The sequence below is a fragment of the Legionella cincinnatiensis genome, assembly GCF_900452415.1.
Lineage (GTDB): Bacteria > Pseudomonadota > Gammaproteobacteria > Legionellales > Legionellaceae > Legionella > Legionella cincinnatiensis.
Genome location: NZ_UGNX01000001.1, coordinates 461371 through 692056 on the forward strand (window position 1 = coordinate 461371; position 230686 = coordinate 692056).

Consider the following 230686-nt stretch of genomic DNA (forward strand, 5'->3'; position numbering starts at 1 on the left):
CCTATATTCTGTAGTTTGTACGCAAAATTTAGGAATCTTACTCTATGTCCTGTCTCTTTAAGGAGACAAGTTACAGGATCTTGAGTAGTTACTTCTTTATCGAGCTACCTTCATTAAGAGAGGAGGGAATTACTAAAATAGGGGCAATGATTGATTATTTTTCGTTATTTAGCTAAAGAAGTGTTGATCACTTTGATTTCGCTAACATCCATACTCGTGTTAATTTTTTTGAGTAACCAGCTGATTCAATATCTTAATCGAGCAGCCTCTGGTAGTATCCCTGGTGTGATCATCATGAAGTTGATGATGCTGGAATTGCCTACTTTGCTTTGTTTGCTTATCCCTTTAGGTTTTTACATCGCAATGCTACTTGCTTATGGTCGTTTGTATGCTGAAAGTGAGATGACTGTCCTACGTGCTTGTGGTTATGGCCCAAATAAATTGTTAAAACATAGTATTATTATGGCAACGGTAGTTGCTTTTATCGTAGCTATAGTGATGATTTGGGGGAGCCCTTTGATTTATATTGAGCGTGCTAAATTATTACGCTCTACTGGAATCCAGACGCTAGTACAAACCATTATGCCAGGACGTTTTCATGCCATTAATGAAGGTAAAGAGGTGTTCTATGTGCAATCGATGAGTCGAGACCATACCAAAGCAGAACAAGTGTTTCTTGCAAAACGAACTAAAGTCGACGATAAAACACGGTGGGATGTCTTATGGGCGGATCAAGCCTTTGCAGAAACTGATCCAAAAACAGGTGAAGATTACATCATTCTACAAAATGGTAAGGAATACCAGGGAGTTCCTGGCCATGCTGATTATCAAATTGCTGAATTTGGCCAGTATAAAGCACGATTACCACATCCTGTAGTAAAGATATCTGAAGATTTTCGCACCATAAGTACTGCCAATTTATTTCCATTTAATAATACAGATCGTGCTAAAGCAGCTGAATTACAATGGCGTTTTTCGGTACCTATTATGGTGTTTGCTTTGACGTTAATCGCGGTTCCTTTAAGCCGCATTAATCCTCGATCGGGTAAGTTTGCCAAGTTATTACCCGCAATTATTATTTATATTGTATATGCTAACTTATTATTCATTGCACGAGATGCTATGGTGTCTGGAAAAATGCCACAATGGTTAGGGTTATGGTGGGTACATTTGTGCATCATTGCATTTGGGTTATTACTGCTCTGGCGTAATCAGGCAAAACTGGCATGACTATGAAAATATTAGATCGGTACATCGCGAAAACAGTTCTTGGATCTATTGGCTTAGTTACTTTAATGCTCATCGGTCTCCAAATGTTCATTTTATTTGTTGATCAAATAAGTGATTTGGGGCGAGCTGATTATGGGATTGTCCAAGCTACTCTTTTTGTAATGTTGCAAATGCCTTATCAAGTTTATTTATTTTTTCCAATGGCAAGCCTTCTTGGTACTTTAATTGGTTTAGGGATCTTAGCGAATCATAGTGAATTAGTCATCATGCGTGCTTCAGGTATGTCCATAGGTCAGATTACTTGGGCAGTATTAAAGGCATCTGTATTGCTTATTGTATTTGTTACTGTTTTAGGTGAGACCTTAGTTCCGTACTTCTCTCATTATGCAAATGATTATAAAACAGCTGCGATTAGTGGTGGTCAAACTTTGCGGACCTCAAAAGGGTTTTGGCTGCGTTATAACAATGATTTTATTTCTGTGGGAATAGTGCTTTCCAATAATGTACTGAATAACATTTATCAATTTCGCTTTGATAACCAGCATCATTTAAAAATGTCGCGTTTTATTCGCGAGGTGCGACATACTCCAACCGGATGGATAGCGTATGATGTACAACAAACAGAGTTTAATGGGGAGCAAACGAAAGCACAGACTTTTGCTTCATTTCCTTGGGATGTATCGGTAAAACCTAAAATTCTGACCATTAGTAGTATCGACCCTGACGAAATGAACTTACGTGAATTGAATCGATACATAAGAGAACAAAAGCTCAATCATCAAAATGTACATAATTATCAGTTTGCCTTTTTACAACGACTTATTCAACCATTTACAACTATGGTTATGATGATTCTTTCCATTCCATTTATTTTTGGGCCTTTACGCTCAACTACTATGGGGTCGAAATTATTGGTTGGTGCTGCAGTAGGGTTTAGTTTTCATATTTTAAATCGCTTTTTTGGGCCGCTCAGTACAGTATTTCAATTACCACCGGAATTATCGGCATTAGGACCCACTGTTATTTTTGCATTATTGGGCCTTTATCTCATGAGAAGAGTAAGGTAGCAGTAATTAAGTAAGCGTCTCTCTATATTCTTCTGCTTTTTTGAAACTTGAATTCTCGAAAACCACTTTTTGAGAAAAATAAATCAACAAGTGGATTTCTCATTTGCTTTAGAGATGTGTGTATGACTGCCTTCGCAGAGCATGACGTCTTTCGAATGTTAAAATAGCGTCACCTTCCGCAAAAGCGGAAGGCCTAGGTGCAGCCATTCAGTAAATGGCCCCATTAAGTGAGCCAAGAGTTTGCCGAAAACAAATTAAAGATTGGGAACATTTTGTTGTGGTCTTTCATTAAATTGGGTCAGTTCATCCGGTTGTATGGATGCCTTACTGAGTTCAACTAAAACAATATCAATTAATTTTGCACGTTCTTCTATTTCAGTGACAAACGTTGTACTATGACTTAGACTCTTTAAGAGTGCATGGAGTTTTACAGCACCTTCCGTAGAGATGCCAATTGCTTCTTCTAATTCATCAGCACTTCTTGTGGCTAAGATATTAATAAGTTCTTGTATGTCATACTTATCATTATTCAAATCCTCCTTAAACTTATCTAATAATTCTCCTTTCTTAGTCAGGGTAGGCCGTTCATCTGTGGTTAGTCCAACAAGATCAGTAAGTCCTTGCAGTATCCAACGATTTTCGGTGAGTTCTTTGGTTTTTGTTTTTCTTGATTGTGCCAAATTATTCTGATGGACTTCACATAATTCACGCAGCTGTATTATTAAGGCCTCACTCTTGAATTGCAATTGCACCATTGCAGGATAAGCTTTTTGTTTCTCCACAAAAAACTCATTTAATTTCACGATCTCTGCTTTGTGTTTTTTCGCGGTATCCGAATCATCTAATGTTTTTGCGAGCTTATAGAGAAGCTGTAAATTGTGTTGGGCCTCTTTTGTCTGCGTGTCAAACGTTTTTACTTCCAATTGGTTGAGGGAGACTCTTATATTGCTTATCAATGCCTTAGTTAAGAATTGATTTATTCTTTGTAATCGGTCCTTTAATGCATCAACATCGGACAGTTCAAGCGGGTCTTTCGATGCCCCATGTTTTCTTGTTTTTTCTTGACGCAATTGTTCCACTTCAGTCATTCGCTCATTAAAACCAGAGATCATTTCTTTTACCGAAGTAAGATTCTTAGGTTTTTTTTCTTCAAGGCTGTTAATCTCTTCTGCTACTTCACCTACATAGGCATCATATAATTTGTTATGAATGGTTCGTAGTTGGTCTTCTAATTTTTCGACCTCAGTAAAATCAATTTTTCCAGCTTCAGTATGCATCTGAGCTCTTTTATGACGCAGCACTTTTACTTCTTCTTGTAGGCTATTAAAATAAAATAGTTCCTTCTTAATGCGAGTCACATTATCGAGTTTGGCGGCGTCTAGAGCGGCAATTCGTTGCTCCATGCTCGATATACGCGTTTCGTAATGTACCTTTGCTCGTTCACTATTAGTGATCATGGGAGTAATAAGCGTACGTTGTAAAGGCTCCAAATTTTCGATCACTTCTTGCTTCGTTTGTTGGATTTTCTCCCTTAAGTTTTTAGTTATTGATGGTATATCACGCATGTTCTTCTCTGAGGGAATGCTTTCGAGTGTTTTTAAAGCCTCAGCGACTTGTTGTTTTTCCAGCGCCTCTTGGCAGTTCATTAATGGGGAAAGTTGGCGTTGAAGCGCTATTTTCTTTTCAATAAGAGGTCTTAGATGATCTATTTCCATTTTCGCTGCTTTTGCTGCATCTGATTTAAAGTCAGACCATTCTTTATCGGAGGGAAAATTTGTTAACGCACGTTGCAGCATTTCCATATTATTTAATCTAAGAGCATTATGGCATTCCCGTAATTTAGGAATCACTTTTTCATTAAAGAATATTTTTCGTTCCAGTGATATTTTTTGATCGTCTTTTCCTGAAAAATAGTGAAGAATTCTATCTAAAAACCCACCTCTAATGGGTAATTTAGATTGAAATACCATTTTAAGCTGTAACGAAAGTATTTTTTCCTCTAAGTCTACAGGAACTTCTGTTTCTACTGCGTTTATTGCTTCCATCATTTTCGCGTGTTGCATTTTAAAAATAGGTGCGGCAGCAAAGCCAATTTCATGACTCGGTACAAAATCAGGATTTTTTACTGCAACAAAACTGACAATATATCTCTCTGTTCCGGTAGCGGTTTTACCATCAAAAGTTACTTTAGTCGGAACTAGGGCCACATTCTCAGGTAAATCAAAAAGCTCATCTCTCGAATCAGATTTATGAGTTCCAAGCTGTTTTGCTGAAAGTAACTTATCTGGATCGCTGATTTCAAAGAGTGTATTTGAATCAAAGATTGGTTCTGAATCTTTGGTTTTGCAAGCAATTTTATGGAAGTCATCTAACTTGATTTGCGTAAAAGCATGGCTAGAAAGAGCTGTAAAGAGATAGTTTTCGTTATTTGCAATTATGCTATTGGCTTGCTGAATCAGCTTATGTTGAAACTCTTCGGGAATATTTAACCCGCGAAATAGTATTTGCGGTGAAGGCTCCTGATTCTTTGTATCTACTAATGCTTTATTGGTTAATGGAATTAGTAATGAAGCAATCAACACTTCTTTAAAGGTTGAGTTTTCATCTTTATTTTGGGCAATTGTATTGACCCGGGTGGAGTACCAGTCATTATTTTGCATGAGATTAACTAAATCATGCTTGATCTGATTTTTATCTCGGCTGTTCTTTTTTCTAATGATTTTTTCCCAGGTATCACCAAGTTTTTTTGCTGGTTCATTGAGATCAGTTGGATGAAATTCAGTATCTTTTTCATGTTGCATTAGCTGATCGATGTTATTGATATCAGTATCATTTAACAAGGAGCCTACAATACTCATATCGCATTTGGTCAATAATTCACGAAAAAATGATTCTGCGAGGTATTGGCCATTTAAAAGAACATGATCATCTTGAATTGCATCAGGATTAGCCATGATTTGTTGGATAATACGTGCAGCAGCGATTTCGTCTCTATTGGATAGTCTATTTACTCTCTCTGGATCAGACTGTAAGGAGTCTTTAATGACACCCATGACTACTTTGGAGCGGGCATGTTGGATGGCGTCTAAGCAAGATTTAGGGTTCTGTTCACAGGTTTTTGCAAAATCGGTTGGGAATATATAAGGAGATGGTTCTAAATAGGTTTTGCAACCCGGGAAAGATTTCTGTATTTCAGGAATGGCATAATATTCCTTGATAGTTACGAACCGTTCATTTTCTTTCAGCTGATAATTAGAATCTACACGTTGGATGTTATTAGAATTTGGAACTTGGCTTTCTTTTATAACGTATTTGTCACCACTATAGGGATTTTCATACGGTCCTCCTCTACTGGGATCTTCTTTTGCTTCGGGATTAAATTGAGGGACAACTGCTCCGGTGGCCAAGAAAAATTCTCGATGTGTTTTAAGAACGACTTCCGCTCCTCGCGAACCTACAGAATTTTTAAGCGTATAATAGGCACGTTCCACTACTACTTCTTGAGGTGCTTTGACTCTCATTAAATCAACCATGTGTCCTTGATGAATTAAGACATGTGCTGGAGTACCATCCCAATTATGGGGCTTGTCGCGAATAATCGCGGCATAGTGATCTACCTCCTTTTGATCTTTAAAGATTTTACCGATAAGCTTTTTCTCTTCAACGCATTTTCTAAATGCTTGTTCACTTTTCTGATGATATTCCTCATAGAAATTTCTCTTATACTTAGGATCATATCCTGAGCGTTCATCATCTCTTCCTACCACAAAGAAGGCTTGGGCGATGAGAATTTTTTTGAGTTCTTCTGGAGTGACATCGGCTAAAGTTTGACCATTTTTTGCCGCCCCTAGTTTTTCGCCTCTGAATTTTGCTTTACGTGCTTCTTCGACCATTACTTCAGCACAAGCCATGGTGCGTACCGTATGTGCAAGGCCGTGAGTTCCTCGATCCCGCCCCTCATTTGGCTTGATTCGGCCCCCGTTGGGATTTTGGGGATCTACTAATGGACCAGGATAATCGTGCCTTAAATATTCTTTATGGACATAATCTACAATACTGCGAACATCATCATCATTTTCTAATAAATCACTGACTAAAGTAGACTCAGAAACTACTGATGGTACAGAAGATTGTATGGAAGTTTCTTTAAGAGTAGTTGTTTTTCTGGTTGTTGCTTGTCTTAAAGCAGTGGCATTGCTTTGTCCCTGACCTGCGGGAAATTCATTGGCAACAGCTCGTAACCAACCAGTAATTTCACCATAGCCATTCCCAGCGAGTTCATTTTGCATTTCCTGAGTGATGGTTTGGCCTAGATTTTCTAGAGTAGGAGGGGTATTACCTGTTAATGCCGTATGTGCTCTTACTCCTGCAGAGGCAATCCAATAACCGCATAAGCCCATGTTTAGCCCCGTACCATTGGGAATCACAGAAAGTGTAGCGTCTTGAGGAAGTTTTTTGGCCAGAATGTTTTTATACCCTTTTCCTGAAGCGTCGCCCAGTGGATCAAACAGATAGTATTGATTGTCTTGGCCTTTAATTAACATGATCCAATGGCCGGATTCTTGGGTTGGGCTGACAGCAGTTAATATAGGCATAAAACCTTGTTGATCCAATACATCTATTCGGATGTCAGGATTTCCATTGTAAATAATACCACTGGTAATATTTCGTCCCATGCGTTCAAAAATGGCACGCATACCATCTTGAGTTAATTCTACCCCTTTTACATATTCAGGCATTTAGATTTTCCTCAAAAAATATTTGTATCGTCAATTGAAACCTTCTAGCTATCCCTGTTCCTCAAAGAATCGCTCATTAACCAATCCACAGTGACTCTTTTTATTATAAACCTAATATTATTAAGCTAATGTTAAATTAATTAAAAAGTACTATAGTTGGCTTGTTTAAAAACAACCCTCTTCACGAGTGCTCTGTGGATTGCTCACAAAGCACCCTAAAACAGCCTTGCGCAAGGAGTTATAGAATTAAATAGTCAAAATCCATAGAGGGGTCGTCGGGTATTTCTTGATTCGCTGGAGTAGGTTCAAGTTGCATGGACGTCTTATTGAGCTCAACTAAAACAGTGTCGATTAATTGTGCGTGTTCTTTAATTTTAGCGACAAATGTTGTATTGCGGTTTAGGTGCTTTAAAAGTTCTTGAAGTTTCCCAGCCCCTTCCGTAGAGATGCCAACCGCTTCTTCTAATTCATCAATACTTTTCTTGGCTAATTGATTGATCAATTCCTTTATATCATACTTATCATTATTTAAGTCTTTCTTAAATCGATCTAATTTTTTTCCTTTCTTAGCTAGAGTTATCCGTTCATCTGTGGTTAGCCTCATGAAGTCAGTAAATCCTTGCAGCATCCAACGATTTTTAGAGAGTTCTTCAGTTCTTTGTCTTAATTTTGCCTGGTGAATTTCACATAATTCACGCAGTTGTATCATTAAGGCCTCACTCTTGAATTGCAATTGCACCATCGCAGGGTATGCTTTTTGTTTTTCCCTAAAAAATTCATTTAATTTCACGATATCCGCTTTTTGTTTTTGCGCGGTATCCGAATCATCTAATGTTTTTGCGAGATTAGCGAGGATCTGTAAATTTTGCTGAGCTTCCTTTTCTTGCTCGTCAAACGTTATTATCTCCATTTGGTTGAGGGAAACTTTAATAGTACTTATTAATATTTTAATTAAGTATTGATTTACCTGTTGCAATCGACCATTTAATCCATCGATATCTGAGCAATTAAGAGGATCTGTGAATGTTTCGTGTTTTTTTATCTTTTCTTGATGTAAGTGTTCCACTTCAACGAGTTGTTCATTAAATTTTGAGATAGTTCTTTTCACAGCAGCCAGATTTTTAGGTTTTTCTTGTTCAAGTAGGGCAATCTCTTTTGTTACTTGCACTACATAGGCATCATATAATTTGTCATAAGAGGTGCGTAGTTGTTTTTCTACTTTTTCGACATCAGCAAAATCAACTATTTCGGCTGCGGAGTGGAGTAAGGCTTTTTCATGACGCAGCAATGCTACTTCTTCTTGTAGGGTGTTAAAATAAGACATTTCTTTCTTAATGCTAGCTAAGTCAGATAGTTTCACCATATCTCGATCTGCAATTTTCTTAGTTATGCTGAATGTAAGTGCTTCATAACGTTTTCGCACTTGCTCAGCATGAGTGAGTGGGGGAGTGATGACAGCATCTTGGAGCGGCTCCAAGTTTTCAGTCACCTCTTGTTTGATACGTTGAATCTGCTCTTTTATATTGCTGCTTATCAATGGCATATTGTTCATGTCATTCTCTGAGGGAATACTTTCAAGTGCTTTTAAAGCCTCAGTGATTTGTTGTTTTTCCAGCGCCTCTTGGCATTTCATTAACGATGAAAGTTGGTGTTGAAGCACTATTTTCTTTTCAATAAGAGGTCTTAGGTTATCCATTTCCATTTTCGCTGCTTTTGCTGTATCCGATTTAAAGTTAGACCATGCTTTATCGGAGGGAAAATTTGCTAACGCATGTTGCATCATTTCCATATTATTTAATCGAAGCGCAATATGACATTGTTGTAATGCAGGAACCACTTTTTTATTCAGAAAATTTCTTCGTTCCAATGATATTTTTTGATCGTCTTTTCCTGAAAAATAGTGAAGAATTCTATCTAAAAATCCACTTCTAATGGGTGAACGAGATTGCTCTACCATTTTAAGCCGTAGTGATTTTAGTGTTTCATTTAAGTTTCCTTGGGCTTCGGTGTTTACATCATCTATTACTTTCGCTGTTTTCGTGCTTTGTATTTTTAGAAAAGGAACAAGAGCAAAGCTGCTCTTATGTCGTGGAGAAAAATCGGGGCTTTGTACCGCGACACAGGTGAAAATATGGCGATCATTTCCGGTAGTAGTTTGACCATCAAGAGTGAGTTTGATTGGAATTAAGGCTATATCTTCAGGTAAATATATGGAATATTCACTTTCAGATCCCTCTACGTGAGTTCCTACTTGTTTAGGTTGCAGCAATCCATCGGGATCAAGCAGTTCAAAGATGGTGTTTGAATCAAACATATCTCTAGGAACTGCAATATTTGTGGATGTGCTTGCATTTGTTCGGGCTGAGATATGGCTGTAATCATTTAACTTAATATGTTTAAAGGTTTCTGCAGAAGGATCGGTAAAGAGATGTTCCGTAGTATTAGCCATGATCTTATGAGTTTGATGGATTAATTTATTTTTAAACTCTTCTGACAGATTTAATCCACGAAACAGTGTTTGTGGTGGTGGAGACATATTTGTATCCACCAATGATTTTCTCGTTAGTGGAGTCATTAACGCAGTGATCAGCACCTCTTTGAATGTTGATCCTTTGTCTCTGTTTTGGGCAATTGCATTAACACGGCTGTAGTACCAAGCATCATTTTGCATTAAAAAAACCAAATCAGTTTCGATCTGGAGTACTCCTCCACCTTGTCTGATTGTATTTTCCCACGTTTCTCCAAGTTTTTTTGCAGGTTCGTTAGGATCGGTTGGATGAAATTCAGTATCTTTCTCATGGTTCATTAACTGATCGATATTTTTTATATCGGTGCTATTTAATAGTGAACCTACAATGGCCATATCGCATTTGGCTAATAAATCACGGAAAAATTGTTCTTCGAGTCGTTGACCATTTAAAAGAACGTGATCATTATAAATCACCTCAGGATTAGCCAGGATTTGTTGGATAATACGTGTTGCTGCAATTTCATCAACATTGGCGTTTCTTCTTGCCGCTTTACTAAATTGAAGCGCTCCCTTTATAGGTGAAATTTTCGATTGATGATTAGCTGTTTGTAATTGTCCTAAACAAAAATCAACATCATTTTCACATTGTGCTCTTTCATCGGAATTTGTATGTTGCAAGTACGCATATTCACTAAGTTCTGGCAGCCCTCTTTGAAGTTTCTTATCTGAACCAGGGAATTTACGCTGTACTTCATCAAGTTTGAGGTATTCATCGACGCGCATCCAGCGTTCATTATCTTGTAACTGATACGAAGTAGGGAAAAATGCTAATGTGCCTTGAGTCTCACCTTTTCTAGGTTCATTTCGGATTGGCTGACCGTCTTCACCAATGACATATCGTCCCAAGCCTCCACTTCCGAATTTAAATTTTTCTTTTTCCTGTAATTTGTATGAGGGAGGAAAAAATTTTATTTTACCTTTTATTTCTCCTTCTTTGGGTTCCTCTCTAATTGGATTCCCATTTTTATCAATGACATAACGAAATTCATTAGTGCTCGTTACCAAATGTGCTTCAGGGTTGTTACAGTCAAAAGAGCTAACCATTTCATAAGTCGCATCAAAAAATTTTCTTTGTTTTGTAAAAACAGCCTCGGTTCCTATGGTTCCAATCCAAGGTTGAAGTGATTTAAAATAACTTTCTAAATAAGATTCTGCAGGTTGTTTTACCCTCATGAGATCAACCATATGACCTTTATTCACCAATACGTGGGCTGGAGAGTTCTCCCACTTATGATCTTTATCTTCAATAACATTCGCATAAAAATCGACATCGTTTTGATCATTGAAGACATGTGGAATTAAAAGGGACTCATTTTCTTTTACATATTTTAAAAATGCATCTCTACTTTGTTCATGGTATCGCGCATAATTATTTGCCGACTCTTCATCATCTCGTCCAGTAACAAAAAATGCTTGGGCAATCATGATTTTTTTTAATTCATCAGGAGTAACATCCGCTATAGTACGGTTATCCTTGAATTTTCTTAAAGATTCTCCTCTGAATTGGGCTTTACGTGCTTCTTCGACCATTACTTCTGCATAGGCCATTGTGCGTAGCGTATGAGCAAGACCATGAACAGGCCTGTTTACAATTTTGTCCCCATTTTTTCCCATTTTTGCGGGTATTGCTTCTACTGTGCCTGGGTATTTTTTTCCTAAATAATTATGAAACGCATATTTCACAGCATTTCTTACTGTACTGTCGGTGTACAATGAAAAACCATTCCAAGGAGGAAGATTCGGCCCTTTGCTTGCAGTGAGTTTGGGGGTTAATTCTGTAGGCGGACTTTCTTGCCCATTGAAAATTGCTTGAGGAATGACTTTGAGACGTAACTCTTTTTCAGTAGCATGTCTTAAAGCAGTTGCATCAGTTTGCGCAGCACCCACGGGAAATTCATCGGCAACAGCCCGTAACCAACCGGTAATTTCACCATAGCCATTCCCAGTGAGTTCATTTTGCATTTCTTGAGTGATGGTTTGGCCTAAATTTTCTAGAGTGGGAGGATTATCGCCTGTGAGTGCCGTATGTGCTCTTACTCCTGCAGAAGCCACCCAATAGCCGCATAAGCCCATGTTTAATCCCGTGCCATTGGGAATCACAGAAAGTGTAGCACCTTGGGGGAGTTTTTTGGCGAGGATGTTTTTATACCCTTTTCCCGAACCTTCACCCAGTGGGTCAAAAAGATAGTAGTGATTGTCTTGACCTTTAATTAACATGATCCAGTGGCCCGATTCTTGTGTTGGACTCACTCCTGTTAATATGGGCATAAACCCTTGTTGATTTAGTACATCTACTCGGATGTCAGGATTTCCATTGTAAATAATACCGCTGGTAATATCTTGTCCTATACGTTCAAAAATGGCATGCATACCATCTTGAGTTAATTCTACCCCTTTTAGATACTTAGGCATATTGCTCTCTCTGTGATGCTGCTTTAAGAATAGCGTTTGCAAGAGTGCGGCATATTAACACAGTATGTAAAAATATTATAATAATTTTGGTTTGATTGAGTTTGAAGTGGACAAAGTTTAAGTGGATTTGAGTTTTAATCTATATCTATGAAGCAATTATGAATAGACTTTTAATGTTTCGCTGGCAAGTTTCTCCGGGTGAGTCGCAGAAATTTGCCAGCAGTTATAACGGTTAATTAAAACCCGACGATATTTTGTTGAGGTGGTTCAACTTGAGTAAATTCGGGTTGTATGGAGATTTTACCAAGCTCAACTAAAACAGCGTCGATCAATTTTGCACGTTTTTCAATTTTAGCGACAAATGTTGTGCTTTGGCTTAGACTCTTTAAAAGTTCATGTACTCTTTCAGCACTTTCCGTAGAGAGTCCAATAGCCTCTTCTAATTCATCAGGACTTTTCTTAGCTAATTTATTGATAAGTTTCTGTATGTCATACTTCTCATTATTTAAATCTTCCTTAAACTGTTCCAATACCTTTCCTTTCTTAGCTAGAGTAACGCGCTCGTCCGTAGTTAGGCGTAGAAAATCAGTAAATCCTTGCAGCATCCCACGATTTTTAGTGAGTTCTTCAGTTTTTGCTTTTCTTGATTTTGCCAAATTATTCTGGTGGGTTTCACATAATTCACGCAGCTGTATTATTAAGGCCTCACTCTTGAATTGCAATTGCACCATTGCAGGATAAGCTTTTTGTTTCTCCACAAAAAATTCATTTATTTTCACAATGGCCACTTTTTGTTTTTGCGCTGCATCAGAATCATCTAATGTTTTTGCAAGCTTATCGAGAAGCTGAAAATGGTATAGTGCTTCTTTTGTCTGCTCATCAAATGTTTTTACCTCTATTTGATTTAATGAAGTCCTCATTGTATTGATCATCGCTTTCACTAAAAATTGATTAAGCGCTTGTAATTGATCTTTTAATTTATCAATATCGGACAGATCAAGCGAGTCTTTTGATGCTCCATGTTTTCTTATTTTTTCTTGACGCAATTGCTCTACTTCGGCAAGCCGCTCATTAAAACTAGCAATCATTTCTTTCACATCAGTCAGATTTTTAGGTTTTTCTTCTTCAAGTATGTTGATCTCTTCTGCTATCGCGACGATATAGGCATCATATAGCTTGTTATGAATTATTCGTAGTTGTCCTTCTAATTTTTCGATATCAGCAAAATCAACGATACCGGTCTCAGAATATAGCCGAACTTTTTCATTGCGTAACAATTTTATTTCTTCTTGTAGGGCATTAAAATTAGATAGTTCCTTTTTAATGCTAGTCACATCATCCAGTTCTGCTGTATCTAGAGCTGTAATTCGCTCAGTCGTGCTGGTGATAAGCGCTTCATAACGCTCCCTTACTTGCTCAGGATTAGTGAGCACCGGAGTAATGACTGCACCTTGTAAAGGCTCTAAATTTTCGATTAACGTTTGTTTTGCACTTTGGATTTGTTCTTTTAAGTGGTTACTAATGGACGTTACTTGGCTCATCTCCTTAGCGGATGGAATGCTATTAAGCGCTTGTAATGCAGTAATAAGGTCTTTTTTAGCCAAAGCATTCTCGCATTGGGTCAACGCGGTGAGCGTTTGTCCTTCAAGTACTAATTTTCTTTCAACCATTTGCTTAATGGCATTCATCTGTATTTTTATTTGTCTGGCTTCAGGAATATTAAACTCAGCCCATTGGTCCTCTTTGGGAATGGTTGCAAATGCCTTCCTGAGGTTGCTTGTGCTACCATCCAAGAGTGCATTAAGACAATTTTCCAATGCAGGACTTACTTGCTGATTAAGGAATGCTTTATATCTGCTGTTAGTGGATGATTGCACTTGTCTGCTGATGCGCATCTGTAAATGAAATATTTTTTCTAAATCAGGAACCTCTTGTGCTTTTTCTACTATATTTCTGAGCTCAGCCAACTGCATTGTTTGCATTCTAAGAAGAGGTTCAACCGCATAACCACTCTCATGCCGTTGGATAAAATCAGGACTTTTTATTGTTGTAAAAGTGATAATATATCGATCCATTCCTTTAGAATTTTTACCATCAAGAGTTACTTTAGTAGGAATTAAGGCGACATCATCAGGTAAATAAAATGAAAATTCATCTTCTGTTCCGGGTATATGAGTACCAACTTGTTTTGCTTGCAGTAAGCGATCAGGATCATTGATTTCAAAGATGGTATTCGAGTCAAATGTTGTTCTTGGGACCTCAATATTCGTAGAGTTACTTGCATTCGTTCTGGCAGATATATTACTGAAGTCATTTAACTTAATTTGCATAAAATCTTGCGCAGACAAATCAGTAAAGAGGTGTTTTGTCGAATTCGCAATGATAGTATTGGCTTGATTAATCAGTTTATTTTGATAGTCTTCGGAAAAACTTAAGCCGCGGAACAATGTTTGTGGTGAAGAAGCTCTACCGTAGGTATCCACTAGTGATTTACTCGTTAATGGAGTCAGTAATGCAGTAATCACTACCTCTTTAAATGTTGATCGTTGATCTCTATTTTGGGCAATTGCATTGACTCGAGTGTAGTACCAACCGTCATTTTGCATGAGATAAACTAAATCATACTTGATCTGATTTCTATATCTGCTGTCTTTTTGTCTAATTACTGTATCCCAAGTTTCTCCAAGTTTCTTTGCCGGGTCTTTCGGATCGGTTGGATGAAACTCAGTATCCTTCTCATGTTGCATTAAACGATCGATATTATTAATATCGGTGTCGTTTAATAGGGATCCTACAATGGCCATATCGCATTTAGCTAACAAGCCACGGAAAAATTGTTCTTCCAATTTTTGGCCATTTAAAAGAACATGATCGTCTTGAATCACATCAGGATTAGCCATGATCTGGTGGATAATCCGTGCAGCGGCAATTTCATCTACATTAGGCAGCCTTCTGGTCTTACTTGCAGAAGATTGTAACGCCTCTTGAGCCGCATCCATTTTTATTTGTTGGCGGGCTTCTTTGATGGCTCCTAGACATACTGAAGGGTTCTGCTCACATGTTCTTGCAAAATCAGTTGCGGGACTTTCTGCTAGCTGTACATTATAACCAGGAAATTTTTCTTGGATTTCGGGAAGGTTATAATATTCTTTTATAGTTACGGGGCGCTCGTCTTCTGTCATGGGGCTTTGCGATTTTGTAATTCGAATGTCGCTCATGGAATTTACATCTTTGCCCTTTTGTATGACATATTTTCCACCACTATAAGGATTTTCATAGGCGCCTCCTTCCTTAAATAACTTCTTAGCTTCCTCAGAATGAATATTATTTTCCTCAATGGTCGTATGTTCTTTTATCGTTACAAAACGCTCATTCTCCTTGAGTTGATAATACGGAGATACGCGTCGTGCCTCTCCCAACGTTGTGGGGGTCTTTCCTTTTTCTATAACGTATTTTTGAGAAACCATATTTTCATAAGGTTCTTCCGCTTTGAGGTTGTCTTTTGCTTGAGGATTAAATGAAGGAACTGCGGATCCGGTGGCCAAGAAAAATTGTCGATGAGTTCTGAGAACGACTTCGGCTCCTAGAGAACCTACAGAATTTTTAAGTGTATTGTAGGCGTATTCTACTACTACTTCAGGAGGCGACTTGACTCTCATTAAATCCACCATATGCCCTTGATGGATTAAAATATGTGCCGGAGTCCCATCCCAATTATGGGGATTGTCGCGAAGGATCTCAGCATAATGTTCTATTTCTTCTTGATCTTTGAAGATGTTGCCAATAAGCTTATGTTCTTCAACATATTTCCTGAAAGCCGCCTCACTTTGCTCATGATATTCATCATAGAAATCTCGGCCATGTGTTTTATCATATCCTGAGCGCTCATCATCTCTTCCTACCACAAAGAATGCTTGTGCGATCAGAATTTTTTTCAGTTCTTCTGGCGTGACATCAGCTAAAGTCTGGCCATTTTCTGCTGTTCCTAGTTTTTCTCCTCTGAATTGTGCTTTACGTGCTTCTTCGACCATCACTTCAGCACAAGCCATAGTTCGTACTGTATGTGCAAGGCCATGAGTTGTTCGATCAGGGCCTTCGTTTGGTTCTAGTCGTCCTTCTTTGGGATCTTTGGGATTTTTTAATGGCCCAGGATAATCATGCCTTAAATATTCTTTATGGACATAATCTACAACATTGCGAACATCGAGGTCATTTTCCAATAAAGTGCTGTTGAGAATCGACGTAGAAGCCGTTTGTGGTGCAGTAGGTTGTGTAGGGATTTCTTTAGGTGTTGTGGTTTTCCCAGTTAAAATAAGAGTTGGGATTTCTATGTGTAACTCTTTTTCTGTAGCCCGTCTTAACGCGGTTGCCTCGGTTTGTACACCGCCATCTACGGGGAAGTTGTCGGCAACAGCCCGTAACCAACCGGTAATTTCACCATAGCCATTCCCAGCGAGTTCATTTTGCATTTCTTGAGTGATGGTTTGGCCTAAATTTTCTAGAGTAGGAGGATTATCGCCTGTGAGTGCCGTATGTGCTCTTACTCCTGCAGAAGCCACCCAATAGCCGCATAAGCCCATGTTTAATCCCGTGCCATTGGGAATCACAGAAAGTGTAGCACCTTGGGGGAGTTTTTTGGCGAGGATGTTTTTATACCCTTTTCCCGAACCTTCACCCAGTGGGTCAAAAAGATAGTAGTGATTGCCTTGACCTTTAATTAACATGATCCAGTGGCCCGATTCTTGTGTTGGACTCACTCCTGTTAATATGGGCATAAACCCTTGTTGATTCAGCACATCTACTCGGATGTCAGGATTTCCATTGTAAATAATACCGCTGGTAATATCTTGTCCCATGCGTTCAAAAATAGCACGCATACCCTCTTGGGTTAATTCTACCTCTTTTACGTATTTAGGCATTTTGCTCTCTCTAAAAGAATAAATACTACTTTAATTGTAAGATTTGGATTAAATGTTGCCACTATGGTTAAACATTATAGTTAAGAAACTTTAAGAAAATATTAAGAGTTTAAAGAAAGCAATAAAGTTGCATTGTTTAAAAAATTTGTTGTTGAGGTTTCATTGAGTTGGAGGTGTGTACAATTTGTTCGTGCAGCGTCTATGCGTGGTCTTGTTCGCGACACTCATGTCTAAGGTCCTAAATTGGTGTGAAAGTTCATTCAATAACCAAAATAAAAAGGATATAGAATGCAACAAAAAACATTTTTAAACCCAGTTGCATTCTATTTTGAGCTATGCTTACTGAGTGAGTCGATATAGAAAATTTGATTTAGTAGCGGTGAGTTAACCCAATATTGTGGCCTAAATTATATAGGGAGAGCAGCAAAAGATGAGCTATTTTAATGTAAAAGACCCAATATGTGAGACTAAAAACTGCGCGAAGCAAATAAAGATGGAGCTTATCCCTCGAACAGTTGATCTGGGTGGATTTCAAGTAGGGCGAGTATTACCATCAAAAGAAAAAAGGACAGTGGGGCCATTTGTTTTTTGGGATCAGGCTGGTCCGAATGAGTTTCTTTCAGGTAAAGGATTAGACGTACGACCTCATCCACATATTGGTTTATCAACGATGACTTATTTATTTTCTGGTCGGCTGGAGCATAGAGACACACTTGGGAGTCAGCAAATTATTGTTCCTGGTGATGTTAATTTGATGACTGCTGGAAGCGGAATTGCTCATTCAGAGCGCACCCCACATCAAGATCGCTTTTATCCTCATCCCTTTTTTGGTATTCAATGTTGGTTGGCTTTGCCACTGAACAAAGAAGAAGTAAGCCCGTCATTTACACATTATGACAAAAGTGTTATTCCTACTGATAATGACAATAAGAATATGTGTTTGCGCGTAGTTGCAGGCGAATGGAGCGGAATAAAATCCCCCGTTTTCACATTAAATGATGCTCTTTTTGTTGACTGTCAACTTAAGGCAAATGCTACAGTGATCATTCCTGAGACTATTGAGGAACGAGCGATTTATATTTTGAGAGGTAAAATTATCATTGATAATCGCTCATATCACTGCGCCCAAATGCTTATTCTCAAAACAGATACTGAAATTAAAGTGACTGCTGTCGATGATGCTCACATTATTATTCTTGGGGGAGCGGCACTTGAAACACGACGCTACGTGTGGTGGAATTTTGTGGCCAGTTCTAAAGAGCGCATCGAGCAGGCTAAGTTTGATTGGAAAACTGGGAAATTTGGAAAAATACCTGGAGACGAAAATGAATTCATCCCTTTACCTGAATAGACTGTTTTATGAGGGAGTTCTGAGTTTAGTTAGAATTGGATAATATAAAAGGATCTTAAAAAAATGGGTAAATTAACTCAAGAAACACAATACTTAGAAGATGGAAGCATCAAAACTAAATTAACAGGTTATAACCTTCTGAATAGTTCTCGGTTAAACAAGGGGACTGCATTTACAAATAGTGAAAGAGATCTATTTGCGTTACATGGTTTATTGCCACCCCAAGTAAGTACGTTGGAAGAACAACAAAAAAGACGTCATGCGGGATTGATCGAACTATCTACTTCCCTAGAGAAATATAGCTTTTTGCGTGATCTCCAAGATAATAACGAAACATTGTTTTACTCCTTAATTGTCCACAATATTGAGGAAATGCTCCCTATTGTTTATACCCCAACTGTTGGAGAAGGTTGTCAAAAGTTCAGTGAGATTTTTCGTAAAGCGCGGGGGCTTTTTCTGAGTTATCCTAATAAAGATTTGATCGAGCAAATTATCTCTCATCCGCGTTATGATTTAATTAAATGTATCGTCGTAAGTGATGGTGAGCGTATTCTTGGTCTTGGTGATCAGGGGGCTGGTGGTATGGGAATTCCCATTGGTAAAATGGCACTCTATACCGCATTGGCTGGTATTCCTCCCCAATATTGCTTACCAATTCTTTTGGATGTAGGGACAGATAATGAAGAAAGATTAGCTGATCCGCTCTACGTCGGGTGGAAGCACCGTCGTATTCGTGGGGCTGAATATGATGAATTTGTGGATACTTTTGTTTCTGCGGTGAAGCGTCGTTGGCCGAACGTGCTTTTGCAGTGGGAAGATTTTGCAGGAGCAAACGCAACACGTTTGCTGGAGCGTTATCGTAATCAACTTTGTACTTTTAATGATGATATCCAGGGTACTGCAGCTATGGCAACAGGCACTCTTCTTTCGGCGATCAATGTCACGGGGATTCCGTTAAAAGATCAGAAAATCGTGTTTCTTGGTTTTGGAGGAACAGGTCATGGTATTGCTCAATTGATTCATGCAGCCTTAAAAGATGAGGGCTTAAATGATCAAGAAGCCAGCCAGCACATCTATGCTGTGGACAGGTATGGCTTACTTGTGGAAGGAGGAAAGGGATTAAGTCCGGATCAAGAGTTTTTTGCGCGCAAGCGTTCTGAGGTAGAAAAATGGCAGGTGAGTAATCCAATGGAAATAGGCTTGCTTGATGTTGTTCGCAATGTAAAACCTACAGCACTGATAGGTGTTTCGACTCAGAAAGGAGCTTTTACTGAAGAAGTAGTCCGAACTATGGCGAAATATACGGAGCGTCCGGTGATTTTCCCGCTTTCCAATCCCACATGGCATAGTGAGGCAGTGCCACAAGATCTATTTAATTGGACCGATGGTCGTGCATTAGTAGGAACCGGAAGTCCTTTCGCACCTGTAACATTTAATGGAAAAGAGTTTCTTATTGATCAAACAAATAACTCATATATTTTTCCAGGTTTAGCTTTGGGTATTATTTCTTCTCAAGCAAAAAGAGTCTCTGATGGAATGATAAAGGCAGCTGCGCTTGCTCTTGCAGCTTGTTCACCAGCAAGAAAGAATAAGACGGCAAATCTGTTACCTCCTTTAGCAAGCCTTCGTTCAATCAGCCTTGATGTGGCAAGGGCTGTTGGAAAGCAAGCAATATTGGAGGGCCTTGCAGGTATTAATGAACTTGATTTAGAAAAGGAGCTCAAAGCTAATATTTGGGAGCCCGTTTATAAACTGTACACGCTCGCAGAGTAAGTCTTTAGTACCTCAGAGCCCCTCTTCCTATCCCGTAAAAGAATATGAATAGTATGTGCGGGATAGGGTTAAGGGATGTAGAATAAGGATAGATTTCTTATTTAATAACCAAGTAAGTTTCTTATCCGATCAGTGTAATCTTTCAGTGGTGTTTGTAGGATAAAATTCTTCAGTGGTGTTTCAATTTTAAAATATAAAATATTGGCTAAAAACCCATAACAACACGCATCCAAAGAGTGAATTTTTTCACCAAATAGATAAAGATTATTCTCTAAAAGTAAAATAATTGATTGTAAATCATCAATTCCAGATTGGTATATTTCCTCTTTGGAATATCTCCCTATACCTTGATAATGGTATTTTTCAATATTGTATTTCCTTACTGTTTCAAGAGTTGATTCTGATAACTCAGTAAGTTGAGTTAAAAATGCAGCTTTGAATAAAGGCCAAAATTGTTCATCTTGCCAGCGAGAATAAGACATAACCCAATACAAATGATTATCTAACATTCTAGTGAGTAAAAAATGAGAGTTCTTTTGTTTTTCTGTTAAATTTTTATCTAAGTTAATGTATTTTTGGGAAAGATAATTAAGAATAACGTTACTATCAGTAATAATTGTTCCATTATCTTCTATGTACGGTAATTGTTGCCTGGGTGCATTTTGGGTATTAATGATGTGCTGGTGTTGGTAATCTATTTCAGTTAACCTAAGAAAAGTATCGACTTTTAGACCAAAAGGATTATTGTCAGGGACACCAAAAAGTTCAGGGTAAGAATATAAAATAATCATTGAAAGTCTCCGCAGATAATGTCTGTATACAATAGCTGGATTGAACATATAATGTAAAATCATAGTTTTCAGTTGAATTCTTAAACTTTAATTTTTACTCATTATATGATTCCTCTTTAATTTCCTAATTTTTCAATTAAATCTACTTGAGTTTTTTTTGAGGGTTTATTACTTAATATTTGGTTAATAATTTCTCAGTATGATGTCAATTAATTTCTTGTGTGATTTTGACAAACTAAATAATCTTGAGGGGGTAGGTTGATGACTATTTCGTTAAGTACAACAAGCCAAGAATTAATTTCCAAGTTGAGCGAGATCGATAAGCATTTTACTCAAATATTTCAACAAAGAACCGCAATTGATAGAACTTCTTTATTGAGGTGGCTTGAACAATCGCACGCAGGCAGTGGGAATGATGAAACATTTTTTTTAATTGCATCATTACAGACCTCATTGTTAAAAGATCTAAATGACGCATTAAATAGTTCTGTACTGAAAAAAGAAAAGCCTACAAAAAATAGTACCCTCTCAAAAGCTAAATTAGGACTATTAGCCCTTGCAGGAACTATTTATTTTGGTTGTGAAGGTTTTGATGGGGTTACCGCGATTATGGGAATGTTCTCCTTTGTTCCTACTCTCACATTTTTTATAGCAGGGACGTTATTTTCAATACTCTCCATAATTGTATTTTACAGTTTTGATTTAGTTGAAATTTCTAAAAATTTAGGTATTAAATCTTCGGATGCTCCAAAGTTACTGGATGTTTTGCTGGATGAGTTTAAACAAATAAAATTAATTCGTGCCCATCTTTCAAAATCGGCTCATAAAACATTGCAAGAGCTTGAACAAGACCTTGTGGTTGCAAAAATGTTGTTAAAAAGACATGAAGACTTAAATGAAGCACGATCTCAACTTAAATTAGCATTAGAAAATCCTTACTTAAAGGCTGGGAAAATGATAACTGCAGGTCTTGCAGGAATTATCTTTTTTAGTGGTGGTTTTTTTGCGGGCCAAGCTGTTGCTTTGACTATCGCAAGTGTATTTGTTCCTGTGATGGCAGCCACAGCGTGGCCAATTGTTGCTGTAGGCGTTGTTGTCGGTTTAGCGGCCTTTAGTATTTACTGGTTTGTTGAACGCCCAGGAATTGAAAACCTGATTCGTCGTTGGAAAGGATTGGATAAGGAAAAAATGGATCAATTATGCAAATCTAATGTTGTGGATCGAGAGACAGGGAAATTGCAAAATTTAATTCAAGGAATTGAAGAAAAGATCGAGTTGAATTGCATTAACACAACTGCTCAATCACAAGTTCGGACATTAGTAGACGAAGTCTCTCGTTTGAAGCAACAATTAGCACAAAAAATACCGCAAAAAATGCAGCTTCATGTTGATCAAGCTGGGAATGATGAGATCATCATGGATAAGCAACGCATTGGGGTTAACGAACTGAATCATGTTAAAGAAGAACATTCATCACCACACGCCCAATATTCTCTTTTTAAATTAAAAGACATTAAGCCAGCTACAGAGCTTATGGCTTCTGAAAAGATACATGTTCATAAAACTCTTTAAAGGTTTTATGAGGCTCTGTTGACTATTGAATCCTTCGTTTACGTGTCGCGCTTTATGCGCTATGTCTCGATATTCTTCCTCATTATTCTCTTGACCAGTTCATTGTCTCTATCTTTAATGAATTTAATTATTTTCGAATATTTACAAATTTTCGAAAATAATTAATACTATGTTCAGTTTTTAAATGAAGCATAATAGAAATGATACGAATTCGTGAAAAACAATCAAAAGCAAGCACCGTTTTAGAAAAACTTCGTCAGGATCTTGTGAGTGGTTATTATAACCCTGGTCAAAAGTTACAAATGGAGCAGTTAAAAACAAGATACAATGTGGGATACAGTCCGTTAAGAGAGGCATTATGTCGCTTAGTTGCTAATGGATTTGTTAATCTAGAAGAATTATGTGGTTTTTCTGTTCCTCCGCTTTCTTTAGAAGAGTTATATGATCTTTATGCTATGAGAATGGATCTCGAAGCTCGCGCCTTAGAATTATCAATGGATCATGGAGATGCATCTTGGGAAGCCGAAGTTATTTCGTGTTGGCACCGCTATGCCAAATATCTTGATTCTCAGTCAGCTCAACCATTGGAACCTATAGAATGGAATGAATTCCAAAAAGAATTTACCTTTACTTTAATCAAAGCATGCCAATCTCCTTGGTTACTTAAAATTCAAGACATGTTGTATGACCATTCTGCTCGTTATCGTTTTTTATGTATGGGATTTCACCACAATAATAAGAAAGTGCTGGCAGAATTTAAACAAGAAAATGAGGACTTAGTTGCTGCTGTTTTAGCGAGAAATAAGGAAAAAGTCATTGCGCTTTCTCGAATTGGCTGGCAAAACTCGCTTGAGCTTATGGCGGAGCGTTTAAGGATAAAAATTATGGAGCAAAGCGATGATCGAAAATAAGAAAAATTATCTCCTTATTCCATCGGTGCCTACACCTAATGGTCGCTTACATTTAGGACATATTGGTGGCCCTTTTTTAAGTGTTGACATTCTTGCAAGATCTCTGCGTGTTTGTGGACATCGTGCTTGGATAATTTCTGGTACCGATAGCTATGAATCTTATGCAGCGGGAAAAGCTGAAGAAGAGAATAAAGATCCGGAACAAATAGGTCATCATTATCATGCATTAATCGCAGAAGATCTAAAGTTAATGAATATTCAGGTAGACCAATTCATTAATCCCCTGGCTGCACCATGGAGTCATTCTTATCAAGAATGGCATGAGAAGATCTTTCAACAATTGTTAAATAATAAGGCAACATCGTTATTAAAGGAAAATATTCCTTGGGATGAAGTGAACAAACGTTATCTGACCGGCTATTGGCTTCATGGAAACTGTCCTGTTTGTTTTAAACAAACTACAAGTTATTTTTGCGAAAATTGCGGTGCACATTTTCGTCCAGAAGAAATAATTCAAGAAAATAATATGCCCCAAAAAGTGGTAGAAAATATTTTTTTACACCTTCCTCATCAAGTGGATCTGCGGTCCAAAGGAGTAAATCAATACATAGAAACGATGTTCCAAAACTATTGCATGCAACAAAATAATTTGTTTCGTATAACTACTCATTGCGATTGGGGGTTACCTGATCCTAGCAATCCGAATAATGGTAGGACATTGTTTAGTTATGGTTTTATATTTGCTTACTTTTTAATGTTTGGAGAACTTGCCGGGAAGTTAATGGGCATCAATAAAAACGCATTTGCAAATGATTCAGATGTAATTACTATTTCTAGTTTTGGTATTGATAATGCCTTGCCATTTTTAAGCAGCGCATTGGGAGTGAGTCAAGGGTGCCCGCAATATAAGTCTTTTGATTATTACCTCGTTAATTATTTTTACTATCTTGAAGGGAGCAAATTTTCCACGAGTCGGCAACATATGATTGGAGTTGAGGAAGCAATACATAGAAAAAAACTCTCTAGTGATATTATTCGGCTTTATCTTGCTTCTTTAGATGTTCGTAATCAAACAGGTAATTTTGTGATTAATGATTTTGTTCTTTATTACAATAAAACAATAGATTGGATCGAAACATTAATCATTCAAGGAATGGAAAATTTAGTTGATACGAAATCTTACTTTTGTGATCAACATTTAAAAACACAACTTTATGAGCTATTCGCTATTCAAGCACATTCATTACAACCGAATTGCTTTTTACCCCATATTGCAGTTCATTCTATTGAGAATTGGCTCCCATTAGGTAAAGGATTGCATCAGAAATCAGGTAATTACTTTTGGTGGTTAAAAGGATTGACTCTGTTGATTTATCCTTACATGCCAGAGTTAGGAAAGGCTCTTTGGAGTGTTTTAGGATATGACGACTTACCAGTGATGAGCGATTTTTTTGTTCTACCAGCACGTCCTTTACAAAAATTAAAGCTGAGGATAAAGCGCATTGAGCAAGAGTTTGGAGTATTCAAGGAGGAAGTCACTTATGAACCAAACGCATTATAATAAAATTTCCGATTTACTTGGCGTGGGCATCGGTCCCTTTAATTTAAGTGTTGCCGCGTTACTGTCCTCAACGGAAGCGATTTCTAGTGTTTTTTTTGATCAAAATGAAGAGTTTGTCTGGCATCCGGGAATGCTTTTTTCTCATGCAGAAATCCAAGTCAGTTATTTAAATGATCTCGTTACACTGGTTGATCCTACTAATCCTTATTCATTTATTGCTTATCTGGCCAAGCATAAAAGATTATATCGTTTTATTAATGCCCAATTTAAAAATGTATTAAGAACAGAGTTTAGTCACTATTTAAATTGGGTAAGCCGTTCGTTACCTAATTTATTTTTCAAAGAAAAAGTGGAAGATATTTGTTTTAATCAATCGTATTTCGTAATCAGCACGAACCAGAGAACGATTAGAGGCAAGCATCTATTACTGGGTAATGGATTACAGGCAAAAATTCCTGCTTGTGTAACGAGTTATATGGGGAAAAATGTAGTGCACAATAAAGATTTCTTATTAAAACCAATCCATTGGCAGGACAAAAGTGTTGCTATTATAGGTGGTGGACAAAGTGGTGCTGAAATAGTACACCATATTTTATCTCAAGAAGATCGGCTACCGTCGGAATTGAATTGGATTTCAAAGCGGGGTCAATTGTTACCCATGGATACCTCTTCATTTGTAAATGAGTTTTTTACACCAAATTATATGGAGTATTTTTTTCATCTATCTGAGCAAGAAAAAACTGCTTTATTGCAGGAACAACTACTTGCAAGTGATGGTATTTCTTTTCACTTATTAAAAGCAATTTATCAAAAACTTTATAGCTTAGAATTTTTGGAAAATAAGGGGCGATTTTTTAATTTTTTACCTCGACATGAATTAATCCATATGAGTAGGGAAGCCGATTGGCATCAGTTGTTGTTGCGTGATCTCTCAACCACGAAAAGAAAATATATTCCCGCAGATATTGTGATTCTCTGTACGGGTTATCAATGGGATTTTCCTTCTTATCTTTCCTCCCTTGCTGACAAAATTCCCTTAAATAACGGAAGATTTTGTGTCAATGAGGATTTTTCTATTTTATGGGATGGTCCAAGACAAAATCGCATTTATGTCCAAAATGCTGCTGCTCAGTCGCATGGAATTGCTGAACCAAATTTAAGTGTTATGGCATGGCGAAGTGCAAAAATTATTAATAGCATCGCACCATTACCCATTTATGATCTAGAAAGCGAGAGCACTGTATTAGATTGGGACCGAGAGTTATTCCATAACCAGGAGGAGCAAAAATATGTCTCAATGGCTTGATGCAAAGAGGAGCAAGGAGGATTTTGGGCTGTTTTTTTCAAATTTTGAGAACATAGCTCCTGGGGTCAATGTACATCCTATTAATTTCGCATTATCTCAAGCAACCCCTCCTTTTCATACTACCTATTTTCAGGTATTAAGTCAGTGTGAAACCCCATTGGACTCCCATCAAGAAGAGGAAATCTGGATTGTTTTACAAGGATGCGGCATTTTAAATTATGAAGGATCGTGTCATTACCTTAGCGCACAAGATATTTTTTACTTTGCTGCGTTTAAAAAACATCAAGTAAGAAACCCTACCAATGAATTACTGCTTATTTGCTCTATTTATTGGTAGGGACTCATAGAATATTTTCGTGGGAGCAAGAGGACTATTTCATGAATCAATATAAAGTTAGAGGGGTACAACCTAGGGATAAAGAGAGCTGGTTAACCCTATGGAATGAGTATTTAGAGTTTTATCATATGTCTTTGCTTCCTCAGGTGACTGATAATACATGGCATGTGTTCCTCTCTGAGGAAGAACATATGAGGTGTATTGTTTGCTGTGATGCCCAAGATGTTCCTGTAGGATTTCTTACGTTTATTCTTCATTTAAGTACCTGGAGTATCGCTTCAGAATGTTATGTACATGATTTATACGTTAACCCCGCGCATAGGAGAGCTGGTGTGGCAAAAATGCTTATGGATGAATTAAAACACATGAGTAAGTTTCAAAAATGGAGTAGGATTTATTGGTTAACTCAGCTTGACAATGATGTGGCGCAAAATTTTTACAATCAAATTGGAACGAGCGAACCTTGGATGGTGTATGTAATGTCTAACTCTTCTACAGCAATTTAAGATGGGTATTGCAAAATGATTTGCTAGATGATGTGTTCAAAGGCAAAGTCAATTTTTCTAAAGATGTTCAATTTTATATAAGATTCACTTAATTTTTATCAGTTATAATCTTATTAATTTTCCCTCCATCATATTTTTATATGGAAACCAATGAGCATAAAGATGCGGGCGATAAGATACGCATTGAAACTTTAGAAAATCCTTATTTACAAGGCAGTAAAAGTTTAGCAACCGACAGCAGTAATAATTTGCGTCTTAGAATCATGCAAAAAATTGATGATGTTCCGGTTCCTCTTGACTTAGAATTAAGTGCAGGTGATGTAATTGCTTTAGCCGGTGATTATTATACTAAGGCAGGATGGTGGTCACAATTAAGAGTTCCCACCAAAAGCGGAGATAGTACCGAAGAAAATGACCAATTGCTCAATGCGCCTGTTACTCCTGTTGAAACCCATGCGTTTCGACAAGCCTATGATGATTTGGCCTCGCCCTCTGTAACGCAACAGGCTATTCGTCGTATTTATGCGATTGACGAATCACGATTTATCCCAAGTCTGTTAAAGCAATTGCTCTATACATTTACTGTAAAAGATTATGGTGCAAAGTTATCGAGTAATGAAGATCATTTTTCACCATGGTCGCTTCGTGGCTACATTGTTGGGCATTATTCTGCTTTACGCATGGCTGAGATTGCTTTTTACTGCCATAAAATGGCTCAAGGTGAAATTGGCAAGGAAGAGGTACAAATCCCTAAACATATCCGTAATACCTTGAATAATGTATTGAAAAAAATTAAAAAAGATCCGAGTAAATATGCGTTTCGAGAAAAAAATGAGAAGGAAATACTCTCTGAATTAGGGCATCGTTACCATGCTTTAGCGGTTGCTCGCGATTTATTTGCCATGCATTTTTATTCTGACCATTTTGCCGGCGGTCATCTGAGCCGTTTGGGAACGATGAGAGAGCAACTGCCTCAGCAATTTGGGATATGGGGGAGTATTCTTGTCAATAATATGCATAATGAGGACAATGAAAAAGGGGTTATGGTTACTAATTCTTTCCAGCCACCCCATCCGGAAGCAGGCCACTTCCAGATGCTCAAGGATGATTGCAAAGCTTATGGTGATGGAACTTACTTTAATCATGGAAATGATGAAAACAGTAACTTGTTAATCAATGGCATGGATAATTCCTTAGGAGATATTGCACGTTTAATGATAACGGGTGAAAGACGACGCTCATTTGATTATGGAGGAATAACTTTTTTGCCCGCAATTGATTACAGCAAGCGCCAAACTCAACCTTTATTCATTTTAGGACCTGATCAGCAAATTTATTTTCGCTCCAATTTACATCATATTAAGATGTTATCACCTAGCGAGTATGAAAAAACAACTCAAGATCCGAGTCGTCATGGTTATAAAAAACTAACACCTTGGAACGCGTTTTTGTTGGTGCTTAAGCTTAGAATACTTGCTCCTTTTTATGCATCCAAAGTTGAGTCACTTACTCAAACAAGAAGCAATGAAATTCAAGAGGATGAAAAATTTTGTGCCACTAAAATGTGCCATCAACTGACACTAAGAAAACAGCCAGATTTGGCTTCAATACTTATTTTTGAAGCTAATCCTTCTACCGAATCTTTAAATGTAGGTCAATGGCGCCAAAACTCCATGCCGACCAACTCTATTATTGGAGAGTATGGCCTATTAGCCCAAGGAAACAAAAAGCAATTCATTAAAAAGCCAAAGGAGATTTCTCACCCAATGGACTTGACTCCTACTTCCTTTTCGAAGCATTAATCACTACTATAAAAATCCAGGGGTTCTATTATTTGATCTAAATGCAAGTTTGATTTTTTAAAAAAGAATAAGGATGCTTTATCATGCATGATATCATTAAACCGGCGCTATTTAATGCTCAATTAATCAGAAGCTTAGGATGTACTACCTATCAAGGAGCTGAAATAGGAGAATGTCTTGCTATAGCGAGTCAAATAGAACCTGGCAATAAAGAAAGCTGGTATACTCATTGGATTACTTTTGCTGATAATAATTATAATCTTGCTGAAACGTATCGTAGCCAAGGACTTTATTTTGACGCGAAATTGGCTTTTTTACGGGCCTGTACTTATTACCGCACCGCATTTTTTTTCCTAGAAGATGAACCCACAGATCCTCGGATTGAACACGCACTACAATACAGTATTCAAGCGTTCCATCGGGCGCTTGAGTTTTTTGAAACCCCTGTAGAAAAAGTAGAAATTCCTTTTGCAAATAGTAAATTGCCTGGTTATCTTTATCTGCATGAATCTTTTTCGAATCATCCTAGGCCTATCCTAATTGACACTGGAGGCGGAGATAGCACTAAAGAAGAGTGTTATGGCACCGCCGCTGAGGCATTAAAACGAGGCTTTCATTGCTTAACTTTTGAAGGTCCGGGTCAAGGCAGTATGTTGCGTTTTAATAAAATACCTTTTATTCCTGATTGGGAGCACGTAATTCGTGCAGTTGTTGATTTTATTATCGACCGCCCACAAATCGATCCTAATAAAATGTTCCTAATTGGCCGAAGCTTTGGGGGATATCTTGCTGCGCGAGCAGTAACTAAAGAAATGCGCATTGCAGCTTGCATTGTTGATCCAGGTATATTTGATGCGAGTGCTAATCTAGAAGCAAAATTTAATTCGTTTAGGACCCAATTCCCAGATTTAAAAAATGCTTCTTTAGAGCAAGCTTTAAGTCATCTTATGAAAACAGATGAAAATTTACGATTTATGTTAGAAAGCAGAAAGTGGCGATTTGGTGCTAAAACAATTGAGGAAATGCTCCATAAAACGCGTGCTTACACGTTAAAAGGATTGGTCGAAAAGATTCAATGTCCCATGCTGGTTTGTGATAATACTTTAGAATACATTACCTTAGGCCAGGCAAAAAAACTATATGAGCAGCTACAGTGCAAAAAGCAATACATTCTTTTTGATGCTCAAGAAGGGACAGGAGGTCATTGTGAACCACTTGCCCCAAGATTATTTAGCGCAAAAATTTATGCTTGGCTCAGTGCCTTGTAAATTATATTCAGCTGCTAAAATGAACTGTATGAATTGATGCAAGTCGGCAAAATATAGGATGGAAATATGGATTTGCAGTCGTTAATCACTTTGGACAAGCAAGCAGTACTCTCGAAATTAAATAGTTCTTTGGAGGGTTTAACTCATTTAGAAGCTCAAAAAAGGCAAGCATTATATGGATTTAATGAAATTGCCCAAAGTCCTTATCGTCTTCTGATTATGGAAGCCATTTCTCATTCAACTAATCCACTTGTTGCTATTTTGTTGATTGCAGCTGTGGTTTCGGCTTTTACTGGAAATGTTGTTAGTTCGATTATCATTATTATTATGGTTATAATGAGCATTGGTCTTGATTATTTCCAAAGTCATCGTTCACTTGTTGCCATCAGAAAACTACAACGACATATTGCATCTACGGCAAATGTATTAAGAGATCAAAAATGGAATGAAATACCCTGTCGTGAATTAGTTCCAGGAGATATTATCCATCTTATCGCGGGTGATTTGATACCTGCGGATGCTTTATTGTTAAACGCTAAAGACTTACATATCCAACAAGCTGCTCTTACTGGTGAATCTTTGCCTGTAGAAAAAGAGGTGATTTATGAAAACGCTACTCCCCCAAATATAGAGGATGCTCAAAATGCTGTTTTTTCCGGCTCTTCTGTGGTTAGTGGCGCAGCAACAGCGATTGTTGTAGCGAGCGGACAGAACACGCAATTTGGCAATATTATTAAAGTACTTGCTAAAGCGGCACCCCATACTGAATTTGAAAAAGGCATTACCCGTTTTGGTTTGTTCATCATGAAAGTAGTGTTCTTTCTTGTGTTCTTTGTATTTGCTGTCAATATTTATTTGAAACGCTCTTTACTTGAGTCCCTGTTATTTGCTGTTGCTTTAGCAGTTGGCCTTACACCTGAATTATTGCCGATGATTACTACCGTAACTCTTGCTGCAGGAGCTGTTCATATGGCAAGAAAGAACGTAATCGTCAAAAATTTGTCTGCGATACAGAATTTTGGAAGCATTGATATTCTTTGTAGCGATAAAACAGGTACTTTGACTCGTGGTGAAATGATTTTAGAGCAACATATAGATCCCTTAGGTAATAAATCAGAAAATATCATGTTGTGGGCGTATTTAAACAGTCTTTTTGGTACAGAAATTCCCAACCCATTTAATCGTGCTGTATTGAAAAAAGTTAATATTAATCCTTTAGATGCGGCAATCTTAAAACACGATCATCCTGATCTGCAGCCTTACCATAAAATCGATGAAATTCCTTTTGATTTTGAGCGTCGCCGCTCGAGCGTTGTTGTAGATAAAAGTGGAACACATATTCTGATTATTAAAGGTGCACCAGAATATGTAATCCGAGAGTGCACTCATTATAATATCGACGGTGAAATTCATCCAAGAGATGAAATATCGTACAAAAAAATCGAGACTACTTTTTTGTCTTTAAGTAAGCAGGGGTATCGAACTTTGGCCGTTGCTTATCGTGAAATAGAGCCCAAATCGTCTTATGATGTGCGCGATGAAAAAGAAATGGTTTTAGCAGGATTTCTTGCTTTTTTCGATCCAGCGCTTAAAGATATTCCCGAGGTTATAAAAAAATTATCTAAAGAAGGAGTAACGATAAAAATTTTAACGGGAGATAATGACTTGGTAACCCACCATGTTTGCCAACAAGTAGGGATTGATTCCAGTCGAATCCTGACAGGCGGACAATTAGAACATATTAGTGATATGGCATTAGGCGAAATTGCAGAAAAAGCAAATGTGTTTGCGCGTATTTCTCCTATGCAAAAACAACGGATTATTAGTGTCCTTCGTGGACGTGGGCATGTAGTAGGTTATATTGGAGATGGAATTAATGATGTTCCTTCATTGCGTAGTGCGGATGTAGGCATCTCGGTTGCTGGTGCTGTGGATGTAGCACGCGAGGCGGCCGATATTATTTTATTGAAGCGTCATTTAAGCGTATTGTTAAGCGGAATTCTTGAGGGGCGGAAGTCTTTTGGAAATGTGATGAAATATCTTATGATGGGAACCAGCTCAAATTTTGGTAATATGTTAAGCATGGCAGGGGCAATTCTTTTTTTGCCCTTTTTGCCGATGTTACCCACCCAAATTCTTTTAAATAATCTTCTTTATGATATTTCTCAAATAGTGATTCCAACAGACAATGTAGATCCCAGTTTTGCACGTAAACCTAAACATTGGGATATAACAATTATTCGCAAGTTTATGTTTTACATAGGTCCTATAAGCTCTATTTTCGATTTTATAACTTTTTTTGTTATGCTTAAGCTTTTTGCTGCAACAGAGCCTTTATTTCAAACCGGTTGGTTTGTTGAGTCATTAGCGACTCAAACGTTGGTTGTGTTTGTGATTCGTACTGCCAAAAATCCCTGGAAAAGTAAACCTAGCACACCCTTAATCGTCATGGTGTTATTTATTGTTTTTTTTGCAGCGCTCTTACCTTTTACCCCAATTGCGATGTTTTTGGGGTTCGTTCCTTTACCGCCAACTTATTTTCTATTTCTTATTACAGCTACGGTCACTTATTTGTTTTTAGTCGAATTCATTAAAAAGAGGTTAATGTGGAGATGGATTGCGACAAAGTGAAATAATAATCTATTATCCCAATGGATTAGAAAATTGTTGCAAATAAAGTGCACCAAATTGATATGAAGCATAATCCGTTATATGTCCTACGTCACGATAAACAGGAACTCCGTTGATATCTGCTTTACATATGCCTTTTATACATTGTACTTTTTTAGGATCAAAAATGATTAACTGTGGGTATTTGCTTTTCATTTTATGAAACAATTGACTAATCCTTTGATCCGTTTCAAGTAAATTAAAATTACACTCAGCAGAATTATAAGGTTTTCTTAACTTTATATGCTTAAAGAAACAGTCATGAAAGTTCTCTTGCATCCGTGCTGTTGCTTTAATTAATACGGGTTTTGCTCCAGAGCTTATAATTGTTGCAAGTGCTTTATCTAATGCGTTTTCTAATCGTTTTTGGCCTAATCCTAATGAACGTTTATCTCCTAATTGATTGATTACACTTGCTGATAAATAGTTTTCCCATAGTTGCCCAATAATCACATAATCATAATGATTGTTTTGAATCATTTGATAATATTTTTGCGTGAGCTCATAACAAGATTGGTATGTTTGATTTTTAAAATGCCACCAGTCATAAAGATAAATTCCGGGCAAAGTGATGCATGATGATATTCCTTGCATCAATATGGTAACGTTAGCATCTTTTCCAAGCACATCCATAAACCCCCAATAATGATTGGAAAATGAATCCCCAATCATTAATGCTTTTTTACTATCGCTTTTTTTAGAACCAACGAGACATTGCAAATTGATTTCTTGTTGCTTATCACTGATACACGTAGGTCGTAACTTACTTGCGTATTGTTCTAGTTGTTGATAAATAGACGCTAATTCGCCATCAAAGCGTTTGGGGAAGCCATTATTGGCGTTGACAAAATAAGCGGTAAGATGGATGACCAAGATTGGAATAAATACCAAGAGCACTACAGTATAGCGGAATGGAGTATGCCTTAAATGTCGCGCTGGTTTTTCAATATATTTCCAAGAAAGATAAGCGAATACAAAAGTAAGGGTATAGGCAAAAAGTTGAATGGAGAGGGTTTCTACAATCCCTTGATATCTTAAGAGTGAAAAAATAACCCAATGCCAAATGTATAGAGAATAAGATAATAATCCTATAAAGACCACAGGCTTAGTGGAAAGTAATTGGCTCAAGAGGCACTCGGGGAAAAATCTACCTAAAGTAATAAGTACTCCTGTTGCGAGACAAACCGCAAGTGCATGTTCGTCAGGATATCCTGTTAAAACTGGATTAAGATTTGCAATATAAAATAGGGAGAATAAGGCAATGCTTCCAATGAGATTTAAGAAATATTGATTCAATGTAAGAGCAATTGCAGGAATCAACGCAATGCACGCACCAATTAAAAATTCATAGATTCTACTTAACAATAAATAATAGGTATGCGCAGGTAAAGTTTTAGCATTATGTAATGAATAGAGAAAAGCAATTAAAGTAAGAATGCATACGGAAACAGGCAAATATTTTTTAGGTATAAAACGAGATAAACCATAAATAAGGCAAGGCAGAAGTAGGTAACATTGCCATTCTATGGAAAGAGACCAGGTATGTAATAGCGGAAGTTGATGGGTGTCCGGTGAAAAATAACCCGTTGTCGTTTTGTCAAAAAATAAATTAGATAAAAATAAAGAGGTTTTGCGCGCGCTTTTGCTGTACTGTATTAAATCACCAGGTAAAAAGAATAATACAGCTAATGCAGTTGTCAAAAAGAGTAAACAAACAAATACAGGTTGTAAGCGCCATAACCTACGATTATAAAAATCTAAAAAGGAAAAAGAATGATTATTAAGTGACTCATGAATAATGCTGGTGATGAGAAAACCAGAAATAACGAAAAAGACATCAACACCTATAAATCCTGAAGGAAAAAAGTGGAGGCCGCCGTGATAAATTAGAACCAGTATAATGGCAATGGCTCTTAGCCCATCAATATCGGGACGATAGGTCATTCATTCTCGAATAAAAAGGATAATGCTATCATTTTGGTTACGCTTTATCTATATAATATAAATTAATGTGGGCTCGGGATAAGACTTTTTTAATGGATAAAAAAAATACGATACGTGCTTTTTTCGCAATTGTACCGTCAACGGAAATACGCCTTCATTTATTGAAGGTTTTGCACTCTTTAAAGCAAGAAATGCCTGAAGATTATATGCGTTGGGTCCATGTGGAAAACTTACATATAACGTTGCATTTTATAGCCCAATTACAATCAAAAGACGTGGCCTTAGTGAGCAAGAGAGTATCCAATGCATTAAAACATATTCCTAGTTTCCAATTAAAATTAGGGCCGCTAGAATGGTTTCCTATGTTACGACATCCTAAAGTTCTTTCTTTGATTGTCGAGCCTCATGAGCTTTTATCTAAATTTGCAAGTATTATTACTCAATCATTTAGCTTTTTAAATTATCCTATTGCATCTCGACCTTTTCGTGGCCACATGACTCTAGCCAGGGTGCATCATTGTCCGCATAAGCAACAGCAGTTATTAGCGCCAATTAAATTAGAGGATATCCCCCCAATGACTGTTGATAAGATTTATTTTATTGAAAGCAAACTAGGCCAAGAACAATCGACATACACCACGTTGACTCAGTTCCATTTACTGAAACACTAGAAAAAGCAATTAGGTTGTTGAGTATTCTTGATATGCTACTATTGGCTCTGGCTGTTTTACCTAGGCTTATTCAAAAGATTGATAAATGCCCACCAGATCCGAGCTTTCAATAACGTGTCCAGTGATTGCATTCAATAAAGTATCTCGGCTAGCGTCATCCCCTAAGTTTATTACGGTGTTTAATGCATATAATTTAAAATGATAACTATGAGCTCCAAGAGAGGGGCAGGGGCCACGATAACCAAATCCCCCCCAACTGTTTTTTGCAGTTGTAGCACCAGGAGGAATTGGGCTTCCAGCATCTAATTGGTGTATCGTTGGCGGAATATTAAATAAAATCCAATGAGTCCAAACTCCACCAGGAGCATCTGGATCATCAACGATTAATACCAATGATTTTGTCTTTGCAGGTATACCATGCCATGCTAAAGGAGGAGATTGGTCCACGCCTTTGCAGGTATATTGGGTAGGAATGATTGAATTCATTTGAAATGCTGAACTTTCAAGGGTCAAACCTCTAGCAAAACTTTCATAATGAATCATGCACAGTAATAAAAATAGGGAGTATTTTTTCATTTTGTTGACTCCAATTTATTTTTAAAAATCTGATAATAAAGTGTAGCATTGAAATCATCTCTCCGTGTTATTTCACTTGGCTATTGGTTCCTATAATAAGATGAATTAAAGTTGATTAAGTAGGTTTCTTCCTTAAAGTTCACGCAAAAGTAGGAGTATAAATGGTTAAGGAATGTATTTTTGATTTAATTGTTGCAAAAAAAGAAAAAGCTTTTTTTGTTTTTGAAGACGAGAATTTTAGTGCATTCTTGGACTCTCGCCCTCTATTTCCCGGCCATACTTTATTAGTACCTAAAGTACATATTAAAACCCTTTATGAGTTACCTGATACTTTGGTAGAGTCCCTTTTTTTATTAACGCAAAGAATCGGTAAGGCTGTTGAAAAAGCAATGGATGCTGCAGGAAGCTTTATTGCTATAAATAATACAATTAGCCAAAGTGTCCCTCATCTTCATGTTCATATTGTACCAAGAAACAAGCAAGATGGCTTAAAGGGTTTTTTTTGGCCTCGAACTCATTACGAGAACGAAGTACATATGCGTGAAGTACAAGAAAAAATAAGATATCAAATAGAAATGATTTAAAGAGGGTAATGTACCCCTATTGTATCGTTGCCTTAGCTTTAAATTGGATAACAAAATTCATCACTTGTACTCTTGTAGTGAACTTGTTTGGTTTCTACGCATTGGTTTTTTAGCCTATGAGTCAGTTCTTCATTATGATTAAAAGTGGTTACCCATTCTTTAATCTTCGCCACAAGCCATCTGTGTTTGCATGCAACTTCACCTTGAGCATTTAATTCTTTTACAACAAGAATTCTTGGTAATTTAAAAGGCAAAATTGCTTCATTTAAAATAAGTATGGCTAAAAATATACGCAATGAATAGAAAGAGGGCTGAAAATCACCGCTTCTATGATTAAGACTTTTTAAAATATGGCATTTTGCATTAGTAAATTTTATATTCCCAGCGGTTAAACATTTGGCTTTATTTTGAGGTTCTCCAGTCATTTGGAAGTGTTTAGGGGCACTAATACCAGGTTGGTTTTCTCGAGCAAACCATGCAATTCCATTCATATCAACTAAAAAACGTAAGATAGGTTCTTCTTTTCGCAACCGTTTTTCGGTCAGTAATTTTTCTAAAGTAGATAATGATTCAATAAAATGAGTGCATTCTCTATGAGAAACTTTATTGATTAAATGATAAATATGGGTAAAGTCTGGTGCTGCTGAAAAGAAATCTTGATGCAGTTTAGGATAAAATAACATAAAAGTATCTCTTGTTTCCTTGGGTAATGAATTATCAACCCTAAATTGTTGATAATTTTTTCATTCTTGCTTTACAAGGTCAATAGTATATTATTAATGGATGTTCCGCATGGATTTAATTTTGGACCTAATAACAATAGGGTTTGTTGATAAGTGCTCCCATATATAATACTAGGATGGTGGATGATGACCCATATCGCTTCAGCTGATACTCCGCATTATGATAATGCGTATGATTATTCATTTCATACTTTGCGAGGACATGAGCCATTGCCTCTTTCCTCTTTTCAAGGAAAAGTTTTAATGGTCGTTAATACCGCTTCTAAGTGTGGCTTTACCCCACAATATGCTGGTTTAGAGAAGCTCTATGAACAATATAAAGACCGAGGTTTGGTTGTATTAGGAATTCCTTCAAATGATTTTGGAGGGCAAGAACCAGGAACAGAACAAGAAATTTCTAACTTTTGCCAAGTAAATTATGGTGTTAGCTTTCCAATGGCGGCTAAAGAAGTGGTTTCAGGAAAAAATGCACATCCATTTTATCTTTGGGCAAGAAAGGAATTGGGATTTGGTACTGCACCAAAATGGAATTTCCATAAGTATCTTATCAATCGCAAGGGAAAGTTGATTGATTATTTTTATTCGACTACTTCTCCAGATACAGGAAGAGTTATCAAAATTATTGAGAAAGCATTAGACGAACACGTTTAAGGAAATAACTTGACTAGGCAATGGATGTAGTTTCCCAGAGACTACTTAGGCTGCATCATAGCCACCCGCAACAGCGCTATAAACTTGTATCATACTGTCGAGTAATTGCGCTTTTGTCTGCACCAGTATGAGCATACTTTGATCAAGATTGATCTTTGCATTCACTACATTGCGATAATCTCTTGCTCCCGCTTTGTATTGTGCTAATGCAATCGCATGTCCTTTTTTAGCAGCTAAATACCCTCTATGTGCTTGCAGATAAGACAATCTGTTTTTTTGCTCTGTCATCAGTGCATTATCCACATCTGCAAATGCAGCATGTAATGTTTCTAAATAATCATAATAAGTTGCTTTGAAGTTTGCTTTAGCAGATTTGATATTCTGATAGGAGCTGGCATTGAGTATTTTCATTGAGGCGGCAGCCTGAGCAATCCAAATATTAGTACTTAATTTTAAAAGATGGGTTAAGTCAACAGACGTACCTCCAACTAAGCCGGTTAATGAAATCGTTGGAAAAAAAACGGAATAGGCCACACCAATTTGTGAATAAGCGATTTTAACATTATTTAAGGCCATCATAATGTCCGGGCGATTTTTTAAAACGGATGAAGGTAAATGTTTAGGAATGAGGTTATCTAAGTGAAGCGAAAGTAAAGTACGGCTGGTGCTAATTGGTCCGGGATTTTCATTCAATAAGAAATGAATGGTATTTTCACTTTGTGCTATCACATTTTCGATTTGTGGCGTTTTTGTTTCCTCTTGTGCAAGCTGTTGATCAAGATTGGTTAATGTTTCAAGGTCACTGGCTCCTTTTTGAAACCGAACTTGCTCTAGTTGGCGTAGTTTTTTTAAATCATGGCATAGTGTTTTTTCTATCGCTAATTGCTCGCGTTGGCTTAAGAGCATGAAATAAGCACCACTCATTTGGCTAATAATCCCTAGTTTTGTTGCTTGAGTTTGCGCTTTTTGGAGATCTAAAGAGGCTTGAGCTGCTTTAATGTTATTAATATTATTTAATATATTAACAGTATATGCGGGTACAAAACCGGCATTGTATTCTTTAAATCTCAAATTGGATAGGCTTGAGAATAAAGGAGTTTTAGCCAATTGTCCTTGAGGTGTAATATGCGAATTCCAAGTCCTACCTGCAAATCCACTTGTAGAGCCATCAAGAGTTGGAATCCAAGCATATTGAGCTGCTTTAAGCTGTGCTTGTGCTTGCTCAATTGTGGCATAAGAACTTTGGATTTGATAATTAGAAGTAAGGGCTTGAATCATCAGCTGATCAAGCTCAGGATCTTTTAACTTTTTCCACCATGCAATTTGGCTTAAAATAGTTTTGCTATTGACATACTTTGTGCCACTACGAGTGCTTTTAGGATAATTAACTTTTTCAGGAGCGATACAATTTTTGCAACATGATCCCAGCACCATAGTGAATAAATAGAGCAAGATAATTTGTAGTTTCATCATTCTATCACTTCATTTAATCGAGTTTTGTTCTAAATATTTTTCCTGTCAAAAGCACCAGGATCAAAGCAATGAATAAAATAGGTAAAATGTTAGGAATTATTTGGCTAATAGTATTACCTTTAAGTAAAATTCCACGCGTAATTCGAATAAAATAAGTCATGGGAATACAGTATCCTAACATTTGGGCCCATATTGGCATGCCATAGAAAGAAAAAATATAACCTGATAGAAACATTGAAGGGAGCTGGTAAAACACACTAAGTTGCATGGCTTGCATAGGGGTACGTGCGATTGTGGAATAAATCATTCCTACCATGAGATTGGCAATAATAAATGGTGCTGAAGCAACATAAAGTAACAGCAAACTTCCTTCCGTAGGGATATTAATTAATAGTTTACCAAAAATTAAGATACTTGTGAGCTGTAAATAACCCAAAACAATATAAGGGACTACTTTACCTAAAATAATCTCAGTAGGTTTTAAAGGAGTACTGAGTAGCATTTCCATCGTACCGGCTTCTTTTTCTGAAGTAATGGCGGTTGAGGTGAGCATGACCATAGTTAATGTCAGTAATACACCAATTAAACCGGGAACAATATTATAAGAGCTTGTATTCGATTCATTATAAAGTCGGTGAATCGTAAGATTCACATTCCTTTGGGAGTTGCCTGGCATCGGGATACTTAAGCCTTGTTTATTAAAACTATTTAGGGTTTGAGTCAAAATCGGCAGTGCATTTCCCAACGCACTGGCACTACTGCCAGGATCAGAGCCATCAATTTCAACTAATAGTTGGGGGTTTTCATTGCGTATGTATTTGCGGGTAAAATTAGGAGGAATAGTAAAAGCAAAACTTATTTTTCCATTGGCAAGATCTTGATTTTTTTGATTTTCACTAGATGCTTCATGAGTTACTTTAAAATAACCTGAAGCTTCGAGTGCACTGACATAACTACGGGTTAAAGGAGAATTATCATAACTTACAATGGTAGTTGGTAGATGTTTGGGATCAAATTCAATAGCAAAACCAAAGAGAATCAGAAGCATAATAGGTAAAATAACCAACATGGCTATGGTGCCGCGATCGCGGGTAATAAGAATAAATTCTTTGCGGATTAAACCTGCAATGCGGGCAATCGATATTCCTTGCACAAGATTTTTATAGTTCTTCATTGCATTAATCCAATAAAAACTTCCTCAAAAGAAGGAGTAACCTCTTTAAAGGATAAGTTTTTGTTTTCTTGAATTAACTTATCCAATGCTTGATGATTTCGTGATGAAATTCGCAATTCATTATTTACAATAGAGGCCAAGAGTTCGGGGTGAGAATGGTTTATTTTTTTAATTAATAAATTTTGTTCTTTTCTATCCGCTTCTAAAATAAAGGTCTTGACTTTTGAAGAGGGTATTAAGTTTTTTGTTGTACCTGTATAGAGCAACTTTCCTAAATTAATATAGGCAAGATCAGTGCATTTTTCAGCTTCATCCATATAGTGGGTAGTTACCAAAATTGTTGTCCCGTCACGTGCGGTAATCTGATGTAAATAATCCCAAAACTCTTTACGGGCTTTAGGATCCACACCAGCAGTAGGTTCATCTAAAAAGAGTAACTTGGGTTTGTGCAGTATGCTACAAGCCAAGGCTAGGCGTTGTTTCCATCCTCCTGATAATCGACCTGCTTGGATTTTACGGTATTTTTCAAGACCAAGATCTGTGAGCATGTCATTTATTTCTTTGCTTGAGTTTTTAATTTGGAAAATATCAGCAATAAAACGAAGATTTTCATAAACCGTTAATCCAGTATAAAAACTGAATTTTTGTGGCATGTATCCGGTATGTTGTTTTATCTGGTTACTCTGCGTGCGGATATTGTAACCAAGGCAAGAACCTTCTCCATCTGTGGGAGTTAAAAGGCCGCAAATCATCCGAATGGTTGTTGTCTTTCCACTCCCATTAGATCCGAGAAAACCGAATATGGAGCCTTTTTCCACTTTAAGAGAGATATGGTCAACCGCAACTTTTTCATCGAATTTTTTAGTTAATTCTTTAACATCAATCGCTAAATCACTCATCAGGCTAATTCCAAAGTTACAGGTTGGCCCAGATGTATTTTTTCTAAATCAGGCGAATTAATTTGGACTTCAACTCGAAAAACAAGTCGTTGGCGTTCCTCACGGGAATAGATGATAGGAGGAGTGTATTCGGCAATATTAGAAATATAGGAAATATGTCCTGTAGCAAGATGATCATTTTGATCCGTTTTAACTTTAATGGGTTCATTAAGTCGTAATTGACTTAACTTTTCCTCAGGAACAAAAAAAATAGCTTTAATATTCTTTTTTGTGATTAATGAAAGAATAGGAATACCTGCTTGCACAAATTCGCCTTGGGTAAAATAGGTATCAAATATAATCCCATATTCTGGCGCAAAGTTTTCCTTACGACTAACGAACCATTTTTTATCTGCAACCTCTACCTGATTACTTTTGATTTTAATGTTAATGTCATCAAGCTGTTGTTTGGAAATATTTAAATCTCTTTGTGCTGCATCAAGATCATTTTGGCTGGCAGCATTTTGTTGGCGCATATCGACAATGCGACGATAATTAATTTCATTATAATGGAGTTGAATTAAAATTTGTTGTCGTTGAGCAAGAAGTTCTTTAGTGCCTAATTGGCTCATTTTAACATTATAAAGTTCATTAGTTTGTTCAAGCTTGAATAGAAATTGATTTTTCTTAACTATTTGTCCTTTTGATATGGGCAAATTAGTCAAACGCCCACCAAAGTCGGCTGATAAATACACAAGATTCGCATCGATATAGCCACTAAACAATTTATTCTCTTTTTTGCTGCAGGAGATTAAAAGTAAAGTAATCAGTCCTATGAATAGCAAATTGCGCATTTCACACCCATCCTGAGCTTTTGGCTTACCACGAGAATATCGCGGAGAGCGATTTTGATGCCTTTTGTTAAGAGAAGTATATTAAGCATAAAGCAGATGTAGTGTCAAAAATAGACCCTATATGAAGAGAAGCCGCTGCATTGTTAATTTGTAGTCCTCTGCCGAATGGTATTGACCTCCATCTAGTAAATGCTAAACAGCCAGCGTCAAACAATTAAAGAGCTCAAAAACAATAAAAAGGATATCTCATGAATTTTAAATCATTTATTGGTGCATCCATAGCGCTGTACTCTTTGTTCGCTCAATCTGCTTTTGCTGCTGAGGAAAACATTACCTTTAAAAACCAAAGAGGGTCAATTTTAGTACTCAATATTTTACCTGATAATAAAATTGAGGGATATTTCACTACGGCGGTTGCTTCTAAAACTTGTCCTCAGGCTATTAATCAAAAAAGACCCATTACTGGTTATATGATAGGGAATACATTATCTTTTAGTGTAGTTTACCCAATGTGTGAATCAGTTTTAAGTGTCAGTGGGAATTTTGATAAAGATCAAAAGACCATAGATACAATTTCAATACTTAATAAGCAAGCAAATGACATTATTCATGAAGGACCGGGGGCTCGTTTCATTGGTCACGATTTTTATAAAAGAATAGGATAAAATGATTGGCGGCCAGAGGGATAGGACCATTGACTTAAGGAACTTGTAGTCGCCCTCGCGCAAGCGCATAGGCGTCAATTTTAAAGGGGACGTTTAGCACGCCGTCACCCTCTGCAGAAAGCAGGGGGGCTATTGAAAGGTAGGCGTGCAAATGAATTTTCGCTTTTGCGCCAATGACGAATCCCTTAAGTCAATGACAATAGGACTAAGCCTATTCCTCGCTTTTTGCGGATAGAAATTTAATTTTCAGTCAGTTCTCTTATCTTTATGAATAGGTTGGAATATGTTGTTTGATGTTTTGGTAATTTCTTTGAGTAGTTCCTACTACTAATAAGAGTTGCGCTATGTAATAAAGGAGCATAATCAAAACAGCGAGGAGCTTATTAGGAGTCAGAACAAATAAATCTAGTGCGAGCGTAAAATCAGAGAGTAAAAAAAGACAAGCGCCAAGACGAATGAAACGTGATTGTTGCTTTACTTGAAAAGAACAAAAAACCATAAAAGTAAGAAGAAATAAATAAAGCGACACAGGTATTTTCATTTCTCCTAAATAGGGCCAAAGAACATATCCTCCAATAAGAACGAACATGAGTATCGGTAAAAAAGAAAGGCAATTTTTCTTTTGAAATTGCCCCTTTTTTAAAAAGAGACAAATGTAAACGCAGTGTGTTGCCATAAATGCTAAGATTCCCATCTGAAGCGCCGCTTTGAGAGGTAATGTTAAAACAATGTCACCAATGAGTGAAAAACTTAAGGCCCCGAGTAATAAGAATTTTATGGGTTGTTCCAAAGTAACTTGTAAGGTATACAGCATCAGCAAAATAATAGGAATGGGCTTAAGGAAAGTGGTGATAGGATATTGGATAAAGGGGAGCACTATAAGATAGAAAATCATACTCCCTAAAATAAGGGGTAGGGTTATTTTCAAGCGCTGTCCTGGCATAAAAGTTCCTCATTGTGCACCGAGATATTTGAGCCTTAAGTATACACGAATGGCATTAAGTTAAACGTATTTTCACTAAGTTCACGTATCTCTACGTCTGGGGACAGGTCGTAGAACATTGCTCATAGGCCATGTTGGATTATTTTTGATGTCTAAAGGTGGTTGTAAATATTCCTTATTGGTTGTTTTTTGCATTTAAATCCAATCCTATCCTAAAATAACATTATGACCAATATCTTGTTGTTACTAAATGTAAGGGTGTAACATGAGACAGTCGATAATGGCAATTTCTCTATTAGTATTAGCCTTTTCTACCTATGCCAATGTTGCCAGTGATATTTTGTCAAGTAGAACATCAGATCAGCAGGTTCAGATTTTGGGCAATATTATTAATTCAGCCGGCTTGCCATGTAATCCTACTAAAGCCTTTTTTCAAGGACTTGATTTATATGATGCGGCATATTGGAATATCGCTTGTAGTGATGGTCAATCTTTTGTAATTCAAATCATGAATAATGCGGCAGCTACAACCACAATAGTCCAATGTGGCGCCATGAAATCCTTGGGAGCTACATGTTTTACAAGATTTGGTCAATAAATAGCAATTCTGGTTAGTAAGAATGAGTGATTATTTGAAGACATAGTTTAGAATGTTTCATCAATTTATTCATTGTCTAAGTTTTTGATTCTAAGAAATAATATTTCTGAGTAAATATTTTTTTTATAATGCAAATTTTGAGCAAAGAAATATTGTCATTAATTTCAATAAAATTTAGAATGAATTTTTTTAATGAAGGGTAAAATCAAAAATGGCATCAGTATTTGAATTTTTAGGGATTAAAACGCAATCTGTTTCTACTTCAGTACCTCTACTTGGTATAAACACTGATCCTTATAAGCTACAAAGAGAAGCAGAAAATTATTTCGTGATTCCTAAATCAGCTCAAGCAGCAAATGGTAATGCACTTGCTGTTAACATTAAAGAGGGACAGAATTTTCTCTCTACAAATTCCACCCATATCGAATTTTTAAAAAAATGCATCGCATTGTTTAAAGACAAATCCACGCAACTTCATAGTGTCGATCAAAAAATCTTAGGGAGTATTGCTTTTGGTGTAGTGGCGACTGCTTTGTCATTTCTACCTGTAGTTGGTTTCTTAGGTTGGATAGGTTGGGGTGCTGCGGTTTATTATATTAATCAACGAGCGACAGCATACGCAGAATATCATGAATCATTAACGCTATTGGTTGGGGCATGTAACTGGAGCCTTGGAGAGGGTCCAGGTAAGCGCAAAGATCGCTCTATTGAGCAGTTAACTAAGAACGAGACGGTGCGACATATGATGGCAACACTGTATCCTGTTCTTACAGAAGTTCAAGTGGGACATCTTATTGCAGATGATATCGAAGATATTTTTGCGCAGGAATTAAAAGAGTATGATACCAAGTTTCAATTGGGTTTTAATCCGCATCAATTCTTTTCTAAAAAGGACGATATCATTGCTTTAAGTAAAAAAGGAGCTGAGTTTAATCGTTGTATTTATGGTTTTAATAAGGGTGGTTTTACTGATTTTTTTGATGCCATTGTTTCTATTCTTCCTGATTTATATAAGGCGACGCTCCATGGATTTCAACAATTGAAATATTGGTGGCAAGGAAGAACTCACTCAGCGGAGAATACAGAGGAATTACGTACTTCTGAAGTGGGATTAACTCACTAAAAATAATGTTTTATTTTATTGTCTTTGATAATATGTTCTTTTTTTGCTAAATGAGTGTTAATTAAACTTCAAATATTATTATTGTGCATTTTTCTCATTGTTTATCCTTTGTGATCAATGTACAATCACTCCTTTTGATTTCTATAGAAAGTTTTGTGGACGTTAGAAAGAACTTTATTTAGATTTTATGTGGAGCAAAAATGCAATCTAAAGTAGAAGAGGCTGATATTTTTATCTATGGTAAAATGGGGCCTAAAGAAACAAATCGAATCCTTATGGGCAAAGTTGAATTGCTCAAAAGACAGCTTGACTTTTCTTCTAAGATCAATGCATTACAAGAAAATGAGGGGAAATTATGGTTGATTCGTGAGAGTCGAGTGGAGGGCTTACTCACAGTTCAATCAATAAGTTATGAAAAAACATCATCCAAATGGAAAATGAATACACCCGAACGTTATTTGTTATCCAATGAAAAGGGATGGATACGTAATAACGCGCGCCCAGGAAGTGACCTGTTTCAGGCCATTGCTGAGTCTGTAGGTGGTATTGTCAAGTTGACAGAAGAAAATACAACGCCACATCTTCCTGGATTATTAAATCTTTTATCCAAGAACGGTTATGATGCAGGTAATAGAGTAAATCCAAAAGTGGGAGAAGAAACACAAACAACAGCATACACCACTTACACGACTCTTCGCCGCTCTAAATCACAAGATCTTCATTTGGAATCAACGATTATTTCTTTGCCCGAAGGAATACTTATGGCTCTTTCATGCCCGCTTACTACTAAAAAAACTGGAGAAGCAAAATTGATGAAAGATCCCGTGACTCTTGTTAAAGACGGTATCACGTACGAACGCGCTCTTCTATTAGAAGAGTATCCGAATTTACAAGAAGGTAATGATTTTTATCCCAATATAAAGCTTAAAACGATTATTAATTATATTGCTGCAAATTCACTACAATCTGACGAGTATTTAGCTAAATTAGAAAAAGTAGAAGAGGATATCCAAGATCCTGTGCAGCTTATAACTATGGAAAATCCTGTTTTAAGTCCTAGTGGATACTCCTATGAGCAAAGCTCAATAGCGCAATGGATTCATTCAAAACAAAGCGATCTTCCCGTATGGGGTAATATTCAGCCAATTCCTGATCCAGTTACTCGGATGGATATGAGAGGTAAGATGCTTGTTCCCAATATTAACTTAAGGTTATTTATTGACGCATGGCCTAGTTTTTACGAGGAACAGCGACTCAGTTGTCAGCAATCGCTTCAGAATAGCTGACAAACGTTCTCTAGAAAATAAGCTTAACTTGAGAAGCTTATTTTCGTTTTTTATCCGCTTAGGAATAAAAAGCATGGGCAAGTTGAGCTCCAAGAAGTGCATTGTTTTTAATTAGAGCAATATTGGCATGTAAGCTTTTTCCTTCAGTAAGCTTTGAGACTTCGGCTAATAAAAATGGAGTTAACGCTTTTCCAGAAATGTTATTTTGTTCTGCTTTATGTAATGCATTGATGATAATTGGTTCAATTTCATGGCTAGGAATATTGAATTCAGCCGGAATTGGATTTGCTATTAATACTCCAGAGGTTGTGTCTATACTCCAATGAGTTTTTAATATTTTAACAAGTGATGGAATATCATTTACCGATGTTGATAATTGATAAGAGGTTGAATCACTATAAAAGGCAGGCAAAACTTGAGTGCGGTAGCCAATGACCGGTACACTCATTGTTTCTAAAAGTTCTAATGTTCGAGGTAAATCAAGAATTGCTTTTGCACCCGCACAAATTGTTGCAATGGGTGTTCTTGCAATTTCGATTAAATCAGCGGAAATATCTTGAGCATCGCCTCGATGTACTCCACCAATTCCTCCTGTCGCAAATAATCTAATACCGGCTTTAGCGGCGCAAAATAAGGTTGCAGCCACAGTAGTGCCTGCAGAATATTCATTGGCTATTATAAATGACAAATCACGTCGGCTTGCTTTATATACTTCGTTGTTACATGAAAAGTGTTGTAATTCTTGATCCGTTAAGCCGATTTTTATTTTTCCATCAAGCACAGCGATTGTTGCGGGAGTTACATTTTGTTCACGAACAATTTGCTCTACTGCTTGTGCTGTTTCATAATTTTCAGGATAAGGCATGCCATGGGAAATGATAGTGGATTCCAAAGCTAATACTGGTTTTTTATGCTTCATAGCAAATTTAACTTCGGGGGAATAATCAAAAAATTGCAGCATGATCTGTTTCTCTTAGTCTATATGTGAATTGAATTTCGCGAAGCATTTCAAGATTAATCTGTTCATTTACTGTGAGCGGTGATTGTATGGTTAACACAGCCATTGCAGCTCCTGTTTGGCATGCTTGAGCTACAGGTGTTCCTTGCTTTAATTCATAGAGAACTCCTGCAAGAAAAGCATCACCAGCCCCGCTCACATCAACGACTGATTCAATAAAAAATGTTGGAAAATGTTTTTGAATTTTTTCATTAACGAGTACATAACCGAATTTGCCTAAACTAATAATGCAATTTTCCACTCCTTTATTCAGTAATATTTTTCCTGCTTTGATGCAATCAGAGATTGAATGAATGGAAATATTCGTTAATGCTTCTGCTTCAAAACGATCCGGTTTTAATAAAAAAACGTGTTCAAGGCAGGAGGATAATTTTTTTGCTTTTACTACGGAGACGGGATCAATACATAATTTAATATTTTGGGTACGGCCTCTATTTAGAGCATGCTCAATAATAGGTTTTGGTAAATTAGTATCCAAAAATACAATATCTCCCTGCTCCCATTCCTCCCAAGATCGAGTAAATTTCTGCAAAGGAATATGATCAAAAATCTCCATATCTGCTAAAGCAATATATAATTCACCCTCATGATCGAGAAGGACATCATAATGTGCGGTTTTTTGCTGAGGAATAGTGAGAATATTTTTGATTGCTATGCCTAGGTTTTTTAAATGTGTTTGGACATCTATTCCTTCTTGATCCTCCCCTACGACACTGCAAAAATGAATGTCATTGGTCAACAAAGCAAGATTTTTAGCTACATTATGTGCAACTCCACCGAATGTAGATAGGGATGAAACGGGGTTCGAAGTTCCCAATTGTAATTGATGAGTAGGGATTATTTTTCGATCAACAGTGACCCCACCAAGGCAAATTATTTTTGTCATGAACGATTAAAAATAACTTAAATAATGTGCATCATATCATGGGTGCTGAAAATTAAAATGAAAGATTGATTTTTTATAATCTGGAGGGCCACATTTCCAGATTATCATGTTGACAATTACCAAGTTCCTGGCATCCATGAACCATGTAATCCATGAGGAATACGCCGTGGCATTTTAATCCGTGCCAGTGGTTCATCTTGGAGGTTCTGGGCATCTAAAATAAGGAATTCGCTTTGATTTGAGGCAGCATCATAAACAAATAAAAGCAAATAACCATCATCTTCTTCCTGATTGGATACGGCGGGTGCGAAAACTGCTTCACTAATTTCTGCGTGAGGGCCAAAATCATGAGTCCATGATTTTTGGTGGAGTACATCATGCTTGATTAATGCATTGAATGCCCCTTTATGATTCCCAGTTTTTGATGGTGTGTAAATAAATTGATGCGACAATGTATCATAATCTTCTCTAATACGTGGAAACTCGACAAAGCGTTCATCTAACTCACTATTTTTTATCCTTCCAGTTTTAAAGTTAAAACAGATACGATTTAATCGTGGTGGAGTTGATTGATTTTCTTGAGTTAGAAGTACTATTTTTTCATGTTTCACATAATCAATTATGATTTCATGATCTTGCTCGTATGCATTAGCAAAATGAAAAACAAAAAAAGGTTCGGTGTGAAACCATTTCATTTCTCCACCTGAACGCTGCATGATGCCAATGCGCACACCTAGCTCTGGTTTCCAGCTCAATACAGCGCCACCAGCTATAATTTGTTGTAGATCAAAGACTACAGGGCAGTCAAAAACAAGTACGTAATTCGTGGTTAAAATAAAATCATGTACCATAGAGCAATAAGATTTTTCAATGTCCCATTTTTGAATTAATTTACCTTGTTTATCAAAGCGATAAAAAGTTAAGTAAGGTGGAGTTAATGCATAATTGACAAACCATAACTCACCGGTTAAGGGATCCCATCGAGTATGCGCGCATACATCTATAGGGGGGAGATTTTTATAAGGCTGCCATTCGCCAAGGGTATCTAAGTGTACATTCATCTCGTATGCTGGAGATCCTTCATTGAGCGCCAGGTAAGTATTGTGGTGACGAATAATATGAATGAATGCCCCATTTTTAATAGCAATTGGCTGATCTTCGGGACCTGCCCATAGAGGATCTATGGGTTTAGGTTTTAAAATGCTACTATAAAGTGCTTTTCCCGCTTTTCGTTCTTTAATTAATCCTTTAGTTTCAACAAATCGATTTTTATATCCTGCTTGGCCTTGGGCAATATAGAGTGCATGAATCATACCATCGCCATCATAGGGATAAGTGTATGAAATAGGTGGGAATGCTGGATTAGGCCCATTACGCATATACACTCCCAGTAGATTTTGAGGAATTTCACCGACGACTTCTAATTTTTTTATGTCTAATTCATCATAAACTGGAGCAAAATTTCCTAAAAGATAAGGATTCGGTGAGTTATTCATACATTCCTCAATTCTAATTCATTATTAACTATAGAACATAATCTATAATTGCTTAAAGAAAATTTATAAGGACAAATTATGGGATTGATGATTGATGGACACTGGCATGATGTTGGGTATGAGACTTCAAAGACAGGTGGAAAGTTCAAGCGAGAACTTGCACAATTTCACTTTACAATTAGTAATGAATCAAATGCTCGTTTTCCTGCAGAAAAAGGGCGCTATCATTTGTATGTATCACTCGCCTGTCCATGGGCGCACCGTACACTCATCTTTAGAAAGTTAAAGCAATTAGATGATTATATTGATGTTTCTATAGTGCATCCGCACATGCTTGAAAAAGGCTGGGAATTTAAAAAAGGAATGGGCGCTACTGGAGATAGCCTGTATGGACTTAATTATTTGTATGAGCTGTATGCCAAAGCAAACAGCCAATATAGTGGTAGAGTTACTGTGCCTGTTTTGTGGGATAAAAAAGAAAAAACCATTGTTAGTAATGAATCAGCAGAAATTATTCGTCAGTTTAATCATGCATTTAATCATTTAACGGGCGATTCACAGGATTTTTATCCTGAACCGTTGCGATCCGAAATAGATCACTTAAATGACCGAATTTATAATTCAATTAATAATGGCGTATATCGTTGTGGTTTTGCAACAACACAAAATGCATATGAAGAGGCTTATGTCGAATTATTTGCTTTACTGGATGAGTTGGATAAACGTTTGCGTCATCAAAAATATTTATTAGGTGAGCAAATTACAGAAGTAGACTGGCGTTTGTTTACCACATTAATTCGTTTTGATGTGGTTTATTATGGTCATTTTAAAACGAATCAACAACGAATTAGTGATTATCAAGCTTTGTACCCTTATTTAAAACGTTTGTATCATCATCCAGGAGTACATGAAACTGTAAATTTTTTACATATTAAGCAGCACTATTATTACAGTCATAAAACCATTAATCCAACACAGATCGTTCCTTTAGGACCACAAATTTCTTTTAATTAATCATGATAATTAATAAGAAATAGGCTGCGTGCCTAGATACACTTAGATTTGCGGCAAAAACACTTGAATTAGCCTGCTTTCCCTGCTTTTTGCCTCGCATAACCCATTTTTTTACCTAGACTCGATTCTTACGACGAGCTAAGCTTATTTCGTCTTTTGTTTCTTTTTCAAATCTTCCTTAGCCCAATTAATTAATCCACCTTTTTCAAGTAATTCAATCTGACGTTTGGAAAGGGTGTGTTCGACTTCAATTTCTTTATCATTAATTTTTATTTTAAATGACTCCTTATCTAAGATATGAGGAAAGTCATTGATTTCGATCATGTCCTTTAAATGGATCGCATCATAATCTTTGGGATTTTTAAATACTAAAGGCAAAATACCAAAATTAATTAAATTTTGCCAATGTATACGGGCAAAGCTTTTTGCAATTACAGCTCTTAAGCCTAAATAACGTGGTGCTAAAGCTGCATGTTCTCGGCTTGAGCCTTGGCCGTAATTCTCTCCGCCTACAATAACGTGCCCTTTTTTATATTTTTTCGTACGACTTGCATAATCTGAATCGACATGATGATAAGTAAACTCACTAATTTTAGGAATATTGCTACGATAGGGAAGAACTTTGGCACCAGCAGGAGAAATTTCATCCGTTGATATATTATCGCCCACTATGAGTAATACGGGTATTTTCAATGAATTAGGGAAAGGATCAAAATCTGGCAAGGTGACAATATTGGGACCTTTTACTAATTTAATGTATTTTGCCTCTTCCAAAGGCAAGGGCTCTTCAAAACATTCAGGATTTAGTATTCTTTTAGGGGGCAGTTTTATTTCAGGATAAGGCATGTCCAAAGTTCTGGGATCGGTTATCATACCTGTTAGGGCGGAGGCAGCTGCTGTTTCGGGGCTACAAAGAAAAACTTTATCTTCATTTGTTCCTGAACGCCCAGGAAAGTTTCTTGGCACAGTGCGTAAACTGTTTTTCTCTGTCGCAGGTGCTTGCCCCATCCCAATACATCCATTGCATCCAGCTTGATGGATGCGAGCGCCAGCATGAATTAGGCTCCCTAAATGGCCATCACGAACTAACTCTTCTAAAATAGTTCGTGAAGTTGGATTAATGTCAAAGGACACATTTGTATGAACAGTACGACCTTTTACCATTTCTGCCGCAATCGCAAAATCACGATAGCCTGGATTTGCTGATGAACCAATATAAGTTTGATACACTTCCTCTCCAGCAATTTCAGCAACAGGAACTACATTCCCAGGACTGGTCGGTTTGGCAATAAGAGGTTCAAGTTTGGATAAATCGATTTCTTCATCTTTATCATAGGAGGCATTTTTATCCGCTTTTAATTCTATCCAATCCTTTTCACGATTTTGACTTTGCAAAAATTCTTTAGTGATTTCATCTGAGGGAAATACGGTGGTTGTTGCTCCTAATTCAGCCCCCATGTTGGCAATGACATGTCTATCCATAGCGCTTAAGTGTTTTAATCCTTCTCCATAGTATTCTATGATATAACCCACGCCTCCTTTGACATCATGTCGGCGCAACATTTCTAGGATAACGTCTTTAGCACTAACCCATTTAGGTAATTTTCCAGTTAAGTGGACGCCAAGAACTTTAGGCATTTTTATATAAAGGGGATAGCCGGCAATAGCCATGGCTACCTCTAGTCCACCAGAGCCAATAGCTATCATGCCTAATGAGCCAGCGGCACAGCTATGACTGTCTGAACCCGTTAAGGTTTTTCCTGGTTTACCGAAATTTTGCATGTGTACCGCATGGCTAATTCCATTTCCAGGACGACTAAAATAAAGACCAAATCGCCTCGCTGCACTTGCCAGAAAGAGGTGATCATCTGGATTTTTGTTATCTTCTTGAATTAAGTTGTGATCGACGTATTGCACAGAAATTTCAGCTTGAGTACGCTCAAGCTCAATTGCTTCTAATTCAAGCATCACTAATGTGCCGGTTGCATCTTGACAAAGAGTTTGATCTATTTTTAGTGCAATCTCTTTGCCAGCGCTCATTTCACCATTAAGAAGATGGGCTTTGATGATTTTTTCTGTAACATTCATGGGCTATTTCCTCCGTGAGAATAGCTAATTGTTAAAATATAGCACAGCAAAGCAAATAGGCTAAACTTCAAAAATAAGGATTGCTTTGGAGAGTTGGCATGAACTATAGTGATCGCCATCAAGCTGGCCTTGTTCTGGCTGATTTGTTAAAGGATTATGCAAGTAGGACTGATGTAATTATTTTAGCACTACCTCGGGGTGGGGTACCCGTGGCTTATGAAATCGCCAAGAAGTTGTCATTAGAACTTGATATTTTTATTGTAAGAAAATTAGGTGTTCCCGGTCATGAAGAGTTTGCCATGGGTGCTATAGCTTCGGGAGGTATCGTTGCTTTAAATGAAGAAGTATTAAATACCCTTCGTATAAAAAAAGATGCTGTCAATCAAGTGTTACAATCAGAACAGAATGAATTATCACGTCGTGAATCAGTTTACCGCGGCAATAAACCCTTTCCAAAACTTATGGATAAAACTGTAATTCTTGTGGATGATGGTATTGCCACAGGTTATACAATGCGGGCTGCTATTGCAGCTCTGAAACAGAAGCATCCTGCAAAAATTATTATTGCAGTTCCTGTTGCAGCACGTTCTACTTGTGATGAGCTAGCTCCTTTAGTTGACACAATCATCTGCCCACTTCAGCCAGTTAATTTTTATGCTGTAGGATTGTGGTACAATGACTTTTCACAAACAACGGATGATGAAGTAATAAAATTGTTGGCAATTTCAAATTAATTATCGCCTTATTCAAATCTGCTTATTTTTATTTGTGGCAATATTTAATCCTAAATTGTACTTTTTATAAATTTAAGTAATAAAAACTTGAGATAGTTTCTAGTTCGCTCGTTTGAGTCATCAAATCTTGATTTTCGAGCCGCGAAAATAGAAAATTAAGATATTGTAAATAATCCTTTTAATTAATTTTCTTGTTGAAAATAAAGGTGTAAAAGATGAATGATTTAATGGATAAAATTATTTTAATCACTGGTGCCTCAAGCGGAATTGGTCAAGCTTGTGCCCAGTTGTGTGCTAAATATGGTGCACGTCTCATATTATGTGCGCGACGTGTAGAACGTCTCGAGCAATTAGCTAAGGAATTAAGTCAACTTTATGGTAAAGAACATTATATTTTACCTTTAGATGTACGTGAGCATGAGCAAGTCAAGAAACAACTTGATTCTTTACCTAGTCAATGGCAGTCGATTGCAGTTTTAATTAATAATGCGGGATTGGCCTTAGATACTCTTCCTGTGCAACAAGGTATTGAAGAGCATTGGGATATTATGATTGATACTAATATTAAAGGGTTGCTTTATGTAAGTCGCGCTCTAATTCCAGGCATGCTTGAACGAGGGTATGGTCATGTGGTTAATATTGGGTCAATTGCAGGCCATGAATGTTATCCAAATGGCAATGTTTATTGTGCAACAAAGTATGCAGTACATGCTCTTTCAAAGACAATGAGATTAGATATGCTTGGTAGTCCTGTTCGTGTTACTGAAATTGCACCGGGCGCGGTAGAAACCGAGTTTAGCGCGGTGCGATGGAATGACAAGGAAAAGGCAAAAGAATTCTATAGCGATTTTCAACCCTTGTTAGCGGAAGATATAGCTGATGCAATAGTATATTGCATTACTCGCCCTTTGCACGTAGATATTGAAGAAATGATCATCATGCCTACAGTACAAGCCTCTGCTAATCATTTATCGAAAATTAAGAATAGATAAAGGTTGTTCAAAAAATTCACATAAGCGGGTCTTTTAGTCTATTATTTATACATATAGGTAATGACTTATCCTGCCTGAACCATTCAATAGTGTCAGAGAGGGAGGTTGTTTTGGAGAGTGGTGTGTAAGCCTATGTAGGTAGTAGGAAGCCTTAAGCTCTGCATAGACCTCCATTATAATTAGTTACAGGCTCAGAATACAGGAAGTCGTTGCCTGTATTTTTCAGAATCCTTCAAAAAGATCAAGTGCATATTTTGTATATAAATTAATCATAATGTATAATTAACATACATCAATAGGATTGAAATCTCTAGGAGGTAGGATGGAAAAACTAATTGTGTTTTTAGTTTTAAGCACGCCATTTTTTTAACCGTGATGCCAGTTTTCTGCACCGACTTCAATGTTTGATAAGCCAGTGTAAGGATTGAATGCTATCACAGTAATTCATGTGCTTAAAGCAGGAACTAATTATGCTTACTGGTGACGCCATTAGCATCTTTGGTAAATTTTTCAGCAGGATCTTTATTAGTATTCAACAATTAGGATGGGATTATGAACAGATTGATTCTTGCTTTAATGATGATTGGGTCCCTACTGTTAGTCACAGGTTGTGTTACCGAAAGAGTATATTACACACCAACTTATACCCCAAAATATGCTTATTCTGTTGGTTATTATCATACTAGCCCTTATTGGGATATAGATTATTACAACGATGCTGATAGTTATTACTACGGTTATGATGATTTGGGCGACGTAGGGTATTGGGGCATGTATAATTCATATCAGGTTTATTAGTCTATAATCGAGTGGGTCGGTACAATTTATTTAGTAATGGATCTTCATTGTCGCCCTATGAGGATCCACTACACTTTGTAGCAATTTAAGCCATATGTACCAAAAGGCTAAATGGCCTATTTTTCGTTAAAATTCAGATTCAAGCTTCTTAGACGACACTAAATTTTAAATGAGGAAAATCTCTTGATTGCTTAGCGCTAGATTTGGTTTAAAGCACTAGAACAATTACCTAAATTAAAATTCCCCAAAACTTGGGGATCAGTCGTCATGATTATTCTTTAGCACGAGATACATATTCGCCTTTACGTGTATCTACTTTAATTAATTCCCCTGTTTGTACAAATAAAGGTACTCGCACTACCGCACCTGTTTCTAGTTTTGCTGGTTTTCCACCACCTCCGGAGGTATCGCCTCGTACACCAGGATCTGTTTCTATAATTTCCAAAATAACAAAGTTAGGGGGGGTTACCTGTATGGGATCATTATTCCATAGAGTAACAATACAAATGTCTTGCTCCTTTAACCATTGTTCTGCGTCAGCAAGTGTTTCTTTGCTCAAAGCATATTGTTCAAAACTGTCTGGAACCATAAAATGCCATTGTTCGCCATCATTATAGAGATATTGCATTTCTACATCAGCAACATCGGCAGAAGGTAAAGACTCTCCCGACTTGAATGTACGTTCCACGACTCGGCCTGTTTTTAAATTTCGAATTTTAATACGAGTAAATGCCTGACCTTTGCCTGGTTTAACGAATTCACAATCCAGAATGGTGCAAGGTGCGTCATCAACCATTACCTTTAAACCATTTTTAAATTCATTGGTGCTATAGATTGCCATTAGTGCTCCACAGTTGAGATTTTGCTTAGTTTTAGTTAAAGTTCGCACAGTTTATCAAGTCTGTGTTATTAATGCGAGATACCTCTTTAAGTTGGCAAAAAAAATTAGCCCAGGGCTTTACTTCAGTAACTGAATTATTAACGTATCTGGAGTTACCCTTATCAACTGGGAATTTACATGCTGAAAAGCAATTTCCTAGCCGTATTCCTTTGGGATTTGCAAGCCGTATGCAAAAAGGAAATCCTCTTGATCCCTTGTTACTTCAGGTGTTGGCCGCTGAATATGAGCTGCAAGGGAGTGAAGAGTACAGTACTGATCCTTTGGAGGAGCATAGCACTACTTCAGTTCGAGGGCTTATGCACAAATATCATGGTCGTGTTTTATTGACAACGACTGGTGTATGTGCCGTGAATTGTCGTTATTGTTTTCGCAGACATTTTCCTTATCAGGCTAATAATCCTGGGCGAGCAGGATTTAAACGTATTTGTGATTATATTGCTCAAGATACGAGTATTACCGAAGTAATTTTAAGTGGAGGCGATCCCTTATTAGCATCTGATGTTGTTCTTGGGGAGCTGATAGAACAGTTAGAACAGATCGCTCATTTGCATACTTTACGGATTCATACACGTATTCCCGTGGTTTTTCCAGAACGAGTCGATTTGGGCTTACTTTCAGTATTAAAAAAGGTTAAATTGAATAAGGTTATGGTGTTGCATTGCAATCATGCCCAAGAACTTGATGATTCTGTGCGACACGTACTTCATGAATTACGGCAAATCGATTGTCATTTGTTAAACCAAACAGTTTTATTAGCGGGCATCAATGACAATGCTCCTGTTTTGGCTGATTTGAGTCAAACATTATTTTCATTTGGTGTCTTGCCCTATTATTTACATGTGTTAGATAAAGTAAAGGGAGCCGCTCATTTTGATTTGCCATTTAATACGGTACAAGCTATTTACCAACAATTACAAAATTTATTGCCGGGGTACTTGCTGCCTCGTTTAGTGCGGGAAGAACCTGGAAAATTAAGTAAGACTTTATTAATTTAACGTAAGTTTCGTATAAGCGAATAGAGTTACTTCGAACCGTTCGGACTGAGGAAGCGCGTAGCGCTGTCGCGAAGCCTTGATATGCCTTGCTCAGGCTTCGAGACGATTATTTAAAGAAGAGACCAAATGAAAAAGCTACCTGTTTTAAGTGTTGGCGATTGTGTTGAAATTATTGCGCCATCCTCTCGCAGTACTGACAAACAGTTATTTGAATTAAAAGAATTATTAGAGTCTTGGGGCTTAAACTGTATTGTGCAGAACGATATTTTTGGCAAGGATTTATTATGTGCGAATACGGATGAAATGCGTTTAAAATATCTAAAAAATGCCCTGCAAAATTCACAGACAAAGGCGGTGATTTGTGTCCGAGGTGGCTATGGTTCTGCGCGCTTGATCTCGAAATTAGCAGATACCCATCCTCCTGAGAGCAGTAAAATATTTGTGGGTATTAGTGATGTGACTTGTCTTCATCTTTATTTACAGCAGCATTGGGGATGGCCAACAATTCATGGAGCCGCTGCTCCTGATAAATTTTCCCAGGAATCTATTGCTTCTGTAAAGTCAATTTTGTTTGCTGATGCGCCAGTAAAATTTAATGGACTAATTCCACTTAACATGCAGGCCCAAAAAGAGGGCTTCATTCAAGCGTCCGTTACCGGCGGTAATTTGACAATCATTCAGTCTGGAATTGGAACATGTTGGCAAATTGATAGTCAAAATAAGATTGTTTTACTCGAAGAGATTGGAGAACGCGGCTACCGCGTTGATCGCATGCTAGAGCATTTAAAGCAAGCCTGTATTTTTACAAATGCTGCTGCAATTTTATTGGGTGATTTTCTTGAAGGCCTTGAACCTAACGGTACCTCTCTAATTGATCCTGTTTTGCAGCGTTTTGCAGAAAGTAGCGATATTCCAGTGTTAAGAATCAGAGGCATAGGTCATGGTCCTATTAACTTTCCTATTCCTTTGGGAACAAAAGCGTCTTTGCAATTAGGTGAAAATGCACAATTAACTTGTTTTCGATAAAAACTTGACTTCTATAGCATCAAAGTGCAAGTAAAGTGAGGTGAAGGCGTGCACTTAAGTACATGTCTGAGCCGAACGAACTTGCAACGATGTATAGAAATTAGTGAGTGGAGCCATATTATCAAATTGAAGTTTCTTCATCTTGATACAACCTAATGAGTTTTTCTTGGGCGCAGTTACTACCTTGAGTGATTGATTTATAACTACCATCGCTTTGCATCTCCCAGGTATTGCTATTATCTTTAAGGTAGTTTTTAATAATTTCCTGCTTTATTCGTTTTTTGCAATGTTCATCAAGAATGGGGAACATAATTTCAATACGATGATATAAATTCCTTTCCATGAGATCAGCACTCGAACAAAAATAAAATTCTTCTTCATCACTCCGAAAATAAAATATTCGATGATGTTCTAAAAATCGTCCTATATAGGAAAGTACGCGTATATTTTCTGAAACGCCAGGCAATCCTGGTTTTAGACAGCAAACTCCGCGTACCAGCAAATTTATTTTGACTCCGGCCTGTGATGCTCTATATAAAGCTTGGATAATGGTTTTATCCGCTAATCCATTTACTTTAAGAAGGATTTCGCTATCTCCTTTTTTTAAGGCAGTAGCGGTACATTGTTCTATATATTGCAATAAAGTTTTTTGTAACGTAAATGGGGAATGACTTAATGACTTGAGTTTAACTACTTTGCCTAAGCCGGTTAATTGTTGAAAAATAATTTGGGTATCTGATGCAATGGTCGGTTCACAGGTTAATAATCCAAAATCAGTATAACGTTTTGCAGTATATTCATGATAGTTTCCAGTACTTAAATGAACATAACGCTTCAATTTTCCATGGGCTCTACGAACAACTAAGGTCATTTTGGCATGAGTTTTAAATCCTACCACGCCATAAAGTACAAGAATTCCTGCGGCATGCAAACGGTTTGCTAATTTCAGATTGGATTCTTCATCAAAACGAGCTCTCAATTCGATGACAGCGGTAACTTCTTTACCAGAATGTGCTGCATCAACTAAAGCATCAACCATAACTGATTCCGAGCGAGTTCGATATAAGGTTTGGCTGATTGCTAAAACATTAGGGTCATTTGCTGCTTGTCGCACAAAATCAATCACTACATCAAAGCTTTGATAGGGGTGATGCAATAAAATATCTTGTTCGTCGAGCACGTTAAATAAGTTACGTTCTGATTTGGGAAATTGGGGGTATTGGGCCGTAAAACGAGGATAATTCAGATCGGGCCTATTAATACTATTAATGGCTGTTAATTGACGTTGAATATTCACTGGCCCATCACAATAATAAGCGTCTTCATGACGAAGATGATATTTTTGCAGTAAAAAATCAACTATTTTTTCAGGACAATTTTTTTCAATTTCAAGCCGAACTACATGACCATAGTGGCGTGAAAAAATTTCACGTTGTACCGCTTTGGCTAAATCATCAATTTCTTCTTCACGCAAAAATAAGTCACTATTGCGAGTAAGACGAAAAGAATAACACCCACTAATTTCCATTCCAGGAAATAAACTATCCACATGAGTTGTAATAATAGAAGAAAGGTATACAAAATAATGAGCATCACCGCATAACTCAGAAGGTAAATGAATGACTCTTGGAATTGATCGAGGAGCATGCACTACCGCATAGTTAATTTTACGATCAAAAGCGTCTTTTCCACTTAAAGAAATAATAAAGTTTAAGCTTTTATTAATCAATTGTGGTAGCGGATGGGCTAAGTCCAAAGCGATTGGGCTAATTATAGGTTGAATCTCATGTTTAAAATAGTGTTTTGCCCACAAATGGATGTCATCAGTCCATTGTTCTGTTTCAAGAAAGTGAATCTTTTCTTTATTCAATGCAGGAAGAAGTTGTTTATTAAATATAGAATAGAGTTGGTCGATGAGTTTATGTGTTTTTTGACTAATCTGACTGAAGGCTTCATCAGGACGTAAACCATCAATCGTTAATTTTCCTGAGGACATGGCGATTTTTTCTTTTAGGCCTGCAACACGGATTTCAAAAAACTCATCAAGATTACTGCTGCATATACTGAGAAAACGCATTCTTTCCAACAATGGAACACGTTCATCATTAGCCAACATAAGAACTCTCTGATTAAATGCAATAATAGAAAACTCTCTATTAATATAATACTCCGGATTATCCAACTTAGTTTCCAAAAGTAACTCCATTGATTTTTAAAATCGTAGCCAGTCTACATTTTTAAGCAGTACAGTTTACTTTAAGGGCTATTGTAAATAGCCTCTATTCAACGTACTAGAAAAAAACAAACCCCAATAAATAATATGAAACCATAAAAGGGTGACAAATTCCAAAAGGTTAAAGCAAGAAAAAATAGAACGCAGCACAAAGCAATTGGAATAGAAAAATACATGCCCACAACCCCTTGAGCAACGGAGTAACTTGCTGCAGCAAGTAAGGCCAGAGCACCGTATTGCACGCCGATCATGATTTTACGCATTCCTGGTCCATTGTGACTGGTCAACCAATGATATCCCGCCACAGCCATGAGTAATCCCGGTAAATTAAGGCTAAGAATGGCAAAAATTAATCCGGTGATTCCAGCCGCTTTATATCCTATGAGTGCGGATAATTTAACACCTGTTAGTCCAGGGAAAATAAAGGTTGAGCCAACCATCGCAACAAATTCTTCTTGTCCTATCCAATGTCGGTACTCAACAGCCTCATATTCCATGAGCTTTAACATAGAGTTACCACCTCCTAAGGAGATGAGTCCAATTTTTCCAAAACTTAGAATAATATCAAAAAGGGTCCTTAGCATAATTTCAGTAGGCTTTTTAGGAAGGTTACATATTCGCAGGAAACTTGTTCTCCTAGCAAGTGTTTGGAAATAGTTTCTACTAAATGAAGCGATCTCCCTTCAATACATACGCTAAAATAGATTTTGTTAAGGACTTCAAGACGCGCAAGTTCCATTTTTATTTTAGGTTTTGTTGGAAAGGTGTAAATAAAAGCTTCTTTTTTAACTGCAATCTCTATGCTTTCTTTTGCAATTTGTTGCATTATGTTCAGTAACTCAGGATCTGTTAATTCTGTTTGATGAAGTGAGTCTTGAGCGGAGCTTAAGGGTATTTTGGTGCCAAAACCCAAAGCAGCGTCTTTTTTTTGGAGTAACGGTTTATAAAATAATTGGTTGTGTCGCTTTTTAATATTATAGCTTTGGCCTGGTAGTAAATAATAAGCGTCTTCTTTATATTTTAGTTGGTAATGAGAAATGTTAAGTAGTGAAGGATCAATTGTGTTTAGAATAATTGATTTATTATCTGGCCAAAAATAACGAATTTCCCATTTTAGATGACCTTCTTTTGGAGCCACGAAGGTTGCTAAGGGCAGGCTTTTTTCCGGGGTAAATTCAAAATTCCAAATCAAACGTTGGTTCATGTGCAATTGCTACTTATAAAGTAAAAAGTATATACTACACTTTTATTGTCCAAAGCAAGGGAAGGTATTGATATTATGGCCATTTTGTTTTTTTTACTCTACCTGATATTTACTTTAGTGGTGCTCTATAGAGCAATGAATCCATTAGTTTGGGAGTTAGGAAGCGTTTTTTATTTAATCATAGCAACATTTGCTATTGGTTTGCCTTGGATTGTTGGTTTCCTACTCTGGTTAGTAATTATCACGGCATTACTTGTAGTCTATCTAGAACCTTTGCGTGCAGCTATTGCGGATTATCTTTACAAAACAGCAGGTAAATCGATTCCTAAATTGTCAAAAACGGAAGAGGAAGCACTTAATGCTGGTGATACTTGGTTGGAACAAGATATTTTTACAGGAAAGCCTGATTGGGATAGATTAGCCAATGTAAGTACCACTCTTTCAACAGAGGAGCAGGCGTTCCTCGATAATGAAACTCAAACTTTATGTGGCATGTTAGATGAATGGGAAATCAGCCAGGCTCATGATTTACCTGAGAAAGTTTGGACTTACATCAAAGAAAATGGTTTTTTAGGGTTAGTAATTCCTAAGGAATACGGCGGCAAAGGTTTTTCTGCGCGCACCCATTCTGATGTAGTGATGAAAATTGCTAGCCGTTCTGGGGTAGCGGCAGTGACTGTAATGGTACCTAATTCGTTAGGCCCAGGAGAACTAATCAATTATTATGGTACAGAGGAACAAAAGACTTATTATTTGCCACGTTTAGCAAAAGGCATTGATATCCCTTGTTTTGCTTTAACTGAACCAGGCGCAGGTAGTGATGCAACCTCAATCCAGTCCGATGCTATTGTGGTACAGAAGACTGTTGATGGTGAAATGGTATTAGGTTTAAACATTACTTTAGACAAGCGCTGGATTACTTTAGCGCCAATTGCTACGTTGATTGGTTTAGCGGTTAATGTTAAGGATCCTAATGGGTTATTACAAGGTGAAGGAGTGGAGGGAATTACTTGTTTACTCATTTCTCGTGATACTCCTAATCTAGAAATTGGAAATCGGCATTTACCAGCAGATCAACCTTTTATGAATGGTACTATCCGCGGAAAAGATATTTTTGTGCCTATCTCTACTGTAATTGGAGGACAAAAAAGAATAGGAAGTGGATGGCAAATGTTGGTTGAGTGTTTATCAATTGGTCGTTCTATTTCTTTGCCTGCTTTAGGTGCTGCTTCTTCTTCTGTTTGTTATTTAGCAACGAGTGCTTTTGCGCGTATTCGCTGCCAATTTAATGTGGAAATTGGTCAGTTTGAGGGTGTGGTCGAGAAACTTGCAGAGATTGCTGGGTTAAATTATTTGATCAATTCAACTCGCTTACTCACAGTAGCAGCTGTAAATGAGCATAAAAAACCCTCGGTTGCTTCTGCAATCACTAAATACTTTAATACCGAACTGGCACGAATTGTTGTGAATTCCGCTATGGATGTGCACGCGGGACGAGGCGTTGTAGTGGGGCCTCGCAACTACTTAACTAATTTTTATCAAGGAGTTCCTATTTCCATTACCGTGGAAGGGGCAAATATAATGTCTCGGAATTTATTAATCTTTGGGCAAGGTTCAATGGCATGTCACCCCTATATTCGTGACGAGTTTTATGCTATCTCCAATCAGGATAAAGAAGCATTTAGAAAGGTTATTTGGAAACATATTCAATATTTCTTGCAAAATTTTGCCAAAACAGTATGTTCTGCATGGACAGCAGGTATATTTATTAGTGCACCGAAACAAAAAATGAAACGTGAGTACAAGCGTTTAGCACGTTTAAGCCATGCTTATGCTTGGCTTGCGGATTTGTCTTTAATTAAATTAGGTGGGGATTTAAAGCGTAAAGAACGTTTGTCTGCTCGTCTTGCAGATGGAATGTCATATCTTTACATGGCAATGGCTGTTTTGCGTAATGTGCAATTAAATGGTGATCACCCCGATGATCAATTATATGCTCAGTGGGCGGTTTCTTACTGTTTTTATCATGCACAAAAGGCGATGATTAATTTATGTAATAATTTTCCATCCAGAGTTCTAGGCGCTGTAGTGCGTTTCTTGGCATTTCCTTTAGGACAGACTATGCGTTATCCCAGTGATAAGCTGGATTATAAATTAGTAAAATTGGCAGCGCAGAATAATCTTTATCGGGATCGAGTGAAAAAATCGATTTATTTAAGCGGTGATCCACAACAACCTGTTGATCGCGTCGAACATGCGTTGCAATTAATTATCAAAACTGAAGAAATTACTCAAAAGCTGGGAGATCTAAAACGAGTTAAATTTGGTAAATTAAGAGCCATACTGCAAGAGAAAGTTGAAAAGAACGAAATTAATCAACAGGAAATGGATGAGTTACTCTCAGTGGAGGCCGCGCGTTGGGATGCGATTCTAGTGGATGAATTTACTTTTGACTCCATGAAAAATCGTTCATTTAAATCGGTAATTGATGAGATTAAATCACCATTTATGTAGCATTTGATTGTATGATTCGTATTGAGATTTTGTACGAAAGATACATCAGTAACTTGTTGTTGACCTCGCGAAAGCGGGGTCTCCCTATATTTTACAAATTTTTAACAGCATGGTAGAACTAGAAATTCTGTAACTTAAATGATTTTGCTATAATTAGGTCAATACGATAATAGAATCCGCAAGAGAGATAATTTATGTCCGCAAACGCCCCTTCGCTGAGCATCGCTAAAGATGTCACATTACCCCCCAAGCCTGAGTTATTAAAAGCGATGCAAAATGCAGAAAAATCACCAGAACTTGCTCGCTATTTAAAAGAACGAGTTCATGACATTGTTGAAAACTCGAGATTCTATAAAAAATCACCCGAAGCAATGGAAGCCGCCAAAGAAGTAGAAAAAGCAATAGATGAGTTTGTACAATTTGTTGAATATAAGTTTTCTCAAAGAGGGCAAATTTGGCTTGGTGATCTTCCTGAGACCTCAAGCTTTAAGAATATGCAAACAGGCATTGCTGAAAAAGCAATAAGCAACTTAGTAGAGAAGAATTATGAAGGAATCCGGTTTGACTTTGCTATTAGTCAAGATGGACATTTTGTCCGGGGTTATGCCGCCCCAGGAACAGATGCTCCATTAGAAGAAAGTACAGTAGAGTCCTTAGATCAATTATTTAACGCATGGTTAGCTAAGAAATACCAAATTGCTACAGAAGATGGTTATTTATTTAAAACCGATGACAAGGGCAATCACATTCGAAAGCTTACTGTGGATGAAGTGGAACAATTACTAGCTGATTCAGCAAAAGACTTTCGAGACTATGTCCGAGAAAGCAATGTATCTACCGAGCTTATAACTCGTCAACGTGAATATCCTGGTGAGCAACGACTGGAAGAAAAACGCACACGAGCTGCTGCTAAGAAAGCCGTGGAACAAGTTATAGAAGCTAAAAAACAAGAGAGTGTCCAGGAGGAAACGAGTGTACCAGAGCACGAGGTTGAAGAACAACAAGGCCCTGGGCGTCAGGTAACATAAATAACGGACTGTAGTTTGAGTGAAGCAATCTGAGTCTTGCTTAGCTCATTATTTTAAGTTGACATTTGAGTACAGGATGTAATCGTTCATGGAATAGGTATATTGCGTCATTGCAAAGCAATCGTAGACGATGGCGCATTGAAGATTTGAACTGGATTGTTTCCACTTGTTCGTGTCGCTCCTCTTTCGCTGGGGACAAACTTTATGGGATGACGTTCGTTTAGCGATATAAAAGGCCTCTTTCTATGCCTTTTATATCGAACTTACGTTAAATAGGGTTCACTGCTTGCAGCCTCGATAAGGATCCTATATCAAACCACATGCCTTTATAAACAGAAGCAGTTACTTTATGTTGTTCGACGTGGTGCCGAATTATTGGGGTTACAGAGTAACGTCCTTGTTTACAGTGTGTGAATACCTGAGGATGATAGCAGCAGATACCAGCAAGAGTGTATTCACGAGGAGTGTTGCTTAATTGATTTTCATTGATAATGCCAAAATCTCCATGATGATTAAGAGTTGGATTTTTAGGAACTAAAATGACGTGAATGGAATCAACATTTGCTGATTGTAATAAAGAAAAATCAAAATCAGTATAGATGTCTGCATTTACAGTAATAAAGGGTTGATTACCTAACAGTGGGAGGGCATTTACAATGCCTCCACCTGTTTCAAGTCCGCCAGGGGGTTCTGGAGAATAACAAATTTCAACATTCCAACGTTCCCCGGCTCCTAAATATTGCCGAATTTGTCCCCCAAGGTAGGCATGATTGATCACAATTTGTTTAAAACCAGCTTTTGCCAAATTAATTATATGATGTTCGATTAAAGGTTTATCTTTAACGATGCACAGTGCTTTTGGTAGCACCTCGGTGATTGGTTTTAAGCGTTCTCCTCGGCCGGCAGCGAGTATCATTGCTGTTTTCATGGTAAATAAACTCTCATTTGAAGAAAGTGAAAAAACGGATGTAATTCTTCGTAAATCTCTGTACATTCAAGAACATATTTTAATGTCAAAGGCAAATCTTTGAGGTATCTAGGTTTATTATCGCGTAAATATAAACGACAAAAGATTCCTAAAACTTTTAAGTGTCTTTGCAATCCACAAAGATCAAAGGCGCGAATAAATTCAGCTAAGGAGTAATGATTGGCTATCGCACTTTGATGAGTATAAAAGAAGCTCATCCATTCTAGAATTTGTTGACGTGGCCAAGAAATATAACAATCTTTGAGTAACGAAACTAAGTCATAAGTTACAGGGCCACACATGGCGTCTTGGAAATCAATAACACCCAAGCTAACTTCAGTTTGTTCCTTGATGAGCATTAAATTACGGGAGTGGTAGTCTCGATGAATAAAAGTTAATGGTTGTTGCGCTATTTCTGTAGCAAGCCAATCCATTGTTTTCTGTATTAGAGTTAATTCATCTTGATTGAGATCTAAAGTAAGATACGATTTAAAAAACCATTCAATGCATAGATTCATTTCCTTAAGCATATGAGGCTTATCAAAAGGAAGCAAGCTGGGATCGTGAATGGAACAGGATTGAATTTTAATTAAAGTTTCTATCGCTTGATGATAGTATTTATTGGCTGTTTCAAGCCTAAGATCATTCAATAAAAGTTGATCCCCTAAGTCGCTTAATAAGAGAAATCCTTGCTCAAGATCTACAGCAAGAATTTCAGGAGTAGGTATTCCAGCTTTCTTAAGAGTTTGGGCAATGTGTATAAATGGCTCAAGATTTTCTTTGTCTGGAGGAGCATCCATCACCACTTGGGTTATCCCATTGTGTCGCAGGCGAAAATATCTTCTAAAACTGGCATCTCCGGCTAAAGATACTAAGTGAAAATCTTGATGTTTTAACGTGTAAATGAGCCATTCTTTCAGTGCGTTTTCTCGTGCATGCATGGTATACTTCCCCCCTCAACTTTTTTGCTGTAACTTATAACTTGATCTCCTCTTTCCATAAATGGGGTAGGTTTTTATATAAAAAACAACTCACCGATTGATCAAAAGTAATTTAGTTACATGTTTTTTGGCGCATGATAAGGCATTTTATTACTCGTGAACAAGATTTCATTCAAATGGTTCTTGATGAGCATGCTGGCTATGGTGCTTATTGTGTTTATGGTACTTTATCATACTTTCGCCTATTCTGCCCCATTAATTAATGAACCAGTACAAGCATGTGTCATAGCACGCGATATTGATTTAACGAATGCAATAAGAGACAAATTTTCTCAGTGTCTTGGTTGGCAAACGGATCAAAACGCCCCTATTTGCCGCGGTTCTTATCAACCCATTACCGTTAATCCACTTCCCACACCTGATGAAATACGGATTATGGCGGATCGGGTTTCTTTTTACCAAGATAAACCTTCTACCTTAACCGGACATGTTGAAGTACAACAAAACCTGAGAATAGTTAATGCACAAACAGCTTATGTATTCCGTGATCCTAAAAGTAATCAAATTACCAAGATTGAGTTTTTAGGTAATGTACATTACCTAGAGCCTGATAAGTTATTGATTGCTCGTAGAGCATCAATTAATCCACAAGATAAGTCAGGTCAGATAGAAGATGTACTTTATCGATTTAATACCAACAAGCGTGAAACAACTTTACCCGCATGGGGGAGGGCGAGTTTAATGCAGCGCTTTGCCAATTCTGATTACCTATTGCGTCAGGCCACTTATACAACATGTGCTCCACAAGACAAAGCTTGGGATGTTGAGGCTAAGTCTATTGTTATTGACAATAAGAAAAAGATAGGGGTTGCTAGAAATGCTAAATTACGGATTCGCGAGTGGCCTGTGCTCTATGTCCCCTATTTGAGCTTTCCAACCACTAAAGAAAGAAAGTCGGGGTTTCTAATGCCTTTGGCAGGATATTCTAATGTGGGTGGTTTTGACTTAGGAGTACCTTATTATTGGAATATTGCCCCTAATTATGATTTAACTGTAACGCCTCATCTTTATACAGAACGCAATGTAATGATTGGAGGAGAGTTTCGTTATTTAACATCAAAAAGTATAGGTATCATTACTGGGGATTTTCTGCCAAATGATGCTGCTTATCGTAATTTTTTAAACAGTCATGCAGACGAGTTTCCTTGGTTTAGAAACGAATCAACTAATCGTTGGCTTTGGGGGATTCGTAATACGACGCAATTTAATCCTGATTTGCGATTAAATGTGAATGTTCAACAAGTTTCTGATGATTACTACTTCCAGGACTTTAGCACTAATTTAGCGCTTATTACTGAAAGGCAGTTATTACGTCAAGCAGATTTAACCTATGCTACAGAGCATTGGACTTTTAGAGGTATGGCACAAAGCTTTCAAACCTTGCATCCAATCAATGAAACTCCTATAGCAGATCAATATGAACGCTTGCCACAATTATACGCACGTGGTTATTATTATGATCTACCCATGCAGGCTAATTTAAATGTGACTGGGCAATATGATCAGTTTTTTTGGCCGACATCAATACCGCAAGAAGTTCCCATATTAATGCCTCAAGGTGTTCCAATAGAAATGCCTCAAGGACCTAGATTTCATCTTAATCCAGGACTTTCATTACCACAAAGAACAAATTGGGGATATGTTACTCCATCCGTAGAGTTCGTAGAAAACTATTACCAGGTTCAAAACAATTGGAATAATATGCACTCAGATTACAATCGCTTTATTCCGCGCTTCAGTACTCAAGGTGGTTTGTTTTTTGAGCGTAATTCTAATTGGGGAGGGAGTGCTTATACACAAACCTTAGAGCCAAGTTTATTTTATTTGTATGTACCTTTTTATAATCAAAACCAGTTACCTATATATGATACTGCGAATATGATTTTTAATTTTGATCAACTTTTCAGAACAAATCGTTTTTCGGGGTTTGATCGAATTGGGGATGCGAATCAACTTAGTTATGCCCTTACAACTCGTTGGTTATTAGAGGAAACTGGCTCTGAGTTAGCTTCTTTTTCTATTGGACAAATTAAGTACTTCTCAGATAGAAAAGTACAACTTTGTCGTAGCCCTTCTGGTTTTTGTATTGCAAATCCTTTGGAAATAGGACAATTATCACCGTTTTATGGATTTTCTCCCATTGCTAGTCGTGCTATGTATTCTTTGAGTCCATTTTGGAAGCTGCTGGGAGATTATGTTTGGGATCCTGCTACTTCTGCAACAAATAATGCTGATTTAAATATTCATTACCAGCCAAAGCCAAATGCGGTTGTTAATTTTGGGTATAGTTACTTAGTGAATGGTGATGTTACGGCAGTAAGAAATAATATAGGAGTTGATAACGCCTTGCATCAAGCTTTGGCTTCTATTTCTTGGCCATTAAGTGATAGATGGAGCGCGATTGGTGCTTACAGCCACAATATTAGTAAAGATTATAGTATGATGTCGTTACTAGGAATGCAATATGACAATTGTTGCTGGGCGGTACGAATTTTAGGAGGAAGAACATTTAAAAACTTAGACGCAAATTATTCACCCCGATATAATAATAATATTTATTTGCAAATTTTATTAAAAGGCTTAGGATCAGTAGCTAATAGTGATCCAAGCAGTGTATTGAATACATATATCCCAGGATATAATGATCCATTTCATCGTTAAACTATTGAATGATAAAAATTGAACAAATCTGCTTGAGTTTTGGATAAAAATAACCTAAATTGCTCGAAAAAAAGTAAATAAGGATTCAGGTATGTATAAAAAAATAGCACTGATATGCATCTTCCTTTCTGTTGTTGTGGGTATGGCACAAGCAAAGCAAGTGCTGGATAAAGTAGTTGCCGTTGTCAATGATGGAGTTATTACTGAGAGTGAGTTAAACAAGCAAGTTGAATTATCTAAAAAGCAAATTCTTGCACAAAAAATGCAATTACCTGAAGAATCTGTATTACGTAAACAGGTGTTACAGCATTTGATTGATGTTGACTTACAACTTCAAATGGCGAAAAAAAATGGCCTTGCTGTAGATGATACGGAATTAAATCAGGCAATTGAAAAAATTGCGTCGGCCAATCATGCTACTTTAACCCAGCTACGTGAAGAAATTGTCCGACAGGGTATGACTTGGGATGAATATAGGGAAAATATTCGTAAAGAAATACTCTTAAGTCATTTGCAGCAAAAAGCAGTTGGCAGAGACGCTATGGTTACAAGCGAGCAAGTCGATCAATATTTAAAGACAGAGGGTGGAGTTGTCGATCGCTCAACCCTAACATACCGTATTCAAAATATAGTGATTCCTTTGGGTGAGGAGCCTACATCAGAACAAGTAAAAAAAGCTAAAAATAAAGCAGAGTTCTTGTTAACAAAAATAAAAAAAGGAGATAATTTTAGTCTTCTTGCTATAGAAAATTCAAGCGGGGAATTTGCATTGGAGGGCGGTGATTTAGGGGAGCGGCATCTCGCTGAGTTACCAGAACTATTTGCTAAAGAAGTTGTAAAAATGAAAGTCGGTCAAGTTGTTGGACCTTTGCGTGCAGGAAACGGTTTTCAGCTCATCAAATTGGTTTCTATTGGTGGTGAAAATCAACATCATATTATTACTAAGACTCATGTACGTCACATTCTTCTCAAGCCTGATCCAAGTATGCTTCCTGAGGATGCAAAGAAACAAGTGCAGAATATTTATCAGCAAATAAAAGCAGGGAAGGATTTTGCTCTGATGGCAAAACAATACTCGTTAGATTCTTCAAGCGCGGTGAAAGGTGGCGATTTGGGTTGGGTTTCACCGGGAGTATTAGTTCCTGAATTTGAAAAAGCGATGGATAAGTTATCCATTAATGAAATAAGTCCTCCCGTTAAATCACAATTTGGCTGGCATCTTATCCAAGTTCTTGGACGCAAACAAGAAGATGATTCAGAGGCGTTCAAAGTACAACAAGTAAGACAATTTTTACAGCAAAGAAAATTTGCTGAAGCAGTACAGAATTGGCAGCAACATATACGAACAGATGCATATGTTAACATCCTTGATAAGGAGTTAGCATGAAGCCACTGCTTATTAGTAGTGGAGAGCCAGCAGGCATTGGGCCAGACTTATGTTTGGCTCTTGCAAGTTACGACTTCCCATTAGTAGTTCTAGGAGATCGAGATGTTTTGGAAACTAGAGCAAAGGAATTAAAACTGGATGTTTGCTTAACTTCGTACAAAAGTGGGGAACATTTCGAGTTTAAGCATGGTCATTTGCCGATACTGTCTGTTCCTTGTCCTGCCCCAGTCCAAAGTGGGTGTCTCAATCCTGATAATGCGGTGTATGTTGTGGAGCTTCTAAACCAGGCGGCACAATTGTGTGGCAGAGGGGATTTTTCTGCTTTAGTTACTGCACCAGTTCATAAGGCAAATATTAATAAAGCTGGTATTTCATTTAGTGGGCATACTGAGTTTTTTGCCCAATTTTACAATGTGGAAACAGTGGTTATGATGTTGGCTTGCCCTCAGATGAAAGTGGCTTTAGTTACAACACACCTTCCTTTGCGAAAAGTAGCAGAATCGATTACATCCAGTTTAATTATCAAAGTGGTAAGTCAATTACATCAATCCTTGATTAAGGATTTTAATATTTTAAATCCACGCATCAGGGTAGCTGGGTTAAATCCTCATGCTGGGGAATCAGGCTATTTAGGACGGGAGGAAATTGAAGTAATTTCGCCCGCTTTAACGATTCTTCAAGATCAAGGCCTTCAAGTTGAGGGGCCTATGCCTGCAGATACGATGTTCATTAAAAGTCAATTAAATGATTGTGATGCCTATGTTGTTATGTATCATGATCAGGGGTTACCCGTCCTAAAATATGCTGACTTCCATGAAGCGGTTAATGTAACATTAGGATTACCAATCATTCGGACCTCTGTAGATCATGGAACAGCTATAGAACTAGCAGGAAAAAATCTACTTGATACGGGTTCAATGTTAGCTGCAGTTGAAATGGCTAAGTCCATGGCTTTATCCCGGATGAAACAATGACAATAATTAGCTTAATTGCCGCAATCGATGAATCTGGTGGGCTGGGAATCAATAATCAATTACTTTGTCATGCACCGGCTGATTTGCAACATTTCAAATCAATGACAATGGGAAAGCCTGTCATTATGGGAAGAAAAACATTTGCTTCTATAGGAAGGCCACTTCCTGGAAGATTAAATATTGTTCTGAGTCGTACTTCATCGCTTATCGAAGGTGTTCATGTTTTTGATTCATTAAAAAAAGCAATTGAGTATGCGGAAGGACATTATGAGATAATGATAATTGGTGGTGCTGAATTATTTAATGAAGCAATTGAGATGGCAACTTTTTTATATATTACACGCATACATCACCAATTTGCAGCTGACGTTTTTTTTCCAAAAATTGATGAATCTATTTGGCATTGCCAAAATCAACAATTCCGGCCACAGGATGAAAAAAATAAATACGATATGACATTCTGTTTTTATGAGCGTAATCGCTAAAAGTATTTATATTAACCCCAGTAATGGGTTTCTATGCGCAATTTGCAAGTAATTTAATTACCGACAATTTGAGTGGGGAATGGCATAAGCAGCTAAAGCCGCAACCCCGTCATAGCATTGATAATAGAACGATGGCGAGTATGACATACTTGATAGCAATGCTTTAAGTGACCTATAACTGTTTCAATAATTCTTCTCTGATTCAGTAATTGCTTTTCATAATTAGAGATATCAAGCTTGTCTTTCATATTTTTACGTTTTTTAGTGATTAGTTTTAAACCACTGTTAATAAGTTCTTCAAATATTTTTTTACCGATATAGCCCTTTATCACCAAAAGCAAGTCTCTTAAGCGACTTTAATAAAGGCATAGCTGCCTGGCTATCACTTTTATTACCTCTGGTGATTTTAAATGCCAGTTGAAGAAATCATCTATTTCACAGAAATAGTTACAAGCTGGTGCATGTCCATATCACAATTTCCTTTGGCCGGAAAAAAATTGCGATACGACGATGTTCCAGCTACTTTTGCTATTTCAAAATGGGATAACTCTTTGAGCAACAATTAATTTTAAATCTTAAATGCTCAGTACTGGTTTACGTTAAATATATAAAGTAAAGTCACAACATATGAGCATATTAGTAGAAACCTCAAGACTGTTAATTAAAACACCTATCTTAGATGATCTCGAGTATTGGTATTTCCTGCATTCTGATGAACATGTTATGGAATATATGGGTGGAGTCCAAAGCAAGTCCGTAATTCAGGAATGGCTTCAAAGTGATATTTTGCATTACAACAAACATCATTTCACTATGGGTTCTATTTTCGAGAAAAACAATAATGAATTCATTGGTCGTGCTGGACTTGTTTATCTTGATCACAATGAGAATCAACCGGATATCGAAATTGGATATGTTTTACATAAAAATACTGGGGGAAGGGGTATGGAGTTGAATTAGTGGAGGCATTAATTGATTGGGGATTTGCTCATTTAGCTGTTGATAAATTAGTTGTTGTTACTCGCCCTGAAAATACAAAGTCAAAGCGTTTATTAGAAAAATGTGGCTTTCATTATGTAAGAATCATTGTATTTGGTAATATAGATTTTCTATTGTATGAAGTGCATAAATAACGTTTTCAAATGAGTCCAAGAGAAAAAATATTTGCAGAGATGGGAAGTCGATAAATGATAGTCCAAGTCATCCTTGCATAGAAAACCCATTACTGGGGTTATATTAAGCTTCGTTTTCTAGTAAATCTCAAAAGATTAACTTATATGCAGCAAAAAATGACCAACTTGATCTCTAGAAAATCTATATGAGCGATAGTAGATAAGCAAAAGAAAATAATTAAAAAAAATTAAAAAAGTGTTTGACACTGGATGTGAAATGAGTAGAATACGCAGCACACCTTGAGGGTGAGTTCATTAAGAAGAGAGAAGACAAACTGTGTGGGCACTTTGGAAGGTTTTGAGTGCTTAAGAAGTGAATAGAAGAAGTAAGAAGCTGGTTTAAGACTAGCACAGGAATTGAACTGAAGAGTTTGATCCTGGCTCAGATTGAACGCTGGCGGCATGCTTAACACATGCAAGTCGAACGGCAGCATGACCTAGCTTGCTAGGTTGATGGCGAGTGGCGAACGGGTGAGTAACGCGTAGGAATATGCCTTGAAGACTGGGATAACTTGGGGAAACTCAAGCTAATACCGGATGATGTCTGCGGACGAAAGCTGGGGACCATTTTGGCCTGGCGCTTTAAGATTAGCCTGCGTCCGATTAGCTAGTTGGTGGGGTAAGGGCCTACCAAGGCGACGATCGGTAGCTGGTCTGAGAGGATGACCAGCCACACTGGAACTGAGACACGGTCCAGACTCCTACGGGAGGCAGCAGTGGGGAATATTGGACAATGGGGGGAACCCTGATCCAGCAATGCCGCGTGTGTGAAGAAGGCCTGAGGGTTGTAAAGCACTTTCAGTGGGGAGGAGGATTGATAGGTTAAGAGCTAATTGATTGGACGTTACCCACAGAAGAAGCACCGGCTAACTCCGTGCCAGCAGCCGCGGTAATACGGAGGGTGCGAGCGTTAATCGGAATTACTGGGCGTAAAGCGTGCGTAGGTGGTTGATTAAGTTATCTGTGAAATCCCTGGGCTTAACCTGGGCAGGTCAGATGATACTGGTTAACTCGAGTATGGGAGAGGGTAGTGGAATTTCCGGTGTAGCGGTGAAATGCGTAGAGATCGGAAGGAACACCAGTGGCGAAGGCGGCTACCTGGCCTAATACTGACACTGAGGCACGAAAGCGTGGGGAGCAAACAGGATTAGATACCCTGGTAGTCCACGCCGTAAACGATGTCAACTAGCTGTTGGATATATGAATATATTTAGTGGCGTAGCAAACGCGATAAGTTGACCGCCTGGGGAGTACGGTCGCAAGATTAAAACTCAAAGGAATTGACGGGGGCCCGCACAAGCGGTGGAGCATGTGGTTTAATTCGATGCAACGCGAAGAACCTTACCTACCCTTGACATACAGTGGAGCTTGCAGAGATGCGAGTGTGCCTTCGGGAACACTGCTACAGGTGCTGCATGGCTGTCGTCAGCTCGTGTCGTGAGATGTTGGGTTAAGTCCCGTAACGAGCGCAACCCTTGTCCTTAGTTACCAGCACGTGAAGGTGGGAACTCTAAGGAGACTGCCGGTGACAAACCGGAGGAAGGCGGGGACGACGTCAAGTCATCATGGCCCTTACGGGTAGGGCTACACACGTGCTACAATGGACGATACAGAGGGAAGCGAAGGGGCGACCTGGAGCCAATCTTAGAAAGTCGTTCGTAGTCCGGATTGGAGTCTGCAACTCGACTCCATGAAGTCGGAATCGCTAGTAATCGCGAATCAGCATGTCGCGGTGAATACGTTCCCGGGCCTTGTACACACCGCCCGTCACACCATGGGAGTGGGCTGCACCAGAAGTAGATAGTCTAACCTTCGGGGGGACGTTTACCACGGTGTGGTTCATGACTGGGGTGAAGTCGTAACAAGGTAGCCGTAGGGGAACCTGCGGCTGGATCACCTCCTTAAAAGATAAGGCATGAAAGGACCTCAAAGTGCCCACACAGTTTGTTTTCAGAAAGATGAAGAATCCTAAGCTCCGAAAGGAGCGAAAGATGCTCGGTAAAGCGAGAGCGAAGCGCGAGCGAAAGCTAACGCAAGTCGAAGCATTTTTGGCAAGAATTTTTGTTTTAATCAAGGCGCGAGCGTGAGCAAGCGAGGGAGCATACATCAGTATGTGACCGACCGAGCGAACGATTGCAACGCGGAGTAAAACGAAAAATCGCAGCCCAAAAAAAGGGGTCGTAGCTCAGCTGGGAGAGCACCTGCCTTGCACGCAGGGGGTCAGGAGTTCGATCCTCCTCGGCTCCACCAATTTTAGGTATTTTTCTAAGGATAGTCCAGATTAAAGTGCTTTGCGGAGTATTTTCATCTGGAATAACCAGACGTTCATTAAAAAAATGGGTAAATAAAGAGGTAACACAAGCGACTTGTATTGAGCAGTAAAGCATATAATTTTGAGGTAATTGAGATTATATGGTCAAGAAGAGAAGCGCAAACGGTGGATGCCTTGGCAGTAAGAGGCGAAGAAGGACGTGGAATCCTGCGAAAAGCTTTGGTGAGCTGGAAACGAGCGCTGAGCCAAAGATGTCCGAATGGGGGAACCCGGCCATGCGTGAGCATGGTCATCTATGACTGAATACATAGGTTATAGAGGCGAACTCGGGGAACTGAAACATCTAAGTACCCGAAGGAAAAGAAATCAAAAGAGATTCTCCAAGTAGCGGCGAGCGAACGGGGAGGAGCCTGGCGTGATTTATTGTGAGAGGAAGTGGAACAATTTGGGAAAGTTGGCGATAGAGGGTGAAAGCCCCGTACACGGGAAGCTCATGAAGAACTAGGCACGCGAATAAGTAGGCCGGGACACGTGTAATCCTGGTTGAAGATGGGTGGACCATCATCCAAGGCTAAATACTCCTTACTGACCGATAGTGAACCAGTACCGTGAGGGAAAGGTGAAAAGAACCCCGGAGAGGGGAGTGAAATAGAACCTGAAACCGTTTGCGTACAAGCAGTGGGAGCATGGCTTAGGCTGTGTGACTGCGTACCTTTTGTATAATGGGTCAGCGAGTTACTTTCAGTGGCGAGGTTAACTGAATAAGGGAGCCGTAGAGAAATCGAGTCTGAATAGGGCGAGAGTCGCTGTGAGTAGACCCGAAACCGGGCGATCTAGTCATGTGCAGGATGAAGGTTGGGTAACACCAAGTGGAGGTCCGAACCGGGTAATGTTGAAAAATTATCGGATGACGTGTGACTAGGAGTGAAAGGCTAATCAAGCCCGGAGATAGCTGGTTCTCCCCGAAAGCTATTTAGGTAGCGCCTCGTGAATGATTGTTGGGGGTAGAGCACTGTTTCGGCTAGGGGGCTGTCATGGCTTACCAAACCGATGCAAACTCCGAATACCGGCTAATTGAATCACGGGAGACACACGGCGGGTGCTAACGTCCGTCGTGAAGAGGGAAACAACCCAGACCGCCAGCTAAGGTCCCCAAGTACTAGTTAAGTGGGAAACGATGTGGGAAGGCACAGACAGCCAGGAGGTTGGCTTAGAAGCAGCCACCCTTTAAAGAAAGCGTAATAGCTCACTGGTCGAGTCGGCCTGCGCGGAAGATGTAACGGGGCTAAAACTAGTCACCGAAGCTGCGGATGTGTGCTAGGCACACGTGGTAGGGGAGCGTTCTGTAAGCTGATGAAGGTGCATTGAGAAGTGTGCTGGAGGTATCAGAAGTGCGAATGCTGACATGAGTAACGATAATGAGGGTGAAAAGCCCTCACGCCGGAAGTCCCAGGTTTCCTGCACGACGTTAATCGGAGCAGGGTGAGTCGGCCCCTAAGGCGAGGCTGAAGAGCGTAGTCGATGGGAACCAGGTTAATATTCCTGGACTTTTTATAAGTGGTGAAGTGGGGACGAAGAAGGCTAGGTGAGCCAGGCGATGGTTGTCCTGGTATGTGCATGTAGGGGGATGGTTTAGGCAAATCCGGACCATTATTAACTCTGAGGTGCGACATGGTGCTGACACTTCGGTGTACGGCGAAGTCATTGATGCCCGGCTTCCAGGAAAAGCTGCTAGCCATAACTTATAGAGAACCGTACCGCAAACCGACACAGGTGGACAGGTAGAGAATACTAAGGCGCTTGAGAGAACTCGGGTGAAGGAACTAGGCAAAATGGTACCGTAACTTCGGGAGAAGGTACGCCCTTTTCGGTGAAGGAATTTACTTTCTGAGCTGGAGAGGGCCGCAGAGACCAGGTGGCTGCGACTGTTTATTAAAAACACAGCACTCTGCAAATTCGTAAGAAGACGTATAGGGTGTGACGCCTGCCCGGTGCCGGAAGGTTAATTGATGGGGTTATCTTCGGAGAAGCTCTTGATCGAAGCCCCGGTAAACGGCGGCCGTAACTATAACGGTCCTAAGGTAGCGAAATTCCTTGTCGGGTAAGTTCCGACCTGCACGAATGGCGTAACGATGGCCACACTGTCTCCACCCGAGACTCAGTGAAATTGAAATCGCTGTGAAGATGCAGTGTACCCGCGGCTAGACGGAAAGACCCCGTGAACCTTTACTATAGTTTTGCACTGGACTTTGATGATAACTGTGTAGGATAGGTGGGAGGCTAAGAAGTATCCACGCTAGTGGGTATGGAGCCGACCTTGAAATACCACCCTGTTGTTATTGAGGTTCTAACTTGGTCCCATTATCTGGGATAAGGACAGTGTATGATGGGTAGTTTGACTGGGGCGGTCTCCTCCCAAAGAGTAACGGAGGAGCACAAAGGTACCCTCGGTACGGTCGGACATCGTACCAAGAGTGTAAAGGCATAAGGGTGCTTGACTGCGAGAGCGACGGCTCGAGCAGGAACGAAAGTTGGTCTTAGTGATCCGGTGGTTCTGAATGGAAGGGCCATCGCTCAACGGATAAAAGGTACTCCGGGGATAACAGGCTGATACCGCCCAAGAGTTCATATCGACGGCGGTGTTTGGCACCTCGATGTCGGCTCATCACATCCTGGGGCTGAAGCAGGTCCCAAGGGTATGGCTGTTCGCCATTTAAAGTGGTACGCGAGCTGGGTTTAGAACGTCGTGAGACAGTTCGGTCCCTATCTGCCGTGGGCGTAGGAAAATTGAGAGGAGCTGCTCCTAGTACGAGAGGACCGGAGTGGACGAACCTCTGGTGTACCGGTTGTCACGCCAGTGGCATTGCCGGGTAGCTAAGTTCGGACGGGATAACCGCTGAAAGCATCTAAGCGGGAAGCCTCCCTCAAGATGAGTTTTCCCTTGAAGCCCGTTGAAGACTACGACGTTGATAGGCAAGGTGTGGAAGCGTAGTAATGCGTGAAGCTAACTTGTACTAATTGGCTGATTGTCTTGACCATATAATCTGAGTTACTTCAGAGTGAAACGAATATAAGTGACACCATGACTCTCTTTATTTACCGGAAGTAACGCGCTCCAAGGCGCGCTACTCAAAACAGTTTTCCTGGCGACCATAGCGGTTTGGAACCACCTGATTCCATCTCGAACTCAGTAGTGAAACGAACATGCGCCAATGATAGTGTGAGGTTTCCTCATGTGAAAGTAGGTCATCGCCAGGGTCTTTTTTAAGTGATTATCAAGCTGAAGAAAGCTAGATATCGCAATATTGCTTAGAGCATGAGCAAAAGAGGTATATGCCGGCGTAGCTCAGTTGGTAGAGCAACTGACTTGTAATCAGTAGGTCCTGGGTTCGATTCCTAGTGCCGGCACCATTTCATGAGGTTAACCGTTAACAAAATGTTGACATTCTATTCATCTTAAAAGACAATAACGTTCTTTTTGGAGGGGTTCCCGAGCGGTCAAAGGGATCAGACTGTAAATCTGACGGCTCAGCCTTCGAAGGTTCGAATCCTTCCCCCTCCACCAATTTATAAGAAGGACGAATACAAGCGGGTGTAGTTCAATGGTAGAACTTCAGCCTTCCAAGCTGATAGCGTGGGTTCGATTCCCATCACCCGCTCCAATTTATTAGTAATAGTGGCTTGTTCATATAGTCAGCAAGCTAGTATGTAAGGCCCACATAGCTCAGGCGGTAGAGCACTTCCTTGGTAAGGAAGAGGTCGTTGGTTCGAGTCCAGTTGTGGGCACCATAACGTAAAATAGCAAATGGGGAGACTTTCCAATGGCGAAGGAAAAATTTGAACGTAAAAAGCCACATGTGAATGTGGGGACGATCGGTCACGTAGACCACGGTAAGACCACATTAACAGCGGCAATTACCACGATCATGGCAAAGAAATTTGGTGGTATAGCAAAAGCATACGATCAGATCGATGCGGCACCAGAAGAAAGAGAGCGAGGCATTACAATATCTACAGCGCACGTTGAATATGAATCAGCGAACAGACATTATGCGCATGTGGATTGCCCTGGACATGCTGACTATGTGAAGAACATGATTACGGGTGCAGCGCAAATGGACGGAGCGATACTGGTAGTATCTGCAGCGGATGGTCCTATGCCTCAAACTAGAGAGCATATACTGTTGTCCCGCCAAGTAGGTGTACCGTACATTGTCGTATTTATGAATAAAGCGGACATGGTTGATGATCCTGAGTTATTAGAACTTGTTGAAATGGAAGTCCGTGATTTGTTAAGCAGTTACGATTTTCCTGGGGATGACATTCCAATTATTGTTGGTTCTGCCTTGAAAGCATTAGAAGGTGATAGCAGTGATATTGGTGTACCAGCGATTGAGAAGCTAGTAGAAACTATGGATTCATACATTCCAGAGCCGGTACGCAACATTGATAAGTCGTTTTTATTACCGATTGAAGATGTATTTTCAATATCTGGTCGAGGAACAGTAGTAACAGGACGTATCGAGAGCGGAATTATCAAAGTAGGCGAAGAGATTGAGATTGTTGGAATTCGTGATACATCAAAGACGACCTGTACAGGTGTTGAGATGTTTCGTAAGTTGTTAGACGAAGGACGAGCTGGTGATAACGTAGGAATATTACTTCGTGGAACTAAGCGAGATGAAGTTGAGCGTGGCCAAGTATTAGCGAAGCCAGGCACAATTAAGCCTCATACAAAATTTGAAGCGGAAGTATACGTGTTATCTAAAGAAGAAGGTGGCCGACATACTCCATTTTTCAATGGATATAGACCGCAGTTTTATTTTAGAACAACGGACGTAACAGGCACTTGTGATTTACCATCTGGAGTAGAAATGGTAATGCCTGGAGATAACGTACAGTTGACTGTAAATTTACATGCGCCTATTGCGATGGATGAAGGTTTACGTTTTGCAATTCGGGAAGGTGGCCGTACTGTTGGCGCCGGTGTTGTCGCTAAAATTATCGAGTAATAAGGTAGATTTTATGGCATGCACCATGATGGTTCATGCCAAATAATATAGGCCAGTAGCTCAATTGGCAGAGTGGCGGTCTCCAAAACCGCAGGTTGGGGGTTCGATTCCCTCCTGGCCTGCCAACAAACAAGTGAATATGAAAAGTTTGAACGAAACTCAAAGTAATACTAAAGATGTACTTTCTTGGGTGGCTATAGTTTTTATAACTTTAGCGGCCTTTTTTTGCACTTACTATTACACTTTATCAGGCCCTATAGAGTCTATAATATGGCTTGTATGGTTTTTATTAGCTATATTTTTGGCTTACCTAACATCTGCAGGTAAAAAAGTGTTTCACTTTGCTCAAGAATCAAAAGTTGAGCTATTAAAGGTCGTTTGGCCTACACGTCAAGAAACAATACAAACAACAACAATCGTTATTGTCATGGTTGCATTAACCGGATTTATACTCTGGGGAGTGGATTCAATAATGATGTGGGCAATCGCAAAAATAACGCATTTAGGGTGAGTTCGGTGGAAGAGCAAAAATCGAAACAATGGTATGTTGTGCATGCCTATTCTGGCTATGAAAATTTTGTCATGCGTGAAATTATATCGCGTACAAAACACCATAATTTAGAAGATAAAATTGGTGAGGTTGTCGTACCCTCAGAAGAAGTTGTTGAGATGCGTTCAGGTCAAAAGCGCAAGAGTACACGAAAATTTTTTCCAGGCTATGTATTAGTAAACATGGTTATGGATGATCAAACTTGGCATATGATACGAGCGATACCAAGAGTTTTAGGCTTTATTGGTGGAACAAGTCAAACGCCTACACCTATCACAGACAAAGAAGCTCAAGCAATTATGCAGCGAGTTGAAGATGGAGTCACTAAACCAAGACCTAAGATTCTATTTGAACCTGGTGAGGTTGTACGTGTAAAAGAAGGCCCATTTGTCGACTTCAATGGAGTTGTTGAAGAAGTTAATTATGAGAAAAGCAGATTAAGAGTGGCGGTTCTTATTTTTGGACGCTCAACTCCAGTAGAACTTGAGTTTAGTCAAGTAGAAAAAACTTAGTTCGCTAAGGTGTTCTAATTAAATCACTTTATAAAATAAAGATAATAATTTAATTTAGAACTATTTTATGTTAAGGGGAGCTAGAACTTAAGTAATTATAAATGATAAATAAAATTACTAGAAGCTAGCGCTTAACCCGTAAGGAGTAATCATGGCAAAAAAAGTAGAAGCATATATCAAATTACAAATTCCAGCAGGTAAGGCTAATCCAAGTCCACCTGTAGGACCTGCATTAGGTCAAAGAGGTGTTAACATCATGGAATTTTGTAAAGCATTTAATGCAGCGACACAACAAATGGAGCAAGGTTTACCTACCCCTGTTGTAATAACTGTTTATAGTGATCGCAGTTTTACTTTCGTTACTAAAACACCTCCAGCTTCAGTTCTTTTGAAAAAGGCAGCAGGTATTCAAAGCGGAAGTGGCACGCCCAACACGAAAAAAGTGGCCAAACTTAACGTCAAGCAACTGGAAGAAATTGCAAAACTTAAGGAACCTGATTTAACTGCAGCAAGTCTAGCAGCAGCAGTTAGATGTATTGCAGGTACAGCACGCAGTATGGGTATTGACGTTGAAGGTTTAGAATAGGGGGTTGCCATGGCAAGAGTATCTAAGAAACAAAAAAAGATTTTAGAGGTAGTTAAAGCTGGTCACTTATACAGTGCGAGTGAAGCAATAAATATTTTAAAGCAATTTGCATCAACTAAATTCCGTGAAAGCCTAGATATCAGTGTTAACCTTGGTGTTGATCCTCGAAAATCAGACCAAGTAGTACGCTCATCAACTAACTTACCTAAAGGTACAGGAAAAGTGGTTCGTGTTGCTGTTTTTGCACAAGGTGATAATGCAACTAAGGCAAAAGATGCAGGTGCTGACATAGTTGGCTTTGAAGATTTAGCTGAAAAAATTAAAGGTGGAGCAATGGATTTTGATGTGGTCATTGCAACCCCTGATGCAATGCGCATTGTTGGACAGTTAGGTCAAGTTTTGGGGCCAAGAGGTTTAATGCCTAATCCAAAAGTTGGAACTGTTACTACAAATGTTGACGCCGCAGTCAAAGATGCTAAGTCAGGACAAGTACGTTATAGAACGGATAAAAATGGTATTATTCATTGTACTGTTGGAAAGGTTGATTTTGCAGCAGAAGATATTATTGAGAATATCGTCGCTCTAATAAATGACTTGAAAAAGGCAAAACCTTCTTCATCAAAAGGCCAATACTTAAAGAAAATTTCTTTATCTACAACAATGGGGCCAGGTTTATCTATTGATATTTCATCAATACCTGTGTAATATATCCACCCATTTTAAGAATTCACGGCATAGATTTGGTTCCATGCCGTCGAAGACCGCAGGTGCAATCGCTTAATTTCCTGCGCAGACGGTGAACCGGCTCCAATTTAAGAGACGGCCACCATAACTGGCAAATCCTCGTGATTTGTAACTATTAGGAGGTCAGTAACGTGACATTAAATTTAGCTGCAAAAAAAGCTGTTGTTGAAGAAGTGACTGCGGTCGCCTCAAAGGCTATTTCGGCAGTAGTTGCTGATTATCGAGGTTTAACTGTTAATCAAATGACGCATTTACGTAGTGAAGCACGTAAGTCAGGTGTTTATCTTCGGGTTGTAAGGAATACTTTAACACGAAGAGCATTTAAAAACACTGAATTTGAGTGCTTAAACGACTTGCTGGTAGGGCCGTTGTTTGTTGCTCTATCATTAGAAGCTCCTAGTGATGCAGCAAGGCTACTTAAAGAATTTTCAAAAACATTTGAAAAACTTCAAGTTAAAGCATTATCAGTAGGTGGTAAAGTATATTCAGCAGATCAGATTGATGCTGTTGCAAGCTTGCCAACACGTGATGAAGCAATAGCTAAGTTAATGTATGTGATGAAAGCGCCAATTGAAAAATTTGTCAGAACTCTTGCTGAGCCACATGCTAAATTAGTAAGAACCTTAGCAGCAGTAAAAGATAAGAAAGCAGGTTAAATCTCTTTAAATCAATAAATTAATTTTAAATCAGGAGCTAGTAATGGCTGTGTCAAAAAATGATATTTTAGAAACCATAGCAAACATGTCTGTTATGGAAGTAGTTGAACTAATCGAAGCAATGGAAGAGAAATTTAATGTTTCTGCTGCCGCTGCTGCTGTTGCAGTTGCTGCACCTGCCGCTGCTGCTGCCGCTGTTGAAGAACAAACTGAATTTACAGTTGTTATGACCAGCTTCGGTGCAAACAAAGTAAACGTTATTAAAGCAGTTCGTGGTATAACTGGTCTTGGCTTAAAAGAAGCTAAAGATTTAGTAGAAGGTGCTCCTTCAACAATTAAAGAAGCTGTATCTAAAGATGAAGCTGCTAATATCAAGAAAGAACTTGAAGAAGCTGGTGCTTCAGTAGAAGTTAAATAATAAAGTTATATCAATGAGATAGGAACCCAGCCATGTTTTCATGGCTGGGTTTACGTGTTTGAAGTCATCAATAATTTACAGAGGAAACACCATGGCCGTTGCAGAAGCTAAACCTCAATATTCGCATGCTGAGAAAAAACGATTTCGCAAAAGCTTTGGTAAGCAGGCCGATAAAATGGCAATACCAAATCTGCTTGAAATTCAATTAAAATCTTATAGGGATTTTCTTCAGGCCGATAGCAAAGCAAATGAACACTTTAATACAGGATTACATGCTGCATTTTCTTCTGTATTCCCAATTGATAGTTTTTCTGGCAATGCAAGACTTGAATATGTTGGCTATAAGCTTGGTGAACCAGCATTTGATGTGCGTGAATGCAAATTAAGAGGCTTAACTTATTCTGCACCGTTAAGGGTTAAAATAAGACTTGTTATTCTTGATAAAGATGCAAGCGAAGATCCTAAGCCAATCAAAGATATTAGAGAACAAGATGTTTTTATGGGTGAAATTCCTTTAATGACGGATGTGGGGACATTTGTCATAAACGGTACTGAAAGAGTAGTTGTTTCACAATTACATCGTTCGCCTGGCGTTATATTTGAACATGATAAAGGAAAAACGCATTCATCTGGGAAATTACTCTATTCTGCACGAATCATTCCATATCGAGGTTCTTGGTTGGATTTTGAGTTCGATCCTAAGGATTGTGTTTATGTTCGAATTGATAGAAGACGTAAGTTACCCGTTAGTATTTTGCTACGCGCTTTAGGATATGAAACAGAAGATATCCTAGGTGAATTTTTTGAAATGACGAGTTGTTATCTTAAAAATGGAGAATATCATATTGATTTAATTCCTCAACGCTTACGAGGTGAAATAGCATCATTTGATATTCTTGTACCAGGAACTGGTGAACTTATTGTTGAGCAAGGGAGAAGAATTACTGCGCGCCATATTAAGCAAATGGAAAAAGCGCAAATGAAAGATCTAATTGTTCCTCGAGATTATTTATTAGGCAAAACATTAGCAAAAAATATTGTTGATACATTAACTGGTGAGTTGGTTGCACAAGCAAATGACGAAGTTACCGAGGCTCTACTTGATGCAATGATTACTAGTGGTATTCATGAATTCAATATGATTTATACAAATGATTTAGATCATGGCTCTTATATTTCTGATACGGTAAAAATTGATCCTACTTCGAGTCAATTGGAAGCGCTTGTAGAAATATATCGAATGATGCGTCCTGGTGAGCCGCCAACTAAAGAAGCTGCAGAAGCCTTATTTAAAAATCTATTTTTTGTAGAAGAGCGTTATGATTTATCTGCAGTTGGTAGAATGAAATTTAATCGTCGTGTTGGTAGAAAAAATGATGATGGTCCGGGTACATTGACCAAAGAAGACATAATGGCGGTTATTAAGACATTAATAGACATTAGAAATGGCATTGGAATGGTCGATGATATCGATCATCTTGGTAATCGTAGAGTACGTAGTGTTGGAGAAATGACTGAAAACCAATTTAGGGTTGGTCTTGTTCGCGTTGAAAGAGCAGTTAAAGAACGATTAAGTTTAGTTGAGTCTGAAAATTTAATGCCACAGGATTTAATTAATGCAAAACCTGTTTCTGCTGCAATTAAAGAGTTTTTTGGTTCAAGTCAGTTGTCTCAATTTATGGATCAGGTAAATCCATTATCAGGAGTAACTCATAAGCGAAGAGTATCCGCTTTGGGCCCAGGTGGATTAACTCGTGAACGCGCTGGCTTTGAAGTCCGTGACGTACATACAACACATTATGGTCGTGTATGCCCAATTGAAACTCCGGAAGGTCCAAATATTGGATTGATTAACTCTTTATCTGTTTATGCACGAACAAATGATTATGGTTTTATTGAAACTCCATGCCGAAAAGTAATTGATGGTCGTGTTACAGAGGACATTGAATATTTATCAGCTATTGAAGAAGTTGACCAATATATTGCTCAATCAAGTGTAGCTCTTGATGAGAATGGAAATATTTTAGCGGATTTAGTTCCTTGTAGACATCAAAACGAATTTTCGTTGACAACACCCGATAAAATTAATTACATGGATATTTCACCTAAACAGATCGTGTCAGTAGCAGCTTCACTAATTCCTTTCTTAGAGCACGACGACGCAAACCGTGCCTTGATGGGATCAAACATGCAACGCCAAGCAGTTCCTACTTTGCGTTCCGAAAAGCCCTTGGTTGGGACTGGTATGGAGCGTATAGTTGCTTCAGACTCAGGGGTTTCTGTAGTGGCAAAACGAGGTGGAATAATTGATTTAGTGGATGCTTCACGTATCGTTGTGCGTGTTAATGACGATGAAACAACAGCGGGTGAAACAGGTGTTGATATCTATAATTTGACTAAATATTTTCGCTCAAACCAAGATACATGTATCAATCAACGCCCAATAGTAAGAACGGGTGATATGATTCAGAGAGGCGATGTTTTAGCTGATGGTCCTTGCACTGATATGGGCGAACTTGCATTAGGACAAAATTTATTAGTTGCCTTTATGCCCTGGAATGGATACAACTTCGAAGATTCTATTCTTATTTCTGAGCGTATTGTTCAAGATGATCGTTTTACAACGATTCATATAGAAGAACTAACCTGTATTGCGCGTGATACTAAATTAGGCGCAGAAGAAATTACTGCAGATATACCCAATGTAGGTGAGTCAGCACTTTCAAGTTTGGACGAATCTGGAGTTGTGTATATTGGTGCAGAAGTTAATGCAGGCGATATCCTAGTAGGAAAGGTAACACCTAAAGGTGAAACTCAGCTTACTCCCGAAGAAAAATTATTACGTGCTATCTTTGGTGAAAAAGCATCTGATGTTAAAGACTCTTCGTTAAGAGTTCCATCAGGTATGAATGGCACTGTAATTGATGTGCAAGTATTTACGCGTGATGGATTGGAAAAAGATGCACGCGCAAAAAGTATCGAGGAAGAACATCTTGCTCGAGTACGTAAGGATCTTGTTGACGAACGACGTATTCGTGAAGAAGATATTTATCATCGTGTATCCAATATTATTCTCGACAAAGTAGCTACTGGTGGTCCAGGAAATTTGAGACCAGGCTCAAAAGTGACGCAAGAATATTTGCAGAGCATCACTCGAGATAAATGGTTTGATATTCGTTTAGAAAATGATGCCATCAGCCAGCAATTAGAACAGCTTTCTAAGCAACTTGAAATGCTGACTAAAGAGATGGAAAAACGCTTTAATGATAGCAGAAAGAAAATTATCCAAGGTGATGATTTGGCTCCTGGCGTATTAAAGATTGTTAAAGTATATCTTGCTGTTAAGCGAAGAATTCAGCCGGGTGATAAAATGGCTGGTCGCCATGGTAATAAAGGGGTTATCTCCATTGTTGTTCCTGTAGAAGATATGCCTCATATGGAAGATGGTACAGCTGTAGATATCGTATTAAATCCTTTAGGCGTACCTTCGCGTATGAATATCGGACAGGTATTGGAAACACATCTTGGTTTAGCTGCTAAAGGGTTAGGAAATAAAATTGCACAAATGCTGGATTTAAAACAAAATTCAGCTGAAATCCGAGCTTTCTTGAATAAAATATATAACCACGATGGCATACAAAGAGTAAATCTGGATTGTCTAAACGATGAAGAACTGTATCGCTTAGCGGATAATTTGCGTGCCGGCGTGCCAATGGCAACCCCTGTCTTTGATGGTGCCTCCGAAGCAGAAATAAAAAGTATGCTGCAACTCGCAGATCTATCACCTGATGGGAAAACCATTTTGTATGATGGTAGAACAGGTAATCAATTTGATAATCCAGTAACAGTTGGATACATGTATATGTTAAAACTAAATCATTTAGTTGATGATAAAATGCATGCCCGTTCCACTGGTTCATACAGTTTAGTAACGCAACAGCCACTTGGCGGTAAAGCCCAATTTGGAGGACAACGCTTTGGAGAGATGGAAGTGTGGGCGCTTGAAGCATATGGTGCAGCATATACATTACAGGAAATGTTGACAGTGAAATCAGACGACGTTGGAGGTAGAACAAAAATCTACAAGAATATAGTCGATGGAGACCATCGCATGGATCCAGGAATGCCTGAATCTTTCAACGTACTATTAAAAGAAATCCGTGCTTTAGGGATAGATATAGAACTCGAACACGATTAACTTTTTAGCGATACATACTGATTAACAAATTTTTGGAGGCATAGACTTGAGTACTCTAAACGACGGCCCAATGAATGAACCAATGAGAAAAGCACCTGTAATGAGTGACCTACTGGGTATCCTCAAACAACAGGGACAAAGTGAAGAGTTTGATGCAATTAAAATCGCTTTAGCATCTCCTGAACTCATTCGTTCATGGTCATATGGTGAAGTAAAGAAACCTGAAACTATTAATTATCGTACATTTAAACCAGAGCGAGATGGATTATTCTGTGCTAAAACTTTCGGTCCAGTAAAAGATTATGAATGCTTATGTGGTAAGTATAAGCGGCTGAAACATCGTGGCGTAATTTGTGAAAAATGTGGTGTTGAACTTGCTTTAGCAAAGGTACGACGTGAGCGTATGGGGCATATTGAACTTGCAAGTCCAGTAGCACATATTTGGTTCCTGAAGTCATTACCTTCTAGAATTGGTCTGCTTTTAGATATGACCTTAAGAGATATAGAACGTGTTCTATACTTTGAAGCATTTGTTGTCGTTGATCCAGGGATGACCGAACTTGAACGTGGCCAGTTATTAAATGATGAGGCTTATCTGGATGCAATGGAACAATATGGTGATGAATTTGATGCGCGTATGGGCGCAGAAGCAATTCGTGATTTACTTCGTCAAGTTGATTTGGAAGAGGAAATCAAGAGCTTGCGCGAAGAATTACCAACGACCAGCTCTGAAACAAAAATTAAAAAGATCACTAAGCGATTAAAACTTCTGGAAGCTTTTTATGATTCAGGTAACAAACCTGAGTGGATGATTATGGATGTCTTGCCTGTACTGCCTCCAGATTTAAGACCATTAGTCCCCTTAGATGGTGGACGTTTTGCTACTTCTGATCTTAATGATTTATACCGACGTGTGATCAATCGAAACAATCGCTTAAAACGTTTGTTGGATCTTAATGCTCCTGATATTATCGTTCGTAATGAAAAAAGAATGTTGCAAGAATCAGTGGATGCTCTTTTGGATAATGGCCGTCGTGGTCGTGCAATCACTGGTACTAATAAACGACCGCTAAAATCATTAGCGGATATGATTAAAGGAAAGCAAGGTCGTTTTCGTCAGAATCTTCTGGGTAAGCGTGTTGACTATTCGGGGCGTTCAGTAATCGTAGTAGGCCCTACTTTAAAATTACACCAATGTGGATTACCTAAGAAAATGGCGCTTGAGCTCTTTAAGCCATTTATTTTTAGTAAGCTTGAGTTCAGAGGATTAGCGACAACGATTAAAGCTGCTAAGAAAATGGTTGAGCGTGAAGAATCAGTTGTATGGGACATTTTAGATGATGTCATTCGTGAACATCCTATTCTACTTAACAGAGCTCCTACACTGCATCGTCTGGGTATTCAAGCGTTTGAACCAGTATTAATTGAAGGTAAAGCGATTCAGCTCCACCCTCTGGTTTGTACTGCATATAACGCGGACTTTGACGGTGACCAAATGGCGGTGCATGTACCGTTGACCCTAGAGGCACAACTTGAAGCTCGCTCACTAATGATGTCAACAAACAACATTCTGTCGCCAGCAAGCGGAGAGCCAATTATCGTTCCTAGCCAAGACGTTGTTCTCGGTTTGTATTACTTAACCCGAGAAAAAGTTAACGCTTTAGGGGAAGGAAAAATTTTTGTGAGCGCACAAGAAGCGCAGAATTTTTATGAAGCTGGTCATCTTGATATTCATGCAAAAATCAAGATTCGTATGCCTAAAGAAAATGAACCAGGGCATCATCTTGTTGAGACTACAGTCGGTCGAGCTATCCTTGCTCAGATTTTACCTAAAGGCATGTCTTTTGTGCAAATAAATCGCACCATGACTAAAAAGGTAATTACTAAGGTTATTGATACGTGTTATAGAACTTTTGGGTTGAAAGAAACTGTAATTTTTGCAGATAAATTAATGTATACAGGCTTTAAATATGCAACCCGTTCCGGTGCGTCTATTGGTATTGAAGATATGGAAATACCTGACGATAAAGCAAGTATTATTGAGCACGCGTATAATGAAGTTCGAGAAATTGAATCACAATTCCGTTCTGGTTTAGTAACTAATGGTGAGCGTTACAATAAGGTCATTGATATTTGGTCTCGTACTAATGAATTAGTCGCTAAGTCCATGATGAGTAAGATTGCAACCGAACAAGTTGCTAATGTGAAGGGAGATCTAATAAGACAAGAGTCTTTTAACCCCATATTTATGATGGCTGATTCAGGAGCGAGAGGTTCTGCTGCGCAAATTAGACAGCTTGCGGGTATGCGTGGATTGATGGCTGCTCCAGATGGTTCAATTATTGAAACGCCCATTACAGCGAACTTCCGCGAAGGATTGAACGTATTTCAATACTTCATTTCAACGCATGGTGCTCGCAAAGGTTTGGCTGATACTGCGTTGAAAACTGCTAACTCTGGTTATTTGACGCGACGTCTTGTTGATGTGGCTCAAGACGTGGTCATTACAGAAGATGATTGCGGTGTTGATACCGGTATTCTGATGCAACCATTGATTGAAGGTGGTGATATTGTTGAACCACTTCATGAGCGAGTATTAGGACGAGTAGTTGCCGCTGATGTTTACATTCCTAATCAAAGTGAACCTGTCGTCACGGCGGGAACCTTATTGGATGAAGCATGGGTTGAAAATTTAGAAAAACAAGGTGTGGATCAAATTTTAGTTCGTTCACCTATTACGTGCCAAACTCGTTATGGTTTATGCGCTAAGTGTTACGGACGTGATTTAGCAAGAGGACATCTTGTTAATACAGGTGAAGCCGTAGGAATTATTGCAGCGCAATCGATTGGTGAGCCTGGAACACAGTTAACCATGCGTACCTTCCATATTGGTGGTGCGGCTTCGAGAGCAACAGCTGCGAATAATATTCAAATTAAAACCAAAGGGGTTATTCGATTACATAATATTAAGACAGTAACTCATGAAAATAAAAACTTAGTCGCTGTATCACGTTCTGGTGAAGTAACTATTGTTGACGAATTTGGTCGTGAACGTGAACGCTATAAAGTTCCTTATGGTGCTGTAATTTCAGTTCACGATAGTTCGAATGTTGATGCTGGACAAATTATTGCGACATGGGATCCTCATACCCATCCAGTTATTTCTGAAGTTGGTGGATACTTAAAGTTTGTTGATTTAATTGATGGTATCACTATGAATCGACAAACGGATGAATTAACTGGTTTAAGTAATATTGTAGTGATCGATGCGAAACAAAGAAGTGCTGCAGGACGAGATTTAAGACCAATGGTAAAATTGGTAACTGAAACTGGCGAGGATATTTATCTTGCAGGAACCAATGTTCCAGCGCAATATTACCTTCCAGTAGATGCTATCGTAAATTTTGAAGATGGTGGTCATGTAGGCGTGGGTGATGTTATCGCTCGTATTCCTCAAGAACGGTCTAAAACACGCGATATCACTGGGGGTCTACCTCGAGTTGCTGATTTATTTGAAGCCCGTAAGCCGAAAGATTCTGCAGTTATGGCGGAAGTTTCGGGAATGGTTAGTTTTGGGAAGGAAACAAAAGGTAAACGTAGATTAATTATCAATGTTTCTGAAGACCAATGTCATGAAGAGCTTATTCCTAAATGGCGTCATATCTCTGTTTTCGAAGGAGAGCATGTTGAACGCGGAGAAATTATTGCGGAAGGGGCACTTAATCCTCATGATATATTACGTTTACTTGGTGTGGGTGCATTAGCGAATTACATTGTAAATGAAGTACAAGATGTATATCGATTGCAAGGTGTTAAAATTAATGACAAACATATCGAAGTAATTGTAAGACAGATGTTACGTAAACGAGTTATAACTTTTGCTGGGGATTCAAAATTCTTGGTGGGAGAGCAAATCGAAGAAAGCGTCTTGCTGCAAGAGAATGACAAACTTATTGCAGAAGGAAAACAAGTCGCCAGAGGTATACCTATTTTATTAGGTATCACAAAAGCTTCTTTGGCTACTGAATCATTTATATCAGCTGCTTCATTCCAAGAGACAACGAGAGTTCTAACGGAAGCTGCTGTAAGTGGTAAAATAGATGATTTACGTGGCTTAAAGGAAAATGTGATGGTTGGACGTCTGATCCCTGCTGGAACAGGTTATGCCTATCATCAAGGTCGTAAAATAAAGAGAGCAAAGGCTGCAGCCGGTGAGTACCCTGTACATACTGTAACTGCAAGTGATGTTGAGCATGCGTTGAGTGAAGCATTAAACGCAGATAATCAAGAACACTAGTTCGGATTGAAAACGGCAGATTAAAACTTGACAAATCTGCCGTAGCTATATAGAATCCGGCCTCCTTATGTATTCGAAATAATCAAAAGAGACAGATCGGAGTTAAGTATAAATGGCTACTATTAATCAGTTAGTAAGAAAGCCTCGTGTGGACGTAAAGAAGAAAAGTAACGTACCTGCACTGGAATCATGTCCACAACGACGTGGAGTATGTACGCGTGTTTACACTACTACACCCAAAAAACCTAACTCAGCTATGCGTAAGGTTGCTCGTGTGCGTTTAACCAATGGATTTGAAGTAACATCCTATATTGGTGGTGAAGGCCATAACCTCCAAGAACACTCTGTTGTTCTTATAAGAGGTGGTCGTGTTAAAGATTTACCTGGTGTGCGTTATCACACTGTTCGAGGTAGCTTAGATACATCAGGTGTTAACGATCGTAAACAAGGTCGTTCGAAATATGGTACTAAGAAGCCAAAAGATAAAAAATAACTGATTGTAGGAAATAGAAATGCCTAGAAGAAGAGAAGTCCCCAAAAGAGAAATTTTGCCGGATCCAAAGCATCATAGTGAACTGTTAGCAAAGTTTATTAACGTACTCATGGTTAGCGGCAAAAAATCTGTTGCTGAAAAAATAATCTATGGCGCTTTATCTGTTATGGAAGAGCGTGTTAAAAAGATGAAAAAAACAGATGATGAGAGCGGTGAATCTGGCAGCACAAGTGGTTCTGCTACGGTTCTTCGTTACTTTGAAGATGCTTTAAATAATGTTCGACCAAGTGTAGAAGTTCGTTCACGTCGAGTGGGTGGTGCTACATATCAAGTGCCAGTTGAAGTTAGAAATGATCGAAGTATTGCCTTAGGCATGCGATGGATTGTTCAGGCTGCACGCACTCGTGGTGAAAAAGGTATGATGTTACGCCTAGCTGGGGAACTGCTGGATGCTTATGAAAGTAAAGGTTCTGCAGTGAAAAAACGTGAAGATACCCATAAAATGGCAAAAGCTAACCAAGCATTTGCACATTTTAGATGGAACTAAAAGAGAGGTAGTCCGTGTCTACTCCATTAAAACTATATAGAAACATCGGCATTGCAGCGCACGTTGATGCAGGAAAAACGACAACAACAGAACGCGTACTGTATTATACTGGTATGTCTCATAAGATTGGTGAAGTTCATGACGGTGCTGCGACAATGGACTGGATGGTTCAGGAGCAGGAACGCGGTATTACTATTACCTCAGCAGCAACAACATGCTACTGGTCAGGTATGGATAAGCAATTCGAACGACATCGTATTAACATTATCGATACACCGGGACACGTAGACTTCATGATTGAAGTTGAACGTTCTTTACGTGTCCTTGATGGCGCAGTTGTGGTATTTGATTCAGTGGCTGGTGTAGAGCCTCAATCAGAAACAGTTTGGCGACAAGCGAATAAATATGGTGTTCCACGAATTGTATTTGTTAACAAGATGGATAGAATGGGTGCAAACTTCCTTAGAGTGGTTAGCCAAATCAAACAAAGATTAGGCTCAAACCCTGTAGTTGTTCAGCTGCCTATTGGTGCAGAAGAAGAATTTAAAGGAGTGATTGATCTCATCAAAATGAAGGCAATTCATTGGGATGAAGAAAACAAGGGTATGACTTTTGAGTATAAAGACATACCTGCTGATCTGAAAAAGCAGTGTGAAGAATATCGAGCAATGCTTATAGAAGCTGCTGCAGAAGCCACTGAAGAGTTAATGGAAAAATATCTTGAAGGCGAAGAGCTTTCTGAAGAAGAAATTAAAAAGGCACTACGTCAATTAACCATTAGTAATGCCGTTGTTCCTGTTTTCTGTGGTTCAGCCTTCAAAAATAAAGGCGTGCAAGCTGTATTGGATGGTGTTATTGAGTATTTACCCTCACCTACTGATATACCAGATGTTCAAGGTATTGATGAACACGGTGATGAGGCTTCTCGTAAAACAAGTTACGATGCACCATTCTCAGCTTTGGCTTTTAAAATTGCTACAGACCCATTTGTTGGAACGTTAACCTATTTTAGAGCATATTCAGGTGTTTTGAAAAGTGGGGATACTGTCTACAACTCCGTTAAAGGTAAAAAAGAGCGTATTGGTCGTTTATTACAAATGCATGCTAATTCGCGCGAAGAAATTAAAGAAGTTAAAGCGGGTGATATCGCTGCGGCAGTTGGTTTAAAATCAGTGACTACTGGGGACACATTGTGTGACATTGAAAATGTAGTGATATTAGAAAGAATGGACTTCCCAGATCCAGTTATTGCTGTTGCTGTTGAGCCCAAAACAAAAGCGGACCAGGAGAAAATGGGAATTGCTCTTGGGAAACTCGCTCAAGAAGATCCTTCTTTCCGCGTTCATACTGATGAAGAATCAGGACAAACCATTATTGAAGGTATGGGTGAGCTTCATTTGGAAATTATCGTAGACCGTATGAAGCGGGAATTTAATGTTGAAGCCAATGTTGGTAAACCTCAAGTTGCTTATCGTGAAACACTGAAGCAACCGATAGAACAAGAAGGCAAATTCATTCGACAATCAGGTGGTCGTGGCCAATATGGTCACGTCTGGTTGAAGATTGAACCCCAAGAGCCGGGTAAAGGCTATGAATTCGTCAACGCAATTGTGGGTGGTGTTATTCCAAAAGAATATATACCTGCAGTTGACAAAGGAATTCAAGAGCAAATGCAAAATGGTGTTATTGCTGGATATCCAGTTGTGGACGTTAAGGTTACATTATTTGACGGTTCATTCCACGAAGTGGATTCTAGTGAAATGGCATTTAAAATTGCTGGTTCTCAATGCTTCAAGCAAGGTGCATTACGAGCTAAGCCAGTATTACTTGAGCCAATAATGAGTGTCGAAGTTGTAACCCCAGAGGATTATATGGGTGATGTTATGGGCGACCTTAACAGACGACGTGGCTTGGTTCAAGGAATGGAAGACTCACCAGCAGGAAAAATTGTTAGAGCAGAAGTTCCACTCGCAGAGATGTTTGGTTACTCGACCGATTTACGTTCTGCTACCCAAGGAAGAGCAACTTATACTATGGAATTTTCTAAGTATGCGGAAGCACCAACTAACATTGCTGAAGCAATTATTAAGAAACAATAAAAAGTTAACGAGGTTATTGAAATGGCGAAGGAAAAATTTGAACGTAAAAAGCCACATGTGAATGTGGGGACGATCGGTCACGTAGACCACGGTAAGACCACATTAACAGCGGCAATTACCACGATCATGGCAAAGAAATTTGGTGGTATAGCAAAAGCATACGATCAGATCGATGCGGCACCAGAAGAAAGAGAGCGAGGCATTACAATATCTACAGCGCACGTTGAATATGAATCAGCGAACAGACATTATGCGCATGTGGATTGCCCTGGACATGCTGACTATGTGAAGAACATGATTACGGGTGCAGCGCAAATGGACGGAGCGATACTGGTAGTATCTGCAGCGGATGGTCCTATGCCTCAAACTAGAGAGCATATACTGTTGTCCCGCCAAGTAGGTGTACCGTACATTGTCGTATTTATGAATAAAGCGGACATGGTTGATGATCCTGAGTTATTAGAACTTGTTGAAATGGAAGTCCGTGATTTGTTAAGCAGTTACGATTTTCCTGGGGATGACATTCCAATTATTGTTGGTTCTGCCTTGAAAGCATTAGAAGGTGATAGCAGTGATATTGGTGTACCAGCGATTGAGAAGCTAGTAGAAACTATGGATTCATACATTCCAGAGCCGGTACGCAACATTGATAAGTCATTTTTATTACCGATTGAAGATGTATTTTCAATATCTGGTCGAGGAACAGTAGTAACAGGACGTATCGAGAGCGGAATTATCAAAGTAGGCGAAGAGATTGAGATTGTTGGAATTCGTGATACATCAAAGACGACTTGTACAGGTGTTGAGATGTTCCGTAAGTTGTTAGACGAAGGACGAGCTGGTGATAACGTAGGAATATTACTTCGTGGAACTAAGCGAGATGAAGTTGAGCGTGGCCAAGTATTAGCGAAGCCAGGCACAATTAAGCCTCATACAAAATTTGAAGCGGAAGTATACGTGTTATCTAAAGAAGAAGGTGGCCGACATACTCCATTTTTCAATGGATATAGACCGCAGTTTTATTTTAGAACAACGGACGTAACAGGCACTTGTGATTTACCATCTGGAGTAGAAATGGTAATGCCTGGAGATAACGTACAGTTGACTGTAAATTTACATGCGCCTATTGCGATGGATGAAGGTTTACGTTTTGCAATTCGGGAAGGTGGCCGTACTGTTGGCGCCGGTGTTGTCGCTAAAATTATCGAGTAATTACAATGAGTAGCAATCAAAACATTAAAATAAGATTAAAGTCCTTTGATCATCGGTTGATTGACTTATCAACTCGAGAAATTGTGGAGACTGCAAAGCGTACTGGTGCACAAATTCGTGGACCAATACCATTGCCGATTCGTAAGGAAAAATTTACTGTATTGACTTCACCGCATGTTAATAAAGATGCTCGAGATCAATATGAATTACGTACTCATAAACGCCTGGTCGTTATCGTACATCCAACTGAAAAAACAGTAGATGCTTTGATGAAATTGGATCTGGCTGCAGGGGTTGATGTTCAGATAAGCCTTGATGACTAATTTTAAGGTGAAGGATATTAAAGAGGTGTTACAATGATGATCGGTTTATTAGGCCGTAAAATCGGTATGACTCGAGTCTTCATGGCAGATGGAGTGTCAGTTCCTGTGTCTGTTGTTGAAGTACATCCTAATCGAGTTTCACAGGTTAAAACAAAAACCACAGATGGTTATTCTGCAATTCAGTTAACAGGTGGTGCAAAAAAGGCAGGAAAGGTGAATAAACCTTTAACAGGTCATTTTGCAAAAGCTGAGATTGAAGCAGGAGATATGCTCGTTGAATTCCTAGTTGACTCTGAAGACGAGTTTACTGCAGGTCAAGTAATTTCTGTTGCTGATGTTTTTTCAGCGGGCCAATTCGTTGATGTGTCTGGTACTACTAAAGGTAAAGGATTTGCAGGTACCGTTAAAAGATACAATTTTAGAACACAAGATGCTACTCATGGTAATTCAAGATCACATCGTGTTCCTGGCTCCATTGGTCAAAACCAAACTCCTGGTCGTGTTTTTAAAGGTAAAAAGATGGCAGGACATATGGGGAATGTTCGTTGTACAGTTCAAAGTCTTGAGCTCGTACGTGTAGATGCTGAAAGAAATTTACTTCTAATAAAAGGTGCTATACCTGGTGCACCTGGTTCAAGAGTAGAAATTAAGCCTGCAGCCAAAAAGCAAGCACGAGGTGAGTGATGGAAATTACTACTATAGATACAAAATCAACATTAGCCCTGAACCAAGAAGTATTTGCATATGGTTACAACGAAGGCTTGATTCATCAAGCAGTTGTAGCATATATGAATAATGCTCGTAGTGGTAATAGCGCGCAAAAAACTCGCTCTGAAGTAAGAGGTGGTGGAAAAAAACCATGGAATCAAAAAGGTACAGGTCGTGCACGTGCTGGTACGATTAGAAGTCCTCTTTGGAGAAGTGGTGGAGTAACATTTGCATCTAAAAAAAGAGATTATTCGCAAAAACTTAATAAAAAAATGTACAAACGTGCATTACGTAGTATAATCTCGGAACTTTGTCGTACAGGCAATCTGTTAGTCGTCAGTGACTTTCAATGCGAAAGCAAGAAGACTAAAGATTTCATCAACAAAATGAATCAGCTAAATGTAACAAATGCTCTGATTATAATGACCGAAGTTGGTGAAAATGAATATTTTGGATCAAGAAACTTAATTGATTATGATATTTGTGACGTTACAACTGTAGATCCAGTATCCTTATTAAGATTTGAAAAAGTTGTTGTTACAGAAGCTGCAATTAAAAAAATTGAGGAACAGTTACAATGAACGCTGAAAGATTGTTGATGGTTCTACGTGAACCACATACTTCTGAAAAAGCTACTGTCATAGCGGATAAGCTTAAACAGTTTACTTTCAAAGTATTGAAAACTGCAACTAAGACTGAAATTAAAATGGCGGTAGAAAATATATTTAACGTAAAAGTTAAAAATGTATCTGTTGTTAATGTGAAGGGAAAAACAAAACGTTTTAAACAAATGAATGGAAAGCGTAGTGATTGGAAAAAAGCTTTTGTAACTCTTCATGCAGATCAAGATATTGACTTTACAGCTACCGAATAAGGCAGATTAAGATGGCACTATTAAAATCTAAACCTACATCGCCAGGAAAGCGTGGCGAGTTACGTGTGGTTCATCATCACATTCATAAGGGGAAACCTCACGCGGCTTTAGTCGAAAAGCTAAAGAAAACTGGCGGAAGAAATAACCAAGGTAGAATCACTGTAAGGCATATCGGTGGTGGACAGCGAAATCAATACCGTATTATTGACTTTAAACGAAATAAAGATGGTGTTGAAGCACGTGTGGAGCGTATTGAGTATGATCCAAACAGAACCGCCCTTATTGCTTTGATTGTTTATAAAGATGGTGAACGAAGATATATTATTGCACCAGCCAACTTGAATGTTGGCGATAAAGTTGTTAGTGGTGCTGATTCACCTATTAGCATTGGTAATTGCTTGCCATTGAAAAATATTCCAGTCGGTACTACGATTCATTGTGTGGAAATGAAACCAGGAAAAGGGGCACAAGTATTACGAAGTGCTGGTGCTAGTGGTCAAATTGTTGCAAAAGAAGGTGTTTATGCGACACTAAGACTCCGTTCAGGTGAAATGCGTAAGATACATGTTTTATGCAAAGCAGTAATAGGGGAAGTCAGTAATAGCGAGCATAGTTTACGCTCTTTAGGTAAAGCAGGAGCTAAACGTTGGAGAGGTATTCGTCCAACTGTACGTGGTGTTGCTATGAACCCTGTTGATCACCCACATGGTGGAGGTGAGGGACGTACTTCTGGTGGACGTCATCCAGTATCACCTTGGGGAGTACCAACAAAAGGTTATAAAACCAGAAGCAATAAGCGTACTGATGATTTCATTGTCAGAAGACGCAAGAAGAAATAATTATTGAGAGGATATCAAGTGGCTCGTTCTATAAGAAAAGGTCCTTTTGTTGACCATCATTTGATTAGCAAAGTTGAAGCTGCAATCGAATCTAAATCAAAAAAACCAATTAAGACTTGGTCAAGACGTTCAACAATCGTTCCTGAAATGATTGACCTTACAATTGCAGTACATAACGGTAAAGATCATATCCCTGTGTATATAACAGATAATATGGTCGGTCATAAATTAGGTGAGTTTGCCATGACTCGAACATTCAAAGGTCATTCTGGTGACAGAAAGGCTAAAGGCAAATAAGAGGATATGATGGAAGTTACAGCTAAATTGAAAGGTGCTCCCTTATCCGCTCAGAAGGGCAGATTGGTAGCAGACATGATACGAAATATGAAAGTATCTGGTGCACTTGATGTCCTCAAGTTTACACCAAAAAAAGGTGCGCAATTAATGCTTAAGTTATTAGAATCAGCTATAGCTAATGCTGAAAATAATAATGGAGCAGATATTGATGATTTAAAAGTGGGTATGGTCTGCGTTGATGAAGCAATGACTCTAAAACGCATTAGTCCCAGAGCTAAAGGACGTGCAAATCGAATTTGCAAACGTACCTGCCATATCACGATTAAAGTATCTGACGAGGAATAGCAATGGGACAAAAAGTTAACCCTATAGGCATTCGCCTTGGTATTATTAAAGATTGGAACTCTAAGTGGTTTGCTGGTAAAAAATACGCTGAATTTTTAATTCAAGATATTAATCTACGTACTGAGTTGAAAAAGAAACTTATGGCTGCAGCTGTAAGTAAAATTCTTATAGAACGCCCTGCAAATAACGCTGTTGTTACAATACTCACTGCAAGACCCGGTATCATTATCGGTAAAAAGGGTGGTGGTATTGAAGCTTTACGTGCTGAGATATCAAGTAAATTAGGTGTTCCTGTTCATCTTAATATTGAAGAAATTAAAAAGCCTGAACTAGATTCTACGCTTGTTGCTGAAAGCATTGCTCAACAATTAGAACAACGAGTTATGTTTAGACGCGCTATGAAACGAGCAGTGACTGGAGCGCTTAAAGCAGGTGCCAAAGGAATTAAAATTTGTGTTAGTGGACGACTCGGTGGAGCGGAAATTGCGCGAAGTGAATGGTATCGAGAAGGTCGCGTACCGTTACATACCTTTAGAGCGGATATAGATTATGGTACAGCAGAATCTAAAACTACCTACGGTATTATTGGCGTGAAAGTCTGGATCTTCAAGGGTGAAGTTTTACCACAAAAGAAAAGATCAACTGACAGTGCGCAGTAAGTGAGGATTAAGAATCATGTTACAACCGAAACGTACAAAATATCGAAAACAGATGAAAGGCCGTAATAGAGGCCTAGCCTTACGTGGCAGTAACATCAGTTTTGGTGAGTTTGGTTTAAAAGCGTTAGAACGTGGCCGTTTAACAGCAAGACAAATTGAAGCTGCTCGTAGAGCAATGACCCGTCATATTAAGCGTGGTGGAAAAATTTGGATTAGAGTATTTCCTGATAAGCCGATTACGCAAAAGCCCTTAGAAGTACGACAAGGTAAGGGTAAAGGTAGTGTCGAATATTGGGTGGCTCAAATTCAACCTGGTAAAGTATTGTTTGAAATGGAAGGAGTGTCCAGAGAGCTTGCGATGGAAGCTTTTAATCTGGCTAAAGCAAAACTTCCTTTCAAAGTTATATTTGAAGAAAGGAAGGTGATGTAATGAAAAAAATTGATGAATTGCGCAGTTTATCTATTGAAGAACTGCAAAATGAATTACTTTCATTACGTAAAGAACAATTAAATTTACGAATGAAAAAAGCAAGTGGCTCACTAGATAAAACACATCTTATCACTATGGTGCGTAAATCAGTGGCAAGAGTAAAAACAATGTTGACTGAAAAGGCAGGTAAGTGACATGTCTAATAGTGAATCAAATGCCAGAACGTTAGTTGGAAAAGTTGTTAGTGACAAAATGGATAAAACTATAGTTGTGATGATTGAGCGTTCAGTTAAACATCCAAAATATGGAAAAATAATTAAGCGTAGATCTAAATTACATGCTCATGACGAAAATCAAGTATGTCAAATTGGTAATATAGTTAAAATTCGTGAGTCAAGACCACTCTCTAAAACAAAAAGCTGGGTATTAGTTGAAGTAATTTCTTAATCAACATTGTTGATTTACTTTTAAAACCCTAAAAGGCCTGATATAATCAGCAACCTTTTTCTGGTCGAAATCAGAGCTGGAGAATAAAATGATCCAAATGCAGACAGTGCTCGAAGTTGCTGATAATAGCGGAGCACGCAAAGTTATGTGTATTAAAGTACTTGGTGGATCACACCGAAGATATGCCCGGGTTGGGGATATTATTAAAGTGAGCATTAAGGACGCAATACCACGAAGTAAAGTTAAAAAAGGTGCAGTGATGAAAGCTGTTGTTGTCCGAACAGCACAAGGTGTTCGTAGAGATGATGGATCTTTAATACGCTTTGATGGCAATGCAGCTGTACTTTTAAATAATCAAAACGAGCCTATTGGTACTCGTATTTTTGGCCCTGTTACTCGCGAGCTACGAGAGAGATTTATGAAAATAATATCTCTAGCTGCTGAAGTTTTGTGAGAAGGATTGAGATATGAAACGCATTCAAAAAGGCGATGAAGTTATTATAATCGCCGGTAAAAGTAAAGGTCATAGAGGCAAAGTCTTACGTGTGACTGAAAATGGTATTGTAGTTGAAGGTGGAAATTTAATTAAGAAGCATGTTAAAGCAAATCCACAGAAACCAGAACATAAAGGTGGTATTATCACTCTGGAATCACCTGTACACGTTTCAAATGTTGCCCATTACAATCCAAACACAAAAAAAGCAGATAAAATCGGATTCAAGTTTATTGAGAATAACGGTATAAATAAGAAGGTCAGATATTTTAAATCTGACAATGAAATAATTGACCGTGTTTGATTAGGTGATCGAAATGACAAGACTTAATGAATTATACAAAAAAGAAATTGTCCCTATGATGATGAAGCGGTTCAACTATTCCAGTGTGATGGAAGTTCCTAAATTGCTTAAAGTCACTTTAAATATGGGTGTTGGCGAAGCAGTAGGTGACAAAAAAGTAATGAACCATGCAGTTGAAGATATGACTTTAATTGCAGGGCAAAAACCGGTTGTTACAAAAGCAAGGAAATCAATTGCTGGTTTTAAAATTAGGGAAGGGTGGCCAATAGGGTGCAAAGTTACGCTTCGACGGCAGCGTATGTATGAATTTTTAGACAGATTGATTTCAATAACTTTACCCCGTGTAAGAGACTTTCGTGGTTTAAATCCTAAGTCCTTTGATGGAACTGGTAATTACAGCATGGGAATACAAGAGCAAATTGTATTTCCTGAAATTGATTACGATAAAACTGATGGTATTCGTGGTTTAGATATTTGTATCACTACAAGTGCAAAAACTAATGAAGAAGCTAAAGCTTTATTAGAGGCCTTTAACCTTCCATTGAAAGATAGAGATAAAAAATAAGGGTGAAATTGTGGCTAAAAAATCAATGCTTATGAGAGAGCTAAAACGTAGCAAACTCGTAGAAAAGTACAGAAAACGCAGAAGTGAATTAAAGAAGTTAATTAAGTCATCAGATGATTTTCAAGTGATTATGGATAGTCAAGCTAAATTAGCTAAGCTACCTATTAACTCAAATCCTGTTCGTTTTAAAACACGGTGCCAACAATGTGGTCGTCCACATGCTGTATATCGTAAATTTAGCCTTTGTAGGATTTGCTTAAGACAACAACTAATGGTTGGTAATATACCAGGCGGAAGAAAATCTAGCTGGTAATTTTTATTGGAGAACGATTGTGAGTATGCATGATCCAGTTGCTGATATGCTGACCAGAATTAGAAATGGTCAACAAGCAAAACATCAGCAAGTAACTTTAACATCTTCAAAACTGAAGGAAGAAATTGCTCGTGTTTTAAAAGAAGAAGGTTATGTTGAAGACTTCTTTGTTGAATCACTAGATAATAATCTTAAATTAATGACGATTAAACTGAAGTACTATCATGGTAGACCTGTTATCGAATTAATAAAAAGAATAAGCAGACCTGGTTTGAGAGTTTATAAATCTTATAAAGAACTCACCTCAATACCCGGTTTTGGTGTGGCCATATTGTCTACATCCCAAGGTATAATGACCCATATATCTGCTAAGATGAAAGGCGTTGGTGGCGAAGTCATTTGTGAAGTGGCTTAATACTTGCGAGGAATAATATGTCTAGAGTAGCAAAAGCCCCAGTAGTTCAACCATCAAATGTAGAAATAACATTAGGTGATGGGGAAATTACTGTAAAAGGGCCTAAAGGAACACTAACCCAAAAGCTGAATCGGTTAGTGAAAGTGAGTAAAAACAAAGAGAGTAATCATATCGAATTTGCTCCTGCAGCTAATGATCCTAAGGCTTGGGCACAAGCTGGGACAGCTAGAGCGATAGTAAATAATATGGTTAAAGGTGTTACTGAAGGTTTTATCGTAACCCTTGAATTGGTTGGTGTTGGTTATAGAGCGCAGTCAAAAGATAAATCAATCACTTTATCTTTAGGTTATTCTCATCCTATCGAATACCATTTGCCACAAGGTGTTTTAGTAGAAACTCCTAGTAATACAGTAATCATACTAAAGGGTATGGATAAACAAATTTTAGGACAAGTTGCTTCTGAGATACGTGCATTTCGTCCACCTGAGCCATATAAGGGGAAAGGTGTTAAACTTGCTGGTGAGTATATTGTTCGTAAAGAAGCGAAGAAGAAATAAGGTTTAAGCTATGAATAAACAAAACTCACGTATTCGACGTGGATTAAAAGCAAAGGCACTGATTCGCAAATCGGGTAGAGAAAGATTAGTAGTTTATAGAAGTGGTTTGCATATCTACTCTCAAATTGTTCGAGCGGATGAGCTTGGAGATAAAGTATTAGTTGCCTGTTCAACTAATGATAAAGAGTTACGAGCCAGTCTAGCCGGTAAATGTAAAGTAGAACAAGCGAACCTTGTCGGTAAATTACTAGGCAAACGTGCAAGTGAGCAAGGAATTACTGCAGTTGCGTTTGATCGTGCTGGTTATAAATATCATGGCCGAGTGAAAGCCCTTGCAGAAGGTGCGCGCGAGGCTGGATTAGATTTTTAAGGAACAACTATGGCATTCGATGAATCATCACCTAAATCAGATGGCTACCAAGAGAAGTTAGTATCAGTAAATCGTACTGCTAAAGTTGTGAAAGGCGGACGTGTTTTTGGCTTTGCTGTTCTTGTCGTTGTTGGCGATGGTAAAGGTAAAGTTGGATTTGGTAGAGGTAAAGCACGTGAAGTTCCAATTGCTATTCAAAAAGCAATGGAGCAGGCGAAGAAGAACATGGTTTATATTCCACTTAGTGGTTCAACTATTTATCATGAAATTACGTGGAATTATGGGGCCTCTAAAGTATTTATGAAACCAGCTAGCGAAGGTACAGGAATTATTGCTGGTGGTGCAATGAGAGCGGTACTTGAGGTCTTAGGCGTCCAAAACATATTAGCTAAGAATATTGGATCTACGAATCCAAGCAACATTGTACGTGCGACAATTGCTGCTTTAACTAATATTGGTACTCCTGATTATGTTGCGGCCAAGCGTGGTAAAACTGTTGAAGAAGTTATGGCGGGCTAATTATGGAAAACAAAATTAAAATTACTTTAGTTAAAAGTACTATAGGCAGAAAGCCTAAGCATGTTTCAATTGTAAAACAATTAGGTTTAGGTAAGACTAATTCAAGTGTAACTCATAACGATACTCCGGCAATACGTGGTCTTATAAACCAAGTAGATTATCTGTTGTTGGTTGAGGAGAGTGTATAATGAATTTAAATTCTCTATCACCTGAGCCAGGTTCGCGTCGTCCTAAAAAGAGATTAGGACGTGGTATGGGATCAGGACTAGGAAAAACAAGTGGTAAAGGTCATAAAGGTCAAAAGGCTAGAGCAGGCGGCTACCATAAGATTAACTTTGAAGGCGGTCAGATGCCTATTCAAAGACGTTTACCAAAGATGGGCTTTAAATCACGAGTTGGTAGAACAGTTGATCAAGTTTGTTTAAGTGAACTTGCACAATTATCAAATGATGTAATTGACTTAAATGTTTTAAAAGAAGCAGGTATCGTTAGTCGTTCCATTAAAGATGTAAAAGTAATCTTATCTGGTGAATTAACCACTGCCATCAAACTTAAAGGTTTAAGGGTCACTAAAGGAGCTCGTTCAACCATTGAAGGTTTAGGCGGCAGCGTAGAAGAGTGACTATGAAAAACCAAAAACATAATACAAGCCAATCACGCGGGGGGTTGGCTGAGCTAAAATCAAGATTATTCTTTGTTGTTCTAGGTATTTTAGTTTATCGATTGGGAGCCCATATACCTGTACCAGGATTAGATCCTGCTCGACTAGCTAATTTTTTCAATGAACAGCAAAATACCATTTTTGGCTTGTTCAATATGTTTTCTGGCGGAGCTTTATCACGAGTAACAGTTTTTGCTATAGGGATTATGCCGTATATTTCTGCATCGATTATTCTTCAACTGTTTACTGTAGTCTCTCCAAAGCTTGAACAGTTAAAAAAAGAAGGCGAGTCAGGAAGAAGAAAAATAAATCAATATACGCGTTATTTAACGTTAGTATTGTCTATTTTTCAATCTTTAGGGATGGCGCGATGGCTGGCTGGCCAGCAAATTGCTTTGCAAGCTGACTTTTCATTTTACTTTACTGCCGTAGTTACTTTAGTTACAGGAACAATGTTTCTAATGTGGTTAGGCGAGCAAATTACTGAAAAAGGTGTTGGAAATGGTATTTCTCTAATCATTTTTTCAGGTATTGTTTCAAGTATGCCTACTGCTATTGCTTCAGTTCTGCAGCAGGTTAAAGAAGGTCAAATGCAAGCACTAACTTTAGTTGTCATTGCAGTAGTTGTTGTAGTGGTAACTGGCTTTGTTGTGTTTATGGAACGTGCGCAAAGGCGAATCAGAGTGAACTATGCTCAGAGAACGCAAGGCAGAAAAGTTTATGCAGCACAAACAAGTCATTTGCCGTTAAAGATTAATATGTCTGGTGTTATACCGCCAATTTTTGCATCGAGCATTATACTTTTGCCCGCGACTTTAGCGCAGTTCTTTTCGCATACTAAGGGTATGGGTTGGTTAGCTGATGTTGGAATGGCCTTATCCCCTGGACAGCCGCTCTATTTAATCGTGTATGCAGTGGCTATTATATTTTTTGCATTTTTTTACGCAGCTCTGGTGTTTAACCCCAAAGATACTGCAGATAATTTAAAGAAATCTGGTGCATACATTCCTGGAATTAGACCAGGCGAACAAACTACAAAATACATTGATGCTGTGATGACTCGTTTAACATTAGTTGGCTCAATTTATCTCGTTTTGGTTTGTCTTTTACCTCAGATTTTGATGTACACATGGCATGTCCCTTTTTATTTCGGTGGAACGTCATTGCTGATTATCGTAGTTGTTATTATGGATTTTGTAGCACAGGTACAAGCTCATTTAATGACACAGCAATATGATTCTCTAATGAAAAAGGCTAATTTTAAAGGTACTAAGTTACCTGGTCTTTTATGATCTTTATCGGAGTTAGGAATGAAAGTAAGAGCATCTGTAAAGCGAATTTGTCGCAATTGCAAAATTATTAAAAGAAGTGGCACTATACGAGTTATTTGTAAAGATGCCAGACATAAGCAAAAGCAAGGGTAATATCTTTGCTTGATTTAATTTTATAAAAATAGTATTCTTCTGTCCCTTTCGACAGAACAAATAACGTTCGGAGAAGTTAATGGCTCGTATTGCAGGAGTAAATATACCAGATCACAAACATCTTGTGATTGCTTTAACAGCAATTTATGGTATTGGTAAACCTACATCTTTAAAACTATGTTCAGCAGTTGGCATTGATCCTTCAAAAAAGGTTTCGGAGTTAACCGATGCACAACTAGAGTCTTTAAGAACAGAAATTGCTAAAATAACTGTTGAAGGGGATTTGCGTCGTGTTGTAACAATGAACATTAAGCGACTTATGGATCTAGGATGTTATCGTGGTTTAAGGCATAGAAGAGGGCTGCCAGTACACGGCCAACGTACAAAAACGAATGCACGTACAAGAAAGGGTCGCAGAAAAGGCACCACCGTTTGATATTTCATGTAGGATAGTAAGATGGCAATAACTAAGTCAAAACAACAAAAAGTACGTAAAAAAGCAAAACGTGTGGTATCAGATGGTATAGTACATGTTCATGCATCTTTTAATAATACCATAGTGACTTTTACTGATAGGCAAGGTAATGCACTTTGCTGGGCAACATCAGGTGGATCAGGTTTTAGAGGTTCAAGAAAAAGTACTCCCTATGCTGCACAGGTTGCTACTGAACGTGCTGCCGCTGTTGCTAAAGAATATGGTATGAAATCTGTGGCTGTATTTGTTCATGGTCCTGGTCCTGGTCGAGAGTCCACTATTCGTGAATTAATATCTCAGGATTTCAAAATTGTTGAAATAACCGATGTTACTGGTATCCCTCATAATGGGTGTAAGCCACCTAAAAAACGTCGTGTATAAGACTCAGGAGTAATTAATGGCTAGATATCTTGGTCCAAAATGTAAATTATCACGTCGCGAAGGTTGTGATTTATTACTAAAAAGTGGTGTTCGTGATCACAAATCTAAATGTAAATCAGAAAAATTACCTGGACAACATGGTGATAAGAAGCCTCGTTTAAATAGTTATGGTTTACAGCTTAGAGAGAAGCAAAAAATTAGAAGATTATATGGCATTCTTGAAAAGCAATTTCGTGGCTATTATAAAATGGCTGCACGTATGAAAGGTGCAACAGGTGAAAATCTGATGGCTCTTCTTGAGAGACGTTTAGATAATGTTGTTTATCGTATGGGTTTTGCAAGCACACGTGCTGAAGCGCGACAATTAGTAACGCATAAAGCCATATTAGTTAATGATAAAATAGTTAACGTTCCATCTTTTTTAATAAAGCCTGGTGATGTTGTATCTGTGAGACAAAGAGCAAAGAATCAAGGTCGTATCCAAGCTGCTTTAGCTTTGTCTGAGCAAAGAGTACCATGTGATTGGCTTACTGTAGATACCTCTTCGTTTAAAGGAACTTTTTCTACAGCACCAACGTTAACTGATTTATCTTCAGACTACAACGTAAACTTGGTTGTAGAACTTTACTCTAAGTAAGCTCGGAGAAATAGCTGAATGTATACTGAAATCAATGAAATGTTGACACCTAATGTTCTTAAGGTACAGGCTGAATCGCCATTTAAAGCTAAAATAGTTTTAGAGCCTTTGGAGCGCGGCTTTGGTCATACTCTCGGCAATGCTTTGAGACGTATATTATTGTCTTCTATGCCAGGTAGCGTAATTACAGAAACTTCAATTGAGGGTGTTCTTCACGAGTACAGTACAATTGAAGGTGTACAAGAAGATGTTGTTGATATACTACTGAATCTAAAATTAGTTGCACTTAAAATGACAGTTGGTGAAGAGGCTACAATAACTCTTAATAAGCAAGGTCCTTGTCAAGTGACTGCTGGAGATATTCAATTATCTCATGGACTGGAAATTGTTAATCCTGATCTTGTTATTGCTAATTTGAATGAAAAAGGCAAATTAAATATGACAATGAAGGTTGAAAGAGGAATTGGTTTTCATAGTACTGATTCATTTATTAAACATTTTGATGATGAAGTAGAGAGAAAATCTGTTGGCAAACTCAAAATTGATAATAGCTTCTCACCTGTTAAGAAAGTAGCATATTATGTTGATAGTGCTCGGGTTGAAAATCGTACCGATTTGGATAAGCTAACCATTGAGTTAGAAACCAACGGAACAATTGATTCAGAAGAAGCAATCCGTATTTCAGCGAGTATTTTACAACGACAGTTACATGCTTTTGTTGATATGAGATTTGAAGAGTCACGATCAGATCAAAAGGAACGTAATGATTTTGATCCTATTCTTTTACGTTCTGTTGATGATTTAGAGTTAACTGTTCGTTCAGCGAACTGTTTAAAAGCAGAAAATATTCATTATATAGGCGATCTGGTACAACGAACTGAAAATGAACTTTTAAAAACTCCTAATCTTGGTAAAAAATCTTTAACTGAAATTAAGGATGTTTTGGCTTCCCGTTCATTATCGCTTGGTATGAAGCTTGAGAATTGGCCGCCAGCAAATCTTGGCGAATAAAGTTTAGGAGTTTTGTTATGCGTCACCGTAATTCAGGCCGTCGTTTTGGCCGTACAAGTAGCCACAGAAAGGCTATGTTTGCAAATATGAGTTGCTCGTTAATAGAGCATGAATTAATAAAGACTACTTTGCCTAAAGCAAAAGATCTTCGTCGTTACATAGAACCTTTAATCACTGTATCTAAAGTTGATTCTGTAGCAACACGTAGACATGTATTTGATATCTTAAGATCAAAGTCTGCTGTAGGTAAATTATTTACTGATTTAGGTCCACGTTTTGTAGAACGTCCAGGTGGTTATATACGTATTATCAAGTGCGGTTTTAGAGATGGCGATAATGCACCTATGGCGATAGTCGAATTATTAGACAGACCCGTTTCAAGTGCGGATACTGAAGAGTAAAATAGCTTTATTTAATATGAAAAAATACCCGCCTTGTGCGGGTTTTTTTATTTGTATTGATTATAAAATATATAATGAAGGCTCTTTATGGGATCCGAGGTCTTATGCCGCCACCGCATCAGTATTACCTTTATGTCCTGCAATAACATATACTTCATCACATTCTATCTCACCAGATACTTACTCTCAGTTTTTTTATCAACAACTCCACTGCGAAGCATACTCGCCGTGTAATGCGTATCATCCTTATTCAAACATAGTTCTTTTGCAATCTGTTCCGTTGATAAGTTCAATCCCAGAAAATATAAAAACAAGACCCATGTTTGGTGGCCTGAAAATACAGTATTGGTTAAATTATCAAATCGCTTAAAACAGTCTTTACATTCATAACGTTGCTGGTATTGCTCCGTATCCTCTTTGCCACGTCTAATAACGTTATCTGAATTACAGTAAGGACATTGCGTCTTTTCAGGCCATCTTAAATCACGAACCGCTTTTAACAACGGGATCATCAATCAAATTTTGAATGTTAACTTCCATATCAAGCTGCTTATCTCTGCTTCTAATTTGGGCTCGAACTCTCAATTAAATTAAAGTGGTTAGCAAGACTCCGAATCCAATAAAGAGTCATAAAAATTTCTCATATCAAAATATTTGATATTACATATTCGAAAAATTGCTTTGTTTTAAAAAGCATTAATTAATTAAAATGAAATTTTTAACTTATAAGAGAATAATAAAGTGCGTCAGAAATTTGAAGAAAAAGAGACAAAATATTTTGTAAATAATATAGCGTGCGAACGAGATGCCATTTATCAAACTATTCTAGATAGAAAATTGTATGGTGGAGAGATTACTATAAGTAAAGAATATTACTTTGCATCACATGAACAAAATAGAGCGGAAAGTACAAAATGGAGTTATATAGAATATAAATCAAACAATTCGCGTCACTCTGAGAATCAAAGGGCTGAGCTTTCTATGACTACGACGCCACTTTTAGATAAAATGGAGCCGACAAGCAAAGAGTACAAGGCAGTGATTCATAAAATGATTCATGCAGTGGATATGCTTTTGGCAGCAAGAAGCAATCATATGCAGTATTCGCAACAATTGCGTCTCGCATTGCGTGATTTCTTAAGTTTTTTTAATAACTATTCAGGAAAAAGTGATGCTTACACTGATCTTTCCAATAAAATATCTATTGAATACGCCATTTTTTTATTCGATATGGTTGCTTTTGGTATGTCAGAAGGGAACAAAACAAATCAAGGTAATTTACCCTTGTTGGAATTTGATTTTAGCGGGATGAAAACAAAGTGGGATGAAAATGGTGATAGCGATGCGAAAGCTCAATTTTTGAATGAATATTTATCCATTTTATTGCAGCAAACAGATATATTTCTTTCTTTATGGCAAAAAAGTCATGCATTTGATGATATTGCAAAGCACAAAATTAAGAATCTATTTGAAGAATTTAAAGAGGTGATTCGAGGTTTTCAAAATCAAGAAAAATGGCTGAATATTTCATTGCCTAAGTTGTTACAGAATATGAATGGCTTTTTTAATCAATCGCAAACCAAAGCGAGGATTGAAGAACAAGAATCCCATTCTTTTTCTAGAAATTGCTCAATCAGCTCTTCTTGCTCCATTTTATAAACTAATAGGCAAACCGGCTTTGTTGCTTAACCCCATGAGCTGGAGGGTTTACTAAATTTAGGCAGATCTATAGCTTGCAGGCATTTCTTCCGCATTCAAAATTTGATTGATAATGCCCGTTGTTAGGAAGCGGTTCGTGATTTAAGATGGCCTGAAAAGACGCAATGTCCTTACTGTAATTCAGATAACGTTATTAGACATGGCAAAGAGGATACGGAGCAATACCAGCAACGTTATGAATGTAAAGACTGTTTTAAGCGATTTGATGATTTAACCAATACTGTATTTTCAGGCCACCAAACATGGGTCTTGTTTTTATATTTTCTGGGATTGAACTTACAACGGAACAGATTGCAAAAGAGCTATGTTTGAATAAGGATGATACGCATTAACGGGTTAATCTTCAAATGTAAATTCGCTTAAGTGTAGGAGTTTTCAAGGTTTACATAAGAGGTGAGCAGACGAAAATGCCCTTATGTGTAAGGGCGGAAAGAGCTTATGAAAAGTTGTTTCTCAAATAGTATTTTTAGAATGGAACATCATCATCTAATTGATCAAAAGCATCTTGTGGAGCTTGCTGTGCAGGCTGTTGTTTTGCAAAGTTTTGATTCGTTGGTGCAAATTGAGCCTGAGGGATATCATCAAAACTTGATGAGGCTCCTCCTTTGCTATCTAACATTTGTATGTCGTTGGCAACAATCTCTGTAGTATATCTATCTTGTCCTTGCTGATCTTGCCATTTTCTGGTTCTTAAGCTGCCTTCAACATAAAGTTTTGAGCCTTTGCGAACATATTCGCCAGCAATTTCACCTAAACGATTAAAACACACCACACGATGCCACTCTGTTCTTTCTTGTTTTTCTCCAGTGGCTTTATCCTTCCATGCTTCACTAGTAGCAATTGAGAGTGTAGTCACTGCATTACCATTAGGTAAATATCGTACGTCAGGATCAACACCTACGTTACCAATGAGGATCACTTTATTTATTCCACGGGCCATTTATTTTCTCCTGTATGCGAAAGTTAGGAGGAGAGTATACCTAATTTATATAGGGCTTGCACTGGAATTGAGTGAGGCCTTTTACCCGGTTGCTAAGCTTTGGTATTTAATGTTTCATGCTTAGGTTCTGTGATCATGCACGTCTCAGACACCCCCCACTAAAAATATTTTTTCTCATCCTACTTATTGACTATCACGGTACGTAATAGTTTAGAATCAGCTTTGAGGAGAAAACTGAATGAAATTTTATCGAATTAAAGAAATGAGCCAAATGACTGCGTTAACCATAAGGTCATTACAATATTATGATGATATTGGTTTATTAAAACCAACTAAGCGTTCAGATAATGGTTATCGTTTCTACTCAGAGCAAGATCTCATTCGCTTACAACAGATCACTACCTTAAAATTTTTCGGCTTTTCTTTATCTACGATAAAAAAAATTATCGAAAATCCAAATTTCGATATACTGACTTCTGTAATTATTCAAGCTCGTGAACTGAAAGAAAAAGCAACACGCATAAATGAAGCCGCATCCTTGTTAAACTATATTTCCAGCCAAATGGAAATGAATCAACCTGTAAATTGGAAAAGTACCGCCAAAATTATAGAAATATTGGAGTTAAATAACATGAACGATCTTGTTTTAAAAAAATATCAAGCTGTGGAAGAAAAATCGGAATTAGGAAAAAAATCAAACTATGATGATACTTACAATCCTAACCGATTATATCCTATTCCAAGAGCTGGAAAACGCCATGAAATAGGAATAGATCCTGCCCAACTCCCTTTCTATGGATTTGATTGTTGGAATCATTACGAAGTATCTTGGCTTAATCCCAAGGGAAAACCTATGGTTGCAATTGCTGAATTATACTATGATTGCAGTTCGCCTAATTTAATTGAATCTAAGTCATTAAAACTTTATTTTAATTCGTTTAATAATACTCGCATTCAAAATACGAGTGAGCTAGAAAATATTATTAAAAGAGATTTACAAGAGCGAGTAGAGGCTGAAGTTTGGGTGAATATTCATCTTTTAGGTAATGCAAACCAATTTACAGTACAACCTTCATTCATAGGTGAATGTTTAGATGAACTTGATATAGAGTGCTCTGTGTATCTGGTAGAACCTTCATTTCTTTCTGTGAGCAATGAAATTGTTGAAGAAACTTTATACTCCAATTTACTTAAGTCAAATTGTTTAGTAACAAACCAACCTGATTGGGGAAGCATACAAATTAGTTATAAAGGTAAAAAAATAAATCGAGAAGGTCTATTGCAATACCTTGTTTCATTTCGAAATCATAATGAGTTTCATGAGCAATGCATTGAGCGAATTTTTGTAGATATTATGAACCGTTGTCAGCCCGAATTATTGACCGTTTATGGGCGATATACCAGACGTGGCGGTTTGGATATTAATCCTTATCGTTCTACAGAAAAAAACTCATTTCTAGGAAAAAATGTACGTTTGGTGCGCCAATAATATCATTTTAAATTGGGATTTGAGTTAGGAGCGCTCAAATCCTACGTCATTATAAAGTCAAAATGATTTAAATATGTTCATATATAAACATCTTTAATCTTTAATATTTAATTAATATTCGTAGATTATAATTATGTCAAATTGATTAATTAAAATGTTTTATATGAAAATACTATACATACCGTTTACTTTTGAAGATGCCCTATTTGATTTAGCAGCCAAAGCAGGTAAGTGGCGTAAAGATTATGAGTCTAAAGGAAAGGAAGTCGTCGTGATTTATCATGACAGTCACGAAATTGTTGAAAAAGAAGAGGTTCAGGCAGCCTTGAAAGCAGGCACTTGTCAGATTTATATTTTAAGCCATGGTATTAATACCCCTAAATTAATTGTAGGGAATCAAACTAAAGAGGATGAAAATTATAAGGAATTAACCATAGAAGAGGTTGCTAAGAATTTTAAAAGTGATTTAGCAATCGAAGGATTTAGCAACAATAATATTGTAAAGTTATTTTTTTGTGATGAATATGCAAGGAAGAATAAACCACGGCAAATGGCAGAACAATTTCGTAAGCAATTAGGTGAATCACACCAAGCCATGGAAATAAAGTATTATACTGATGTGAGCATTGGTTTACCGGGCACTGGGACAGATGGTTTATTAAGTTCTAAAGGAGCTGTAAGAGCATTTCAGATGAAGAATGATTTATTTTGTTTTAACTTATCGTGTGTCGTTGGACGAGCACGAGCTTTTCGACAAGGCTTGGATGTCGTAGAAGATGCTTCAAAATATAATTTCTTTACAAGCGCCCGTAAGGCAGTGGAATATCCTAAATTTTCTCATCCAATTTTAGATCATCTAGCCCACGAATTGGTAAATATGATTCAACATGATAAATTCTTTTCAAAGAATCAATCAGTGATAATTGATGAATTACTTGGTAGTTTGCCGCTTGATATTTCGGGTTATTTAGTGGAATCACTCACTATTACAGGGAAAAATTTGAAATTTGAAATGCGGATCAATAAATCTCGTCTTGAAGAGTTTTTGATAAAATCTGGGGTTATTATTGAAGACGAATCCATAGCTTCACCTGCAAGAGATACAAAACAAAAACAAACTTGGGTTGATGAAGACGATTATTTTGGTGCAGTTAATACTTCATTTACCGATTTTCATGGAGATGATTTTTTTGCTTTGACTGATTATGAAGAATTGCTTGACAGCGAAGACTCTTTAGAGCATAAACCAAGTCTAATATGAGTAAATTTTGGATTGACAATGATTTATTTATACATTCCATTTAAGCGAAATGAAGGGAATAAAAAATTAATCAAACATGCGAATCAATGGTACAAAACAGCATACGAAGGACATGCTGTTTCATGTACTATTTTAAGTGCTGATGACACATTTTCCATCGCTCAAGATCTTAAAAAAAATAAAATTTATGTATTGGCCTATGAGGCAGATGCAAAGACCGGAATGTTAGCACCTGTACCAAATTCTATTTCTTGCAAAACTATTGATGCAAAGGAATTAGTAGAACGTTTATTAGCATCACGGTTACCTGAGGTTGGGCCTGTAGAAATTAAATTGTGTGTTAGACAAGAGGAAGATAATGACTGTTCTTTGATTTCTTCCGAATTAATTAGAAGCCATTTGCTAAATGGAAATTATAAGAATCCAGCGTTATCAATTCAAGTTCAATGTTCTCCAGAGCCTTTCCCAGGAGAAACGAACAAACTGGGTTATCGCACGCTAACCGGTAGCATTCCTTTGTTTTTTAAGGAAGATGAAATCGCTAATGCAGAGTCTTCTGAGCTGGAAATAGATGCTCATGAACGGGAAGCAGAAAACAGTGTTAAGAATTGCAATCCAATGAGGACATGAGAATTTTCTCCGCGCTACCTGCAATATAATACTTTTTGTCAATACGTAAATAAATAACCCCTTCCTCTTGTACTAATGCAGCTTCAATAACTCCATGAGTATTTAACAACCGCGCTAGTACATCTTCTTTTTTTTCAGACCAAGGATAATGGAGAATAAGCGTTGCGATATAGAGATTAGGCTTCATGGCGCTGGCAACAATTAACCATAAAAGACTTAAAACAGCATTGGTGATAAAAACACTTTGACTGCCATTCCATTGAAATAAGAGGCCGGCAAAAGCACCTCCTAGAAAAAGCCCGAGAAATTGACTTGTAGAATATATTCCCATAGCAGTCCCTTTACTTCTAGGGTTAGCCTGTTTCGAAATAAGCGATGGTAATACTGCTTCAAGAATATTAAAGGCAATAAAATAAATCAGCATAATAAGACATAAGCCAAGCCAATTTTGGAGTGTATAAACGAACAATAATTGACTTGCCGCAATGACGAAAACGGAGGAAAGAAACACACTCTTCATCCTTTTCTTCTTTTCAGCAAGCACAATAAATGGGATCATGAGGATGAACGAAAGTAGCATAATAGGTAAATAAAAATGCCACTGTTGGGTTAAATGGCCTTGTTCTGTTTGTTTTTGTAAAATAAAAGGAATTACAAAAAATGTTGAGGTAAGAATAAAATGTTGACAAAAAATGCCAAAATTAAGACGTTGCAGTTGCGCGTTAAAGATAACTTGTTTTAAGAGAGCAGGATTTGTTTCACTATCAACATGAAAGCGCTCCCTCATTGGTTTAGGTATTACCCAATGAAGCAGAATAATACCGCATAAGGCTAATAAGGTAGTCAGGTAAAAAATTCCTGCTAAGCCAAAATGATGGGTAACCACCGGACTAACTACCATAGCTAGACTAAATGAGGTGCCTATGGTCATCCCAATAACGGCCATCGCTTTAGTTCGTTGTTCTTCAGGGGTTAAATCTGCAAGCAAAGCAATGAGCACACTGCCAATTGCTCCAGTTCCTTGGAGCACTCGCGCAACTATCATTCCATAAATAGAATGAGTGAATGCTCCGATGAAGCTGCCACAAGCAAATAAAAGCAATCCTATGGTAATTATGGGTTTTCTACCCAATTTATCGGAAAGCATACCAAAAGGCATTTGCAGTAATCCTTGAGCAAGACCATATATTCCAAAAGCAAAACCTACCAATGCAGGTGTGGCGCCCTGCAAATCTTTCGCATAAATACTAAATACAGGGATTAGGAAAAACAGACCTAACATACGAAAGGAAAAAATTGCTGCAATAGGGAATACAGTTTTAGACCAGGAAAGCTTCATTCATTAATATGCATATAATCTAATCGTGTGCCGATAGTACAAAGTTAGCACTCTAGAAACAAGATATTTAAAAATTTAATGCACTAAACATTGCTTTATCGAAGAATACGCATGAAAATGTAGGCTTTTTAGTTATTCATCTAATGGTGTTAACTTAACCAATTGTACAAATTTTTGTAAATTTAAGAATTGAGGAATGCTATGAGTTTAGTTTTTGCAGATAAAGTAGGATTAATTACTGGCGGTGCTCGAGGCATCGGTAAGGCGACTGCATTAAAGTTAGCTCAAGCAGGGAGTGATATTGCTGTTGTCTATTATAATAGTTCTGATGAAGCTCAAGCTTTGGTTGAAGAAATACAGACTATGGGCCGTAAAGCAATCGCCCTACAAGCTAATGTAGCGGATCACCAGTCTGTAAAAGAAATGTTTGCTCAATTTAAAGAGCATTTTAACCAGCTTGATTTTTTAATCAGCAATGCTGCGAGCGGCGTTTTAAAATCAGCCCTTAAGATGTCGACCAAGCATTGGCGCTGGTGTTTGGAGACTAATGCTCTGGCTTTAAATCATTTGGCTGTTGAAGGACGCCCATTAATGCCGAAAGGAGGCCGTATTATTGCTTTATCAAGTCTTGGTGCTCATAGAGCTATTCCTAATTATGCCTTTATTGGGGCATCTAAAGCGGCTCTTGAAGCTTTAGTGCGTTCTTTAAGTCTTGAATTAGCGGTTGATGGAATTACCGTGAATACTGTTTCAGCTGGGGTGGTCGATACGGATGCATTGAAGCATTTTCCTAATAGAGAGCAATTACTCGATGAATACCAAGCCCATTCTTTATCGGATAGGCCGTTAACAACACAAGATGTGGCTGATGCTATTTATCTATTGTGTTTACCAGAAGCGGCGATGATAAATGGACATACTTTATTTGTTGATGCAGGATATAGCCGAGTTGGTTGATCTCTCATCTTTTTTTATGCTTTATGCCTTTAAGAAAAAATATGATATAATTTTGGGCTTTGTAAATTAGCTGATTTCTGAGGACAATATATGAATGTAGCAGATGTTTATCCTAAAGTTAGGGAAATAGTTGCTGAGGTACTAGTAATTGACGAAGAAGAAATATCACTTAATAGTCGATTAATAGTAGATCTGGGCGCTGAATCTATTGATTTTCTTGATTTGGTTTTTCAATTGGAAAAAGAGTTTAAAATTAAAATTCCTCGTGGTCAATTGGAAAAGAATGCGCGTGGTGATTTAGCAGAGAGTGAATTTGAAAAGGGTGGCGTCATTACTGCTGAGGGTCTAAAAGCCTTACAAAGTTATTTAAGTGAAGTTCCTGTAGAGCAATTCAAGACTAATATGAAAGTGAATGAAATACCCATGCTTTTTACAATAGAAACATTTTGTAAATTGGTTGTTTCTGCAATTACAGAGCAACAAAGCGCCGCAACTGAAGCTTAATTTCTCAGTTGTTTATTTATCTTGGTCAATAGGGTTTAATAGATACTCATGAGATTTTTATTCGTTGATCGTATAGTTGAGTCATTTCCTGGTCAGTTGATTCGGGGAATTAAACACATTACCCAAGATGACACCTTTCTTACGGTTGATGAACAGGGACGTCCTTGCTTTATCCCTTCTTTAATCGGAGAAACACTCGGTCAATTAGCGGCATGGAACGTGATGCACCGTTTAGAGTTTTCTCATCGACCCGTTGCTGGCATTGTTGCTAAAGCGGCTATGCACAGACCCGCATACGTAGGAGAAACCTTATTATTAGAATCATTCATTGAGCGGATCGAAGATTCAGTAATGCAATATCATAGTGTGGCACGAATAGGGAATGAGACTGTTTTTACTCTTGAAGGTGCGTTAGGCCCTTTATTGCCTATGGACGATTTCATCGATCCCGATGAGGTAAAGCAGCAATTTTCTGAAATTAATAGACCAGGTGATTGGGCCATTATTAGTTCAGCAAGTACCCTGTTATCAAATAGTGATCTCATGCTAAATATGGAATTGCCTCTAGTATCCATGAATTTTGATAGAGTTTGTTCTTGTGAGCCAGGAGTCAGTTTACTGGCTGAAAAACGAATTACACGTGCAGCTCTTTATTTCGACGATCATTTTCCTAGAAAGCCAGTATTACCTTTAACGGTGTTGTTGGAATGTAAATTAAACTTAGCGTATGAATTTGTTGCGCGTTCAGGATATGCGGTAAGCTATAGCGTTAGTGAGTTTCGCAAAATAAAAATGAATGAATTTGTTCATCCGGGAGACGTTCTTAAGTGCTATGTAAGTGTCAAGAAACAAACAGCGGAAGAATTGATCCTTACTTTTCGTAGTGAAGTTTTAGGTAAACGTGTTTGTGTCGTGGATGTGGTGCTTATTCCTAGAGGTAAATAACAGTGAAAAAAAGACGAGTAGCAATTACAGGTTTAGGGGCAATTTCACCTATAGGTCTCGATGTTCAGTCCACATGGTCCAATTTATTAGCAGGCCAATCAGGAATTGCTAAAATCAAACAATTTGATGCGAATGCTTTTCCAACTTACATCGCTGCTGAAGTGAAAAATTTTGTTCTTGATCCCAAGTTGTCTACAAAACGTACTCGTTTTTCCCTATCATTTACACAATATGCCCTTGAAGCAGCCCAACAAGCTTTTGATGACGCGGGTATTTTACCCACTGAGCAGACTGCAGCACGCTGGGGCGTGGTTACAGGTAGTGGCATGATGACCGCTGAATTTGATTACCTGTCACGATTTCAACAAATTTGTGCTCCAAGCGGTGAAACTGATTGGGTGCGGTTGCTTGCTCATACACAAGAGTTTTATAAATTATCGGACTTTGGTAAAACCACTCCAAATTCAGGTTTATCTTTATTAATCCAACAATTTGGAATCAGGGGTTATGCATCTTCGGTTCATACGGCATGTGCTTCAGGAGGGCAAGCTTTGGGCCTAGCTATGCAAGTAATTCGTCGGGGTGAGGCTGATTTTATGTTGGCTGGAGGATTTGACTCCATGATTAATCCTTTAGGATTATCCAGTTTTTGTTTATTGGGTGCTTTATCGACCTATAATAGTACACCAGAGACTGCAAGCCGACCTTTTGATGCAACGCGTAATGGTTTTGTTTTAGGTGAAGGGGCTGCATTTTTAATTTTAGAAGAATGGAGTAAGGCAAAAGCGCGAGGAGCATCTATTTATGCTGAACTGGCAGGTGAGGGGAATTCTTTAAGTTCTTATCGAATTACTGACTCTCATCCCAATGGTGATGGTGCAATTCAAGCAATCGAACGCGCTCTTCAAGATGCCGGTGTTAAAGCTTCTGATGTGGACTATATTAATGCACATGGCACATCAACTAAAATGAATGACTTAAGTGAAACCAATGCGATTAAAGCCGTATTCAGTGAATGTGTTTCAAATTTGCCAGTTAGCTCTACTAAAGGCCAAACAGGACACTTAATCGCTGCGGCAGGAGCGCTTGAAGCTGTTTTAGCTATTAAATCTATAGAAAAAGCACAAATACCTAAAACAGCAAATTTAACCACACCTGATCCTGAGTGTGACTTAGATTATGTAGTGGATGGACCGCGAGAACGTTCCTTAGGTGCGGTGTTATCTAATTCTTTTGGGTTTGGGGGCTCTAATAGTTGCTTGCTATTTAAGCATCCTGAGTTTGAAGGAGCAGGCCAATGAGTCAGAAGAACCGAGTATTCATTACTGGACGAAGCGCATTAACCGCATCAGGGGCTACTGCTGATGCAACCTGGGATGCGATTATCTCAGGTAAAAGTGGAATCGCAGAAATAACTCAATGGGAGCTCTCTCAATGGCCCCATCGGTTAGGTGGAGAATTAAAAGAATTCAATCCTGCAAAAATGTTACCGGATCGAAAATTAGTCAAAGTAATTTCACGTCAAGACGTAATGGGGATTAACGCTGCGGTTCAGGCAGTAGAGCATAGCCAGATAATCACTTATCGTGATGGACTTGAAACCCCGAATGAGTTTAATGAACAAACCGCTGTATTTATAGGGTCACCCGGGAATAAATATTTCCAACAATATGATTTTTTACCTTTGCTGGCAAAGGCTCAAGGTAATATGCAACATTTTGCAGAACATTTATTTGAAACAGTACATCCTATGTGGCTGTTACGTATATTACCTAATAATGTTCTTGCATATACAGGCATTACTTATGAATTTAAAGGTCCTAATCATAATGTCACAAATCATGCTGTTGGCGGAACACAAGCCTTATTAGAAGCCTATCATGCAATCAATAGTGGGCAAGCAGAGCGAGCTGTAGTGGTGTCTTATGATATGGCTGTAGAACCCCAATCTTTGTTTTATTATGAGCAATTAGGAGTGCTAAGCCACCGTCATTTAAAACCGTTTGATGAAGAACATGATGGCACTATTCTAGCAGATGGTGCTGCTGCTTTCGTTTTAGAAAGTGAAGCGAGTGTTCGTGCTCGTTCTGCGGTTTGTTATGGAGAAATTATTGGTGGATTGTCAACGAGTGAAGCGCAAGGATTATTTTCTTTGGATGCAAGTGGCCACCAACTTGCTGATTTAATTGAGCACACTCTAGACTCTGTAGCATTAAATCCCGCGGACATAGGTTTTATTGTTGCTCATGGGAATGGGAATAGCAAATCAGACTATAGTGAATCTCAAGCAATACAACAAGTTTTTGGTCAGCAACAGCCTGTAACTGGATTTAAATGGTCTACTGGACATACTATATGTGCCTCTGGATTGATTGATGCAGTTCTTTCTACTTATGCGCTCGAGTCAAAATGTATTCCAGGAGTGGCTAATTTTCAACGTATTGCATCGAGTTGTGATGGTTTGCCAGTAAGCGCAGATCACCGCTTCTTACAAAGTCCTTATGTGTTGACCATTAATCGAGGATTTGCCAGTATGAATGCATGTTTGGTGATTAAAGCTTGTGACTGATTTAGAACAAAAAATTAATGAATTGCCTGTGAGCTTACTAGGGCGTTTGGTGTATCAATTTTTACCCTACAAGCGCCAAATAATTATGGCGAATATTGATCGCGTCTATGGTGATCAATTAAGTATAGAGCAAAAAAAACGGCTTGCTCTCTCTTATTACTCACACCTATTTAAATCCTTTAAAGAAGCAATACAACTGCGTTTTATGACAGAGGAAACTTTAAGAAATCAAGTCGAGGTTCGTGGTCATGAAAAAATGTTGGAAGTTGTAGCGCAAAAAAAAGGGGTTTTGGTTCTTACTGGCCACTTTGGTAATTGGGAGGTCGCCCCTATAGGTGGGGTTTTAAATTTTAAAGAATTCCAAGGACAGTTTCATTTTATTCGAAGAACTTTATCCATTAAATCTATTGAGCGAAGCTTATTTAAGCAATACTATCAAGTTGGTTTAAATGTGATTCCGAAAAAGAACTCTCTAGATAAAGTTTGTGCTGCATTGGAAAAAAATCATGCTGTAATTTTTGTTCTTGATCAACATGCATCATTAGCTAATCGTGATGGTATTGCAGTGGAGTTTTTTGGCACAAAAGCTGGAACGTACCGAAGTTTAGCAACTTTATCTCGTTATACTGGGGTTCCCGTTGTTCCTGCCGCCGGTTATAGGTTGCCTAATGGGAAGCATGTTTTAGAATTTTATGATCCTATTCCTTGGAAGGATTATGATACCGTTTCAGACTCTCTTTATTATAATACGCTTGCATATAACCAGGCTTTAGAGCGTATTATTTTGGCTCACCCAGAGCAATGGAACTGGATGCACAAGCGTTGGAAGCTCAAACTTTAAAAAGATTAATAGGCACTCAATGGCACCCCCTTAGCGAATTAGATGTGGATCTAATTTCCTCAAAAGAGCCATAGTATAAAAAAATGTCCCCAATTACTTACTTGTTGCTGTATGAAATGTAGGTACATGTTCTACTTTAAAACTATCATCTTCTTCTTTAGGTGGGTTTCCAATTTTAGCTAAAAAACATCCAGCCCACTGCCATGCATTTTGTGCATACTCTGATGCTTCAGTTGCATACTCAGATAAGACTTTAGTGGTGCTTGCTACGAAATCAGATGTTTGAGCGTTTTTAATGAGTTTTGGAATGGTTGTGACTCCTAATTCGGGCATGGCACAATTTAACTCATCAGAAATATGTTGAAGTTGATCTGAATCCTCATTAATTTGTTTGAGTAAACAATTCACCTCGTCATGAGATTTTTCTTTTATCACCAATTCTAATAGGCGCAATTGATTGATAACAAATGGATTTTGATTATCCTTTAGCCAACGGTAAAGTGTTTGGTTTTCTTCTTTTTTACTAATGACGTAATGATATAATTTATGAAGCTTATGTCGTGTTTCAAGTTCGTCTTTAGGTAGAATTTGTAATGAATAAATATCTAAAGCTTTTATGATGTCTTCGAATTTTTCTTGAGTTAAGGGAAGAGTTATTTTGTTTAATAAAATCAGAAGTTCCTTTTCTGGTGTATCCACAGTGAGCAATTTCTTAATATATTTTGTAGACGGTTTTTTAGGAGAAGACTCAAGAACCCATGACTCTGGGGTTATATATTCAGGTAGATTAGGTTTAAAAAAACCGGTCCAACCATAAGTCCAACATCGTTTTATCCATTTGATTACACCTGAAAAAAAACCTTGCTCTTTAGTAAAGCTTAATTCCAGCTTTGCTTCGGTGAAAGCTTTTTGAGCGACTTGAATGATTTCTGGATTTTTTTCGGAATTGAGATTTTTTAAGGCTAAGGTACATAAATCGATTACTCTTTGGTAATTTTCTTTTCCTCCATGTAGGCCAAAATAGCGAATAATTCTTTTAGCATCAAATAAAAATAATTGGTAACTAATTTGTTCATCAAAGAAAGATGGATGATTTAAAAAAGTTGTAAAGATGGTCTCTTTAACTGTTGTTTCTAACTCAGGACGTGTCAGCATAAAACCGAGATGATGTATTGCTTGAGAACGGCTTTTAAAGTTATCGGAGTGTTCATGATATTCCATATAATCATGAAGCAATTTTCTTAAAGATTCAGAAGTTCCCTGATAATGTATTAAAAAATACTCAAAACAATTAATGGATTTGTTGTGTTTAATTAGGCCATTTATAAATGAACTTTCCTCAGATCCTTCGAGTTGTTTCTGTTGTTCTTTAAAGGATTCAGGAATGACTGGATTTAAATTGATATTTTGGATCATTCTTTGCAAATTGATCTGATTATTTTGGTAAAATAATGCAATATTGCCTTCTTGAGCGTTATTTCTTAAATAGCGATTTGTTAAGAAAGCGCTTTTATTGGCCAACTCTTTGAAGGCAAGTTTATCATTTAAGAAAAAAAGTAATTCAATTGCAGCAGTTGAAAAAGGATGATTTTTTTCTAATAATTTTTTTGTTAATTGATTAATATAAGTAGCAAGTGTTTTATTATAATGGCCATTAAGGTAGAGACGAATTGCTAAAATCAAATGAGATTCTTTATTTGCATGCTCTAAGAATCTTTGCGGAATGTAATGAAATAATTCAAAGTGTTCAATAATATTGGCAATAATTGCTTCTTTTTGATTCGATTCTATTTTGCTTAATTCATCAATAATATTTGTTCCCGCCAATTTCATTAAATGAGCTAACAAATAATGGGCATTAGGCATGGTTGCGAAATGGTTCATCCAGTACACAATTAGTTCGTGTTTCGCGTATCTTCCAATTAAAGCTTCTGTTTGTTCTCGATTTAGGTGGTGAAAATGAGGAACAGAACAAAGAATACTTACGGCAGCTTCAGGTTCTAATTCACTTATCATCGCATTTGTAAGTACCTTTAAATCGAGTTGATGTATGAGTGCATTAAGACGAGAGGGGGTATGATTATCGCGAATGGTTAAGCGCTGTAACAAAGAAGTGCCTTTTAAAGAACTCAAATATTCTTTTTGACTTAACAGGTATATGATTAATAAAGATTTTACCTGTACGTTTTGAACGATTTGAATGGAGTCCATAATTTCTTGGAATGTCAAATGTCCTTCTTTGAGTGTTGTTAAAAAGTGTGCTTGGGTTGCGGTATTTTTATTAATTGCAGTTAAATAATCTGGATTTCCCATAGCTGCTTTGAATAAATCAAAACTTTGTATTTTGCTTCCTGTCATAGCCCTCTCCTATAAGACTCACATCGACTTTCAAGTTGAACGATACGAGTTGAGCCTTCATTCAGCATAACTCTTTGTAAAAAAAATTCAATACTTGTGTTAATTTTGCCTGGATATAGGATAAGTTTTTTGTCTTGTATCGAGTAGTTTTGTCGTTATTGGCAAATTTATACGAAGCGACTTTATATTCTGGGCAAAGTTCTATTGAGACTGAAACAGGAAGAGACTGATCGTTTAAAATAATGTGCCTTCATAAACAAAAACAGCAGGACCAGTTAAGCAAATTGGTTTATTAAATTCAGGCCAATCAATGAGTAAATCACCACCAGGCAAAGTTACCTTTATTTGTTTATCCAGTTTGTAATATAAACATCCTACTGCAGCGGCTGCAACAGCCCCACTGCCACACGCTTGGGTTTCACCACAGCCCCGCTCAAAGACTCGTAATTTAATGTGTTGTGGATTTACAATTTGCATAAATCCGACATTTGCTTGCTCGGGAAAACACGGATGCAGGCTAAGTTGTTTGCCTAAGGTGAGTACAGGAGCTGTTTGTATTTCTTGAACCAATAAAACAGCATGCGGATTACCAACACTTAGAGCATGTAGACAAAGAGTTTCATTGTTTGAAAGCTCTAAATCGTATTTTTCAGACTGTTCTGGGGCCAGGAGCGGAATGTCTTTGGGGGCCAATTTGGGAATGCCCATATCCACACGTACGCTTTGATCTGCATTAATGTACAAATTCATTTTTGTGGTTTTAGTGGCAACTGTTAAGTGATTTTTGTTGGTTAAACCATAGTATTTGACAAATAAGGCCAAACATCGTGCTCCATTTCCACATTGCCCTACTTCCTGGCCATCGGCATTAAAAATTCGATAATTAAAGTCAATTCCCTCTTGCTGGCTGGATTCAATAAGCAAGCATTGATCAAAACCAATACCAGTATTACGCTGAGCCATTACCGATATTTGTTGAGGATTGAGGTTTATATTTTGATTAATGCCATCAATCACTATGAAATCATTGCCTAAGCCATGCATTTTGGTAAATCTAATGTTCATTATTTTTCCTATCGAAAATTACTTACTTGAGGCATTTCTTGTTGATTCTGGTAAATAGAGTGGTCCTTTTTGTCCACAACCAGATATGATTAAGGTGATGCCAACTATTAATACACAGTGTAGTCGTTTCATTAAAAAGAGCCATTAATTATGAGTAGAAGAGTATTTACCACTTATTGAAGTAAAAGTTCAAGTAATAAATGATCTTTTGTGGTCTTATTTTGCACATTCATGGCAAAATTTTCTACCAAGTTATCTTTTTTACACAGAGTATTTAAAAGGTATAACTTGCACTGTGCTTATGCATTAGCGATAATTTCTCTTTTTGTGTCAGGGGATTGGTTTTGAATGAGTTTATAAATGAGTCAGAGGATCACGCTCAAGCATGTGTTATTTGGATGCATGGACTTGGCGCTGATGCTTCCGATATGATGGGCTTAGTAGATCAATTAACAGTGACGGATATAGTGTTACGCCATATATTTATCAATGCACCTCAGCGTCCGGTGACGCTTAATGGTGGAATGGTGATGCCTGCATGGTATGATATTATAGGTATGAAATTAATTGATAGGGAAGATAAAGAAGGAATTGGCCAGTCTGAATTGTTAATTCGTAAGGTTATGGACGAGCAATTAAATGCGGGTTTTTCATATAATCAGATTTTTTTAGCTGGCTTTTCACAGGGAGGGGCTATGGCGTTACATACAGCTCTTCATACTCCAGCTCAGTTAGCCGGGGTAATTGCTTTGTCTGCTTATTTACCTTTAGCCGCACATAATAGGCCAATACTTGATAAACGCACGCCTTTTTTTATGGGTTCTGGTCAATATGATCCTCTGGTCTTGCCTCAATGGACTGAATTAAGTAAAGATTGGCTATTGGATGAAGGATATAAAAATATTTCTTATCATAAATATCCTATGGAACATTCAGTGTGTTTCGAAGAAATTAAAGATCTTAGCTTTTGGTTAAAACAAGTGGCGGGAGAAGCATAATGCCCATAGTGAAGAAATCACGTACTGTTAACTATACTTGCGAGCAAATGTTTGCTTTAGTAAATGAAGTAGAGCGTTATGCCGAGTTTCTACCTTATTGTTCAGAAAGCTTAGTACACCATCGCGATGAAGATGAAGTGCAGGCAACTTTGGTGATTGGTGCTGCTGGAATGAGTAAATCATTTACTACACGTAACAGGCTCCAAATTAATAAAATGATAGAAATTCGACTTGTTGATGGTCCATTCAGTCATTTAGAAGGTTTTTGGCGTTTTGATGAGGTAGAAGAGGGTTGTAAAATTTCTTTTGACTTGGAGTTTGAATTCGCAGGACGAATGTTTTCCATGCTTCTTGGACCAGTATTTGAGCAAGTAACTGATAAAATGGTAGATTCTTTCTGTGAGCGAGCAAAAACAATTTATGATAAAGGTTGAGGTAGTTTATGTGCCTTTAACAAAGGCTGTTGTACATAGGACACTTGAGCTTAAACTAGGAGCAACAGTTTCTGATGCGCTTTGTGCATCAGAAATATATGTAATTTATCCTGAAACACGCAGTTTTTCTGTGGGCATCTTTTCAAAACAAGTTTCTTTAGAGCATGTGCTTAAAGAAGGAGATAGGATAGAAATATACAGACCATTGATTTTGGATCCTAAAGAAAGCCGACGGAAAAAGGCAAATGTTCTTTCTGAAAAAAATAAATCATAGAATGCAACAGATTTCGTGTTTTTTAGACCTGCCGCTTTTGCGGAAGATGGGGAGATCTTTTATATGCGTTAAATTGATATGATTCACTTAACGCATATGCTGTGTTTCTGCAATATTAAAGTGATATTCGCTATAATTTATTCTTGATTGATGTCTGGGTGTGCGATCGCTGTACCTACACCTGGGTTGAATTTATCTCGCTCAATACGAGTCAGTCTGTCATTATGGAAATATAAGCTCAAAGTTGACATGGTAATCGCCCCATGTCCCCTACGCCAAGTATATGCATAATCCCAGCGATCGTGATTAAATACAGGACTCAATAAGCTTGTTCCCAACAATATAGCCACTTCATTTTTGCTCATTCCGATTTTTAAACGGTCAAGAGTTGCTTTTGGTAATAGGTTCCCTTGTTGTACTACACGTCGAGAAAGGTCAAACGAGGTACATTGAGTTAGGGTTAAAGTAAATACAATTCCAAGTAGAAAAATTATTATTCTCATTTTTTTGCCTATCATGAAAAATTTCGCCATAATAACACGTCAGTTAATGAAACACACCTGCAATAGTTAAGACAACTTCATTGCATTGAGGAGCACTAATGGAAGAAAGTAAACAGCTAAAAAATGCTGGATTAAAAATTACTTTACCACGTTTAAAAGTATTACAAATCTTAGAGCAATCTCCCAATCATCATTTAAGTGCAGAAGGAGTTTATAAAGCATTGCTAGAGACAGGAGAAGATGTTGGGCTTGCCACAGTTTATCGTGTATTAACGCAATTTGAAGCTGCAGGATTAGTTACTCGTCATAATTTTGAAGGGGGGCATTCAGTATTTGAATTGAGTCAGGGTGAACATCATGATCATTTAGTCTGTATTAAATGTGGTTGTGTGGAAGAATTTGTTGATGAAATAATAGAGCAAAGGCAGAAAACTATCGCGGATAGGGCGCATTTTCAGATGACAGATCATGCTTTAAACATTTATGGAATATGTCCCAAGTGCCAACAATTAACGTGAATTCAACATAAAAATTAAGTTATTATTAATACTGTTCACCCAATAAATGAGGCTGATGTGTATTCGAAGTGCTATATTTCTTTTTTCCCAAGTAGGAAAAAGGTTCTTAGAGTGCCAATCCCTTTCATTTCTAGGGTTCCTCTTGGTTCCATAATGAATTCATCCTCAAGCATAAAAGCCATTTTTTCTGAAATATGAATTTTATTAGGAAGGGATGTTTCTTCCAATCGGCTTGCTAAATTGACTACATTACCCCAGATGTCATAAACAAATTTCTTATGTCCAATAACACCGGCAATCACCGTACCATAAGTAATGCCGATGCGAAATTGGAGTTGCATCTTATTTTCTTGATTAAAGGTCATCATTCTTTCCAGAATAGCTAGGGCATAGTTTGCTATATTGATTGCATGTCTTGTAGTTTGCTCAGGAACACCTGATACAGCCATATAGTTATCACCTATAGTTTTTACCTTTTCAACATGATATTTTTCAGTGAGGTTATCAAATTCTGCAAACAAGCGATTTAAGATATTTACAGTTTTTTTAGCACCTAATTGTTCTGTTAGCTGAGTAAAATTGATAATATCTGCAAACATGACGCTCGCTTGGGAAAACTCATCCGCAATATCTACCTCTCCCATTTTCAAGCGTGACGCAATTGGTTCGGGCAAAATATTCAACAATAATAAATCATTTTCATCATTCACTTTGGAGATAGATTTTAGAGCATGAATAATAAAGAAGATCATGAGTATTGTTGATAAAAATGTGAAGATAAGCGTCAAAATAATAATTCTCGACATTTTAATATCAATTTTTTCATTGGTAAGTAACGTTCGATGTTCAACATGAGCAAAAAAAGCCTGAAGTGGTCTCATGATGCCTAATTTGGCTTGTGCATATTCATCACTAAAGACCAGGCTTTGGGCGAGTTGAGGATTAGGCTTGCCAATTATCGTATAATTCCCATCCTTATCTTGATATTTTCCTTCAACCATATTCATCGCTTTAATTTCTAACTTTACTAGCTCATTGCTTCTATGTTCCACTTCAGTCAGCATAGCAAATTCTTTCAGGGTGAAATTCTGTTCTAGCATCATCGCAGCTATAGATTTTTTTTCACCATAAGGCTGGGGGCGTTTGTTATCAATAACTAAATCCCAATAAATCTCATCATAATTTAATGGCCTAGGGGACTTTCCTTCTCGTATTGATAGAATTTCATTATAATAATCACGGTACTTTTTCTCTCCAGTCATCACATAAAGCCTTGCCATATCTGTTAAGTCATCAGAACTTTGACGAAGACCATCAGCGATTAGATAGGATTGGTAACGTTCATCGGCGTCAAGAATCTCTTGTACCGCTATATGTTTTAGTGCAAATAAACTGATTATTAAGCCTAAAAGTGAAAGCATCAGAAAAAAGAAGAAATATTTTAAAAGATAGGTATTTTTAAGATTGAGCTTTGTGATTTGCATTTGGCGATAAAGTTTTATCAACTTACGTTGAAGAATAGCTTATTTATATTAATTGAGCTATTTCTAATAACTGATTTTAAATGCTATTCTAAAATAAGAAGGGTATTTATTAAAATAAGAAGTATATTAAATAAGGGATTTTTAGAACTCAGACTCGAGTTTTAACTTAACTCAGGGATTTATTCATGAAACTATTATTCTTAGGAGCTGGTAGTGGTTTAGGATCGGATTCTAAAAATTTTCAATCAAATATGCTTCTTCTCACTGATAAAGGTAAAAAATTATTAATAGACTGTGGGACCGATATTCGTTTTTCCTTATCTCGGGCCCATTATATCTCTCATGATATTGATGCAGTTTACATCAGTCATTTGCATGCCGATCATATTGGTGGTTTAGAGTGGCTTGCATTTCAACGTAAATTCGCGGTGGAGAGTAAGGCACCTCAGCTAATTATACACGAACATTTAGTCCACCCATTATGGAGTCATTCCCTGAGTGGTGGTTTAAAAACGCTGAATGAAAAAGAGGCCACCTTGAATGATTACTTTAGGGTGACTACTGTAAATGACGGTCAGGTTTTTCAATGGGAAGGATTGCATTTGAATTTAATTAAAACAGTTCATATTCATTCTAATAAGAAATTAATGCCAAGTTATGGTTTATATATACAGTATCATGACAAAAATTTTTTTATCACTACTGACACCCAATTTACCCCCGATCGTTTTAAAAAATATTATCAAGAAGCAACATTGATTTTTCATGATTGTGAAACGCTAGAGGTGCCAAGTGGAGTACATGCGCATTTTAACCAATTAGATACACTTGATCCCAATATTAAAGCAAAGTTTTGGTTATACCACTATAATGATGGCAAATTACCCGATGCTCAATCCCATGGCTTTCTTGGTTTTGTTCAATGTGGGCAAGTAATCGAGTTATTTAAATAAATAATTGACTCTTATTCGTTGAATCCAGACATAGGAAAAAGGTTATTTTGAGTAGAGGGCATTCTATATTTCTTCATTTCAATCATTCCATCTCCAAACAGTGATTACAGCCGCAGATCCTACGTTATATCAAGCTAAAAAAATGGAAAAAACAAAATTAATGCAAAGGTAATTAATTGATGATTTTTATTTCATTTTATTCTTAAATTTTGATCTGTTTCATTGCTATAATGCCTTCTCTTTTAATTTAGCAGTATGGATATGTATGTGGATTGTATGGATTGCTCTCTCGCGACCTTACACGTTTATTGTTATGGCTCTTATGCTTCTTATCATTGGGCCTTTAGCAATTATGCGTACCCCCACTGATATTTTTCCTGATATCAATATTCCAGTTGTTAGCGTGGTATGGACTTACACCGGATTACCTCCTGATGAAATGGGCGATCGTATTACCAGCGTTTTCGAGCGCGCAGTCACTACTACTGTTAATGATATTGAACACATCGAATCCCAATCGCTGATTGGGGTAAGCGTGGTTAAATTGTATTTTCAAAAAGGAGTGAATGTAGATATGGCTTTAAGTCAAGTCACTGCAATCGCTCAAACTATGTTGCGTAACTTACCGCCAGGGACTTTACCTCCTTTAATTTTAAGCTATAAGGCTTCAACTGTCCCTGTATTACAATTGGTGTTATCGAGTTCAACAATTCCTGAACAGAAGTTAAATGATATAGGAAATAACTTCATTCGTACTCAGCTTGCAACGGTTCAAGGTGCCTCACTACCTTATCCTTATGGCGGTAAAATTCGACAAATTATGGTCGATCTAGATACACAAGCGATGCAAACTTATGGTATTTCTGCTAAAGAAGTAAATGAGGCAATACTTGCCCAAAACCTTATTATTCCTGCAGGTACGCAAAAAATAGGTGAGTATGAATATATTGTTAAACTCAATGGTAGTCCTCTTGCTGCAGTTGAATTAAATGATGTGCCTGTGAAAACCACGCCTGGCCGTGTATTGTATATTCGTGATGTAGGGCATGTGCGTGATGGCTTCGCACCACAAACGAATATCGTGAGAGTAGATGGACATCGGGCAGTAATGATGTCTATAGAAAAAACTGGAAATGCATCAACACTGGATATTGTTAGCCGGGTTAAGGGTATGATTCCTAAAATAAAGGATATGTTACCTGATGGACTGCAATTGTCTTATTTTGCAGATCAATCCATTTTTGTCACCGCCGCTATTCGTGGGGTAATTACAGAGGGAATAATCGCTGCGGTATTAACAGGGTTAATGATTCTGCTCTTTTTAGGAAGCATGCGTAGTACTTTGATCATCACTTTGTCAATTCCTCTATCAATTATTACCTCGATAACTCTCCTTTCTGCATTGGGCGAAACAATAAATATTATGACCTTAGGGGGGTTAGCCCTAGCGGTGGGAATTTTAGTGGATGACGCTACAGTAGCTATTGAAAACATTAACTGGAATTTGGAACAAGGTAAAGAAGTAGAACAAGCTATTCTCGATGGAGCAAAACAAATTGCGATACCCGCGCTTGTATCAACTTTGTGTATTTGTATTGTTTTTGTGCCCATGTTTTTTCTTGGTGGGGTTGCGCAATATTTATTTGTACCCTTAGCTGAGGCGGTAATTTTTGCCATGCTTATGTCCTATATATTATCACGGACTCTCGTTGCCACCTTAGCGAAATATTGGTTACGTAAGCATGAGCTCCATGTTGAAGAAGAAAAAAAGAAAAGTCTTTTGGAGCGTGTTCATGGAAAGTTTGAAGAAAAGTTTGCACTTTTACGTTCCCGATATTTTGATACGCTTTCTTGGGTATTAAATAATGCTAAAATTTTTATTACCTGCTTTTTAGGATTTGTTGGCGTTTCAATAGTATTGCTATGGCCATGGCTGGGTTCGAATTTTTTTCCTGATGTGGATGCTGGACAAATCAAGTTACATATTAGTGCTCCAACAGGGACGCGAGTGGAAGAAACCGCACGAACTGTAGATGATATTGATACGCTTATTCGTCAAGTAATCCCTCCTAAAGACTTAGGAAGTATTGTTGATAATATAGGTTTACCTACAAGTGGAATTAATTTGTCGTACAGTAATTCAGCGACGAATGGACCCGAAGATGCTGATATTTTAATTTCTCTAAAAGAAGGGCATCGTCCTAGTTCTGATTATGTGCGTCAGCTTAGATCGATTTTACGAGAACATTTTCCCTCAGTAACCTTTGCTTTTTTACCTGCAGATATCGTCAATCAAATTATTAATTTTGGTTTACCTTCTCCGATTAATATTCAGGTCATTGGTTTAAAGAAAAAGGAAAATGCTGAATATGCCAATAAATTATTAAATCAGCTAAAATTGATTCCGGGCCTTGTTGATGGGCGGATAAGACAAAAAAATAATTATCCTGAGTTTTTTGTTGATGTGGATCGTAGTTTGGCCCGTGAGCTAGGATTTACCCAATACGATGTTGCTTCTGATTTGTTGGTGACCTTATCAGGTAGTTTTCAAACCACACCCACATTTTGGTTGGATCCTCGCAATGGCGTTTCTTACCCTATTGTGACTCAGGCACCTCAATATGTAATGACTTCATTAAACGATTTACGTAATATTCCTATTGGAAGTTTAACAATACCGAGTCAATTGCAAATTTTGGGGGCTTTTGCCACAGTGAAACGTACATGGACTTCAGTTGTTGAATCACATTACAACGTTCAGCCAGTAATTGATATTTTTGCAACAATACAAGATAGAGATCTGGGCTCAGTAGCAAGTGATATTGAGAAAGTTATTGATCAAACTAAAAAGAACGTTCCTAAAGGATCGTCGGTAGTTGTTCGTGGTCAAATTGATACTAAAGAGCATGCGTTCAGCGGGCTTTATTGGGGGTTGGCTTTCTCCATTTTATTGGTTTATTTATTAATTGTGATTAATTTTCAATCATGGACGGATCCTTTTATTATTATCACTGCATTACCTGCTGCAATTGCGGGAATTAGTTGGATGTTATTTATGACTCATACTCCATTAAGTGTGCCTGCTTTGACTGGTGCAATTATGTGTATGGGGGTTGCAACGGCAAATAGTATCCTTATTATTAGCTTTGCCAGAGATCATTTGGCTACAGAAAATAATCCAATGCAAGCTGCTCTTGAAGCAGGGAAGACGCGTTTAAGACCAGTGATGATGACTGCTTTAGCGATGATTATTGGTATGTTTCCCATGGCGTTAGGATTGGGAGATGGAGGCGAGCAGAATGCTCCATTAGGACGAGCAGTAATCGGTGGTTTATCATTTGCTACCCTAGCTACGCTTTTTTTTGTCCCTTCTGTTTTTTATGTAATTCATGAGCGTAATTTGAAGAAAAAGCAAAGGAAAGAGCATGCTTAAAACAATTCACTCCCATTTACATAAACATAGGCATAAACGATTAATTATCGCTCTGGCTGTGTTTTTATTGATTCTGCTTCTTATTATTTTTTTGCGTGTTTATGCATCTATTCGTTTGCGCAATGAGACTAGAGCTGACGCTGTACCTGTGGTAAGGGTAATGACGGCAGAACAAGAAACAGGCATGGATCGAATAGTTTTACCCGGGAATGTTCAAGCTTGGCATGAGTCACCTATCTATGCCCGCACGAATGGGTATGTGAAACAATGGTATGTAGATATTGGTAGTCGTGTTAAAACAGGAGATCTGCTTGCCGTAATAGAAACTCCTGAGCTTGACGCTCAAGAACGTCAAGCAAGAGCTGATTTAAAGGTTGCAATTGCTAATAATAAAATCGCACAAATTACTGCAAAACGTTGGCGTCATTTAGTAAAAACGGAGTCTGTATCACAACAAGAAACTGATGAAAAAGTGAGCATTGCAGCTGCTCAAGAGGCCGCAGTGTATGCAGCTCAGGCTAATCTTCAACGCTTGCAAGAGTTAGTTGGTTTTGAGCGCGTTATAGCACCATTTGATGGGGTGATTACAGATCGTGCAACGGATATAGGTGATCTTATTGATGCAGGAAGTAGTACTAGTACACCACCTTTATTTCGCATTGCTCAGACGAGCCCTCTACGAATTTATGTAAAAATTCCGCAATACTACTCTGCTCGTATTAAGCCTAATATGGCGGTAACGTTGAATTTTGCGGAGCATCCGAAGCAGACATTTCCTGCTAAATTATTTGAAACAGCACATGCTATTGACCCTAAAACACGTACTTTATTGGCTCAATTTACCACTAAAAACAAAAAGGGCGAGCTATTGCCTGGAGGTTATACTGAAGTATTGTTTACTTTGGATGTTCCACCTAATACAGTGATTTTACCGGTGAATACCTTACTTTTTCGTGCCCAGGGATTACAAGTAGCTGCTTTAGACAAGGATAATAAAGTGGTGCTCAAGTCCATTACTGTTCGTCGTGATTTTGGTTCTAAGATTGAAATCGCCACAGGTGTTATGCCTGGAGATCGAATTATACTGAATCCTCCGGATGGGATTATCAATGGAGAAACGGTGCGGGTTGTTTCATGAGTAAATTGATTAGTGTAGGTGTATTTGTTTGTGCATTAGCAGGTTGCTCCTTAGCGCCAAATTATCAGCGACCCGCGATGCCTATTCCAGAGCATTTTAAAGAGCCGGGGCAATGGATAGAAATTAAATCAACACCTAAATTGATAGCTCCGAATGCTTGGTGGGAAGCCTTTCATGATCCCGTTTTAAATGATCTGCAAAAACAGCTAAATAGAGCAAACCAAGATTTAAAGTTGGCTTATGCTCGTTTCCAAGAGTCGATTTCTATAGTTCAAATTGCTCGTTCCAATTTTTATCCTAATGTTCAGGGTTTATTAAATGGAAATAGAGAGCAAACATCAAATACTATAGCAAATCCTGCGAAACAATCTCTTTTTAATAACGTTTTAGTAGGTGGGTATCTGGCGTATGAGGTTGATGCATGGGGAAGTATTCGTAACGCAGTTAAGGCAAGTGAAAGCCTTGCTCAGGCTAGTGCATCCGATATGGCTTCAGTCCGTTTGAGTTTGCAGGCTGAACTTACAAATAATTATTTTGCATTACGAGGAAATGATGAGGCACAACGTATCTTGGATACGACCGTTATTGCGTATCAAAAAGCCCTTTATTTAACGAAACAACGATATCAAGGAGGGGTTGCGCCTATTGCGAATGTTGATGAGGCTGAAACCCAACTAGAAAATGCAAAAACATTGGCTGCTGACATACGGTTACAACGAGCGCAATTAGAACATGCGATTGCGGTTTTAGTAGGACAAATACCAAGCGAGTTTTCCATAGCTCCAGGTAAACTACCAAAGAGTTTACTTGCAATTAGCCCTAATTTGCCTTCAACTCTTCTAGAGCGCAGACCTGATATTGTGGCAGCAGAATCGCGCGTACAGGCTGCGAATGCCACTATTGGTGTAGCCCGAGCTGCTTTTTTTCCTGTGATTAACTTAACGGGCACAGGTGGTTTTCAAAGTCAGAGTTTTTCAAATCTTTTTTCAAAACCCAGTCTCTTCTGGTCTCTGGGGCCCTTTAGCTTATTCACATTATATCAGCCTTTAGTGCAGCAAACTCTTTTTGATGGAGGGCGTTTACGTGGATTATTAAATCAAGCTAAAGCACAGTATTTTGAAACAGTGGCGCAGTATCGGCAAACAGTTCTCACTGCTTTCCAAGATGTAGAAGATAGTCTCATAGCCATTCACCAGTTAGATAAGGAAATTCACACTCAAGAAGCTGCAACTCGTGCTGCTATAAGAGCTTGGAATCAGGGGATTTATCGATATAAAGGTGGATTAGTTACTTTTCTGCAAGTGGTGGTTGTCGAGAATATAGCACTACAATCAGAACTTTCATTAGTCAATATACGTACGCGCCGCCAAATTGCTAGTGTGCAATTAATTAAAGCTTTAGGGGGCGGTTGGTCTTTAGATATGGGACAAAGAAGAACTGCTTTTGCTCTCTCTCATACCGCAAAAAAACGGTAATTCATTTACATAAAGACCATTCAACTCTTGGGGTTGATAAAGACAAAACTTGAAGCAAAGTAGCGGAACAGGCTAGAGGAGGATCTTTCACCTTGTTTGTGCGTATTTTGCGATGCTATTTTCATGTAATAGGTCACGTGGGGTTAGCAAAAACCAGAGATTTTTGTCCCGAGAAGTAGTCAGTCAAAATCTGGTAGCAGACATCAAAAGCACTTTTCGCTTGTAATCTGCAGGAAGTAATAAGAGACATGGTTCTGGCTACGAAGTCAGAACCATAATCCGATCGTGTACCAAAATAATTTTTCCGCCAAATCACCGCAGGCCTTAAGCATTGCTCGGCATGATTATTTGTTGGCGCTACATTTTCATTAAAAATAAAAGTCCATAAGGCATCAAAATGCGTCAATAGGTTTGAGCAAAACCGCACGATTCTTAATTTGGGGTCTGTATAAGTCCCTTGCTCCAGAAGTTCCCCTACCTTATGCCGGATGAACTTAGTTTTTCGTATGAGCTCCCAACGAGAGAAACCTCCTTGTTTGTATTGGTGCCACAGTTCAAATAAATCAGCTTGGCAACTTAATAACTCACTTCCTATACGAGCAATTGGTTTATCTTGTTTCTCAGAAAGTTTCGTGAAGTCGCGTTTTAAATGAGCCCAACAGATTTGACGCTTATCACTGGGAAAATAGTTATATCCGGCATAGCGATCGGAAACAAGAATGCCATCAAACGCCCCCATTAAGGAATCAATCACTTTCTTCCCTCGAGAAGGCTCAACAGAGAAAAAAGCAGCTGATTCGGACATCATTCCCCAAAGCCATTGATTGAGCCCGTCCCGGCGATGCCCTGTTTCATCCATATGCGCACAGGGGCTTTCTTTCACTTGATTGAATAAATCGGCTACAGGTTCTTTTAGCGCATCGCTAACGAGGCGTTGTTTTTTATAAATACACCCCATGCTTAGAGTAAATGAGAACTGCTCGCTTAAAAAAGATTGAAGTCCTCGACGAGACAACTTGTATTTTGAGAGCATGTGGGACATCAAGCTCGTTAATCGGGGACCTGTTATACCCCTCGTAATGCCGTTAGGTAAAGTGGCCAGTCGCTTCTTGCCGCAACAAACACACGTTCCTTTTTCTAACTGATATTCAGTGATGTTGAGCTTTATTAGGGGTAGTTCATAGACTTGGTGTCTTAACACCTCTTGGTTTTTTATGTTCTTTTCACCGCAAATACAGCGCTTTGGCAATTTACAGGATACAACCTCATCCACTTCTTCTACTGACAACAACTCTCGAAAATGCCCTTGATGTCCTTTAACTCCTCCACCCTTATTCGGGTTGGGCTTCTTTTTAGTCTTTTTCTTTTTAAAGTCCTGTGAGGGCGGTTTCGATGAGTTCGATGAATTATTATCCAAGCGCTCTTTAAGTGCTTTATTTTCTTGTTCTAACTGTTCAACCCGTAAAACTAATGCATCAGTGATCTCAACAAGTCGTTTTATCAACTCATGACAGTCCGCTATTGTCTCAGGTAAGTGTACGTTCATTAAAAAATATTTAAGTGCATGAATGATCGGTTATTTTATTTGTTTTAACACAAAAATCCATAAGATATTTCTCTATCTTGGGGGATCTTTTGACCCTCTGCGCTTTGAAATATATTGAAGATGAGCTCCCCTAATAAACTTCTTTGAAGTTTATTAGGGGTGACCTATTACATTTTCATTCAACATACGCCACACGTAACCTTTCGGTGCATGAGGCGTGAATGCTTACGACTTGACTTCACCTACACTGCGAAGCGTATTCTTCTAATCAAGATAAATCGTATAAGAGTAAGTATTAAAACCATCATACTGGGTACTAACATAACGTAATCCATTGCAAGAAGCGTGAACTACGGGATGATTGATTAATGGGCCATCTTTAATATCGAGGACACACCAGTTGTTTTGCTCATCACCAACAGTCACTAGAGCATAGCCAGCGTGACATTGATACGAGTCAGTGATCTCAAAACTATGAGGACCTAATATTTGCAGCAGTACATCTTGATCACTATACCCATGTGTAATAACGACACCAGGGTGAGATGCACTGTAGATACGAAAATAATCTTTATAACCACACCAAGATTGTTCTGCATGTACATTGCTCATCATTAAGCTTGCTGCCAGTACCATCCATTTTTTCATTTCGGAGCACCTTTTTATTTTTATTGTTAAAATCAGGGCAAATTATAGGGAAGTCTTGAGTATAAAACAATCATTAAACTATTCAGCTGCAAAGCCTTTTGATGCACTGGCAAAAGTTGGTTTTGCGAACCAAATTATGATGAGTAAAAAGATAAAAATCCAAGCAGCAAGTCTAAAAATATCGTTGGTGGCTAACATATAGGCTTGGTTAATGACCGTTGTATAGATAATTCCAAAGCTTTTTATGCCTGATATGCCTACCGTATGCAGTTGTTCTGTAGTTTTTTGGACTAAAGGATTATATGCAGTTATTTGCTCAACAAGCTGACTTTGATGTAATGCTTCTCTATTGTTCCACAAAGTGAGACTGATTGATGTGCCAAAACTACTGCCTAAGATGCGAAAGAAATTAGCAAGTCCGAGGGCGCTGGCCAGTCGTTCAGGAGGTAGTTCAGCTAAAATTAAAGCAATTAATGGGGTAAAGAAAAATGCAAGTCCAATCCCCTGAAGGAATCGAGGTTCGATTAATTGAATAAAACCGATATCAGTGTAAAAAGTAGACTGCCACATAGACGTAAGTGTAAATACAATAAAGCCAATGCTGATAATAATTCGTAAATCAAATTTACCCATGTAATTGCCTACAATAGGCGTTAAAAAAAAGGGTAAAATTCCTACTGGGGCAACTGCAAGACCTGCCCAGGTTGGAGTGTAGCCCATTTGCGTTTGTAGCCATAATGGGAAAATAACCACAGTGGCAAAATAAACAAGAAAGCCCAAAGTAAGACTTATCGTTCCTATTGAAAAATTTCGTAGCATAAATAAACGCAAATCGATAATAGGATTATTTTGAGTGAGAAGCCAAACAATTAAAAAGCTTAGTGTGACGGTGGAGATAATTGCTAAAGTAATAATAAAATTAGAATGAAACCAGTCTGAATCGTATCCTTTATCTAATAAAACTTGCAAACACCCAATACCAATGGTTAATAACAGTAATCCTATATAATCAATGGGTAATTTAGCAGTAGGGGTTTCTCTACCACTAAGTGTTATCATTGTGAAGATAACAGAAAAGATCCCAACGGGTACGTTAATATAAAAAATCCATGGCCAAGTATAATTGTCAGTGATGATTCCACCCATAATGGGGCCAAATATTGGGCCTACAACAGCAGTCATAGCCCAGATACCGGTCGCCAGCCCTCTTTTTTCTGGGGGATAATTAGCAAGTAAGATACTTTGTGATAATGGAATCATAGGTCCTGAAACAGCACCTTGAATTACCCGAAAAAAAACCAGCATCTCTAAATTCATAGATAATCCGCAGAGTACGGATGCGATGGTAAATAATGCGGTGGAAAAAACAAAAAGACGTACTTCGCCAAAACGTTTTGCAAGCCACCCTGTAAGCGGTAACATAATGGCTTGACTGACTGCAAATGAGGTGATAACCCAAGTGCCATTATCAGGACTTACTCCTAGATCTCCTGCAATGGTTGGAATGGCTACATTAGCAATAGAAATATCTAAGACATTCATGAAAATTGCTAAAGACAATGACACTGTCATTAAGATCAATCTACTGCCAGTAAGAGGTGGTAGATCAGTCATTATGATTTGCTCCTGGGTAAAAACATATCTGGGGAGTTCGCTTGTAAAATGTCGTTAATAAGTGGCTCCACCTCTGCTAACTGTTTTTGGTAAACTTTTGTTTGAAATTTAAATTGAGGTTCTGACTTTTTAGGGAGTCTACTTCCCTTTAAATTGTGAATATCAATAGTAACGCGCATAGACAACCCTAGTTGTAACGGGTTTTTTTGCAATTCATCAGGGTTTAAACTAATGCGCACAGGAAGTCTTTGTACTATTTTAATCCAGTTTCCGGTTGCATTTTGTGGGGGCAATAATGCAAAGGCTGAACCTGTCCCTGCATTTAATCCAACAACTTTGCCATGATATGTAATTCCAGGATACGCATCAGCATAAATAGTAACGGGCTGACCGATACGGATATCATTAAGTGCTGATTCTTTGTAATTTGCATCAATCCACGTATCGTGTAACGGAATAATTGCTAACATTACCGAATTCATTGCTACTTGCTGACCAGGCTGAACACTACGTTTAGCAACATAACCGGTAATAGGGGCTTTAATGGTCGTTCTCTGCAAATCCAAATAAGCCTTTTTTAAATTTGCTTTGGCAGTTTCTACAAGCGGATGAGTATAGAGTTGTGCGTTTTCGACTAATGCTAAGGCGGCGTCTAATTGATGCAATGAAAGATCATAGGTTGCTTGAGCCGCTTCCAAAGCCGTTTTATAATGTTGCATTTCTTCACGAGATACTGCCCGATTACCCATTAATCCTTGTCGCCGTTGCAGATCGAGCCGGGCTTGAATCAAATTGGCTTTATCCAAAATTACTTTTTGTCGTGCCTGAGCTGCATTTTCAAAATATTGGCGAACTTGGCGGACCGCTTGAGCTAAATCTGCTTTAGCTTTTTGTAAAGCGACTTTATAGTCAGCAGAATCCAATTTAATTATAGTTTGCCCTTCAATAACTAATTGAGTTTCATCAGTATCTATTTCAATTACAGTACCTGCAACTTGTGGCATGAGCTGTACCATATTGCCATTGATATATGCATCATCCGTGTAAAGTTCAAATTGTCCCCAAATCAACCAATAGGTAAGCCATAGTAAGGCAATAAACAAAAAGACGCCGCCGAGTATTAGCATGGCGATTTTACGTTTATGTAAGGTCTCTGGTGTTGCCCCTTCTTTTTTAGTTTCAGTTTCTTTATTTTCAGCCATGATCTAGAGCTCTCCACCTAAAGCTGTTAATAAAGCTATAAAAGCTTGTTTTTGACGAGTCTGTAACTGTTGTAACATCGCTTTTTGCTGTATTAATAATTGTTTGATGTCAATAAGTTGGGGGTAATCAATAATTCCTTGAGTATATCGTGCTTGGAACAGTTTGTAATTGGATTCTGTAGTATTGAATGCTTGGTTTTGGGCAGTAATTTGTGCGTTAAGTGTTTTTAAGGTAGATAATTGATCACTAACTTGTTGTAAGGAATTTAAAATTGTTTGATTATATTGATTCACTGCAAGTTCGTATTGGGTATAGCTTACGCCAAGGTTTGCTCGCCGAGCTCCTGCATCAAAAATAGGTAAATCAAAAGCGGCGCTGACATTGTCATTTTCAAACCATACATTAAAAGCCTTATTAAAATAAACGCTTTGTACGCTTAATAAACCTCTCAAATTTATGTTGGGAAAAAATGCAGTTTTAGCGACATTTATTTGATGTGCTGCAGATTCTGTAAGTGCGCGTGCCGAAGCAATATCAGGTCGTTGGGCAAGAATATTTGCAGGAATTATTTCTGGGAGAATCAGTTGCTTTTTGTCATATGCAAAAGCGGCGACATCAACTTGAGTAGAAAAAGGATTTTTTCCCATTAATACAGCCAGTTGATGGCGTGATTGCATCTCTGCTCGTTTGAAATCTTCTACAGAGAGTATGGCTGTTTGGTAATTTGCTAATGCAGTTTTTACTGGGATATTCGATGTGATGCCATGTTTTGCACGGTCTAAGATGATATCTGCAAGTTGTTTTAATAATCGCACATTTTCCTTTGCTAAGCGTTGCTGGGTAATATTATTTTGTATGTCAAAATAAGTTGTTGCAACTGCTGCACTTAATACCAGTCGAGTTTCAGCCAGATCCATTTGTGCGGCAAAGGATTCACTGATTTTGCTTGCTAAGTTTTCTCTGTTTTTTCCCCAGAAATCAAGTTCATAATTAAATTTGAAACCAATATCTGCAATGTTTGCTTGATTGATTCTGGTTAGAAGAGGGCGTAGATCGGGAGGTATGGTTCCATGTATGGGGAAGTATGCTTTTTCCAAAGCTCCATCAAGGTTAATTGCTGGCCAAAGTGTTGAATAGGCCATTTTTGCAAGCTGTTGAGCGCGGTCAACGCGTGCTTTAGCACTATGTATGTTGGGAGCGTCCACAAGTGCTACGGAAATGAGTTGATCCAATTGTGGATCATTAAAATGTTTAAAATAAGATCTTGATTTATTTTTAGGAATTCTATAAATATGCTTCACGGATAAATTATCCGTTTTAATGGGTTTTGTCTTGGTCTGTATTTCACCAAATAAAGAACAGCCCGTTACTGTTAACGCACTTAATAGACTGATGATGAAGATTATGCGCACATTTAAATCCCTTTTTATATCAGGTTTCGTACTTTATCAAGATTTTAAAAGAAAAACATTAAGGATCAACCGGCTTATTGATCATGAAAAGAATTTCTGGATTTTTAAGTTTATAAAATATGGGCTAGAATAATTTAAGTAGGACTAAATAAAAAGCAAAAGAGAGGAAAATCATGGATATATTAAGAAAAATAGTGATGGTGGGTATTGTTTTAACAACACTTGGATGCTTAAGTGCTTGTGGAACAGTAAATGGATTTGGTAAAGATGTGTCTCATGTGGGTAAAGATATACAAAGAGCAGCACACTAAATTTTTTTATGATTTAGCGGATGGTTAATACCTAACTGTTTGGATCTAATAAATATATAGTGGGTTGTTTGCAGAACGGGCACCCATTTTGATAGAGGCACAATGCTCAAATAACGTGAGGTATGGATCTGGTTCCGATCAGGGCTGAAGAGATGCGTGAGCATCGTCAGGAGCATACAAATGGCTTCGGGAAGGTATACTTCCTCAGCTCAAATGTACCGGGGTAATGATTCGCTGTCTTATCCCGAACTTACGTTAAAATAGAAATGGGTTCCTGCTTTTGCGAAAATGACAAACACCTTAAGTCAATGGAGCGCGTGGTTGTTATTATTGATGCTTCTTTATTGGAAAATCAGCTTTGAGGCTCAAGAGAAACTATTTCTGGTATTGCGCTTGAATCCTACGATTTTTTGCTCCTAATTCTTAGGTAAATAATTACCCTAAATAATTATTAATTACTCAATTTTTGTTGTGCTTCAATTAATTTGAGGAAGGAAAGGAGTAAAACAATGTCTGAAACTGTCAACTCATCCTAATTCATGTTAAATTAGTCATTAATTTTACATGATTGGCAAGGGAATGTAATTAGTGCTTGGTTCTAGACATCGTATAAGATTGATAAGTGGCATGCTTCTCAGTGCTTTTCTTCATACTTCTTGTATGGTTGGCCCAAACTTTCATTCTCCTGCTCCGCCAAAGGTCAAACGTTATACTGAAAAACCATTACCCAATAAAACGGTAAAAACTGCTGGAGCAGGAGGCCAACAGCAAGCATTTATTTCCAATAAAGACATTCCTATTTTGTGGTGGGAGCTTTATCGCTCTCCTGAAATTAATCAATTAATACATACAGGCTTAGCCAATAGCCCCACTTTAGCTGCAGCTTCTGCCGCATTGCGTCAGGCACAGGAAAATTTAAAAGAACAAATTGGTAATTCAATGTGGCCTGCAATAGATGTGAGTGATGCCTTGCAAAGACAACGTTATTCAGGGGTGCAAATAGGTCAGCCATCGGAAAGTGTTACTTTTAGTCTTTATTACACGTCGTTTAATTTATCTTATACGGTGGATGTTTTTGGAGGGGCGCGCCGACAAATCGAAGCATTGCGTGCACAAGTTGATTATCAACAGTTTGAAGTCATTGCCGCTTATCTCACATTAACTTCTAACATAGTGACCACTGCTATAGCGGTTGCTTCTTATCAAGCACAAATTGAAGCAACTGTTGAATTGATTCAGGCAGAACAGGGAATTCTTAACTTACTAAACAAGCAATATCTTTTAGGGGGTGTTTCAAAAGAAAATGTATTAACCCAACAAACTTTATTGGAACAATCAAAAGCAACTTTGCCTCCGTTGCAAAAAAGTTTATCGCAGGCGAAGCATGCATTATCTACCTTAGTAGGTGCATTTCCAGATGGACCTTTACCTACTATTCGTTTAGATCGTTTAAAGTTACCTACAGAATTACCGATGAGTTTGCCTTCAAATCTTGTTCGCCAACGTCCCGATGTACGCGCTTCTGAAGCGTTATTGCATGCAGCTTGCGCGCAAGTAGGTGTTGCTACAGCTAATTTATTCCCACAATTTACCATTAGTGCCAATGAAGGATGGCTTAATACTTCCTGGTCTCAACTCTTTGTCGCAAGGCACAATACTTGGTCGGCAATGGGGACGGTATTGCAACCCCTATTTCATGGAGGTGCATTATTTGCCCAACGGCGTGCAGCAATTGCTGCTTATCAACAAAGCGCAGCGCAGTATCAGCAGGTTGTGTTACAAGCATTCCAGAATGTGGCCGATGTTTTAAGAGGATTGGAGGTAGATGCACGTACATTGCAAGCCCAAATAAGAGCTGAAGATGCCGCGCGAGCATCTCTTAATCTGACTCTCAAACAATATCGTTTAGGTGCAGTCAGTTATATCAATTTATTAAACGCACAACAGCAATACCAACAGACGCGTATTAGTCGTATTCAAGCACAAGCGACACGTTATAACGATACTGCGGCATTATTCCAAGCTTTGGGTGGCGGCTGGTGGCATAAACCCTGGTGTGTCAAAGAGTGTCTATGATGAAAGAGATTTTCTTAAAAAAACAAATGGTCATTATGCTAATTGCTGTAGGTATTCTTTTTAGCTTTATTTTTGGTTGGAAAGTTTTTAGCAGCTATATGCTGAAAAAATATCTTTCTCAGTCCCAAGCACCTGCAGTTACTGTTTCGACGATGAAGGTTGAGCCTTCTTTATGGCAACCTACTCTAAAAGCAGTAGGCAGTCTACGTGCTGTTCTTGGGGTGAATGTGACGACGGAACTTGCTGGTATGGTGCAAAAAATCTCTTTTAGACCTGGTTCTGCCGTGAAAAAGGGTTCTGTTTTAGTGCAATTAAATGCGGGGACCGAATTGGGGCTATTGCATTCATTGCAGGCACAAGTTGAATTAGCAAAAATTACCTACAAACGAGATAAAGCTCAATATGCCGTGCATGCTGTAAGTAAGCAAACACTAGATACTGATGAGTGGAATCTGCGAAATTTGCAAGCTCAAGTTGAAGAACAAGCAGCAACCGTAGAAAAGAAAACCATACGCGCGCCTTTTTCAGGACAATTGGGTGTTAGAAACGTTAATCCAGGGCAATATCTTAATGTAGGTGATACTGTAGTAAGTTTACAGGCTTTAGATGTTATTTATGCGGATTTCTATTTACCGCAACAAGCATTGGCTCAGCTCAAGTTAGGGCAGACAGTTAAGATGGTTACCGATACTTTTGCAAACCAAGTTTTTCAAGGAACTATTACCACGATTGAACCTATTGTAGATAGTGCAACTCGTAACGTAGAGGTTGAGGCTACTTTTCCTAATCCTGATTTCAAATTGAAGCCGGGGATGTTTACACGAGTCGAAGTGGATGTGGGAAACAAACAAAGCTATCTTACCGTACCGCAGTCAGCAATTACGTTTAATCCTTATGGAGACATTGTTTACTTGGTTAAAGACAGTGGAAAAAAGGACAATAAAAATCAACCAATTCTTGTGGTGAAACAGGTTTTTGTCACTATTGGTGATACACGTGGTGATCAAATTGCAGTGTTAAAAGGTTTACACAAAGGGGATGTTATAGTGACCAGTGGTCAGTTAAAGCTTAAAAATGGCAGTCAGGTCGTAATCAATAATCAACTACAACCCAGTAATGAAGCATCACCGAAGGTTGTTGAGAAATAATCTAAGGATTTGTAACAATGCGGTATACCGACATTTTTATTAAAAGACCAGTACTGGCTACAGTGATTAGCTTAATGCTTTTAGCGATGGGTTTACGATCGATTAATTCTTTGCCAATCATGCAATATCCATTTACACAAAATGCTATTGTGACAGTGACTACGACTTATACTGGTGCAGATCCTGATGTGATTGCTGGATTTATTACAACACCTTTAGAAAATTCAATTGCTCAAGCGAATGGTATTGATTATATGACATCAATCAGCTCGCCTAGCACGAGTACAATTACCGTAAATCTTCGCCTTAATTATGATCCATTAAAAGCACTTTCGGATATTACGACTAAAGTCAATGCAGTGCTAAATCAGTTACCTAAAAATTCACAACAACCAGTAATCACTGTTTCAGTAGGTCAAACAATCGACTCCATGTATATTGGATTTTATAGCGATGAATTACCCATCAATAAGATTACTGATTATATAATTCGTGTGGTACAGCCTAAACTTCAAGCAGTAAATGGAGTACAAAATGCGCAAATTCTTGGAAACCAAACCTTTGCTTTGCGCGCTTGGTTGGATCCAGTTAAGCTCGCTGGTTATGGGATTTCAGCTGCAGAAATTGGCGCGGCATTAGCGAATAACGATTTCATTTCCGCGGTAGGGCGTACTGATGGTCAGATGTTTATCCAAAACTTAACTGCCAGTACTAATTTAACCGATGTGAATCAATTTAAGAAAATGGTTATTAAAGCGCAAAATGGAGCTATCATCCATTTGGAAGATGTAGCTACGGTTTCTTTGGGAGCACAAAACTATAATTCTTCTGTGAGCTTTGATGGGCGAACAGCTGTTTATGTCGGCATTGTGGTTGCTCCTTCAGCGAATCTTTTAACTGTAATTGATGAAATAAAAAAAATATTTCCTACGATTCAGGAACAATTGCCTCAAGGCTTAAACGGAAAAATTGTTTATGATGCGAGTTTATTTGTTCATTCATCGATTCATGAAGTTATTGTTTCCCTTTTAGAAGCATTTCTTATTGTCACCGCGGTTATTTTTATATTTTTAGGATCGATACGTTCGGTTCTCATTCCAATTGTGGCTATTCCTTTGTCTCTTATTGGCGCATTCTGGATTATGCTTATTTTGGGATACTCCATTAATCTTCTTACTTTATTGGCTTTGGTGCTCGCGATTGGTTTAGTCGTTGATGATGCCATTATTGTTGTGGAAAACGTGCAGCGTCATATAGAAGAAGGACAAACTCGATTAAGAGCTGCGTTGTTAGGTGCGCGTGAATTAGCCAATCCAATTATTGCCATTACTGTTGTTTTAATTGCAGTTTATCTACCTATTGGTTTTATGGGAGGATTAACCGGGGCTTTATTTACGGAATTTGCTTTTTCTCTTGCAGGCGCAGTTACCGTTTCCGCAGTTATTGCCCTTACTTTATCACCGATGATGTGCTCCAAGTTGCTCAAGATTGGAAATGGTAACGTCAAAGGACGTTTTATGGTTTATGTTGATAGCTTATTTGCAAAATTGGAGCGGTTTTATGAGCGAATTTTAGCTTCTACTTTAAATCATTTGTCTGTTGTGGTTGTTTTTGCGATGATTATTCTTGCAAGCAATTATTTTCTTTTTATCACTTCTGCCTCTGAATTAGCGCCACAAGAAGATCTTGGGGTGATCATTTCCCAAGTCACAGCTCCTGCAAATTCTTCGTTAGCCCAAACCAAAATGTATGCTAATCAAGTAAGCAAAATTTTCAAAAAATATCCTGAAACCGATCATATTTTTCAAGTCGATGGATCTCAGGGATTAAATACTTCCATTATAGGTATGGTTTTAAAGCCTTGGGATCAACGTCAGCGAACAACAAATCAGTTGCAACCGTTGATTCAAAAAGAACTTGATCAAATTGCTGGCGCTAAAGTAGCTGCTTTCCAACTGCCATCATTACCAGGAGGAGGGAGTGGACTTCCAATTCAATTTGTTATTACAACGACGGAATCATTTGATAATCTAAATGTGGTGTTACAAAGTATTTTAGATAAAGCCTATAGTTCGGGTATTTTTGCTTATATTGATCCTGATCTCAAAATCGATCAAATTCAAACCAAGGTTAATTTAGATCGCGATAAAATCGCAGAGTTTGGTTTAACCATGCAAGATATTGGCAATTTATTTGGGTCTGCTTTAAGCGAAGGGTATATTAATTATTTTAATTATGCAGGTCGTTCTTATCAAGTGATTCCCCAGGTGAAGAGAGAAAGTCGCTTAAATCCAGATGAACTATTGAATTATTATATAAAAACTTCTTCTGGGGCATCCGTACCGCTGGCAACTGTTGCTGATTTACAACGACAAATTGTCCCTGAATCGTTAAACCATTTTCAGCAACTTAATTCAGTAACCATTTCAGCAGTGGCGTTTCCTGGAGTGACTATGGGACATGCGCTAGAGACTTTGGCCAATATTGCCAAACAGACGTTACCTCAAGGTTATTACATTGATTATGGTGCCCAATCACGCCAATTTGTTCAAGAAGGAGCTAGTCTTATTATTACCTTTTTCTTTGCTTTAATTATTATCTTTTTGGCACTATCAGCCTTATTTGAAAGTTTCCGCGATCCTCTTATTGTTTTGATTAGTGTCCCTATGTCTATTTGTGGCGCAATGATTTTTGTGAGTCTGGGGATCGGCCATGCTACGCTTAATATTTACAGTGAAGTTGGTCTTGTTACTTTAATCGGGTTGATCAGTAAACACGGTATTTTAATCGTTCAATTTGCCAATGACTTACAAGCTGAAGGACAAAAAAAATTAGCGGCAATAAAGTCTGCAGCTGCTATACGGTTACGTCCTATTTTAATGACTACTGCAGCAATGGTATTAGGTGTAATCCCTTTAATTTTTGCAACGGGTGCAGGAGCAGAAAGTCGTTTTAATATTGGTTTGGTTATTGCAATGGGCATTTCGATTGGAACTTTATTTACGCTTTTTGTTGTCCCTTCCATGTATTTATTATTAGCCGCAGATCATGCGAAAAAAGTATTCCCTGAAGACGAAGAGTTTTTATAATTTGAATTGAATAAGCGCTATATTTAGATATATTTTATAATCATTTTTTATTGTATATATACAATAAGAGCATTGAAATTACTCAAATATTTGCCAGTTTCATAAGACACATAAATATATTTAATTGGTCAAGTAGAGATTCTCTCCAATAAAATTATCCTAACCGTTGGAATCAATTAGGAGAGAGCTGTGAGAGACGATTTAATAAAAGCTATTGAAACACAAGATTTAAAAAAGGCAAATGGAGAGTTAAAGAAATGTAACTTACAACCATTAGATTTATTTTATACCCAAAGTCAAGCCGCCAATCTTCAACAGCTTTTTGCTCAAGAAGGAATACTCGAAAATTGGGAGTCATACCTACAGATGACCAAGGATCAAAAGAAAGAATATTGTGATACAGTGACAGAGGAAGTCAAAAAATTAAGAGTAATTGGCGTTAAAATGCTCATAAATCTAGTTTCTGGGGAGACGGATAAAAAAGAGCTTTCTGAGACTCTTAAACATTATAAAAACAGTGGTCAAATTGATCGTTTGAATGAAAAAATTAATGACATAACGCAAAATAAAAACGATAAAGTAAACTGTACAGATAATCCAAAAAAGGACGCAGCATACACTAATGCTATAAATCTTATAAAAAATGCAAAGGAAATAGATGATGCATTACATTCTTCTACTTCTTTAAATGAGTTTATAAAGAATGCTGAAGGAACTTTAAGAAGAGGAGAAAGTACTTTAAAAGAGACCAACCCCTTAAATCAAAAAATAAAATCATGCTTTGATGCTATCCGTAAAGCCATATATAGTGTTACCCGCTGTGATTTTGTATTAAGCAATGAACAAAAGGAAAAAATGACGGTCCAATCAATGAAAGCAGAGATTAATAAACTTAAAGAAGTAGAGCCAGCTTCTCAGCGTGAATATTCCTACAGTTAACTCTAACTTGTGCAGGGTATATAAAAAGGATTTTAAAAAATTGTTGCTTTTTAGACCTTCCGCTTTTGTGCATAGGTGTCCACTTAAGGAAAAATTGACGCTCCCTTTTAAGGAGGATGTTTAGTAGGACGTCACCCTCTGCGAAAGCAGGGGGTCTAGTGAAAGCTATGCTGTAATATGATGTTTCTAGCCAGGTTTGTTGCTTTTTAGACCTTCCGTTTTTGCGCATAGGTGTCCACTTAAGGAAAAATTGACGCTCCCTTTTAAGGAGGATGTTTAGTAGGACGTCACCCTCTGCGAAAGCAGGGGGTCTAGTGAAAGCTATGCTGTATATGATGTTTCTAGCCAGGTTTGTTGCTTTTTAGACCTTCCGTTTTTGCGCATAGGTGTTCCACTTAAGGAAAAATTGACGCTCTCTTTTAAGGAGGATGTTTAGTAGGACGTCACCCTCTGCGAAAGCAGGGGGTCTAGTGAAAGCTATGCTGTATATGATGTTTCTAGCCAGGTTTGTTGCTTTTTAGACCTTCCGTTTTTGCGCATAGGTGTTCCACTTAAGGAAAAATTGACGCTCCCTTTTAAGGAGGATGTTTAGTAGGACGTCACCCTCTGCGAAAGCAGGGGGTTTAGTGAAAGCTATGCTGTAATATGATGTTTCTAGCCAGGTTTGTTGCTTTTTAGACCTTCCGTTTTTGCGCATAGGTGTTCCACTTAAGGAAAAATTGACGCTCCCTTTTAAGGAGGATGTTTAGTAGGACGTCACCCTCTGCGAAAGCAGGGGGTCTAGTGAAAGCTATGCTGTAATATGATGTTTCTAGCCAGGTTTGTTGCTTTTCAGATTTTCCCCTTTTGCGGTTTTTTCGAAACTTGCTCCATGGTCAATAGATCTTAAGCCGTAGGTGCTGTAATGAGAGCAGGTGCTTCATATTTTTTCTTGATGCCCTCTGTAGGTGTAGAAGCAAACAGGCCAAAACGTTTTGTCAGTTCACTTATTTCAGGAGGGTGATGTACTGCATTATTAACCCCATCCAAAAGCTTTTTGCGCGTTGGAGTATATAAATGCAATGCTTCTAACAAAGATAAGAAACATATTTTTAAGAAATTAAAACTAAACGTATCGGTTTGTCTATGCTTAAGAATAATGCGTTCAAAGTTAGGGTTTTTAACTTTATTTTTAATCAGCTCCAAACGCTCTTTTACCTCTAAATTGGGATTTTCAGCAATGTCTTCAAGATCCTTAATACACTTACTTTTTTGGTTTAAGGTTGTTTCACTTTCAAATAAAGAATTATTTTTTTGTATCTGTACTGTAGAATAACTAAAATAATTTTTGAATTGGGCCAAAGCAACTCGGACTGAATCAAGATGATAGTATTCGGCATAATGTCTTTTTTCAAAAAGACTAATTTTTTCTTTTAACCGTTTTTGTATGTTCAAATTAATATCGCTTGCTGTTTTTGATTCAGCGATGATTTCATTTCTGAAATTAAGCAAGTATTTTTCTAACTTAGCTTGATATTCTTTGTCGCTGTACTGCAGGCCAATGTGTCGATTGCAGTAAAGTGTAAAATGTTTATCAAAGGATTCCGTAGTATATTGCTCAACAAACGTAATATTTTCTTTTTCTTGAACTTTAACTAAATCAGTAAGATACGTTAATTTTTCTTCCGCAGTAGCAAGTCTCATTTCATGGGTTGCTTTTAAACCTAAATAGTAATGGTGGCTTGCTTTGATTAATGCTTCGACTTGAGCGAAATGAGGTGCATAATCTTTAAGCCCTAAATTACAGAGATTATCCAGTGCAAGATCCTCTGGATACTCGCTAGGCTCAATATTAATTTTTTTATCGTGTTTTAGTTTTGCAATTTTAGGGAGTGCTTTTTGATAGGCTACCCGTAAGTTCTCTTTGTCCTTATCTAATTCTTTCTGTGATGGAAGAATACTTTCAGGATCAAGATATACAAGATAACGTTGATATAACTCTTCAATATCTTTATATTCTTTCTCTAAATTTTTTAAACGTTTTTTAGCATTTTTAATTTGATTGTTCGTCAGAACTGTTCTTTTACTCAATGGTGCTTTATCACAAACAAGCGATAGATGTGTTTTGGAGTCTAAATCAAATGGGTGGAGCAATCCTTTAAAAAATTCATTGGTTATTTGTCTTAAAGGCTCTGATAGTTTCCCGGGTTCTAATCCTAATCGATTTTCCCAAAGGTCTGCTTCAAGAAGCATAGGAGTAAAGACCGTAGAATGCATTTGATTTATGTTGTTAAGCACTGCATCGTGAGAAGTCGTTGTAAATTCATTGAGTTTTTGAGTTAGCTCTTGGTACAGATAAATCATGTTCGGTGTTTGTAGGAACAATTTGAAGTAGGAGTCAGAGCTATTGATTAAGTTTTCAATGAATAAAGTCGCTTTTTTAGCGTGAATATGTAAGTCGTTGAGTTCTTCAGTAGTTAAGTAATTCGTATTTTTTAACGCCCTTATGTGTTTAGGCCCTATATAAAAGGCATTAAGAACATACCAAAGTGCATTATATTGTACAGTAGGGGAGCCATAAGGAACCTGTTCTGGACCAACTTGGTATGCATCGGATTGCTCTTGGAGGGTTGCGTAGAGGTTTTGTGCCTTATCCTGTAATTCGCGAGCAATGAATCCGAGGTGGGGATCAGCAATTAAGCGCTGGGTTAATTTAATGATTTCATTAACATGTCCATAGGCTTGTAATAAATAATATACGTAAAGACTTTTAGCACTTTTATTATTTAATTTTTCTAATTCAAGAACAATGCCTTCTAGGTGGTACATGCTGTTGAATATATCTTTTAAAGCACACACCTGTTTACTTTGCGCTAATCTTCGGTTGTCATCCTCCATTTCAGGGAAAGGTAACCCTGACTGTCGAGGCGTTAATTCCGCTTTCATTGCTTTATTAAACAATTTTGTCACTTCAAATAAGGATGATCTAAACTTATGGATGGCTTCTGAGTAATTAGTATGTGAAATAACATAATGAGCTCTTTTATTTGTTTTGGGGTCTAGCTCTAGGTCATTGGCGTCATTTTCAAGAACAAATTTTTCTTGGGCTAAATCATAATAAGTTTGGGCTCTGCTTTGCCAATTTCTATGGGTTCTGCTAAAAAAATCTTGAAAATGGCGATCTAGATCTCGGAATGTTTGTACCGAGGGCTTATCTTTGTTGCTTATCTCCTTATTTAATAATAATGCAACGATATATTTATCAAAATTTAATGTATCTTCTTTTCTTTCTGCTGGAGCAGCACTAATGAGATAGGGTTGAAAAATACTATAGAGATTACGGCATTGCTCTTTTACTTCTGGATCAAGATGATCAAGGAGTAATCTTTTTCCGTTAATTTGAGGTGTTATAAGTTCTATAAATTGAAGATATGCATTGCGAACAACTAAAAATTTAGTGTGTTTATTGAGATACCACTGCCACATATCAAGAGCTTGATCGGCACTTAATTGTTCAGGATTTTGCAGTATTTTATTGCTTTTTTCTGTTTTAAAATGAAGTTTTGCATCTTGCTCGCGCTTCAGTTTTAAGTTTTTTGATTCGTCTTCGGAAAGAAAACTTTTTTTCGAAAAGTCATAATAAAATGCACTTTTATCTTTCCATTTGGTAAAGAATTCTTTATCTTTTTTCTCTTTCGATTTTTCAAAAAACTCTAGAACCTCTTTATCCAATCTCAAAAACAAAGAAGTAGGTGACGCGTCTAAAATATCCAAGGGTTTATTAGCAAATAAGTCTGCTAAATATTGTTCAAAATTTTGTGCGGAATCTTTAAGCTTAGGTGATACCATCAATTTGAAATAAGGTTTAAAAATTTGATACAAATTTTCACACTGCTTTTTTACATCTTCATCAAGATTAGTGAGAAGTAGGCTGCTGCCATAAAGCTCTGGTTTTACTTCTATTTGTTTTTTTATAAGTTGTGAAAAGCGAGTATAAGCAGATTGAGCTTGTTGAAGTTCACTTTTGCTAGACCATTCATAATTAATTTGATTAAAAAAATCCTGGATATTTTTATCAAGATTTAGAAAAAGTTTTGTCGTTGGAGAGTTTGTATTTGTTTTATTTGAGAAAAAATCGGTCAAATGTTGTTCTAGGCTTTTGGCAGCATCTTGATGTTGAGGTGAGGCAAATGCACACAGATAAGGCTGAAAGATTTTATATAAATTGTGACATTCTGTTTGTAATGTATCTTCAAGCTTATGCAACGCTAGGTTGTTCTCTAGATCAGGCTGTGCTGCTATTTGTCTTTTTACTAGTTGGACAAAGCGAGTATAGGCATTTTGTACACGGTGAAATTCAGCTTTTGTAAGCTTAGATTTTTTATTGCTGTCTTTTTCAATTTGCAGTGGTCTGGACTCATCAAGAGTATAGACACTTTCTTTTTCACTATAAGGAAATAGAAATAACTTGGTATTTTTGTGGACTGACTCAATGAGATCTTTGTTTAACTTAATATGAAAAACCTGACTGTTTTCAGCTTTGGTTATTAAATCTTCCATAGCTTTTTGTTTTTCTAATACAAAGCTAATATGGTCTGTGGGATATTGTCTTCGAATCCAACGCCATGGTTTTTTTAGATAAGAGTTCCAATCTTCTTTTTCTGCGCCGAGTTTTTCAATAAGCAATGCATTTAAATCAATGTCCAGTTTGGACATATAGGGACTAATCAATTTATAATTTTTTATCAGTTCTTTTTTTACTTCTGGGGGGAACTGATACATACGAAAGTCTTTATAACGAGGGTCATTTAATGTTGCGAAAAATTGAGAACAGGCTTGCCGCGCTTTTTCGATTTTATACAAAGCCTTATTAGCCTTATCAATCCGCTTGTAGGACATTTCCAATCTTAATTCAATAAAGCGTGGATCTTCAATCTCAAGTAGTTCCGCTCCTTTAGTTTTAAAGTCGACTGCTTTTTTAGGGAGATAAAGTATTGCGTCATAGAGTACTTTGACTTTTTCCATTAAGGGAACTGACAACGTTCCCGGTTTTAGCATGGCATTATCTTCAATTTTGTCGACTAAACCAAATAAAGTGGGTATCAGGTTATATTTTAAATGAGCTAATTTATCACGCACTAAATCTTGGGATGAATCGCTGAGCTCGCCTATTTGTTCCAAAGAACTCATGGATAAGGTGATAATATTGCGAATGATATGAATGTAATTTAAGAACTTAAGTGAAACAAAAACACTGCTTCCTTTTAAATTCTCTAAATCATTTAATAAGTGAAGCGCGGCATTTTGTAACTCGTCCAGCTTTTCTTTATTAAGCTTAGGTTCTGATTCTTTAATTTGGGATGAAAACTGTTGAATATGCTGGGTTAGCTTACCAATATAACTGGGTAAGACGGCACTAAATTGCGTTAGAAAATTATAGTCTACATCCCCATCAAGAGGGCGCAATTGATCGACCGCGATCCCTGCTACATTACCTGCATTGTAAGCCAATGGTTGAGGTTGTAATGCTTCTACCAAAGCCTTTTGTTCATCCGTATGATTTTCTGCAAAATGTTGGATTTGACTAAATAATGGCAATATGACAGCTAATTCATCACTAAACATGTCTCTTAAATCGACATCTAAATGAGTGAGCAAAAAGCTTGCTTCATACGCTGAATCAACCGTTTTATCCCAAAGTGATTTCAAATCAGTATAAGGTTGTTTTCTAACATCTGCATTTTCTAAATCTATAAAAGTTTGGCGTCCATGATAAAGTGCATTAATTAATTTTTTGATTTGAGAAATGTTATCAGGATCGAGGGAGTAATTAGTAAAAGGTGCCCATTGAATATGACCTTTTCTTGCAACAGCTGAAAGTATGTTTGGCTTGAGTGCATTTAATGTAAAGGGATGAGTATGTTTCTTTTTTGCAGTTATATCAATAATTTCAGGCATCAATGAATCTAAATCTTCAAAAGAAAGATTAGAGTTCGGATTCACTTTAAGCTCTTCTTTTGTTATGAGGCCTGTTACTGTTTTTCCATTGGGATCAAGTACTGTATATTCAAATCCCTTATCTAACATACGAACATAAAAGAAGCCTTTTTGAGGCTTCACCATGTCAGACATTAAGGTGAGGCTATATTTAAAAGGAGATGGGGCTGCAAGTTCGTCTAAGACCGCATCTTTAATCGTCTCACCATTGGGAGCTATTACTGAATAAGCAATTTTTCCTTGATGATCCCTAACATAGAGTTTGCCGGGTTCTAATTTTGTTTCATCAGTCATGAAACAAAGTTCATAGCGGGGGAAAAAAGGGATTAAGCGTGGGCTAACGTGTTTACTGTAAAGAATTTCAAATAGTTTTGCATCAATACGTTCTAGTACTTTTGATATTTGGTTTCGTTTAAATGACTCTAATAATTTTATATATTCTTCAATCATTACAGATAACCCAAAAGATTTAATCTTGAGTATTTTATAAAACAATACTTAAGTCAGTATTAAGAATATTTCAGTTTGGCAACATTTTCATCTAAAACTATCGATAAATCAATGAATAGTGGTAAAAAAGTCAGGTTGGATCTGCGTGAAGAGGGTATATCGACTTAGAAAAACATTTTTTTACTTCTAAGAATGCACATATTGGATGTGGATTAGGTCAATAATCTTAAGAACGAACTTTCACTGAGAGTTCTAAAATAAAATCCGCAACTTCTTCATGAAAAACAGGATAATCGGTGAACGATTTTATATGAATCGGTTTAGTAACCCTTTCTCCTGTAATTTTTGACTCTTGTATCATTGCTTCAACTAATGCGCCTTCAGAACACACAAAGTAAACATCTGATTCTGGCCGGCGTAAAAACTGTGCTTGAAAGGATTTAAAAGCAAGAGATATCTGACATTGTTTTTTGGTTGCATGATAGAAACCATGCAAACCTCCGGCGAGATCAGCACCTACTGAAAGAGCGCCAAAATACATCGAATTTAAATGATTACGACTTCGTCTATTCAAAGGCAAACAAATAATTATTTCCGTATCGTTAAGTTTGATAAGACGAGGTTTTAAATAGCCAATCATAGGTACTTTAAAATGGCCAAACTTCCAGAGAAAAAACTTAAAACGAGTCAGGAGATTCATGGATTATCCTTTTTTACCATGTCAACGCTTTGAATAATAAAACGATCAAATGGTTTTGTTACTATCATAGAAAAGGCAACCATCTCATTTACTTCAGAAACTAACACTACTGAGTCTACACGCCAATACTGAACTCCATTAGAAACTCCTTCACTTTCAATAAAGGGTTCCTTAGCAAATTTGGGATGAAGAGTAAGATGTTGTTCTCGCACGACTTTTAGATATCCCCCTAAAAATACGACCAAAGCATTCCAGGCGTTATCTGAATAATTTTTACGAAACACTGAATGTTCTCTTGATTTATAATTGTAATCTACCGATAGGGTATCTAAGATAATTTTTTTTACCCACTGAGTCACTTCAGCATCAGTTTGGGCATAAAGGTTAAGTGAGGAAGTAACAAGTACTACGAATAGCAGTGTTTTTTGTAAAAGAGATTTCATTTTAAAATCCTTTTTTTAGTGCAAAATTAATAATTTATGTATTCATTGTAGCATAATTATAAATTAAGAATGCATACAAAGTGAACTCAAACCCCTGACTCAAAATAGTCTAAAAATAAGAACTATCATTACAGATACATATTTGCGCTAAATGCTCCACATTTTTATCGTATTATCTTATAATTCTTACCCTCTTTAAGTAAAAAGACAATAGACTGTTTTAAGTCATTGATTAAATCATATGCATGCTATCTCTATACGGGGCGCAAGAACCCACAATTTAAAAAATCTCGATTTGGATTTACCGCGAGATAAAATGATCGTCATTACAGGGTTATCTGGTTCTGGTAAGTCTTCTTTAGCTTTTGATACTTTATACGCAGAGGGGCAACGCCGTTATGTAGAATCTTTATCTGCATATGCCCGACAATTTTTGGCTATGATGGAAAAGCCTGATGTTGATTCTATAGAGGGTTTATCCCCCGCAATTTCAATTGAGCAAAAGGCAACTTCTCATAATCCCCGTTCTACAGTAGGGACTATTACTGAAATTTATGATTATTTAAGGTTACTTTATGCTCGGGTTGGAGAGCCTCGTTGTCCGACTCATCATGTGAGTTTACATGCACAAACCATTAGTCAAATGGTGGATCAGGTTTTGGCTTTACCTCTTGATAGTAAAGTGATGATTTTGGCCCCAGTAGTTCGTGAACGTAAGGGGGAGCAGGTTCAGCTATTACAACAATTACAAGCTCAAGGTTATGTACGAGCCCGTATTGATGGCGAACTTTATGAATTGGATTCTCCGCCTAAATTGGGTTTGCGTACAAAACATACTATAGAAGTAGTGGTGGATCGGTTTAAAGTGAGACCAGAAATTGCCCAACGATTAAGTGAGTCATTTGAAAATGCTTTAAACTTAGCCGAGGGGCTCGCTCTTGTGGCATCAATGGATAATCAATTTAATGAACTGGTATTCTCTTCAAAATTTGCATGCTCTGAATGTGGTTATAGCCTTAGTGAATTAGAACCCAGGCTTTTTTCTTTTAATAATCCAGTGGGTGCTTGTCCTAGTTGTGATGGACTAGGTGTGGATCAATTTTTTGATCCAGAACGAGTGGTTCATGATCAAACGGCAAGTTTAGCTGAGGGTGCTATTCGTGGCTGGGATAAAAAAACCACCTATTATTACTCAATGTTAGAATCACTTGCGGCGCATTATGGGTTTGATACCAATACCTCATTTTGCGATTTGTCTGAAGAAATCCACCAAATTATTTTATATGGAAGCGGACAGGAAATCATTGAGTTTCATTATCATAGACCTAGTGGCGGACATATGGTAAAGCGTCATTCATTTGAGGGTATTATCCCTAACATGCAACGGCGTTATCGTGAGTCTGATTCAGGAATGATTCGTGAAGAGCTTGCCAAATATTTATCATCCAGGCCTTGTTTGAGTTGCCAGGGTGCAAGATTACGTACTGAAGCACGCCATGTCTTTATTGATAATAAAAATTTACCTGAAATTACCGCTTACTCGATCGAGAACGCTTATGATTTTTTTAAAAATTTGCGCATGACGGGATATAAAGGCGAGATTGCAGCAAAAATCAATAAAGAAATTGTTGAACGCTTAGGTTTTCTTGTTAATGTAGGCTTGGATTATCTTTCATTAGCTCGCAGCGCTGAAACTCTGTCAGGGGGAGAAGCACAACGTATTCGTTTAGCCAGTCAAATTGGTTCAGGACTTGTTGGTGTGATGTATATTCTGGATGAGCCATCCATTGGCTTACATCAACGTGACAATGATCGATTATTAAAAACCTTAATGCACTTAAGAAATCTAGGAAATACGGTCATTGTTGTCGAACACGATGAAGACGCTATTCGTAATGCTGATTTTGTTTTAGATATAGGTCCAGGTGCAGGAGTTCATGGAGGTGAAATTGTTGCTTGCGGTACACCTCAAGAGGTGATGCAAAACCCAGCTTCATTAACGGGTCAATATCTATCAGGAAAGCAGTCAATTTCCATTCCGATAACTCGATCAGCCGTTAATCCAGAAAGAATGATCCATTTAAAAGGAGTGGTTTGTAATAATTTACTGGGTATTGATGTGAGTATCCCTTTAGGTTTAGTAACCTGCATTACGGGCGTTTCTGGTTCAGGTAAATCCAGTTTGATTAATGATACCTTATATCCGAGTGCAGCAAATTTGTTAAATAGAGCGAGTTTATATATCCCAGGATCCGCTAAAGAAATTTTGGGATTAAATTTATGCGATAAAGTAATCGATATTGACCAAAGTCCAATTGGTAGGACTCCTCGTTCTAATCCTGCTACATACACAGGGATCTTTACCCATATTAGAGAATTATTTGCTGCTACCCCTGAGTCTAGATCTCGCGGCTATCAGCCAGGACGTTTTAGTTTTAATGTACGCGGTGGCCGTTGCGAGGCATGTCAAGGAGATGGACTTATTAAGGTTGAAATGCACTTTCTTCCTGATATTTACGTTTCCTGTGATGTATGCAAAGGCAAGCGCTATAATAGAGAAACATTAGACATCCAATATAAAGGAAAAAATATTCATGAGGTTTTAGAAATGACGGTTGAGGATGCGAGTCATTTTTTCTCAGCGATTCCTGTGTTAGCTAGGAAATGTCAAACTTTGATGGATGTAGGCTTGTCGTACATCAAGCTGGGACAAAGTGCGACGACTCTTTCTGGAGGAGAGGCACAGCGAATCAAGTTGTCGCGTGAATTATCCAAACGTGATACCGGAAGTACTTTATACATACTTGATGAACCAACGACAGGGTTACACTTTCACGATACCAAGCAGTTATTGGCCGTTCTATTTCGTTTGCGCGAGCAGGGGAACACCGTTATTATTATTGAGCATAATTTGGATGTGATTAAAACAGCAGATTGGATTATTGATCTGGGGCCTGAAGGAGGCAGTAAAGGCGGACGTATTATAGCTACAGGAACACCCGAGCAAGTGGCTGAATGTGAGTATTCCTACACGGGACAATTTTTGAAACCTATTTTACAAGGGTAACACATCTAGTCAACATCAAGTTAAGCTGGCAACGAATTTTTTAAATGGTGATACAGGTAAAAACTTAGAGGTAAAAGTAAGGCCCAAGTAATGCCTACAGAAAAATAAAAGGGATAACTCTGTTCGATAACTACTATGTGACACAGGGCACCAATTTTGTAAGCAAAAGGCATCAAGAAAAGAGCAAAGAAAAACCAAATGAAATAATAGCGTGTTAATTTTTCATTAAGAATAATCAAATTTAAGCCAAAGCTTAACCAAATACAAATCATCCATGGCGCTGTGAAATAAGGGGCAAAAGGGTTTGCTTTAAAATAAATATAGTTTTGATGCAACCAAATTGTATCGGTAATGGAACCAATTAAGCCCATAAAAAGGGCAAAATAAAGCGCTTTTAAGTAAGGCAGGCGATTAATAAATTGCCAACTAATTTGTACGGCAATAATCAAAAAACCAATAATCGGTCCAAGGTATATTTTGTTTTGTGCTGCAAAATAAAAGCAAGCTATCCAACATAAATAGTAAGATAAAAAATGGATACACCATCCTAGTTTACTTTTATTCATTGATTTATCTCATTTTATAGTCCGTTGATAGGCAACTCTATTTTACAGGATTAATTCAATTATTTTCTTTACTAAAAATAGATAAAAGTGTAGAAACATCACCTTAGCTACACTGTTTTTTTTACAATTTTCGGTCTATAACTTAATTGTAGGAAATTTTGCATAGGAATAAAAATGAGTACTTTTTTTATTGTTCTGATAGTTATAGTAGTACTTATCTTGATATGGGCTATTAGTATCTACAATACTCTAATTCAATTTATTGAAGCAATAAATAATGATAAAAAACAAATCGATATCCAATTGGATCGTCGATTTAAAGTATTTGAATCTTTGATTGAGGCTGTAAAAAAATATATGGATTACGAACAAACTACTTTAAAAGATGTAGTCGCTTTACGGAATCAAGCTCAAGCAGCAAAAGCTTCAGGAGATGAACAGGGACGTATTGCTGCAGAAAACCAAATCTCACAAATTGCATCGGGCCTGAATGTAGTATTTGAGAGATATCCTGATTTGAAAGCAAGTCAAAATGTGATGCAATTACAAGAGGAAATAGTGAACACCGAAAATAAATTAGCCTATTCAAAACAAGCATATAACGACGCTATAGAGCGTTATAATGCGAAGAAAAAATCATTTTTTGAATCAATAATAGTATCAATATTTTCTTCTTCTTTAGATAAGGATTTTGTTTATTGGGGACTTTCTGAGGAGCAGATTAAAGTTAAAGAAGACTATACCGTAAAATTTTGAGTTTAGAATATGAGTCTTGAAGATTATGATAGTGAAGGTGTAGATTGGCGCGAGCAAATTCGGCGAAATAAGCACAAGACATTATTGGTGATGATGTTTTATATTGGAATTTATTTTGTTGTTGGCTGCGTTGCCGATGTTGCTATATTACAAGCGCTTTATTTTCCTCATATTACTCTGGAGCAAAGTGTTCTTGCATTGCTTCGGCTACAAGTTATTCCTTATGGCATCATTCTTATGGTTGGTTTTGCGGTAGTTTCATTAATCATTACGTATGCATTTTATGATCGGATTATGTTATTGGGTACTGATTATCGAGAAATTACTCCAGAAACGGCCACTAATTTACAAGAACAGCAACTCTATAATGTTGTAGAAGAAATGCAGATTGCTGCTGGTTTAGACTACATGCCCCGAGTATTCATTATTGAAGCGGATTATATGAACGCTTTTGCAAGTGGTTATAGTGAAAAATCGGCAATGGTAGCAATTACTCGAGGCTTAATAGAAAAGCTAGATAGAGCAGAAGTACAAGCAGTGATGGCCCATGAACTCAGCCATATTCGCCACCTTGATATTCGATTAACTTTAACCGTTGCCATCTTGAGTAATATTCTTTTAATGGCTGTTGATGTTTTATTTTATTCCGTCCTTTTTAGAGGTAATGATGAGCGACGTGAAGATAATCGATTGGTTATGGTTATTATAATTCTGCGTTATCTTGTGCCTTTAATTACAGTCTTATTGACATTGTTTTTAAGCCGAACCCGCGAATATATGGCGGATGCTGGATGTGTGGAGTTAATGCGTAATAATGAGCCTTTGGCTCGAGCTTTATTGAAAATAAGTGTGGATCATAAGCAATATGCAACACGTTATGCAGACGAGTACGGTAATACGCCTCATGAACAAGTAAGGCATGCTTCCTATCTTTTTGACCCTTCAGATATTGATCCTGTGAAGTCACTTAACACTGCTTTTGCAACCCATCCTACAGTGGATCAGCGTTTACGAGCATTAGGGTTTAAGCGTAAACAAGAGAAATAATTTCAGAAACTCAAATTAAGTCCTTCCTCAAGAGGCAAGCGGTCCTCTTGAATGGATATCTACCAACCTTTATCGGAGCAAATTAACTCATATGCCTTTACTATTTTTTGAGTTTTTTCATTGGCCATTTTAATCATTTCTTGAGGTAATCCTTGCGCAATTAATTTATCAGGGTGATTTCGGCTTAATAAACGCCTATAAGCACGTTTTACTTCTTGTTTGCTTGCATTAGGTGATATTTCCAGAAGAGCATAAGCATAATCCAAATTTGTTTTAGTGGATTGATAATTATATCTGCTGTACGAAGAGTAGGATTCAGAAGATGAATATTGTTGTGATTGTTGCTCGTTATTATGGGGTTGCTCATCATAGGAAGAGCTTCTCCCAAAATCTTCATAAAAACGATACTGTTTATGAAGTGGTGCAAAATCCAGTTTGGAAAAAATAATATCCAAAAGTTGTATTTTTTTTGCACTAAGACCATCAGTGAGGGCTGCGCGATATTGAATATCGAGAAATAACCTCAGTAAATCTCGATTATCTTTACAGGATTTTTTTAGTTTTTCGAGAATCTCATTTAGATTAAAATGGAGTTGTTTGCCTTCATTAAATAAACGTTTTGCTAAGTTTTTTTGTTCCTTGCTTAAACGCATTTCCTCCATAAATTGACGCGCAATGTTTAGCTCTTTCTCGGTTACGCGACCATCAGCTTTGGCCAAATGTCCCATAATGGAAAAGGTCGCTTCAAAAAAAGTCTTTTGGACGGCTTCGCGTTTTTCACTGTAATAGAACCAATGAGGGTTGGAATAGTATTGGGATAAACCTCTGTCAAAAAAATTACCTATTAAAAGACCAAAGAGTGTTCCCGTAGGTCCGGCAATTAAATAGCCAAAACATGCGCCAATAATTTTTCCCCACCAAGTAGTGATGATAAAGAAGTCCCGAAAAGTCATGTGCAAGGATCCTTTAAAATTAGCTCATTTTATCGCTTTATACCATATTTTAAGTATATACTGTTGCCTTTTGGGTTTGGTTTTATATGCGATTTTTTTACTCTTTTTTAATGTATTTGCTTATCCCTTTTATTTTAATACGATTATGGTGGAAAGGGAAAAGCTTACCAGCTTATCGAAAACGCATAGCAGAACGTTTTTTCCTAAGTACCTATGAGTATAAACCGGTTGATGTTTGGGTGCACGCTGTTTCTTTAGGGGAAGTTATTGCTGCGATTCCTTTGATTGATGCCATGCTTGATAAAAATTGGTCTTTATTGGTAACTACGATGACTCCAACGGGTTCAGAACGAGTACAAGCTCGTTTTGGTAATAAGGTGATGCATCAATACGTGCCTTATGATCTTCCTGGTGTATTAAAACGCTTTTATCAACGAATTAAACCTCGCGTTGGTGTGATTATGGAGACGGAGTTATGGCCTAATTTAATTTATCAGGCACAAGTCGCTCAAATTCCTTTATTGCTTGCTAACGCCCGCATATCGGATGATTCTTTACAAGGCTATAAGAAAATTAAATGTCTCATTAAACCTGTTTTAAATCAATTCTCTGCTATTTTGACGCAGGGAGAAGAGGATGCACGACGTTATATTACTTTGGGAGCTAGAGAAGAAATAGTACATGTTTTGGGAAATATGAAGTTTGATTTACAAACGAATAGCATCGAGAGCCAGCGTTTTAGTGATTTAAAAAAACAGTGGGGGGCTACACGTATTACAGTGATTGTAGCAAGCACCCATGAAAATGAAGAAGCACAGATTTTGTCTCAATTGAAGCGCCTACAGCAAGCAATTCCGGATGTAGTTTTATTAATCGCGCCGCGCCACCCCGAACGCTTTCAAACTGTTTATCAATTATGTATTCAGTCGGGGTTTAAGACAGGGTTACGATCTGATTTGCAGACATTGAGTCCGGAAAACGAAATTGTTGTACTCGATAGCCTAGGTGAGCTTTTAGGATTGTACCAAATTAGTGATTATGCTTTTGTAGGAGGCAGTCTTGTTCCTGTAGGTGGGCATAACATATTAGAGCCTATTGCGATGAATGTTCCGGTGGTAAGTGGCCATTACGTCCATAACTTTAAAGCCATTTGTGATGAGCTAACGGCGGCCCAAGGTATTTTATTGGTGCGAAGCGCAAAAGAAGTTATTGATGGAATTATTAAGTTGCATACAGATCCCATCCTCCGACAGCAGATGATTCACAATGCTACTGCTGTTTTCGAAAAGAATAAAGGTTCGGTTGTACGACATTTGCGACAAATTGAAGAGGTAATATAGGAGAACCAACGCTTAGTTTTTGAAAGAATGTCGTTCTCCTAAATGCCTCTTCCTGTTCCAAAAGTGGGGGGTTTAAAAAGCTTCTTCATTTCCCGGTTGCAAGCAACCGGGCTACATTTTTGCGTGGAGCAGTGGGAAATAGTTTTTGAAAGAATGTCGTTCTCCTAAACGCCTCTTCCTGTTCCAAAAGTGGGGGAGTTAAAAAGCTTCTTCATTTCCCGGTTGCAAGCAACCGGGCTACATTTTTGCGTGGAGCAGTGGGAAACAGTTTTTGAAAGAATGTCGTTCTCCTAAACGCCTCTTCCTGTTCCAAAAGTGGGGGGTTAAAAAGCTTCTTCATTTCCCGGTTGCAAGCAACCGGGCTACATTTTTGCGTAGAGCAGTGAAAAAAACAGAAATAGATCTCTTTCACTGATGAAAGAAAGTATATTTTAAGAGCCTTGATTTTGTTTTTCTTTAATTTCTGACAAAGTTTTACAGTCAATACATAACGTTGCGGTAGGTCTTGCTTCCAAACGTTTGAGACCAATTTCAATGCCACATGCTTCACAATAACCAAAGTCTTCATTTCTTAAGCGTTCTAATGCATCTTCAATTTTTTTGATAAGTTTGCGTTCACGGTCACGTGTGCGTAATTCGATGCTAAACTCTTCTTCTTGGCTTGCCCTGTCAGATGGATCTGGGAAATTGGCAGCTTCATCTTTCATATGGGTCACAGTACGATCAACTTCTTCCATTAATGATTGACGCCAAGCTAACAATATTTTTTCAATATGTGCTAACTGCTTTTCATTCATATACTCTTCCCCAGCAGTTTCCTGATAGGGGGCAATTCCCATGCTACCTATTGCGTCGCTTTTCACGTTGTATTGTCTCTCATTGTTTTTATCAATTAATTGTTCGGTCATGTTAGTCTCCCTCCCGGTGTTTAACCTGGGACTGCAGAAAGGAAAGCGTTTAGGTATACCAAAAAACTATTGTATCATCAATAATATTATCGCCAACCCCCACTTACTCTGTCATGACCCTGGATGTCTTGCCAACATTTTATATTTCTATATCCTAATTTATTAAGTATAGCTTGTACTTTAAATTTTTGATCAAATCCATGTTCAAGCAAGAGCATACCTTGAGGTAAAAGATATTCATAACCGTGCTCAATGATACATTGTAGATCAGCTAAGCCTTCTTGACTACTCACTAGTGCATTTCGGGGCTCAAAACGTAGATCACCTTGTTGAACATGCAGATCGTCTTCTGCAATATAGGGGGGATTGGCTACAATAGCATGGTATTGATACTGCGGAATTCCATTAAACCAGTCTGATTGAAAAAAGTTTATATTTTTTATTTTGTGGTTTTGTGCGTTTTCTTTTGCAACTTTTAATGCCTCTTGACTAATGTCGCATGCAACAATTTGCCAGTTTGGTCGTTCTTTTGCTAATGCTAAGGCTATGGCTCCGCTTCCAGTACCTAATTCAAGAATATAAGTATCCGGTAAATTAGGGATAAACTCTAAGGCTAATGCTACAAGTAATTCCGTTTCATGGCGTGGAATTAAAGTATGTTCATTAACCTTCAAATTTAGCGACCAAAATTCACGTTGACCTGTAAGATAGGCAATCGGCATTCCTTGTGCTCTTTGGGCCATTAAATGTTCAAATGTAGCTAATTGTTGCGGGGTAAGCAATACTTCAGGATGAGCAAAGAGGTAGGCTCTGGTTTTATTTAAAACATGGCCTAATAAAATTTCTGCTTCCCGCTCTGGATTTTGTTTCAGGACTGTATGGATGCTAATCATTTCGCCCTAATTCTGCGAGTAACTCTGCATGATATTCACGTTTTAAAGGCTCAATTACTAAAGAGAGCTTACCTTCCATTACATCATTTAATTGATAGATCGTTAGATTAATTCGATGATCTGTTAAACGACCTTGGGGATAGTTATAGGTACGAATTCTCTCAGAGCGATCACCTGTGCCCACCAGCGATTTACGCGTTTGTGCTTGCTCTTTCTTCTGTTTACTTTGTTCCGCATCCAACAAGCGTGTTTTAAGTAAAGACATTGCTTTAGAGCGATTTTTATGCTGGGAGCGCTCATCTTGGCATTCCACAACTACACCAGTAGGTATATGGGTAATACGAATAGCAGAGTCTGTTTTATTGACGTGCTGTCCACCGGCTCCTGAAGAGCGATAGGTATCTATACGTAGATCATCTGGATTAATTTGAATATCATCAATTTCATCAACTTCAGGTAAGATAGCAACAGTACAGGCAGAAGTATGAACACGTCCTTGGGATTCAGTTTCAGGAACACGTTGTACACGGTGAGCCCCAGATTCAAATTTAAGCTGTGAATAAACAGCATTACCACTAATACGCGTGATAATTTCTTTATATCCGCCATGTTCGCCATGACTTGCACTAATTAATTCCTGTTGCCAGCCTTGTTCTTCTGCATAACGAATGTACATACGATAAAGATCACCGGCAAAAATCGCAGCCTCGTCTCCTCCAGTTCCTGCTCTGATTTCGAGATAAATATTGCGTTCATCATCAGGATCTTTGGGAATCAAGTGCCATTGTAGTTGCTCATCGAGTTCTTCCACTTGATTTTTGGCACTTGCTAATTCTTCATCCGCCATTGCTGCTAATTCTTTATCCTCACCAGCAAGTAACTCTTCTAAAGAAGACACATTATTTTGGGCTTCGAGATAAGTTTCATAACAAGTCGCTATAGGTTCTAATTGTGCATATTCTTTTGATAAAGTTTTAAATTGATTTTGATCAGCAATAATTGATGCTTCAGATAATAAGCGTCCCACTTCCTGATAACGTTCCAGCATTTGCTGCAGTTTTAGTTCAAGAGATTTCTTCATAAGATGATTGGCGTGTTGTAGTAGTAAATAGATATTGTGCTAAGGTAAATAAATCTTCTCGGCCATCTTTGGCTATTTGTCTTAAACCGGCGGTGGGATTATGGGTAAGTTTATTTACCAAACGTTCGCTAAACTCATTTAAAACAAGCTGCTGACATTGGCCTGCAGAAAGTTTTTTCAAGGCTCGTTGCAATTCTTTTTGTGCCAGATCATACATTTGGTTACGATAATCACAAATGACTTTTTTGGCTTTAAGAGAACGGTGTTTGCGAATGTAATTATTCAGTTCTTCATCAACTAATTGCTCTGCATGTAACGCAGCAAGACGTCTTTCCTCGATGCCTTTTTCTATCATAGCTTGCAAATCGTCAATATTGTAGAGACGTACTTGAGCGATTTCTTTGACATTGGCCTCAATATCTCGAGGGACTGCTAAATCTAAAAAGAACATGGGGGCATGATTTCTTTGATTTAATGCTTGCTTTACCAAATCCTTATTAATAAATGGAATGGGGCAAGTCGTTGCAGAAACAATAACATCTGCTTGAGACAGATATTGAGCAATATCACTGATAGGGATCGTTTTTCCATTGAAGGCTGTTGCCAGTTTCTCTGCATTTTCTTGGGTTCTGCTTGCTACCATGAAATGGTTCACACCTTGTTGGTGTAAATATTTTGCTACTAAAGAAGCAGTTTCGCCTGAGCCAATTAAGAAGACATTCAGTGATTTGTAATCTGTAAAGAGTTGGCCAATAAGTTGAACCGCAGCATAAGCTACTGAAACAGGGTTGGTACCTATACCACTTTGAGTACGTATACGCTTTGATGCACTAAAAATATATTCGAAAATCGAGCGCAATTCTGTTTTTATGGTACCAAGATTACAGGCATGTTGATAAGCTTGTTTCATTTGGCCAAGAATTTGTGGTTCCCCAATCATCATGGAGTCCAAACCGCTAGCGACTCGTAAGGTGTGTTTTATTCCTTCATGGCCTTTATATAAATACAAAAAAGGAGACAAGGATTCATGTGATAATTGATGTTCTTGTGCAAGCCAGTGGGCAAGAACTTGCGGTTCGTGTGTATCACAGTAAATTTCTGTGCGATTACAGGTCGATAAAATAACAGCTTCATTGACCCCGGGGAGATTGAATAAGCTATTGAGCAATAAATCTTGGGTAGCCGGAGCCATGGCGACTTTTTCACGCACGTTTATTGGAGCAGTTTTATGATTTAGCCCGCAAGCAACAAACACCATACGATTATGAATTATTGAATTTGAAATTATTGAGTTAATCGGAGGATTGTAAACGATTAGTGGTTAAATTTGTAGAGTACTGGGGCCATATTTATGGAATTGTTATGCAGGAGCTTATTTAGCTTACTCTATTTAGGTTTTTTTTCATACGTTACTGAGGAGGCGAATTGTAGGGAACGAACCTTCATATATCCCGTGTACACTTAGTTTTGTGTTTGGTTTCTGTGGTCCTTCGTCTACCTTAGTGAGTTTGAGGCACGATCTATCTAGAATGATTTAAAAATATCTTCTTGTAAAATTAAAGTACATTTTTGTTTTGCCGCTAACACTAGTAGAGGGTTTTTGTTCAAATGCCCAAGTTGACGAGGGGAATGAATCATGGACATAATCTTACAAGGCGAGCATAGTGGTGAAGAAGCGACACAAAGCCTGGCGCGTGTATTGGAATTATTTAAGGAGCGTTATCATATCGCGGGATTTCGTGAAATTCATTTAACAGTAACTTTGCTTGATGAGCAAGGGGACGATGTAGAATTGATTGATAGTGAATCAAATCAGGCATATCGAATTTTTGAAGTCTATCGTCAGGGATATGAACTTGGTTCAAGTAAAGGAAAAAAAATTCCAGTATTGCAGTTAGTTGTGGATAACACACGTACACGATAAAGGAGTGATCTATGCTTTTGGCAATTATCGCCATAATACTTACATTAATACTTGTAGTAGGGATACATGAAGGTGGGCATGCCGTATTAGCTCGTTTTTTTAAAGTAAAAATTAAAAAAATTTCCATAGGATTTGGTAAACCACTATTACGCTGGCGAGGCAAAAGCGGTTGTGAATGGATATGGGCTTTTTTTCCTTTAGGAGGATATGTCCAATTAGAGAACACTCGAATTAGTCCAGTAAAGCCAGCAAAATACGCAGGATGTTTTGATAAGAAGCCAATTTGGCAACGCATCCTGATTTTGTTAGCTGGAGCAGCTGCCAATCTCATCACTGCTTGGTTTGCTTTTGTCATCGTATTCTCTATAGGTCTTAGTTATCACTTCCCTGAAATCAAAGATGTACAAGCCAACAGCACTGCTGCTCAAGCAGGGATGCTTCCAGGAGATAGGTTTGTATCCATGGGTGGCCATGCTACTCCAACTTGGAGTGATGTGGGCATGCAATTAGTCATTCTTTGGGGGAAAAAAGACATTCCTGTAGTGCTTAGTCGAAGTGATGGCAAAGAGGCTAATGCAGTGCTTGATTTAAGCCATGTGCAATTTCGAGGAGCAAAATTATCTTTATTAGCGCAACTGGGGATTGAACCCAATTTATCTGCAGCAAAAAGTGAATTACGTGCTTCCTCATTTGTTGATGCAATGTATCACGCTAATGCCACGATGATGCATATGATTTATTTTTTCCTGATGGTATTAAAACAGTTATTTTCAGGCTTAATCCCTTTTTCCGCCTTGTTAGGTCCTATAGGTATTTTTGCTGCTTCAGTGGCTTCACTGACTCAAGGAGTAGTGGTTTTTATGTTTTTTATTGCGACTTTAAGTCTTGCTGTTGCAGTGATTAACTTATTTCCCATTCCGGGATTAGATGGTGGTTCTATAGTTTATGCTCTAATCGAAAAAATCCGCGGCAAACCCGTATCTGTAGCGATGGAACTTTTATTACATCGACTGGTATTTATTGTGTTTTGTGTGGTATTAGTCCATTTATTAATGAATGACTTGCAAAGACTTTAAGTAAATTTAAAAGATAAAGATTAAGTTATCATTGTTTCTCAATAGCTCGTGCACAACACCAAACATCCACCTGTTTCACTCCGGATTTCTTTAAAGTGCATGCCAGCTCATTTGCTGTATTACCTGTGGTCAGAAGATCATCGATAATAGCTACATGTTGATAAGGAAGTTGTTGCGTTATAAATGCAGAACGTAAATTTTTTCTTCTTTGTTTTTCATCCAAACCTGCTTGAGGTTTGGTGTTGAGAATTTTTTGACAACTGAATAAATCGTAAGGAAGCTGTAATTTTTTAGCTAAAGAACGAGCTAAGACTGCTGCTTGGTTAAATCCACGTCGTTTGATTCGTTGTGGATGCATAGGGACAGGAATTAAACACTGGGGCAAATCTGCTTGAGTTGATAATGATTTAAAAATTAAATGGCTTAAAAAAGAAGTAAGATAAAGACCATCATGATATTTGAATTGATGTAAAAGGCTTCGCAGTGGTTCTTCAAAAGTGTAGTTAATGAGTGCTCGATCAAAAGAGGGTGGTTTTTTAATACAATGTCCGCAGATAAGAAAATGGGCATTAGGTAAGGGATAAGCACAATGACGACAGCCAGGTCCTAATACAGGCATGAGCTCAAGGCAATGTGAACATACTGCCATTTTGTTGTTGTGGAATTGATTGCATAAGATACATATTGAGTATATACGTAAACTTTGTGTTAAACTCCATATTTTTTGACGCACGAGAAGTTGGATTCCTTTAATCTTTCCTGGTTTTATAATGGCTGTTATCTATGAAATTAGCAAGGCATTTAATCGACATGCCACCGAATATGAAGTTGCTGCTAAAGTGCAGCAAGAAATTGGGGGGCGTTTATTAGAGCGCTTGCATTATTTAAACATGAAACCACAACGTATTTTGGATTTAGGTTGTGGCCCAGGTTTCTTTTCCCAAGAATTAGTGCGGATGTATCCAAAAGCGCAAGTTGTAGGTTTGGATTTAGCCCAAACTATGTTAGTTCAAGCGCGAAAAAAACAAAGCTGGCGACGTCGATGGTCTTTAGTCGCAGCAGACATGCAACTTATGCCCTTTGCAGATGGAGCGTTTGATTTAGTTTTTGCCAATCAAGTGATTCATTGGGGTGGTCATTTAACTTCGGTTTTTCGAGAATTAAATCGCATCATCAAGACGAATGGATGTTTGATGTTTACTACATTAGGACCTGAGACGTTTCAGGAATTAAAAACTGCCTGGTTGGGGGTGAATCATTACGCACACGTTAATGAATTTGTTGACATGCATGATGTAGGTGATTGTTTGATGTCTGAACATTTCTTAGATCCGGTCATCGATATGGAGTTGTTAGCAGTGCATTATGAAAGTTTACCTAAGTTGTTACAGGCTTTAAAGGCTCAAGGAGTCAAAAATATTAATCCTAAAAGGAATCAAGGATTAACTGGAAAAACAGCTTGGCAACTATTTGAACAAAACTATGCCACGATGCAAACCGGTAACGGAAAATACCCGCTGACTTATGAAGTAGTTTACGGACATGCCTGGAAGGGAGAACAAAGAAAAACAGAGTTCGGAATAGAAACAAGGATTCCTGTATCACAACTATTGAAGCACAAAAGTTAGATCCTCATGTTGCAGTTGGTATACTTTGATTTCCCTAAATAATCTATATCCTCTACTGCAGAATGAGAAATTAAAAAGCAGTAGAGGTAATCTTACTTATTCAATTTAGGCATAAGAATATCTTCAATGTCCTTATTTTTTTCATAACGTTCAGAGGGTGGATTTTTTAGCTTCTCTTCTAAGTGTGCCTTAGAATCTTTTTGGGTTCTTAATTTTATAATTTCAGCCAATAAAGGGTAATTCCCACTTTCGTCATCCTGAATATGCTCAGAAAGCCATTCTGGTGCTCGAGCATCTTCTGTTGCTCCTCTATCAACAAGCTGATCCCAACAATTAAATGGGTATTTTGTTGTTGAATCTTCATGACCTAAAAGTTTAAAAATATTATTACAAATATCTTTAATAGCCATATTTTCAAGAAAATTCGGATCTTGTTGTTGTTTTAATATAATTAAACACCATTGGATAGCATGAGTGAACTCACCATGAAAAGCGTTCCTGAGGCCACTGTCTTTGAGAATAAATCCTGAAGCGGTTAAAAACATAAAATCCTCTTTACTTAATCCCTTATCACCCATTGTTTGGATCATCCCTTCTCTAAATCCGGCGCTGGTTAATAGTTCCTGAAGTAGTGTTCGTAATTGCTTCGTTGCTCCTTTTTTTCCTGCTTTTAATTTACTGTTTTCTAACTTTGTTGCAAGTAGGTTATTTAAACGAGTAAGTTGCTCTTCTACAGCGTCAACATTCATGAAAAATTTTTCTATTTTGACACAATGTTTTATAAATGGTTCATTATTTAATAAGTCTCCTTTAAGTGATTTTTTGAATTCTTCTTCGAGTTCGTCTTTTTGTGTGGGAGGGTCATTTTTAAAGAACATACAAGCTCCTTGATACACTAAGTGCACAATAATTATACAAATTAAGTATAGAATAGAGTTTGTTGGTGAGCAAAAGATGATGTCAGGCTGTTAAAAGGCCCTATTTTACGAAAGTCTGATAAGAAATGTCCAAGAAGCTAAAATCGATTACTACGCTCCTGCAATTCTTCAGTTAAATGAATCAATGAGAGCGCCTTTTGATCAAATATGTGTAATGCATCAAGAGCAATTTGATAGTGTTTGCTGATTTCTATCTCCAATTTATCTTTGCTGTATAAAGTAGCAAAAGTAGTTTTTTGATTCGCTAAATCAGAAGAACGTCCTTTACCCAAAAATTCGGCTGGAGCATAGTAGTCTAAATAATCATCTTGCATTTGAAAGACAAGACCAATGTGACTTGCATAAGTTCGCAAAGCGGATTGATAAGCTTCGGATGTTGGCTGGACTCTCAAAACCATTTCGATACACGCAAGAATAAGCCGTCCAGTTTTAAGATGGTGGATTTCTTTGAGTCGCTTGTCATTAATCGACGATTTTGCTAATTCAGATAAATCCAGGCTTTGTCCGCTTACCATTCCACTAATACCGATTGCTTGAACGAGCTCGCGAGTGATGGAAATGACGCGCTCAGGTTGTACCAAGTGAGGAAGATAAGTTAAAAGCACATCAATAGCTAATGCTTGCATGCCATCACCTGCCAAAATCGCAGTTGCCTCATCAAATGCTTTATGACAACTAGGCCTTCCTCGGCGTAAATCATCATTATCCATTGCCGGAAGGTCATCATGGATTAAAGAGTAACAATGAGTTAATTCTACTGCAGCAGCAATAGCATCCAGAACATTTAGGTCCAGATCAAGTAAGCTTCCAGTAAGATAGACCAAAATAGGTCTGATTCTTTTTCCACCAGGGAAAAGAGAGTAGTCTATTGCAGAACGTATGATCACTGCAGGAACAGATGAATGAGCAATGACCTCCTTCAGAAATGCTTCATGTCGATTTATGTAATTGCTAATCACTTAATTGTTCGTCCGAGCTTGGTTCAGCGGTAGTTAATAGTTCTATTTTTTGTTCAGCCTTCAGCAATGCATCTTGACAATGTCGTGCTAGACCTATGCCTTTTTCAAATTGTTTGAGGGAATCTTCTAAAGAAAGCTCTCCTTTTTCTAATTGCCTGACAATTTCTTCCAGTTCCGTGATTGATTGTTCAAAATGGAAGCCTTTGCTCATAGAATTTGTCCTGAGTGCGCAAAATGTAATGATTATACTGGGTTACTCTAAGGATTCAACCTAAAAATTAAGTCACTCTTAAAGCACGAGTGCTTTAAAACTCAAGGAGTAGATCATAAAGCTTCTATAGTATAAATCGTGTATAGTAGGCGCTACCCAATCTAATGGAATCAAGATGAAAGCAAAAACCCAATTTGTATGCAATCAATGTGCTGCACTGTTTAAACAATGGGCTGGGCAATGCACACACTGTGGGGCATGGAATTCGATTGCAGAAGAAGGGGTCACACCCGCGGGTCGCAATGCTCGCAGTGGATCTTGGGTCAATCAGCGTTCAGTAGTCACTGCGGTTGAAGATGTGGTTATGGATAAAGAAGTGCGTATGGATTGTGGTTTATCTGAGTTAAACCGAGTACTTGGCGGTGGTTTGGTTTATGGTTCAGTAGTCCTTATTGGTGGCGATCCTGGTATAGGCAAATCTACTTTATTATTACAAACACTGGCCAATCTTTCTCTCCAAGAAACTGTACTTTATGTAACAGGTGAAGAATCCTTACAGCAGGTTGCTATGCGAGCTAAACGCTTAGGATTACCCTTAGCGGGACTAAGACTTCTAGCAGAGACGCAAGTTGAGTCAATTATTGTACAAGCGCAAAAGGAAAAGCCCAAAATTATTGTCATTGATTCTGTACAGACTATTTTTACAGAAACGATAAGCTCTGCCCCAGGTGGTGTTAGTCAAGTCAGAGAATCGGCAGCACAATTAGTACGTTTCGCCAAAATGACGCAAACAGCTGTATTTTTAGTGGGTCATGTAACTAAAGAAGGTGCTTTGGCAGGACCGAGAGTTTTAGAGCATATGGTTGATAGTGTTTTATATTTTGAAGGACAAAATGACAGTCGTTTTCGAGTCATTCGTACTATTAAAAACCGCTTTGGTGCAGTGAATGAATTAGGCGTATTTGCGATGACGGATAAAGGTTTAAAGGAAGTGGCTAATCCTTCAGCAATTTTTTTATCGCGGCAACCAGAACCTACTTCAGGGAGTGCAGTGATGGTTACATGGGAAGGATCACGACCTATGTTAGTTGAAGTGCAAGCACTGGTTGATGAAGCACATGGACAGCAATCCAAGCGCGTTACGGTTGGGCTTGAATCGAATCGCTTGGCTATATTGCTTGCGGTTTTACACCGGCATGGAGGAATTGCCACTTATGATCAGGATATATTTATTAATGTAGTAGGTGGTGTAAAGGTTACAGAAACCGGCTCAGATTTGGCTTTATTAGCTGCAGTGGTTTCCAGTTTGCGTAATCGAGTATTTGATCGCGAAACCATTATTTTTGGTGAAGTGGGGTTAGCGGGGGAAATTAGACCTGTACAAAGTGGACAAGAGCGTCTGAAAGAGGCAGCAAAACATGGTTTTAAACGCGCGATAATTCCTTTTGCTAACGCACCTAAGCAGAACAACGCTTCCATGACAATAGAACCTGTTAAATACCTGCATGAAGTTTTAGAAAAAATGTAGAATTTGTTCCTCATGATTTTCACTGTTATTAGGTTAACGTCAGTTTTGATAAATACTCGAGTCATTATCTCGAGCCGTTCGGACTGAGGAAGCGTTTACACCGTCTTGGAGCTTATACAAGGCCTTCGAGACGGAGCTTTCGCTCCTCCTTAGGCTGAACGGATTAAAGGAACAACAAGATTATCCTTCTGAATGGGGCAAAGTAACAACACGATTATTCTTAATTTTAAGTGTAGATATCTCTCAGGGTTGTTGCTCCACTAAACTTTAAGCACATTTATGGGGTGGCAATCTGCTTGGGCTGAGGAGTTGTTTACGCCGTTTTGGAGCTTATACAAGGCCTTCGAGACGGAGCTTTCGCTCCTCCTCAGGCTGAACGGATTAAAGGAACAACAAGATTATCCTTCTGAATGGGGCAAAGTAACAACACGATTATTCTTAATTTAAGTGTAGATATCTCTCAGGGTTGTTGCTCCACTAAACTTTAAGCACATTTATGGGGTGGCAGTCCGCTTGGGCTGAGGAGGTGTTTACACCGTCTTGGAGCTTATACAAGGCCTTCGAGACGGAGCTTTCGCTCCTCCTCAGGTTGAACGGATTAAAGGAACAACAAGATTATCCTTCTGAATGGGGCAAAGTAACAACACGATTATTCTTAATTTAAGTGTAGATATCTCTCAGGGTTGTTGCTCCACTAAACTTTAAGCACATTTATGGGGTGGCAGTCCGCTTGGGCTGAGGAGGTGTTTACACCGTCTTGGAGCTTATACAAGGCCTTCGAGACGGAGCTTTCGCTCCTCCTCAGGTTGAACGGATTAAAGGAACAACAAGATTATCCTTCTGAATGGGGCAAAGTAACAACACGATTATTCTTAATTTAAGTGTAGATATCTCTCAGGGTTGTTGCTCCACTAAACTTTAAGCACATTTATGGGGTGGCAGTCCGCTTGGGCTGAGGAGGTGTTTACACCGTTTTGGAGCTTATACAAGACCTTCGAGACGAGCTTTCGCTCCTCCTCACGCTGAACGGATTAAAGGAACAAGATTATCCTTCTGAATGGGGCAAAGTAACAACACGATTATTCTTAATTTAAGTGTAGATATCTCTCAGGGCTGTCGCTCCACTAAACTTTAAGTTTTTCTTGACATTTATGAGGTGGCATGTTTAAACAATCCGTTCGGGCTGAGGAGGCGCGTTAGCGCTGTCTCGAAGCCTATATCAGGAAAGCTAATCTAAGGGAATAAATTGTGTTTTGGGTTTATATCTTAAAGTGTAGAGATCAAAGTTATTACATTGGCCATACAGATAACTTAGATAATCGTTTATTTCAACATCAAAATAAATTAATTCCAGGATGTTATACTTCCCGAAAATTGCCTGTACAATTAGTTTACTCGGAGGATTTTCCAACCCGGGAAGAAGCATTAGCTGCTGAAAGACAAATTAAGGGTTGGAGTCGTCGAAAAAAAGAAGCATATATCCGTGGTGATTGGACTGCTTTATCAGAATACTCTAAACGTACTAGTAATAATAAAGCTTAGAACAGGCTTCAACAGGGGTGATTTTGGCTCCCCAGAGGATAATTTAACGATAGAATCGGATGAATGTTGATCTATATTAAACTGTATGATAAAATTTAGTACAATTTTTTCATCCTTATGTATTGTGTTTCCATGGCTGGCAATTTTCGTGTTGAAGATATTACCCCAGGACCTGTTTCAAATTCATCAGGACATGAAGCATACCTCAAGGCTATATATAATCCGCCTGATCAGCAAACACCTCCTTATAGAATCATTTATAAAAAAAATAAGCATGGTCGTGCCGATTTTTCACGTTTAGAAGTCACCTTTAGCCAATTAGCACGTTTATTTTTATTGCCGAATTTAACGCCTACTCATCATTTGGTCATTGATGAAGAGAAGAATGTCATTGGGTTGGCTGTTCAACATCTTGCTTACGTCATCGCTAATAAAGAAGGACTAGATACTTCTTTTTATGAATTAACCGATCCACAGCATCTTGGTTGTGCCCATGGTGCCCTGAAAGTAGATGATCCAACCAAGATACCCATTTATTTTTTGAATAATCTACCCCAAGGTTTTTATGCGAGTTTGGTGGAGGCCGAAACAAACGGTATTTTAACGATTGATTATGAATCTTTAGCCAGTATTCTTTCTACTTCATATACTCTGGAAGAAGATGATTTACATAAAGGAAATTTTGGTTTTTATCTGGTAGAAAAAGACGGTAAACCCCATGCGGTATTTTTTAAAATCGATCATGATCTCATGTTTGTGGACAGCATTATGGGTTTTCAGACCCGTAGACCTTTTCATTTAACTCACGGTGCTCATGCATTTGACATTACAGTAGATGATTTGATGTCTCTTGCCTGTTTAAAGAATTCATGTAATTCCTACTGGCCTACTAAATTTGGTTATATAGCGAATCCTTTTGATAATAAGGAATATCGTAATTATGCAGACATTGATGCTTTTGCTCGCCTCAGCAATAATGCTGCATTTATCAAAGCGAAATGGAAGTCTTTTTATAAGCATATCTTAATTCCTACTCAATTAATTGAATGTACCTTAAAAGAATGCAGCGATATGAAAAAGGCCTCTGATCGGGCCCAGGTTGCCTTGGTGACTCAAACTTTGACCGCAAGACTTGCTCGTTTGCGGGCGGTATTGTTCTCCATTAAAGAATTTCGTGATTATGTTTCTCAATTGAATGAACAAGAAACAAAGGCGTTGCTCAAAGAAATTATTCCTCTACATGGCCATAATGAGTCTCTTATTCAACAGGTTCAAGAATCGTTTGTTCGCTCCAAAACTCTGTGCCATGAAAAACATGGGTTTGAAAACGGAGATACACCATTACACACAGCTATTAAAATGGGTGAGTATCGCTATGAAGAAACAATTAGCATGTTTGGTCAGTTTATTAATGTAAAAAATAAAGAAGGCAAAACACCCTTGGATGTTGCTTTAGAGCGTGTTCATACATTTCGTGGCGATCAAAATGTGGGTAAAAATGCTTATTTTATAATGAAGCATTTATTAAATAATGGCGCTCGGAAAACCAATCTTTATAAGCTTGCTGATATTGATTCGGCAGTTAAAGCTTATCGTTATTCCAACCCTTATGTACAAGAAATCAGAGCAAGTATGTCTTATGGTGAATTTAAACGGATATTAAGAAACATCGGAGAAGACCATCGTTTTTGTTTAAAGTTTCAAAAGAATTTGGCTGTTGAGTGCATTAAACGTTTTATCGAGGTTAATAAGCAGCATCCGAATTTTGAGGACCGGCTGTTGCAGTTAAGAAATGACATCAATGGTTATTCATCGGACGAGGAATCAGCAGGTGTCAAATACATTCGTCAATTGCGCAGTAAGCTGTGGATTATTCGTCAATTACGTGGCTTATACGGCTGGACGTCAACTCAATGGGAAATCAATTCAACCATTAACCAAGCGCTGGAGCAGCACAAAGCTAAAAAGCCCAGTTGTTTCTCCTTTTTCTCAAGTACCCAGCAAAGAGAGCATGTTCATAAGGACTTGGTATTGGATAATCGTTCCTCTTTAGTAATGGGGTAATGACGCGACTTTAGTGTATGTTCAATATTTAAGGAAATAAGAGCGAGCAAATGTATCATTTAAAGCGTCACACTTTTCTAAAACTCTTAATTTACAGTGGTGATGGGATGGGTCTTCATTTTTTTAATGATTGGTCAATTTATGCTACAATTATAGTCACATGAAGACTAAAAGATGTAAAGTAGAAATGCGAGTTGATCCTTCGGTTGTATGCAAGGTGTATCATGATTTCAAACACGTAAGGGATCGTTAAGTAAATTTGAAGTATTATGAGAATATAAATGCATCAATTGAGTCATTACCTCTGGGGTTAATGAATTGAGAAGATCTGTAAAAAAACACATAGATTGATAAGCTTGGAGATAGTAATGTCTAATAAAATAATTAGTGACAAAATAACCGTAGATGATCCTCTTAAATCAGATATTGCTAAACTTTTTGATTATCCCAATGGACCTAAAACAGTACAAGATATTGAATTGCAGGGAGACGATGAAGCGAAAGACGCCTTTGTTAGGTTTAATGCGATTATAGGTAACCCGGCATTAACCAAGCAAGATATAGTTGATGAATTAAAGAAAATGAAGGATGACCATATGCTATTGCATATAGGTCGCAAATCATATAACGCGGAACCAGACGATGAGGCTATAAAATTAATGGCAAATCGTTTATTTGCTGCAGTTCAATACAACCGTATTTTCAAATTGCCATTAGAAGATGATGAGAGTTTCTTAAAAGAGCAGTTAGAAAATGAGAAAGAAGAAGTTTTAAAAATATTAATGACAAAAGCTACGGCCAAAGATGTCACTGATCTGTTTGAGGCCGTGAAGGATCCAAAAAAAGATAAAGAAGATATTAAGAAGGCCATGGAGGCTCTGGGCTTAGATCATGGAGATAAGGAGAGTGTAGATGAACTTTTTGCTGAGGCTCAATATAATCATCTTTATGCAGGAGCAGTAGAGGGTAGTAAACTAAAAGCACAGCTGGGTAAAATGATAAATGAAGTTATAGAGCAATTAAAGCATCAAGATCACGTTACAAAAGTCGCTGACTTAATCGAGGCAGTGCAGGATCAAAACAAGACCAAAGATGAGATTAAAGATGCGATGAAGAAGCTGGGTTTAGATCATAATAATGATGATAAGGTCAAAGAACTATTTGCCGAAAACCAATACAAACGTATTCTCGAAGCTGTCAAAGTAAGTAACCCAAAACTTCATGAGCAATTACAAGCGAGACCTAAAGAGGTTGTTGATGCACTGGTTATTGCAAACAAAGACAATCAAGATGAAATAGATGATTTAGTAAAAGCAGTAACGAATGTAGGTACAGATAAACCAGGCATTAAAATAGCGATGGAAAAGCTGGGCCTAAAACATGATGATCCAGCAAAACTTAACGAACTGTTTGGCGAGAATCAATATTTTCGTATTCTTGGAGAGGTTGAAACCACTAACCCAAAACTTCATGAGCAATTAAAAGAAAAACCTGAGGATATCAAGAAAGCACTGGCTGGGGCAGCGGATTTGGCTGCTGTAAAACTACTAGTAGATGCGGTTCAGAAGAAAGACAAAAATAAAGTAGACATTCAAAAGGCAATGGAGGCTCTGGGTTTACAGCATAATGAAAATGCTAAGGTTAAAGAACTATTTGCCGAGAACCAATATGCACGTATTCTTGGAGAAGCTCTTGCCAATAGCCCAATCCTTCATAAGCACTTAAAGGATGAGGGTAAAGAAGTTATTGCCGCACTGTCTAATGCAAATGTAGAGGATTTAGCTGGGATAAATAAATTAGTAGAAGCAGTTAAGAATCCAGCTACAGATAAACCAGGTATTAAAGCGGCGATGAAGGATCTGGGTTTAGGCGAAGATGATGAAATAGCTAATGAGCTTTTTGCTGAGGCTCAATATAAACGTATTTTAGAATTGGCAAAAGATGATGTTGAATTAAAAAAGCAGCTTACGGATAAAAAACCTGCTGTTTTAGATAAATTAAAGGAGATGACAAAAGTCGAGGATGTTACTGCCTTGCTTAACAAATTAAAGGATCCTGCAACTACTAAGACACAGACTTTAGAGAAGATGGAGGAGTTAGGTTTAGGCAAGAATGAGGAAGATGCTAAAAAACTATTTGCCGAGAACCAATATAAACTTATCCTTAAACAGCTCGAGAAAAGTAACTCAAAACTACTTTATGCTGAATTAAAAGCGAAACCTGAGGACGTGATTAAAGCACTGGTTCGCGCAAATAAAGAGGATTCAGCGGGCGTACAATTCCTAGTGGATGCAGCTACAAAAACAGATTCAGATAGATTAACGATTAGAAATGCCATTGGTGTTCTGGGTTTAGACCCTGATAAAGATAAGCAAATATTTGCCGAAAATCAATACAATCGTATTCTTGAAAAGGTCAAAGACAGTAACCCAAAACTTCATGCGCAATTAAAAGATAAAGATAAACGTGATGCTGTGATTCAGGCTTTGGTTAATAAAGATGTAGCGGATTTGGCCCAGGTAAATCAACTAATAGAAGCGGTTACGAATAAAGAGTCAAAGAGAGAACTTATTAAAAAAGCTATGGAGGATCTGGGCTTAGATCATGGCAACGATGATAAAGTTAAAGAGCTTTTTGGAGAAAATCAATACAATAAGTTAGCTGACCAAATCAAGGCTCATGAACATACAAATCCTAAACTCTATGCGTATTACAATGAGCCTGGTAAAAAAGCAGAACTTATTACAAAATTAGGGCAACGTAACCAGCCTATACCTAACCATAACTTGAATCAGATCATTGAGCTTCTTTTAAGCGAGCCTGGGAAACGCATGGAGCAACAGCAAGAATTCAGCAAGTCCATTGAAAAACATGCCAAAAAATTAAAACCCATTGATGATCTTGATGAGATTGTTCATTTATATAACCCTGAATTCCAGGCAAAAGCACGAAAAGATCCGCAAGGGATGAAAGACAAATATAAGGAATTATCAAGGGAATGTGCGGTGATGATCAACCAATTGGAATTGCAATTGAAGGAATTGGAGGCAATTAAGGAAAATCTGAAGACACCACATCTAAAAGACAATATAGATACTACTTTGCAGGCCGATCTGTTACTAAATGAAAAAACAGAAAAACGGCTTAAAGAGCAACTGGATTTTTATCGGCGTGTACAAGACAAAATAGATTCGCATATCTTAAAAGCAATCGACGAAGCTGTTAAAGGGTCTAAAAAGTATATTTATGATCCAAATTCAGTATCTAGCTATAATATTTCACGGGAGGAGCTAGCAAGAGGCGCGAGATTTCAAAGGAAAGCAGGAGGAAATACGCTCAACATAACCACACCTACTGAGGGAACTTCATCAATAAGAGATTTCATGTTAGAAGAGGAAAAACCTACCAAAGATCAGGTTCGTTGTTTTGATGTGGCTTTTACGCACACGAGAGATACTGGAGAGAAGGTGGGAACGGCAGCACGCTTTACCTACGATCCTAATCCTCCAGGAGCTAGTGGATCGTCAATGTTAAAGGGAGGAGAGATTGTCAAATCAACTCCCAGTAAATTTGAAGTCTTGCAATTCCCTAGGGATCCAGAAAATAAATTAACCCCTGAAGAGCTTCAAAAAGCTCAAATAGAATTTTCTATGACCATGGCGATACAGATTCTTGCGACGCTTGATAAGCCTCCTACAAAAGACAGGCCTCTTTGTATTAACGGTTTCAGTGGCCAACAAGATGAGGTTGCGTATTTATGGACAGCATTAGCTATTCTTGGGGAAAAGAATCCTAAAATGCACTTCTCTCCTGATGCTCTACTTGTGAGAGGGAACTCCGGATTTAATCCAAATGCGGAAAGGGGGCGTCTCTACGGATTTGCAAATACTTCCCTCAAAACAACGGTATTTGATGCTCATAGTGCTGTAATCGATAATAAGATACAAGACTTATCTAAATTGACTACAAAACGGTTTGATTCTAAAGCAATAAATAAAGTAGAAGAAGGTACTGAGGAGGCGACAAAGGAATATAAGGACAAATTGAAGACAGGTAAAGTCCAAACTGAGATTCAAAATGCGGAACAAAGAGTTGAAGACAAGTCTTTAAAAATATAGAAAAAATTGAGCATGAGCCCTATAAAGACATAAACAAGTTGGGCTCATCAGAGGTTGCAAAAACTAACAAATAATGAAACAACCTAGAGAGGGGAATACAATTGAATGCAAACCAATTAGCAATTGGTGTATTTGACTCAGGGATGGGAGGGTTAACTGTTTTACGTGCTTTGCGCGAGGGGTTACCGCAAGAATCATTCGTCTATTTGGGAGATACTGCACGTCTTCCATATGGTACTAAGAGTCCAGATACGGTAAAACAATACGCAATGCAAATGGCAAAATTGTTGGTAGAGCGTCGTATTAAAGCTTTAGTTATAGCCTGTAATACGGCAACTACTGCAGCATTACCCTATTTACAATCCATGTTACCGGACATGCCAGTACTGGGTGTCGTTGCTCCAGGCGCCGCAGCAGCGGTTGCTGCGACTAAAAATAATCAGGTTATTGTTTTGGCCACTGAAACAACAATTGCCTCGAATGCCTACCAACAGTTAATTGCCCAACAACTCCCTCGAGCAGTCATTAATACTCGGGCTTGTAGTGTTTTAGTCGCTTTAGCTGAAGAAGGAATGATTAATAATCAAGTAGCACGCGAAGCTTTAAAATATTATTTGGATGGTTTTACGCATGAAGATACGGTGTTGTTAGGATGTACGCACTTTCCAGTGTTCAAGTCATTGTTAACCCGCATATTGCCTGAAGGAGTAACCATTGTTGATTCTGCACATGCAACAGCAATCGCATTACATCGTTTGTTAGAAAAGCAGGATTTACTCAATGATGTACCTTCGCTATATCGGAAAGTAAATTATTTAGTCACAGATTCGATTAAACGTTTCCAGACTGTTGGCGAGATATTTTTGGGCGAACCATTAGCGTTTGAGGATATTGAGCTGGTTGATGTTAGGGGATAATGGTATCGCGCTTGGTATTAGTCTACAAAGCGAAACGTCTATTAAAGATATGCTGCAAGAAAAGGTTTCTAGTAAGATTTAGACCTTCCGTTTTCACGGAAGGTGACGTATTGAGAGAGCGTTCCCTCTTGCAAAAGCAGGGAGTCTCTTGAAGGAAGCTAGAAAAACGCCCCTTTTTGCGAAAGCAGAGCCTATTAAAGGAAGCAGGAAAAACGTCACCCTCTGCGTAGGGGTCTATTGAAGGTATGTTGCAAGGTGAGGTTTTTGGTAAGTTTAGCTATTTTTAGACCTTCCGTTTTCACGGAAGGTGACGTATGGGAGAGCGCCCCCCTTGCGAAAGCAGGGTCTATTAAAGGAAGCAATCGCAGGAAGATGTCGTTATGGAAAAGTATTCATATGTATATATTGTAACGAATCAAAAAAATGGAACGTTATACATTGGGATAACCACGGATTTGGTCAAAAGAGTTTGGGAACATAAAAACAAATTCGTTGAAAGCTTTACGAAAAAATATAATTGCACACGCCTTGTCTATTATGAACAACATGTGGATGTCTTAGAGGCAATTAAACGAGAAAAAAGATTAAAGAAATACTTACGAGCATGGAAAATTGAGTTAATTGAATCTATAAATCCTTCATGGCGGGATTTATACGAAGATATTTGCTAGATCCTTGCTTTTGCTAAGGTGAGGCCTAGAAGAACGTCACGCAGGGGGTCTCTGGAAGGTATGCAGAGGTTTCTGGTAAGTTTGGTTATTTTTAGACCTTCCGTTTTCACGGAAGGTGACGTATTGAGAGAGAGCCCCCTTTGCGAAAGTAGAATCTACTATTAAAGGAAGCGGGAAAAACGTTACCCTCTGCGTAAGCAGGGGGTCTCTTGAAGGTATGCTGAGGTTTCTGGTAAGTTTGGTTATTTTTAGACCTTCCGTTTTCACGGAAGGTGACGTATTGAGAGAGCGTCCCCTTTGCGAAAGCAGGATCTACTATTAAAGGAAGCGGGAAAAACGTCACCCTCTGCGTAAGCAGGGGGTCTCTTGAAGGTATGCTGAGGTTTCTGGTAAGTTTGGTTATTTTTAGACCTTCCGTTTTCACGGAAGGTGACGTATTGAGAGAGCGTCCCCTTTGCGAAAGCAGGGTCTTTAAATGAAGCAGGAAGAACGTCACCCTCTGCGTAAGCAGGGGGTCTCTTGAAGGTATGCTGAGGTTTCTGGTAAGTTTGGTTATTTTTAGACCTTCCGTTTTCACGGAAGGTGACGTATTGAGAGAGCCCCCTTTGCGAAAGCAGGATCTACTTAAAGGAAGCGGGAAAAACGTTACCCTCTGCGTAAGCAGGGGGTCTCTTGAAGGTATGCTGAGGTTTCTGGTAAGTTTGGTTATTTTTAAACCTTCCGTTTTCACGGAAGGTGACGTATTGAGAGAGCGTCCCCCTTTGCGAAAGCAGGGTCTATTATTAAAGGAAGCAGGAAGAACGTCACCCTCTGCGTAAGCAGGGGGTCTCTTGAAGGTATGCTGAGGTTTCTGGTAAGTTTGGTTATTTTTAAACCTTCCGTTTTCACGGAAGGTGACGTATTGAGAGAGAGCCCCCTTTGCGAAAGCAGGATCTATTAAATGAAGCAGGAAGAACGTCACCCTCTGCGTAAGCAGGGGGTCCATTGAAGGTATTGTGCAAGGTGACGATAGGAGTACTTCAGGCGGTGGTGTTTGTTACATTATAGAACAACACTTGTGCTCTATTTTTTGTAAATCTTTTTCATCATCAAGACTCACTTCCAAAAACTCCAATTCTTGGTACATAGTCAGCGATGTTTGTAATAAGCTGTTTGCCGTCTCCCATAAGCGCTCTTTTTCTTTAACTGATGCTAGATTATTTAATAAAATGAGGCATTCTGCATGTTGCTCACTTCTAGGTGTTTGTGCGGCAAAGGATCCTGGGGGAGGATTTAGTGGCTTTGGAGCAATAGGTATCTGGATGATGTAATCAATAAGATCGGATATGGAATTATTATAAAATATATTCAATAAGTGAGTGATGTAGCTGTGTAAGAGCAGATGAGAATCAGATAGGACTTCTTTAAGGAGTAGGAGAAGATTTTTATTTTTGGATGTGGTTGGTATTTTGCCTAATTCAACAAGAATTTGTTGTTGAGCCGACTTAAGATCCTCAAGATCTTTTTTCCAATCAGACAATTGTGAGTTAAGGCTTATTGTTTCGTAGTGTGCTCCATCAGAATTAAGATAATTAGAAAAAAGTTTAATTAAGTCTTCAATTGTGCGGGCTTTAGATATTTCTTCAATTAAGTACAGTATAATGCCTCTGTTATTGACTAAGTGGTGTTTCTCTAATCCTAATTTATAAAGAGATATAATTGAATCCTTCATGTTAAACTCACTTTGAGATTATTCTTCTCTGGGAGGACGGTTCATAAGGTTTTGTACTACTTCTTTAGCACTAATTTCTCCTTGTAAAAGTGCATTAATTTGTTCACAGATAGGCATTTCTACTTGATGTTGCTTTGCTATGAAACAGACTTGTGATGCATTACTTTTCCCTTCTACAACCTGCCCAATTTGTTGTTCTGCTTCAGTAATGCTTGTATTGCGTCCGAGAAGTAAGCCAAAACGCCGGTTACGGGATTGATCATCGGTACACGTCAATACCAAATCCCCCACACCTGCTAAGCCAAGAAAAGTGTCTGGCTGCGCACCTAAAGCAAGTCCTAGGCGCTCCATTTCTGCTAAACCACGTGTGATTAAAGCAGCTTTAGCATTTGCACCATAACCTAAGCCATCACTTATTCCGCAACCAATCGCCAAAACATTTTTAATGGCTCCGCAAATTTGGACGCCTATAAGATCATTACTTAAGTAAACTCGTAAGTTACGGTGATGAAGTAAATTTTGAATATCTTTTTGATATCCTGGATTATTAGAGGCTAAAGTTACCGCAGTGGGCAATAAACAGGCCACTTCTTTGGCAAAGGATGGGCCAGAAATAATGGCTTGAGGAAAAGAAGAGCCGAAAGTCTTAGAAACTAACTCACTTAATAACTGATGGCTTTGTGGATCAATTCCTTTAGTGAGCCAGGCTAAGCCTCGGAGTGTTTTGGGGATTTTTGCAATAATTTCAGCAAATGCATGTGATGGCACCGCAATAATCACGTGTTCTGCTTCTTTGAGACAATAAGCAAAATCCTGAGTAGGAAAAAGGTTTTCAGGAAAATTAATGTTGGGCAAGTAACGAGAGTTTGCTCTTTTTTCTGACATAAGTGCAACATGTTGAGGATCATGTCCCCACAATAAAACGCGATACCCTACATGAGCAAGATGTATTGCAACGGCAGTGCCCCAAGATCCTGCACCTAATATGGCAATAGTTTTCTGATTCATTTTTATGTTCTTAAACAAGTTGCAGTTATGCCTGACAGGCACAACTCGGAATATATTAAATCCATTTTTGCCTCAAAATAGATTCCCGCTTACGCGGGAATAATGACGCTTTCTTAGCTTAATGACGGTGTACCTACCTACTTCTGTACACTATTTTATTTTTAGTGTGTGGTTTCTTCTTTAGCTTGATCTGATTTTTGTTTTTCTGCAAGTTGTTGCATGTATAAAGCATCAAAATTAATAGGTGCTAGTACCAGTTGCGGGAAGCTGCCACGAATAACTTGGGAAGTTATTGCTTCGCGCGCGTAAGGGAATAGGATATTGGGGCAGAAGCTATTTAGTAAATGATCCAATTGATTTGTTGGAGCGCCTTGGATAGTAAAAATACCTGCTTGTTTGACTTCAACTAAAAAGGCGGTGCTTTTTTGATTGGTTACTGTGGCGGTTACTGTTAATACAACTTCAAAAACATTTTCTTCTAGTTTTGTCGTGGTAGTATTAAGGTCAAGATTGAGTTCAGGTTCCCATTGTTGTTGAAAAACTGCAGGGGTATTTGGTGTTTCAAAAGATAAATCTTTAACATAGATTCTTTGAATCATAAATTGGGTTTCATTGTTTTGTGGAACCTGGTTTGCTTGTTCGCTCATAGTATCGCTATCCTCTTAGTAATTGATCGAGTTTTCCCTGGGCATCCAGGGCATATAAGTCATCGCAGCCCCCAATATGTTGGCCATCAATGAAAATTTGTGGCACGGTACGTCTACCACTTTTGGTTATCATTTCTTCACGTAATTCGGGGTGTAAATCAACACGAATATCAGTAAACGAAGTGTTTTTTTGTTGGAATAACTCTCTTGCTCTGGTGCAGTAAGGGCAATAACCAGTACTGTACATGATTATTTCCGCCATAACCTTATTTTCCTTTCACTAAGGGTAGATTTGCCTCTTGCCAGGCAGCGATTCCTCCACTAAGCACTAATGCTTGATAACCTTGGGTTTGTATCTTTTTCGCAATGGTTTGTGTATCTATGGCTCGAGCACCTACTAAAATAATAGGTTTATTTTTGAATTTGTTCATTTTTTGTTGCTCAAAATCGTCACTTTTAGCATTTATAGAATCAATAATATGGCCTTGCTTGAATGCTTCTTTGTCACGAAAATCAATCACTACCGCATTTTCATTATTAATTAAATCTACAGCAGCTTGAGGAGTCAGTTCTTTAGCTTTTTTCTTTTGGGTGATTAATTCATTAATAAAGGTTAACAGTAAAATCACAATTAGGGCTAACCATAGTTGCCAGTGATTTATAATAAATTGACCTAAGTGTTCCATGTTCCGCTCTTGATGTTTTATTAATGTAGCGAATTATCCCCAGAATAGAGAATGAACGCAAGTAAAGGATGAGGATCATATACGATCTTACAGATCTTATCTTTTTCTTTTCAAAAGAACATAGATTGCTCCACTGCCGCCCTCTCTAGGTAGCGCACTGTGAAAAGCGATGACTTCATTTATTTGGGGTAACCAGCGATTAAGGAGATTTTTTATCACAGGGGGGGCGCCTTGAATTCCCCCTTTACCATGAATAATTAATAAGCATCTTTTGTCCTGTTCTGCTTGTGTTTGAATGAATTGACAAAGCATCTCTCTGGCTTTTTCACTTTTTAGCCCATGTAAGTCTAAGCGAGCTTCCCATGGAATTTGCCCTTTTTTTAATGCTTTGAATCGTTGCGGTGAAAGACTGGGTTGAGAATACGAAAGAATAGTTTCAGAAAGAACTGTTTCAATAATCATATCCGATAAATAATATTCTTTTTTTTCTTCTTTGGAGGTGCTCTTTTGAGGTTGTATCGGAGATTGAGCCTCTGTTGAGACACGTTTTGTTTTTTCATGAAGTGGTTTTACTGAGCGCATGCATTCGCGAAAAAGCGCCTTGTCCTCATCCGACACAAAATTATCAGCCATTTTTTGCTAGAATTTAAAGGTTATATTTAAGTATATCTTGAAATTTAGCGAGGTAGAAACCCTGAGTATCGTTAAAATTCTTGAGGACGGGTGTTGCTTTGTCAGGCTACATTTGTTACTTAACATAGGGTACAATTTGTACTTTTTGTGGATGAGAATGAACTCCTATGAGCAGCTATATACTTAAAGAAACGGAAGAGTTAATCACTATTTTAGATTTTTTACGGTTTAGTGTGTCCTGTGCGATGAATACTAATTTGTTTTATGGTCATGGTACAGATAATGCGTGGGATGATATGCATTCATTAATTCTAAGAAGCCTTTTATTACCTTATGAGATTGAATCTAATTGGTTAAATGCTCGCTTGACTACAAGTGAAAAAAAATATTTATGTCAGCAATTGGAAAAACGTATTAATCAGCGTGTGCCCGTGCCTTATTTAATAAAAGAAGCCTACTTTTGTGATTTGCCTTTTTATGTGGATGAACGTGTTTTAATTCCGCGTTCGCCTATAGCAGAACTGATTAAAAATGAATTTTCTCCATGGATCGATGCCGATAAGGTTCATCGTATTTTGGATTTATGTACTGGTAGTGGATGCATTGCGATCGCTTGCTGTTATGCATTTCCTGAGGCTCAAGTTGATGCTACGGATATTTCTAGTGAGGCACTTGCTGTTGCTGCAATAAATCGTGAACAATTAGGTGTTGAAGAACAACTTACTTTAATTGAATCGGATTGTTTCACCAAAGTACCGCAAGTAAACTATGATTTAATTGTCTGTAATCCTCCTTATGTGGGTAAAGAGGAGATGCAAACTTTACCGGATGAATTTCGTCATGAGCCTGTTTTAGCTTTAGAAACTGGGAATAATGGTTTGACTATTGTGGAAAGCATTTTACAAAATGCTCATGCCTATTTAAGTGAACATGGTATTTTGATTGTAGAAGTAGGAAATAGTGAAGAAGCTTTATGTGAAGCATATCCACATGTTCCCTTCACTTGGTTGGAAATGAGTCATGGGGGACATGGTGTGTTTTTATTAACGAAACAACAACTCGATGAGTATTTTAATGTCAGGTAATACTTTTGGAACTTTATTTACAGTCACTACATTTGGGGAAAGTCATGGTCCAGCTATTGGTTGTGTGGTGGATGGTTGCCCTCCGGGATTAGCGTTGCAGGCTGAGGATATTCAACCTTTTCTTGACAAACGCAAACCGGGGCAGTCTAAATACACCACCCAAAGAAGAGAAGAGGATAAAGTGCAAATCCTCTCTGGCGTCTTTGAAGGAAAAACAACTGGTGCGCCTATTGCTTTGTTGATTGCAAATACAGATCAACGTTCCAGAGACTATGAAGAAATCAAAAATCTATTTCGTCCAGGGCATGCTGATTTTACCTATCATCATAAATACGGCCATAGGGATTATCGTGGTGGGGGCCGATCTTCAGCACGCGAAACGGCGGCACGAGTTGCAGCTGGTGCAATTGCTCGTTTGTATCTACAACGTCATTTAAAAGTGGATATTGTGGGTTATTTACAACAAATGGGGGATTTAGTTTTAAACGTTGATGATGAGGCAGAGATTCATAATAATCCTTTTTTTTGCCCTAATAAGACACAAGTTCAGAATCTTGAGGATGCAATAGAACAACTCAGAAGAAAAGGGGATTCGGTTGGAGCCCGAGTGAACGTTATTGCTCGTAATGTACCAGTGGGACTGGGCGATCCTGTGTTTGATAAACTGGATGCGACATTAGCCTATGCGATGATGTCAATCAATGCGGTTAAAGGTGTTGAAGTGGGTGCTGGGTTTGCTGCTGTCCATCAACTTGGTTCAGTACATCGAGATGAAATGTCGCATCTTGGTTTTTTGAGTAACAATGCAGGGGGGATTTTAGGAGGTATTTCTACAGGACAAAATATAGAGGTAAGTATTGCATTAAAACCTACATCAAGTATTACTACCCCAGGAAAAACGCTCAATGTTTTTGGGGAAGAGGTTACTGTAGTAACTAAAGGACGACATGACCCTTGCGTGGGAATTAGAGCAGTACCTATAGCTGAAGCAATGATGGCTTTGGTATTAATGGATCATTATTTAAGGCATAAGGCGATAAAGGGATAACCATGGTGGGATGTGAGAACTTATCAAGGATACAATTAATAGAACATAGAATGAGGTGATAATGAGTAGAGAATTAAATGTAGCCATCGTGGGTGCTACTGGCGCTGTAGGAGAAACTTTTTTAACGGTATTGGAAGAAAGAAATTTTCCTGTAAAGACTCTTTATCCTTTAGCGAGTTCTCGCTCTGTTGGTAAAACAGTAGTGTTTAAAAACAATGAATTAGATGTTTTAGATCTAGCAGAGTTTGATTTTAGCAAAGCGGATATCGCTTTATTTTCAGCTGGAGGTTCTGTATCTAAGGAATATGCTCCTAAAGCTGCTGCGAGTGGTTGTGTCGTTGTTGATAACAGCTCATGCTTTCGTTATGAAGACGATGTTCCTCTTGTTGTTCCAGAGGTGAATCCTCATCGTATTGCTGAATATAAAAACAGAGGTATTATTGCTAATCCCAATTGCTCTACCATTCAGATGGTTGTTGCTTTAAAACCTTTACACGATGCAGCAGGAATTTCTCGTATCAATGTTGCCACCTATCAGTCTGTTTCGGGTACTGGAAAAAAAGCCATTAGCGAGCTTGTGTCACAAGTGGGCGATTTGTTAAATGGTAAGCCTCCTCATGTCAATGTTTATTCCCAACAAATTGCTTTTAATGCTATTCCTCATATTGATCAATTTGAAGATAATGGCTACACCCGTGAAGAAATGAAAATGGTCTGGGAAACACGTAAGATTATGGAAGATGAGCATATTATGGTTAATCCTACTGCTGTTCGAGTCCCTGTTATTTATGGACATTCTGAAGCCATTCATATAGAACTAAAAAGAGCAATGACTGCAGAAGAAGCTCGCGCTCTTCTTTCTAAAGCACCTGGTGTTAAGGTGATTGATAATATAGGTAAAGCAAGTTATCCAACGGCAATAAAAAATGCTGTAGGTCGTGATGAAGTATTTGTAGGTCGAATTCGTGCTGATATTTCACATCCAAATGGATTAAATTTATGGATTGTAGCCGATAATATTCGTAAAGGCGCTGCTTCTAATGCGGTGCAAATTGCTGAAATTTTACAAAGAGAGTTTTTGTAATTAATTGATTGCACACTTAGTTTTGGTTTATGCACATTAAGTGCCTTGCTTCGAGCTACGATGTGTTCACATCCAAGCTTTATAAATGAATGCTATAATAAAAGTATCTATTGACGATTTTGGTCACCTTCTCCTTGATAAGAGAAGGTGGGTTGTTTCTCTGTCATTCATTTTGAATGTAATTAGAACACTTAAAAAATCCTCCTACTTTTTATAACCTAAGTTATACTTTGATTAACGTGATTGGATATTTTGAAGTATATGCTAAACGAATATTATTTAACTGATGATATTGAAGAGCCAGTTCTTGCTCATGCTGTTTTATCTTATGTGACACCGAGTATATCTGGTAAGCAATTTCATGAATTAAAAACAGGACAAATCCCTTGGGATGCAAAGTTGGATCTTTCGGCTTTACCGGCAGAGGATGCTCGTCAGGCTTTGTTAAAATTTATTCAAAAACAGGTAAAAAATAAGAAATACTCACTACTCATTATCCATGGTACAGAAAGTCGTAAAAATGCTTTTCCTTTATTAAAGAATTTAATTAATCACTGGTTACCTCAGATTGCAGAGGTGGCCGCTTTTCATAGTGCAAATCCTAAAGATGGCGGTGTTAACGCCGTGTATGTTTTGCTTAAAAAAATTTATGAGCTTCCTGAACTTACTCGTATCGGAAAAGAATCCATTTTAGTCGCGGAAACTAAGGCAATGGAACGACAAAGGCGCTTAGCTGAACAGCAAGGAGAGCGACGGTTAGCATCGGTAAAAGCGCGTGAGCATTCTAACCAAGAAGCACAGCCTAGTCCTGAAGGCGAATTGCAAAATAGTATTTTGCAACATCCAGAGTTAAACAGTCAGCGTTTTGATGGTGTTGATGCTCCTTTAAATCCTGAGCCTCCTTTAAATACTGAGGCTCGACGAGAGTTTGATAATGAACGACGAAACCAAGAGCAAGAAAAGCAACTACGTTTAGGACATATGCCAAAATTTACGAATACACCTAGACCTAAAGGACCTCAATGACAATTGCAAGTGACATAATCAGTCATCAAATGCCTGATTTTGACTCTTATCTTCGGGCAGGAGAGTCGTTAGATGACATTGATGAATATGGTTTTACGCCTTTAATTGAGTGTGCTATTACTCGTCAAATTGAAATTGCCGAGCAATTAATTATTCGTAAAGTGGATGTGAATAAAACTGATGTAACTGGACGTACTCCTTTGCATTGGGTTGTGGATAATAACGATGTGGCATTTGCACGTCTATTATTAAATAATGGAGCGGATCCTAACGCTTATACACGCAATGGACTTTCTGTATTAGTCTATCCAATACTCCGAGGTCAGGATGTACTCAAACACTTGCTCTATAATCATGGGGCAAAGCTTGATTTTGCGCTGGATTTCATTAATGGCAAACTTTTGGGGCATCGATTCGAATTGCAAGGAGATGTGGATATAGTTAATGCCAAAGATGAATTTATTGAACTGGATTATGAAGGCTTTATTCTAGAATTTACTGTTTCGGCAATAAAAGATGCTTTAAGACGTTTTATTAGTAGTTTTTCAACACGACATTTACGAGAATATTTTCCATTTGCTCATGCCATCATTGATGCATTTACTATTGCCGAAGAACTTTTGCAATATCAGCATTTACCGTTTTTGGAGAAGCAGCACCTTGAGCGGTTGCAGACTTTCTTAAACGCATCTATGTTAATTCTTCCTGCAGCAAGTCGTGGTCATGCCATGGGTTTTATCCGTTTGGGACAATGGTGGGCTAAAATTGATAGGGGTGAAAACAGTCTAAAAGAAGGTAGCGTTAATATTTATAAAATCACGAGACCAGAAGCTTTTGATAGTTACTTTTTGCGCGATTTTTTATATAAAAAGCAAGCAAGGACTTATTTTCATCAAATGATCAACCAACAATTAGGGTTAGTTCCCATAGCAAAAATCCCCATTAGTTCTCAGATCAGTGGTAATTGCTCCTGGGCTAATATCCAAGCAATAGTCGCAGTAGCTTATGCTATGCAAGAATTGGAGAAAACGAATCAGTTTAATCCTAACCCTGCTCTGGCTTTTTATGATGAGTGGGTAGTATGGGATAAGGAAAGGGCAATCGATGAGTGCATTCAGCGTTTTCATTTAGCAGAGCCAGCTCGTAAGGCAAGCCTTGCTGCAATGCTAGGAGGTGTTTTATTTCAAGCTTGCGATTATGCGAATAAGCAGCACTTGGAAATGGCTGAAAAAATACTCAAAGTTTTGACTTTACCTGAATATGAATACATTTTGAAAAGTTATCTTGAAGAATATTGTATTAAACGTTTAACCAAAAGAGGAAATAATTTACTTAAAATTCTCGATGACTGCGGCATAAATCCTAATATTGGTGTTAATCCTATTGCTACAGGTTTGTAAGCTTGTTACCGCCTATCCTTATCATACTTCATTTTAGACAAATTATTTAATGTTAAATCCGCCTCTTCCATCCATTTGTTAATTCGGATACGGCTCACTGCTTACACTATCTCGATTCAAGATAACTTGATAAAAAATCGATGATCATGCGCGCAAGCATATCGTACCCGACAGACAACTCCTTTGATCTATTTCTTATATTTGCTATTTCTCAAGAAAAAGCTGGTGAACTTATTTTAAACAGAAACAATGGACGGCTAATAAGACAATTTTTGATCATTGCGTTCTATAATTAACAATATGTACAAGGTTAAAGTTTTAGAGTGAATGCAATATATAGCACAACTAATACACGTAGATTTTAATTTTTTGTTCATTATAAAAATCTCAGGAAGAGTACAAGGAGGTATGCGTTTTGAGGAGTGAGTATGCCTAAATATGCTGCAGAAATGGCTGATATATTATCTAATCTTGAGTTAGATCAAGTGAGTTTATATATAAAAGATCTTACTATTGATGATATCAAAATAATAAATTCACAAGTTTTAACAAAAATAAATGACTTAAAGCACAGAAATGAGATAAGCCATTTATTCATCGAGCGTAAACAACAGATTGAAAGTGTTAAAAAAAGTTTAGGGAGTGTGCCTACGCCCCAAGCACAAAGTCTGAGTGATCGTTTGTACTTTCTCTATGATAACTTCACTACCTCCATCCTTAGAGAGCTTGCAGATGATGAGGCTAAAAAATTATTTCTAGCAAGCGCAAGTGAAGATGAGTTATTTGTTATCAAACAAAAACTGAGGAATAAGAGTGAACAAGAAAAACAATTCTATGCTGCAATAGAACTGGAAATAAATCGCCGAAATGAAGGTAAGCCCAAATGGAAAATTGAATATCAAGAAGATTGGCGCAAAAAACAAAACGTTCAATGGCAAGCAGGTGTTTGGAACAATATTATTAAGGACATCAAACAGGTCAATGTAGAAATTAAAAATAGATCTACGATTCAACCTGTTGAAGAGTCTAAGGAGCTTAAAAAACCATGGTACTCTAGGCTTTGGGCAACCATCAAAAACATTTTTTCATTCTCTTCAAAGTCAAAGAAATCAGCAAAATATAAAGATAACGAAGAGTCTTCATTTAAAGCAGAACTCTCACAAGAAGAGCAAGAAAAAGTAGATATTCTACGTAAAGCTGGAGCAAAACATATAGCTGAAGTAACAGGCGTAGTTAAAGTAGGCGAATCAAAGGAACGTTCTCAAAAAAATATAATGAGCGCTATGATGGCTCGTTTTGGAATGGTGATCTCATCCCAGATGGTCTCCGGAACACAAAACGAAAATCATAGCGATTTGCTTACGGTGCTTACATCGTTAACTGATGCAGAAGATACCGACGCTACAATTGAAACATTAGATGAGACTTTTAAAAGCATACTACCAGGCATACAAGATGGTGCTCTATTAAAAGGAGAGCATGCTTTTGCTATAGGTGGATTTCCTGAGCTGGTTACTGCATTTGAATCAGAGGTCTTTAAAAAATTAGACCAATCTCCTGAACTGTTTAGTGAGGATGGATTGACTTTATCAGAGCAAGAAAAAGCACAAATTGCGATGTATAAAGCAAATATGGATCGTTCAAGAGACTTAAGTAATGTACTTTCTACAGTATCTTTTTCTTGGGGAGGATATGAGGAAGATAAAGAAAAGCATGGTTATAAAAAAGGTGAAAACTTTGCTCAAAAACAAAAACAATTTGAAGATCAGCTTAAATTAGCGTCTAAGAAACTACAAGAATCTTGTGCCAACTTGAAAGATGGAGAAGCATTATATTTAGAAACAGGATTAGAAGGCCATGCAATGCAACTGGTCATTAAAAGAATAGGAAATGAATTCAAACTATCTACGTATGACTCTTCTGGCGCTTTAGAAAATACTTCTCTTGGTAGCAGTCTTTTCGGATTATTAAAATTATCTCGTCTCGATGATGGAGCCAAGCGCAAAAATGCCTATACCTTTTCTGTTCCCCAAGATCGTTTAATTTCTAAAGAGGGGCAAGATTATTTAAGTTATTTGATTCGTACAAATTCTATGGCTGGTTGGGCTCAAACTCATATAGAACAAAAAATCAAGCACAGCACAATGGAAGAGCGAAGCCATATGGGATTTTTTGGACGTTTGAGGGCCTTAAGACAGCAGTCTTATATCTATTCTAATTATATGAAACACTTTGGTTCTCTTGCCTCTCCAGGTTCACCACCTCAATTTGAAGCGTTATTACAACGTCCACAAAACACGCAAAATTGTTTTGCTAAAAAAGCACTGGCTTGTGAGTTATACGAACTTGGTAAACCTACTTATAAAAAAGTTAGGCTTGCTATGTTGCTCGACCAAAAAAAAGGGTTACTCACTGATATAAAAGAAGGAAAATTTGTTAGCATGGAATATATTCCAATGCTAGAAGATATTAAACCTGAATACCTATCTCCATCTGAATTACATGAAATCTCAACTCGCCTATGTGAGGTAAAGGAACCACCTACTAAAAAATATTATGAACGATATTTTCAGGCCTTACTTGATGCCAGAGAGAAATTAGCTCAAGTAGATAATAAAAATAATAAATTAGCAATCAAACGTATTGATGCCAAAATTGGCAGTCATGCAAAAAATTATTATCTTTATTTAAAGAAAAATAATCACCAAGACGAAATTGATGAAGTTTTTTCACCCAAGGTTAAAAACGACTCATTCGACTGGACTTCTGGAGAAATGCCTTTAAAAACAGGAGATGATAGGAAAATTGTTCCCGAAGCCTTGGGAAGATTAAGTGAGTATTCATCAGCACAAACTTGGAAAGCAACTTTTCAACTTCTAAATCATCAGATCAAAAAGTTAGGGATCAATGAGCGACATATTATTTCTTCAAACGAGCGTTTATCTCATGCAAGTTATCGACAAGCTCGTCAGGTAACCTTAGCTGATTTAGAAAACGCCAATATTGTAACTTTTACTACGGGCGCCTCAAGAAAAGAAGAAATTAAAATTGAAATAAGCATTAAAGGCGTACGGAAAGAAATTGATCATGAAACCTTTTTCAAACTGGCATTGCAGAATAAAGAATCATTGACCAATCCCAAAGTAATGGGGCTTTTAGATTATTTACGAAACAGTTCCCATAATATAGAGAACAAATATTCCAAGGAAATCTATCCTACACAACGTAAAGTATTTGACAATAAACTTGAAGAGCATGTTAATAAAGCAAGACAATTGTTAATAAGAACGGTAGAAAATGTTTCTGGAAATCTAGAAAAATTAAATCTTATGCTTGTCCAGTCTAAAAGAAACATTGAGATTCTTAAACAAGAAATCAATACCGAAAAGATAAATAGTAATGATAAAAGTACTCTAAAATTAAAAAATTTAGAATTAAGACTGTCACTTTTGCAAAAGGAAAAAGAAGAATTGAATCGTTTGCATCATTCTGCTGTTACTGCAAAGACGGCACTTTTAGATGCCGATTTTATCGGTTCGCCTATAAATAAAATCAAAAAAGCCCAGGATCTCATTACACGCTTAAAAGAAAATCATAAAGATTTACAGACAATTAATGCAGTAAACAATGCCTTTACATCAGAACAATTTGAGCTGAAAGCTCTTGAAAAAAAATTAGAATCCGTCACCTCTGTATTAGAAGTTGATAGTGTTCAAATGGAATCCTATGATCGCATTGATGCGATTAATCATTACCGCCAAAAAATCGTCAGCAATTACCTGCAAATAAATCATGAATATAGAGTCCTAGATGAACTGTCTGCCGGAAAAATGGGGACTGAAAAAGATCGTAATCGCGATATGTATCGTCAATCAGAATCAGAGCGCACCGAATTTTACAAACAAGGAAAAAATACGTTTTTGCCTGGCTCCGTTTTTTATGAAATTCAAAGATTAAGCCAAAAGCTTAAAGTTAAAGCGAATGAAATTGTCGAACGTAATGTGCTATTAGGTAGTCCTCTTGAAAGAAGCTCCCTCAGTTCTCTTGAAAGTGGCAATGATGAATACATTAAAATTGATAAATTGGCTGAAGAGGTGAGCAAGAAGCCTATTCCGCAAGAAATAAAAAATGAATGGGTTCAAGAGATGTTTGCTATTTGGCTAAAACATGAAAATCCGGATCGATTACATCTCCTGGAGAAGAAGTATCAAGGGGATATTCGTGTCGGTATAAATCAGGCGTTTCACCATTTTCTAGAACAAAAAGCCAATATGAAATATGCAGCGCTCCAAAAAGCAGGATATCCGATCGATCTTAGCATGGAAGAGATAAAAGCTATGGGATGGAAGCCTGTTACCTCTGAAGAGTTGAATCTGTTTCATGAAAAGAGACAAAGAGCAGGAAGGCTTATATTGGAACGATTTAGACAAATTAAGGATAAAACTATCCAAAGTTCTCAAGAAAAAACACCTAAACCAGAATTAGTTCAGCTTGTGAGTGACGATTTAAAAGCCCAACATGAAATTTCCATAGATGTTAAAGGTTTTATACCACCAGAGGTCACCTTTTTATCACAATTAGAAAAGGAAGCATTTGATGGCGGGACATTAAAGTTTTTACGGGAAAACCCAATTCCTTATCCCTCAGGAGAATCACAAAAACAATGTGAACACTATTTTAAAGAGGTAAAAAGTTATTTGCATCAAATGAAGATGCATAGTGGTTTAGAGAATAAAGCAGAGCGCATTACCGAATTTTGTCATGCATCAGCTACTGCAATTTTTGCTTTACCTTATCCTCCACCACAAGATTTAATTGAGGAAATAACCCATAGCATTATTGATGGCTACAAAGACGAAGAAGATTCGCTTAACAATTTATTTATGAAATTGGAAAACAGCGAACGCATTCAAATTTTAGCTACTTTAATCAAATTGAATTTGGCAAAAATTTCAGTTGATGAGCTGCAAAAGACTAAAGTCAACTCAAAATTCTATTCGACAATAAAACAATGGGAGCGATTAATTGTGCCTCCCGATGAAGCAATGTCAAAAAAAATTTCGATGTTAGAGCCCGGGGGTATTGAGCCTAAAAACATTGATTTATTAAAAGAAGTAGATGTCGCAGTCCATCAATCTCCTGTTGGCCTTGAGGGATTATATGAAGGACAAAAGGGTTTGCAAACTGCCATTACCTCGTATGGTAAAGAAAAGATAACTGAAGGTATTGATGTAAATTTGCGTAAATTAGCTGATCGATTTGGCATGCGAAATGGAGAAGCTTTATTAGCACGCCAATTCATTCATTATTATGCTGATCAAAAATTTCTTCTTTCAACTGATGGAATTAATAGTACACAAGGTCGAGAGTTTTTTTCCAGAGCATTTTTAGATGCATTCCAACATGCAACTCCAGAAGAAAAAAAGGATCTTTTGAGTTTTATTCAAAAATTAGAATTTGACGATAAAGGTGAAGCATGCGCATTAAAAACACCCCATCAAGTGTTTCTAGATGAGCTTTTATTAAAGTGTTCTAATCTTGATGCAAAATCATTCAAGGAATACTCTATTGCAAAAACTGATGAACATGCCCCTACCAAAGCTGAATCATATATTGACACTTTAACTAATGTCTCGAATACCGAAGGGGCCGATAGATTATTTGGTTTTGCAAAAGAAATTAATCTGCTTTCATTGCAAATAGAACATGCATCAAATAGTCTTCCAGTGGATCAATTCAGATTGGACACTCTTTATTCTAAATGGATCTGCTCTAATTTGGCGTATCAATTACTGTTAGATCAAGCCGGAGAAGAGACTCTTGCGAACCTTAATGAGAATTTTGAGTTCACAAGAGAGATGGCTCTAGTACAAGCAAACACTAATAAATTGCAAAAAAATCTTATGGATTTTACCAGTAAGCTGGATACTAAATCCCCATTCTTTAGCATTTTAACACAGTATGTCGAAGCGAAAAAATTTGATGGCCCTCCCATACTGGCTACAACCGCTTCACGATTTGATATTCCTGGTTTTATTTCTTTAGGAGGAAATAGGAGCCTTGATGTCCTCCATGGTGTTGTTTATGTAGGTAATAACAAATTAGGAGTAATGCCTGCACAAATTCAATCGCATATAGCCATGCATGAATTAGGTCTTCATCAACTTCCTTTCAGACCACAGGGGGGAGGATATGTCTATTCAGAAGGTAAAGAGGTTAAAGCATTTGTAATCCCAGCGAAAGATGGAACTGTTACGATTCAAAGAGAATTGAGAACCTTTGATGATAAAGTAGAAATGCTTCAATACATTTCTTCTGAAAAAATGAGTTCTGTGCCTATGGCCTTAAAACGTAGATTGCATGCTGAACATTTTTTTATCGATTCTAAAGGAGCGATACATGGTTACACTTCTGATTTTAAACCTATTCTAAAACTATCTCCTAAAGAAGGTCTATGGAGTGGGATCCTATTAGATCATCAGGGAAATAAAGTTTCTGTAAATCTTGATAGTAAAGGTAATCTCTCCATGATTCGAGAATTATCTCGAGTGTTTCCTCAAGAGGAAATGATTAGTGTAGATGAGAATACAATTTATATACCCTCAATTGCGAAATATGTTACTGCTCATGGTAAAAATGATTATTTTATTTCAGAGAGTATTAGTGCTCCTACTTCCAGAAAACATCTTAAAGTTACGGAACAAGGAAGTGGATTTACAACAAAAGAACTCACTGAAGCTGAATCTAAAGAAAAACTAAAATTGGAAGAAAAAATTATAGAATTGCAAGAAAAGCTTATTAAAATTACCCAAACTGATTTAGTAAGCAAGCAAACTCGAGAAAAATATGAGAAACAAATTAAAGATTATCACTCACAAATTAATGCAATAGCGACTCCAGAACATTTTATTTTTGTTCCTGATTCAAAACAAATGCAAACGCTTGAAAAAGAGCATCTAATATTAAGACAAAAGATGGATCAAGCATATAGTGATTTTAGGAACGGAGGAAAAAAAGATAGAGAGCAACTAGCAATTCATTATGAAAAAGCAAAGGAAAATTATTTACAAAGTAAGAAAACACTCCAAAAAGCCAATGCTGAGAGTACGCACTTACGAACCTTTAATGTCAAAGAAGGAAAACTATACCCTAAAGACTTCGCAAGTATCCTTCATGTTGGTTCAATATTAGGGAAGGCCGAAGTGTTAACCCGTTTATTGGGTGAAAATGTTCCTAAAACTCCGTTGAAACCTAATGAACTAGAAGAACTAAGAAATCTTAAAGCGCACTATAAAGAGCAATCTTCATTAATCAAAGAAGAGCGCTTTGCTTTGATTATGCTGATAGGCACGGAGTTGCAGCATCATTTATTAGAACGAGGAGCATCAGTAACCGGTAAATTAAAAGAGTGGGATAGGGACGCATACAGCAAATTATTAACAGAGTTTGCTGAAGAGGTAAAACACACCAAAGAGTTACATGGAACGCTTCCATTACCTCAATCTACGGAGTTGTGGCGTGCCATACAATCAGAATTTGCCGAAGATAAAGAGTTAAATGCAGCCTTCTTTCAACCGATTACTAGTGTGCCAACTGGTGAGAAAAAGCCCATAAGTATTAATGCCAAGACTAGCAATATGCCTATTGAAAACATAGGGGCTCGTACATTAGTTCAATTTACTTTGTATGAAAAACCACTCATTGATAAAACCCAACTTGAATTGGAGCAACGTTTACATAATATAGAAGGTTTTGAAGATTCTATTCAAGCCCAAGAAGAAGGGTATTATTACGAAAGCTATGGGATGTTTAATACCAATATACTTGAAAAACTACTTAGTGTTACTTCCAAACATAAAGGAATTGGGGGAGTAACTAAAGACCAAGTTAAGACTCTATTTAAGCTAATGGAACAGAGTGGATGGATACGTAAAGTTGACGGTATGGACAACAAATATCAATTAACAGGTCATCCCAGTGAATTCTATTCGAATCAGAAAATAGCAAGCTATCTGACAACATTAGGTTTTGAACCAAGCCGGATTCGGGCGATATCGGATAGACTTGAAATCTTCTTATATCAAACAGCAGTCAATGGCGGAAAGTACTCCATCAAAGAAAATCGCAATGAATTAATTGAACGAGTCACTAAGGAACAAGAAAAATGCAATATAGAATATCTGGAGGCATTAGACAAAATTCAATCGATTCTAGCTAAAGCCTCTACAGAAATTACATTTACTGATCTAAACGCCGCTTATCTATTAAATGATTACGGAAGTATTCTTGCCAATTTCCCAGAGGAGGAGCGTGCCCAGGTTGAAATTGTCTTAAATAATGGAATGACTAGATTTTTATATTTTAAAACGGAGTTGGATCACTTAAATGATATCCAATGTACATTCAAAAATGGACAAGATGCTAAAGCAATTTCTCTGTTACATACACGTAGAAACTATCCATTAGAAAAGCTTCTCGAGTCTGAACGTGCATTGGACAGCTCCTCCCCACAGCAATTTGAGGAAGAGCGAAAAATGCAGCGTGCCTTTCTCCTATTTGAATCCGAATTTGGACACCGTTGTACTCCATGTCAAGTTAATGTTTTTCGCGGACTATTGCTGGATGATAAGACAAATCCGGATAAAATCGATTCAGCTCAAGCGAGAATGGGATTTGGGAAGACCACTTTATTACCACTGGTTGCTTTGTATAAGACGGGCGATAAACTGGTACGTTTCATTGTTCCTAAATCAGCTTTAGAAACAAATACTTCAGATATGTCGATGACACTTAACAATATATTGGGACGACGTGCTGTAAAAGATGATTTTCAACGTTATCGTATAGAGCAAGATCCTGAGTCTGGTATGGGAGAAGAAAGTCCTCGCTTAAAATCATTAAAAGATGCGAAAGAGGACTTAAAAAAGAGACTTGTTCTCTATAAAAAGGTGCAAGAAAATAAAGAGGTATTGGTGCAGGCACCAAGCGTGCGTAATTCGATGGAATGTCAAGCAAAGATATTCTTAGATATGCTGACGAAAATGAGCGATGAGCCCTTACAACAAAAAGAGCTCATGGAATGTATTTCTTTGCTGAACGAAATCCGCTCCTTCACCACTGTTTCAGTATTTGATGAGTTAGATGCCACTCAAGATCCAACAACTACTGAAGTCAATTACACTACTGGCGATAAAAAATCTTTAGATACGGCAGAAATTTATCCTTTGGAAGTAATTACTCAAGCTATAGGTGGTGAAGAAAATAAATCACCTAATCATTTGGCTCAGATACTGCTGAAAAAGTTTGGTATACAAGATAGCGATCAAAGTATTTTAAAATACATTACCTCATTAAAAGAAAAACAACCGCCCTCAGTAAACCAGGAAAACGGTGTTTCTATTTATTTAATGCGCGCCATTCTAACTGATCCAATTATGCTGAGTATCTTTACTGAAAAAGAAGCAGGTACTGATTTTGGGGTATGGTTCGAAAATTCCAAGGATGGCTCTAAACTTTATGATTATGAAGCGATGAAAACTGGAAAAGAGGAATCTAATTCACCATTACTCATCGCAATTCCTTATTCAGCAGCAAATACGCCCAAACCCCAGGGATCACGATTTGATAATCCTGAAGTTAGCGCTATTACTACCTTATTGTATTATCTTGATACTCGAACAGAAATCAGTGAAGTTCCGCATTTAGAGTTTTTAATTGCGTCATTTAGAAAAGGGCTGGGAGAAGCACTATTTTTAACACCTAAAGGTGAACTGGATCCTGAATTTAAGAAACTCTTTACTGAAATTAAAGAATTAGCAGAGATTGAAGATCCAATAACTCGTAATGAGGAACGACATAAATATTTTGCTTCCCTTGATAAAGGACTTGCGCTGAGAAAGATGTTGGCACGTACCATTATTCAAGAGCAAATTAAGTTTGACGCTGGAAAGGCAAACAGCAATCGTTATGAGCAAGGTACAACCAACGATATCGTAATTGGATTTTCTGGAACTGCCGGGGATACTTCGTCTCACTTTAAAGAAAACATGCTTGATCCTGCCGCAGATGGAAATATGACTTTGGGGATTATGGGAAGAAAAGAGTGTCAGAACACTACGACTTTGAATACCACAAGTTATATTGAAACAGGAGAAGATTATACTGCATTTTTAGTTAAACAATTGAGCAATTCGTTTACTGACAAAACGAGAGCCCTTATTGATGTGGGCGGTTTATGTAAGCTATCTAATCGTGCGGTTGCAAAAGAAATTGCGCGCCAATTAAAGGAGAGTAAAGCGGGGGAGCTGAAAGCACTTAAAGGAATTATTTTCTATGATGATGTAACCAATATGAAAAAATTGTTGGTTCTCGATGAGCATAATAAAGAAAAAATAGTTGATTTAACTCCAGAGATGGTATCTGAATCGGATAGAGAAGGGAGTTACTTTACTTATTATGATCAAAGCCATTCCCGTGGTACTGATATCAAACAGATGGATAAGGCGCATGCAGTTTTGACGCTTAATTTTACTGTAACCAATAATGACTACAAACAAGCTATTATGCGGATGAGAAAAATCATTGATAGAAATTTAAAGCAGTCTTTTTCTATCGCGGTACCCGATTTAGTTAGAGATAAAATCCTGGATGATTTAAAGGGGTATCACCTCTCGTTGATGGCAATCACTTCATTCGATAAATTGGATACACGCACACTAAAAGAACAACCTTATCTTATAAAAGATGATCAAGGCAAATATCAAATTTGGGGATATAAAGAAAATAAATGGCAACTTACAGATATTGGTAATTTAGAAATTGACTTCGAATGGAAACAAGATCAAAGTCTATTTTTTTCATCTAAAGATGAAATTTTCAATACATTAAAAAAAGGTCACACTTTAACGCCTACATTAACTGGTAATGACCTAGCTTTTTGGTTAAGAAAAAAAGAGCTTGAAAATAACTTAAATAACATTTCAATATTTATGTTGGAATTAGATTCCATCATTAAAAATGCCATTTTGCAACAACAAGCCGAAATGACTAAGCTGATGCAAAAGTCAGGTATGACTGAGAAACAAATGCAGGCTTTTCGTGAATGCATCACTGCTTTAAATGAAGTTTCACCTTTCATTTCTGGAGGCACGACTGATTTAAAAGCAAAATATGGTAAAGTCTATGGTAGTGTAAAAAAAGAAGATTTTATTAAGGATTTACAAGAATCGTTTAATACCTCATTAACCACGGTTTTCGATGTGGTCCGACGTGCTCGAGAAAAAATGGAAGTTGAACCTCTCGATCTTGAAAAGGATAAAAAGCCTTATTTGGAGATGAAAGATCGAGTAGTCCAAAAACGTGAGTCCCAATTAAGTCCTGAGTTCGTTATTCCTTCATCAACAAGTGCATTGGCTGAAGCGCAAACAGAAAGCCAATCTGAAAGTCAGTCAGAAAGCCAAAGTCAAAGCCAAAGCCAAACTCAGACACATTCATTTTCTGCTGTGGCTAACGAAGAAATTTTTGTTGAAGCCCAACTGAAAAAGAGTGACATGTTATTTGCTCCTGTTTCTATTGGTTATTTATCTCAAAGTAAAGAAATTGATGAATTAGCTCTAGCAAATCAAACGCCACATTTAGGTCAGTTGTTTCATGAAGATGATCCCGTTCGCTGCAGTCCATCCTATAAGTTGGACGAACGAATTGCTCTTGAACGAGATCAACAGTTACCTCCTGTCCACTACTTTTTGGCGCGAGAGGAGGGTAATCCAAAAGTTATATTAATTAATCAAGATGAGGCTAATTTATTTAAATCATCGCCTACTAGTCCATGGAGTTTGTATAATATTAGATTAAAACAATCAGACTCATTTACTCCAGTTATTGGACCTGCTATTGAGTCGTTAAAAGAACCTCTATTGAAAAAACTTTTGTTTGCTGCTTCTCGGTATGAAGTTAAAGGAACTGATTTTGAAACAGTAGCTAAATCTCTAAAAGGAATGTATACCACTGAACAACTTAAGCCTTCATTGAATATAAAATTTAATGAGGCAAAAAATGTATCCGAAAAACCTGTCTTTACTTTGCCGAAGTGGGGTTTTTACGGAAAAGACCAACAAAATATTGCTCTCAAAGTAGAACAAACCAAGGTTGTATTCAATGACAAATATGAGAAAAAAGGAGTGACTATTTCTGTCGGCGAAAAGAATGTATTTATTTCTTCAAAATTGAATAAACGTATTTTAACTGCAGTGGAAAAACAAGAAAAACCTGTTCTTAAAAAAGTTACTGAGGAGATTAACAAAGATTATGAGGTTGCTAAAGATGAGAGAATAAAGCTTAGAGGGGAATTAAAAGTATATAAAGAAAGCAAGAAAAAAATTATCCAAGATTCTGATCAAAAAATAAAAGATTTGGTAGCTAAAAAGAATAATGCAATTAATAAAGCAAGGACAAAAATAGATAAAGACTTTGAAGAGCACATGAAGGGATTTTTTAATAGCAGAGAGACTTATGAGACGTACTTAGGTGAAAATGTAAGACTATATTCCAAGGCTGGCAAAGGTCTTTTTGTTTTTGGTAAACCATTTAGAAGTCTCGAAGCTGTTGTTGGACACTGTTGTAAAACACTTTATATGCAAAATGCAGACTCCCCATTTTCTACTTCTGAGTTAAAATATGCATTAAATGAAGCTCTTATGGATATTTGTGATGCGGTAGCGCAAAAATATGAATTCTTCACCGGATACCAGGGAAGAAGTGTAAATACTCTACTTGAATGCATGTTCGCAGCTACAAAACAAGAAGGGGAGGTTAAAATTAGAGGACTTGCACTAAGAGATGCCCTATTTTTTCAATTAGGTGAAATTTATGAGGACTGGTTAGATTACGATGCAAAAGCACCAGAAGAACGGTTTAAAAAAGTTCTTATATTTGTTGAGGGTCTTAAAGATGAAATAATGGAAGCAAGAGGAAAAGATCTTTCTCTGTCTGAGTTTTATGAAAAAATACTTGCGAGAACTAAGAAGTTTGCAAGTGAAAATGATATTGAAGAAGATTCCGAACAACTTGCTGAAAGAATACTGCGTCGATTAAGTTATTCTTTAGGTTATGATACTGTAGAAGAGAATGCTAAGGCGATTGAAAAGCATATAATGAATGTCATAAAAAAAGATTTTCTTGAAGAGCTTTCCAACGCATCAGAAGAGCAAGTTGAATTTTTTACATATGTCTATAATACCCTAAAAACTAGAGTTGCTCTAAATGATTATAAAATGCCCCCTGAGCTTTTAAATTACAAAAAGAATCCCATTTCTCCTGAGGAAATAAACAAAGCAGTTTTGCAATTATTATTTACGAACCAAAACATGAGAACAGTAAAACAGGAAGTTGATTCTCTCGCTAAAAATGCTATGGGTTACTTAGCCGGACGTAAGAAAATTGAGGAAATTCTTGATCATTATCAGCCTGTAGAAAATCGAAGTTCTAAGCTAGGAGAAAAAGATAGTATAACCTGTTTGACATTTGATGCAAACTTTGAGGCTTTGGTGGAGTTAGATAAAGAAACTTTAGAAATTCAAAAGCAAATAGATGAAGCGAAAGCTGAAAGAAAATTACAGTTGAGAGAGTTAGAAAAAGGCTATGGTACACTTAAAGAAAAAATCAAAGCCAATGATGAAAAACTCTCCGAACTTAAAACTGAAAAATCTGCTTTAAATAAGCTTAATGGAGTTGATAAGTTAGTATCTGTTTTCACTGACCACCAGGTTAATGTTGATCCCGTAGATTTTCTTGATATGCATTTTGATCTTGGAACATTAATTCAAGATGATATTTCGGCTTCAGCAACACTTGAGTTTATACCACCGGAGTTTTATGCAGTAGAGCAAGACTTAGAGCAACAGGTGATGCATAGGCATGGCCTTGATAAAACTGAGAGCCATATCAAAGAAACTAATGATCATGCAGTTGAAATAATCAAACAGACTGCTGCAACAATCCAAGAGCGAGGGTGTAAGGTAGATCTTGATCTACATAGTCAAGAGAAAGTGAAAGTGCTTCCAGAAAAAGAATCTATCTTAGTAGATGAACTTGCTCCGAATAAAATTCTGCAACAGGAAAGAGTTTTTCAAGAACCCCTAGTTAGTGAAATGGTTCCTAAAAAAATACCCAAACCGGAAAAAGTTTCCAAACAGCATGATGAAGTTATTGTGGAAAAAATGAATACACGATCTGATCTAGAGAATCCAAAAAAAGTAAAAGAAAATTTTAAAGATAAATTAAGTGATCTTAAAGAAAAAGAGCTTAAAAAAGAGTCAAGTCAGTTTAAGATATAACGAGATTGTCCAAGTAATTCTCTATCTTTTTATGATAAGGTAGTATGAGATAAGGAAAGGGCAAGCTATGCGTGCATTCCGCGTTTTCATTATTTGGAAATGGCTGAAAAAATCCTTAAAGTTTTGACCTTACCTGAATATGAGTACATTTTGAAAAGTTATCTTGAAGAATATTGTATTAAACGCTTAACTAAAAGAGGGAATAATTTGCTTAAAATTCTCGATGATTGTGGTATAAATCTTAATATTGGTGTTAATTCTATTACTACAGGTTTGTAAGTTTACTATCCTCTAGAGTTATTCCTCATGATTCAACAATGTTTTTTAGGTTATGTATCAAAATTGTTGATGTCTTATTACGCTAGAGTTTTATTATCCTTAGTCTTGACCGAAGGATTCATTGATTGAGCAAAGAACGTGGATCTTCCGGTCAAGCCGGAAGAGGACGTAATAAATGTAAATCAACACATTTGTTACACCTCCGTTTTTTAGGTTATTTCTTTTTTCGGCTATACTCAAAAGTAAGGTGCCAGTCATGCCTAAATGAGGCTCTTTTCTCACAGCATGAGGACGCAGAGTTTGAGATAAAAATTCTCAATAAGAAGGATTTTAAAAAATATTTATTTTTCTCGATAAGGAGAGCATTATGCTAAAGTGGGCCCTTATATTTTTAGTGATTGCTCTAGTAGCAGGCCTGTTTGGTTTTCGAGGTATTGCATCCACAGCTACTAGCATTGCGAAAGTACTCTTCTTTTTATTTATCATTATTTTTTTAACGTTCTTAATTTTGAGTTTATTTGGAACTGCATCATTGACTGCAATCCCTTAGGTTTGAAACATAAATGGTTCAGGATTTCTATTTGAGTATGAGGACTACATCAAAATGGTCCTCGCTTTCACGAGCTGATAGATGCCCCACGAAATTTAAACTAAAAAATGATTTTTATTTATTCTTCCCTTGGTCGTTCTGGGTGATGAAGCGCAAAGCGCTGTCGTTAAGCCTTATGCCAGGCCTTCGAGATGGGGCATTTTGCCCCTCCTCAGGCTGAACGGTTCTAAAAAATGATCTCTCCTTGGATCGTTCGGGCTGAGGAAGCGCAAAGCGCTGTCTCGAAGCCTTATGCCAGGCCTTCGAGACGGGGCATTTGGTCCCTCCTCAGGCTAAACGGTTCTAAAAAATGATCTCTCCTTGGATCGTTCGGGCTGAGGAAGCGCAAAGCGCTGTCGTTAAGCCTTATGCCAGGTCTTCGAGACGGGGCATTTGGTCTCTCCTCAGGCTGAACGGTTCTAAAAAATGATCTCTCCTTGGATCGTTCGGGCTGAGGAAGCGCAAAGCGCTGTCTCGAAGCCTTATGCCAGGTCTTCGAGACGGGGCATTTTCCTCCTCAGGCTGAACGGCTCTAAATAGGAACTGCTCTAAATAGATTCTTTATTCGAAACTCCTCCTAATTTTATGAAAGTGAGGCAATATCAATAACAAAACGGTAGCGAACATCACTTTTCAAAACGCGTTCATAAGCTTCATTGACTTTATCAATAGGAATTAATTCAATATCAGAGACTATGTGGTGTTTGCCGCAGAAATCGAGCATTTCCTGAGTTTCTTTGATGCCGCCAATCAATGAGCCTGCTAAATTTCTGCGGCGCTCTATCAAAGAAAATGAATTAATCAGGGCTGGTTCTTCTGGAATACCCACAACAACCATAGTTCCATCGCGTTTTAGTAGTTTGAGATACTCATTCCAATCTATTTTGGCGGAGACAGTGCAAATGATAAGATCAAAATAATTAGTTAATTGTTCAAAAGTTTTTGGATCGGAAGTGGCAAAAAAATGATTTGCTCCCATGCGTATGCCATCAGCTTCTTTGTTAAGTGAATGGCTAAGTACGCTCACTTCAGCACCCATTGCATGGGCGAGTTTTACTCCCATATGTCCAAGGCCGCCTAAACCTAAAATCGCTACTCGTTTTCCAGGGCCTATTTGCCAATGCTTTAGTGGTGAATATAGGGTTATTCCTGCACAGAGCAGGGGTGCTGCCGCATCTAAGGGTAAGTTTGATGGAATTTTTAAAATATAATTCTCATCCACAACTATCTTAGTAGAGTAACCACCTTTGGTAGTATTATTTCCATTAGATTCTATAGAGTTGTAAGTTAAAGTCATGCCTTTATCACAAAACTGTTCAAATTCTTCATGACAATTTTCACACTGGCGGCAAGAGTCTACAAAGCAACCAACACCTACTCGATCACCTACTTTAAATTGAGTAACAGCAGACCCTATTTGACTGACAAGGCCGATAATTTCATGACCAGGAACCATTGGAAATATACTACCATCCCATTCACCTCTCACAAGATGAATATCTGAGTGACAGATACCACAATAATGAATATCAATTAAAACGTCATTTTCACCTACTTCACGACGATTAAAAGAATAAGGAGTAAGGGGGGCTTTTGCACTGTGAGCAGCGTAGCCTTTGACAGGTATCATTTCAAACTCTCCATGTTAGTATATAAAATAAAGATTATCACGTATGCTTCGTAGTGATACGGACCCTCAGCGGAACAAAGTTCTGCTGAGGCTAGAACTTACATCTATTCTTTTATCGCAGGTTCTCTTTTTTTATTGTTTTCATTCCGAGCAGTAGGAGCTTTATTCGATTGTTGTGGCTGATTCGTTTTTTTACGATGCATGCCAGAACTTGTTGAGCCACTACTTGTGTTTGCCCGTTGTTGCGATCCAAGCGATCGACGTCTACGGTTTGTCGATTTTTTGTCTCCAGAAGAATTTTTAGAAGATTTAGCATGAGCATGGCCGCGGTTTTGCATTTTGGGCAATTGACTCTGAGTTGTTGAAACAGTTGAATCAGTATGTCCACCAAATAAGCTAGTCCACAATCGCTTAATGAAACTCGTTTGGGCACTTTTTACTGGTTGATGTTCAGCAAAAGATTTGACCGCTGGCTCATTCTGTAAAGAAAGGTCTGTTTCACTACTCGAAACTTGCAATTCAGGTTGTTGAATTAAGCTATAACTGGGTTTCTTAGATTTGCCTACGTTGTCTTCTTTCAAACGAGTAATTGAATATTGAGGTTGATGCATATAAGGATTGGCAATGATCATTACAGACACTCCATGTCTTTTTTCGATATCTCTAATGTAATTGCGCTTTTCATTCATAATGAATGTAGCCATTTCAGGCGGAAGCTGAACCTGTATCTCAGCAGTTTTTTCTTTCAATGCTTCTTCTTCGATAAGTCGTGTAATGGATAAGCCATGTGATTGGATATTACGAACAGTACCACGTCCTTCACAACGAGGACAAACCTCCTGAGCACTTTCACCAAGAGATAACCTCAGTCGTTGACGGGACATTTCTAAAAGACCAAAACGCGAGATACGACCAACTTGAATACGTGCACGGTCAGCTTGTAATGCTTCTTTTAAGCGGTTTTCAACCTCGCGTTGATTTTTACTGGAACTCATATCAATAAAATCAATTACTACTAAACCACCCAAATCACGTAGACGTAATTGACGTGCAATTTCGTCTGCTGCCTCTATATTGGTATTTAAGGCTGTTGCTTCAATATCGGCTCCACCTGTCGCTTTGGCAGAGTTTACATCAATTGAGACCAATGCTTCAGTTCTATCAATGACCAACGCACCTCCAGAGGGCAGCATAACCTGTCGTTGATAGGCGGTTTCTATTTGGCTTTCGATTTGATAGAAATTAAATAAAGGAATGCTGCTATTATAGAGTTTTAAGTTGGGTAAAAACTCAGGTTTGACTCGCTCAATATACTGTTTTGCTTTAATATAGGAAATCTGATCATCAATGATGATTTCACTAATTGATTTGCGTAAATTGTCACGGATTGAACGAATAATCACATCACCTTCTTGGTGAATTAGGCAAGGAGCTAGTTCTGTATTATAAGCTTGTTTAATTGATTGCCATTGATTACAAAGCATATCCAGATCATCTTGCAATTCTTCCTGGCTTTTGCCCACCCCGGCTGTTCGAATAATAAGCCCCATATCTTCAGGGAGAACCAGCGCATTAAGTGTTTCTCGAAGTTCATCTCGCTCTTCACCTTCTATTCGTCGTGAAATGCCGCCGGAACGCGGGTTGTTAGGCATGAGAACCAGATAGCAACCTGCTAAAGTAATAAAGGTTGTAAGTGCCGCACCTTTGCTGCCCCGTTCTTCTTTATCCACTTGAACTAATAATTCTTGGCCTTCACGGATTAACGAAGTGATTGGTGGTTTTTCATCGCCAAACTCCTCCGGATTTTTACTTAAATATTCAGGTGCAATTTCTTTGAGTGGTAGAAAACCTTGACGTTTAGCGCCATATTCTACAAAAATAGCATCGAGACTAGGTTCTCTACGAGTAACTGTCGCTTTGTAAATATTACCCTTTTTTTTCACTTCACCCGGACATTCAATATCCAGATCAAATAAATATTTATCTTTAATAAGTGCAACACGAACTTCCTCAGTTTGCATTGCATTGATTAACATTTTTTCCATCTATGTACCCCATATTTAGGGCGCTGTCATTTAAGATGAGATAAGGACTATTTATAAATCTACTATTTTGAACAAAATGCCTTGATTTTCTGTGCTATGGTGCATACATATTTCGTGTATGCTGCACTTCATTGCTCGAAAATCATGGTATTTTGTCCCAACCTAGCGAATTGTAAATAAGTCTGCTTATAAGGCTCACTCCTTAGAGGTTCAATGCGATGGCTGACATTCCGATTCTCTTGTCTGGGCGCTAAATTTTCTATGTTTCGTTGCTGCATAGAGATGTATGCTTTATTGCAATTGCTTGAAAATTTAGTCATTTCACCATAAGCCGGTAATAGGTCAGCGTCATCTGGGATTGAACAATAAGTGATGTGATCTTTAGGCGAGCCCATAGCCTTGTGGACAGACCTCATGCATGTTCCCTGTACAATAGACTTTCGAAACGTTAGGGGCAAAGCGAATTGCTTTTTCAACACAGCGCCCGAGTCCTCGTGTTTTGTCGTGGACATTTTAATCGGGTATTCCGTATTTCCTTGCACTTTCTTCTTTGCGAAGCGTTGCGAAAAAGATCTAATAAAAGGTGCACACTGTGAAATATACTGGTCACGAGCTAAGTGGGTTGAAAAAGTAAGCCAACGGCGTGTGATAGCCCTGAAATAATTCGTAATCGGTATAAAGCATGTCTGGCATGCATAGGTTTCTGTCAAAAATATGATCAATTTAGCCCTGGCATTGGGTCGCTTCCTTATATCTCTAAGCTTAAATGGAAGCGCTATTTTTCTTGTAACTACATTTAAAGTATATGTAGGTTGGCTTAATGGCCCAATTTACTCAATTATCCATATATACTTTAAAAGTAAATAGTCACGCTTTTTTTCTATTTATGCGTTATAATTCGGTTGCATGAAAATTTTCCATGCTATTGGCGATCATATCAAAAAAATCGCACACAGCAAACAGGTTTATTGACAATGAGTGAAGTAAGTTATAAAGAAATTAGCAATGAAGAAGAAGGACAACGCCTGGATAATTACTTAATTCGCGTTTTAAAGGGTGTTCCTAAAAGCCATATTTATAGAATTATACGTGCAGGGGAAGTGCGAGTTAATAAAAAAAGAGCTCAAATTAATTCAAGGTTACATACTGGGGATAGGGTACGAATTCCTCCGATTCGTGTTTCAGAATCAAAAGAGGTTTTTGTTGGTAGTACGTTAGCAAAGCGCTTGCAAAAGTCTATTATTTTTGAAGATACTAGTCTTCTGGTAATTAATAAACCAGCAGGTATTGCAGTTCATGGAGGAAGTGGTTTAAGTCTTGGTGTAATCGAGGCTTTGAGAAAAACTCGATCTGATTTAGCATACCTTGAATTAATACATCGTTTAGATAAAGAAACTTCCGGCTGCCTTTTACTCGCAAAAAAAAGAAGTGTTTTAAGGGCAATACATGCTTTACTTGAAGCGCGAGAGGTACAGAAAACTTATTGGGCATTATTGACGCATCGTTGGGAAGGAAAAAAGCAAGTAATTGTTCAGGCTGCACTTGAAAAAAATATTTTAAAATCAGGTGAGCGCATCGTTAAGATTAAAGAAGAAGGTAAGGCTTCCGAAACAGTATTCAAGCTTCTTGAAAACTATGAGCAGTCCTGTTGGATTGAGGCCAGCCCAAAAACAGGTCGTACCCATCAAATCCGCGTACATAGTGCTCATTTAGGACATGTGATCGTCGGAGATAAAAAATATGGAGCACTTGCAGGACAGGTAGAAGGGATAGATAATCAGCAACATCGTCTTTTTTTACATGCACGAGCCATTCAATTTGAATTAAACGGTAAAAAGCATTTGTTTCAAGCCGATGCAGACGAACAATTTTCTACTACACTAAAACAATTGCGTGCGAGGAGCGTAGTGTTCGATGAGCAATCCATATGAGTTGGTAGTATTTGACTGGGAAGGTACTATTGCAGATACTTTAGGAGTAGTCTTGCATGTAGTTTCTACAGAAGCAAATTTGCTGGGTTTTGGTGATTTTGATTCTTTTGAAGCGAGAAAATACGTAGACTTGGGTTTAGTACAAGCATTGAAGAAAGCATACCCTCACTTATCCGCAGTACAGCACCAACAATTATTGCATGCAGTGCAACAAGCTATGTATTCTCGTCCATTAGATGTGTGCTTGATGCCTGGTGTTCATGAACTCATTTCTCAATTACACAAAGCTCAGATAAAATTAGCCATTGCAACGAATAAAGGACATCAATCTTTAGTGCGTGCCTTGCAAGCTACAGGACTTGATAAGATGTTTCAAGTAACACGTTCTGCAGGGCAAGTGCCCGCAAAGCCTTGTCCGCAGATGTTGGAAGAAATTATAGAGGAAACAGGTGTTACTCCGAATACAACGTTGATGATAGGTGATTCACCTACAGATATGGAAATGGCACGAAATCTTAAAGTAGCGGCTGTAGGAGTAGATATTTACCATCAGCAAGAAGCCGTACTTAAGGCAGCAGGAGCTTTAGTAGTATTCGATGATTATAAACAGGTAGCTGAATTTTTAAATTTAGCGAGAGATAATTGAGTCATAGTACCTGTTATTATTTGGGGGCTGCTCATTGGATGGGGTGTGCTCTATTTAGTCATATGTAAAAGGGAGTATCAAGCGTTGAGTACATTAACCAGTTTGCCTAATTTATTAACTTTGCTGCGCATTGTTCTGATCCCAGTGTTAGTGATTGTTTTTTATTTGCCATTTAAATTTGCCTACGCTTTGACTGCAAGTATTTTTGCTTTAGCAAGTTTTACTGATTGGTTGGATGGTTATTTAGCAAGGAAGCTGCAAATGATGTCTCCTTTTGGTGCTTTTCTGGATCCTGTTGCAGATAAATTATTAGTTTCTACCAGTTTGTTGCTATTAGTCGGCGCTAACAGTATCCATTACATTACGATTCCGGCAATTGTTATTGTTGGGCGTGAAATTGTGATTTCAGCATTGCGCGAGTGGATGGCTGAGATAGGTAGAAGAGCAAGTGTTACTGTAGGCTACGTAGGTAAAATAAAAACTTTTTTACAGATGGTCGCTTTATTTTTATTATTAGCGTTTAATTCATTGGATTCTTGGGGCGGCATTTTCGGTTTTGTGTTGCTTTATGTGGCTGCAATTTTAACTATTTGGTCTATGATTATTTACTTAGCAATTGCTTGGCCAGAATTAACGAAAAAAAATTAATTTTATTATTGACAGATAATTAATTTTAGGTAGAATCACACCCCGTAGAGACGCGGGAATAGCTCAGTTGGTAGAGCACAACCTTGCCAAGGTTGGGGTCGCGAGTTCGAGTCTCGTTTCCCGCTCCAAATTAAGCGACGACCATGTCGCTTTTTTTTTAGAGTGTGTCGGTTTAGAAGTATCAAAATGAGGCTGTGTGGCAGAGTGGTCATGCAGCGGCCTGCAAAGCCGTGTACGCCGGTTCGATTCCGGCCTCAGCCTCCAAAAATGATTGCCCAGGTGGCGAAACAGGTAGACGCAAGGGACTTAAAATCCCTCGGTGGTAACACCATGCCGGTTCGATTCCGGCCCTGGGCACCAATTACACATTTTGTAATGGTTCGCAAGAGTTCAAATTAGTACGTAACTGATTGATTTATAATAAAATAACGTAGACTTTCCTCTCTCAAATCGTTCTCAACTATTCGTAATTTTTCGGGTCTTCCCCAAATCCGGGAGCACTAATCAAGAACACAAAACTTTAACCCTTAATCTGTAATTTTCAAAATTTCTAAACCCATAAGCACGTCGTTGAATCAGTTTCATCTTCCGATGGAACCCTTCTGTAATGCCGTTGTTTTTAGTAAATCGCCACATTCTAACCACTTCTTCTCGCCATTGATATAATGTTTTACCTAGAGTCTTTAGTGATTCAAAAGGACTTTCTTTCAGACTGGCAACCAGTTTAAGAAAAAGAGGTATTACATCATGATGATTCTCTTGGTTCTCTATGTTCCCCAAGACAAGCTAATACTAACATTGAGCAGGGATCCAGAATAATTGAATCCATTTGTGATTGTGGTTATTGTCCACCATTTTGTACTTGTGACCATTATAAATTATCTGGTTAATTTAGCGTTATTTCCTGTAAAATTCAGGAAATATGCAGGAAATTATGGTGGAATATGGCAAAATTTAAACCAGGTGAATCAGGTAACCCAAGGGGTAAAAAAGCAGGGATATTAAACAAACGAACCGAGTTGATAAAGGCGTTTGAAACCCATGCTGGAGCACTAATTAACAAAACGATAGATCTTGCCTTGTCAGGAGATACGATTGCGTTAAGGCTTTGTATTGAGCGGTTGGTGCCTAAGGCAGTAAATAAGGCTGCTACGGTTTTTATACCTGATCTATCAATGACTGAAACAACAAAAATTATACCAGAACTATTAAAATCTCTTTCTGGCCAGGAAATTAGTGTGTCTGATATGAAAAACCTTATGGACATTTTTATTGCTCATGATGATGAGGTTGCTGCTAAAAACAAAAAGCATGAAAAGCTGGAGATTACGACTAAAAATCCAATTGAAGCGGCAAAAATATATCAACAAATCATGATGAGAAAGATCTAATTTATTTTTGCCATTATTTTGAGATTATTAGTGATTAATTCGCTCATTGTGTAAACCAAAGTTATTCGCCTAATTGCTACACTTGATTAATAAAAAATAAACAATAAAATGTCGCTAAAGAAGTCTTGGAACGCTCATCCACGATGAAGTTTATTAAATAAATCTTCAATGTAGGTAAATAATTAATGAATCCGTCAAATATGATTAAATCACCATCTACTGTAAGGCAAAAAGGTTTCAACTTTAAGTTGGAGAATAATATTCAAGATAACCCTGAGCCTATAGATGGATTTTTTCCTATGAGGGAATGGCAAAAAGAAGCTTTTGATAAGTTTAAAGATGCTCCTTTAATGATATTAAATGCACCAATGGGAAGTGGGAAATCTTGGATGATGTGTTTTTTATCAGCGTTTAAACTAAAGCATGATCCAAAGCTTCGTTGTGTCATTACTGTGCCTCAGACTATTATTGCTTCAGGCTTCATTAAGGAAAAACTTATGATGCCAGATGGCGAAAAGATTTTTTGGCTCGCTGGTCATGATTTATGTTCTAATAAACAAAATGAAGGAACCATAAGATATGTTATTAAATGGTTGGGTAGTAATGGGAATTTGCTCTCCGATCGAATTCTTGTTTGCACTCATGCTACGATAGCCCTTGTTTATAAGAAATTGTATGAAGAAAGGCAATTAGATTTATTATCAAATTTATTGTTATGGGTAGATGAAGCCCATCACGTCACAAGCTCGTCGTCGCAAGATGAGCAACTAAGCCCAATTAATACCAGCAATGCTCTTGGTAAGTTAGTATCGTATTTATTCCATTCAAGTTCATCAAATAACCAAATAGGACTTGCAACAGCCACTTATTTTAGAGGAGATCAGCGTAATTTGATTCCTAATGAAATGGAGAAGGAATTTAAAAGATATAATCTTCCGTATGATAGATATTTAGAAACGATGACTCATCTTAGATCTTTCAATTTTGATTTTATTATTTGTGGTCAGGATTATACCAACGCTATAGAGGGCTTAGTAAAAGAGCGAAAAAAAGACATTGTATATATTCCAAGACCTAATTCTCTTTGTTCTACTGGAAATAAGCATCAAGAAGTTAAAAATATTATAAGTCAATATCAAGGAATGTACGGTGAACAAGAAAATCAAGAAAATAAAATATTAATAACCCTTACGAAAGGCGATGAGTCATTCAAAATTCTTGATCTAGTAGATGAGTGCAATAGAGAGCAGAAAAAGAGCTATTTATGTGGCAAGACGATTAAAGAACATAGGCACGATGTGGATGTGATCATCACTTTGGGAATGTTTAAAGAAGGTGCTAATTGGGTTTGGGCTGAACGAAGTATTATAATTGGGACAAGATCTTCTCTTGTAGATACCATTCAAATGATTGGAAGACTTTTTCGTGATGCTGAAAATAAAAACCATGTAGAAGTTGTGCATCTATTGCCATTTTCACTAGAGCAAAAAGATGAAATAGTTTTCAGAGAAAATTTAAATAACTATTTGAAAGCCATTTATGCTTCATTAATCTTAGAAAATATTTTTAATCCTGTAACGATTCAAATTCCAAAAAGTGTTGAATCAGAAAAAAATTCAAGCATTCCAGAGCATAAACCAGTAACCAACTGGTTAAGTAAATTAGTTCCAGATGAAATTCAGCAAAGTTTATTATTTGAAGATATTATAAACCATTGGATAGATATTCCAGTTGGGGCACCTAAGGAGGAGTTTTTAAAGAGTGCAGAACCTATCTTAGATAAATACGACATAAAAGAGCATAGAAATGAGTTACTGACGCAAATTTTAGGACAGCTTACTCGTCGTACATTATATATGTCAGGATTATCAGTAGATGAGATTAATTTTGATATTTTACAAGATACGCATGCTTTAGGGTTTTTGCTAAGATATACAAGTGGATCAAGTGATATTAATACATTCCAAAAATTGCGTGAAGCAATTCAAAGGGGGCGCCCACCCTTAACAATGGAAATAATTGAGACATGGATTGAGCAATTTTTTAATAAATATCAAAAATATCCTTTACGAAATGATAGCCTTATTGAATTTGCTGAGGGTAACTATTATGGCGATACATGGAGTAGAATTGATACTGCTTTAAGAGAGGGTCTTCGTGGGCTTCCTGTTGGTTCAAGTTTAGCGAAATTAATGGATACAAAATTTGGGGTACGTAACTCACTGGATTTGCCTCAGTTAGATACTGAAGAAATTAAGGCTTGTATGCTTTCATACTTCAATAATACAGGAAAGTGGCCTGATGAAAAATCAGGCGTGATACCTGAGTTACCATATGACACGTGGAGTTCAATTGGCTCTGCATTACATAAAGGTACACGCAATCTTCCTAAAATTAGCTTAGCTGAATTGCGAAACCAGCTTATAGGGCGAAGTTGTAAGTTAAATCTTGAAACCATTAGAAAATGTATAAATACATATCATGAGCGAGAAGGAAAATGGCCTAATAGAAATTCTGGCGCAATACCTGAGTTGCCTGGTGATGATTGGAGCATAATTAATTCAGCTTTGAAATCTGGATCCCGAGGACTTCTAGGCGGCTCTAGTCTGGCTTTAATGCTTAGTGCTGATTTTGGAGTACGTAACGAAAAAAATTTACCAGACTTGGATATTGAGACAATAAAAAAATGTATGCTAGCACATTGCCAGCGTACAAATACTTGGCCCAATGAAAGGTCTGGAGAAATTCTTGAGCTACCTGGAGAGACTTGGAATAGAGTTGGTTCAGCTTTGTATAGAGGAAAGCGCGGTCTTCCTAAATCGAGTCTTGCAACTCTAAAAGAAAGTTTTGGTGAAAAAAATCATTATAATTCACCTAAACTAACCATTGAAGAAATAATAAGTTGGATACAAGCATATCATAACGAGACGGGTAATTGGCCAACTGATAAATCTGGAGTAATTGCCTATGCACCTTATAAAATAACTTGGTGCGCAGTTAATATAGCATTAAAAGATGGGTTACGAGGACTGGCAGGAGGCTCTACATTGCCTAAATTACTTAATGAAATATTTGGTGTGCGTAACCCTAAAGATCTGCCAGATTTAAATCTTAAAACAATCAGAAAATGTATAAACGCGCACCATGATCGAGAGGGAAAATGCCCTAATAGAGATTCTGGCACAATACCGGAGCTTCCTGGAGAGACCTGGTCTGCCGTAATTACTGCTCTAACTAAAGGCAGCCGCGGACTTGAAAAAGGATGGAATATAACAAAACTGCGCAAAGAATTGGTTAATGAGTAATCAATAAGTTAGTATAACCTCCTTTTCCTCTAAGGTCATTGTAGTAGTTGAAAACATATTATGGTAGTAAGCAAGTCTTTTGATGAGAAGGTTATATCGCTTGTAACCAGTATCAACCTAAGAAAAAATATAACGACTATGAGGATGGTTAAGAGTGAATGACAAAAAGAAAGAAGATAAGGCTATTCTTAGCGATCATAAGAAAATAGGAAAAAAATTAATCCCCCCATTCCTGCAGATGCCAAATGTAGAACAGATTTCATTCGCTGAAACAGTTCTTCCTAGCCTCATCTGGCTTTCAGCTATATTTATTCGTCATCCTGATAACGAGGCAGTGAGAAAATCACTGGATTTTCTTAAAAAATGTACGGATATTCTAAAAGAGCCGAATGCCTTGGTATTTATGAATAATTTTGAGCAATTAAATAATGAGCAAAAACTTAAAATTATGACAGAATTAGATGAGGATTTGGTTTGTTTTTTACGTGAGAACTTAATACATCAACATGTTTTATTAACGCAGTATCCACTGTCTTTTTTATTTAATAATTACACAGGAAACTGTGATAAAAATAAAGCTATTCTCATGTTAAGAGAAGACGTTGCTGCCTTGCTTAACCGACGCTCTCTTATTGCAACAAAAGTTCAGACCACGGCTTTTGTATCTATGTGCACTAGTGGAAAATTAAAATTAAGCTCAAGCATCAATATGCCAGATCTTAACTCCATTTTTATTGATCCAGACTCTGATGACAGTAAAAAAGTTGCTTCAATGATGAGAGCTAGTATGAATATTAATGCTGGGTTTAAGGATGAGGCAGGCGATAACAGTTGGGCTGAACATTTTTGGCACGAAGCTTTTTTACTTGAGGAATGCACCTAATGGAAAATGAAAACGTTGTTGTTAAGTTTTTAAAAGCATATGAATCTTATTTATCCTCTAGTTTCAAGGAGCTTTGGAGTAGGGTCAAGATCGAATACAACAAATTAGATGCTTATTCAGTTATTGGTGGATTATTATCTAGGCAAGTTACTTTATCTTTGGAAATGGCACGCTCGCCAAACACTTTAAATGGGCATTCTGCCCCATTATTTTTGAGAGCAATGACTGATTTACATATTACTCTTTCTTGGATGATGATGGATTTAGAGGAGCGTACCAAATTATATATTTTACATGGACTTGGTGATACTAAACTTTTAATTGAACATTACAAAAATCAAATTGATAATAATCCTGACGATACAAATGAACATATTGAAAAACTTATAGAGGTCAAAAGTGCATGGATAAACTCTCAAAGAAATGATTTTTTTGTTGAAGTTAATCTGGGGCATTGGGCACAGTTAGATACTCGCAAAATGTCTCAGGAGTCTGATTGCGAAGATCTTTATAAATTTGCGTATAAGACATTTAGTCAATCTGCACATAATATGTGGTCTCATGTTTCCGTATATAATTGTAAACCATGCGCTAGTTCACTCCATAAGCACCACCTAATCCCTGAATTATTTGAAGCTCCATTAGATTTGGATTATTTATATAGATCATGCAAGTATGTTGATAAGGCGTATAATTTATTTATTAATAATTTTAACTTAGAGCCAAATTTTTTATTACCGTTGGATTGGTGGGATAAATTTTTTCAGGACAGAAATGATTTGGAAAAAGCCAATAAATAACCCTAGGTTTCTCTAAGATGCTTTTTAAGCATTTGCATCAGATTGCAAAAAATACCAAAATAAGCGATAATCTAATTAAGAAAACCCACCAAGGCTATGCTCACAGAGTATCCTCAAACCGGTGGGTTACTTTTTTAAGTCTTAACAAATGAAGTTTACTAAGCCTTTTCTGTCTTTTGAACAACAAGCCATGTTGTTATCCGAACGTGGTTTAATCATCGAAAATGATACTGCCCATTATTTACAACATCTCAATTATTACCGATTGTCGGGGTATTGGATTCCGTTCCAGGAAGATAATAAAACCCATCGTTTTAAATCTAATGTACGATTTTCAGATATTTTAAATCTCTATCTTTTTGATCGTGAGCTTCGACTGTTACTACTGGATGCAATAGAGAGAATTGAAATATCTATTAGGACTCAATGGGCGCATTACTTTGCGGAGCTTAGCGGCTCTCATGCTCATTTAGAGCCTCACTTGAGCAAAAATGATGAGTGGCATGCGAAAAATATTGCTCAGTTACAAAAAGAATTAGCACGTAGTGATGAATTATTTATAAAACACTATCAAAATACTTATACTTTCCCAGATGAGCCCCCTATATGGGTAGCCTGCGAGGTAATGTCGTTTGGCCTTTTATCAAAATGGCTAAAATCAATGAAACCAGGGGAGCCTTGTAACAAAATAGCCAGAGCTTACGAGCTAGATTATGATGTTCTGGTTAGTTTTATCGAATACCTCGCTTACTTGCGTAACTTATGCGCTCACCACAGCAGAGTATGGAATAGAAAAACAACAAAAACCATCAAGATTCCACGCTCAAAGCCGCTTGAACTAATCAGTAGTTTTAATAATGAACCTTTATCAATAAGAAAACTCTATAATCCTTTGGTTCTAGTTATTCATTTACTGAAAATTATTTGTCCTGATAATCATTTTAAAAATCGATTGATAGCTCTGATGGAAAAACATGCTATTCCCTTAGGTGCAATGGGTTTTCCTAATGATTGGAGACGAAAAGCTGTTTGGGCTGATAAAGATTAAGCCCTTAATAATTGCTGGAGGTGGGTCGTTAAAAACTTTGATGGCTATAAGTGTATTTACCTGTTTTTACAAGAAAAACCAAAAATATGCATAAAATCAGCTAAATTTAATTTTGTACTTTCATGAATGTCTTTTTTCATGCGATTTATAAGTGCTATCCCTTCAGCTTTGAATTCTTCCATTTTAATATTGATATTTTCTAGAGGAAAATTATACCATTCTGTTCTATAAAATTTTTCATTAAAGCTATTTATATCTTCAACAAGCTGTTGCTCATCAGTAACTAAAAACGCTTCTCCAATATATGTTTGTGTATATGCATAAATTTTGTCAAACTCCAACCATTTGTTAGGATTATCTTGAGCTTCATTTTCGAAATGATAAATGTGGTTGCGCATTTCTACCCACTTACAAATAAGCAGGTCGTAAATTTTAATTTTATTATCGATGGTTCTCTGTTTAAAACTGATTTTCATAGCCACTACATTAGAAAGATACCCAATAATAAGACCGACAATTAATGTAATAAGAGCCATTATTTCCTCCATCAATTTTTCACTTATAATAGCAGATAAAACCATAAGCATTCTTATCTTTTCACATCAATTCAAATTAGCTAATATACACCACGTTGGGTAAGATTTTGGGTATGATTCGAGTCCTTATTATTAATGTTATTTAAAATCAAAGGGTTAAAACCAGGTTCGATTCCGGCCCTGGCACCAATCAATAATTCTTAGGTAATATTCGCATTCTTATTATTTATGTTACTAAAAATCAATGAGTTACCCTAAGGTTTGATTCCAGCCCTGGCATTAATCAATAATTATTCTGTAGCAAATAAAATTAGAGCCAAAATCGCAAAGATCATTCCTAATCCATGTTTTAAACTAAGCCCCTGTTTGAGAAATATAACTGACAATAATAAAGTAATCATTGGATACATAGACGTGACTAACACTACGGGCATTGTAGGTCCATTACGTAATGCCATAATAAAGAAAATACAAGCGATGCCGCTTGCTAAGCCATTCAATAAACCATACGTGCCCCCTTTAGGACAAATATCCAGTTTAAAGTCAAGTAATATCAACGCAATAATGCCAGAAATAAGGACACCTATACTGGAATAAAAGGTAATTGAAAGAGGATTGATAAAACTTGATGCTCTTGTACCCCAGTATCCCCAAGCACCATAAAGACATAAGGCAATTATAGATGGATAATACCAAGAACTAGGATTCATACAGATACTTTACCTTATCAGCATTTTTTAGATTATTGGCATAGAATAACTGGTAGTTGATCAAAATAATACTACTAAGTGTTCTCTTTTTAATTAATCCTTAGCTTAAATGGTGGCAATATGGGTGACGGAATGCAAAATGACTTTTCTCCACGCTGAATTTAGTGTTTCTCGAATACTAATTATAAAAGGCAGAGGAAATTCTTTGCTTGGCTAGCCACACTGTGGAAAATTAAATTTACAATTTGATTAATGAGTGTTTTATAAAATATCCACAAAATCTGTGGATAAGTATGTGTGTTATCTGATGAAAAGATATCATGGAGTCGAAGTTCTAGTGTATAGGCGTGTCTGGGTGCTTTTCGTTTTTTTGTCTGTACTTCTTGGACGGCGGATAAAAGTAAAAAAACTCATTATTGGAGTTTAGAAACAGATTGAAGGGATACAAGAACTGTCTATAGGGTATATCGCTTGAGCGATTTTTTCTCT

General features: G+C 37.7%; 184 protein-coding genes, 9 tRNA genes, 3 rRNA genes and 3 pseudogenes. 139 read left to right on the top strand and 60 right to left on the bottom strand.

From position 1 onward, the window contains the following. The first annotated feature begins 150 nt into the window (after positions 1–150). Together lptF and lptG are read left to right on the top strand one after the other, a co-directional pair. Positions 151–1230, top strand: coding sequence for an LPS export ABC transporter permease LptF (lptF, locus tag DYH34_RS02050; protein WP_058463877.1), 1080 nt, complete (start codon positions 151–153; stop codon positions 1228–1230). Beyond that, positions 1227–2297 (top strand): LPS export ABC transporter permease LptG, encoded by a 1071-nt coding sequence (lptG, locus tag DYH34_RS02055; RefSeq protein ID WP_058463876.1) that lies wholly within the window; start codon positions 1227–1229, stop codon positions 2295–2297. Before lptF ends, lptG begins: the two co-directional genes overlap by 4 nt. A 254-nt stretch (positions 2298–2551) precedes the next feature. Here lptG and DYH34_RS02060 read toward each other — a convergent pair whose 3' ends face one another. The 3 genes from DYH34_RS02060 to DYH34_RS02070 all read right to left on the bottom strand — a co-directional run bounded on the left by DYH34_RS02060 (position 2552) and on the right by DYH34_RS02070 (position 16897). Then, positions 2552–7036 (bottom strand): SidE phosphodiesterase domain-containing protein, encoded by a 4485-nt coding sequence (locus DYH34_RS02060; RefSeq protein WP_058463875.1) that lies wholly within the window; start codon positions 7034–7036, stop codon positions 2552–2554. Positions 7037–7274: 238 nt separating this feature from the next. After that, positions 7275–11978, bottom strand: a complete 4704-nt coding sequence (locus DYH34_RS02065) for a SidE phosphodiesterase domain-containing protein (protein ID WP_115342544.1) — start codon at positions 11976–11978, stop codon at positions 7275–7277. Positions 11979–12214: 236 nt separating this feature from the next. After that, positions 12215–16897 (bottom strand): SidE phosphodiesterase domain-containing protein, encoded by a 4683-nt coding sequence (locus DYH34_RS02070; RefSeq protein WP_115342545.1) that lies wholly within the window; start codon positions 16895–16897, stop codon positions 12215–12217. Between the two features lie 430 nt (positions 16898–17327). On the opposite strand from DYH34_RS02070, the gene DYH34_RS02075 reads away from it, so the two are divergent. Next, positions 17328–18248, top strand: a complete 921-nt coding sequence (locus DYH34_RS02075; protein WP_058464861.1) for a pirin family protein — start codon at positions 17328–17330, stop codon at positions 18246–18248. Between the two features lie 63 nt (positions 18249–18311). Further along, a complete protein-coding gene (locus DYH34_RS02080) occupies positions 18312–20021 on the top strand; it encodes an NAD-dependent malic enzyme (protein ID WP_058464862.1) in 1710 nt (569 codons plus the stop codon). 101 nt (positions 20022–20122) lie between these two features. Here DYH34_RS02080 and DYH34_RS02085 read toward each other — a convergent pair whose 3' ends face one another. After that, entirely contained in the window at positions 20123–20812 is a 690-nt protein-coding gene (locus tag DYH34_RS02085; RefSeq protein WP_058464863.1) for a glutathione S-transferase family protein, read from the bottom strand. Positions 20813–21073: 261 nt separating this feature from the next. Here DYH34_RS02085 and DYH34_RS02090 point away from each other — a divergent pair, with 261 nt between their 5' ends. The 9 genes from DYH34_RS02090 to mgtA all read left to right on the top strand — a co-directional run bounded on the left by DYH34_RS02090 (position 21074) and on the right by mgtA (position 32706). After that, a complete protein-coding gene (locus DYH34_RS02090; RefSeq protein ID WP_058464864.1) occupies positions 21074–22384 on the top strand; it encodes a hypothetical protein in 1311 nt (436 codons plus the stop codon). 200 nt (positions 22385–22584) lie between these two features. Beyond that, positions 22585–23295, top strand: coding sequence for an FCD domain-containing protein (locus tag DYH34_RS02095; protein WP_238589492.1), 711 nt, complete (start codon positions 22585–22587; stop codon positions 23293–23295). Beyond that, positions 23282–24856 (top strand): methionine--tRNA ligase, encoded by a 1575-nt coding sequence (locus DYH34_RS02100; protein WP_083502752.1) that lies wholly within the window; start codon positions 23282–23284, stop codon positions 24854–24856. Before DYH34_RS02095 ends, DYH34_RS02100 begins: the two co-directional genes overlap by 14 nt. Continuing rightward, positions 24837–26162: a lysine N(6)-hydroxylase/L-ornithine N(5)-oxygenase family protein gene (locus DYH34_RS02105; RefSeq protein WP_058464865.1), complete on the top strand. Its 1326-nt coding sequence runs from the start codon at positions 24837–24839 to the stop codon at positions 26160–26162. Before DYH34_RS02100 ends, DYH34_RS02105 begins: the two co-directional genes overlap by 20 nt. After that, on the top strand, positions 26146–26499 hold the full coding sequence (locus DYH34_RS02110) for a cupin domain-containing protein (RefSeq protein ID WP_058464866.1): 354 nt from the start codon (positions 26146–26148) through the stop codon (positions 26497–26499). Before DYH34_RS02105 ends, DYH34_RS02110 begins: the two co-directional genes overlap by 17 nt. Before the next feature lie 41 nt (positions 26500–26540). Then, the gene (locus DYH34_RS02115) at positions 26541–27005 is read left to right on the top strand and encodes a GNAT family N-acetyltransferase (protein ID WP_058464867.1); all 465 of its coding nucleotides are present in this window, start codon (positions 26541–26543) and stop codon (positions 27003–27005) included. A 140-nt stretch (positions 27006–27145) separates the two neighbouring features. After that, a complete protein-coding gene (locus DYH34_RS02120; protein ID WP_058464868.1) occupies positions 27146–28807 on the top strand; it encodes a hypothetical protein in 1662 nt (553 codons plus the stop codon). A gap of 83 nt (positions 28808–28890) precedes the next feature. Beyond that, positions 28891–30075, top strand: coding sequence for an alpha/beta hydrolase family protein (locus tag DYH34_RS02125; protein WP_058464869.1), 1185 nt, complete (start codon positions 28891–28893; stop codon positions 30073–30075). A gap of 66 nt (positions 30076–30141) precedes the next feature. Beyond that, on the top strand, positions 30142–32706 hold the full coding sequence (gene mgtA / locus DYH34_RS02130; RefSeq protein WP_058464870.1) for a magnesium-translocating P-type ATPase: 2565 nt from the start codon (positions 30142–30144) through the stop codon (positions 32704–32706). Between the two features lie 12 nt (positions 32707–32718). Here the strand turns inward: mgtA and DYH34_RS02135 are convergent, their stop codons facing one another. Further along, positions 32719–34689 (bottom strand): acyltransferase family protein, encoded by a 1971-nt coding sequence (locus tag DYH34_RS02135; RefSeq protein WP_058464871.1) that lies wholly within the window; start codon positions 34687–34689, stop codon positions 32719–32721. Between the two features lie 92 nt (positions 34690–34781). Between DYH34_RS02135 and thpR the strand changes: the two genes are divergently transcribed. Beyond that, positions 34782–35360 carry an RNA 2',3'-cyclic phosphodiesterase gene (gene thpR / locus DYH34_RS02140; protein ID WP_058464872.1) on the top strand — a complete coding sequence of 193 codons (579 nt, stop codon included), beginning with the start codon at positions 34782–34784 and terminating at the stop codon, positions 35358–35360. 66 nt (positions 35361–35426) lie between these two features. On the opposite strand, the gene DYH34_RS02145 is transcribed toward thpR, so the two are convergent. Continuing rightward, complete coding sequence (locus DYH34_RS02145; protein WP_058464873.1) at positions 35427–35936, bottom strand: YbhB/YbcL family Raf kinase inhibitor-like protein; 510 nt, start codon at positions 35934–35936, stop codon at positions 35427–35429. Positions 35937–36097: 161 nt separating this feature from the next. Here DYH34_RS02145 and DYH34_RS02150 point away from each other — a divergent pair, with 161 nt between their 5' ends. Then, positions 36098–36520, top strand: a complete 423-nt coding sequence (locus DYH34_RS02150) for an HIT family protein (protein WP_058464874.1) — start codon at positions 36098–36100, stop codon at positions 36518–36520. A 38-nt stretch (positions 36521–36558) separates the two neighbouring features. Here the strand turns inward: DYH34_RS02150 and DYH34_RS02155 are convergent, their stop codons facing one another. Then, entirely contained in the window at positions 36559–37203 is a 645-nt protein-coding gene (locus tag DYH34_RS02155; RefSeq protein WP_058464875.1) for a hypothetical protein, read from the bottom strand. Between the two features lie 183 nt (positions 37204–37386). Here DYH34_RS02155 and DYH34_RS02160 point away from each other — a divergent pair, with 183 nt between their 5' ends. Then, complete coding sequence (locus tag DYH34_RS02160; RefSeq protein ID WP_058464876.1) at positions 37387–37914, top strand: glutathione peroxidase; 528 nt, start codon at positions 37387–37389, stop codon at positions 37912–37914. 45 nt (positions 37915–37959) lie between these two features. Here DYH34_RS02160 and DYH34_RS02165 read toward each other — a convergent pair whose 3' ends face one another. The 4 genes from DYH34_RS02165 to DYH34_RS02180 are packed head-to-tail and all read right to left on the bottom strand — an operon-like array spanning position 37960 to position 42293. Continuing rightward, the gene (locus tag DYH34_RS02165; RefSeq protein ID WP_058464877.1) at positions 37960–39387 is read right to left on the bottom strand and encodes a TolC family protein; all 1428 of its coding nucleotides are present in this window, start codon (positions 39385–39387) and stop codon (positions 37960–37962) included. A 13-nt stretch (positions 39388–39400) separates the two neighbouring features. Next, on the bottom strand, positions 39401–40561 hold the full coding sequence (locus tag DYH34_RS02170; RefSeq protein WP_058464878.1) for an ABC transporter permease: 1161 nt from the start codon (positions 40559–40561) through the stop codon (positions 39401–39403). Next, a complete protein-coding gene (locus DYH34_RS02175) occupies positions 40558–41460 on the bottom strand; it encodes an ABC transporter ATP-binding protein (protein WP_058464879.1) in 903 nt (300 codons plus the stop codon). Before DYH34_RS02175 ends, DYH34_RS02170 begins: the two co-directional genes overlap by 4 nt. Further along, positions 41460–42293, bottom strand: coding sequence for an HlyD family secretion protein (locus DYH34_RS02180; protein WP_058464880.1), 834 nt, complete (start codon positions 42291–42293; stop codon positions 41460–41462). Before DYH34_RS02180 ends, DYH34_RS02175 begins: the two co-directional genes overlap by 1 nt. 248 nt (positions 42294–42541) lie before the next feature. Here DYH34_RS02180 and DYH34_RS02185 point away from each other — a divergent pair, with 248 nt between their 5' ends. Beyond that, positions 42542–42958 carry an avidin/streptavidin family protein gene (locus DYH34_RS02185; RefSeq protein ID WP_083502753.1) on the top strand — a complete coding sequence of 139 codons (417 nt, stop codon included), beginning with the start codon at positions 42542–42544 and terminating at the stop codon, positions 42956–42958. 265 nt (positions 42959–43223) lie between these two features. On the opposite strand, the gene DYH34_RS02190 is transcribed toward DYH34_RS02185, so the two are convergent. Then, entirely contained in the window at positions 43224–43901 is a 678-nt protein-coding gene (locus tag DYH34_RS02190) for a lysoplasmalogenase (RefSeq protein ID WP_058464881.1), read from the bottom strand. A gap of 265 nt (positions 43902–44166) precedes the next feature. Between DYH34_RS02190 and DYH34_RS02195 the strand changes: the two genes are divergently transcribed. The 3 genes from DYH34_RS02195 (at position 44167) to DYH34_RS02205 (ending at position 46908) form a co-directional block, all read left to right on the top strand. Continuing rightward, complete coding sequence (locus DYH34_RS02195) at positions 44167–44499, top strand: hypothetical protein (RefSeq protein WP_058464882.1); 333 nt, start codon at positions 44167–44169, stop codon at positions 44497–44499. A gap of 211 nt (positions 44500–44710) precedes the next feature. After that, a complete protein-coding gene (locus DYH34_RS02200; RefSeq protein ID WP_058464883.1) occupies positions 44711–45622 on the top strand; it encodes a hypothetical protein in 912 nt (303 codons plus the stop codon). A gap of 200 nt (positions 45623–45822) precedes the next feature. Beyond that, complete coding sequence (locus tag DYH34_RS02205) at positions 45823–46908, top strand: U-box domain-containing protein (protein ID WP_058464884.1); 1086 nt, start codon at positions 45823–45825, stop codon at positions 46906–46908. 58 nt (positions 46909–46966) lie between these two features. Here DYH34_RS02205 and DYH34_RS02210 read toward each other — a convergent pair whose 3' ends face one another. From DYH34_RS02210 to DYH34_RS02220, 3 genes are all read right to left on the bottom strand, one after another. Further along, positions 46967–47869, bottom strand: coding sequence for a pseudouridine-5'-phosphate glycosidase (locus DYH34_RS02210; protein WP_058464885.1), 903 nt, complete (start codon positions 47867–47869; stop codon positions 46967–46969). Next, entirely contained in the window at positions 47853–48812 is a 960-nt protein-coding gene (locus tag DYH34_RS02215; RefSeq protein WP_058464886.1) for a carbohydrate kinase family protein, read from the bottom strand. Before DYH34_RS02215 ends, DYH34_RS02210 begins: the two co-directional genes overlap by 17 nt. Before the next feature lie 116 nt (positions 48813–48928). Further along, entirely contained in the window at positions 48929–50308 is a 1380-nt protein-coding gene (locus DYH34_RS02220; RefSeq protein WP_058464887.1) for a carotenoid oxygenase family protein, read from the bottom strand. Between the two features lie 78 nt (positions 50309–50386). Here DYH34_RS02220 and DYH34_RS02225 point away from each other — a divergent pair, with 78 nt between their 5' ends. Further along, complete coding sequence (locus DYH34_RS02225; protein WP_058464888.1) at positions 50387–51322, top strand: glutathione S-transferase family protein; 936 nt, start codon at positions 50387–50389, stop codon at positions 51320–51322. 144 nt (positions 51323–51466) lie between these two features. Here DYH34_RS02225 and DYH34_RS02230 read toward each other — a convergent pair whose 3' ends face one another. Further along, complete coding sequence (locus tag DYH34_RS02230) at positions 51467–53410, bottom strand: aconitate hydratase (RefSeq protein ID WP_058464889.1); 1944 nt, start codon at positions 53408–53410, stop codon at positions 51467–51469. Positions 53411–53508: 98 nt separating this feature from the next. Between DYH34_RS02230 and DYH34_RS02235 the strand changes: the two genes are divergently transcribed. The 3 genes from DYH34_RS02235 to DYH34_RS02245 all read left to right on the top strand — a co-directional run bounded on the left by DYH34_RS02235 (position 53509) and on the right by DYH34_RS02245 (position 55934). Continuing rightward, complete coding sequence (locus DYH34_RS02235) at positions 53509–54144, top strand: phosphoribosyltransferase (protein WP_058464890.1); 636 nt, start codon at positions 53509–53511, stop codon at positions 54142–54144. A gap of 215 nt (positions 54145–54359) precedes the next feature. Then, entirely contained in the window at positions 54360–55136 is a 777-nt protein-coding gene (locus DYH34_RS02240) for an SDR family NAD(P)-dependent oxidoreductase (protein WP_058464891.1), read from the top strand. Between the two features lie 552 nt (positions 55137–55688). Then, positions 55689–55934: a hypothetical protein gene (locus tag DYH34_RS02245; protein ID WP_058464892.1), complete on the top strand. Its 246-nt coding sequence runs from the start codon at positions 55689–55691 to the stop codon at positions 55932–55934. 271 nt (positions 55935–56205) lie between these two features. On the opposite strand, the gene efp is transcribed toward DYH34_RS02245, so the two are convergent. Further along, complete coding sequence (gene efp, locus DYH34_RS02250; protein ID WP_058464893.1) at positions 56206–56775, bottom strand: elongation factor P; 570 nt, start codon at positions 56773–56775, stop codon at positions 56206–56208. Between the two features lie 71 nt (positions 56776–56846). Here efp and epmB point away from each other — a divergent pair, with 71 nt between their 5' ends. Further along, positions 56847–57830, top strand: coding sequence for an EF-P beta-lysylation protein EpmB (epmB, locus tag DYH34_RS02255; RefSeq protein WP_058464894.1), 984 nt, complete (start codon positions 56847–56849; stop codon positions 57828–57830). A gap of 126 nt (positions 57831–57956) precedes the next feature. Next, positions 57957–58856 (top strand): S66 peptidase family protein, encoded by a 900-nt coding sequence (locus tag DYH34_RS02260; protein WP_058464895.1) that lies wholly within the window; start codon positions 57957–57959, stop codon positions 58854–58856. A 121-nt stretch (positions 58857–58977) separates the two neighbouring features. Here the strand turns inward: DYH34_RS02260 and ppk1 are convergent, their stop codons facing one another. The 3 genes from ppk1 to DYH34_RS02275 all read right to left on the bottom strand — a co-directional run bounded on the left by ppk1 (position 58978) and on the right by DYH34_RS02275 (position 62293). Next, entirely contained in the window at positions 58978–61050 is a 2073-nt protein-coding gene (gene ppk1 / locus DYH34_RS02265; RefSeq protein ID WP_172465396.1) for a polyphosphate kinase 1, read from the bottom strand. Positions 61051–61139: 89 nt separating this feature from the next. Further along, entirely contained in the window at positions 61140–61673 is a 534-nt protein-coding gene (locus tag DYH34_RS02270; protein ID WP_058464897.1) for a chromate transporter, read from the bottom strand. Continuing rightward, the gene (locus DYH34_RS02275) at positions 61667–62293 is read right to left on the bottom strand and encodes a hypothetical protein (RefSeq protein WP_058464898.1); all 627 of its coding nucleotides are present in this window, start codon (positions 62291–62293) and stop codon (positions 61667–61669) included. The genes DYH34_RS02270 and DYH34_RS02275 overlap by 7 nt, the downstream gene beginning before the upstream one ends. Before the next feature lie 75 nt (positions 62294–62368). Between DYH34_RS02275 and DYH34_RS02280 the strand changes: the two genes are divergently transcribed. Both DYH34_RS02280 and DYH34_RS02285 read left to right on the top strand, forming a co-directional pair. After that, positions 62369–64807: an acyl-CoA dehydrogenase gene (locus DYH34_RS02280; RefSeq protein ID WP_058464899.1), complete on the top strand. Its 2439-nt coding sequence runs from the start codon at positions 62369–62371 to the stop codon at positions 64805–64807. Positions 64808–65001: 194 nt separating this feature from the next. After that, positions 65002–65835: a hypothetical protein gene (locus tag DYH34_RS02285; RefSeq protein ID WP_058464900.1), complete on the top strand. Its 834-nt coding sequence runs from the start codon at positions 65002–65004 to the stop codon at positions 65833–65835. A gap of 268 nt (positions 65836–66103) precedes the next feature. On the opposite strand, the gene murU is transcribed toward DYH34_RS02285, so the two are convergent. Together murU and DYH34_RS02295 are read right to left on the bottom strand one after the other, a co-directional pair. Continuing rightward, positions 66104–66763, bottom strand: a complete 660-nt coding sequence (murU, locus tag DYH34_RS02290) for an N-acetylmuramate alpha-1-phosphate uridylyltransferase MurU (protein ID WP_058464901.1) — start codon at positions 66761–66763, stop codon at positions 66104–66106. Next, the gene (locus tag DYH34_RS02295; RefSeq protein ID WP_058464902.1) at positions 66760–67743 is read right to left on the bottom strand and encodes an aminoglycoside phosphotransferase family protein; all 984 of its coding nucleotides are present in this window, start codon (positions 67741–67743) and stop codon (positions 66760–66762) included. The genes murU and DYH34_RS02295 overlap by 4 nt, the downstream gene beginning before the upstream one ends. A gap of 186 nt (positions 67744–67929) precedes the next feature. Here DYH34_RS02295 and DYH34_RS02300 point away from each other — a divergent pair, with 186 nt between their 5' ends. From DYH34_RS02300 to DYH34_RS02315, 4 genes are all read left to right on the top strand, one after another. Then, positions 67930–70464 (top strand): LPS-assembly protein LptD, encoded by a 2535-nt coding sequence (locus tag DYH34_RS02300; protein ID WP_058464903.1) that lies wholly within the window; start codon positions 67930–67932, stop codon positions 70462–70464. Positions 70465–70555: 91 nt separating this feature from the next. Next, a complete protein-coding gene (locus DYH34_RS02305) occupies positions 70556–71851 on the top strand; it encodes a peptidylprolyl isomerase (RefSeq protein WP_058464904.1) in 1296 nt (431 codons plus the stop codon). Beyond that, the gene (gene pdxA / locus DYH34_RS02310) at positions 71848–72825 is read left to right on the top strand and encodes a 4-hydroxythreonine-4-phosphate dehydrogenase PdxA (RefSeq protein WP_058464905.1); all 978 of its coding nucleotides are present in this window, start codon (positions 71848–71850) and stop codon (positions 72823–72825) included. Before DYH34_RS02305 ends, pdxA begins: the two co-directional genes overlap by 4 nt. Further along, the gene (locus DYH34_RS02315) at positions 72822–73310 is read left to right on the top strand and encodes a dihydrofolate reductase (RefSeq protein ID WP_058464906.1); all 489 of its coding nucleotides are present in this window, start codon (positions 72822–72824) and stop codon (positions 73308–73310) included. Before pdxA ends, DYH34_RS02315 begins: the two co-directional genes overlap by 4 nt. 92 nt (positions 73311–73402) lie before the next feature. Here the strand turns inward: DYH34_RS02315 and DYH34_RS02320 are convergent, their stop codons facing one another. Then, positions 73403–73651 carry a transposase gene (locus tag DYH34_RS02320; RefSeq protein ID WP_083502754.1) on the bottom strand — a complete coding sequence of 83 codons (249 nt, stop codon included), beginning with the start codon at positions 73649–73651 and terminating at the stop codon, positions 73403–73405. Positions 73652–73937: 286 nt separating this feature from the next. Here DYH34_RS02320 and DYH34_RS02325 point away from each other — a divergent pair. From DYH34_RS02325 to rplQ, 51 genes and pseudogenes are all read left to right on the top strand, one after another. Continuing rightward, a pseudogene (locus DYH34_RS02325) lies at positions 73938–74443 on the top strand (GNAT family N-acetyltransferase). Between the two features lie 398 nt (positions 74444–74841). Further along, positions 74842–76386 (top strand): 16S ribosomal RNA (locus DYH34_RS02330). A 270-nt stretch (positions 76387–76656) separates the two neighbouring features. After that, a tRNA-Ala gene (locus DYH34_RS02335) sits at positions 76657–76732 on the top strand. Between the two features lie 164 nt (positions 76733–76896). Further along, positions 76897–79793 (top strand): 23S ribosomal RNA (locus DYH34_RS02340). A gap of 103 nt (positions 79794–79896) precedes the next feature. Beyond that, positions 79897–80012: ribosomal RNA gene (rrf, locus tag DYH34_RS02345) — 5S ribosomal RNA — on the top strand. The 16S, 23S and 5S rRNA genes sit together here with 5 tRNA genes alongside, the layout of an rRNA operon. Before the next feature lie 77 nt (positions 80013–80089). After that, positions 80090–80165, top strand: a tRNA-Thr gene (locus tag DYH34_RS02350). Positions 80166–80234: 69 nt separating this feature from the next. Then, positions 80235–80319, top strand: a tRNA-Tyr gene (locus DYH34_RS02355). Positions 80320–80342: 23 nt separating this feature from the next. Further along, a tRNA-Gly gene (locus DYH34_RS02360) sits at positions 80343–80416 on the top strand. A 51-nt stretch (positions 80417–80467) separates the two neighbouring features. Beyond that, positions 80468–80543 (top strand) — tRNA-Thr (locus DYH34_RS02365). A 32-nt stretch (positions 80544–80575) separates the two neighbouring features. Beyond that, positions 80576–81766: an elongation factor Tu gene (gene tuf / locus DYH34_RS02370; protein ID WP_058463869.1), complete on the top strand. Its 1191-nt coding sequence runs from the start codon at positions 80576–80578 to the stop codon at positions 81764–81766. Positions 81767–81815: 49 nt separating this feature from the next. Beyond that, positions 81816–81891, top strand: a tRNA-Trp gene (locus DYH34_RS02375). A 14-nt stretch (positions 81892–81905) separates the two neighbouring features. Then, positions 81906–82277 carry a preprotein translocase subunit SecE gene (gene secE, locus DYH34_RS02380; protein ID WP_058464763.1) on the top strand — a complete coding sequence of 124 codons (372 nt, stop codon included), beginning with the start codon at positions 81906–81908 and terminating at the stop codon, positions 82275–82277. Between the two features lie 5 nt (positions 82278–82282). Beyond that, positions 82283–82828, top strand: a complete 546-nt coding sequence (nusG, locus tag DYH34_RS02385) for a transcription termination/antitermination protein NusG (RefSeq protein ID WP_083502748.1) — start codon at positions 82283–82285, stop codon at positions 82826–82828. 151 nt (positions 82829–82979) lie between these two features. Further along, the gene (rplK, locus tag DYH34_RS02390) at positions 82980–83414 is read left to right on the top strand and encodes a 50S ribosomal protein L11 (protein ID WP_058464760.1); all 435 of its coding nucleotides are present in this window, start codon (positions 82980–82982) and stop codon (positions 83412–83414) included. 9 nt (positions 83415–83423) lie between these two features. Beyond that, a complete protein-coding gene (gene rplA, locus DYH34_RS02395; protein ID WP_058464759.1) occupies positions 83424–84119 on the top strand; it encodes a 50S ribosomal protein L1 in 696 nt (231 codons plus the stop codon). A gap of 170 nt (positions 84120–84289) precedes the next feature. Further along, entirely contained in the window at positions 84290–84814 is a 525-nt protein-coding gene (gene rplJ, locus DYH34_RS02400) for a 50S ribosomal protein L10 (protein ID WP_058464758.1), read from the top strand. A gap of 43 nt (positions 84815–84857) precedes the next feature. Further along, positions 84858–85232 carry a 50S ribosomal protein L7/L12 gene (gene rplL, locus DYH34_RS02405; RefSeq protein WP_004450483.1) on the top strand — a complete coding sequence of 125 codons (375 nt, stop codon included), beginning with the start codon at positions 84858–84860 and terminating at the stop codon, positions 85230–85232. 91 nt (positions 85233–85323) lie between these two features. Beyond that, complete coding sequence (gene rpoB / locus DYH34_RS02410; RefSeq protein ID WP_058464757.1) at positions 85324–89430, top strand: DNA-directed RNA polymerase subunit beta; 4107 nt, start codon at positions 85324–85326, stop codon at positions 89428–89430. Positions 89431–89530: 100 nt separating this feature from the next. Next, on the top strand, positions 89531–93727 hold the full coding sequence (gene rpoC / locus DYH34_RS02415; protein ID WP_058464761.1) for a DNA-directed RNA polymerase subunit beta': 4197 nt from the start codon (positions 89531–89533) through the stop codon (positions 93725–93727). A 112-nt stretch (positions 93728–93839) separates the two neighbouring features. Further along, entirely contained in the window at positions 93840–94220 is a 381-nt protein-coding gene (gene rpsL, locus DYH34_RS02420) for a 30S ribosomal protein S12 (protein WP_004450478.1), read from the top strand. A 19-nt stretch (positions 94221–94239) separates the two neighbouring features. Beyond that, complete coding sequence (rpsG, locus tag DYH34_RS02425; RefSeq protein WP_058464756.1) at positions 94240–94767, top strand: 30S ribosomal protein S7; 528 nt, start codon at positions 94240–94242, stop codon at positions 94765–94767. Positions 94768–94781: 14 nt separating this feature from the next. Further along, positions 94782–96866: an elongation factor G gene (gene fusA / locus DYH34_RS02430; protein ID WP_058464755.1), complete on the top strand. Its 2085-nt coding sequence runs from the start codon at positions 94782–94784 to the stop codon at positions 96864–96866. Positions 96867–96887: 21 nt separating this feature from the next. After that, complete coding sequence (gene tuf, locus DYH34_RS02435) at positions 96888–98078, top strand: elongation factor Tu (protein ID WP_058463869.1); 1191 nt, start codon at positions 96888–96890, stop codon at positions 98076–98078. Between the two features lie 5 nt (positions 98079–98083). After that, the gene (gene rpsJ / locus DYH34_RS02440) at positions 98084–98401 is read left to right on the top strand and encodes a 30S ribosomal protein S10 (RefSeq protein WP_003633094.1); all 318 of its coding nucleotides are present in this window, start codon (positions 98084–98086) and stop codon (positions 98399–98401) included. Positions 98402–98434: 33 nt separating this feature from the next. Beyond that, positions 98435–99085: a 50S ribosomal protein L3 gene (gene rplC, locus DYH34_RS02445; protein WP_058463868.1), complete on the top strand. Its 651-nt coding sequence runs from the start codon at positions 98435–98437 to the stop codon at positions 99083–99085. Continuing rightward, positions 99085–99690: a 50S ribosomal protein L4 gene (gene rplD / locus DYH34_RS02450; RefSeq protein WP_058463867.1), complete on the top strand. Its 606-nt coding sequence runs from the start codon at positions 99085–99087 to the stop codon at positions 99688–99690. Before rplC ends, rplD begins: the two co-directional genes overlap by 1 nt. Then, positions 99687–99983: a 50S ribosomal protein L23 gene (gene rplW, locus DYH34_RS02455; protein ID WP_027272068.1), complete on the top strand. Its 297-nt coding sequence runs from the start codon at positions 99687–99689 to the stop codon at positions 99981–99983. Before rplD ends, rplW begins: the two co-directional genes overlap by 4 nt. 11 nt (positions 99984–99994) lie before the next feature. Then, positions 99995–100822, top strand: coding sequence for a 50S ribosomal protein L2 (rplB, locus tag DYH34_RS02460; protein ID WP_058463866.1), 828 nt, complete (start codon positions 99995–99997; stop codon positions 100820–100822). Between the two features lie 18 nt (positions 100823–100840). Further along, positions 100841–101119: a 30S ribosomal protein S19 gene (rpsS, locus tag DYH34_RS02465; protein ID WP_003633088.1), complete on the top strand. Its 279-nt coding sequence runs from the start codon at positions 100841–100843 to the stop codon at positions 101117–101119. Between the two features lie 9 nt (positions 101120–101128). Further along, a complete protein-coding gene (rplV, locus tag DYH34_RS02470; RefSeq protein WP_003633087.1) occupies positions 101129–101464 on the top strand; it encodes a 50S ribosomal protein L22 in 336 nt (111 codons plus the stop codon). A 2-nt stretch (positions 101465–101466) separates the two neighbouring features. Beyond that, positions 101467–102123 carry a 30S ribosomal protein S3 gene (gene rpsC / locus DYH34_RS02475; protein WP_058463865.1) on the top strand — a complete coding sequence of 219 codons (657 nt, stop codon included), beginning with the start codon at positions 101467–101469 and terminating at the stop codon, positions 102121–102123. A 16-nt stretch (positions 102124–102139) separates the two neighbouring features. Then, positions 102140–102553: a 50S ribosomal protein L16 gene (gene rplP / locus DYH34_RS02480; RefSeq protein ID WP_058463864.1), complete on the top strand. Its 414-nt coding sequence runs from the start codon at positions 102140–102142 to the stop codon at positions 102551–102553. Then, a complete protein-coding gene (gene rpmC, locus DYH34_RS02485) occupies positions 102553–102747 on the top strand; it encodes a 50S ribosomal protein L29 (protein ID WP_058463863.1) in 195 nt (64 codons plus the stop codon). Before rplP ends, rpmC begins: the two co-directional genes overlap by 1 nt. A 1-nt stretch (position 102748) precedes the next feature. Beyond that, entirely contained in the window at positions 102749–103000 is a 252-nt protein-coding gene (rpsQ, locus tag DYH34_RS02490) for a 30S ribosomal protein S17 (RefSeq protein ID WP_058463862.1), read from the top strand. An 88-nt stretch (positions 103001–103088) separates the two neighbouring features. Further along, positions 103089–103454, top strand: coding sequence for a 50S ribosomal protein L14 (rplN, locus tag DYH34_RS02495; protein WP_003633077.1), 366 nt, complete (start codon positions 103089–103091; stop codon positions 103452–103454). A 13-nt stretch (positions 103455–103467) separates the two neighbouring features. Further along, a complete protein-coding gene (rplX, locus tag DYH34_RS02500; RefSeq protein ID WP_058463861.1) occupies positions 103468–103797 on the top strand; it encodes a 50S ribosomal protein L24 in 330 nt (109 codons plus the stop codon). A 13-nt stretch (positions 103798–103810) separates the two neighbouring features. Then, the gene (gene rplE / locus DYH34_RS02505; RefSeq protein WP_058463860.1) at positions 103811–104362 is read left to right on the top strand and encodes a 50S ribosomal protein L5; all 552 of its coding nucleotides are present in this window, start codon (positions 103811–103813) and stop codon (positions 104360–104362) included. Between the two features lie 10 nt (positions 104363–104372). After that, a complete protein-coding gene (gene rpsN / locus DYH34_RS02510; RefSeq protein WP_058463859.1) occupies positions 104373–104675 on the top strand; it encodes a 30S ribosomal protein S14 in 303 nt (100 codons plus the stop codon). Between the two features lie 25 nt (positions 104676–104700). Continuing rightward, positions 104701–105090, top strand: a complete 390-nt coding sequence (rpsH, locus tag DYH34_RS02515; RefSeq protein WP_197718826.1) for a 30S ribosomal protein S8 — start codon at positions 104701–104703, stop codon at positions 105088–105090. A 17-nt stretch (positions 105091–105107) separates the two neighbouring features. Next, positions 105108–105647, top strand: a complete 540-nt coding sequence (gene rplF, locus DYH34_RS02520; RefSeq protein WP_058463858.1) for a 50S ribosomal protein L6 — start codon at positions 105108–105110, stop codon at positions 105645–105647. Positions 105648–105657: 10 nt separating this feature from the next. Then, positions 105658–106017 (top strand): 50S ribosomal protein L18, encoded by a 360-nt coding sequence (rplR, locus tag DYH34_RS02525; protein WP_058463857.1) that lies wholly within the window; start codon positions 105658–105660, stop codon positions 106015–106017. Between the two features lie 9 nt (positions 106018–106026). Next, positions 106027–106536 (top strand): 30S ribosomal protein S5, encoded by a 510-nt coding sequence (gene rpsE, locus DYH34_RS02530; protein WP_003633062.1) that lies wholly within the window; start codon positions 106027–106029, stop codon positions 106534–106536. Between the two features lie 2 nt (positions 106537–106538). Beyond that, positions 106539–106724, top strand: a complete 186-nt coding sequence (gene rpmD / locus DYH34_RS02535; protein WP_058463856.1) for a 50S ribosomal protein L30 — start codon at positions 106539–106541, stop codon at positions 106722–106724. Further along, positions 106724–107158: a 50S ribosomal protein L15 gene (rplO, locus tag DYH34_RS02540; RefSeq protein WP_058463855.1), complete on the top strand. Its 435-nt coding sequence runs from the start codon at positions 106724–106726 to the stop codon at positions 107156–107158. The genes rpmD and rplO overlap by 1 nt, the downstream gene beginning before the upstream one ends. Before the next feature lie 2 nt (positions 107159–107160). Next, complete coding sequence (gene secY, locus DYH34_RS02545) at positions 107161–108489, top strand: preprotein translocase subunit SecY (protein WP_058463854.1); 1329 nt, start codon at positions 107161–107163, stop codon at positions 108487–108489. An 18-nt stretch (positions 108490–108507) separates the two neighbouring features. Then, positions 108508–108621, top strand: a complete 114-nt coding sequence (gene rpmJ / locus DYH34_RS02550; RefSeq protein ID WP_010946099.1) for a 50S ribosomal protein L36 — start codon at positions 108508–108510, stop codon at positions 108619–108621. A 79-nt stretch (positions 108622–108700) separates the two neighbouring features. Beyond that, positions 108701–109057, top strand: coding sequence for a 30S ribosomal protein S13 (gene rpsM / locus DYH34_RS02555; protein WP_058463853.1), 357 nt, complete (start codon positions 108701–108703; stop codon positions 109055–109057). Positions 109058–109078: 21 nt separating this feature from the next. Continuing rightward, positions 109079–109477: a 30S ribosomal protein S11 gene (gene rpsK, locus DYH34_RS02560; RefSeq protein ID WP_003633055.1), complete on the top strand. Its 399-nt coding sequence runs from the start codon at positions 109079–109081 to the stop codon at positions 109475–109477. Between the two features lie 16 nt (positions 109478–109493). Continuing rightward, a complete protein-coding gene (gene rpsD / locus DYH34_RS02565; RefSeq protein ID WP_058463852.1) occupies positions 109494–110114 on the top strand; it encodes a 30S ribosomal protein S4 in 621 nt (206 codons plus the stop codon). Between the two features lie 18 nt (positions 110115–110132). Beyond that, entirely contained in the window at positions 110133–111125 is a 993-nt protein-coding gene (locus tag DYH34_RS02570; RefSeq protein WP_058463851.1) for a DNA-directed RNA polymerase subunit alpha, read from the top strand. 17 nt (positions 111126–111142) lie between these two features. Beyond that, a complete protein-coding gene (gene rplQ / locus DYH34_RS02575; protein ID WP_058463850.1) occupies positions 111143–111526 on the top strand; it encodes a 50S ribosomal protein L17 in 384 nt (127 codons plus the stop codon). 164 nt (positions 111527–111690) lie between these two features. On the opposite strand, the gene DYH34_RS02580 is transcribed toward rplQ, so the two are convergent. After that, positions 111691–112038: an IS1/IS1595 family N-terminal zinc-binding domain-containing protein gene (locus DYH34_RS02580; protein ID WP_058463849.1), complete on the bottom strand. Its 348-nt coding sequence runs from the start codon at positions 112036–112038 to the stop codon at positions 111691–111693. 229 nt (positions 112039–112267) lie between these two features. Here DYH34_RS02580 and DYH34_RS02585 point away from each other — a divergent pair, with 229 nt between their 5' ends. Together DYH34_RS02585 and DYH34_RS18665 are read left to right on the top strand one after the other, a co-directional pair. Further along, positions 112268–113185 (top strand): hypothetical protein, encoded by a 918-nt coding sequence (locus tag DYH34_RS02585; RefSeq protein ID WP_058463848.1) that lies wholly within the window; start codon positions 112268–112270, stop codon positions 113183–113185. Between the two features lie 141 nt (positions 113186–113326). Further along, positions 113327–113557, top strand: a pseudogene (locus DYH34_RS18665) (transposase); the annotation flags it as partial. A 154-nt stretch (positions 113558–113711) separates the two neighbouring features. Here the strand turns inward: DYH34_RS18665 and ssb are convergent. Next, positions 113712–114185, bottom strand: a complete 474-nt coding sequence (ssb, locus tag DYH34_RS02595) for a single-stranded DNA-binding protein (RefSeq protein WP_058463847.1) — start codon at positions 114183–114185, stop codon at positions 113712–113714. A 271-nt stretch (positions 114186–114456) separates the two neighbouring features. Between ssb and queF the strand changes: the two genes are divergently transcribed. From queF to DYH34_RS02610, 3 genes are all read left to right on the top strand, one after another. Then, positions 114457–115674 carry an NADPH-dependent 7-cyano-7-deazaguanine reductase QueF gene (gene queF / locus DYH34_RS02600; RefSeq protein ID WP_423202593.1) on the top strand — a complete coding sequence of 406 codons (1218 nt, stop codon included), beginning with the start codon at positions 114457–114459 and terminating at the stop codon, positions 115672–115674. Positions 115675–115837: 163 nt separating this feature from the next. Then, positions 115838–116935 carry a hypothetical protein gene (locus tag DYH34_RS02605; protein WP_238589428.1) on the top strand — a complete coding sequence of 366 codons (1098 nt, stop codon included), beginning with the start codon at positions 115838–115840 and terminating at the stop codon, positions 116933–116935. Between the two features lie 18 nt (positions 116936–116953). Beyond that, entirely contained in the window at positions 116954–117565 is a 612-nt protein-coding gene (locus tag DYH34_RS02610; RefSeq protein WP_058463845.1) for a hypothetical protein, read from the top strand. On the opposite strand, the gene DYH34_RS02615 is transcribed toward DYH34_RS02610, so the two are convergent. Beyond that, positions 117537–118904, bottom strand: coding sequence for an MFS transporter (locus DYH34_RS02615; protein ID WP_058463844.1), 1368 nt, complete (start codon positions 118902–118904; stop codon positions 117537–117539). The genes DYH34_RS02610 and DYH34_RS02615 overlap by 29 nt on opposite strands. A gap of 201 nt (positions 118905–119105) precedes the next feature. Between DYH34_RS02615 and fabL the strand changes: the two genes are divergently transcribed. The 6 genes from fabL (at position 119106) to DYH34_RS02645 (ending at position 124720) form a co-directional block, all read left to right on the top strand. Beyond that, a complete protein-coding gene (fabL, locus tag DYH34_RS02620) occupies positions 119106–119861 on the top strand; it encodes an enoyl-[acyl-carrier-protein] reductase FabL (RefSeq protein ID WP_058463843.1) in 756 nt (251 codons plus the stop codon). Positions 119862–119951: 90 nt separating this feature from the next. Continuing rightward, entirely contained in the window at positions 119952–120365 is a 414-nt protein-coding gene (locus DYH34_RS02625; RefSeq protein WP_058463842.1) for an acyl carrier protein, read from the top strand. Between the two features lie 48 nt (positions 120366–120413). Next, positions 120414–121310, top strand: coding sequence for an ApeI family dehydratase (locus tag DYH34_RS02630; protein ID WP_058463841.1), 897 nt, complete (start codon positions 120414–120416; stop codon positions 121308–121310). 2 nt (positions 121311–121312) lie between these two features. Continuing rightward, positions 121313–122611, top strand: a complete 1299-nt coding sequence (locus DYH34_RS02635) for a beta-ketoacyl-[acyl-carrier-protein] synthase family protein (protein ID WP_058463840.1) — start codon at positions 121313–121315, stop codon at positions 122609–122611. Then, complete coding sequence (locus DYH34_RS02640; RefSeq protein ID WP_058463839.1) at positions 122608–123879, top strand: beta-ketoacyl-[acyl-carrier-protein] synthase family protein; 1272 nt, start codon at positions 122608–122610, stop codon at positions 123877–123879. The genes DYH34_RS02635 and DYH34_RS02640 overlap by 4 nt, the downstream gene beginning before the upstream one ends. After that, positions 123872–124720 carry a lysophospholipid acyltransferase family protein gene (locus DYH34_RS02645; RefSeq protein ID WP_058463838.1) on the top strand — a complete coding sequence of 283 codons (849 nt, stop codon included), beginning with the start codon at positions 123872–123874 and terminating at the stop codon, positions 124718–124720. The genes DYH34_RS02640 and DYH34_RS02645 overlap by 8 nt, the downstream gene beginning before the upstream one ends. 93 nt (positions 124721–124813) lie before the next feature. Here the strand turns inward: DYH34_RS02645 and DYH34_RS02650 are convergent, their stop codons facing one another. The 3 genes from DYH34_RS02650 to lptM all read right to left on the bottom strand — a co-directional run bounded on the left by DYH34_RS02650 (position 124814) and on the right by lptM (position 128275). Continuing rightward, positions 124814–127078: a hypothetical protein gene (locus DYH34_RS02650; protein WP_058463837.1), complete on the bottom strand. Its 2265-nt coding sequence runs from the start codon at positions 127076–127078 to the stop codon at positions 124814–124816. Between the two features lie 234 nt (positions 127079–127312). Next, positions 127313–128143: a diaminopimelate epimerase gene (dapF, locus tag DYH34_RS02655; RefSeq protein ID WP_058463836.1), complete on the bottom strand. Its 831-nt coding sequence runs from the start codon at positions 128141–128143 to the stop codon at positions 127313–127315. Between the two features lie 18 nt (positions 128144–128161). Next, complete coding sequence (gene lptM / locus DYH34_RS02660) at positions 128162–128275, bottom strand: LPS translocon maturation chaperone LptM (protein WP_083502716.1); 114 nt, start codon at positions 128273–128275, stop codon at positions 128162–128164. Between the two features lie 212 nt (positions 128276–128487). Here lptM and DYH34_RS02665 point away from each other — a divergent pair, with 212 nt between their 5' ends. The 3 genes from DYH34_RS02665 to DYH34_RS02675 are packed head-to-tail and all read left to right on the top strand — an operon-like array spanning position 128488 to position 129849. After that, positions 128488–129141, top strand: coding sequence for an alpha/beta hydrolase (locus tag DYH34_RS02665; protein WP_083502715.1), 654 nt, complete (start codon positions 128488–128490; stop codon positions 129139–129141). Further along, positions 129141–129575 carry a type II toxin-antitoxin system RatA family toxin gene (locus DYH34_RS02670; protein ID WP_058463835.1) on the top strand — a complete coding sequence of 145 codons (435 nt, stop codon included), beginning with the start codon at positions 129141–129143 and terminating at the stop codon, positions 129573–129575. The genes DYH34_RS02665 and DYH34_RS02670 overlap by 1 nt, the downstream gene beginning before the upstream one ends. Next, entirely contained in the window at positions 129562–129849 is a 288-nt protein-coding gene (locus tag DYH34_RS02675; protein ID WP_058463834.1) for an RnfH family protein, read from the top strand. The genes DYH34_RS02670 and DYH34_RS02675 overlap by 14 nt, the downstream gene beginning before the upstream one ends. Positions 129850–129986: 137 nt before the next feature. On the opposite strand, the gene DYH34_RS02680 is transcribed toward DYH34_RS02675, so the two are convergent. Continuing rightward, the gene (locus DYH34_RS02680; protein ID WP_420795572.1) at positions 129987–130352 is read right to left on the bottom strand and encodes an outer membrane protein assembly factor BamE; all 366 of its coding nucleotides are present in this window, start codon (positions 130350–130352) and stop codon (positions 129987–129989) included. 98 nt (positions 130353–130450) lie between these two features. On the opposite strand from DYH34_RS02680, the gene fur reads away from it, so the two are divergent. Next, positions 130451–130870 (top strand): ferric iron uptake transcriptional regulator, encoded by a 420-nt coding sequence (gene fur, locus DYH34_RS02685; protein ID WP_058463832.1) that lies wholly within the window; start codon positions 130451–130453, stop codon positions 130868–130870. 71 nt (positions 130871–130941) lie between these two features. On the opposite strand, the gene DYH34_RS02690 is transcribed toward fur, so the two are convergent. Beyond that, complete coding sequence (locus DYH34_RS02690) at positions 130942–132354, bottom strand: adenylate/guanylate cyclase domain-containing protein (protein WP_058463831.1); 1413 nt, start codon at positions 132352–132354, stop codon at positions 130942–130944. 185 nt (positions 132355–132539) lie between these two features. Here DYH34_RS02690 and DYH34_RS02695 point away from each other — a divergent pair, with 185 nt between their 5' ends. The 4 genes from DYH34_RS02695 (at position 132540) to DYH34_RS02710 (ending at position 139353) form a co-directional block, all read left to right on the top strand. Beyond that, positions 132540–133307 carry an MBL fold metallo-hydrolase gene (locus tag DYH34_RS02695; RefSeq protein WP_058463830.1) on the top strand — a complete coding sequence of 256 codons (768 nt, stop codon included), beginning with the start codon at positions 132540–132542 and terminating at the stop codon, positions 133305–133307. A gap of 265 nt (positions 133308–133572) precedes the next feature. Then, the gene (locus DYH34_RS02700; RefSeq protein WP_058463829.1) at positions 133573–136740 is read left to right on the top strand and encodes an efflux RND transporter permease subunit; all 3168 of its coding nucleotides are present in this window, start codon (positions 133573–133575) and stop codon (positions 136738–136740) included. Beyond that, positions 136733–137878, top strand: coding sequence for an efflux RND transporter periplasmic adaptor subunit (locus DYH34_RS02705; RefSeq protein WP_058463828.1), 1146 nt, complete (start codon positions 136733–136735; stop codon positions 137876–137878). The genes DYH34_RS02700 and DYH34_RS02705 overlap by 8 nt, the downstream gene beginning before the upstream one ends. Beyond that, positions 137875–139353, top strand: coding sequence for an efflux transporter outer membrane subunit (locus tag DYH34_RS02710; RefSeq protein ID WP_058463827.1), 1479 nt, complete (start codon positions 137875–137877; stop codon positions 139351–139353). The genes DYH34_RS02705 and DYH34_RS02710 overlap by 4 nt, the downstream gene beginning before the upstream one ends. Before the next feature lie 133 nt (positions 139354–139486). On the opposite strand, the gene tnpC is transcribed toward DYH34_RS02710, so the two are convergent. The 5 genes from tnpC to DYH34_RS02735 form a co-directional block, all read right to left on the bottom strand. After that, a complete protein-coding gene (tnpC, locus tag DYH34_RS02715; protein WP_058463826.1) occupies positions 139487–140899 on the bottom strand; it encodes an IS66 family transposase in 1413 nt (470 codons plus the stop codon). A gap of 264 nt (positions 140900–141163) precedes the next feature. Further along, the gene (locus DYH34_RS02720; RefSeq protein WP_058464803.1) at positions 141164–141547 is read right to left on the bottom strand and encodes a hypothetical protein; all 384 of its coding nucleotides are present in this window, start codon (positions 141545–141547) and stop codon (positions 141164–141166) included. A gap of 78 nt (positions 141548–141625) precedes the next feature. Beyond that, positions 141626–143161 (bottom strand): DHA2 family efflux MFS transporter permease subunit, encoded by a 1536-nt coding sequence (locus tag DYH34_RS02725; RefSeq protein ID WP_058464804.1) that lies wholly within the window; start codon positions 143159–143161, stop codon positions 141626–141628. Then, positions 143161–144363: an HlyD/EmrA/EmrK family protein gene (locus tag DYH34_RS02730; protein WP_058464805.1), complete on the bottom strand. Its 1203-nt coding sequence runs from the start codon at positions 144361–144363 to the stop codon at positions 143161–143163. Before DYH34_RS02730 ends, DYH34_RS02725 begins: the two co-directional genes overlap by 1 nt. Positions 144364–144366: 3 nt before the next feature. Next, positions 144367–145776, bottom strand: a complete 1410-nt coding sequence (locus DYH34_RS02735) for an efflux transporter outer membrane subunit (protein ID WP_058464806.1) — start codon at positions 145774–145776, stop codon at positions 144367–144369. 173 nt (positions 145777–145949) lie between these two features. On the opposite strand from DYH34_RS02735, the gene DYH34_RS02740 reads away from it, so the two are divergent. The 5 genes from DYH34_RS02740 (at position 145950) to DYH34_RS02760 (ending at position 153339) form a co-directional block, all read left to right on the top strand. After that, positions 145950–146087, top strand: a complete 138-nt coding sequence (locus DYH34_RS02740; RefSeq protein ID WP_058464807.1) for an entericidin A/B family lipoprotein — start codon at positions 145950–145952, stop codon at positions 146085–146087. A 588-nt stretch (positions 146088–146675) separates the two neighbouring features. After that, positions 146676–148163 (top strand): efflux transporter outer membrane subunit, encoded by a 1488-nt coding sequence (locus DYH34_RS02745; RefSeq protein WP_238589486.1) that lies wholly within the window; start codon positions 146676–146678, stop codon positions 148161–148163. Next, positions 148163–149311, top strand: a complete 1149-nt coding sequence (locus tag DYH34_RS02750) for an efflux RND transporter periplasmic adaptor subunit (protein WP_058464811.1) — start codon at positions 148163–148165, stop codon at positions 149309–149311. Before DYH34_RS02745 ends, DYH34_RS02750 begins: the two co-directional genes overlap by 1 nt. A 17-nt stretch (positions 149312–149328) precedes the next feature. Further along, positions 149329–152400 carry an efflux RND transporter permease subunit gene (locus DYH34_RS02755; protein ID WP_058464809.1) on the top strand — a complete coding sequence of 1024 codons (3072 nt, stop codon included), beginning with the start codon at positions 149329–149331 and terminating at the stop codon, positions 152398–152400. A gap of 189 nt (positions 152401–152589) precedes the next feature. After that, positions 152590–153339: a hypothetical protein gene (locus DYH34_RS02760; protein ID WP_058464810.1), complete on the top strand. Its 750-nt coding sequence runs from the start codon at positions 152590–152592 to the stop codon at positions 153337–153339. A gap of 885 nt (positions 153340–154224) precedes the next feature. Here the strand turns inward: DYH34_RS02760 and DYH34_RS02770 are convergent. From DYH34_RS02770 to DYH34_RS02780, 3 genes are all read right to left on the bottom strand, one after another. Beyond that, the gene (locus tag DYH34_RS02770) at positions 154225–159765 is read right to left on the bottom strand and encodes a hypothetical protein (RefSeq protein WP_058465025.1); all 5541 of its coding nucleotides are present in this window, start codon (positions 159763–159765) and stop codon (positions 154225–154227) included. Positions 159766–159991: 226 nt separating this feature from the next. Further along, positions 159992–160465, bottom strand: a complete 474-nt coding sequence (locus tag DYH34_RS02775; protein WP_058465026.1) for a hotdog family protein — start codon at positions 160463–160465, stop codon at positions 159992–159994. Then, positions 160462–160908: a DotI/IcmL/TraM family protein gene (locus tag DYH34_RS02780; RefSeq protein WP_058465027.1), complete on the bottom strand. Its 447-nt coding sequence runs from the start codon at positions 160906–160908 to the stop codon at positions 160462–160464. The genes DYH34_RS02775 and DYH34_RS02780 overlap by 4 nt, the downstream gene beginning before the upstream one ends. A gap of 241 nt (positions 160909–161149) precedes the next feature. On the opposite strand from DYH34_RS02780, the gene uvrA reads away from it, so the two are divergent. Further along, positions 161150–163975: an excinuclease ABC subunit UvrA gene (uvrA, locus tag DYH34_RS02785; protein ID WP_058465028.1), complete on the top strand. Its 2826-nt coding sequence runs from the start codon at positions 161150–161152 to the stop codon at positions 163973–163975. Between the two features lie 20 nt (positions 163976–163995). Here uvrA and DYH34_RS02790 read toward each other — a convergent pair whose 3' ends face one another. Beyond that, the gene (locus DYH34_RS02790) at positions 163996–164541 is read right to left on the bottom strand and encodes a DUF2878 family protein (RefSeq protein WP_058465029.1); all 546 of its coding nucleotides are present in this window, start codon (positions 164539–164541) and stop codon (positions 163996–163998) included. A gap of 174 nt (positions 164542–164715) precedes the next feature. Here DYH34_RS02790 and DYH34_RS02795 point away from each other — a divergent pair, with 174 nt between their 5' ends. Beyond that, positions 164716–165297 carry a LemA family protein gene (locus tag DYH34_RS02795; protein ID WP_058465030.1) on the top strand — a complete coding sequence of 194 codons (582 nt, stop codon included), beginning with the start codon at positions 164716–164718 and terminating at the stop codon, positions 165295–165297. Between the two features lie 9 nt (positions 165298–165306). Then, entirely contained in the window at positions 165307–166344 is a 1038-nt protein-coding gene (htpX, locus tag DYH34_RS02800; RefSeq protein WP_058465031.1) for a zinc metalloprotease HtpX, read from the top strand. Between the two features lie 59 nt (positions 166345–166403). Here htpX and djlA read toward each other — a convergent pair whose 3' ends face one another. After that, complete coding sequence (gene djlA, locus DYH34_RS02805; protein WP_058465032.1) at positions 166404–167297, bottom strand: co-chaperone DjlA; 894 nt, start codon at positions 167295–167297, stop codon at positions 166404–166406. An 86-nt stretch (positions 167298–167383) separates the two neighbouring features. Here djlA and waaA point away from each other — a divergent pair, with 86 nt between their 5' ends. Then, a complete protein-coding gene (gene waaA / locus DYH34_RS02810; protein ID WP_058465033.1) occupies positions 167384–168637 on the top strand; it encodes a lipid IV(A) 3-deoxy-D-manno-octulosonic acid transferase in 1254 nt (417 codons plus the stop codon). Between the two features lie 431 nt (positions 168638–169068). On the opposite strand, the gene dksA is transcribed toward waaA, so the two are convergent. The 4 genes from dksA to hemA form a co-directional block, all read right to left on the bottom strand. Next, complete coding sequence (dksA, locus tag DYH34_RS02815; RefSeq protein WP_058465034.1) at positions 169069–169545, bottom strand: RNA polymerase-binding protein DksA; 477 nt, start codon at positions 169543–169545, stop codon at positions 169069–169071. 86 nt (positions 169546–169631) lie between these two features. Further along, a complete protein-coding gene (gene prmC, locus DYH34_RS02820; protein ID WP_058465035.1) occupies positions 169632–170438 on the bottom strand; it encodes a peptide chain release factor N(5)-glutamine methyltransferase in 807 nt (268 codons plus the stop codon). Continuing rightward, positions 170431–171519, bottom strand: coding sequence for a peptide chain release factor 1 (gene prfA, locus DYH34_RS02825; protein ID WP_058465036.1), 1089 nt, complete (start codon positions 171517–171519; stop codon positions 170431–170433). The genes prmC and prfA overlap by 8 nt, the downstream gene beginning before the upstream one ends. Further along, positions 171503–172777: a glutamyl-tRNA reductase gene (gene hemA / locus DYH34_RS02830; RefSeq protein WP_058465037.1), complete on the bottom strand. Its 1275-nt coding sequence runs from the start codon at positions 172775–172777 to the stop codon at positions 171503–171505. The genes prfA and hemA overlap by 17 nt, the downstream gene beginning before the upstream one ends. A 378-nt stretch (positions 172778–173155) precedes the next feature. Here hemA and DYH34_RS02835 point away from each other — a divergent pair, with 378 nt between their 5' ends. Continuing rightward, entirely contained in the window at positions 173156–173443 is a 288-nt protein-coding gene (locus DYH34_RS02835) for a hypothetical protein (protein WP_058465038.1), read from the top strand. A gap of 11 nt (positions 173444–173454) precedes the next feature. Further along, a complete protein-coding gene (locus DYH34_RS02840) occupies positions 173455–174519 on the top strand; it encodes a M50 family metallopeptidase (RefSeq protein WP_058465039.1) in 1065 nt (354 codons plus the stop codon). A gap of 28 nt (positions 174520–174547) precedes the next feature. Here DYH34_RS02840 and DYH34_RS02845 read toward each other — a convergent pair whose 3' ends face one another. Beyond that, positions 174548–175252 carry a ComF family protein gene (locus DYH34_RS02845; RefSeq protein ID WP_338011275.1) on the bottom strand — a complete coding sequence of 235 codons (705 nt, stop codon included), beginning with the start codon at positions 175250–175252 and terminating at the stop codon, positions 174548–174550. 37 nt (positions 175253–175289) lie between these two features. Here DYH34_RS02845 and bioC point away from each other — a divergent pair, with 37 nt between their 5' ends. Then, entirely contained in the window at positions 175290–176147 is an 858-nt protein-coding gene (gene bioC / locus DYH34_RS02850) for a malonyl-ACP O-methyltransferase BioC (RefSeq protein ID WP_058465041.1), read from the top strand. A 92-nt stretch (positions 176148–176239) separates the two neighbouring features. Here bioC and DYH34_RS02855 read toward each other — a convergent pair whose 3' ends face one another. The 3 genes from DYH34_RS02855 to DYH34_RS02865 form a co-directional block, all read right to left on the bottom strand. Further along, complete coding sequence (locus DYH34_RS02855; RefSeq protein WP_058465042.1) at positions 176240–177025, bottom strand: LirA/MavJ family T4SS effector; 786 nt, start codon at positions 177023–177025, stop codon at positions 176240–176242. Between the two features lie 137 nt (positions 177026–177162). After that, on the bottom strand, positions 177163–178044 hold the full coding sequence (locus tag DYH34_RS02860; protein ID WP_058465043.1) for a polyprenyl synthetase family protein: 882 nt from the start codon (positions 178042–178044) through the stop codon (positions 177163–177165). Then, on the bottom strand, positions 178037–178255 hold the full coding sequence (locus DYH34_RS02865; protein WP_058465044.1) for an exodeoxyribonuclease VII small subunit: 219 nt from the start codon (positions 178253–178255) through the stop codon (positions 178037–178039). The genes DYH34_RS02860 and DYH34_RS02865 overlap by 8 nt, the downstream gene beginning before the upstream one ends. Positions 178256–178430: 175 nt before the next feature. Between DYH34_RS02865 and radA the strand changes: the two genes are divergently transcribed. From radA to DYH34_RS02895, 6 genes are all read left to right on the top strand, one after another. Next, positions 178431–179783 (top strand): DNA repair protein RadA, encoded by a 1353-nt coding sequence (gene radA, locus DYH34_RS02870; protein ID WP_058465045.1) that lies wholly within the window; start codon positions 178431–178433, stop codon positions 179781–179783. A 1248-nt stretch (positions 179784–181031) separates the two neighbouring features. Then, positions 181032–181325 (top strand): GIY-YIG nuclease family protein, encoded by a 294-nt coding sequence (locus DYH34_RS02875; protein WP_058465046.1) that lies wholly within the window; start codon positions 181032–181034, stop codon positions 181323–181325. A 132-nt stretch (positions 181326–181457) separates the two neighbouring features. Continuing rightward, positions 181458–183389 (top strand): Dot/Icm T4SS effector AnkK/LegA5, encoded by a 1932-nt coding sequence (gene ankK, locus DYH34_RS02880; protein ID WP_058465047.1) that lies wholly within the window; start codon positions 181458–181460, stop codon positions 183387–183389. A gap of 368 nt (positions 183390–183757) precedes the next feature. Next, the gene (locus tag DYH34_RS02885; RefSeq protein WP_058465048.1) at positions 183758–187507 is read left to right on the top strand and encodes a coiled-coil domain-containing protein; all 3750 of its coding nucleotides are present in this window, start codon (positions 183758–183760) and stop codon (positions 187505–187507) included. Between the two features lie 101 nt (positions 187508–187608). Then, positions 187609–188424, top strand: a complete 816-nt coding sequence (murI, locus tag DYH34_RS02890; RefSeq protein WP_058465049.1) for a glutamate racemase — start codon at positions 187609–187611, stop codon at positions 188422–188424. Between the two features lie 380 nt (positions 188425–188804). Then, complete coding sequence (locus DYH34_RS02895) at positions 188805–189095, top strand: GIY-YIG nuclease family protein (protein WP_058465050.1); 291 nt, start codon at positions 188805–188807, stop codon at positions 189093–189095. Positions 189096–190131: 1036 nt separating this feature from the next. Here the strand turns inward: DYH34_RS02895 and DYH34_RS02905 are convergent. The 6 genes from DYH34_RS02905 to DYH34_RS02930 form a co-directional block, all read right to left on the bottom strand. Continuing rightward, positions 190132–190806, bottom strand: coding sequence for a hypothetical protein (locus tag DYH34_RS02905; RefSeq protein ID WP_058465052.1), 675 nt, complete (start codon positions 190804–190806; stop codon positions 190132–190134). A gap of 18 nt (positions 190807–190824) precedes the next feature. Further along, the gene (locus DYH34_RS02910) at positions 190825–191814 is read right to left on the bottom strand and encodes an NAD(P)H-dependent glycerol-3-phosphate dehydrogenase (RefSeq protein ID WP_058465053.1); all 990 of its coding nucleotides are present in this window, start codon (positions 191812–191814) and stop codon (positions 190825–190827) included. Positions 191815–191975: 161 nt separating this feature from the next. Beyond that, on the bottom strand, positions 191976–192461 hold the full coding sequence (secB, locus tag DYH34_RS02915; protein ID WP_058465054.1) for a protein-export chaperone SecB: 486 nt from the start codon (positions 192459–192461) through the stop codon (positions 191976–191978). A 7-nt stretch (positions 192462–192468) separates the two neighbouring features. Continuing rightward, entirely contained in the window at positions 192469–192723 is a 255-nt protein-coding gene (gene grxC, locus DYH34_RS02920; RefSeq protein ID WP_058465055.1) for a glutaredoxin 3, read from the bottom strand. Positions 192724–192727: 4 nt separating this feature from the next. Further along, positions 192728–193147 (bottom strand): rhodanese-like domain-containing protein, encoded by a 420-nt coding sequence (locus DYH34_RS02925; protein ID WP_058465056.1) that lies wholly within the window; start codon positions 193145–193147, stop codon positions 192728–192730. A gap of 96 nt (positions 193148–193243) precedes the next feature. Further along, on the bottom strand, positions 193244–193780 hold the full coding sequence (locus tag DYH34_RS02930; RefSeq protein WP_058465057.1) for a Smr/MutS family protein: 537 nt from the start codon (positions 193778–193780) through the stop codon (positions 193244–193246). 167 nt (positions 193781–193947) lie between these two features. On the opposite strand from DYH34_RS02930, the gene prmB reads away from it, so the two are divergent. The 8 genes from prmB (at position 193948) to DYH34_RS02970 (ending at position 214585) form a co-directional block, all read left to right on the top strand. Further along, on the top strand, positions 193948–194865 hold the full coding sequence (gene prmB, locus DYH34_RS02935) for a 50S ribosomal protein L3 N(5)-glutamine methyltransferase (RefSeq protein ID WP_058465058.1): 918 nt from the start codon (positions 193948–193950) through the stop codon (positions 194863–194865). Further along, on the top strand, positions 194855–195913 hold the full coding sequence (aroC, locus tag DYH34_RS02940; RefSeq protein ID WP_058465059.1) for a chorismate synthase: 1059 nt from the start codon (positions 194855–194857) through the stop codon (positions 195911–195913). Before prmB ends, aroC begins: the two co-directional genes overlap by 11 nt. 61 nt (positions 195914–195974) lie before the next feature. Continuing rightward, positions 195975–196997 carry an aspartate-semialdehyde dehydrogenase gene (locus tag DYH34_RS02945; RefSeq protein WP_058465060.1) on the top strand — a complete coding sequence of 341 codons (1023 nt, stop codon included), beginning with the start codon at positions 195975–195977 and terminating at the stop codon, positions 196995–196997. Between the two features lie 261 nt (positions 196998–197258). Continuing rightward, entirely contained in the window at positions 197259–198023 is a 765-nt protein-coding gene (locus DYH34_RS02950) for a Smr/MutS family protein (RefSeq protein WP_058465061.1), read from the top strand. After that, positions 198020–199423 carry a Dot/Icm T4SS effector AnkH/LegA3 gene (ankH, locus tag DYH34_RS02955; RefSeq protein ID WP_058465062.1) on the top strand — a complete coding sequence of 468 codons (1404 nt, stop codon included), beginning with the start codon at positions 198020–198022 and terminating at the stop codon, positions 199421–199423. Before DYH34_RS02950 ends, ankH begins: the two co-directional genes overlap by 4 nt. A gap of 428 nt (positions 199424–199851) precedes the next feature. Beyond that, on the top strand, positions 199852–213756 hold the full coding sequence (locus DYH34_RS02960) for a DUF3638 domain-containing protein (protein WP_058465063.1): 13905 nt from the start codon (positions 199852–199854) through the stop codon (positions 213754–213756). A 99-nt stretch (positions 213757–213855) separates the two neighbouring features. After that, positions 213856–214035 (top strand): hypothetical protein, encoded by a 180-nt coding sequence (locus DYH34_RS02965; protein WP_058465064.1) that lies wholly within the window; start codon positions 213856–213858, stop codon positions 214033–214035. A 367-nt stretch (positions 214036–214402) separates the two neighbouring features. Next, positions 214403–214585, top strand: coding sequence for a DUF1328 domain-containing protein (locus DYH34_RS02970; RefSeq protein WP_058465065.1), 183 nt, complete (start codon positions 214403–214405; stop codon positions 214583–214585). Positions 214586–215207: 622 nt separating this feature from the next. On the opposite strand, the gene DYH34_RS02975 is transcribed toward DYH34_RS02970, so the two are convergent. Both DYH34_RS02975 and DYH34_RS02980 read right to left on the bottom strand, forming a co-directional pair. After that, a complete protein-coding gene (locus tag DYH34_RS02975; RefSeq protein WP_058465066.1) occupies positions 215208–216254 on the bottom strand; it encodes an NAD(P)-dependent alcohol dehydrogenase in 1047 nt (348 codons plus the stop codon). A 104-nt stretch (positions 216255–216358) separates the two neighbouring features. Further along, on the bottom strand, positions 216359–218299 hold the full coding sequence (locus DYH34_RS02980; protein WP_058465067.1) for an Rne/Rng family ribonuclease: 1941 nt from the start codon (positions 218297–218299) through the stop codon (positions 216359–216361). Between the two features lie 974 nt (positions 218300–219273). On the opposite strand from DYH34_RS02980, the gene DYH34_RS02990 reads away from it, so the two are divergent. The 6 genes from DYH34_RS02990 (at position 219274) to DYH34_RS03015 (ending at position 221884) form a co-directional block, all read left to right on the top strand. Further along, positions 219274–220230 carry an RluA family pseudouridine synthase gene (locus tag DYH34_RS02990; protein ID WP_058465068.1) on the top strand — a complete coding sequence of 319 codons (957 nt, stop codon included), beginning with the start codon at positions 219274–219276 and terminating at the stop codon, positions 220228–220230. Beyond that, positions 220214–220876 carry an HAD family hydrolase gene (locus tag DYH34_RS02995; RefSeq protein ID WP_058465069.1) on the top strand — a complete coding sequence of 221 codons (663 nt, stop codon included), beginning with the start codon at positions 220214–220216 and terminating at the stop codon, positions 220874–220876. Before DYH34_RS02990 ends, DYH34_RS02995 begins: the two co-directional genes overlap by 17 nt. Positions 220877–220960: 84 nt before the next feature. Further along, positions 220961–221524: a CDP-diacylglycerol--glycerol-3-phosphate 3-phosphatidyltransferase gene (pgsA, locus tag DYH34_RS03000; RefSeq protein ID WP_058465088.1), complete on the top strand. Its 564-nt coding sequence runs from the start codon at positions 220961–220963 to the stop codon at positions 221522–221524. Positions 221525–221576: 52 nt separating this feature from the next. After that, positions 221577–221652 (top strand) — tRNA-Gly (locus DYH34_RS03005). 62 nt (positions 221653–221714) lie between these two features. After that, positions 221715–221788, top strand: a tRNA-Cys gene (locus tag DYH34_RS03010). A gap of 9 nt (positions 221789–221797) precedes the next feature. Beyond that, positions 221798–221884: transfer RNA gene (locus DYH34_RS03015), tRNA-Leu, on the top strand. Positions 221885–222028: 144 nt separating this feature from the next. Here DYH34_RS03015 and DYH34_RS03020 read toward each other — a convergent pair. Beyond that, positions 222029–222268, bottom strand: a pseudogene (locus tag DYH34_RS03020) (transposase); the annotation flags it as partial. Positions 222269–222468: 200 nt separating this feature from the next. Between DYH34_RS03020 and DYH34_RS03025 the strand changes: the two are divergent. From DYH34_RS03025 to DYH34_RS03045, 5 genes are all read left to right on the top strand, one after another. Next, entirely contained in the window at positions 222469–222915 is a 447-nt protein-coding gene (locus DYH34_RS03025; protein ID WP_058465071.1) for a DUF5681 domain-containing protein, read from the top strand. A 299-nt stretch (positions 222916–223214) separates the two neighbouring features. After that, complete coding sequence (locus tag DYH34_RS03030; protein WP_280524241.1) at positions 223215–226220, top strand: DEAD/DEAH box helicase; 3006 nt, start codon at positions 223215–223217, stop codon at positions 226218–226220. A gap of 154 nt (positions 226221–226374) precedes the next feature. Then, the gene (locus tag DYH34_RS03035; protein ID WP_058465073.1) at positions 226375–227103 is read left to right on the top strand and encodes a hypothetical protein; all 729 of its coding nucleotides are present in this window, start codon (positions 226375–226377) and stop codon (positions 227101–227103) included. After that, positions 227103–227903, top strand: coding sequence for a DUF5677 domain-containing protein (locus DYH34_RS03040; RefSeq protein ID WP_058465074.1), 801 nt, complete (start codon positions 227103–227105; stop codon positions 227901–227903). The genes DYH34_RS03035 and DYH34_RS03040 overlap by 1 nt, the downstream gene beginning before the upstream one ends. A gap of 148 nt (positions 227904–228051) precedes the next feature. Further along, on the top strand, positions 228052–228951 hold the full coding sequence (locus tag DYH34_RS03045; protein ID WP_058465075.1) for an Abi family protein: 900 nt from the start codon (positions 228052–228054) through the stop codon (positions 228949–228951). 56 nt (positions 228952–229007) lie between these two features. Here DYH34_RS03045 and DYH34_RS03050 read toward each other — a convergent pair whose 3' ends face one another. Further along, complete coding sequence (locus DYH34_RS03050) at positions 229008–229487, bottom strand: hypothetical protein (protein ID WP_131775208.1); 480 nt, start codon at positions 229485–229487, stop codon at positions 229008–229010. A 290-nt stretch (positions 229488–229777) separates the two neighbouring features. Beyond that, positions 229778–230197, bottom strand: a complete 420-nt coding sequence (locus DYH34_RS03055; RefSeq protein WP_003632925.1) for an EamA family transporter — start codon at positions 230195–230197, stop codon at positions 229778–229780. Between the last annotated feature and the right edge of the window lie 489 nt (positions 230198–230686).

Coding starts and splice junctions, on each gene's coding strand:
- lptG (WP_058463876.1), top strand. CDS start 1,227: ATGACTATGAAAATATTAGATCGGTACATCGCGAAAACAGTTCTTGGA.
- DYH34_RS02060 (WP_058463875.1), bottom strand. CDS start 7,036: ATGCCTGAATATGTAAAAGGGGTAGAATTAACTCAAGATGGTATGCGT.
- DYH34_RS02065 (WP_115342544.1), bottom strand. CDS start 11,978: ATGCCTAAGTATCTAAAAGGGGTAGAATTAACTCAAGATGGTATGCAT.
- DYH34_RS02070 (WP_115342545.1), bottom strand. CDS start 16,897: ATGCCTAAATACGTAAAAGAGGTAGAATTAACCCAAGAGGGTATGCGT.
- DYH34_RS02075 (WP_058464861.1), top strand. CDS start 17,328: ATGAGCTATTTTAATGTAAAAGACCCAATATGTGAGACTAAAAACTGC.
- DYH34_RS02080 (WP_058464862.1), top strand. CDS start 18,312: ATGGGTAAATTAACTCAAGAAACACAATACTTAGAAGATGGAAGCATC.
- DYH34_RS02085 (WP_058464863.1), bottom strand. CDS start 20,812: ATGATTATTTTATATTCTTACCCTGAACTTTTTGGTGTCCCTGACAAT.
- DYH34_RS02090 (WP_058464864.1), top strand. CDS start 21,074: ATGACTATTTCGTTAAGTACAACAAGCCAAGAATTAATTTCCAAGTTG.
- DYH34_RS02095 (WP_238589492.1), top strand. CDS start 22,585: ATGATACGAATTCGTGAAAAACAATCAAAAGCAAGCACCGTTTTAGAA.
- DYH34_RS02100 (WP_083502752.1), top strand. CDS start 23,282: ATGATCGAAAATAAGAAAAATTATCTCCTTATTCCATCGGTGCCTACA.
- DYH34_RS02105 (WP_058464865.1), top strand. CDS start 24,837: ATGAACCAAACGCATTATAATAAAATTTCCGATTTACTTGGCGTGGGC.
- DYH34_RS02110 (WP_058464866.1), top strand. CDS start 26,146: ATGTCTCAATGGCTTGATGCAAAGAGGAGCAAGGAGGATTTTGGGCTG.
- DYH34_RS02115 (WP_058464867.1), top strand. CDS start 26,541: ATGAATCAATATAAAGTTAGAGGGGTACAACCTAGGGATAAAGAGAGC.
- DYH34_RS02120 (WP_058464868.1), top strand. CDS start 27,146: ATGGAAACCAATGAGCATAAAGATGCGGGCGATAAGATACGCATTGAA.
- DYH34_RS02125 (WP_058464869.1), top strand. CDS start 28,891: ATGCATGATATCATTAAACCGGCGCTATTTAATGCTCAATTAATCAGA.
- mgtA (WP_058464870.1), top strand. CDS start 30,142: ATGGATTTGCAGTCGTTAATCACTTTGGACAAGCAAGCAGTACTCTCG.
- DYH34_RS02135 (WP_058464871.1), bottom strand. CDS start 34,689: ATGACCTATCGTCCCGATATTGATGGGCTAAGAGCCATTGCCATTATA.
- thpR (WP_058464872.1), top strand. CDS start 34,782: ATGGATAAAAAAAATACGATACGTGCTTTTTTCGCAATTGTACCGTCA.
- DYH34_RS02145 (WP_058464873.1), bottom strand. CDS start 35,936: ATGAAAAAATACTCCCTATTTTTATTACTGTGCATGATTCATTATGAA.
- DYH34_RS02150 (WP_058464874.1), top strand. CDS start 36,098: ATGGTTAAGGAATGTATTTTTGATTTAATTGTTGCAAAAAAAGAAAAA.
- DYH34_RS02155 (WP_058464875.1), bottom strand. CDS start 37,203: ATGTTATTTTATCCTAAACTGCATCAAGATTTCTTTTCAGCAGCACCA.
- DYH34_RS02160 (WP_058464876.1), top strand. CDS start 37,387: ATGATGACCCATATCGCTTCAGCTGATACTCCGCATTATGATAATGCG.
- DYH34_RS02165 (WP_058464877.1), bottom strand. CDS start 39,387: ATGATGAAACTACAAATTATCTTGCTCTATTTATTCACTATGGTGCTG.
- DYH34_RS02170 (WP_058464878.1), bottom strand. CDS start 40,561: ATGAAGAACTATAAAAATCTTGTGCAAGGAATATCGATTGCCCGCATT.
- DYH34_RS02175 (WP_058464879.1), bottom strand. CDS start 41,460: ATGAGTGATTTAGCGATTGATGTTAAAGAATTAACTAAAAAATTCGAT.
- DYH34_RS02180 (WP_058464880.1), bottom strand. CDS start 42,293: ATGCGCAATTTGCTATTCATAGGACTGATTACTTTACTTTTAATCTCC.
- DYH34_RS02185 (WP_083502753.1), top strand. CDS start 42,542: ATGAATTTTAAATCATTTATTGGTGCATCCATAGCGCTGTACTCTTTG.
- DYH34_RS02190 (WP_058464881.1), bottom strand. CDS start 43,901: ATGCCAGGACAGCGCTTGAAAATAACCCTACCCCTTATTTTAGGGAGT.
- DYH34_RS02195 (WP_058464882.1), top strand. CDS start 44,167: ATGAGACAGTCGATAATGGCAATTTCTCTATTAGTATTAGCCTTTTCT.
- DYH34_RS02200 (WP_058464883.1), top strand. CDS start 44,711: ATGGCATCAGTATTTGAATTTTTAGGGATTAAAACGCAATCTGTTTCT.
- DYH34_RS02205 (WP_058464884.1), top strand. CDS start 45,823: ATGCAATCTAAAGTAGAAGAGGCTGATATTTTTATCTATGGTAAAATG.
- DYH34_RS02210 (WP_058464885.1), bottom strand. CDS start 47,869: ATGCTGCAATTTTTTGATTATTCCCCCGAAGTTAAATTTGCTATGAAG.
- DYH34_RS02215 (WP_058464886.1), bottom strand. CDS start 48,812: ATGACAAAAATAATTTGCCTTGGTGGGGTCACTGTTGATCGAAAAATA.
- DYH34_RS02220 (WP_058464887.1), bottom strand. CDS start 50,308: ATGAATAACTCACCGAATCCTTATCTTTTAGGAAATTTTGCTCCAGTT.
- DYH34_RS02225 (WP_058464888.1), top strand. CDS start 50,387: ATGGGATTGATGATTGATGGACACTGGCATGATGTTGGGTATGAGACT.
- DYH34_RS02230 (WP_058464889.1), bottom strand. CDS start 53,410: ATGAATGTTACAGAAAAAATCATCAAAGCCCATCTTCTTAATGGTGAA.
- DYH34_RS02235 (WP_058464890.1), top strand. CDS start 53,509: ATGAACTATAGTGATCGCCATCAAGCTGGCCTTGTTCTGGCTGATTTG.
- DYH34_RS02240 (WP_058464891.1), top strand. CDS start 54,360: ATGAATGATTTAATGGATAAAATTATTTTAATCACTGGTGCCTCAAGC.
- DYH34_RS02245 (WP_058464892.1), top strand. CDS start 55,689: ATGAACAGATTGATTCTTGCTTTAATGATGATTGGGTCCCTACTGTTA.
- efp (WP_058464893.1), bottom strand. CDS start 56,775: ATGGCAATCTATAGCACCAATGAATTTAAAAATGGTTTAAAGGTAATG.
- epmB (WP_058464894.1), top strand. CDS start 56,847: ATGCGAGATACCTCTTTAAGTTGGCAAAAAAAATTAGCCCAGGGCTTT.
- DYH34_RS02260 (WP_058464895.1), top strand. CDS start 57,957: ATGAAAAAGCTACCTGTTTTAAGTGTTGGCGATTGTGTTGAAATTATT.
- DYH34_RS02270 (WP_058464897.1), bottom strand. CDS start 61,673: ATGCTAAGGACCCTTTTTGATATTATTCTAAGTTTTGGAAAAATTGGA.
- DYH34_RS02275 (WP_058464898.1), bottom strand. CDS start 62,293: ATGAACCAACGTTTGATTTGGAATTTTGAATTTACCCCGGAAAAAAGC.
- DYH34_RS02280 (WP_058464899.1), top strand. CDS start 62,369: ATGGCCATTTTGTTTTTTTTACTCTACCTGATATTTACTTTAGTGGTG.
- DYH34_RS02285 (WP_058464900.1), top strand. CDS start 65,002: ATGTCCGCAAACGCCCCTTCGCTGAGCATCGCTAAAGATGTCACATTA.
- murU (WP_058464901.1), bottom strand. CDS start 66,763: ATGAAAACAGCAATGATACTCGCTGCCGGCCGAGGAGAACGCTTAAAA.
- DYH34_RS02295 (WP_058464902.1), bottom strand. CDS start 67,743: ATGCATGCACGAGAAAACGCACTGAAAGAATGGCTCATTTACACGTTA.
- DYH34_RS02300 (WP_058464903.1), top strand. CDS start 67,930: ATGAGCATGCTGGCTATGGTGCTTATTGTGTTTATGGTACTTTATCAT.
- DYH34_RS02305 (WP_058464904.1), top strand. CDS start 70,556: ATGTATAAAAAAATAGCACTGATATGCATCTTCCTTTCTGTTGTTGTG.
- pdxA (WP_058464905.1), top strand. CDS start 71,848: ATGAAGCCACTGCTTATTAGTAGTGGAGAGCCAGCAGGCATTGGGCCA.
- DYH34_RS02315 (WP_058464906.1), top strand. CDS start 72,822: ATGACAATAATTAGCTTAATTGCCGCAATCGATGAATCTGGTGGGCTG.
- tuf (WP_058463869.1), top strand. CDS start 80,576: ATGGCGAAGGAAAAATTTGAACGTAAAAAGCCACATGTGAATGTGGGG.
- secE (WP_058464763.1), top strand. CDS start 81,906: ATGAAAAGTTTGAACGAAACTCAAAGTAATACTAAAGATGTACTTTCT.
- rplK (WP_058464760.1), top strand. CDS start 82,980: ATGGCAAAAAAAGTAGAAGCATATATCAAATTACAAATTCCAGCAGGT.
- rplA (WP_058464759.1), top strand. CDS start 83,424: ATGGCAAGAGTATCTAAGAAACAAAAAAAGATTTTAGAGGTAGTTAAA.
- rplL (WP_004450483.1), top strand. CDS start 84,858: ATGGCTGTGTCAAAAAATGATATTTTAGAAACCATAGCAAACATGTCT.
- rpoB (WP_058464757.1), top strand. CDS start 85,324: ATGGCCGTTGCAGAAGCTAAACCTCAATATTCGCATGCTGAGAAAAAA.
- rpoC (WP_058464761.1), top strand. CDS start 89,531: ATGAGTGACCTACTGGGTATCCTCAAACAACAGGGACAAAGTGAAGAG.
- rpsL (WP_004450478.1), top strand. CDS start 93,840: ATGGCTACTATTAATCAGTTAGTAAGAAAGCCTCGTGTGGACGTAAAG.
- rpsG (WP_058464756.1), top strand. CDS start 94,240: ATGCCTAGAAGAAGAGAAGTCCCCAAAAGAGAAATTTTGCCGGATCCA.
- tuf (WP_058463869.1), top strand. CDS start 96,888: ATGGCGAAGGAAAAATTTGAACGTAAAAAGCCACATGTGAATGTGGGG.
- rpsJ (WP_003633094.1), top strand. CDS start 98,084: ATGAGTAGCAATCAAAACATTAAAATAAGATTAAAGTCCTTTGATCAT.
- rplC (WP_058463868.1), top strand. CDS start 98,435: ATGATGATCGGTTTATTAGGCCGTAAAATCGGTATGACTCGAGTCTTC.
- rplD (WP_058463867.1), top strand. CDS start 99,085: ATGGAAATTACTACTATAGATACAAAATCAACATTAGCCCTGAACCAA.
- rplW (WP_027272068.1), top strand. CDS start 99,687: ATGAACGCTGAAAGATTGTTGATGGTTCTACGTGAACCACATACTTCT.
- rplB (WP_058463866.1), top strand. CDS start 99,995: ATGGCACTATTAAAATCTAAACCTACATCGCCAGGAAAGCGTGGCGAG.
- rplV (WP_003633087.1), top strand. CDS start 101,129: ATGGAAGTTACAGCTAAATTGAAAGGTGCTCCCTTATCCGCTCAGAAG.
- rpsC (WP_058463865.1), top strand. CDS start 101,467: ATGGGACAAAAAGTTAACCCTATAGGCATTCGCCTTGGTATTATTAAA.
- rplP (WP_058463864.1), top strand. CDS start 102,140: ATGTTACAACCGAAACGTACAAAATATCGAAAACAGATGAAAGGCCGT.
- rpmC (WP_058463863.1), top strand. CDS start 102,553: ATGAAAAAAATTGATGAATTGCGCAGTTTATCTATTGAAGAACTGCAA.
- rpsQ (WP_058463862.1), top strand. CDS start 102,749: ATGTCTAATAGTGAATCAAATGCCAGAACGTTAGTTGGAAAAGTTGTT.
- rplN (WP_003633077.1), top strand. CDS start 103,089: ATGATCCAAATGCAGACAGTGCTCGAAGTTGCTGATAATAGCGGAGCA.
- rplX (WP_058463861.1), top strand. CDS start 103,468: ATGAAACGCATTCAAAAAGGCGATGAAGTTATTATAATCGCCGGTAAA.
- rplE (WP_058463860.1), top strand. CDS start 103,811: ATGACAAGACTTAATGAATTATACAAAAAAGAAATTGTCCCTATGATG.
- rpsH (WP_197718826.1), top strand. CDS start 104,701: ATGCATGATCCAGTTGCTGATATGCTGACCAGAATTAGAAATGGTCAA.
- rplF (WP_058463858.1), top strand. CDS start 105,108: ATGTCTAGAGTAGCAAAAGCCCCAGTAGTTCAACCATCAAATGTAGAA.
- rplR (WP_058463857.1), top strand. CDS start 105,658: ATGAATAAACAAAACTCACGTATTCGACGTGGATTAAAAGCAAAGGCA.
- rpsE (WP_003633062.1), top strand. CDS start 106,027: ATGGCATTCGATGAATCATCACCTAAATCAGATGGCTACCAAGAGAAG.
- rpmD (WP_058463856.1), top strand. CDS start 106,539: ATGGAAAACAAAATTAAAATTACTTTAGTTAAAAGTACTATAGGCAGA.
- rplO (WP_058463855.1), top strand. CDS start 106,724: ATGAATTTAAATTCTCTATCACCTGAGCCAGGTTCGCGTCGTCCTAAA.
- secY (WP_058463854.1), top strand. CDS start 107,161: ATGAAAAACCAAAAACATAATACAAGCCAATCACGCGGGGGGTTGGCT.
- rpmJ (WP_010946099.1), top strand. CDS start 108,508: ATGAAAGTAAGAGCATCTGTAAAGCGAATTTGTCGCAATTGCAAAATT.
- rpsM (WP_058463853.1), top strand. CDS start 108,701: ATGGCTCGTATTGCAGGAGTAAATATACCAGATCACAAACATCTTGTG.
- rpsK (WP_003633055.1), top strand. CDS start 109,079: ATGGCAATAACTAAGTCAAAACAACAAAAAGTACGTAAAAAAGCAAAA.
- rpsD (WP_058463852.1), top strand. CDS start 109,494: ATGGCTAGATATCTTGGTCCAAAATGTAAATTATCACGTCGCGAAGGT.
- DYH34_RS02570 (WP_058463851.1), top strand. CDS start 110,133: ATGTATACTGAAATCAATGAAATGTTGACACCTAATGTTCTTAAGGTA.
- rplQ (WP_058463850.1), top strand. CDS start 111,143: ATGCGTCACCGTAATTCAGGCCGTCGTTTTGGCCGTACAAGTAGCCAC.
- DYH34_RS02580 (WP_058463849.1), bottom strand. CDS start 112,038: ATGATCCCGTTGTTAAAAGCGGTTCGTGATTTAAGATGGCCTGAAAAG.
- ssb (WP_058463847.1), bottom strand. CDS start 114,185: ATGGCCCGTGGAATAAATAAAGTGATCCTCATTGGTAACGTAGGTGTT.
- queF (WP_423202593.1), top strand. CDS start 114,457: ATGACTGCGTTAACCATAAGGTCATTACAATATTATGATGATATTGGT.
- DYH34_RS02605 (WP_238589428.1), top strand. CDS start 115,838: ATGAAAATACTATACATACCGTTTACTTTTGAAGATGCCCTATTTGAT.
- DYH34_RS02610 (WP_058463845.1), top strand. CDS start 116,954: ATGATTTATTTATACATTCCATTTAAGCGAAATGAAGGGAATAAAAAA.
- DYH34_RS02615 (WP_058463844.1), bottom strand. CDS start 118,904: ATGAAGCTTTCCTGGTCTAAAACTGTATTCCCTATTGCAGCAATTTTT.
- fabL (WP_058463843.1), top strand. CDS start 119,106: ATGAGTTTAGTTTTTGCAGATAAAGTAGGATTAATTACTGGCGGTGCT.
- DYH34_RS02625 (WP_058463842.1), top strand. CDS start 119,952: ATGAATGTAGCAGATGTTTATCCTAAAGTTAGGGAAATAGTTGCTGAG.
- DYH34_RS02630 (WP_058463841.1), top strand. CDS start 120,414: ATGAGATTTTTATTCGTTGATCGTATAGTTGAGTCATTTCCTGGTCAG.
- DYH34_RS02640 (WP_058463839.1), top strand. CDS start 122,608: ATGAGTCAGAAGAACCGAGTATTCATTACTGGACGAAGCGCATTAACC.
- DYH34_RS02650 (WP_058463837.1), bottom strand. CDS start 127,078: ATGACAGGAAGCAAAATACAAAGTTTTGATTTATTCAAAGCAGCTATG.
- dapF (WP_058463836.1), bottom strand. CDS start 128,143: ATGAACATTAGATTTACCAAAATGCATGGCTTAGGCAATGATTTCATA.
- lptM (WP_083502716.1), bottom strand. CDS start 128,275: ATGAAACGACTACACTGTGTATTAATAGTTGGCATCACCTTAATCATA.
- DYH34_RS02670 (WP_058463835.1), top strand. CDS start 129,141: ATGCCCATAGTGAAGAAATCACGTACTGTTAACTATACTTGCGAGCAA.
- DYH34_RS02675 (WP_058463834.1), top strand. CDS start 129,562: ATGATAAAGGTTGAGGTAGTTTATGTGCCTTTAACAAAGGCTGTTGTA.
- DYH34_RS02680 (WP_420795572.1), bottom strand. CDS start 130,352: ATGAGAATAATAATTTTTCTACTTGGAATTGTATTTACTTTAACCCTA.
- fur (WP_058463832.1), top strand. CDS start 130,451: ATGGAAGAAAGTAAACAGCTAAAAAATGCTGGATTAAAAATTACTTTA.
- DYH34_RS02690 (WP_058463831.1), bottom strand. CDS start 132,354: ATGCAAATCACAAAGCTCAATCTTAAAAATACCTATCTTTTAAAATAT.
- DYH34_RS02695 (WP_058463830.1), top strand. CDS start 132,540: ATGAAACTATTATTCTTAGGAGCTGGTAGTGGTTTAGGATCGGATTCT.
- DYH34_RS02700 (WP_058463829.1), top strand. CDS start 133,573: ATGTGGATTGTATGGATTGCTCTCTCGCGACCTTACACGTTTATTGTT.
- DYH34_RS02705 (WP_058463828.1), top strand. CDS start 136,733: ATGCTTAAAACAATTCACTCCCATTTACATAAACATAGGCATAAACGA.
- DYH34_RS02710 (WP_058463827.1), top strand. CDS start 137,875: ATGAGTAAATTGATTAGTGTAGGTGTATTTGTTTGTGCATTAGCAGGT.
- tnpC (WP_058463826.1), bottom strand. CDS start 140,899: ATGAACGTACACTTACCTGAGACAATAGCGGACTGTCATGAGTTGATA.
- DYH34_RS02720 (WP_058464803.1), bottom strand. CDS start 141,547: ATGAAAAAATGGATGGTACTGGCAGCAAGCTTAATGATGAGCAATGTA.
- DYH34_RS02725 (WP_058464804.1), bottom strand. CDS start 143,161: ATGACTGATCTACCACCTCTTACTGGCAGTAGATTGATCTTAATGACA.
- DYH34_RS02730 (WP_058464805.1), bottom strand. CDS start 144,363: ATGGCTGAAAATAAAGAAACTGAAACTAAAAAAGAAGGGGCAACACCA.
- DYH34_RS02740 (WP_058464807.1), top strand. CDS start 145,950: ATGGATATATTAAGAAAAATAGTGATGGTGGGTATTGTTTTAACAACA.
- DYH34_RS02750 (WP_058464811.1), top strand. CDS start 148,163: ATGAAAGAGATTTTCTTAAAAAAACAAATGGTCATTATGCTAATTGCT.
- DYH34_RS02755 (WP_058464809.1), top strand. CDS start 149,329: ATGCGGTATACCGACATTTTTATTAAAAGACCAGTACTGGCTACAGTG.
- DYH34_RS02770 (WP_058465025.1), bottom strand. CDS start 159,765: ATGATTGAAGAATATATAAAATTATTAGAGTCATTTAAACGAAACCAA.
- DYH34_RS02775 (WP_058465026.1), bottom strand. CDS start 160,465: ATGAATCTCCTGACTCGTTTTAAGTTTTTTCTCTGGAAGTTTGGCCAT.
- DYH34_RS02780 (WP_058465027.1), bottom strand. CDS start 160,908: ATGAAATCTCTTTTACAAAAAACACTGCTATTCGTAGTACTTGTTACT.
- uvrA (WP_058465028.1), top strand. CDS start 161,150: ATGCATGCTATCTCTATACGGGGCGCAAGAACCCACAATTTAAAAAAT.
- DYH34_RS02790 (WP_058465029.1), bottom strand. CDS start 164,541: ATGAATAAAAGTAAACTAGGATGGTGTATCCATTTTTTATCTTACTAT.
- DYH34_RS02795 (WP_058465030.1), top strand. CDS start 164,716: ATGAGTACTTTTTTTATTGTTCTGATAGTTATAGTAGTACTTATCTTG.
- htpX (WP_058465031.1), top strand. CDS start 165,307: ATGAGTCTTGAAGATTATGATAGTGAAGGTGTAGATTGGCGCGAGCAA.
- djlA (WP_058465032.1), bottom strand. CDS start 167,297: ATGACTTTTCGGGACTTCTTTATCATCACTACTTGGTGGGGAAAAATT.
- waaA (WP_058465033.1), top strand. CDS start 167,384: ATGCGATTTTTTTACTCTTTTTTAATGTATTTGCTTATCCCTTTTATT.
- dksA (WP_058465034.1), bottom strand. CDS start 169,545: ATGACCGAACAATTAATTGATAAAAACAATGAGAGACAATACAACGTG.
- prmC (WP_058465035.1), bottom strand. CDS start 170,438: ATGATTAGCATCCATACAGTCCTGAAACAAAATCCAGAGCGGGAAGCA.
- prfA (WP_058465036.1), bottom strand. CDS start 171,519: ATGAAGAAATCTCTTGAACTAAAACTGCAGCAAATGCTGGAACGTTAT.
- hemA (WP_058465037.1), bottom strand. CDS start 172,777: ATGGTGTTTGTTGCTTGCGGGCTAAATCATAAAACTGCTCCAATAAAC.
- DYH34_RS02835 (WP_058465038.1), top strand. CDS start 173,156: ATGGACATAATCTTACAAGGCGAGCATAGTGGTGAAGAAGCGACACAA.
- DYH34_RS02840 (WP_058465039.1), top strand. CDS start 173,455: ATGCTTTTGGCAATTATCGCCATAATACTTACATTAATACTTGTAGTA.
- bioC (WP_058465041.1), top strand. CDS start 175,290: ATGGCTGTTATCTATGAAATTAGCAAGGCATTTAATCGACATGCCACC.
- DYH34_RS02855 (WP_058465042.1), bottom strand. CDS start 177,025: ATGTTCTTTAAAAATGACCCTCCCACACAAAAAGACGAACTCGAAGAA.
- DYH34_RS02865 (WP_058465044.1), bottom strand. CDS start 178,255: ATGAGCAAAGGCTTCCATTTTGAACAATCAATCACGGAACTGGAAGAA.
- radA (WP_058465045.1), top strand. CDS start 178,431: ATGAAAGCAAAAACCCAATTTGTATGCAATCAATGTGCTGCACTGTTT.
- ankK (WP_058465047.1), top strand. CDS start 181,458: ATGGCTGGCAATTTTCGTGTTGAAGATATTACCCCAGGACCTGTTTCA.
- DYH34_RS02885 (WP_058465048.1), top strand. CDS start 183,758: ATGTCTAATAAAATAATTAGTGACAAAATAACCGTAGATGATCCTCTT.
- DYH34_RS02895 (WP_058465050.1), top strand. CDS start 188,805: ATGGAAAAGTATTCATATGTATATATTGTAACGAATCAAAAAAATGGA.
- DYH34_RS02905 (WP_058465052.1), bottom strand. CDS start 190,806: ATGAAGGATTCAATTATATCTCTTTATAAATTAGGATTAGAGAAACAC.
- DYH34_RS02910 (WP_058465053.1), bottom strand. CDS start 191,814: ATGAATCAGAAAACTATTGCCATATTAGGTGCAGGATCTTGGGGCACT.
- secB (WP_058465054.1), bottom strand. CDS start 192,461: ATGAGCGAACAAGCAAACCAGGTTCCACAAAACAATGAAACCCAATTT.
- grxC (WP_058465055.1), bottom strand. CDS start 192,723: ATGGCGGAAATAATCATGTACAGTACTGGTTATTGCCCTTACTGCACC.
- DYH34_RS02925 (WP_058465056.1), bottom strand. CDS start 193,147: ATGGAACACTTAGGTCAATTTATTATAAATCACTGGCAACTATGGTTA.
- DYH34_RS02930 (WP_058465057.1), bottom strand. CDS start 193,780: ATGGCTGATAATTTTGTGTCGGATGAGGACAAGGCGCTTTTTCGCGAA.
- prmB (WP_058465058.1), top strand. CDS start 193,948: ATGAGCAGCTATATACTTAAAGAAACGGAAGAGTTAATCACTATTTTA.
- aroC (WP_058465059.1), top strand. CDS start 194,855: ATGTCAGGTAATACTTTTGGAACTTTATTTACAGTCACTACATTTGGG.
- DYH34_RS02945 (WP_058465060.1), top strand. CDS start 195,975: ATGAGTAGAGAATTAAATGTAGCCATCGTGGGTGCTACTGGCGCTGTA.
- DYH34_RS02950 (WP_058465061.1), top strand. CDS start 197,259: ATGCTAAACGAATATTATTTAACTGATGATATTGAAGAGCCAGTTCTT.
- ankH (WP_058465062.1), top strand. CDS start 198,020: ATGACAATTGCAAGTGACATAATCAGTCATCAAATGCCTGATTTTGAC.
- DYH34_RS02960 (WP_058465063.1), top strand. CDS start 199,852: ATGCCTAAATATGCTGCAGAAATGGCTGATATATTATCTAATCTTGAG.
- DYH34_RS02965 (WP_058465064.1), top strand. CDS start 213,856: ATGGCTGAAAAAATCCTTAAAGTTTTGACCTTACCTGAATATGAGTAC.
- DYH34_RS02970 (WP_058465065.1), top strand. CDS start 214,403: ATGCTAAAGTGGGCCCTTATATTTTTAGTGATTGCTCTAGTAGCAGGC.
- DYH34_RS02975 (WP_058465066.1), bottom strand. CDS start 216,254: ATGATACCTGTCAAAGGCTACGCTGCTCACAGTGCAAAAGCCCCCCTT.
- DYH34_RS02980 (WP_058465067.1), bottom strand. CDS start 218,299: ATGGAAAAAATGTTAATCAATGCAATGCAAACTGAGGAAGTTCGTGTT.
- DYH34_RS02990 (WP_058465068.1), top strand. CDS start 219,274: ATGAGTGAAGTAAGTTATAAAGAAATTAGCAATGAAGAAGAAGGACAA.
- DYH34_RS02995 (WP_058465069.1), top strand. CDS start 220,214: ATGAGCAATCCATATGAGTTGGTAGTATTTGACTGGGAAGGTACTATT.
- DYH34_RS03025 (WP_058465071.1), top strand. CDS start 222,469: ATGGCAAAATTTAAACCAGGTGAATCAGGTAACCCAAGGGGTAAAAAA.
- DYH34_RS03030 (WP_280524241.1), top strand. CDS start 223,215: ATGAGGGAATGGCAAAAAGAAGCTTTTGATAAGTTTAAAGATGCTCCT.
- DYH34_RS03040 (WP_058465074.1), top strand. CDS start 227,103: ATGGAAAATGAAAACGTTGTTGTTAAGTTTTTAAAAGCATATGAATCT.
- DYH34_RS03045 (WP_058465075.1), top strand. CDS start 228,052: ATGAAGTTTACTAAGCCTTTTCTGTCTTTTGAACAACAAGCCATGTTG.
- DYH34_RS03050 (WP_131775208.1), bottom strand. CDS start 229,487: ATGGCTCTTATTACATTAATTGTCGGTCTTATTATTGGGTATCTTTCT.
- DYH34_RS03055 (WP_003632925.1), bottom strand. CDS start 230,197: ATGAATCCTAGTTCTTGGTATTATCCATCTATAATTGCCTTATGTCTT.